This window comes from Trinickia violacea (genome assembly GCF_005280735.1).
Taxonomy (GTDB): Bacteria; Pseudomonadota; Gammaproteobacteria; order Burkholderiales; family Burkholderiaceae; genus Trinickia_A; species Trinickia_A violacea.
On record NZ_CP040078.1, the window covers coordinates 2,967,690 to 3,198,375 of the forward strand.

184 protein-coding genes, 1 tRNA gene and 17 pseudogenes (2 of these 202 only partly in view) are annotated in these 230,686 nt (G+C 60.0%); 65 read left to right on the forward strand and 137 right to left on the reverse strand.

The features are described 5' to 3' along the window. A protein-coding gene (locus FAZ95_RS35410) for a quaternary amine ABC transporter ATP-binding protein (RefSeq protein WP_137337025.1) crosses the window boundary here: on the reverse strand, positions 1 to 867 show its 5' portion. 423 nt of this gene lie to the left of the window's left edge; only the first 867 of its 1,290 coding nucleotides appear in the window; its start codon is at positions 865 to 867; the stop codon falls past the left edge of the window. Between the two features lie 516 nt (positions 868 to 1,383). On the opposite strand from FAZ95_RS35410, the gene FAZ95_RS35415 reads away from it, so the two are divergent. Both FAZ95_RS35415 and FAZ95_RS35420 read left to right on the forward strand, forming a co-directional pair. Next, positions 1,384 to 1,806: an MEKHLA domain-containing protein gene (locus FAZ95_RS35415; protein ID WP_367872962.1), complete on the forward strand. Its 423-nt coding sequence runs from the start codon at positions 1,384 to 1,386 to the stop codon at positions 1,804 to 1,806. A gap of 193 nt (positions 1,807 to 1,999) precedes the next feature. Beyond that, positions 2,000 to 3,781 (forward strand): cytochrome c biogenesis protein DipZ, encoded by a 1,782-nt coding sequence (locus tag FAZ95_RS35420; RefSeq protein WP_137337027.1) that lies wholly within the window; start codon positions 2,000 to 2,002, stop codon positions 3,779 to 3,781. Between the two features lie 65 nt (positions 3,782 to 3,846). On the opposite strand, the gene FAZ95_RS35425 is transcribed toward FAZ95_RS35420, so the two are convergent. From FAZ95_RS35425 to FAZ95_RS35445, 5 genes are all read right to left on the reverse strand, one after another. Continuing rightward, entirely contained in the window at positions 3,847 to 4,569 is a 723-nt protein-coding gene (locus FAZ95_RS35425) for an HAD family hydrolase (RefSeq protein ID WP_137337028.1), read from the reverse strand. Next, positions 4,560 to 5,213: a DUF429 domain-containing protein gene (locus FAZ95_RS35430; protein WP_437437801.1), complete on the reverse strand. Its 654-nt coding sequence runs from the start codon at positions 5,211 to 5,213 to the stop codon at positions 4,560 to 4,562. Before FAZ95_RS35430 ends, FAZ95_RS35425 begins: the two co-directional genes overlap by 10 nt. Before the next feature lie 23 nt (positions 5,214 to 5,236). Next, on the reverse strand, positions 5,237 to 5,518 hold the full coding sequence (locus FAZ95_RS35435) for a hypothetical protein (protein ID WP_254700126.1): 282 nt from the start codon (positions 5,516 to 5,518) through the stop codon (positions 5,237 to 5,239). A gap of 376 nt (positions 5,519 to 5,894) precedes the next feature. Further along, on the reverse strand, positions 5,895 to 6,095 hold the full coding sequence (locus tag FAZ95_RS35440) for a hypothetical protein (RefSeq protein WP_137337031.1): 201 nt from the start codon (positions 6,093 to 6,095) through the stop codon (positions 5,895 to 5,897). After that, the gene (locus FAZ95_RS35445; RefSeq protein ID WP_137337032.1) at positions 6,095 to 6,445 is read right to left on the reverse strand and encodes a hypothetical protein; all 351 of its coding nucleotides are present in this window, start codon (positions 6,443 to 6,445) and stop codon (positions 6,095 to 6,097) included. Before FAZ95_RS35445 ends, FAZ95_RS35440 begins: the two co-directional genes overlap by 1 nt. A 223-nt stretch (positions 6,446 to 6,668) precedes the next feature. On the opposite strand from FAZ95_RS35445, the gene FAZ95_RS35450 reads away from it, so the two are divergent. The 7 genes from FAZ95_RS35450 (at position 6,669) to FAZ95_RS35480 (ending at position 13,476) form a co-directional block, all read left to right on the forward strand. Beyond that, positions 6,669 to 7,433 carry an SDR family NAD(P)-dependent oxidoreductase gene (locus tag FAZ95_RS35450; RefSeq protein ID WP_137337033.1) on the forward strand — a complete coding sequence of 255 codons (765 nt, stop codon included), beginning with the start codon at positions 6,669 to 6,671 and terminating at the stop codon, positions 7,431 to 7,433. Between the two features lie 162 nt (positions 7,434 to 7,595). Next, positions 7,596 to 8,408 (forward strand): molybdenum cofactor biosynthesis F family protein, encoded by an 813-nt coding sequence (locus tag FAZ95_RS35455; protein WP_137337034.1) that lies wholly within the window; start codon positions 7,596 to 7,598, stop codon positions 8,406 to 8,408. After that, positions 8,405 to 9,211, forward strand: a complete 807-nt coding sequence (locus tag FAZ95_RS35460; protein WP_137337035.1) for an SDR family NAD(P)-dependent oxidoreductase — start codon at positions 8,405 to 8,407, stop codon at positions 9,209 to 9,211. Before FAZ95_RS35455 ends, FAZ95_RS35460 begins: the two co-directional genes overlap by 4 nt. 281 nt (positions 9,212 to 9,492) lie before the next feature. Beyond that, positions 9,493 to 10,944, forward strand: a complete 1,452-nt coding sequence (locus FAZ95_RS35465; RefSeq protein WP_137337036.1) for an APC family permease — start codon at positions 9,493 to 9,495, stop codon at positions 10,942 to 10,944. 103 nt (positions 10,945 to 11,047) lie between these two features. Next, entirely contained in the window at positions 11,048 to 12,346 is a 1,299-nt protein-coding gene (locus tag FAZ95_RS35470; protein ID WP_137337037.1) for an NAD(P)/FAD-dependent oxidoreductase, read from the forward strand. A gap of 62 nt (positions 12,347 to 12,408) precedes the next feature. Continuing rightward, positions 12,409 to 12,768 (forward strand): cupin domain-containing protein, encoded by a 360-nt coding sequence (locus tag FAZ95_RS35475; RefSeq protein ID WP_137337038.1) that lies wholly within the window; start codon positions 12,409 to 12,411, stop codon positions 12,766 to 12,768. 24 nt (positions 12,769 to 12,792) lie between these two features. Continuing rightward, entirely contained in the window at positions 12,793 to 13,476 is a 684-nt protein-coding gene (locus tag FAZ95_RS35480) for a methyl-accepting chemotaxis protein (RefSeq protein ID WP_137337039.1), read from the forward strand. A 98-nt stretch (positions 13,477 to 13,574) separates the two neighbouring features. Here the strand turns inward: FAZ95_RS35480 and FAZ95_RS35485 are convergent, their stop codons facing one another. The 10 genes from FAZ95_RS35485 to hpaR form a co-directional block, all read right to left on the reverse strand. Next, positions 13,575 to 14,564, reverse strand: a complete 990-nt coding sequence (locus tag FAZ95_RS35485) for a helix-turn-helix domain-containing protein (protein ID WP_137337040.1) — start codon at positions 14,562 to 14,564, stop codon at positions 13,575 to 13,577. Continuing rightward, on the reverse strand, positions 14,564 to 14,971 hold the full coding sequence (locus FAZ95_RS35490) for a DoxX family protein (protein ID WP_137337041.1): 408 nt from the start codon (positions 14,969 to 14,971) through the stop codon (positions 14,564 to 14,566). The genes FAZ95_RS35485 and FAZ95_RS35490 overlap by 1 nt, the downstream gene beginning before the upstream one ends. Before the next feature lie 43 nt (positions 14,972 to 15,014). Beyond that, positions 15,015 to 16,004 (reverse strand): WD40/YVTN/BNR-like repeat-containing protein, encoded by a 990-nt coding sequence (locus tag FAZ95_RS35495; protein WP_137337042.1) that lies wholly within the window; start codon positions 16,002 to 16,004, stop codon positions 15,015 to 15,017. A gap of 40 nt (positions 16,005 to 16,044) precedes the next feature. Continuing rightward, positions 16,045 to 18,405, reverse strand: a complete 2,361-nt coding sequence (locus FAZ95_RS35500; RefSeq protein ID WP_137337043.1) for an efflux RND transporter permease subunit — start codon at positions 18,403 to 18,405, stop codon at positions 16,045 to 16,047. 65 nt (positions 18,406 to 18,470) lie between these two features. Next, complete coding sequence (locus FAZ95_RS35505) at positions 18,471 to 20,300, reverse strand: DUF1302 domain-containing protein (protein ID WP_137337044.1); 1,830 nt, start codon at positions 20,298 to 20,300, stop codon at positions 18,471 to 18,473. Between the two features lie 71 nt (positions 20,301 to 20,371). Then, on the reverse strand, positions 20,372 to 21,736 hold the full coding sequence (locus FAZ95_RS35510) for a DUF1329 domain-containing protein (RefSeq protein WP_137337045.1): 1,365 nt from the start codon (positions 21,734 to 21,736) through the stop codon (positions 20,372 to 20,374). 268 nt (positions 21,737 to 22,004) lie between these two features. Further along, on the reverse strand, positions 22,005 to 23,348 hold the full coding sequence (locus tag FAZ95_RS35515; RefSeq protein ID WP_137337046.1) for an aspartate aminotransferase family protein: 1,344 nt from the start codon (positions 23,346 to 23,348) through the stop codon (positions 22,005 to 22,007). A 73-nt stretch (positions 23,349 to 23,421) separates the two neighbouring features. Next, positions 23,422 to 24,927: an aldehyde dehydrogenase family protein gene (locus FAZ95_RS35520; protein WP_137337047.1), complete on the reverse strand. Its 1,506-nt coding sequence runs from the start codon at positions 24,925 to 24,927 to the stop codon at positions 23,422 to 23,424. A gap of 186 nt (positions 24,928 to 25,113) precedes the next feature. Then, the gene (locus FAZ95_RS35525) at positions 25,114 to 26,079 is read right to left on the reverse strand and encodes a helix-turn-helix domain-containing protein (RefSeq protein WP_137337048.1); all 966 of its coding nucleotides are present in this window, start codon (positions 26,077 to 26,079) and stop codon (positions 25,114 to 25,116) included. A 251-nt stretch (positions 26,080 to 26,330) separates the two neighbouring features. Continuing rightward, positions 26,331 to 26,777: a homoprotocatechuate degradation operon regulator HpaR gene (gene hpaR, locus FAZ95_RS35530; protein WP_437437764.1), complete on the reverse strand. Its 447-nt coding sequence runs from the start codon at positions 26,775 to 26,777 to the stop codon at positions 26,331 to 26,333. Between the two features lie 130 nt (positions 26,778 to 26,907). On the opposite strand from hpaR, the gene FAZ95_RS35535 reads away from it, so the two are divergent. From FAZ95_RS35535 to hpaI, 7 genes are read left to right on the forward strand one after another with little or no spacing between them, the layout of a single operon-like run. Continuing rightward, positions 26,908 to 27,681 carry a fumarylacetoacetate hydrolase family protein gene (locus tag FAZ95_RS35535; protein WP_137337049.1) on the forward strand — a complete coding sequence of 258 codons (774 nt, stop codon included), beginning with the start codon at positions 26,908 to 26,910 and terminating at the stop codon, positions 27,679 to 27,681. After that, positions 27,678 to 28,436: a fumarylacetoacetate hydrolase family protein gene (locus FAZ95_RS35540; protein WP_137337050.1), complete on the forward strand. Its 759-nt coding sequence runs from the start codon at positions 27,678 to 27,680 to the stop codon at positions 28,434 to 28,436. The genes FAZ95_RS35535 and FAZ95_RS35540 overlap by 4 nt, the downstream gene beginning before the upstream one ends. Before the next feature lie 24 nt (positions 28,437 to 28,460). Then, positions 28,461 to 29,921: a 5-carboxymethyl-2-hydroxymuconate semialdehyde dehydrogenase gene (gene hpaE, locus FAZ95_RS35545; RefSeq protein WP_137337051.1), complete on the forward strand. Its 1,461-nt coding sequence runs from the start codon at positions 28,461 to 28,463 to the stop codon at positions 29,919 to 29,921. A 19-nt stretch (positions 29,922 to 29,940) separates the two neighbouring features. Continuing rightward, positions 29,941 to 30,864, forward strand: coding sequence for a 3,4-dihydroxyphenylacetate 2,3-dioxygenase (gene hpaD / locus FAZ95_RS35550; RefSeq protein WP_137337052.1), 924 nt, complete (start codon positions 29,941 to 29,943; stop codon positions 30,862 to 30,864). A gap of 25 nt (positions 30,865 to 30,889) precedes the next feature. Next, the gene (locus tag FAZ95_RS35555; protein WP_137337053.1) at positions 30,890 to 31,336 is read left to right on the forward strand and encodes a 5-carboxymethyl-2-hydroxymuconate isomerase; all 447 of its coding nucleotides are present in this window, start codon (positions 30,890 to 30,892) and stop codon (positions 31,334 to 31,336) included. Between the two features lie 3 nt (positions 31,337 to 31,339). Continuing rightward, the gene (hpaH, locus tag FAZ95_RS35560; RefSeq protein ID WP_137337054.1) at positions 31,340 to 32,143 is read left to right on the forward strand and encodes a 2-oxo-hept-4-ene-1,7-dioate hydratase; all 804 of its coding nucleotides are present in this window, start codon (positions 31,340 to 31,342) and stop codon (positions 32,141 to 32,143) included. 11 nt (positions 32,144 to 32,154) lie between these two features. Beyond that, a complete protein-coding gene (gene hpaI / locus FAZ95_RS35565) occupies positions 32,155 to 32,970 on the forward strand; it encodes a 4-hydroxy-2-oxoheptanedioate aldolase (protein WP_137337055.1) in 816 nt (271 codons plus the stop codon). Between the two features lie 305 nt (positions 32,971 to 33,275). Here the strand turns inward: hpaI and FAZ95_RS35570 are convergent, their stop codons facing one another. From FAZ95_RS35570 to FAZ95_RS35600, 7 genes are all read right to left on the reverse strand, one after another. Further along, entirely contained in the window at positions 33,276 to 35,729 is a 2,454-nt protein-coding gene (locus tag FAZ95_RS35570) for a glycoside hydrolase family 3 N-terminal domain-containing protein (protein WP_254700128.1), read from the reverse strand. 109 nt (positions 35,730 to 35,838) lie between these two features. Next, complete coding sequence (locus tag FAZ95_RS35575; protein WP_137337056.1) at positions 35,839 to 36,723, reverse strand: SMP-30/gluconolactonase/LRE family protein; 885 nt, start codon at positions 36,721 to 36,723, stop codon at positions 35,839 to 35,841. Beyond that, positions 36,720 to 37,487: a D-xylose 1-dehydrogenase gene (gene xylB / locus FAZ95_RS35580; protein WP_137337057.1), complete on the reverse strand. Its 768-nt coding sequence runs from the start codon at positions 37,485 to 37,487 to the stop codon at positions 36,720 to 36,722. The genes FAZ95_RS35575 and xylB overlap by 4 nt, the downstream gene beginning before the upstream one ends. A gap of 51 nt (positions 37,488 to 37,538) precedes the next feature. Beyond that, complete coding sequence (locus tag FAZ95_RS35585) at positions 37,539 to 38,705, reverse strand: ABC transporter ATP-binding protein (protein WP_137337058.1); 1,167 nt, start codon at positions 38,703 to 38,705, stop codon at positions 37,539 to 37,541. Between the two features lie 38 nt (positions 38,706 to 38,743). Beyond that, positions 38,744 to 39,589: a carbohydrate ABC transporter permease gene (locus FAZ95_RS35590; protein ID WP_137337059.1), complete on the reverse strand. Its 846-nt coding sequence runs from the start codon at positions 39,587 to 39,589 to the stop codon at positions 38,744 to 38,746. A 1-nt stretch (position 39,590) separates the two neighbouring features. Next, positions 39,591 to 40,508 carry a carbohydrate ABC transporter permease gene (locus FAZ95_RS35595; protein WP_254700130.1) on the reverse strand — a complete coding sequence of 306 codons (918 nt, stop codon included), beginning with the start codon at positions 40,506 to 40,508 and terminating at the stop codon, positions 39,591 to 39,593. 43 nt (positions 40,509 to 40,551) lie between these two features. Further along, the gene (locus tag FAZ95_RS35600; RefSeq protein WP_137337060.1) at positions 40,552 to 41,856 is read right to left on the reverse strand and encodes an extracellular solute-binding protein; all 1,305 of its coding nucleotides are present in this window, start codon (positions 41,854 to 41,856) and stop codon (positions 40,552 to 40,554) included. Between the two features lie 346 nt (positions 41,857 to 42,202). On the opposite strand from FAZ95_RS35600, the gene FAZ95_RS35605 reads away from it, so the two are divergent. Next, positions 42,203 to 43,276: a LacI family DNA-binding transcriptional regulator gene (locus FAZ95_RS35605; protein WP_137337061.1), complete on the forward strand. Its 1,074-nt coding sequence runs from the start codon at positions 42,203 to 42,205 to the stop codon at positions 43,274 to 43,276. 48 nt (positions 43,277 to 43,324) lie between these two features. On the opposite strand, the gene FAZ95_RS35610 is transcribed toward FAZ95_RS35605, so the two are convergent. The 3 genes from FAZ95_RS35610 to FAZ95_RS35620 all read right to left on the reverse strand — a co-directional run bounded on the left by FAZ95_RS35610 (position 43,325) and on the right by FAZ95_RS35620 (position 47,419). Beyond that, entirely contained in the window at positions 43,325 to 44,329 is a 1,005-nt protein-coding gene (locus FAZ95_RS35610) for a Gfo/Idh/MocA family protein (RefSeq protein ID WP_137337761.1), read from the reverse strand. A gap of 45 nt (positions 44,330 to 44,374) precedes the next feature. Next, entirely contained in the window at positions 44,375 to 45,553 is a 1,179-nt protein-coding gene (locus tag FAZ95_RS35615; protein ID WP_137337062.1) for a fumarylacetoacetate hydrolase family protein, read from the reverse strand. Positions 45,554 to 45,634: 81 nt separating this feature from the next. Next, positions 45,635 to 47,419, reverse strand: coding sequence for an IlvD/Edd family dehydratase (locus tag FAZ95_RS35620; protein WP_137337063.1), 1,785 nt, complete (start codon positions 47,417 to 47,419; stop codon positions 45,635 to 45,637). 709 nt (positions 47,420 to 48,128) lie between these two features. On the opposite strand from FAZ95_RS35620, the gene FAZ95_RS35625 reads away from it, so the two are divergent. Next, positions 48,129 to 49,463, forward strand: a complete 1,335-nt coding sequence (locus FAZ95_RS35625; RefSeq protein ID WP_137337064.1) for an NHL repeat-containing protein — start codon at positions 48,129 to 48,131, stop codon at positions 49,461 to 49,463. 219 nt (positions 49,464 to 49,682) lie between these two features. Here FAZ95_RS35625 and FAZ95_RS35630 read toward each other — a convergent pair whose 3' ends face one another. The 16 genes from FAZ95_RS35630 to FAZ95_RS35705 all read right to left on the reverse strand — a co-directional run bounded on the left by FAZ95_RS35630 (position 49,683) and on the right by FAZ95_RS35705 (position 67,984). Next, positions 49,683 to 51,161 carry an MFS transporter gene (locus tag FAZ95_RS35630; protein ID WP_437437802.1) on the reverse strand — a complete coding sequence of 493 codons (1,479 nt, stop codon included), beginning with the start codon at positions 51,159 to 51,161 and terminating at the stop codon, positions 49,683 to 49,685. A gap of 126 nt (positions 51,162 to 51,287) precedes the next feature. After that, a complete protein-coding gene (locus FAZ95_RS35635) occupies positions 51,288 to 53,228 on the reverse strand; it encodes an aconitase family protein (RefSeq protein ID WP_137337066.1) in 1,941 nt (646 codons plus the stop codon). A 65-nt stretch (positions 53,229 to 53,293) separates the two neighbouring features. Then, a complete protein-coding gene (locus tag FAZ95_RS35640) occupies positions 53,294 to 54,202 on the reverse strand; it encodes a LysR family transcriptional regulator (protein WP_137337067.1) in 909 nt (302 codons plus the stop codon). Between the two features lie 376 nt (positions 54,203 to 54,578). Further along, positions 54,579 to 54,893, reverse strand: a complete 315-nt coding sequence (locus tag FAZ95_RS35645) for a DUF4148 domain-containing protein (RefSeq protein WP_137337762.1) — start codon at positions 54,891 to 54,893, stop codon at positions 54,579 to 54,581. A gap of 287 nt (positions 54,894 to 55,180) precedes the next feature. Continuing rightward, positions 55,181 to 56,803 (reverse strand): methyl-accepting chemotaxis protein, encoded by a 1,623-nt coding sequence (locus FAZ95_RS40605; protein WP_175425843.1) that lies wholly within the window; start codon positions 56,801 to 56,803, stop codon positions 55,181 to 55,183. A gap of 43 nt (positions 56,804 to 56,846) precedes the next feature. Further along, complete coding sequence (locus FAZ95_RS35655) at positions 56,847 to 57,083, reverse strand: hypothetical protein (RefSeq protein WP_137337068.1); 237 nt, start codon at positions 57,081 to 57,083, stop codon at positions 56,847 to 56,849. 82 nt (positions 57,084 to 57,165) lie between these two features. Further along, on the reverse strand, positions 57,166 to 58,815 hold the full coding sequence (locus FAZ95_RS35660; RefSeq protein ID WP_137337764.1) for a GMC family oxidoreductase: 1,650 nt from the start codon (positions 58,813 to 58,815) through the stop codon (positions 57,166 to 57,168). A 21-nt stretch (positions 58,816 to 58,836) separates the two neighbouring features. Further along, positions 58,837 to 59,166 (reverse strand): DUF1330 domain-containing protein, encoded by a 330-nt coding sequence (locus FAZ95_RS35665; RefSeq protein WP_137337069.1) that lies wholly within the window; start codon positions 59,164 to 59,166, stop codon positions 58,837 to 58,839. Between the two features lie 24 nt (positions 59,167 to 59,190). Next, on the reverse strand, positions 59,191 to 59,910 hold the full coding sequence (locus FAZ95_RS35670) for an ABC transporter ATP-binding protein (RefSeq protein ID WP_137337070.1): 720 nt from the start codon (positions 59,908 to 59,910) through the stop codon (positions 59,191 to 59,193). Further along, a complete protein-coding gene (locus tag FAZ95_RS35675; protein ID WP_137337765.1) occupies positions 59,904 to 61,922 on the reverse strand; it encodes a branched-chain amino acid ABC transporter ATP-binding protein/permease in 2,019 nt (672 codons plus the stop codon). Before FAZ95_RS35675 ends, FAZ95_RS35670 begins: the two co-directional genes overlap by 7 nt. A gap of 2 nt (positions 61,923 to 61,924) precedes the next feature. Next, entirely contained in the window at positions 61,925 to 62,794 is an 870-nt protein-coding gene (locus FAZ95_RS35680; RefSeq protein ID WP_137337071.1) for a branched-chain amino acid ABC transporter permease, read from the reverse strand. 16 nt (positions 62,795 to 62,810) lie between these two features. Continuing rightward, on the reverse strand, positions 62,811 to 63,986 hold the full coding sequence (locus tag FAZ95_RS35685; RefSeq protein WP_137337072.1) for an ABC transporter substrate-binding protein: 1,176 nt from the start codon (positions 63,984 to 63,986) through the stop codon (positions 62,811 to 62,813). Positions 63,987 to 64,046: 60 nt separating this feature from the next. Continuing rightward, the gene (locus tag FAZ95_RS35690) at positions 64,047 to 64,796 is read right to left on the reverse strand and encodes an SDR family NAD(P)-dependent oxidoreductase (RefSeq protein WP_137337073.1); all 750 of its coding nucleotides are present in this window, start codon (positions 64,794 to 64,796) and stop codon (positions 64,047 to 64,049) included. Between the two features lie 35 nt (positions 64,797 to 64,831). Next, positions 64,832 to 65,818 carry a quinone oxidoreductase family protein gene (locus FAZ95_RS35695; RefSeq protein ID WP_137337074.1) on the reverse strand — a complete coding sequence of 329 codons (987 nt, stop codon included), beginning with the start codon at positions 65,816 to 65,818 and terminating at the stop codon, positions 64,832 to 64,834. A gap of 38 nt (positions 65,819 to 65,856) precedes the next feature. Further along, entirely contained in the window at positions 65,857 to 66,648 is a 792-nt protein-coding gene (locus FAZ95_RS35700) for an SDR family NAD(P)-dependent oxidoreductase (protein ID WP_137337075.1), read from the reverse strand. A gap of 91 nt (positions 66,649 to 66,739) precedes the next feature. Further along, on the reverse strand, positions 66,740 to 67,984 hold the full coding sequence (locus FAZ95_RS35705; protein ID WP_137337076.1) for a CaiB/BaiF CoA transferase family protein: 1,245 nt from the start codon (positions 67,982 to 67,984) through the stop codon (positions 66,740 to 66,742). A gap of 183 nt (positions 67,985 to 68,167) precedes the next feature. Between FAZ95_RS35705 and FAZ95_RS35710 the strand changes: the two genes are divergently transcribed. Together FAZ95_RS35710 and FAZ95_RS35715 are read left to right on the forward strand one after the other, a co-directional pair. Next, the gene (locus tag FAZ95_RS35710; protein WP_137337077.1) at positions 68,168 to 69,127 is read left to right on the forward strand and encodes a LysR family transcriptional regulator; all 960 of its coding nucleotides are present in this window, start codon (positions 68,168 to 68,170) and stop codon (positions 69,125 to 69,127) included. 171 nt (positions 69,128 to 69,298) lie between these two features. Beyond that, positions 69,299 to 70,138 (forward strand): HTD2 family dehydratase, encoded by an 840-nt coding sequence (locus FAZ95_RS35715; protein ID WP_137337078.1) that lies wholly within the window; start codon positions 69,299 to 69,301, stop codon positions 70,136 to 70,138. Positions 70,139 to 70,174: 36 nt separating this feature from the next. Here FAZ95_RS35715 and FAZ95_RS35720 read toward each other — a convergent pair whose 3' ends face one another. The 11 genes from FAZ95_RS35720 to FAZ95_RS35770 form a co-directional block, all read right to left on the reverse strand. Further along, positions 70,175 to 71,053 (reverse strand): MBL fold metallo-hydrolase, encoded by an 879-nt coding sequence (locus FAZ95_RS35720; RefSeq protein ID WP_137337079.1) that lies wholly within the window; start codon positions 71,051 to 71,053, stop codon positions 70,175 to 70,177. A 31-nt stretch (positions 71,054 to 71,084) separates the two neighbouring features. After that, complete coding sequence (locus FAZ95_RS35725; RefSeq protein WP_137337080.1) at positions 71,085 to 72,074, reverse strand: zinc-dependent alcohol dehydrogenase family protein; 990 nt, start codon at positions 72,072 to 72,074, stop codon at positions 71,085 to 71,087. Between the two features lie 203 nt (positions 72,075 to 72,277). After that, positions 72,278 to 73,528: an NRAMP family divalent metal transporter gene (locus FAZ95_RS35730; RefSeq protein ID WP_137337081.1), complete on the reverse strand. Its 1,251-nt coding sequence runs from the start codon at positions 73,526 to 73,528 to the stop codon at positions 72,278 to 72,280. A 16-nt stretch (positions 73,529 to 73,544) separates the two neighbouring features. Beyond that, a complete protein-coding gene (locus tag FAZ95_RS35735; protein WP_137337082.1) occupies positions 73,545 to 74,789 on the reverse strand; it encodes a CoA transferase in 1,245 nt (414 codons plus the stop codon). A gap of 47 nt (positions 74,790 to 74,836) precedes the next feature. Next, positions 74,837 to 75,328: a MaoC family dehydratase gene (locus FAZ95_RS35740; RefSeq protein WP_137337083.1), complete on the reverse strand. Its 492-nt coding sequence runs from the start codon at positions 75,326 to 75,328 to the stop codon at positions 74,837 to 74,839. A gap of 40 nt (positions 75,329 to 75,368) precedes the next feature. Next, positions 75,369 to 76,868 (reverse strand): sugar ABC transporter ATP-binding protein, encoded by a 1,500-nt coding sequence (locus FAZ95_RS35745; RefSeq protein WP_137337084.1) that lies wholly within the window; start codon positions 76,866 to 76,868, stop codon positions 75,369 to 75,371. Next, positions 76,852 to 77,967 carry an SMP-30/gluconolactonase/LRE family protein gene (locus FAZ95_RS35750; RefSeq protein ID WP_175425844.1) on the reverse strand — a complete coding sequence of 372 codons (1,116 nt, stop codon included), beginning with the start codon at positions 77,965 to 77,967 and terminating at the stop codon, positions 76,852 to 76,854. The genes FAZ95_RS35745 and FAZ95_RS35750 overlap by 17 nt, the downstream gene beginning before the upstream one ends. A gap of 1 nt (position 77,968) precedes the next feature. Next, complete coding sequence (locus FAZ95_RS35755; protein WP_254700131.1) at positions 77,969 to 80,158, reverse strand: ABC transporter permease; 2,190 nt, start codon at positions 80,156 to 80,158, stop codon at positions 77,969 to 77,971. 8 nt (positions 80,159 to 80,166) lie between these two features. Then, positions 80,167 to 81,123, reverse strand: coding sequence for a sugar ABC transporter substrate-binding protein (locus tag FAZ95_RS35760; protein ID WP_137337086.1), 957 nt, complete (start codon positions 81,121 to 81,123; stop codon positions 80,167 to 80,169). An 88-nt stretch (positions 81,124 to 81,211) separates the two neighbouring features. Beyond that, positions 81,212 to 82,177 carry an ABC transporter permease gene (locus tag FAZ95_RS35765; RefSeq protein ID WP_137337087.1) on the reverse strand — a complete coding sequence of 322 codons (966 nt, stop codon included), beginning with the start codon at positions 82,175 to 82,177 and terminating at the stop codon, positions 81,212 to 81,214. 244 nt (positions 82,178 to 82,421) lie between these two features. After that, the gene (locus tag FAZ95_RS35770; protein ID WP_254700133.1) at positions 82,422 to 83,909 is read right to left on the reverse strand and encodes an aldehyde dehydrogenase; all 1,488 of its coding nucleotides are present in this window, start codon (positions 83,907 to 83,909) and stop codon (positions 82,422 to 82,424) included. 17 nt (positions 83,910 to 83,926) lie between these two features. Between FAZ95_RS35770 and FAZ95_RS35775 the strand changes: the two genes are divergently transcribed. The 3 genes from FAZ95_RS35775 to FAZ95_RS35785 all read left to right on the forward strand — a co-directional run bounded on the left by FAZ95_RS35775 (position 83,927) and on the right by FAZ95_RS35785 (position 87,181). Further along, on the forward strand, positions 83,927 to 85,042 hold the full coding sequence (locus FAZ95_RS35775) for a LysR family transcriptional regulator (RefSeq protein ID WP_254700134.1): 1,116 nt from the start codon (positions 83,927 to 83,929) through the stop codon (positions 85,040 to 85,042). Between the two features lie 33 nt (positions 85,043 to 85,075). Then, a complete protein-coding gene (locus tag FAZ95_RS35780) occupies positions 85,076 to 86,194 on the forward strand; it encodes an LLM class oxidoreductase (RefSeq protein ID WP_254700136.1) in 1,119 nt (372 codons plus the stop codon). An 84-nt stretch (positions 86,195 to 86,278) separates the two neighbouring features. Beyond that, on the forward strand, positions 86,279 to 87,181 hold the full coding sequence (locus FAZ95_RS35785) for a LysR family transcriptional regulator (protein WP_254700395.1): 903 nt from the start codon (positions 86,279 to 86,281) through the stop codon (positions 87,179 to 87,181). Positions 87,182 to 87,295: 114 nt separating this feature from the next. Here FAZ95_RS35785 and FAZ95_RS35790 read toward each other — a convergent pair whose 3' ends face one another. The 3 genes from FAZ95_RS35790 to FAZ95_RS35800 form a co-directional block, all read right to left on the reverse strand. After that, a complete protein-coding gene (locus FAZ95_RS35790) occupies positions 87,296 to 88,456 on the reverse strand; it encodes an LLM class flavin-dependent oxidoreductase (RefSeq protein WP_137337089.1) in 1,161 nt (386 codons plus the stop codon). A 118-nt stretch (positions 88,457 to 88,574) separates the two neighbouring features. Beyond that, the gene (locus FAZ95_RS35795; protein WP_137337090.1) at positions 88,575 to 89,975 is read right to left on the reverse strand and encodes an aldehyde dehydrogenase family protein; all 1,401 of its coding nucleotides are present in this window, start codon (positions 89,973 to 89,975) and stop codon (positions 88,575 to 88,577) included. A gap of 108 nt (positions 89,976 to 90,083) precedes the next feature. Then, positions 90,084 to 90,692: a glutathione S-transferase family protein gene (locus FAZ95_RS35800; RefSeq protein ID WP_137337091.1), complete on the reverse strand. Its 609-nt coding sequence runs from the start codon at positions 90,690 to 90,692 to the stop codon at positions 90,084 to 90,086. A 450-nt stretch (positions 90,693 to 91,142) separates the two neighbouring features. Between FAZ95_RS35800 and citF the strand changes: the two genes are divergently transcribed. The 4 genes from citF (at position 91,143) to FAZ95_RS35820 (ending at position 95,063) form a co-directional block, all read left to right on the forward strand. After that, on the forward strand, positions 91,143 to 92,678 hold the full coding sequence (gene citF, locus FAZ95_RS35805; RefSeq protein ID WP_175425845.1) for a citrate lyase subunit alpha: 1,536 nt from the start codon (positions 91,143 to 91,145) through the stop codon (positions 92,676 to 92,678). Between the two features lie 104 nt (positions 92,679 to 92,782). Then, a complete protein-coding gene (locus tag FAZ95_RS35810) occupies positions 92,783 to 93,907 on the forward strand; it encodes a flavin reductase (RefSeq protein ID WP_137337092.1) in 1,125 nt (374 codons plus the stop codon). Between the two features lie 90 nt (positions 93,908 to 93,997). Continuing rightward, positions 93,998 to 94,177 carry a hypothetical protein gene (locus FAZ95_RS35815; RefSeq protein WP_137337093.1) on the forward strand — a complete coding sequence of 60 codons (180 nt, stop codon included), beginning with the start codon at positions 93,998 to 94,000 and terminating at the stop codon, positions 94,175 to 94,177. Then, positions 94,167 to 95,063 (forward strand): LysR family transcriptional regulator, encoded by an 897-nt coding sequence (locus FAZ95_RS35820; RefSeq protein ID WP_137337094.1) that lies wholly within the window; start codon positions 94,167 to 94,169, stop codon positions 95,061 to 95,063. The genes FAZ95_RS35815 and FAZ95_RS35820 overlap by 11 nt, the downstream gene beginning before the upstream one ends. Here the strand turns inward: FAZ95_RS35820 and FAZ95_RS35825 are convergent, their stop codons facing one another. From FAZ95_RS35825 to FAZ95_RS35865, 11 genes and pseudogenes are all read right to left on the reverse strand, one after another. Next, positions 95,064 to 95,882 (reverse strand): HpcH/HpaI aldolase/citrate lyase family protein, encoded by an 819-nt coding sequence (locus FAZ95_RS35825; protein WP_137337095.1) that lies wholly within the window; start codon positions 95,880 to 95,882, stop codon positions 95,064 to 95,066. A 569-nt stretch (positions 95,883 to 96,451) separates the two neighbouring features. After that, positions 96,452 to 96,895, reverse strand: a complete 444-nt coding sequence (locus FAZ95_RS35830; protein WP_217497453.1) for a nucleotide kinase domain-containing protein — start codon at positions 96,893 to 96,895, stop codon at positions 96,452 to 96,454. Between the two features lie 31 nt (positions 96,896 to 96,926). After that, on the reverse strand, positions 96,927 to 97,295 hold the full coding sequence (locus tag FAZ95_RS41010) for a hypothetical protein (RefSeq protein WP_496543835.1): 369 nt from the start codon (positions 97,293 to 97,295) through the stop codon (positions 96,927 to 96,929). Then, positions 97,261 to 97,415: pseudogene (locus tag FAZ95_RS40935) on the reverse strand (IS5/IS1182 family transposase); the annotation flags it as partial. The pseudogene FAZ95_RS40935 and the gene FAZ95_RS41010, both read right to left, overlap by 35 nt. 14 nt (positions 97,416 to 97,429) lie before the next feature. Beyond that, positions 97,430 to 98,248, reverse strand: a pseudogene (asd, locus tag FAZ95_RS35835) (archaetidylserine decarboxylase); the annotation flags it as partial. Between the two features lie 122 nt (positions 98,249 to 98,370). Further along, entirely contained in the window at positions 98,371 to 100,008 is a 1,638-nt protein-coding gene (locus FAZ95_RS35840) for a GMC oxidoreductase (RefSeq protein WP_217497454.1), read from the reverse strand. Between the two features lie 128 nt (positions 100,009 to 100,136). Beyond that, positions 100,137 to 100,862 (reverse strand): amino acid ABC transporter ATP-binding protein, encoded by a 726-nt coding sequence (locus FAZ95_RS35845; RefSeq protein WP_137337097.1) that lies wholly within the window; start codon positions 100,860 to 100,862, stop codon positions 100,137 to 100,139. Positions 100,863 to 100,917: 55 nt separating this feature from the next. Continuing rightward, a complete protein-coding gene (locus tag FAZ95_RS35850; protein ID WP_137337098.1) occupies positions 100,918 to 101,577 on the reverse strand; it encodes an amino acid ABC transporter permease in 660 nt (219 codons plus the stop codon). A gap of 47 nt (positions 101,578 to 101,624) precedes the next feature. Beyond that, entirely contained in the window at positions 101,625 to 102,422 is a 798-nt protein-coding gene (locus FAZ95_RS35855; protein WP_137337099.1) for a transporter substrate-binding domain-containing protein, read from the reverse strand. 152 nt (positions 102,423 to 102,574) lie between these two features. Beyond that, positions 102,575 to 103,984, reverse strand: coding sequence for an amino acid permease (locus tag FAZ95_RS35860; protein ID WP_137337100.1), 1,410 nt, complete (start codon positions 103,982 to 103,984; stop codon positions 102,575 to 102,577). A gap of 291 nt (positions 103,985 to 104,275) precedes the next feature. Then, a complete protein-coding gene (locus tag FAZ95_RS35865) occupies positions 104,276 to 105,514 on the reverse strand; it encodes a MalY/PatB family protein (protein ID WP_137337101.1) in 1,239 nt (412 codons plus the stop codon). A gap of 125 nt (positions 105,515 to 105,639) precedes the next feature. Between FAZ95_RS35865 and FAZ95_RS35870 the strand changes: the two genes are divergently transcribed. Further along, positions 105,640 to 106,536 (forward strand): LysR family transcriptional regulator, encoded by an 897-nt coding sequence (locus FAZ95_RS35870; RefSeq protein ID WP_137337102.1) that lies wholly within the window; start codon positions 105,640 to 105,642, stop codon positions 106,534 to 106,536. A gap of 115 nt (positions 106,537 to 106,651) precedes the next feature. Here the strand turns inward: FAZ95_RS35870 and FAZ95_RS40350 are convergent. The 8 genes and pseudogenes from FAZ95_RS40350 to FAZ95_RS35910 all read right to left on the reverse strand — a co-directional run. Continuing rightward, positions 106,652 to 106,933, reverse strand: a pseudogene (locus FAZ95_RS40350) (MFS transporter); the annotation flags it as partial. Positions 106,934 to 107,073: 140 nt separating this feature from the next. After that, entirely contained in the window at positions 107,074 to 107,484 is a 411-nt protein-coding gene (locus FAZ95_RS35880; protein WP_137337103.1) for a nuclear transport factor 2 family protein, read from the reverse strand. 184 nt (positions 107,485 to 107,668) lie between these two features. Next, the gene (locus FAZ95_RS35885) at positions 107,669 to 108,706 is read right to left on the reverse strand and encodes an alcohol dehydrogenase (protein WP_137337104.1); all 1,038 of its coding nucleotides are present in this window, start codon (positions 108,704 to 108,706) and stop codon (positions 107,669 to 107,671) included. Between the two features lie 22 nt (positions 108,707 to 108,728). Beyond that, complete coding sequence (locus tag FAZ95_RS35890) at positions 108,729 to 109,892, reverse strand: flavin monoamine oxidase family protein (protein WP_137337105.1); 1,164 nt, start codon at positions 109,890 to 109,892, stop codon at positions 108,729 to 108,731. After that, positions 109,886 to 110,563, reverse strand: a complete 678-nt coding sequence (locus FAZ95_RS35895; RefSeq protein WP_137337106.1) for a cupin domain-containing protein — start codon at positions 110,561 to 110,563, stop codon at positions 109,886 to 109,888. The genes FAZ95_RS35890 and FAZ95_RS35895 overlap by 7 nt, the downstream gene beginning before the upstream one ends. A 77-nt stretch (positions 110,564 to 110,640) precedes the next feature. Next, a complete protein-coding gene (locus tag FAZ95_RS35900) occupies positions 110,641 to 110,985 on the reverse strand; it encodes a carboxymuconolactone decarboxylase family protein (RefSeq protein ID WP_137337772.1) in 345 nt (114 codons plus the stop codon). Positions 110,986 to 111,045: 60 nt separating this feature from the next. Next, positions 111,046 to 111,327 carry a hypothetical protein gene (locus tag FAZ95_RS35905; protein WP_136892008.1) on the reverse strand — a complete coding sequence of 94 codons (282 nt, stop codon included), beginning with the start codon at positions 111,325 to 111,327 and terminating at the stop codon, positions 111,046 to 111,048. 327 nt (positions 111,328 to 111,654) lie between these two features. Beyond that, a complete protein-coding gene (locus FAZ95_RS35910) occupies positions 111,655 to 112,176 on the reverse strand; it encodes a carboxymuconolactone decarboxylase family protein (RefSeq protein WP_137337107.1) in 522 nt (173 codons plus the stop codon). A 227-nt stretch (positions 112,177 to 112,403) separates the two neighbouring features. Here FAZ95_RS35910 and gcvA point away from each other — a divergent pair, with 227 nt between their 5' ends. After that, positions 112,404 to 113,318 carry a transcriptional regulator GcvA gene (gcvA, locus tag FAZ95_RS35915; protein WP_137337108.1) on the forward strand — a complete coding sequence of 305 codons (915 nt, stop codon included), beginning with the start codon at positions 112,404 to 112,406 and terminating at the stop codon, positions 113,316 to 113,318. 14 nt (positions 113,319 to 113,332) lie between these two features. On the opposite strand, the gene dsbG is transcribed toward gcvA, so the two are convergent. From dsbG to FAZ95_RS35935, 4 genes are all read right to left on the reverse strand, one after another. Then, positions 113,333 to 114,091 (reverse strand): thiol:disulfide interchange protein DsbG, encoded by a 759-nt coding sequence (dsbG, locus tag FAZ95_RS35920; RefSeq protein WP_137337109.1) that lies wholly within the window; start codon positions 114,089 to 114,091, stop codon positions 113,333 to 113,335. A 163-nt stretch (positions 114,092 to 114,254) separates the two neighbouring features. Further along, positions 114,255 to 115,445 carry an MFS transporter gene (locus FAZ95_RS35925; RefSeq protein ID WP_137337110.1) on the reverse strand — a complete coding sequence of 397 codons (1,191 nt, stop codon included), beginning with the start codon at positions 115,443 to 115,445 and terminating at the stop codon, positions 114,255 to 114,257. Positions 115,446 to 115,879: 434 nt separating this feature from the next. Beyond that, complete coding sequence (gene copM, locus FAZ95_RS35930; protein WP_137337111.1) at positions 115,880 to 116,272, reverse strand: CopM family metallochaperone; 393 nt, start codon at positions 116,270 to 116,272, stop codon at positions 115,880 to 115,882. Between the two features lie 148 nt (positions 116,273 to 116,420). Beyond that, positions 116,421 to 116,678, reverse strand: coding sequence for a heavy-metal-associated domain-containing protein (locus tag FAZ95_RS35935; protein WP_137337112.1), 258 nt, complete (start codon positions 116,676 to 116,678; stop codon positions 116,421 to 116,423). 475 nt (positions 116,679 to 117,153) lie between these two features. On the opposite strand from FAZ95_RS35935, the gene tehA reads away from it, so the two are divergent. Beyond that, complete coding sequence (gene tehA / locus FAZ95_RS35940; RefSeq protein ID WP_254700140.1) at positions 117,154 to 118,125, forward strand: dicarboxylate transporter/tellurite-resistance protein TehA; 972 nt, start codon at positions 117,154 to 117,156, stop codon at positions 118,123 to 118,125. A gap of 170 nt (positions 118,126 to 118,295) precedes the next feature. Here tehA and FAZ95_RS35945 read toward each other — a convergent pair. The 3 genes and pseudogenes from FAZ95_RS35945 to FAZ95_RS35955 all read right to left on the reverse strand — a co-directional run. Then, a pseudogene (locus tag FAZ95_RS35945) lies at positions 118,296 to 118,815 on the reverse strand (M20/M25/M40 family metallo-hydrolase); the annotation flags it as partial. Positions 118,816 to 118,882: 67 nt separating this feature from the next. Beyond that, a complete protein-coding gene (locus FAZ95_RS35950) occupies positions 118,883 to 120,046 on the reverse strand; it encodes a M20 aminoacylase family protein (protein ID WP_137337113.1) in 1,164 nt (387 codons plus the stop codon). A 33-nt stretch (positions 120,047 to 120,079) separates the two neighbouring features. Further along, on the reverse strand, positions 120,080 to 121,309 hold the full coding sequence (locus FAZ95_RS35955) for a diaminopropionate ammonia-lyase (protein WP_137337114.1): 1,230 nt from the start codon (positions 121,307 to 121,309) through the stop codon (positions 120,080 to 120,082). Between the two features lie 180 nt (positions 121,310 to 121,489). Between FAZ95_RS35955 and FAZ95_RS35960 the strand changes: the two genes are divergently transcribed. Next, positions 121,490 to 121,966: an Lrp/AsnC family transcriptional regulator gene (locus tag FAZ95_RS35960; RefSeq protein WP_137337115.1), complete on the forward strand. Its 477-nt coding sequence runs from the start codon at positions 121,490 to 121,492 to the stop codon at positions 121,964 to 121,966. A gap of 105 nt (positions 121,967 to 122,071) precedes the next feature. On the opposite strand, the gene FAZ95_RS35965 is transcribed toward FAZ95_RS35960, so the two are convergent. The 9 genes and pseudogenes from FAZ95_RS35965 to FAZ95_RS36005 form a co-directional block, all read right to left on the reverse strand. Beyond that, positions 122,072 to 123,208 carry a branched-chain amino acid ABC transporter substrate-binding protein gene (locus FAZ95_RS35965; RefSeq protein ID WP_137337774.1) on the reverse strand — a complete coding sequence of 379 codons (1,137 nt, stop codon included), beginning with the start codon at positions 123,206 to 123,208 and terminating at the stop codon, positions 122,072 to 122,074. A 446-nt stretch (positions 123,209 to 123,654) separates the two neighbouring features. Further along, positions 123,655 to 125,181, reverse strand: a complete 1,527-nt coding sequence (locus tag FAZ95_RS35970) for a GMC oxidoreductase (RefSeq protein ID WP_137337116.1) — start codon at positions 125,179 to 125,181, stop codon at positions 123,655 to 123,657. A gap of 139 nt (positions 125,182 to 125,320) precedes the next feature. Then, the gene (cueR, locus tag FAZ95_RS35975; protein WP_137337117.1) at positions 125,321 to 125,788 is read right to left on the reverse strand and encodes a Cu(I)-responsive transcriptional regulator; all 468 of its coding nucleotides are present in this window, start codon (positions 125,786 to 125,788) and stop codon (positions 125,321 to 125,323) included. A 2-nt stretch (positions 125,789 to 125,790) separates the two neighbouring features. Beyond that, entirely contained in the window at positions 125,791 to 128,229 is a 2,439-nt protein-coding gene (locus tag FAZ95_RS35980) for a heavy metal translocating P-type ATPase (RefSeq protein ID WP_137337118.1), read from the reverse strand. 292 nt (positions 128,230 to 128,521) lie between these two features. Then, entirely contained in the window at positions 128,522 to 128,806 is a 285-nt protein-coding gene (locus FAZ95_RS35985; protein WP_137337119.1) for a hypothetical protein, read from the reverse strand. 789 nt (positions 128,807 to 129,595) lie between these two features. After that, positions 129,596 to 131,284, reverse strand: coding sequence for a methyl-accepting chemotaxis protein (locus FAZ95_RS40610; protein WP_137337121.1), 1,689 nt, complete (start codon positions 131,282 to 131,284; stop codon positions 129,596 to 129,598). Between the two features lie 521 nt (positions 131,285 to 131,805). Continuing rightward, positions 131,806 to 132,396: pseudogene (locus tag FAZ95_RS36000) on the reverse strand (HAD-IC family P-type ATPase); the annotation flags it as partial. Positions 132,397 to 132,966: 570 nt separating this feature from the next. Continuing rightward, a tRNA-Leu gene (locus FAZ95_RS39660) sits at positions 132,967 to 133,033 on the reverse strand. 14 nt (positions 133,034 to 133,047) lie between these two features. After that, positions 133,048 to 133,728: pseudogene (locus tag FAZ95_RS36005) on the reverse strand (tyrosine-type recombinase/integrase); the annotation flags it as partial. Positions 133,729 to 135,414: 1,686 nt separating this feature from the next. Here FAZ95_RS36005 and FAZ95_RS36010 point away from each other — a divergent pair. Beyond that, complete coding sequence (locus tag FAZ95_RS36010; RefSeq protein ID WP_175425847.1) at positions 135,415 to 136,905, forward strand: AAA family ATPase; 1,491 nt, start codon at positions 135,415 to 135,417, stop codon at positions 136,903 to 136,905. A 147-nt stretch (positions 136,906 to 137,052) separates the two neighbouring features. Further along, positions 137,053 to 137,142: pseudogene (locus FAZ95_RS40760) on the forward strand (DNA mismatch repair protein MutT); the annotation flags it as partial. Between the two features lie 231 nt (positions 137,143 to 137,373). On the opposite strand, the gene FAZ95_RS36020 reads toward FAZ95_RS40760, so the two are convergent. Beyond that, a complete protein-coding gene (locus tag FAZ95_RS36020) occupies positions 137,374 to 137,832 on the reverse strand; it encodes a hypothetical protein (protein WP_137337124.1) in 459 nt (152 codons plus the stop codon). Between the two features lie 1,418 nt (positions 137,833 to 139,250). Here FAZ95_RS36020 and FAZ95_RS36025 point away from each other — a divergent pair. Beyond that, entirely contained in the window at positions 139,251 to 139,970 is a 720-nt protein-coding gene (locus FAZ95_RS36025; RefSeq protein WP_137337775.1) for an IS6 family transposase, read from the forward strand. Between the two features lie 514 nt (positions 139,971 to 140,484). Here the strand turns inward: FAZ95_RS36025 and FAZ95_RS36030 are convergent. After that, the gene (locus tag FAZ95_RS36030; RefSeq protein ID WP_137337125.1) at positions 140,485 to 141,294 is read right to left on the reverse strand and encodes a response regulator transcription factor; all 810 of its coding nucleotides are present in this window, start codon (positions 141,292 to 141,294) and stop codon (positions 140,485 to 140,487) included. 381 nt (positions 141,295 to 141,675) lie between these two features. Between FAZ95_RS36030 and FAZ95_RS36035 the strand changes: the two genes are divergently transcribed. After that, positions 141,676 to 142,629 carry a LysR family transcriptional regulator gene (locus tag FAZ95_RS36035; protein WP_137337126.1) on the forward strand — a complete coding sequence of 318 codons (954 nt, stop codon included), beginning with the start codon at positions 141,676 to 141,678 and terminating at the stop codon, positions 142,627 to 142,629. A gap of 621 nt (positions 142,630 to 143,250) precedes the next feature. Here FAZ95_RS36035 and FAZ95_RS36040 read toward each other — a convergent pair. Continuing rightward, on the reverse strand, positions 143,251 to 144,204 hold the full coding sequence (locus tag FAZ95_RS36040) for a LysR substrate-binding domain-containing protein (protein ID WP_137337127.1): 954 nt from the start codon (positions 144,202 to 144,204) through the stop codon (positions 143,251 to 143,253). A gap of 370 nt (positions 144,205 to 144,574) precedes the next feature. Between FAZ95_RS36040 and FAZ95_RS40940 the strand changes: the two are divergent. Then, positions 144,575 to 144,700: pseudogene (locus tag FAZ95_RS40940) on the forward strand (transposase domain-containing protein); the annotation flags it as partial. Positions 144,701 to 145,105: 405 nt separating this feature from the next. Here the strand turns inward: FAZ95_RS40940 and FAZ95_RS36050 are convergent. The 5 genes and pseudogenes from FAZ95_RS36050 to FAZ95_RS36080 all read right to left on the reverse strand — a co-directional run bounded on the left by FAZ95_RS36050 (position 145,106) and on the right by FAZ95_RS36080 (position 151,336). Then, on the reverse strand, positions 145,106 to 145,396 hold the full coding sequence (locus FAZ95_RS36050) for an H-NS histone family protein (protein ID WP_137337128.1): 291 nt from the start codon (positions 145,394 to 145,396) through the stop codon (positions 145,106 to 145,108). A 321-nt stretch (positions 145,397 to 145,717) separates the two neighbouring features. After that, the gene (locus FAZ95_RS36055) at positions 145,718 to 146,233 is read right to left on the reverse strand and encodes an outer membrane protein assembly factor BamE (protein ID WP_254700144.1); all 516 of its coding nucleotides are present in this window, start codon (positions 146,231 to 146,233) and stop codon (positions 145,718 to 145,720) included. 45 nt (positions 146,234 to 146,278) lie between these two features. After that, entirely contained in the window at positions 146,279 to 150,193 is a 3,915-nt protein-coding gene (locus FAZ95_RS40945) for a YadA family autotransporter adhesin (protein WP_254700145.1), read from the reverse strand. Positions 150,194 to 150,247: 54 nt separating this feature from the next. Continuing rightward, positions 150,248 to 150,367 (reverse strand): annotated as a pseudogene (locus FAZ95_RS40950) (ESPR-type extended signal peptide-containing protein); the annotation flags it as partial. A 162-nt stretch (positions 150,368 to 150,529) separates the two neighbouring features. After that, positions 150,530 to 151,336: an OmpA family protein gene (locus tag FAZ95_RS36080; protein ID WP_137337129.1), complete on the reverse strand. Its 807-nt coding sequence runs from the start codon at positions 151,334 to 151,336 to the stop codon at positions 150,530 to 150,532. Between the two features lie 430 nt (positions 151,337 to 151,766). On the opposite strand from FAZ95_RS36080, the gene FAZ95_RS36085 reads away from it, so the two are divergent. From FAZ95_RS36085 to FAZ95_RS36095, 3 genes are read left to right on the forward strand one after another with little or no spacing between them, the layout of a single operon-like run. Beyond that, a complete protein-coding gene (locus FAZ95_RS36085; RefSeq protein ID WP_137337130.1) occupies positions 151,767 to 152,489 on the forward strand; it encodes a response regulator transcription factor in 723 nt (240 codons plus the stop codon). Next, a complete protein-coding gene (locus FAZ95_RS36090) occupies positions 152,446 to 153,837 on the forward strand; it encodes a FecR family protein (protein ID WP_137337131.1) in 1,392 nt (463 codons plus the stop codon). Before FAZ95_RS36085 ends, FAZ95_RS36090 begins: the two co-directional genes overlap by 44 nt. Positions 153,838 to 153,840: 3 nt before the next feature. Beyond that, positions 153,841 to 156,195 carry a CHASE2 domain-containing protein gene (locus FAZ95_RS36095; RefSeq protein WP_137337132.1) on the forward strand — a complete coding sequence of 785 codons (2,355 nt, stop codon included), beginning with the start codon at positions 153,841 to 153,843 and terminating at the stop codon, positions 156,193 to 156,195. A gap of 523 nt (positions 156,196 to 156,718) precedes the next feature. On the opposite strand, the gene FAZ95_RS36100 is transcribed toward FAZ95_RS36095, so the two are convergent. The 14 genes and pseudogenes from FAZ95_RS36100 to FAZ95_RS36165 form a co-directional block, all read right to left on the reverse strand. Continuing rightward, a complete protein-coding gene (locus tag FAZ95_RS36100) occupies positions 156,719 to 157,183 on the reverse strand; it encodes a hypothetical protein (protein ID WP_137337133.1) in 465 nt (154 codons plus the stop codon). A 515-nt stretch (positions 157,184 to 157,698) separates the two neighbouring features. Next, complete coding sequence (locus FAZ95_RS36105) at positions 157,699 to 158,808, reverse strand: ankyrin repeat domain-containing protein (RefSeq protein ID WP_137337134.1); 1,110 nt, start codon at positions 158,806 to 158,808, stop codon at positions 157,699 to 157,701. A gap of 1 nt (position 158,809) precedes the next feature. After that, positions 158,810 to 163,228: an RHS repeat-associated core domain-containing protein gene (locus FAZ95_RS36110; protein WP_137337135.1), complete on the reverse strand. Its 4,419-nt coding sequence runs from the start codon at positions 163,226 to 163,228 to the stop codon at positions 158,810 to 158,812. Positions 163,229 to 163,241: 13 nt separating this feature from the next. After that, positions 163,242 to 163,685 carry a DcrB-related protein gene (locus FAZ95_RS36115; protein WP_137337136.1) on the reverse strand — a complete coding sequence of 148 codons (444 nt, stop codon included), beginning with the start codon at positions 163,683 to 163,685 and terminating at the stop codon, positions 163,242 to 163,244. 27 nt (positions 163,686 to 163,712) lie between these two features. Further along, positions 163,713 to 165,740 carry a type VI secretion system Vgr family protein gene (locus tag FAZ95_RS36120; protein WP_137337137.1) on the reverse strand — a complete coding sequence of 676 codons (2,028 nt, stop codon included), beginning with the start codon at positions 165,738 to 165,740 and terminating at the stop codon, positions 163,713 to 163,715. A gap of 74 nt (positions 165,741 to 165,814) precedes the next feature. Further along, the gene (locus FAZ95_RS36125) at positions 165,815 to 166,267 is read right to left on the reverse strand and encodes a hypothetical protein (protein WP_137337138.1); all 453 of its coding nucleotides are present in this window, start codon (positions 166,265 to 166,267) and stop codon (positions 165,815 to 165,817) included. Further along, positions 166,264 to 166,809, reverse strand: a complete 546-nt coding sequence (locus tag FAZ95_RS36130) for a lysozyme (RefSeq protein WP_254700147.1) — start codon at positions 166,807 to 166,809, stop codon at positions 166,264 to 166,266. The genes FAZ95_RS36125 and FAZ95_RS36130 overlap by 4 nt, the downstream gene beginning before the upstream one ends. Before the next feature lie 22 nt (positions 166,810 to 166,831). After that, complete coding sequence (gene tssG / locus FAZ95_RS36135; RefSeq protein WP_137337139.1) at positions 166,832 to 167,896, reverse strand: type VI secretion system baseplate subunit TssG; 1,065 nt, start codon at positions 167,894 to 167,896, stop codon at positions 166,832 to 166,834. Continuing rightward, positions 167,896 to 169,767: a type VI secretion system baseplate subunit TssF gene (gene tssF, locus FAZ95_RS36140; RefSeq protein ID WP_137337140.1), complete on the reverse strand. Its 1,872-nt coding sequence runs from the start codon at positions 169,765 to 169,767 to the stop codon at positions 167,896 to 167,898. The genes tssG and tssF (FAZ95_RS36140) overlap by 1 nt, the downstream gene beginning before the upstream one ends. Before the next feature lies 1 nt (position 169,768). After that, positions 169,769 to 170,857, reverse strand: coding sequence for a type VI secretion system protein TssA (locus FAZ95_RS36145; RefSeq protein ID WP_254700154.1), 1,089 nt, complete (start codon positions 170,855 to 170,857; stop codon positions 169,769 to 169,771). A gap of 68 nt (positions 170,858 to 170,925) precedes the next feature. After that, positions 170,926 to 172,800: pseudogene (gene tssF / locus FAZ95_RS36150) on the reverse strand (type VI secretion system baseplate subunit TssF); the annotation flags it as partial. Between the two features lie 25 nt (positions 172,801 to 172,825). Beyond that, on the reverse strand, positions 172,826 to 173,377 hold the full coding sequence (gene tssE, locus FAZ95_RS36155) for a type VI secretion system baseplate subunit TssE (protein WP_137337142.1): 552 nt from the start codon (positions 173,375 to 173,377) through the stop codon (positions 172,826 to 172,828). Then, positions 173,364 to 174,221 carry a type VI secretion system accessory protein TagJ gene (locus FAZ95_RS36160; protein ID WP_137337143.1) on the reverse strand — a complete coding sequence of 286 codons (858 nt, stop codon included), beginning with the start codon at positions 174,219 to 174,221 and terminating at the stop codon, positions 173,364 to 173,366. Before FAZ95_RS36160 ends, tssE begins: the two co-directional genes overlap by 14 nt. Beyond that, positions 174,218 to 174,901, reverse strand: coding sequence for a TagK domain-containing protein (locus tag FAZ95_RS36165; protein WP_137337144.1), 684 nt, complete (start codon positions 174,899 to 174,901; stop codon positions 174,218 to 174,220). Before FAZ95_RS36165 ends, FAZ95_RS36160 begins: the two co-directional genes overlap by 4 nt. 651 nt (positions 174,902 to 175,552) lie before the next feature. On the opposite strand from FAZ95_RS36165, the gene tssH reads away from it, so the two are divergent. The 12 genes from tssH (at position 175,553) to FAZ95_RS36225 (ending at position 191,641) form a co-directional block, all read left to right on the forward strand. After that, positions 175,553 to 178,273 carry a type VI secretion system ATPase TssH gene (gene tssH / locus FAZ95_RS36170; RefSeq protein WP_137337145.1) on the forward strand — a complete coding sequence of 907 codons (2,721 nt, stop codon included), beginning with the start codon at positions 175,553 to 175,555 and terminating at the stop codon, positions 178,271 to 178,273. A gap of 39 nt (positions 178,274 to 178,312) precedes the next feature. After that, positions 178,313 to 178,849 carry a type VI secretion system contractile sheath small subunit gene (gene tssB, locus FAZ95_RS36175; RefSeq protein ID WP_137337146.1) on the forward strand — a complete coding sequence of 179 codons (537 nt, stop codon included), beginning with the start codon at positions 178,313 to 178,315 and terminating at the stop codon, positions 178,847 to 178,849. A gap of 27 nt (positions 178,850 to 178,876) precedes the next feature. Continuing rightward, a complete protein-coding gene (gene tssC / locus FAZ95_RS36180; protein WP_137337147.1) occupies positions 178,877 to 180,370 on the forward strand; it encodes a type VI secretion system contractile sheath large subunit in 1,494 nt (497 codons plus the stop codon). 80 nt (positions 180,371 to 180,450) lie between these two features. Beyond that, positions 180,451 to 180,813 (forward strand): tlde1 domain-containing protein, encoded by a 363-nt coding sequence (locus FAZ95_RS36185; protein WP_137337148.1) that lies wholly within the window; start codon positions 180,451 to 180,453, stop codon positions 180,811 to 180,813. Further along, entirely contained in the window at positions 180,810 to 181,307 is a 498-nt protein-coding gene (locus FAZ95_RS36190; RefSeq protein WP_137337149.1) for a hypothetical protein, read from the forward strand. Before FAZ95_RS36185 ends, FAZ95_RS36190 begins: the two co-directional genes overlap by 4 nt. Positions 181,308 to 181,407: 100 nt before the next feature. After that, entirely contained in the window at positions 181,408 to 181,890 is a 483-nt protein-coding gene (locus FAZ95_RS36195; protein WP_137337150.1) for an Hcp family type VI secretion system effector, read from the forward strand. 111 nt (positions 181,891 to 182,001) lie between these two features. After that, a complete protein-coding gene (tssJ, locus tag FAZ95_RS36200; RefSeq protein ID WP_137337151.1) occupies positions 182,002 to 182,508 on the forward strand; it encodes a type VI secretion system lipoprotein TssJ in 507 nt (168 codons plus the stop codon). 22 nt (positions 182,509 to 182,530) lie between these two features. Beyond that, positions 182,531 to 183,877: a type VI secretion system baseplate subunit TssK gene (gene tssK, locus FAZ95_RS36205; protein ID WP_137337152.1), complete on the forward strand. Its 1,347-nt coding sequence runs from the start codon at positions 182,531 to 182,533 to the stop codon at positions 183,875 to 183,877. An 81-nt stretch (positions 183,878 to 183,958) separates the two neighbouring features. Continuing rightward, complete coding sequence (gene tssL / locus FAZ95_RS36210; RefSeq protein WP_137337153.1) at positions 183,959 to 185,275, forward strand: type VI secretion system protein TssL, long form; 1,317 nt, start codon at positions 183,959 to 183,961, stop codon at positions 185,273 to 185,275. Between the two features lie 30 nt (positions 185,276 to 185,305). After that, positions 185,306 to 189,349 carry a type VI secretion system membrane subunit TssM gene (gene tssM, locus FAZ95_RS36215; protein ID WP_137337154.1) on the forward strand — a complete coding sequence of 1,348 codons (4,044 nt, stop codon included), beginning with the start codon at positions 185,306 to 185,308 and terminating at the stop codon, positions 189,347 to 189,349. Positions 189,350 to 189,378: 29 nt separating this feature from the next. After that, the gene (icmH, locus tag FAZ95_RS36220) at positions 189,379 to 190,602 is read left to right on the forward strand and encodes a type IVB secretion system protein IcmH/DotU (RefSeq protein WP_137337155.1); all 1,224 of its coding nucleotides are present in this window, start codon (positions 189,379 to 189,381) and stop codon (positions 190,600 to 190,602) included. Positions 190,603 to 190,894: 292 nt separating this feature from the next. Continuing rightward, positions 190,895 to 191,641, forward strand: coding sequence for an H-NS histone family protein (locus tag FAZ95_RS36225; RefSeq protein ID WP_302674747.1), 747 nt, complete (start codon positions 190,895 to 190,897; stop codon positions 191,639 to 191,641). A 576-nt stretch (positions 191,642 to 192,217) separates the two neighbouring features. Here the strand turns inward: FAZ95_RS36225 and FAZ95_RS36235 are convergent. Then, positions 192,218 to 194,857, reverse strand: coding sequence for a glycoside hydrolase family 15 protein (locus tag FAZ95_RS36235; protein WP_137337157.1), 2,640 nt, complete (start codon positions 194,855 to 194,857; stop codon positions 192,218 to 192,220). 492 nt (positions 194,858 to 195,349) lie between these two features. Here FAZ95_RS36235 and FAZ95_RS36240 point away from each other — a divergent pair, with 492 nt between their 5' ends. The 4 genes and pseudogenes from FAZ95_RS36240 to FAZ95_RS36260 all read left to right on the forward strand — a co-directional run bounded on the left by FAZ95_RS36240 (position 195,350) and on the right by FAZ95_RS36260 (position 198,689). After that, a complete protein-coding gene (locus tag FAZ95_RS36240) occupies positions 195,350 to 195,736 on the forward strand; it encodes a transposase (protein ID WP_254700156.1) in 387 nt (128 codons plus the stop codon). Then, complete coding sequence (tnpB, locus tag FAZ95_RS36245) at positions 195,733 to 196,068, forward strand: IS66 family insertion sequence element accessory protein TnpB (RefSeq protein WP_175425850.1); 336 nt, start codon at positions 195,733 to 195,735, stop codon at positions 196,066 to 196,068. Before FAZ95_RS36240 ends, tnpB begins: the two co-directional genes overlap by 4 nt. Before the next feature lie 65 nt (positions 196,069 to 196,133). After that, a pseudogene (tnpC, locus tag FAZ95_RS36250) lies at positions 196,134 to 197,648 on the forward strand (IS66 family transposase). Positions 197,649 to 197,888: 240 nt separating this feature from the next. After that, positions 197,889 to 198,689: a Rid family hydrolase gene (locus FAZ95_RS36260; protein WP_175425851.1), complete on the forward strand. Its 801-nt coding sequence runs from the start codon at positions 197,889 to 197,891 to the stop codon at positions 198,687 to 198,689. Positions 198,690 to 198,785: 96 nt separating this feature from the next. Here FAZ95_RS36260 and FAZ95_RS36265 read toward each other — a convergent pair whose 3' ends face one another. Next, complete coding sequence (locus FAZ95_RS36265) at positions 198,786 to 199,859, reverse strand: acyltransferase family protein (RefSeq protein ID WP_137337161.1); 1,074 nt, start codon at positions 199,857 to 199,859, stop codon at positions 198,786 to 198,788. A 3-nt stretch (positions 199,860 to 199,862) separates the two neighbouring features. After that, on the reverse strand, positions 199,863 to 199,985 hold the full coding sequence (locus FAZ95_RS40775; protein ID WP_137337162.1) for an ESPR domain-containing protein: 123 nt from the start codon (positions 199,983 to 199,985) through the stop codon (positions 199,863 to 199,865). Between the two features lie 213 nt (positions 199,986 to 200,198). Here FAZ95_RS40775 and FAZ95_RS36275 point away from each other — a divergent pair, with 213 nt between their 5' ends. Together FAZ95_RS36275 and FAZ95_RS36280 are read left to right on the forward strand one after the other, a co-directional pair. After that, positions 200,199 to 200,396 (forward strand): hypothetical protein, encoded by a 198-nt coding sequence (locus FAZ95_RS36275; RefSeq protein ID WP_217497456.1) that lies wholly within the window; start codon positions 200,199 to 200,201, stop codon positions 200,394 to 200,396. A gap of 306 nt (positions 200,397 to 200,702) precedes the next feature. After that, complete coding sequence (locus tag FAZ95_RS36280) at positions 200,703 to 201,284, forward strand: DUF6037 family protein (protein ID WP_137337163.1); 582 nt, start codon at positions 200,703 to 200,705, stop codon at positions 201,282 to 201,284. A gap of 569 nt (positions 201,285 to 201,853) precedes the next feature. Here the strand turns inward: FAZ95_RS36280 and FAZ95_RS36285 are convergent. The 3 genes from FAZ95_RS36285 to FAZ95_RS36300 form a co-directional block, all read right to left on the reverse strand. Further along, complete coding sequence (locus FAZ95_RS36285; RefSeq protein ID WP_137337164.1) at positions 201,854 to 202,144, reverse strand: hypothetical protein; 291 nt, start codon at positions 202,142 to 202,144, stop codon at positions 201,854 to 201,856. Between the two features lie 443 nt (positions 202,145 to 202,587). Further along, positions 202,588 to 203,232, reverse strand: coding sequence for a glutathione S-transferase family protein (locus FAZ95_RS36295; RefSeq protein WP_137337165.1), 645 nt, complete (start codon positions 203,230 to 203,232; stop codon positions 202,588 to 202,590). 1,028 nt (positions 203,233 to 204,260) lie between these two features. Further along, the gene (locus FAZ95_RS36300) at positions 204,261 to 205,934 is read right to left on the reverse strand and encodes a right-handed parallel beta-helix repeat-containing protein (protein WP_137337166.1); all 1,674 of its coding nucleotides are present in this window, start codon (positions 205,932 to 205,934) and stop codon (positions 204,261 to 204,263) included. An 80-nt stretch (positions 205,935 to 206,014) separates the two neighbouring features. Between FAZ95_RS36300 and FAZ95_RS36305 the strand changes: the two are divergent. Further along, positions 206,015 to 206,296, forward strand: a pseudogene (locus tag FAZ95_RS36305) (transposase); the annotation flags it as partial. 14 nt (positions 206,297 to 206,310) lie between these two features. Here FAZ95_RS36305 and FAZ95_RS41015 read toward each other — a convergent pair. From FAZ95_RS41015 to FAZ95_RS36380, 15 genes and pseudogenes are all read right to left on the reverse strand, one after another. Continuing rightward, positions 206,311 to 206,763 (reverse strand): immunity protein CdiI family protein, encoded by a 453-nt coding sequence (locus FAZ95_RS41015; RefSeq protein ID WP_496543836.1) that lies wholly within the window; start codon positions 206,761 to 206,763, stop codon positions 206,311 to 206,313. Beyond that, positions 206,751 to 207,164: pseudogene (locus FAZ95_RS41020) on the reverse strand (two-partner secretion domain-containing protein); the annotation flags it as partial. The pseudogene FAZ95_RS41020 and the gene FAZ95_RS41015, both read right to left, overlap by 13 nt. A 463-nt stretch (positions 207,165 to 207,627) precedes the next feature. After that, positions 207,628 to 208,089 (reverse strand): hypothetical protein, encoded by a 462-nt coding sequence (locus FAZ95_RS36315; protein ID WP_254700157.1) that lies wholly within the window; start codon positions 208,087 to 208,089, stop codon positions 207,628 to 207,630. Positions 208,090 to 208,107: 18 nt separating this feature from the next. After that, a complete protein-coding gene (locus FAZ95_RS36320) occupies positions 208,108 to 209,124 on the reverse strand; it encodes a peptidylprolyl isomerase (protein WP_437437765.1) in 1,017 nt (338 codons plus the stop codon). Next, positions 209,075 to 210,712 carry a ShlB/FhaC/HecB family hemolysin secretion/activation protein gene (locus FAZ95_RS36325; protein ID WP_254700159.1) on the reverse strand — a complete coding sequence of 546 codons (1,638 nt, stop codon included), beginning with the start codon at positions 210,710 to 210,712 and terminating at the stop codon, positions 209,075 to 209,077. Before FAZ95_RS36325 ends, FAZ95_RS36320 begins: the two co-directional genes overlap by 50 nt. Before the next feature lie 436 nt (positions 210,713 to 211,148). Next, a complete protein-coding gene (locus FAZ95_RS36330) occupies positions 211,149 to 212,168 on the reverse strand; it encodes an IS110 family RNA-guided transposase (protein WP_137337168.1) in 1,020 nt (339 codons plus the stop codon). A 121-nt stretch (positions 212,169 to 212,289) separates the two neighbouring features. Beyond that, entirely contained in the window at positions 212,290 to 213,240 is a 951-nt protein-coding gene (locus FAZ95_RS36335; RefSeq protein ID WP_254700160.1) for a hypothetical protein, read from the reverse strand. A gap of 281 nt (positions 213,241 to 213,521) precedes the next feature. Next, the gene (locus FAZ95_RS36340) at positions 213,522 to 214,322 is read right to left on the reverse strand and encodes a hypothetical protein (RefSeq protein ID WP_137337169.1); all 801 of its coding nucleotides are present in this window, start codon (positions 214,320 to 214,322) and stop codon (positions 213,522 to 213,524) included. A 103-nt stretch (positions 214,323 to 214,425) separates the two neighbouring features. Then, entirely contained in the window at positions 214,426 to 214,725 is a 300-nt protein-coding gene (locus FAZ95_RS36345) for a DUF6966 domain-containing protein (protein ID WP_137337170.1), read from the reverse strand. A gap of 23 nt (positions 214,726 to 214,748) precedes the next feature. Next, a complete protein-coding gene (locus FAZ95_RS36350) occupies positions 214,749 to 215,039 on the reverse strand; it encodes an immunity protein CdiI family protein (RefSeq protein WP_137337171.1) in 291 nt (96 codons plus the stop codon). 853 nt (positions 215,040 to 215,892) lie between these two features. Further along, positions 215,893 to 218,751, reverse strand: coding sequence for an ESPR-type extended signal peptide-containing protein (locus tag FAZ95_RS36355; protein ID WP_175425853.1), 2,859 nt, complete (start codon positions 218,749 to 218,751; stop codon positions 215,893 to 215,895). A gap of 182 nt (positions 218,752 to 218,933) precedes the next feature. Further along, the gene (locus tag FAZ95_RS36360) at positions 218,934 to 219,305 is read right to left on the reverse strand and encodes a T6SS immunity protein Tdi1 domain-containing protein (RefSeq protein ID WP_137337173.1); all 372 of its coding nucleotides are present in this window, start codon (positions 219,303 to 219,305) and stop codon (positions 218,934 to 218,936) included. Between the two features lie 299 nt (positions 219,306 to 219,604). Next, entirely contained in the window at positions 219,605 to 220,714 is a 1,110-nt protein-coding gene (locus FAZ95_RS36365; RefSeq protein ID WP_137337174.1) for an ISAs1 family transposase, read from the reverse strand. Between the two features lie 611 nt (positions 220,715 to 221,325). After that, the gene (locus tag FAZ95_RS36375; RefSeq protein ID WP_137337175.1) at positions 221,326 to 222,447 is read right to left on the reverse strand and encodes a glycosyltransferase family 2 protein; all 1,122 of its coding nucleotides are present in this window, start codon (positions 222,445 to 222,447) and stop codon (positions 221,326 to 221,328) included. After that, a complete protein-coding gene (locus tag FAZ95_RS36380; protein WP_137337176.1) occupies positions 222,447 to 223,310 on the reverse strand; it encodes a glycosyltransferase family 2 protein in 864 nt (287 codons plus the stop codon). Before FAZ95_RS36380 ends, FAZ95_RS36375 begins: the two co-directional genes overlap by 1 nt. 271 nt (positions 223,311 to 223,581) lie before the next feature. Between FAZ95_RS36380 and FAZ95_RS36385 the strand changes: the two genes are divergently transcribed. From FAZ95_RS36385 to FAZ95_RS36395, 3 genes and pseudogenes are all read left to right on the forward strand, one after another. Next, a complete protein-coding gene (locus tag FAZ95_RS36385) occupies positions 223,582 to 224,613 on the forward strand; it encodes a S49 family peptidase (protein ID WP_137337177.1) in 1,032 nt (343 codons plus the stop codon). A gap of 13 nt (positions 224,614 to 224,626) precedes the next feature. Next, entirely contained in the window at positions 224,627 to 224,938 is a 312-nt protein-coding gene (locus FAZ95_RS36390; protein WP_137337178.1) for a hypothetical protein, read from the forward strand. A gap of 21 nt (positions 224,939 to 224,959) precedes the next feature. Continuing rightward, positions 224,960 to 225,097 (forward strand): annotated as a pseudogene (locus FAZ95_RS36395) (hypothetical protein); the annotation flags it as partial. Between the two features lie 239 nt (positions 225,098 to 225,336). Here the strand turns inward: FAZ95_RS36395 and FAZ95_RS36400 are convergent. Continuing rightward, positions 225,337 to 226,069, reverse strand: a pseudogene (locus FAZ95_RS36400) (IS6 family transposase). Positions 226,070 to 226,116: 47 nt separating this feature from the next. Further along, a pseudogene (locus tag FAZ95_RS36405) lies at positions 226,117 to 226,212 on the reverse strand (IS6 family transposase); the annotation flags it as partial. A 20-nt stretch (positions 226,213 to 226,232) separates the two neighbouring features. Here FAZ95_RS36405 and FAZ95_RS36410 point away from each other — a divergent pair. From FAZ95_RS36410 to FAZ95_RS36420, 3 genes and pseudogenes are all read left to right on the forward strand, one after another. Continuing rightward, positions 226,233 to 226,403 (forward strand): annotated as a pseudogene (locus FAZ95_RS36410) (IS6 family transposase); the annotation flags it as partial. Positions 226,404 to 226,947: 544 nt separating this feature from the next. After that, positions 226,948 to 227,640 carry a class I SAM-dependent methyltransferase gene (locus tag FAZ95_RS36415; RefSeq protein WP_137337179.1) on the forward strand — a complete coding sequence of 231 codons (693 nt, stop codon included), beginning with the start codon at positions 226,948 to 226,950 and terminating at the stop codon, positions 227,638 to 227,640. Next, entirely contained in the window at positions 227,637 to 228,959 is a 1,323-nt protein-coding gene (locus FAZ95_RS36420) for a glycosyltransferase family protein (RefSeq protein WP_137337180.1), read from the forward strand. The genes FAZ95_RS36415 and FAZ95_RS36420 overlap by 4 nt, the downstream gene beginning before the upstream one ends. 203 nt (positions 228,960 to 229,162) lie before the next feature. On the opposite strand, the gene FAZ95_RS36425 is transcribed toward FAZ95_RS36420, so the two are convergent. Next, on the reverse strand, positions 229,163 to 229,393 hold the full coding sequence (locus FAZ95_RS36425; protein ID WP_137337181.1) for a hypothetical protein: 231 nt from the start codon (positions 229,391 to 229,393) through the stop codon (positions 229,163 to 229,165). 94 nt (positions 229,394 to 229,487) lie between these two features. On the opposite strand from FAZ95_RS36425, the gene FAZ95_RS36430 reads away from it, so the two are divergent. Then, positions 229,488 to 230,686: the 5' portion of a S41 family peptidase gene (locus FAZ95_RS36430; protein ID WP_175425854.1), read on the forward strand. Its footprint extends 307 nt past the window's final position; only the first 1,199 of its 1,506 coding nucleotides appear in the window; its start codon is at positions 229,488 to 229,490; its stop codon lies off the right edge, out of view.

Here is a 230,686-nt window from a genome sequence, read left to right on the forward strand (position 1 = left end):
AGGCGACTGGATCAATTCGGCGGGCGTGCCGACTTGAATCAGACAGCCATCCTTCATGATGCCGATCCGGCCGCCAATCTTGATGGCCTCTTCGATGTCGTGCGAAATGAAGACGATCGTCCGTTGCTCTTCCTTCTGGAGCCGCAACAGCTCGTTCTGCATTTCGAATCGAATCAGCGGATCGAGCGCCGAGAAGGCTTCGTCCATCAGAAGTACCGACGGGTTCACGGCGAGCGCGCGTGCGAGCCCCACTCGCTGCTGCATGCCGCCAGACAGTTCGCTCGGCAGCAGCTTTTCGTAAGAGCCCAGACCGACCCGCGTCAGTGCCGCACGCGCGATGTCGTAGCGCTCGGCCTTCTTCAAGCCGGCAACTTCCAGCCCATATGCGATGTTGTCGAGCACCGTGCGGTTCGGCAGAAGCGCGAACGACTGAAACACCATCGCCATCTTCTTGCGGCGGACGGCACGCAGCTCCAAGGTGGACATCGGGGCAATGTCGCGGCCTTCGAGAACGACCTGGCCGGAGGTCGGTTCGATCAGCCGATTGAGCAGCCGAACCAGCGTCGACTTGCCCGAACCCGAAAGCCCCATGACGACGAAAATCTCACCCGCCTTGACGCTGAGGCTGACGTCGTTGACCGCCACCATGTTGCCGGTCTGCTCGAAAATTTCGTTCCGGCCAAGACCTTGCTTGACGAGTTCGGCGGCGCGCTCGGGCTTCGGCCCAAAGATCTTCGACAGGTTTCTGACCGTAAGAATATCGGTCGCGGAAACTGCGATGGGTTTCGCCGCAGCGGAAACATCTCCCGCTTTGATCGCGCCCGGATGGACTACGCCTTCTCGCGCGAATGTCAGGTTTGGGGCCATTCTGTCATCCCAACTGGCAAGTTCAAGATTAAGTCGAACAAGTCACCATTCATCGCACGATATGCAGCATATTCGTGCGTCGGTTTCCTGGCTCATCGGTGCTTAATGCATTGATTGCAGCGTAGCAAGCCAAATTGACCCATCCAGCTACATTTTCTGAGCACTTTCCCATACCTTTGGTAATGCAAGGCGCTTGTGAAGCGTGCGTAGAAAAGAACCGATAACGATGTGACTTGAGCGCACCCAGTCTGGGCAAGGCTTTGCGGCCGATGGCCAGCGTCAGTTCTGGTGTATCGGCCCCGCGGCTCTCCGCCAGTTGGAGACGCGGCATAGGGAATGTCCCAGGTTCAGGGCCTTTTCCGGACCTCGGCGGCCTTCAAGTGCCGCACTCGCGGCCGCGTGATAGCATCGTGGCCCGCCAGCCGCATCCACGGCTACCGCTGCACGCCACGTCCGAATTGATTCATTGCCGGTTTCCCAATGACATCCCTGGCCACCGATCCTGCTTTCGCCACCTTGCTCGCCGATAGCTACCAGCGCCTGGTTGGCACCGCATTGGTGCCCGCCCACATCGCAGTCGCCGACACCGCGCGCTGGCTCTATGCCGATGCACCGTTCGTTCTGCTCGCACACAACACGGAAGACGATCCGCGCTTCATCTACGCAAACCGGACCGCGCAGCGCTGCTTCGAATATGAGTGGGATGAATTTATAGCGCTGCATTCCAGGCTTTCAGCCGAGCAGCCCAATCGCGACGAGCGAGCACGTCTGCTCGACGACGTGCGCAGCCAAGGCTATTCGGCAAACTATCGCGGGCAACGAATTGCCAAGTCGGGACGCCGCTTCTGGATCGAAAGCGCGATTGTGTGGAATTTGATTGATCGCGACGGCGCCTACCATGGGCAAGCCGCGACGTTCAGCGAATGGTCGGATATCTGACTTTGCGCGACCATCCGTTTGTATCGCTGTGTATCCTCCGTCGCGACAGACACAGCACGATACGCAATGCCCACCTTCCTGAAATGCGCCGGATACGTGAACGGACTCTAATCCGGCATGAAGGCACGCGGCATTCATCACGTGGAGCGTGCCCCGATTGGACCAACGGATTCCGAATCAGGGAGCTGGCTTCATGTTACTCATTGTCATCGCATTTCTCGGCGGCGTGCTCACCATCCTCAGCCCGTGCATCCTGCCCGTCGTGCCTTTTGTCTTCGCGCGTTCCGACCGGCCGTTCGTGACCGGCCGGCTTCCGCTGCTGCTCGGGCTGGCTCTCACCTTCGCGCTCATCACAAGCGTCGGGTTTGCCGGCTTGAGCGACGCCACGCAACTGAGTCACTACGGACGCTGGGTATCACTCAGCGTGTTCGCCGTGTTCGGCGCATCGCTGCTGTTTCCCGAGATCTCGACGCGCCTGTCGCGCCCGCTGCTCGAGATCGGGAACCGGTTCGCCCGCTTTTCGCACACGCACGACACCCGTTTCCAGATCGGCTCCGCGCTGCTGCTCGGCGCGGCGACGGGCCTGTTGTGGGCGCCCTGTGCAGGCCCGATCCTCGGCCTGATTCTCACGGGCGCAGCGCTGCATGGCGCGACGTGGCAAACGGCGGCGGCGCTGACGGCGTATGCGCTCGGCGCGGCCAGTTCGCTTGCCGTAGTGTGTGGGCTCGGCAAGCAGGCGCTGGACGCGCTCAAGCGCTCACTGGGTCTCGGCGAGCGCGTGCGCCGCGTGATGGGCGCGCTGGTGCTGTTGAGCGTCACGGCGATCGCGTTCGGCTTCGACACGCGCGCGCTCGCACACGTGCCTTCGACCTCGACTACGGGTGTGGAAAGCCGACTGGTGGGTCTGCTCGCCCCGAATCGCGCCTCTAGCGCCTCTAGCACCTCTAGCGCGGGTAACACGAACACACCATCGATACGGCGCATCGGCTTTCAGGCGCCGTCGACGCTTCCCGTCGAAGGACAACTGCCGTCTCTCGACGGCGCGCAAAGCTGGCTCAACTCGCCGCCGCTTACGCGCGACGCGTTGCGCGGCAAAGTCGTGGTCGTCAATTTCTGGACCTATTCGTGCATCAATAGCCTGCGTGCGCTGCCCTACCTGAAAACATGGGCGGATCGCTATCGTAACGAGGGCCTCGTCGTGATCGGCGTGAACACACCGGAATTCGGATTCGAGCACGACCCGTCGAACGTGAAGCGCGCCCTCACGGATCTCGGCATTCGATACCCGGTCGCCATCGACAACGACTACGCAATCTGGCAGGCGTTCGGCAATGAGTATTGGCCGGCCTTCTATATCGTCGACGCACAAGGACGTATCCGTTACCACCATTTCGGCGAAGGCGACTATGCCGGGGCCGAGAAAGCCATCCAACAGTTGCTCGCCGAAGCGGGACAGACAACGCAGGCCCGCGATTTGCCGCCGATCTCCGGGTCTGGCGCACAGGCTGCCGCCGATGAAACGGATTTAGGCTCGGGCGAAACGTATGTGGGCTATCGGCAGGCAAGAGGTTTTGCTTCGCCGGAAGACATCCACCCCGATGCCGTCGCTGCATACAGCGTTCCGTCGAAGTTGCGGCTCAACAGCTGGGCGCTGAGCGGACAATGGAAGGTCGGTGGCGAAGCTGCCGTGCTGAACGAAGCCAATGGGCGCATTGCCTACCGCTTCCATGCGCGCGATCTGCATCTCGTGCTCGGCCCGAACGCAAACGGGAAGCCCGTGCGCTTTCGCGTCACGATCGACGGCGCGCCGCCCGGCGACTCGCATGGCGCCGATGTCGCCGCAGACGGCAGCGGCACAATCACCGCCGCGCGCCTGTATCAGCTCGTGCGTCAGACCGGCACCGTGAGCGACCGGACCTTCACGATCGAATTCCTCGATCCGGGCGTGCGGGCCTACTCCTTCACGTTCGGCTAGAACCCGTTCGCAATGCTTCATGCAAACGCCGCTGCGCCATCGAGGGTGCAGCGGCGTTGCCGTAGTCACGACAACGAGCCTGGTCCGCCGAGCGCTTCGCAAAGCATCGACAAATCACGGATGGTGAGATGAGGCTCGCGCGTATTTTTCTCTACCCGAGCGATCTCGAGCCGATTCCGGCGAACGAGCCATGCTGCCTGAAAGCCCGCGTCCAATGCCCCTAGAACATCGAGGTGGTAATCGTCGCCGACATGGAGCATTTCCGCTGGAGCGACCTCCACGGCTCGCGCAGCCGCATGGAATATTTCGGCTTCAGGCTTCGCAACGCCCACTGAACTGGCGCTCAACGCCGCGCGGAAGAACTCCCCGCCACCCGTCAGACGGAGGTCCGCATTGCCGTTGGTCACGGCGACGAGTGGAAACCTGGCACTGAGCCAGTGCAGCGCGGGCATCACGTCTTCAAAGAACTCGACCTGGTGCCGAGCGGAATAGAAAACGTCATAGGCCAGGTCAGCCAGCGTGACGTCTTCCTTCGCCAGCTCCAACGCAAGACTGATTGAACCGATTCGCAACGCACGAAAGTCGCCGGCCAGATCGGGACGCGAGCGCTCGTACTCAGCCCGCAACTGGGCGAGCGCTTGTGGCGCGGGCAAAACACTCGCCGTCTTGGGAGCGTTTTCGAGGAGCCACGCATGCAGCGTCGCCTCGGCCCGTTCGACCACAACCTCGAACGGCCACAGCGTGTCGTCCAGATCGAAGGAAATCCCGGATACCTTGCCTAACCGCATAGTGGCCCACCAGCGGAAGATGCGGGCACCCGAATGTATCCCCCAGCGGCATCGCCGTATGACTGGCTTCGCCCTGCCAGCAAGCATTCCGCTGCCAGGGCACACAGGGCGGCATCTACGGCGTCTATGGACTTCAAGTCCGACGCGTCGATTCCGGAGTTTGCAAGCAGTGCTCTCCGCTGAATACGCTTCTTTCGTGCGGAGGCGACTTCTTTTCCAAGCGCGGCGCAAGTGATGGCATGAGGGAAGGTTTCGAAGCTCACGCGTCCCCCCGAATAGTCTCTGGATGTCAGAAGCGGGTATGTCGTGGAGAACGCTTGGTAGACTCGCTCGCCGTTCAACATCCAGCCGTAGAATCCGCTGGTGCTGGAGATAGCCCGTTCTCGAGCGGGAGTCGCGAAGCAGAAGACGCCTCGTTGCGCGAGCTCCCTTTCAGCGAGCCTTCCCTTGCACTCCGCTCCCCATTGGCACGGAGCATCGATGCCGACAGCCACGACGTCGAAGTCGACGCACGTTTGCAGCAAGTTGTCGGGTGTTCCGCTTTGGATGTTGCAAAGGATGCGAGTGCCGCGCAGGAGGACCAGGTGAAACCCTTTTCGATCGCCGCCGACATCAATGCCCGCGACCGCACTTGCTTCCACCATTGTCATCGGTTAGCTGCGAAACGCTAGGTTGGCGTGAAGACTGTGGCCGGAGTCTCTTCCAGTTGCGTGAAGGTCCGCATGAAGCGATAGGTCTGACCGCCAACGACAATCTGATTCCAGCCTGGGTTGGTCTGCTCGACAATCCCGAGTGCTGTCGCAGCTGCGATTTTTCCGCGGGCCCTCATCTCACTCAGCGCGCTCATCGCGTCGCCGATATAGACGGCAAAGGACTTCTCGTTGGTCCGAGTGAGAATCACCACCCCGCCTTCGTCGAGCGACAGCTCGAGATACTCGGCGAGAGTCAACAAGGGCTCGGACGGATTGTCTACATTTGCCATATGTCCACGCTTAACGCTACTTAGCTGAGTCGACGATACTCGCGATGCCAGGGAAAGTCGATACGTCGAACTCCGCGTTGGCAAGCATGCGAAAGGCTTGGCGGACAGCAGAAAACGGGCGCTCCAATGCGCTAGGGCTGAATGTCGAGTGCCGTCATGCCCGCGTTTGCATCCGCGCCAATCATTCTTCCACGGTCAATGACTTACGGCGCATGCCAGCAGGTTATCCACAGCTTTGCCAACAGAATGTGGGGATAAGTCATGGCGCGGAGTGCGACGGCGGACCATCACCGTGCCTGCACTTGCGCTCGCACCGCTTGACGTTGCGCGGATTGTTGCTTGGTCAACCGTGATTGTCGACCCAGGCCCGGCACCAGTTAAGGCCGACAAGCTCTGCGTCCAGCTCAGTTTCGAAATGGCCCAGCACGCCGGAGGTCTCTACAAGTTTGTTGTCGCGCGTGATCGTGCCACCGGCCGCATACCCCGCGCCCTGACGGATGGCGTGCCCCCAAATCGAGTATCCGTTGTAGAGCTCCGCGTCCATTAGCGAGTCACCTGGGGCTGAGCGCCTTGCGCACCGACGCGCAGCACATTGCCTTCCGGCGTCAGCAAAGGCGGGAGATCCCTGGCTTGCGGGGAAGCGTTCCAAGTCAGCGTGCGTACAGCGTGAGCGTGCTTGGCCGGCTTCAGGGTGCTGGCCGCAACGTGATTCGGCTTCACCTTCGCCGTGCGGATGGTCGCAGACACATGATGGGCTTTTGGTTTTACCGCAGCGTGGCTGCCGGCATGTGGCGCTTGCCGGGCCTCAGGCGGGTTCCACACTTCCACGTAGTGTTCGCCTGCGTTGGCAACGGAACAGCCGACCAGCAGCATCACGCCCAGAGCTCGCAACATCGTATCTCCCACCTTTTAGCCAAATTCGACAACAGAATACTGTATAAATATACAGATGTCATGTACTCCCTGCTACCGTCTCGTCGGTTCGCGCAAAAAGGCCCACTCGGCCTGCTTGAACACAGTCTTTGCCGATTCCGGCTCCCTCGGCCGCACCGATGAGCCCATGCTCGGCAGTCGAACGCAGCCAAGCTGAGCAACACGCGGCAAAGGACACAGCCACATGGACTTGGGACTCGCAGGGAAAACATTGGCCGTCACAGGCGGCGCCTCGGGCATCGGCCGGGCCTGCGTCGAGGCGGCGCTTCGCGAAGGCGCTCGCGTCGCGATCCTCGACAGCAACGCCGAACTCGGGCACGCGCTCGCGCGTGAACATGCGGGCGCGGAGCTGATCTTCGTGCCGGCCGACGTCGCCGACGAACGCTCGGTAGCCGCCGCCATCGATGCCGTCGTCGCGCGCTTTGCCGGCATCGATTCGCTGATCGCGTGCGCGGGCATCTCCGGTCCGGTCGGCAAGCGCGTCATCGGCATCGCGCAGGACGAGTGGGACCGCGTGATGGCCGTCAACGTGCGCGGCGTCTTCCTCTGCGCGAAGCATGCGCTGCCGCATCTCGAAGCGCGCGCCGATGCCACCGTCGTGCTCGTCGCGTCCGACAGCAGCCTCTTCGCGAGCGCAGGCATGAGCGCGTACTGCGCGTCGAAAGCGGCCGCGTTGATGCTCGCCAAGGGGCTTAGCGTCGACCACCCGTCGGTGCGCGTCAACAGCGTGTGCCCGAGCGTCGTCGATACCCCGATGTCGCGCCGCGATCTGGGGCTCGAAGCGCGCGGCTTCGCGGGCACGGGCATTCCGGCGATCCCCCCGGCCGATATCGCGCGTCACGTGCTGTTCTACGCTTCGCCTGCAAGCGCGCCCGCCAACGGCACGGCGGCGGTGCTCGATTTCGGCTACGCGGTGCGCTCGGGCTTTCCGGAATTCGCGTTTGCTTGAGCCGTCGCGTATCGGTGCGGTTCATGCGAGCGGCGCTGCGCCTTTGCCGTTTTCGGTTCACAGCCGTTCGCAAGACGCTCGCATACTCGATTCCGGCATCCCCTCGCCGCGGGCTCCAAGTCACGAAGCCCGGATTGGAACGTAACGACACCGACACTTCCCATGAACGAAACCAACTGGATCTCCGTAGGCGACCTCGGCACGAGCTTCGCCATTTCGAGCCACGCGCTCGCCCCCGTCGCCGAGCTCGCCGGCCAGGCTTATGACATCGATTTTGGCGGCGACGTCGTGACGCATACGTTCGTCGACGGCGAGACGCTGCGCTGGACCGTCAAGGGCGCCGGCCAGTCCGGCACCGATACGTATCGCGCCACCTCGCCGCGCCAGGGCATCTATTTCGTCGACTTCGTCAAATCGTCGGAGCGTGCGACCTCGGTCAGCCTCGTGCTCGATCTGCAACGCGGCATTGCGACGGCCGTTATCGGCACGCTGCCCGATGAGGCGCGCGCAAGCGTCCCCGCTGTCGAACTCGCGCGGCAGAAGCGCGAGCTGACCGGCGTCGACGTGCAGATGCTGGCGGGCGTCATCGGCGGCAAGTTCGAAGCGTTGTCGCCCACTCACGAACCCACGAGCGAGCTGGTCGGCAAGCGCGTGCTCTACCGCTACAACCCGCACGAGTGCTATGAGCATGTCTACCTGAACGACAAGATGTATGCGTGGCACTGCGTTTCAGGCATCGAAAAAGGTCTCGCCGACGCTGACCGCTGCCACTACCGCAAGATTCGCGACGGCCTCTACCTGTTCGTCTGGCGCGAGAAGATCGTGCCGACGCTCGGCGTCGTCGTCATCGATCTCGACGCACGCAAGACGACCGGCAAGATCTTCGGCTATGCGGGCGACGACTTCGGCACGCTCGCCAATTTTCCGGTCGGCGCCTACGCGACCGTGCTCAACACAACCACGGTGCCCGCGTGAAGCCGCGCTTCGAGGGCCGCGTCGCGCTCGTCACGGGCGGCGGAACCGGCATCGGCGCCGCGGCCGCCGCGCGTTTGCGCGACGAGGGCGCACTCGTCTACGTGCTCGGCCGGCGCGAGGCGCCGCTCGACGCGGTGGCCAAGGCCACGGGCGCGATCGCGCTGCCCGCCGACGCGGCCGACCCCGCCGCGGTCCGCAACGCACTCGCACGGATCGTCGAACGCCACGACCGGCTCGACGTCGTCGTCGCCAACGCGGGCGGCTTCGGCATCGGCGCGGTCGCCGACACGAGCGACGACGACTGGCGCCGCGCGTGCCGGGCCAATCTCGACACCGCGTTCGTCATCACTCGGGAGGCGTTGCCGATGCTGATCGAAAGCCGCGGGGCGATCGTCATCGTGAGTTCGATCGCGGGGCTCGCCGCGGGGCCGGAAGCAGCCGGCTACGTGACCGTCAAGCACGCGCTGATCGGTCTCACGCGTTCACTCGCGCGCGATTACGGCCGCTGCGGCGTGCGCACGAACGCCATCTGTCCCGGCTGGGTGCGCACCGAAATGGCCGACGACGAAATGCGCACGTTGATGGCGGCCCGCAGCATTCCGACGCTCGACGAAGCGTACGCGCTCGCCACGCGCGACGTGCCGCTCGGGCGCGCCGCCGACGCGAGCGAGATCGCCTCGGTGATCGCCTTCCTCGCCTCGGACGACGCCAGCGCGATGAACGGCGCCGTGGTCGTCGCCGACGGCGGCGCGACCATCGTCGACGTGCCGACGCTCGCGTTCGCCGATCCCTCGCCGAGGTAGGTGCGATCGGGCCGGAAGCATGGCCGGCGCGCTTTCGACGATTCGTCGGACAGATGCGCGGCGCTTTTCAGCCAGCCCTTTTAACGGCTCGCAAGAAGCGCCGTGCGCCTCTCAAGCGCCGCGAGGCCGGGGTATCACGCATTGCCGATTTGGGCTATCTGTCGCATTTTGGGCTCCCTACACTGGGCTCCACATCGCATGCCGCTGCCTGTCCAGCCTTACCGGGCGGGCGTTGCGGGCAAACCCGATGCAGCGTGCGGAACCATCGAGGAGCCTTACAAATGACTGTCGCAACCGAAGCACAGGAGTCGACCGAACTGAGGCGCGAAGCGCTCGGGCTCGGCTTCATCATCTTCTTCGTGATTTCCGCGGCCGGACCGCTCGTCGCGATTGCGGGCGGTGTGCCGATCGGCATCATGCTCGGCAACGGCGCGGGCACGCCGGCGCTGATCGTCGCCACTGTCGTCATCCTGCTCGCGTTCTCGGCGGGCTATACGTCGATGGCGCGTTATGTCACGAACGCAGGCGGCTTTTACGCATTCGCCGCGCGCGGCCTGGGCGGCAACGTCGGCGGCGCCGCCGCGCTGCTCGCTCTGCTCGGCTACAACACGATGCAGATCGGGCTTTACGGCATGTTCGGCACGGTCGCCTCCGGGTTTCTCGCGCAGCACCTCGGCATCGGCGTGCCCTGGTGGATCTGCGCATTCGCGGCAATGGCGAGCATCGCGGTGTTCGGGTACCGGCAGATCGACCTCTCCGCGAAGGTGCTGTCGATTCTCGTGATCGGCGAATATCTGGTCGTGCTCGTGCTCGATGTCGCGATCCTGAAGGTCGGCGGGCAAGCCGGACCCACGCTGGTCCCGTTCACGCAGCACGCGATTTTTAGCGGTACGCCCGCTATCGGCCTGCTGTTCTGCTTCGCGATGTTCATTGGCTTCGAAGCAACGACCATCTATAGCGAAGAGGCGAAGAATCCGCATCGCACGATTCCGCTCGCGACGTATCTCTCCGTTTTGCTGATCGGCGGCTTCTACGCGTTCTCCGTCTGGTGCATGGTTGTCGGCGCGGGCGCCGAATCGATCGTCAAAATCATCTCCGCGTTGCAAGACCCGACGACGTTCCTCTATTCGCTCTCCGACCGCTATGCGAACAAGAGCCTGACGCTCGCCATGAGCGTGCTGTTTATCACGAGCGTGTATGCGGGCCTGCTGGCATTCCACAACTCGGCGGCGCGCTACTTCTTCGCGAGCGGCCGCGAAGGGCTGCTTTCGAAAGCGCTGGGGCGTACCCATCCGATTCATCAGAGCCCGCACAACGGCTCACTGCTGCAATCCGCGTTGGCCGCCATCGTCGTGCTCGGTTTCGTGGTCGCCAAATCCGATCCGGTGCTCACGCTCTTCTCGTGGCTCACCAACGTCGCCACGCTGTGCGTGATCGCGCTGATGGCACTGACCTCGTTCGCGGTCATCCGCTACTTCAAGCGGGCCAATGTAGGCGCTTCGGAAAGCGCGCTGCGCGTGTTCATCCTGCCGCTCTTGTCGGGCGTCGCGCTGACTGCCGTGCTGCTGCTCGCCGTTGCGAACTTCTCCGTCCTCACCGGCGCGAGCCAGAGCGTGTCCTACGCGCTGACCGCGTCGTTGCCGATCGCCGCCATCGCGGGTCTGCTGCTGGCCGGCAGGCTCAGGACGCGCAATCCCGTCCTCTTCAGCCAGCTCGGCGATTCGAAAGTCTAAGCGCGCTTCGCAAGCCTAGCCCCGCTCCCCGGTTTTGCATGACGCCCGCGGGCATCGACGCATGCGTCGATGCACCGGCCGCCCCTTATCGACCACTCGCACGATGAACCAGCTCGACTCCCTCACCTACTACAGCGCCACGAAGAAGTACGATTTGCGCTTTCCCGCCCTCAAAGAAGACATCGACGCCGACGTCGTCGTCATCGGCGGCGGCTTCTCCGGCATCAACACGTCGCTCGAACTGGCCGAGCACGGCATCACGAACGTCGTCGTGCTCGAAGCCAAGCATCTCGGCTACGGCGGAACCGGCCGCAACGGCGGCCAGATCATGGCCGGCATCGGACACGATCTCGACGCAATCGCGAAGCACGTCGGCGAAGACGGCCTCAAGGAAATCTTCAAGATCAGCAACCTCGGCGCCGGCATCATCCGCGACCGCATCGCGAAGTACGGAATCGATGCCGACTTTCGCAACGGCTATGCCTATCTCGGCTTCAACGGCCGCCAGGAAAAGACATTGCGCGCCTGGGAGACGAGTTTCAAGTCTGTGGACCCCGCGACGGAAATCCAGCTCTACACCGGGCAGGAAGTGAAAAAGATCGTCGGCTCCGATGTCTACGGAAGCGCATTGCTGCATATGGGCGGCGGCCACGTTCATTCGCTGAATCTGCTGCTCGGGGAAGCGCAGGCGCTCACGGGCTACGGCGCGAAGATCTACGAAAACAGCCCGGTGATCGACGTCGAGTACGGCGACCGCGTGGTCGTGCGGACCGCGATGGGCTCGGTACGCGCCTCGAAAATGCTCTGGGCGTGCAACGGTTTTCTGAACGGCCTCGAACCGACGATCTACAAGAAGACCGTCAACACGTTTGCGTTCCAGCTCTGCACCGAGCCGCTGCCGGACGACTTGATCGAGCGAATCAGCCCGATACGCGGTGCCTATAGCGACATCCGCCCCATCATCGACTACTACCGCGTGACCAACGAAAACCGTCTGCTGTTCGGCAGCGCGACCGCCCTGCTCGATTACATTCCGAGCGACCTCAAGGCGTGGAATCGCAGCCTGATGCTGAAGGTGTTTCCGTATTTGAAGGACGTCAAGATCGATCTCGCGTGGGGCGGGCCGCTCTGCTGCGGCGCGAATCTCTTTCCGCAGATCGGCTCGCTCAACGGGCATCCGAACGTGTTCTACGTCCAGGCTTATGCGGGCTTCGGCGTCACGCCGAGCCACATCGTCTGCAAGGTGCTGGCAGAAGGCATGACCGAAGGCTCCGCGCGCTACGACCTTCTGAGTTCCGTGCCGCACATCGACATCTTCGCCAAGGACCAGCTGCGCGCCGTGATGACGACTGCGGGCAAGACCTGGAACCAGGTCAGCGGCTATTGGAAAGGCCGGCGATAGATCAAGCAAACCAGCACGTCAACAAACCCCTATTTTCTAACCGACCAACGGAGTCAACATCAATGCATAGCATCAAACTGGGCACGTTCCCGCACGAACTCGACGCATGGGGCACGGTTGCCGACCTGGGTTCGACGATCGTCGAAGGCGACGTGAAGGCCTTCGGCAAGGTTCACTACGGCACGCCCGCTTCACCTGTCAGCGCGGGCTACTTCGCGTGCACGAAGGGCAAGTTCAACATGACCTACCCGTTCACCGAGCAAGCGACCGTGCTCGAAGGCGAATGCGTGCTGCGCAACGAGAACACGGGCGAAGCGGTTCACTACACAGTCGGCGACAGCTGGTTCATCGAGAAAGGCACGCCGATCGCGTGGGAGATTCTTTCGGACCGGTTCACGAAGCACTACTTCGCGGTGGTCTGAGCGCGTCTACCGATCCTCGTTACCATGCTCGCCACCCCAATCCAAGACACGCCGGCGCCGGACGACGAACTCTCGATCTTCCAGAGCATTACAGGGCGGATGCAAGGCTTCCTGTACCGCCAATTGAACGACGCCGATTTCACGGTGATCTATGCGACGGCGTCGATCCGCAACGTGACCGGCTACCCGCGCGAAGACTTCCTCGGCAACGCCGTGCGCACCCTGCCCTCGCTGACCGAGCCCGACGACGAGGTCTACGTGCTCGACATCGTGCAGGACGCGCTGCGCAAGCGCGAGCCCTGGACCGTCGACTACCGGATCAAGACCGCGAAACGCGGCTCGCTCTGGGTTCGCGAAATGGGCGGGGGCGTATTCGACGAAAACGGCGAACTGCTGTTTCTCGAGGGCCTCGTGATCGAGGTGCAAGGCGAGCGCGCTGCGCGGCTCGCATCCGAGAAGCGCCTGCGCGCGATCACCGGCGCCACCGGCACGATCCTCGAGGACGTCGACGACATCCTGAGGGCCATCCGCGCGTTGTCGATTCTGTCATTCAACGCGCGCGTCGAGGCGGCCCGCGCCGGCAACACAGGGCGTGGCTTCGCCGTCGTCGCGGCGGAGATGAAGCGGCTCGCGGACGATACCGACAAGCTGGCAAAGCAGATATCGACGCACGTCAACGCCGTGCGCCATGTGATGGAGGACAAGTAGCGATGCGATTCCAGGCGGGCGGCGCCTACGTGCTGCGTGCGCGGCCGGCCGCTGCGGCGTTCGGCTCGCCGCCTTCTGCACGCGGCCCGACGCTCGCCCTACGCCGCGCCTTCGCCCTGACGCCGTCTCGTCGCCGAGGGCAGTTCGCCGAACATGCGGCGATAGTCTTCGCGAAAGTGCGAGGGGTGCCAGAAGCCCCATTGCGCCGCGATGTCGCCGACGCCAAGCGAGCGCGAGCGCGGCGACTTCAGCGCTCGCCGCGCGCCGTTCAGGCGCACCGCCTTCAGATACGCGAGCGGCGCGATGCCAAGCACGTCCTCGAAGCAATACTGCAGCGTGCGGCGCGACACGTTGATTTCTTTGCACAGCGCACCGATCGTGATCGGCTCCGCGACGTTCTCGCGAATGAACGATATCGCGCGACTGACCACGCGCCGCCGTGCGATCCAGACCGGCCGAGCCACCGCGCTTTCCGAAGCACGCTGAGCGAGGACGACAAGCGCGGTCTCCAGCTCATCGATTGCCGTTTGCGCGAGGGCGGCGTGCTGGTTTCGCGCCTCGCCTGGGCTATCCGGACGTCCGGCAAACCCATCGAGAATCCGCTCGACCAGAAGCCGCAGCTCGACAGTCATCGTGCGATCCGCGCAGATCACGCGCGAGCTCGCCGCAGCCGTTCGCGCACCCGTCTTCGGCAAGTCAATCTGAAGTTCGGCCAGCCGCTCGGCCGGCAAAACAAAGCCGACCGTCCGCATGATCCGCGCCGTGCGGAAATCGAGCTCGTCACCTTCGCCGAGCATCATCAACTCGCCGCCGGCAAGCGGGCTGCCGCAAAACACGGCACGCCCCTGCACTTCGGAGGCGATCGCGAAACCGCGCGCATTCGCGCGAATCCGGCCCGCCTCGTGAATCGACTGATTCGTGTGCTCGCAATAGACTTGCACACCGCCGAACGACACTTCGACAAACCGGCCGTCGAAGCGCCCTGCGCTCAATTGATCGAATCGCTGTTCGAAAACCGTCAAGCCGTGCGCGAGCTCGTTGACGTCGTCGGTCTCGAAGCGCGTCACGATGCAGGGAAGCGGCGTCATCACGCCGGCTTGCGCGCGCTTTTGAGCGCAAAAGCGCCGTCGCCGAGCAGGAATAAGACGATCAACGCGACCATCCAAAACGCTGGATATTCCCAGCCGCCGTCCTTGTTGGTGAAAAGCCAGCCATTCGCCGCGTGTACCGTGACGATCGCGCCTGCGAGGTCCAGCGCGAGCGGAATCGCGAAATAGCGCGCGTGCCAGCCGACAATCAGCGCCAGTCCGCCACCCAGCTCCAGCACGATCACGGCATAGGCAAGCGGCCCGGGCAAGCCCAGCGACGCGAAGAACTCGACGGTGCCGGGAATCGTAAAGACAAAGATCTTAAGCAAGGCGTGCGCGACAAAGAGCACGCCGAGGCTTACGCGCAGCAAAAGAGCGGCATAGGGAGCGGAATTTTCGCGAATCATGATGAGGAGAACCCAATGAAGAATTGAAGTGGAACCGGCCGGATCATTCGGACTTCAGAACGCCGTCCTTCGAAAACAAAATCGGTGCGCTTGCCTGTGCGTTAGCACCCGCGCCCGGCACGATCAGCGCGGTCAGCTCCGCACGATCCAGCCGTTCTTTGGCTGTGAAACGCTCGGCCCCCGTGGTGCCGCTGATCACGAAACCTTCCAGGCCGACACCGAGCACCCGGTCGCCCGCCGCGACGAGATCCGTGATCGATCCGCTCGAACCCGAGTCGATCGCCGTCCAGGTATCGCCGCCGTCGCGGCTCCGATACAGGTGGCCGAGCAAGCCGCCGACGTAGATCGATCCGTCCGGCGCAGCCGTACCGGCCCACAAGCTGCCCTTGTTGCCGGTCTCGTGGTATTCCCACGTCGTGCCGTGATCGCGCGAGCGCAGCACCGTGCCCTTTTCGGCCGCGATGTAGAGCGTGCCTGTGCGATCGGCGAAGATCCGATAGAGGTTGCGGTCCGCTTTGCCGCCGCCGGGCGGCGGCGGCAGCTTCGCGACGTTCCAGGTGTGCCCGCCGTCGGCCGTTTCGAGCAGCAGCGACCACAGGCCCGCCGCCCAGCCATGCTGCGCGTTCTCGAAGTACACGGAAAAGAGCGGCTGGTCGATCGACGTGTCGGACCGCTGCAGCGTCCAGGTTTCGCCGCCGTCCGCCGTGGCGAGAATCACGCCCCACTGGCCCGCTGCCCAGCCGTGCTGCGGGTCGGCGAAATAGACCGACGAGAGCGTCGTGGCCGCGGGCACCTGCTTCGCCTGGCGGTAGTGGCGGCCGCCGTCGTCGGACAGCAATACGATGCCGTGCTCCCCGACCGCGACGATGCGCGTGCCGGCATGCGCCGCGTCGAGCAGCATCGCGTGCTCCGGGCCGGCCCAGGCATGCGCGGGGGTGACCGGCAGCGCAGCCGGTGCGCCGCCACCCGACTGGGCGAAGCCGTTCGCGCAGGCACAGCACAAGGCGATGCTGGCAATAGCGTTCTTGATCATTGCGAGATCCATCCTTTTGCGTTCGATTTCTTGAGCAACCTCAATGGCTCAGCAGACCCGGCGCCCGCACCGGCTTGCGCCGCGGGAATATCCGCTCGAGCACGACAGCGAGCGCGGGCAACGCTGTCATCGCCATCACGAGGTTGACGACGAACATGAAGGCGAGCAGCTTGCCCATGTCGGCCTGGAACTTGAGCGCCGAAAAACTCCAGGTGGCGACACCGATCGCGAGCGTGATCGCGGTGAAGATGGTCGCCACGCCGACTTCGAGCATCGCGTGCTCGACCGCCTTCACGATCGGCTGCCCGCTGGCGAGATGGAGCTGCAGGCGGTTGTAGATATAGAACGCGTAATCGACGCCGATCCCCACCGCCAGCACCATCACCGGCAGCGTCGCCACCGTCAGGCCGATCTGCAGCTCCTTCATGAACCAGTAGCCGATGAACGTCGCCACCGTCAGCGGCGCACAGCAGGCCACCATCGCGCGCAGATCCCGGTAAGCGAAGAACACGAGGATCAGGATCGCCGCGTAGACGTAAAGCATCATCGGCAGCTCGCTTTGCGCGACCTCGTCGTTGATCGCCGCGAGCACGCCGGCGTTGCCGGCGGCGAGCCGGATCGTGACGCCGTCGAGATGATGCGAGGCGCGATACTGTTTGATGTCGTCGAGAATGCGATTGATCGTGGTCGCCTTGTGGTCGGTCAGGAACAGGTGCACCGCCGTCATGCTGCAGTCCTTGTTCATGTAGCCCTTCACGCGGCCGAGATCCGCCGAGATGCCGCCGTAGTTGCCGGAATCGATCGGCACCACGTTCATCTTCGGATTGCCCTCGTTGTAGCCTTCGTTGTAGGTGCGCAGCATCGCCGGGTACGACTCCACCGAGACCACGCCAAGCTCGCGCTGCATCAGCGACGCGAAGTCGTCTTCGAAGACGCCGACAGCCGGGTTGTCGCACGCCGTGCCCTTCGATTCGAACACCACCGTCAGCCAGTCGAGCCCGATGTCGTAGTGGCTCGCGATCGACACCGCGTCGCGGTTGAAGCGCGCATCGGCGCGCAGCTCGGGGGCGCCTGGCTGGAGCGTGCCGATCACGCGGTCGCGGCTTTGCCACGCCGCGAGCACGAACACCACCGCCGTCACGGCGAGCACCGCATAGGCGTTGCGCGGTTCGGCCACGCGTGCGAGCTTGCGCAGCCACGCCGAGCGCCGCTCGCGCTTGTCGAGCGCGCGGTCGGCGTAGGCCTTCGTGAAGTGGAAGCACGATGCGGCCACCGGCAGCATGACGAGGTTCGTGACGATCTTGTAGCCGACACCGAGCGATGCGGTGATCGCCAGCTCCCGCACCATCGGAATCGGAATCAGGAGCAGCGTAACGAACGAGACGAACGCCGTGATCAGGGCGAGCGTGCCCGGGATCAGCAATCCGCTGAAGCTGCGGCGCGCCGCCTCGAGCGAACTGTGCCCATGCGACAGCTCGCGCACGATGTAGTTGACCTGCTGCACGCCGTGCGACACGCCGATCGCGAATACCAGGAACGGCACCAGCACGGCGAGCGGATCGAGACCGAAGCCCAGCAGCCTGAGCGTGCCGAACTGCCAGACGAGCGACGTCAGCGAACAAATGATCGGCAGCACCGTGAAGCGGATCGAATGGCTGTACCAGTACACGGCCAGCGCGGTCAGCAGCAGCGCGACGGCGCAAAAGCCGAGCACGGCCGTTGCGCCGTCGGCGATATCGCCGATCTGCTTGGCGAAACCGATGATCTGAATCTCGTAGTTCGCGTCTTCTAACGGCTTGCGAATCTGGCTTTCGAGCAGACGGTTGAACGCGACATAGTCGAGCACCTTCCCTGCGCTGTCGCGCTCGTTCAGTTCCGCCGTAATCATCGCGCTGTCCTGATCGTGCGAGACCAGCGTGCCGATGTAGCCGCCTTCGGTCGCCGCCTTGCGGACCTGCGCGACGATCGCAGGCGTCAGTTGCGGCGGCGTAATCGTGCCGTCGATGACCGGATCGGCGCGGAAGCCGTCTTCGGTGATCTCGTTGACGAACGCGTTCGGCGTCCACAGCGACTGAACGCCCTGACGATCGACGTTGGGCAGGAACATGACCGCCTGCGTCGCCTTGTACAGCGTCTTCAGACCTTGCGGCGTCCAGATATTGCCGTTGCGTGCGCGCACGACCACGGTGATGCGGTTCGCGCCGAACAGGTCGTTGCGATACTGCTGGAAGGTCTTGATGTACTCGTGGCCGATCGGCATCTGCTTCTCGAAGCCGGCCTCCATGCGCAACTGCACGGCGAAGACGGCCATGACCGCGGTAAAGATGCCGATCGCCGCCAGCACGATCAGGCGATGTCCGAAGAACAGTGTCTCGAGACGGATGACAAAGCGATTCAACACGGCGCTATCCTTCAAGTAGGTCTGCGGTGCGCAGCGCTGCGCACCGTTTTATTGCGCTTGCCGCACTAAAAGGTGCGTGTGGCGAAGACGCCCACGAAGTTCCGGTCGGCGTACGGCTGTCCGACGCTGTCATGCCCGCCGAAGAACGCCGTGTAGTTGATGCCCGCCTGCCAGACCGTCGGGTTCTGGTTGAACAGCACATAGACGTTGACCGACTTCGCGCCCTGCAGGTAGTTGGCCGTGAACGTCGGCGTGTAGCCGTACAGCGCGTCGGCGAACGTCACACCCGGAGTGACCTGCCAGCCGGGAATCACGGTGCCGTCGTAAGTCCAATTGAAGTCGATGGTCGCGCCTACCGAGCTCGCCGTCCCTTGTGCGGCGGCGATCGGGTAGCCGAGGCTGGAACCGTTGTTCAGCCACGTGTAGTAGCCGGCGGCGGGCACCTGGGTGACGCTCTGGCCGTTGATCGTGCGGGTCACGCCGCTCGAGCTCAAGCCGGGGTAGTAGATCCAGGTCAGTTCGGCCGTGAGCACCGCCATGTCCGCATGGAGCAGCTTCAGGAACGGATACTGGCTTTGCGTGAGGTTCAGCTGACCGTTGATGTCGTACTGGAATTTCTTCTTGTCGACCCATTGCTGGCAGTCGATGCCCGAAACGCCGTTCGTATTCACGTCGAGCGGACCGCCCGCGCCAAAGCAGCTCGAGAGCGCCACGGCATCGCGCGGGCGATATGACAGCTCGGTCCCGATTGCCCAGTCGCCGAGCGAGAAGTTCGCGCTCACGCCGAACAGCTGGCGGTTCTCGAGATACGACCATTGGTTCGAACCGTTCGCGAGCGTGGACAGCACCGGCGATTTGTCCGTGTAGTTCTCGTAGTAGAAACCGAAGTTCACATCGAGATTTTTCGGCCGGTAGTTGAGCTTGAGGCCGAATTGCGGCTTGTACTCGCTCGGCAATTGCGTGGACACCGGGATGCCGATCGAGTGGAACGGCGCGCCCGCGAACTGTCCGTTCACGAGACCCGTGTTGATCGCCGAGAGCGTCGCGGAATTGCCGGCGTTCGCGCCCGCGATGGTGCCGGCATCCACGCCGCCCACGTTGCCGTTGATCGTGCTGGCCGTGAACGGCACCGCCCCGCGCCCGAAGTTGTTGGTCACCGACCAGTACGTGCCCACCGGCGGATAGCGGTTACCGTTCCACTGGAACTGGTAGTAGCCCTCGGTGCTGAAGCCGTTTCCGAGCCCTGCCGCAAAGCTCAGCATCGGTGCCGGCAAGAGCGCCTGCTTGAGTTGCGTGCCGGGAATCAAGAGCTTCTGGACATCGACCGAGTTCGTCGCGTTGATGCCGTTGGTGGCGAAGTAGCTCTCGCCCCAGTTGATGACCTGGTTGCCGAGCCGCACGTGTGCCGGCTCTCCGCCGAGGTTGAAATCCTTTTCGCCCCACAAATCGAGCAGTTGCGCGTTGTAGACGACTTGTGCCGACGCCGTGCTCGAAAGCGGGGTACGCGCGGTATTCCCAGCCAGGAAGTCGTACATGCCCGTGCCGCGGATCATGAACTTGTAGCCCTCGCTGGGCATCGTCAGCAGCAGTTCGCTCGTCGCGCTGATGTACGTGCTGAACGGTTGCCCTTTCCTATAGTTGAGGTCGCCCATATCCCCGCCGCCCCACTGCGCGACATTGGCCGCGTCGCCACAGCCGAAGGCGTTCGGATCGCCCGTCAGCGAACAGCTCGGGCTCTTGGTGCGAATGCCTGCGCCCGCCGTCAGGTTGGATACCCACGAGCCGGACAGGTCCCCAAGACCTGTCGTGAAATCGTAGCCGTACGCACTGGACGACGCGGCGCCCAGCACGGCCAGTGAAACAGAAACAGATACGCCAACCCCTGTCGTTTTCATTTGCATTCCTATCTATTGTCACTGCTCGTGACGTATGCCTTGCGTCACGAGCCATGCCTACGTTGCCGGCTTCAGCGCTCGCTGATCGAGCGAAGGTTTTCCGCGGAGTAGTAGTTGGAAGAGAAACGCGGATCGCTCGAGGACTCGAAGTAGTGCACGTCCGTTCCGGCGCCGATCACCGTCTGGTCATCCACGTAGCGGCCGTTGAGCAGGTTGTATTGGGCGAAAGGCTCGATGTCGCAGGTTCCGCCCAATTCCCACAGCGGTACCGGATAGCCTTCCTTGGTCTTCCAGAGCTTGCCTTGGGCGTCATAGTCCTCGCCGACGAGCGCGAGGTAGGTGTCCTCGTCGAGGTACAGCACTTTCTTCTGGGAGATGTGGCGCATGTTCGACTTGAGCGTCGCCTCGAGCACGTAGACGCGGTGCAGCTCATAGCGCCGCGCCGACGGGTCGACCTGGTCGTTCTTGAAGACGTCGCCGACGCTCTTGCGGAAGTCGTACATCGCGAAGTCGTTGTACGGCACGTACATCTCCTTCTTGCCGATCAGCTTCCAATCGAAGCGGTCGATGTCGCCATTGAAGAGCCAGGGTTCGTCGACCGTGTACTGGTTTTCGAAGCCGATTTGCGGAGCGTCATAGTTGTACGACGGCATGCGGCGCACGCGGCGCTGGCCCGGGAAGTAGTAGTAGGCCTCGGCCTGGTTGTCCGCGAAGTGGAAGGTCTGCACCACGCCCTGGCCCGCCATCGCGGCCGGCGAGTCGTAGCCGTAGTAGATCGAGAACAGCGGATCCTTCGCGCCGAGCGGGTTCGCGCCCTTCGCGCCCCAGGGGAAATACTCGGTCTGGCGGCTCGTCACCGAGATCCAGTCGGTGCTGCCGGGACGCGGCGACACCATCGTGTAGACCTTGTCCCACGCCGCGCCGACTCCGCGATAGCGCGTCAGATAATTCCAGATCGCCTGCTGACCGCTCTTGGCGCCCGGAAACGGCAGGCCGGGCAGCACGGCGCTCTGCAGGTGGTCGCCCGTCGAATCGAGCTTGCTGGCGCCCTCGCCGTTCTTCTTCGTGTTCTCCAGCACCCAGTCCGGGTAGCTGCAATCGCGATGGGTCGGGTAGACGTCCATCCGGTAGCCCTTGACCTGCTTGAAGAGCGCCACCTGGCCGGGCGTGAGTTTGTCCGCGTACTTGTCGACGTTGGCGGCATCGATCGAGAAAAGCGGCTTCTCGTTCTTGTATTTCCAGTAGTCGCCGCGGAACTTGCCGTAGGCGTATCCCGCCTGCGGCGTGTCGCGGCCCGTGAATGCGGGAATCGCGCCATCCGCGCTCGCACCGCTCTCCGCACCGGTGACCGTCGGCGACCCCGACGATTGGGCGAGCACTGCAGCAGCGATCGCAGTCAGTGCGGCAAAGACGCCTGCTTTGGCCAGTCGTTTCATCTCCAACTCCTTCTCATCTTGCCTTTCGTTATGGATTCCGGATTAACCTGACGTGACGGGAGATGTACGGCGTGGCTTCCTGTTACGTTCCGATCTCCTTGATGACAATTTAGAGATAACAAAAAGATCGCTTTAGCCGAAATTGGCAAACGGAGCGCTCGCCGCTGTGTCGGGCGTGATAAGGATTTGCTTAAAAAAAGCCCTCGCGGGCTCCGGAAGGAGCAGCGAGGGCACGAAGAATCCGCCGTCCTGCAAACGGCGGCGAAGCTTACTGCACGAAAGGCACCTTCTCGAAGCCGGCCGCGAGCGCATCGACGAGCACATCGATCTGTTCGCGCTCGATCACGAGCGGCGGCGACAGGATGATCTTGGTGCCCACCGGCCGCACAATCACGCCGGCTTGGCGCGCCACTTCGGCAACGGCGTTGGCGTAGCCCGAAGCGGGATCGATCGGCTCGCGCGTGGTGCGATCGGCGACGAGATCGAGCGCGACCATCAGACCTTTGCCGCGCACTTCGCCGACCGCTTCAAAGCGTGCCGGAAAGTCCTGCAACCGCTCGAGCAGATAGGCGCCCTGGCGCTTCGCATTCGCGGGCAAGTCTTCATCGACGACGATCTTCAGATTAGCAAGCGCGGCCGCGCATGCCACCGGATGCCCCGCATACGTGTAGCCATGCATGATCGCGCCGGAGAAATCGCCGTTCTCGGCGAACGCCGACTCGACGCGCGCATTGACGATGGTCGCCCCAAGCGGCACGTACCCCGACGAAATGCCCTTCGCAAGACACATGATGTCGGGCTTCACACCCCAGCCGCGGCTGCCGAACATATCGCCTGAACGGCCGAAGCCGGTGACGATCTCGTCCGCGATCAGAAGCACGCCGTACTTGTCGCACACTTCGCGCACGAGCGGCCAATAGTTCGCGGGCGGAACGATCACGCCGCCCGCACCCTGAATCGGCTCGGCGATGAAAGCGGCCACCGTATCCGGACTCTGAAAGACGATCTCGCGTTCGAGCAAGGCCGCGCAGATACGGCCCAGCTCTTCAGGATCCTGCGTGAACGGATTGCGGTACGGCCACGGCGTCTCGACATGAAAACAGCCAGGCAGGTTGGGCTCGTAGTTGCGCCGAAACACCGTGTTGCCGTTCACCGATGCACCGCCGAAGTGTGTGCCGTGATAACCCTGCTTCAAGGAGACGAATTTGGTCCGGTCCGGCTGCCCCTTCACGCGCCAGTATTGCCGCGCAAGCTTGAGCGCTGTCTCGACGGCATCCGAGCCGCCCGAGCTGTAGACCACCCGCCGCATCCCTTCCGGTTCCAGCATGCCGGCCAGCACGGCCGACAATTCCTCGGCACGCGGATGCGAGATGCCGTCGAACAGCTGGAAGTATTCGAGCTCGTCCAATTGGCGGGCGATTGCGTCCTTCACCTCCTTGCGGTTGTGGCCGACGTTCACGTTCCACAGACCGGCGACGCCGTCGACGAGCTTGCGTCCGCGATCGTCGAACACATAGCACCCGTCGCCGCGCACGATCCGGATCGGCTCACGCGCCTTCATCTCGTTCGGATGCAGCATGGGGTGCCAGAAGCGGGATTCGCGATAACTCATAGTTCACTCCTGCATGTGAGATCCGGGCGGCGCCGCCATCGAGCCGGGCGGGCGCAGCAGCGCCGCCACACGTTCAATGTGCGATGCAGACCGATTTCACTTCGGTGAAACCGTCGATCGCCTGACGGCCAAACTCGCGGCCGATGCCCGATTGCTTGAAGCCGCCGAACGGCAGGCTCGGATCGAGCGGGATATGGCAGTTCACCCAGACGGTGCCCGCCTGGATCTCGGGAATCAGATTGAGCGCGGCCTTCAGATCGTTGGTCCAGAGGCTCGCGGTGAGGCCGTACGGCGAATCGTTCGCCATCCGGATCGCCTCGCTCGTGTCGTCGAACGGGATGGCCGCGAGCACGGGCCCGAAGATTTCTTCGCGTACGACCGTGGAATCCTGGCCGACGCCGGTCATCACCGTCGGCTTGACGTAGAAGCCGTCCGCTTCCGCTGGAGCGCCGCCGCACAGGAGCGTCGCGCCTTCGGCGCGTCCGCGTTCGATATAGCGCACCACAGCGTCGCGATGCCGTGCCGACACGAGCGGATTGATCTGCGTGGCCGGATCGAGCCCCGGCCCGAGCTTCATCGAATCGGCCGCGGCAGCAAGCGCTTCGGTGATCTGGGCATAGCGGCTGCGATGCACATAGAGGCGTGAGGCGGCGGCGCACACCTGCCCCTGGTTGAAGAACGCGCCGGCCAGCACACCCTGCACGGCCGCTTCGGTATCGACGTCGGCCAACATCACGATCGGATTCTTGCCGCCGAGTTCGAGCGAAAAACGCGTCATGTTCTGCACGGCAGCGGTGCCGACGAGCTTGCCCGTGCGGGTCGAGCCCGTGAACGAGATCTTGTTGACGAGCCGATGCTTGACGAGCGCGTCGCCCGCCTCCGCGCCGCCCGTCACGACGTTGAACACGCCCGGCGGCACGCCCGCTTCGCACGCCAGCTGCGCGAGCAAGAGCGCCGTGAGCGGCGTTTCGGGCGACGGCTTGATCACGATCGAGCAGCCGCTCGCCAACGCCGGAATCAGCTTCCAGACTGCAATCATCAGCGGGAAATTCCACGGCACGATGCCGGCGACCACGCCGACCGGCTCGCGCCGCGTGTAGGCCGTGTAGCGCGTGCCGGGCGGAAACGGGATCGACACGTCCATCGTTTCGCCCGTAATCTTGGTCGCCCAGCCCGCCATGTAGCGGACGTATTCGACGGTTGCGCCCACTTCGACCGCTCGCGCGACGTTGATCGATTTGCCCTGGTTCAGCGTCTCCAACTGCGCAAACGTTTCGCCGTTTGCTTCGAGCGCGTCGGCCAGCTTCAGCAGAATGCGCTCGCGGTCCGCGGGCCGCAGTTTGCGCCAGACGCCGCTTTCGAACGCGCGCGCGGCGCTTGTGACGGCAGCGTCGATGTCGGCGGCGTCCGCGTCGACCACTTGCGCTAGACGTGCGCCCGTCGCCGGATTGAACACGTCGAGCCGCGCAGGCGATCGTCCCGTGCGCCAACCGCCGTCGATAAAGAGACCATGTTCCCGCGCCGTAAACGACGCCACTTCATCGCGTATCGCGACCGCTCCATTGTTTTGGCTTTCCATATGCTCCTCGTTTGCTTGGCGCCGCCCTTGGGTTCGGCAAGCGGGGACGGCGTCGGAGGCAATATAGGGAGCGTTTACAAGGCACCGTTAGCCAAAATCGGCAACGCGCAGCGCGTGCGCGCGCCGGCAACGGTTGCACGGCATGGCCGCTGCCAGGCGGTCGGCGCAAACGAAGCGCCGCGGCACTCAGTGGAACGTGGACAGGCGCGAGCCGCCAAAGCGGCGCGTATCGGAAGGCAGTTCGCCGAACAGCGATTTGTAGTCGGCGGTGAAATGGCTCAAGTGAAAGAACCCGAAGCGGGCTGCGGCGTCGCCGATCGACAGCGCCTCGCGAGGCGAGCTCATCAGTGCGCGGCGCACCTCGGACAAACGAATCGCACGCAGGTAGCCAAGCGGCGTCATCTTTGCGACCTGCTGAAAACTATTCTGCAACGTGCGGCGGCTCACGCGCAGGATGCGGCACAAATCGAGCACGGTGACGGGCTCGGCGCCACCGGCCAAGACGATCTCGCGGCTTCGGCGCACGAGATCGCAGCGCACGGCGTCCGTCAAATCGGTCTTGAGATTGGGATCTTCATCGGTCAGCACGTCGAGCAGGATGCCGAGCATCGAGTGCCGGAACATCTTCTGCGCGTACAGCGACGAGGACATCGCGTCGTTTTGCGTCGCCGCGCAAAACGCTTCGGTCAGGTTCCGGATCGCGTTTGCGTAGCACTGCGGATTGGGCGACAACGACCGCCTGCGGTGCTTGTGCACCGACCACGTCGACTGCATGCAGTCGAGCAGTTCCGCGAGTTCGCTGGCGTCGATCGTCAGGATTAGCGTCTCCATGCCCTCGGCGACATGAAATACGAAGTCCTCGCGGCTGGCGAGCGCATGCAGCGAGTGCCGCTCGAACTTGCGCCCCTGAAGCGTGGCGTCGCCGGGTACGTGCAACGGCACGGCGAAGCTCACCGCGCCCTTGGGAGCCGAACCGTATTGCGCGACGCGCTGCGTGAACGTCTCGCGAAACACGTGCAGGCCCTCGACCGCGACTTGCAATAGCGAGCATTCGATACGACCCGCTGTAATCTGATAGTAAGACTGGTCCCAACCCGCGAGCGCATTGGCGTGGAGTTGAGCGTCGTCGAAGCGGGCAATTTGAACCGCCATACTGGGTCACCGTCCAAAGCACTTGCACGCATACCTTCGCGCAAAGCCCCGAAATTAAGCATCAATCACGCAAACGCACCGGTAATGTGCGAATACGCAAAACTCTCCAGCATGATGGGGTGCTGTGAGAGCGGAGATTGCAATATCCGCGCCGACACAGCAATCGGTGTAAATCCCGCTTCGGGTGCTACGGCTGATCAAGACTTCTTTTGCACTTCGATTGCCTGAGGGTGCTGCCGCAATTCGCGACCTTAATCTTCGTCCAGGCCCGCGAGCAGCGCGTCGACGGCCTGGTATACCTGCGCAACCACGTCAGCGCCGACGGCACGTTCAATGGCGCCGTATTCAGCCTCCAGATCCCGGGAGAGCACCTTGACCAGCTTGACGCTCTTCGCAGTCAACGACACGCGTACCCGGCGTTGATCGTCCGCGAACCGCTCCTTCGTCACGAGACCAAGTGTCTCCATACGCGCTAAAACGCCTGCCATGCTCGGGCTGGAAATCGTACACAGGTCGGAGATCTGCCGAGGCTCGAGCGGCCCCTTCTCGTTGAGCGCGCGAATCACGCGCCACTGCTGCTCGGTCAGTCCTTGCGCCGTGATCAGCGGGCGGAACCGATCCATCATCTTTTCTCGCGCGCGAAGCAACAACATTGGCAGGTTGCGATGCAGGGAGCCGTCAAAGGCTGAATCGGACATAAAGCACCGGATGGAAAAGCAGGAGGAGCCTCTGGAAAACCCGAGGCTGGAGAACAAATCTGTTGACCCGAAATCATATCAGTAGCACTATCACTAACATATTAGTGATTCCGTCGGAACCCACCCGCCCATGTTCTCCGTAACCGATCATCTACTCCACGTCGAAGGCGACCCGCTGCCGCGCGATATCGACGCGCATGCTGTGAGCGCGCTGCTCGCGCATGGCGTCGCGTGCCGCGCGCCAGTGTGCGGCGCGGTATACGGCACGCTGCTCAACGACCGTGCGGCACTCGACGCGCTCGGCGACACGATGCACGCCGCGCCGTACAAGGCGCCGCCGAAGGCACCGATCCTCTATCTAAAGCCGCGCAACACGCTGGCCGGCCATCGCGCCCGAATCGCCGTGCCGATCGACGCAAACACCATAGAGGTCGGCGCATCGCTCGGCATCGTGATCGGCCGCACCGCGACGCGCGTGCCGGCCGAGCGCGCATTCGACTACGTCGCCGGCTACACGGCCGTCGCCGATCTGAGCATCCCGCATGCGAGCGTCTACCGCCCATCGGTACGCTTTCGCGCACGCGACGGCTTCTGCGTGATCGGCCCAGCGCTCGTGGCGAAGCGACACGTGCCCAACCCCGACAGCGTCGCGATTCGCGTCGATATCCCCGGCAAGCCGTCATTCGAAGCGAGCACCGCGACGGCGGTGCGCGGAGTCGCGCAACTGCTCGCAGAGGTGACCGATTTCATGACACTCGTTGCCGGCGACATCATCACGCTCGGCGTGCCGCACGGCGCACCGGTCGCACAAGCCGGCGAAGAAGCGGTCGTCACGATCGACGGCTTCGCGCCGCTCGTCGTGTCGTTCACCGGCGCGTCCCAACCGAACGGAGAATCGCGATGATGCGCGGCCGCGTCGCCTATGCAGGCGCCATTCACGAAGCTTATCCGGAGGGTGATCGCGTGAGGCTTGCCGACGGCCGGATTTGTCTCGAAGACGACGTGGTCTGGCTCGCGCCGATCGACGTCGGGACACTCTTCGCACTCGGCCTGAACTACGCGGATCACGCGAAGGAGCTTCAGTTCACGAAACAGGATGAGCCGCTCGTGTTCCTGAAAGGGCCTGGCACGGTGCTCGGTCATCGCGGTACGACGCGCCGGCCGGCCGACGTTACGTACATGCACTATGAGTGCGAGCTCGCGGTCGTAATCGGCCGTACCGCACAGAACCTCAAACGCGAGGAGGCAATGGACCACGTCGCGGGCTACATGATCGCGAACGACTATGCGATCCGCGACTACCTCGAGAACTACTACCGACCGAACCTGCGCGTAAAGAACCGCGACGGCGGCACCGTGCTCGGTCCGTGGTTCGTCGATGCGGGCGACGTACGCGACGTATCGAATCTCGAACTGCGCACGTACGTGAACGGCACCTTGCGCCAGCGTGGCAATACGCGCGATCTGGTCACTGACGTGCCCGCGCTGATCGAATACCTGAGCGGCTTCATGACGCTTGCACCCGGCGACGTGATCCTGACCGGCACGCCGGAGGGAACCGTGAACGTCGACGTAGGCGACGAGGTCGTCTGCGAAATCGACGGGCTCGGCCGGCTCGTCAACACGATTGCGTCGGATGCGGATTTCGGCCGCTACTGAACCCAGGAACGAAAGAGGAATGCCATGCGTATCGAGCATCTGATCAACGGTAAGCCGCGCGCCGGACGCGACTACTTCGAAACCGTGAACCCGGCCAATCAGGACGTTCTCGCCGAAGTCGCCCGCGGCGACGCCGATGACGTCAACGCGGCCGTCGCCGCCGCAAAGGATGCGTTTCCCGCATGGGCCGCGAAAACGCCGAAGGAACGCGCGAAGCTGATCCGCAATCTCGGCGAACTGATCACGAAGCACGTGCCGGAGCTGTCGGAAGCGGAGACGAACGACACCGGCCAAACGATCTCGCAGACGCGCAAACAGCTGGTGCCTCGCGCCGCCGACAACTTCCATTACTTCGCGGAGGTCTGCGCGCACGTCGACGGTCACACGTATCCGACCGACACGCATCTGAACTACACGCTATTCCATCCCGTTGGCGTATGCGCGCTGATCTCGCCGTGGAACGTGCCGTTCATGACCGCGACGTGGAAGGTCGCACCGTGTCTCGCGTTCGGCAACACCGCGGTGCTGAAGATGAGCGAGCTGTCGCCGATCACTGCCGCGCGCCTGGGCGAGCTCGCACTCGAAGCCGGGATTCCGGCGGGTGTGCTGAATGTCGTGCACGGCTTCGGTCAGGAAACGGGCGAACCGCTCGTCGCGCATCGCGACGTGCGCGCGGTGTCGTTCACCGGCTCGACTGCAACCGGCAACCGGATCGTGCAGGCGGCTGGGCTGAAGAAATTCTCGATGGAGCTCGGCGGCAAGTCGCCGTTCGTGATCTTCGAGGACGCGGACTTTGAGCGCGCGCTCGACGCAGCCGTATTCATGATCTTTTCCAACAATGGCGAACGCTGCACGGCCGGTTCGCGGATCCTCGTGCAGAAGTCGATCTACGCGCGCTTCGCGGAGCGCTTCATCGAGCGCGCGAAGCGAATCAAGGTCGGTGATCCGCTCGCCGATGACACGATCATCGGTCCGATGATCAGCCAGAGCCACCTCGCGAAGGTACGAAGCTACATCGAGCTCGGACCGACGGAAGGTGCGACGCTCGCATGCGGCGGCCTCGACGCGCTGGATCTGCCCGCGTCGCTGCAAAAGGGCAACTACGTCGCGCCGACCGTGTTCGTCGACGTCGGCAACCGGATGCGCATCGCGCAGGAAGAGATCTTCGGCCCGGTCGCATGCCTGATCCCGTTCGACGACGAAGCCGACGCGATTCGGATCGCCAATGACATTGCGTACGGGCTGTCGAGCTACGTGTGGACCGAGAGCACGGGCCGTGCACATCGCGTCGCTGCGCAGATCGAGGCCGGGATGTGCTTCGTGAACAGCCAGAACGTGCGCGACCTGCGCCAGCCTTTCGGCGGCACGAAGGCGTCCGGCGTCGGGCGCGAAGGCGGCACGTGGAGCTACGAGGTGTTCCTCGAGCCCAAGAACGTCTGTCTGTCGCTCGGCTCGCATCACATTCCGCAGTGGGGGCGCGTCTAAGCGCGATTAGGAGACGATCATGGGCGAACTCGCTCTCGTTGCGAAAATTACGCACGTGCCGTCGATGTTTCTTTCGGAACTCGACGGACCACGCAAAGGCAGCCGCCAGGACGCGATCGACGGCCATCGCGAGATCGCGCGGCGCTGCAAAGCGCTCGGCGTCGACACGCTCGTCGTGTTCGATACGCACTGGCTCGTGAACGCGAACTATCACATCAACTGCGCGCCCCACTTCGAAGGGCTCTATACGAGCAATGAGCTGCCCCACTTCATCGCCAACATGCCGTTCGAAGCACCGGGCAATCCGGAGCTCGGCCGCCTGCTCGCGAAAGCCTGCAACGACTACGGCGTCGAGACGCTAGCGCACGACGCGACAACCCTCGCGCCCGAGTACGGCACGCTCGTCCCCCTCCGCTACATGAATGCGGACCGGCACTTCAAGGTCGTGTCGGTCTCCGCGCTCTGCATGGCGCACTATCTAAACGACAGCGCTCGGCTCGGCTGGGCGATGCGCCGCGCGGTCGAAGAACACTACGACGGCAAGGTCGCATTCCTCGCAAGCGGCAGCCTGAGCCACCGTTTCGCGCAAAACGGGCTCGCGCCCGAATACGCGTTCAGGATCTGGAGCCCGTTGCTCGAAACGCTCGACCGGCAGGTCATCGAGATGTGGCAGCGCGGTGATTGGAAGACATTCTGCGAGATGCTGCCTGAGTATGCGTCGAAGGGGCATGGCGAAGGTTTCATGCATGACACCGCGATGATGCTCGGTGCGCTCGGCTGGTCCGACTACGACGGCTGTGCGGAAGTGTTGACGCCGTACTTCGGCGCATCGGGCACCGGGCAGATCAACGCGGTGTTTCCGGTCACGTCGCAAAGCGGTAACGCGATTCCGGCGGCCGAGGCGTCGTCTGCCAAGCAGTATCGGGCGTTTCCACGCCTTTGAATCCGTCCGCTACAAGGAGAATGCAATGCCGCATCTGACGATCCTCTACACTCCGGACCTCGACCGTCCAGTCGCCAACGGCGGCACCGAGATGCGAGCGCTGTGCACGGCGCTTGCCAATACGATGCGCGAGCAAAGGGACGAAGCCGGCCAGCCGGTGTTTCCGACGGGCGGCGTCCGCGTGCTCGCCTATCCCGCCACCCACTGCTCCATCGCAGACGGTGGCGCGGCCGGACGCGCGGCCGGCGGCACCGGCGAATATGCGTTCGTCTATCTCAACCTGCGGATCGCGCGCGGACGCAGCCCGGCCGTGCACCAGGCAGTCGGGCGCGCGCTCGACGCGGTGATCCATGAACATTTCGCGCCGCTGCTTGCCACGCGGCATATTGGCATCACACTGCAGATCGACGAAGGCAACGAGGTCTATAACTCGCGCAACAGCTCTCTGCATCCGCTTTTCACTCAAGGCTGACTCATGCTTCCGCAAGACACGATCACGTCACTGGCCCGCCAGCTGTACGACGCGCGCAAGACGCGCACGCAGCTGCGCCAGTTCTCGAAGCAATATCCGGAAATGACGATCGAGGACGGCTATTCGATCCAACGCGAGTGGGTGAAGCTCGAGCTCGCGGATGGCCGTGAAATCAGAGGACGCAAAATTGGCCTCACGTCACGCGCCATGCAACAGGCGAGCCAGATTACGGAACCGGACTACGCACCGCTGATGGACGACATGTTCTTCGACGCGGGCAGCGATATTCCTATCGACCGCTTCATCGCGCCGCGCGTCGAAGTCGAGCTCGCCTTCATTCTCGACAAGCCGCTCGAAGGGCCGGGCGTCACGCTGTTCGACGTGCTGTCCGCGACCGGCTACGTGGTGCCGGCGATTGAAATCATCGACGCTCGCATCGAGCAGTTCGATCGGGACACGCGCGCGATGCGCAAGGTGTTCGACACGATCAGCGACTTCGCAGCGAACGCGGGCGTCGTCCTGGGCGGACGTCCCGTCAAGCCGATGGATGTCGATCTGCGCTGGGTCGGCGCCATGCTGCACAAGAACAGCGTGATCGAGGAAACCGGGCTCGCAGCCGCGGTGCTCAACCACCCCGCCACCGGCGTCGCGTGGCTGGCGAACAAGATTGCGCCGTACGGCGAGACGCTGAACGCAGGCGACGTCGTGCTCGCCGGCTCGTTCACGCGCCCGACGCCGGCTGCGGCCGGCGATGCGCTCCATGTCGACTACGGACCTCTCGGCTCGATCTCGTTCCGCTTCGTCTGAGGGGCCAAACAATGCAGATTCCATCGAACACATTCCGCAACGCGCTGCGCGCGGGCCACACCCAGATCGGGCTGTGGGTCGGGTTGGCCGATGCCAATGCCGCAGAGTTGCTGGCAACCTGCGGCTTCGACTGGCTGTTGCTCGACGGTGAACATGCACCGAACGACGTCCGCGTGGTGCTCGATCAACTGCGTGCCGTAGCGCCCTATCCGGTACACCCGATCGTTCGGCCGGTGTGCGGGGAACCGTCGCTGATCAAACAGTACCTCGATGTAGGCGCGCAAACGTTGTTGGTGCCGATGGTCAGCACCGCCGAATACGCTGAACAGACGGTGCGCGCGATGCGCTACGCGCCTGATGGAATACGCGGCATGGGTGCGGCACTTGCCCGTGCGTCGCGATGGAACCAGGTCAAGGATTACCTTGATCGTGCGAATGACGAAATGTGTCTGCTCGTGCAAGCAGAAACCACTGAAGCCATAGCAAATCTGCGTGATATCGCGGCGGTGGATGGCGTAGATGGCGTGTTCTTCGGCCCTGCCGATTTGTCGGCCTCGATGGGATACCGCGGCCAACCCAATCATCCGGACGTGCAGCGAACCATCATCGAAGGAATTCGCACCGTTCTCGATGCCGGAAAGGCCGCAGGTGTGCTGATGGCCAACCAAGAGGTTGCGCAGAGGTATCTCGACGCCGGGGCGCAGTTCGTCGCAGTCGGAGTCGATACCACACTCCTTGTTCAAGCGGCGTCCTCGCTTTCGCAGCGCTACAAGAAAAAGAATGCACAGGCACAGGAGTGCAACGCTTCGTCTTCCGGCGTCTATTGAATGTACCGAAGTCAACACGCATCCAAATGGATTGACGGCGAACGTATCGCGAGCGTCCGCTAAGGTCCTCCTCAAGCGGACGACGGTCCCTTCTTAGCCGAGACGGATGGACACCGCCTCCGCGGAGAAAGCGCGGTGTCCCTTCCATCTCGGCAAGCGACAGGTCATTTAAGCTTCGATCAAACTCAACGCAAACCTCCCTTGCAATTCATGCCGTAGATAAGTCTGATCGGCTGCTCGCTGGTGCAATGAATTGCATTGCACAGCCCGACAATGTCTTCAGCAATCCGGTTGTTGTGCAAGTGCTAGCTGGCGACCACGGAATCAGCCGCATCGGGTTGCGACATGGTTTCATCAAGGGCAACACTCGAGGCGCTCAACATTCGCCAATTGCGAGGCAGAATCCTTGCCCCATCTCCGACAACGATCACTGTCGCACGCAGATGAATGTCTCGGCTCGAGCTACCCACCATCACCTCGAACTCTCCGGGCTCGACGATGCGATTCCCGTGCTCGTCGCTGAAATTCAGCATATCGACGGGGATCGTCATCGTCACTTTGCCCCGCACGCCCGGCTCCAGGCTGACGCGCGCAAAGCCCTTCAGCTCCCGCACTGGACGAACCGTCGAAGCCAGACGGTCGCGGACATACATCTGAACGACTTCCGTGCCGGCTCGAGACCCGACGTTTTCGATCTCGAACTGCAGCTCGACCGTTCCACCTTCGATCGGCACTTCGTGCTGCTTGCATTCCAGGCCACGGTATTCGAACCTCGTGTAGCTCAATCCGAAACCGAATGGATAACGTGAACCGAAGTGAAACGCTATCGGGGTCCCGGCGCTTTTCAGCTTATGGTTGTAGACATAGGGCACGGCTCCCGCGCTTTTGGGCACGGACAGCGGCAAGCGGCCGGAGAAATTGACCGTCCCTGTCAGAAGGTCCGCGAGCGCGTCGGCGCCGCCTTCGCCCGGCGCAAAGGCCATGATCTCACCGGCGACTTTGTCCTCTAGGCCGCCCAGGTTGTAGGGACGACCGCCCGTCAGTACCACGACCGTCGGGGTGCCGGTTGCCACCACCGCTTCCAGGAGCGCCTGCTGCACGCCGGGCAAGTCCAAGCTGTCGGTATCGGAGCCTTCGCCCACCGTGCCGGACTGGAAGAGACCCGCGAGATCGCCTACGAAGACGACGGCAACGTCCGCGTTCTTCGCGGCGTGTACAGCGTCGGCGATGTGTTCCCTGCTCGTGCTAATCAGAGACGCCCGCGCTTCATTGATCGCGTCGTCCATCTCCACGTCGCCAGGGTACACAGGCGCCCCCTGGCTGCGCGCCTCGATCACGTCGCAGCCTTTCGCGTAGACAACACGTGCATCTCCGAACCGCGCTCGCAGCGCCTGCAAAGGTGTCGCCATGGCGGCGCCCGCATGCTCGCCCGCGTTGATCAGGTGAACCGGAAAGCTGTATCCCGCCAACAGCGCGAGCGGGTCGTTTGGCGTGGGCCCGATGACGGCCAGCTTGCTCGTGGTCTCGACGTTCAGCGGCAGGGTGCCGTCGTTGCAAAGAAGAACGGCCGACTCCACCGCAGCCTGATAGGCTACCCGCGAAGCGCCCTCGCCTCGCAGCTCCACCTTGTCGGGATCGGCGTAGGGGCGCTCGAACAGGCCCAATCGGAACTTGGTCGCCAGCACACGGCGAACAATCGTGTCGATCGTGTCTTCCGTGATCTCGCCGCGCGCCAATGCTTCCTTCAAATGCAGGGCGCATTCGTGGCCAGGCAGCTCGATATCGAGCCCGGCGTTGAACGACATCGCGGCAGCCGAGGCCTCGTCGCGTGCCACGCCATGATGCGTGTAAAGCAGATTGACGCCTGCGTAGTCCGCGACGATCAGCCCGTCGAACCCCCACTTCTCGCGCAAGGTCCCCGTCAACAAATCGCGGTCCGCATGACAGGGAATGCCATCGATGTCGTGATAGGCCGGCATGACGGATCCTGCATCGGCAAGCTTCACGGCCATTTCGAACGGCAGTAGGAAAACGTCGTTGAACTCGCGTGGCCCGACGTGAACGGGTGCGTGATTGCGCCCGCCCTCGCTCGCCGAATGACCTGCGAAATGCTTGAGCGTCGCGAGCAGATCCCGCTGCTCGCCTTGTAACCCTTTGACGTAGCGATACCCCATCACGCCGACGAGATAAGGGTCTTCGCCGAGCGTCTCTTCAGTGCGGCCCCAGCGAGGGTCGCGCGATACGTCGAGAACAGGCGCGAGCCCCTGATGGCAGCCGATCGAGCGCGCCTGCTGGCCGATAACCTCACCCACTTGCTCGACGAGAGCCGGATTCCAGGTGGCCGCATAGTTCAGGGGAGCGGGAAAGAGCGTGGCGTCCTTGATCATGAGGCCGACCAGGCACTCTTCGTGCGACATCACGGGAATCCCCAGCCGGGTTTCTTCGACCATCCGGCGCTGCAGTTCATTGAGCGCGCGAACCCCCTCCTCCGGATCCACGGTGTGCGTACCGAGCGGACGCGTGATTTGCCCGAGGCCATGCTCCAGCAGCGTATCGATCGAGATGCCCGTTGTGCGTTGAGCAAAATCGGCCACTCGCCATTGGTGATTGCCGTCCGGCGACAGTTTGAGCCAGGCAGCGTGCAGTTGCGCAATCTTCTCTTCCAGTGTCATGCGGCCAAGCAGGTCGGCGACGCGATCTTCAATCGCGGCACCGGGGTTTCGGTACAGCGGCGCCTCGGAAGCGTTGTTCATAGACATACGGTGACTCCCTTTATCTAATAAATTTGTATTCCTAATCGTCAAACCCTATTACACATCCGTGTCTAAGGATGCTGGCCTTCAGACCGTCAGAGCTAGGCTCACTGTTTCATCTCGTCAAGCCGCTCGTGCATTGAGCTTGCGGCTGTCCGGACACTTCGGTACGAAACGCAAACAGACCACCTGCGAGCGGCGCTTGCCGCAGTGCTTCAGGCGACATCCCCTTGCGTGCAGTCGTGACGTATGCGGTGCGAAGATCGTCTCCGCCAAAGGCGAGTTTTGTGATGTTCGGACAAGGGAACGAGACCTGGCCAGCGAGCGTTCCATCCGGTGCGTATCGCTCGATGCGTCCGCCTCCGAAGCGCGCCACCCAAACGAATCCGTCGGCGTCGACTGCCATTCCGTCGGGATATCCGCTGCCGGAGACAGTCGCGAAGACGCGCCGGCATGACAGATCCCCGCGCTCATCGACGTCGAACGCGTACAGGGTCTTTTCGAGCGTGTCCGCGTGATAGAGCGTGCGCTGGTCCGGGCTCATCGCCGGGCCGTTCGTGATGACGTAGCCGGAATCGCGAATCGTCACTTCGCCGTTCTCTTCGAGCCGATAGAGGGCGCCCGTCGGCTGTTCTTCCGAATCGTCCATTGAACCGAACCACAGGCGCCCGTCGAGGTCGACCAAGCCATCGTTGAGGCGATTGCCCGGCAGTTCCGCTTCGACATCGACTACTTTGGCAAATTGACCGTCTTGAGTATCGAGTCGATACAAGCCATCCCGCAGACCGCAAACGAACGCGCTTCCTGATAGCGGAAAAACGAAGCCCGGCTCGGAGGGCGCCTGCCAGGTGATCTTCTTACCGGTATCGACAGACAACCGGTGCACGTGGCGGTGCTTGATGTCGACGAAGTAGACGGCTCGCTCTTTGGCCTGCCAAACCGGCCCTTCGCCAAGCTCGGCTTCGACTTGCCAGACGCAAATCGGAGGTTGAATGATCATGCCCCGTACCACCCTGCATCGACGAAATACTCGCGCCCCGAGCAGCGCGCGCCGTCATCGGATGCCAGAAACAAGGCCATCCGCGCGACATGCTCGGGTTCGATGCGCTCGCGCAGACATTGCGCCTCGAGCAGCTTCGCTTCGCTCTCTTCGGTCTGCCATAGCTTCATCTGCCTCGGCGTTCGAACGGCGCCGGGCACGATGCAGTTGACCCTGACGCCATAGGGCCCGAGGTCGCGCGCAAGTCCGCGGGTTAGCCCTTCGATACCGGCTTTCGCCGTCATGTAGATGGAGAGATCCGGCAACGCCAGATGCCAGGAGATGGAGCCGAGGTTGAGGATGACGCCCCGTCCGTTCTCGCGCATGCTTCGTGCCGCGTTCTGCGCACAGAAAAAATGGTGCCGCAGGTTGACAGCAATCCGCTCGTCCCAATACGCAGCGTCGACCTTGCCGACCTGATGCCTGTCGTCGTTCGCCGCGTTGTTGACCAGAACGTCAATCGGGCCGGACCTGTCCGTGATGCTCGAAAACACCGCCGCAGTCGCTTCCACATCTCTGAGATCGCACCGTTGGAACTCGGGACGATGAGGCGCATGCCGCAACGATTCCTGGAGCGCGATCGAATCCGCTTCGGCGACGTCCAGAAAGTGCACTCGCGCGCCTTGGCCCGAAAACGCCTGGACCATCGCGGCGCCGAGTCCGGTGCCGCCGCCCGTGATGACCACCGTCCTGTCTTTGAGGCTCGGATAAATCGCGTACGACATGAATATTCCCGTTACTACGATGAAAGAAAGTTGTTTTTCGGCCGTCCGGTCTCAGGCAAAACGAACGGAACAGCTCGACGCAACCGCGGTTTCGAGCCGATTCAGCGCCATGTCCTGGTCGTCGAAAACGTGACACACGTCCGCCGAAGCACAGAGTGCGATCGGCTCGGCGACCGAAACGCCGCCATCGCCAGGCAGCTTCGCAATCACTTGCGAGCGCGACTGCTCCCACAGCGACACGTGCACGTAGCTATGCTCGCCAAGCCGCTCGACAAGCCGGACCTTGCCGTTGATGGATTGCCTCCGGCCGCCCAATTGATCGAGCTGAAGATGTTCCGGCCGGATACCGACGGTCACCTTCATGTCCAGGCGCGCCCTGCTGCCGTCGACCGCCGCCCGCACGACATCCCCTGTGAGCAGTCGGACGGTGACGCCCGTCGAGTCAATCGCGGTAACCGTGCCCGGCAGAAAATTCATCTTCGGCGAGCCGATGAATCCGGCGACGAACCGGCTCTTGGGCCGGTGATACAGATCCAGCGGCGCGCCGATCTGTGCCACGCTTCCGTGCCGCTCCATATCGGCGCCGGCATGTAGCAGCACAATCTTGTCGGCAAGCGCCATCGCCTCGATCTGGTCGTGCGTCACGTAAATCGCACTGGCGCTGTTGAACTCCCGGTGCAGCCGGGCGATTTCCGTACGGGTTTGCACGCGAAGCGCCGCATCGAGATTCGACAGCGGCTCGTCAAAGAGAAACACGCCCGGCTCGCGCACGATCGCGCGTCCGATCGCGACCCGCTGGCGCTGGCCGCCCGAAAGCGCAGCGGGCCGCCGCTCGAGATACTTCTCCAATTGCAGCGCCTGCGCGGCCTGACGAACTTTCGCGTCGATCGTTGTCTTGTCGAGCTTCGCCTGGCGCAATCCGAACGCCATGTTTTCGTACACGCTCATGTGCGGATACAGCGCATAGTTCTGAAAGACCATCGCGACGCGGCGCTGCGACGGATGCACGTGATTCATCACCGTCCCATTGATGCGCAACTCGCCCGAGGTGATGTCTTCCAACCCCGCGACCATACGCAAGAGCGTGGATTTTCCGCACCCCGACGGCCCGAGAAATACGCAAAACTCGTTTGCACCGATCTCGAGGTTCACGTTGCGAATCACCGGCGAATTGCCCGCGTAGGCTTTCTGAACCGCTGAAAGAGAAATGCTTGCCATGTTCTTGCCCTTCCTCGCCCGAAATTTCGCTAGCCTTGCTAGCCTTTCAAAGACCCGGCCATCATTCCCTTGATGATCCGTTCCTGACCGAATGCGTACACCAGAATCAAAGGCAGCGAGGTCAGCGTCACGACCGAGAGCATCGCTGGAATGTTCGACGTGTACTGCCCCTGGAAGTCCCACATCGCCAACGGCAGGGTTCGATGCATCGGCGTCGAAGTCAAAACGTAGGCAAAGATGAACTCGTTCCAGAGCGCGATGCCGTTATAGATCGCGACGGTCGCAAGACCCGGCGTCGACAGCGGAAAGTAGATCCGCCAGAAGATCTTCAACGTCCCGCAGCCGTCGAGTTGCGCGGCCTCTTCGAGCTCGCGTGGAATCTGGCGCATGAACTCGGTGAGAATGAAGATCGATACGGGCAGGCTCAGCGCGATATAGGGGCCGATGAGCGCGAAGTTCGTGTCGTAAAGTCCGATGTTGCGAATCAGCAGGTAGATAGGCACCAGCGCCGCATGCAGCGGCACGATCATGCCGGCTACCACGAGACCGAACAGCGGCTTGCTCAAGCGGAACGGAACCCGAGCGAACACGTACGCCGCCATTGCGCTGAACAGGACGATCAGCGTGACCGAAACTCCGACCACGAAGAAGCTGTTCCTGAGATAGGTGAAGAACGAGCCATGCAGCACTTCGAGGTAGTTCCCGAAGTCGAGATGGGACGGCAACGCCCACACGGATTCCGAATACGTCTCTTCCTGAGTCTTGAGGCTTGTCGCCACGACGAAGAGAAACGGCAGCGTGGTCACGGCAAGCCATAGAAGCCCGAGCAGCAAAATGCCGGGACGAAACGGCCTGCCAACGCGAAGCTTTGCGGATCGAGTCACGTCAGGCCTCCGTTGCGTACCGGTTAGTCAGGCGCATGGCCGCGGCTGCGACCAACGCGACGATGATGAACATCGCCGAAGCGATCGTGCTTCCATAGCCGAGCTGGAACGAGCTGAATACGGTGCGATACATATAGGTCGCCATCAGCTCGGACGAACTCTCGGGCCCGCCGCCCGTCATCACAAAGATCAGGTCGAAGTAGCGCAGCGAACCTATGATCGCGAGCAGCGCGCCGGTCCGTATCGTTCCTTGAAGATGGGGAAGCTTGATGCGCCAGAAAACCGTCCATTCCGATGCACCGTCCAGGCAGGCCGCTTCGGCAATCTCCGCCGGAAACGAAGAGAGTCCGGCCAAAAACAAAATCATGTAGAAGGGAATGTTCTGCCAGCAGATCACCGCAATCGTCGACGCCAGCGCATAGCGCGTGTCGCCGAGCCAGTCCTTTGCCATGGTGTCCAGGCCGAGTGCGTGCAGAGCGGCGTTCAGCGGGCCGAAGTTCGGGTCGTAGACGTTCTTGAACAGCACCCCGATTGCGACGCTGGACATCAACAGCGGCAGGAAATAGAGAATCTTCAGCGTTCTGGATCCGCGGCCGGCCTTGTCGAGCAAGACGGCGAGCGCCAGCGCGATCGGCAGCTGAATCAGAATCGAGAAGACGGCAAGTAGCAGGTTGTTGCCCAATGCCTTCCAGAAGATCTCGTCGTGGACGAGATGTGCCCAATTCTCGAGCCCGACGAAGCGTGCGGTGCTGCCCAAGCCGTTCCAATCGAGCGTCGACAGCTGGAAGCTCGACAGCAGCGGGTAGATGAGAAAGACCGACAGCAAGACAACCGACGGCGCGAGAAGAATCGCGACGACGAGCCATCGAGACTGCATGCGTTGGGGCTTTGCCCACTCGAGCGGAATAGCGATATTCACCTGTGTCTCCTGGCCCGGCGTGCCGCCGGGCTGTCGTTTCCGGTTACTGACCGGCGTCGGCCTTGGCGGCCGCTTCCATCTGCTGCGCCGCCGCTTCAGGGCTCAGCGACAATCCGAACAGAGCTTGCGAGGTATCCTTGTGCAACTCTCCCAGTTTCGGAGGCAGTTCCTGGTCGTACCAAAGCTGCACGCTGGGCGCTTGTGCCACGAGTGCCTGCAGCCGCTTGAGGAACGGGTCGTTCACCGGAATATTCTTGACGGGCGGAATACGTGCATCCGCGACACGCGCCTGCATGGCAGCATCGTCGGTCAGCGTCTTGATGAGCTTGAATGCCGCGTCACGATCCGTGCATTGCGTCGAGATGCTCGTGAAGCTGTCGCCGACGGTGCCGATCACGTCGCGGGGATCGCCCTTGCCGCCAGCCACGCTCGGGAACGGGAAGAAGTCGAGCTTCTTGTAGAAGGCGGGGTTCTCCTTCTGGATGGTCGATGCCTCCCATCCCCCCATCAGTTCCATCGCGGCGCGGCCGGAATACAGCAGACGCCGCGAAGCGCCGATGTCGTAATCGAGCCCGTTATAGCCCTGCGCGAACCCACCGGCCTTCACGAGCTGCTGAATGTACTGCCCCGCCTGTACGAACGCAGGATCGGCAAAGCTGCCGCCCGGCGCACGCTCCGCCGCCTTGCGGAATACGTCCGGCCCGCCGATGCGGTCGACGAGGTACATGTAGTACATCGAGCCTGTCCACTTGTTCTTGTTCGCCAGTGCAAATGGTGCGACGCCGTGCGACTGAAGCGTCTTGACGACGTTCATCAGGTCGCCCCATGTTGCGGGCGGCGTGAGGTTGTATTGCTTGAACAGGTCCTTGTTATAGAAGATGACCGCCGCGGACACGTTCTCAGTCGGAATCCCGTAGATCTTGTTGTCGTAGGTGACGGCGCGCCAGGATGTCGGCAAGAACCGGTCGCGATACGCCGGGTCCTTCTGCAGGTAGGGCGTGAGATCGACGACCTGCCCCGCCTTCACGTATTCGCGCAGCGGCCCGCCGCCCCACGTATCGAACACGCATGGCGGCTGCCCGGCGCCGAACGCGACCTTGAGCTTGGCCTTGTACGGGTCGTTGAGCACGTGCGAATCTTCGACCTTGTAGCTCGGATTCTCTTTTTCGAAGCGATCGGCCGCTTCCCGCACGACCTTGGGACCGTTGCCGTCGGTCTGGTGATCCCATTCGGTAATTGTCTTCGACGACTGCGCGTAACCGGCCACGGTCCACGCCGCCGTCACGGCACACAGCAGTGCCCCCACGCCTCGAATTGACGCCGGTTTGCGGCAGGTAAACCACTTCATCCTCGTCTCCTCACATGCGGTTCGCGTTGATGTTTGAATAACGTTATCGCTAACGTTATTGAATGTTAGTTTGCGAGGGCGCGGCCTGCCATGAGGGTTTACCCATCACGTGCGCGCTCGAACGCGCGCCGCCGCAGAACACGTGGGCTGCAGGCGCAAAAATCCGCGCAGATCGGGCTGCCCACGCAATCCGATCGGCTCTTGCTCGCTGGCCGTTCGCAGCGGCTGGTACAATCTTATGAACGACAAACTTGCGCTAGCGATAACGTCTTGCTACCGTCAGAACTGCGTCCTTTCGAGCGGCGCGCCTCGAAACGTGGGCGCGCATTCCGGATCTCACTCGGCCATGAACAAGCAAAATCCTACCCTCGCGGACGTCGCCAAGATCGCCGGCGTGTCGCAAATGACGGCATCGCGTGCGTTGAACGACCGCCCTGGCGTTTCGCGTGAGACGCGCGACGAAGTGCTGAGGATTGCCGGCGACATCGGCTACGTCGTGAATCGCAGCGCGCAAAAGCTTTCGGGTGGCCGCAACGGCATCATCGGCATCATCACGCCGATGCTCGACAACCAGTTCGCGAGCGAGCTGATCCTCGGCGTCGGCCGGGCCGCTCGCGCGGTGAGCTATGAAACGCTGGTCTACACGATCTTCGACGAGGACCGCGATACCCATCGAAGCCTCATCAACCTGCTTCAGCAGTTCGCGGACGGCGTCGTCGCCATTCTTCCGAAGGAGTCCGCCTATTTCGACGCGCTGGCCGCCTCGCACGTCCCCGTCGTGCTCATCGATCAACGTGGCTCGCTGACGACCTTTCCATCGGTGTCCGTCGACAACTACGGGGGGGCTCGCCTCGCCGTCGCGCATCTGGCGGAGCTCGGGCATCGGCGCATTGCGTTCATATCGGGCGACGAAACCATCGAAGGTGTGAGGGATCGCCGCAGAGCCTACGAGGACACGCTCGAACGGCTTGAGCTGCCGCGCGACCCCGCGCTCGTCACAACGGGCGACCTCACCCAGGTGACCGGCTTCGAAGCCGCCTCCCGCTTGCTTGCCCTGGAGGAACCGCCGACCGCGATCTTCGCCGCGAACGACTTGAGTGCATTCGGCGCCATCGCAGCCGTGCGCGAAGCGGGCTTGCGCGTGCCCGACGACATCTCCGTCATCGGTTTCGACGACATTCCCATGGCAGCACAAGTCCACCCTGCTCTTACGACGGTCCGGCAGCCGTTCCAACAAATGGCACGCGCGGCGGTCAATACACTGCTTGCCAGCCTCGACGGCACCGAAGCATCCGCAGCGCGCATGACGCTCCCCGCCGAACTCGTGGTTCGACAATCGACAGGTCAAGTGTCCAATGCGCGGCGCAAGAGCTCAAGCCGCCAAGGGAAGACCGCGCGCGGCGCTCAGCGACAAGCCTGAGCCTTCCTCTCCCGGACTCCTTTGGAGAATCGAACCTAGGCCGCGAGCTCAGATCGATTCCCAGCGGGCCGATTGCGCCGAGCGGAAAACGGCGTCGATAACACGCATGTTCGATAGCGTGTCTTCCAACGGGATCACGGGCGGACGTTTGCTTAACAGCGCCTCCGCGAAAACGCCGGCGGCCAGGCCATACTGGTCGCAGACAGGAATCTCCAGCCAGCGGCCCGCGTCGCCGACCGAGCCCGCTCCTTCATGCAACAACAGGCGCGTCGGCCGATCGTTGGGCGCATTGAATGGGATCTCGACTTCGAGGCGCCCCTTGGTGCCATGAAACTGCATCCGCTGGAACGGGTGGATCTGTGTCGAGTAGAAGAAACTCGCCTGCACGCCGTCGAAATCCATGAGCACGGAGCCGAGCCGATCCACCTTGAATGCGGGGTCACGCTCGATCATCGAGACCACGCGGCGCGGCTCGCGCCCGATGACGAAGCGCGAAGTCGTGATCGGATAGCAGCCGATGTCCAGCAAACCGCCGCCTCCGAGAGCGGGCTGATTGCGGATATTGACCGGGTCGACGTTGTAGTAGGTAAAGCCGCCCGTCACCGCCCGCAGCTCGCCGATCTCTCCCGCTTCGATCAACACCCGCAATTTCAGCCATTGCGGATGCGTGCGAACCATGAACGCTTCTTGTATGCACCGGCCGGTTGTGTCGCGGGCGGCGATCAGCTGCTTGGCTTGCTCGACATCCAGTCCGATTGGCTTCTCACACAGCACATGCTTGCCCGCCTCGACGGATTTGATTGTCCATTCCACATGGAGATGGTTAGGCAACGGGATGTAGACCGCGTCGATTTCCGAATCGGCCAGTAGCGCCTCGTAACTCTCGTATGCGACGGGCAAGCCATACTTCGACGCGGCTTCTTTGGCCTTGTCCACACTTCGCGACGCGATGCCCTTCACGCGGCAATTCGGTGCCCGGCACATCGGTGGGACGACCTTGTCGTTGATCTTCGCCGTGCCCAACACTCCCCAGACGATCGTATCTTTGATCATGGCAGACCTTTCAGAAGACGGTATGGATCGTGAATGCGACAACGCTTACAGCAAGCCGCGCGCCGCGAGACTCTTGTAAAGAGCACGCACGCCGAAGCTCCAAGGGGCAATTTCCGTGCTCAGCCGTACGGTGTTGATCAACGCACCCAGCGGTGGCGCCGAAATGCTCACCACGTCGCCGAGATGATGAGTGAAACCCGCGCCCGGCGCGTCGCGATCCTTGATCGGCGAGAACATCGTGCCGAGAAACAGCATGAAGCCATCGGGATACTGGTGATGACGTCCCCAGGTCTGCGCAACGAGATCCACCGGATCGCGGCTGATTTCGCGCATATGGCTCACGCCTTCGAGCACGAAGCCGTCGTCCTCACCTTCTACACGCAGCGATACGCTGGTGGCCCGAACAGCGTCGAGATCGAACGAGCCGTCGAAGAGCCGCACGAACGGGCCGATGGCGCACGAGCCGTTGTTGTCCTTGCACTTGCCGAGCAGCAGGGCCGAGCGCCCTTCGATATCGCGCAGATTCACGTCATTGCCGAGCGTCGCGCCGACAATGTCTCCGCGGCTGTTCACGGCAAGCACGATTTCAGGCTCCGGATTGTTCCAGTTCGACGAAGGCAGCAACCCCACGTCGGCGCCAAAACCGACGGCCGACATCGGCTGGGATTTCGAAAACACCTCGGCATCCGGGCCGATACCGACTTCCATGTATTGCGACCATGCATCGCGCCGCACGAGCTCTGCCTTGAGCTTGAGCGCGGCTTCCGAGCCCGGCTTGATTTTCGACAGGTCCGAGCCGATCGTCGCCGCAATGGTGTCGCGTACCTCCTTGGCTTTCGCCGGATCACCGCCTGCCTGCTCTTCGATGACGCGCTCGATGAGGCTCACTGCGAACGTCACACCGCATGCTTTGATCGCCTGAAGGTCGCAGGGGGCGAGCACGCGCACCGCCGGCGCTTTCGCATCCGGCACGCTCGAGGCCAGCAGTGCATCGACGCTTCCCAACGATTCTCCGGCCACCGTGCGCGCAAATGGCACGAGATCGTCGCGCTCGAAAAGCTCGGCGGTGGTTGCCGCGCTGACAGTGATGTCGAAGACTTCGCCGCCCCGCACGACTACGACGCATGGCCCCTCGAAGGCTTCGGTCTTGCGCCAGACGCGACCCACGAGCAGCGCTTGCTCGACGTCTTGCGGCAGAAAAGCAGATTGAATTGGCGTACTCATGGAACATGTCTCCTTAGTCTTGGTCGCCGGATGGACCGAGCGTGTCTTTCAAGGAAGCCGGCTCATCTCCGCGTCCGGCGCTCAGTGCGAATGTCTGGGATTGCCGCGCTCTGCGATCACTTTCATATAAAGCGTAGCGGGTTCAAGGCATCCGCCTGTCGAAAGCTGGCCGACGGTCTGACGGTACAGCTCTTGCCACGGCGTTTGCGCGAGTGGGACTTCGAAACTCCCCGCCGCGCGACGGCGCGACAGCTCTTCCTCGTCGACGAGCACGTTCACGCTGCGCGCGTTGAGGTCGACACGGATCCGGTCGCCCGTGCGCAGCAGCGCAATGCCGCCGCCGACGGCCGCCTCCGGCGACATGTTGAGAATCGACGGGCTAGCCGAGGTGCCACTCTGCCGGCCGTCGCCCAGGGTCGGCAGCGAGACGACGCCTTGGCGCACGAGTGCCGCTGGCGGCGCCATGTTGACCACTTCGGCGCTGCCCGGATAGCCTACCGTGCCGGCGCCACGAATGACGAGGATGCAGTGCTCGTCGATCTCGAGCGAGGGATCGTCGATGCGTGCGTGATAGTCCTCCGGACCATCGAAGACGATCGCTCTTGCCTCGAAGGTATTTTCCGCGCCGGACTGGCTGAGATAAGTCTTGCGAAACGCATCGCCGACTACCGACATCTTCATGATGGCGCTGTCGAAGAAGTTGCCCGACAGCACGATGAAGCCAGCGCCGTGCTTGAGTGGCTCTCCGGTTGTCTTGATGACGTCGCGATCGGGTTCAGGCGCATCCTCGGCAATCTCGCCGATAGTCTGGCCTGAAACGGTGAGGCACGCACGATGCACGAGATTGGCTCGCGCAAGCTCCCGGAGCACGGCCGGCACGCCGCCGGCCCGATGAAAGCTCTCGCCAAGATATTCGCCGGCCGGCATGCAGTTGACGATGAGCGGTACCTGCTCGCCGACGCGTTGCCAATCGTCGAGACCGAGTTCGACGCCTATGTGACGCGCAATGGCGATGAGGTGCGGTGGACAGTTGCTCGACGCTCCGAGCGCCGACGCCACGACGATCGCGTTTTCGAAGGCTTGCTTTGTCAGGATGCGCGACGGCTTCAGGTCTTCGTGGACCATGTCGACAATGCGCTTGCCGGTCGCATACGCCATCTGGCCGCGCTCGCGATACGCGGCAGGAATGCTCGCGCACCCCGGTAGCGACATCCCAAGCGCCTCCGCGAGACTGTTCATCGACAGCGCCGTGCCCATCGTATTGCAGTGTCCGATCGACGGCGACGACGCGGTCGTCAGCGCCATGAAGCCTTCATAGTCGATATCGCCCGCGGCGAGCAGATTGCGCGCATGCCAGATGACCGTGCCCGAGCCGACGCGCTTGCCTTGGTGCCAGCCATCAAGCATTGGCCCGCCCGATAGCACGATCGCGGGCATATCGACCGTCGCGGCCGCCATCAGACACGCCGGCGTGGTCTTGTCGCAGCCCGTCGTAAGTACGACGCCATCGAGCGGGAATCCATGCAGGATTTCAACGAGACCGAGATACGCGAGGTTGCGGTCGAGCGCGGCCGTCGGTCGGCGGCTCTGCTCGGCAAGCGGATGCACGGGAAACTCCATGGGAATGCCACCTGCGTCGCGGATGCCAGCCTTGGTGCGCGCCGCCAGTTCGATGTGGTGACGATTGCAGGGTGCAAGATCGCTGCCCGTCTGCGCGATGCCGATGATCGGCCTGCCGGACTGCAACTCTTCGCGCGTGAGCCCATAGTTCATGAAGCGCTCGACATAGAGCGCTGTCATATCCGCATGCGAAGGATCATCGAACCATTCCTGGCTACGAAGGCGACGTACGGTCGATTGGGGCATGCGCTGTACTCCGTTCTAATGTCTTCAAACAACGTGTTGCCGGAGGCCATACGCTTCTGACACTTCCATCAGAGCAATCACGTTCCCGGCGTTACACTAACGTTATCGATAACGCTTCAACCGGCACATTAGCATGCAGGGAGTGCTCGTTCAAGATGGTGGAAGCGCACGTATTACCGAGCGGTCGTGCTCTTTGAGCTGAAATTGTCAAAAAACGCCCTCAGCACCGACGAACTTGAGACGCGCCAAAAAGCGGCTTCATTTGCGCGTACAAGACTCGAAACGATGCAAGCCGTTCCAACAGGGTCTCGTGTCGCCCGTTCCCTAGAATCGCGGGACGTGACGGACGGTCATTGACGTCTAGGAGAATAATTGAATCGCGCTTAACAGCTGTTATCGCAAGCACGCAAACGTTTCCCTCTACACGAAAAGTCGCTTCAAACTAGTCAAATCACGTCAGGGGTGAACCGACAGGGCACGGCTTCTTACCGAAAACTCTAAATCCTTTGGAATGCTTGCCGTTATTAACAGCCAAGCACCCATTAAAAGGGGTTCGTCCGGATCGGCACCATCGCTGGCAGCCGCGCCGGCGAACGTCGGGTCGCAAAGCGATCTGAGCACCGAGACTTCGAGCAAAAGTGGTGGTAATTGCAAAAAGAATTCGGCTTTGCTCGGTAACAAACCTAAGAACACTCCTCGAGAAAAAAAGATGAAACGACTTGCAGCTAGCCGCCTGCGCCGGACGGCCATTGCCTCGCTGAGCCTGTTCCTCGCCGCCTGCGGCGGGAACGGCGATTCACAAGAAGCCACCAGCCACACGATCAGAGGCACCCTTTCTGGTCTCGACAGCGGTCTGTCGATCAAACTGCTCGACAACGGGACTGACACGCTGACGCTGACGGCCAACGGCTCCTTTAGCTTCGCCACGCCCGTTGCGACCAACAACGCTTATGCCGTGACAGTGGGCACGCAGCCGCTGTGGCAAAACTGCTCGGTGACCAACGGGAGCGGCACCGCCACGGCCAACGTGACGAATGTGGCGATTTCATGCGCTTTCCCTTCGGCGCTCGTGGTGACGTGGGCCGGCTCTACTACGTCCGGCTCTACCAACGGCACGGGCACCGCTGCTTCGTTCAACGCTCCGACTCACCTGGCGCTCGACGCAAGCGGCAACATCTACGTGGGCGATTGGGGCAACAGCGTGATCCGCAAGATCACACCGGGGGGCGTAGTGAGCATCCTGGCCGGCACCGCCGGGGTGACCGGCTCGGCCAACGGCGCCGGCGCCGCCGCGACGTTCAACAAACCAGAAGGCGTAGCTGTCGACGCGAGTGGCAACGTCTACGTGGGCGATCGATTCAACAACGAAATCCGCGTGATCACGCCGGCGGGGGTGGTCAGCACACTGGCGGGTTCCACTACGGCTGGCTCGGCCAACGGCACGGGCACCGCTGCGTCGTTTAACTGGCCGAGTGGCGTCGCGGTCGACACGAGCGGCAACGTCTACGTGGCCGATGCCTTCAACAACGAAATCCGCAAGATCACGCCGGCAGGGGTGGTGAGCACACTGGCCGGCAGCACGACGAGCGGCTCGACCGACGGCACCGGCAGCGCCGCGTCGTTCAAGAATCCGTACGGCGTGGCGCTCGACGCGAGCGGCAACGTCTACGTGGCCGATACCTTCAACAACGAAATCCGCAAGATCACGCCGGCGGGGGTGGTGAGCACATTGGCCGGCAGCACGACGAGCGGTTCGGCCGACGGCACCGGCAGCGCCGCGTCGTTCAATCATCCCTACGACGTGGCGCTCGACGCGAGCGGCAACCTCTACGTTGCCGACGGCGACAACAACGAAATCCGCAAGATCACACCGGCGGGAGTGGTTAGTACGCTGGCGGGTTCCACCACGGCTGGCTCGGCTGACGGCACGGGTACCGCCGCGTCGTTTAACCTTCCGTTCGGCGTAGCGGCTAGATCAAACGGCTTCGTCTACGTCGGCGATGCTAACAACAACGAGATCCGTGTAATCACGCCCGCGCCGTAAACGGGATCCGCGGATACCGCACCCGTGGAAGCGCGCTTCGGCTTGCTGCTCCTGGGACCCTGCGACGTGACCGGCGGCCTTCGTGGCCGCCGTATCCGTCGCTCGCTAGCCGGCATCGTTGGACTCGCTCGATACCGCATGAGCATCAAAAGCGCCGGTTCGTGGCGTTCCGGACCGGTCACCGGGCAGTGACCGCGGTTCGTAAAGGATTACACGCCGCTATTGTGAAATTTCTTCGAGCGCGACATCACGCGTTCTTGGGCCCAACGTGCCGATCGCGATCATGACAATCGCCATCGCCGACGCAATGAAAACAAAGACGCCTGTCACGCCGAAGTCCCTTAGCACGCCCGCGATGATGAACGCCGTGAAAATCGCCGAAAAGCGGCTCCACGAATACACGAATCCGACCGCGCGAGCGCGTATGCTCGTGGGGAACAGCTCGGTCTGGTACGCGTGGTAGCTATAGGAAATGATGTTGCCCGCGAGGGTCAGGCACACGCCGAGCGAGACCAGCAGAACAGTGCTCGCCGCCTGGCTGAACCACAGTCCGCAAGCGACATTGACGCCGGCCATTGCAACGATCACCGACTTTCGTTCGAAACGATCGCCAATATACAGCCCGATCATCGGTCCGAGCGGCGCTGCAACGGCAATGATGCTCGAGTACATCAGGCTGGTCGTGACCGTAATGCCCTGCTTGATGAGGAGCGTCGGCACCCAGTTCGCGAAGCCGAAGTAGCCGATGGTCTGAAACACGTTGAAGACGATCAGCATAATCGTGCGACGCCGATACGGCGGCACCCACATATCGGCAAAGCGCCCATGCACCGGCACCGGTTGCGCCATGGCGGGCCGCGGCAGCGGCTTGCCGCACTCGGCCTCGACGGCCCGCTCGAGCTTCGTCATCACGCGATCGGCCTCTTCGAGCCGCCCCTTTTGCGCGAGCCAGCGCGGGCTCTCCGGCAAGTGCCGGCGAATCCACCAGACAAACACCGCGCCGTGCGCGCCGGTCAGCACCACCCAGCGCCAGCCGTCGATGCCGAACGGCGCACGCGGCACCAGCCACCAGGAAAGGAAAGCGACCACCGGCACGGCGGTGAACCCGACGGCCTGTTCACAGGCGAACGCGCGGCCGCGAATGTGCTTGGGCACCAGCTCGGAAATGTAGGTGCCGATTGTCACGAGCTCAACACCGATGCCGACGCCCGCAAGGAAGCGCCATGTGTTAAGCCCGGCCGCTGAATGCTGGAACGCCATGACGACGTTTGCGGCGACGTACCACAGCAGCGACCAGGTGAAGATCGCCCGCCGGCCGAACCGGTCCGCGAGGAAACCGCATGCAATCGTGCCGACGAACAGTCCCGCGAAAAGCGCCGCGATGAAACTCGCGATTCCTGTCGTGCCGAAGAGGCCGTGCGTCGTCGGGGTCAGCAGGCCGCTCCTGACGAGACCAGGCGCGACGTAGCCCGTGTAAAGCAGGTCGTATAGTTCGAAGAAGAATCCGAGGCTGAGCAGCGCCACCTGCTTCCATATCGTGCGCGTCGCGGGAAGCCTGTCGAGCCGCGCCGAGATGCTGCCGGCGCTCAACGCGTCCGATGCCGCGCTCTGCGGACCGCAACCCGCCGAGCCATTCACGTGGCGCGGATCGGCCGCATGCGCTGAAGCAGCGCGTGCGACAGCGTCAGGCGATGCGATCGCCTTGTCGGACGGTGTCATCAATGTCTCCTTTGTCGATCAGAGTTGACGCTTTATCGTGTCGGCCTTCATCTGATTGGGTGCTTATGCCGCCGGATGCGGGAAATCACAGTCATGCAGACATGTTCATCGGGCCTCGCGCTGGAGCGCTTCGAACGTCGTGATGCGGCCGGCCAGTGCGCTCGCGGCCACGGTGTACGGACTTGCGAGCCAGACGTCGCCCGGCCCGGAACGCCCCGGGAAGTTGCGGTTGATCGCGCTGATCGTCACGTCATCGGCGGTGGTCGATTGGCCGGGGCCGCAGTTCGCGCAGGAGCCGCAGCCAGGCATCACCAGGGTCACGCCGGCTTGCTCGAAAGTCGGCAGATAGCCGCGCGCCTCGCAGTAGTCGCGCACGGCAAGCGTGCCGAACTGGAGGAACAGTCTGGTATGCGGTGAGACGCGCCGCCCGTGGTCGAGCCCCCAGCGCAGCACTTCGTGATAGAAGTCGAAGTCGGCGCGCTTTCCGGCCGTGCATGAACCGCCGTAGGCTAGATTGACTCTTACCTCCTGCTCCAGCGCGCCGGCCGCCACGCCGTTTCCCGGATCGCCCGGACGCGCGAGCATGGGCTCGATCTCATTCGCGTCGATATGAATGACGTCGTGATAGACGGCGCCCGGGTCGCTTTTCATCCACGGCTCGATGACGAAATCGATCCCGCGCCGTGCCTTGAGGAATGCGACTGTCGTCTCATCCGGCTCGACGATGCCGGTGAAGCCTCCGAGCTCTGCGACCATGTTGGTGAGCGTCGCGCGTTCGTCGATCGACAGCTCGCGCACGGCCGCACCGCCATATTCGAACACGAGGCCGATCGCGCCGCCGGACCGGATCCGCTCCATCTGCAGCAAATGCAGCACGAGATCCTTGGCGGTGACGCCCGCGCGCAGCCTGCCGCTCACTTCGATGCGCAGTGTGTGCGGCACCTTGCAGCGCACGTAGCCCGTCACCCAGCTGTTGGCAATGTCGGTCGCACCCGCGCCGAACGCGAGGCAACCGAGCGCGCCCGAATGAGGCGTGTGCGAGTCGGTCCCGACGACGACCTGGCCCGGCAGTGCGTACTTCTCCGCCATCAGCGCGTGACAGATGCCCTCCGAGCCGGGCTCGCCATTCAGTTCGCCATGCGCGCGCACCGCGTATTCGCGCGCGAAGGTCGTGTGCCCCTGCGTCAGGTTGGCCACACCGGGCAGCAGCCCGTCACGCACGTGAGGAACGCTTTGTGCAGCCAGCACCAGATGGTCCTGGAACGCGACGATGTGATCGGGTGCAACTAGCGGAGCCGGCTTGCCGAACGCGCGGTGCATCAGGTGCGCGCACATGCCGGTGAAGTAGTCGTGGCTGAACCGCCAGTCGGCGGCGATGAACACACCGTCGCCGCGCGCCGCTGCCCCGGCGCCCGGATGCAGGTGTCGCGCAATGATCTTCTCTACCAGCGTGCACGGCGGGGCCGTTTGATCACCAAGCGTTTCGCCCGGAGCAGGCCAGTCTGCGAACTGACTGTAGGCGAGCAGGCCGCCGCTGCGGATGATGCGCTGCGTCAGCGCATCGCGGCCCTCGAGGAACGCTTCGATCGGCACTGCCTCTCCGGCGAGAAGACGGTCGAGCACGGTGAAATCGGTGGTCGTCAGGATGCCGATGTTGTCGCAGTTCTGCTGGTAGATCCGCTCGAAGCTCTCGGCGACGATCAGCTCGATGCCGGCGGAGAGCTCCGCGAGCGGGCTCGATTCACGCGACGAACCTTTTCCGTAGCGCTTGCCGGCCACCGTGACCTGAAAGCCGCCGTTGCGGATCGCGTCACGGCCGATCGGCATCCGCTCGCCGGCTTTGAAGCCGACATACGGAAACTGTCCCAGACGTTCGTCGTAGGTCAGCATCACCGTCACGGGTGTGATTTCGTCTGTCGATACGTTGTCCCTCAGCGGTGCGGCGTCGGCCAGCAAGACCGCGCGGCCGGCCAGTTGCGCGTCGATGCAGCCGGAGTCCTGCGAGAGATACAGCACGCGGCCGGTCAGTCGAAACGAATCTTCCATGGCGTCTCCTCCTGGTCACGAATATAGCGGCCGTGCCGCGTGCCCCGAAGTGACGTCTTGGCACGTCAGCCGTCTCGATTCGGCACGAGGAAGTTCACCAGCGCCGCCGCGCTCGCACTGAGTTCCTCGCGCGCGCGGAACAGGACGACGAGCCTGCGCGCTGCCCAGGGCTCCGCGAGCGGCAGCAGATTCACGTCGAGCGCATTCACATACAGCTGCCCCACCTGCTCCGGCACCACGGCGATGCCAAGCCCGGCATGCACCATCCGGCACAGTGCGTCGAGGCTTCCGACGCGGATCCTCACGTCGAGCGTATGGCCGGTCTTCGTCGCCTCGGCGGCGAGCATCTTCGAGAGCGTACTTTCGCCGCGCAAGCCGACGAAGCTCTCGGGCAGGAGGTCGGCAAACCGAACCTGTGCAGCGGCCGCCAGCCGGTGCCCGCGCGGGACGATCACCGACAGCCGGTCGTTCCGGTACGGAAGGGACTCGAATGCCTCGATGCCCGCGATGGCATTGCAGATCCCGAAGTCCGCTCGGCGCTCTTCGATTGCGCCCAGGACGTCCGCGCTGTGCTGTTCTTCGAGATCGATCTGCACGGCAGGAAAGAGCCGCTGGAAGGCGGCGACATCCTCAGGCAAGAACTGCACGATGGAGGACAGGTTCGCGACCACTCGAACGCTGCCCTTCGCGCCGGAGAAGAATTGCGACAGATCGGCGCTAAGCGCCTCGACGTTTGCGATGATGGCCTGCGCATGCCTCAGGACCGTTTCGCCGACCGCGGTGATCGCGATCCCGCGCGACTGTCGCTGGATCACCGGCAGGCCGATCACGGCCTCGATTTCAGCGATTCGCCGGCTGACCGCCGACGGCGCAATAAACTCGCGCTCCGCTGCGCGCGCGATGTTCTTCTCCTGGCAGACGGCCACGAACAGCCGCAACGATGTCAGGTCGAGCTTCCTCAACAGGTTTTCCATGGGAAATGTCCCCGGGCTGAACGCGAAATTATGCAACATCGTCCGGTCGGGCACTTCCGTGCGTTGCAGCATCACACGTTTGTGCTTTACGCGCGCTATGAAGTGCCCCGGCTCGAATGGTGGCTAGGCCGATGATCTGATTTGGCCGGACTGGGGCTTGGCTGCCTTGCCGCCCGAACTTGCAGAGACCACCTGCGCCGACGACACAATTATTCCGCGCATTGGGCCTCTTGTCGCGCCACACGCGCGGCTCGATAGGAGCGCGCAATACGTTCAGATGCAAAAAGGCCGAGCCCTGCGCAATACAGGACTCGGCCCGATACAAACGATTCAGTCAGCGCGTCTATACGAGGCGCTCCTCACGTACAACTACCGCTCAACGATGTGAGTAGATGACGTCCTTGCTACCGACATCGCCGCGCGAACCGACTTGCGAAACACCGTTCGATACGCCACCGTAGGCGCTTTGCTGGTCAGCTCCCGTGTTTTGCGCGGCGATGCGGGCTAGCGCGGCCTGGATGTGGGTCGGATAGCTATTACGGTCATCCAGCGAGCTATAACCAGCATTATGCAACTGCACGAGTTCTTCGCGAACCTGCGCGCGTGTCACGGGTTGATTCTGCTGAGCAAAAGCGGCTAACGGAGCACCTATCAGCGCGGTAATAACGACAGCTGTAGCAAGTGATTTCATGGCAATGACCTCAGGAACGGTTTGTTGGGTTGCGCTGGAACGTCTGTTATGCAACCAGAAAACACAGTTTATGAGCGAGGCCGCCGCCAATAAATACGCATGCCAATAATAGATCGTTAAAGTGATTGAGACTAATCCGTACTGCATTGAAATCGCCGGTTCCATCAAGTTTTACCGGTGAAATCCATGATGTCAGAAAATGCAGCAGTGCAATACGCGTGAGTTCATCTATGCGACTTACACCGACTGATCTGACGGAGATCCGCAAGGGGATGCACATATCTCACTCATGCTAAAAGCCCTTGGTTCTTGGTTATGTGGAAGTTCGCTCGATCCGCTTCTCTGTGGGGCGGCAGCTCAGCCAGTCTGAATACCGATGCTGCATCTTTCAGACTCTGCGCTTGATCTTCGAGCGCGCGTGCAGCCGCTGCGGCCTGCTCGACGAGTGCAGCATTCTGCTGAGTCACCTCGTCCATCTGTGACACGGCCTGGTTGACCTGTTCAATGCCGCGACTTTGTTCTTCGGATGCTGCCGCGATCTCGCCGACGATGTCCGAAACCTGCTTAATCGCCTGTCTCACCTCCCCCATGGTCGCGCCAACTTCCGTTGCCTGCTTCGCGCCGTCCTGAATCATCTCGACCGACGTGCCGATCAACTGCTTGATCTCCTTGGCCGCGGCCGCAGAGCGCTGCGCAAGGCTGCGCACTTCGCTCGCAACGACCGCGAAGCCACGCCCCTGTTCTCCGGCGCGTGCAGCCTCGACTGCTGCGTTCAACGCGAGAATGTTTGTTTGGAAAGCAATGCCTTCGATCGTGCCGGTGATCTCCGAAATCTTGCTGGAGCTGCCACTGATTTCCTCAATGGTGCCGACCATGCTTTGCACTGCGTCATTGCCGACGTCGGCCATCTCTGCTGCTCGCATCGCCAGCGAATTTGCCTGGCGCGCGTTATCGGCATTCTGCTTCACAGTTTCCGTCAACTGGGTCATGCTCGAAGCGGTCTCTTCCAGTGACGCTGCCTGCTCCTCCGTCCTGGCGGAGAGGTCGCTGTTTCCAGCCGCTATTTCTTGAGATGCACTGGCAACAGACGAACTTGCAATCTGGATTTTCCGTACTGTCGCTGCCAGATTTTTAACGGTTGCATCGAGAGCATAGAGCAAGCTCGAGCGATCCCGATGCATCAGTTTCACATCACCAGTCAGATCCCCGCGGGCTAGGAGCGAAGCCACCTTTGCAGCATAGGCTGGCTCGCCGCCAAGCGTCCTCATGATGCTGCTCGTGATCTGCCAACCCACCACAAGAAGAACAACCAGCAAGGCGGCGGCCTCGCCCCCAAGTTTTAGGATGTCCGAGTAGAGGTCTGCATCGACGTCATCGATGTACATTCCCGCTACCAGCACCCATCCCCAAGGAGAAAATTGCGCAGAGTAAGTCAATTTCTCTTTTGCCACTTGCTCGTTAGGCTTGGGATACCAGAAATGGGTCAATCCACCGCCGCGTCGCGCAATCGCCATCATCTCTTGAACGATCATCATGCCCTGCCAGTCTTTTAGATTTGACAGATCCTTTCCCACTAACTGTGGATACTCCGGTGCCAAGATCTGGATCCCATTCTGATCGTAGGCAAAAAAGGCGCCGTTGCGGCTATAAGGTAAGGAATTGAGCTCCTCAAGCGCGGCTCGCTTAGCATCAGCCTCTGATTGCTTTCCGGATTGCGCAAGCTGATACTGACGATTGATGATGCCGACGCCCAGATCGACGACGCTATGCAACTTATCTTCACGCCCATCGATGACTCTTTGCTTGACTCGAACAAGGGCCGATCCGCTCAACACCATCAATCCGACAAGAGACGCGATGATCAGTATCAAGATGCGTGCCTTTACAGAGAGTTGAGTGAGTTTATTCATAGTCAGGTCCCATGCCTTGAGTATTTCCGGTGCGAAGATTCTATTAACGGTTCCGATCGGCTTCTGGCATGCCCTCTGCAATTTTCCGGCTCAGCCGCAAAATATCGACCATGCCAAACTCGCAAACGTCCGGCTCTCGCTCGCCACGTGACATCGCGATTTCACGCGATAAACGGTGTGCGCCGGTTCGCTCGCGCAACAGCAAATCGAGCGCCTCCACGAGGAGGGCTCGATCGTCGTCGGATATCGATGCAACAAGGCCCAGGTTGAATACAGACATGCTTTCCTCTCAAACGCGATCGTCGTCGGTGTAACGACTGTTTTCAGACTCAAATGGTCGTCCGCATATCGCGAGGTGTTGGCTAGCTCCCGGCCTTACTCGTCCCTCGTGCTTGCCCCGGGATTCCAGAATAAGAGGCACGCGCGTCCGCCAGGATCATCTCCGCCGCCTTCTCCGCAATCATGATCGTCGGAGCATTGGTGTTGCCCGATGGAATGCGCGGCATGACGGACGCATCGACAACCCTCAGCCCGTCAATGCCTCGTACACGGAGCGTGTGATCGACCACGGCGTCGCGGTCATTGCCCATCTTGCAGGTGCCTACCGGGTGATACATCGACTGCGCATTTGCGCGCAGGTACTCTGCGAGCTGCTCGTCGGTTTGATATCGGGTACCGGGCAACAACTCGCCCTCAAAGCCCTCACGGAACGGCGTTTGCGCGAAAATCCCACGGATGATGCGAATGCCTTCGATCAGCGGCTGCATATCGCGGCTGTCGGTCAGATAGTTCGCGACCATTGTCGGTGCCACCTTGGGATCCCGCGATCGAAGCGAGACGAAACCTGTCGAATAAGGCCTGAGCAACGTACAGGACGCTGTCACCGCGGGCGCGCTTTCGGCCTTGTACATGCCACCCTTGCTGATCATGCTGAACGGCCGCATCTGCACCTGCAGATCTGGCACGCTGGTATGCGGTCCGGACCGAACGAACAATCCGACCTGCGCGGCGGCTGACGTAAGCAATCCACGCCGAAACGCCAGATACCGAAGCACGTCGGGGATCATTCGCCAATTGCTCGCGATCATTTTGTTGATCGAGAACGAGGGATCGACGCTTGCCAAGCAATGCGCGTAGATATGATCCTGAAGATTGCTGCCGACGCCGGGCGACGCATGCTTGACCGATATCCCCAGCGAAAGCAGTTCTTCTGCGGGCCCGATTCCCGAAAGCATCAGCAATTGCGGCGTGTTGACAGCGCCCGCCGAAACGATCACCTGTCTCGCCGTCGCCTGCCGCGAGACGCCGCCGACTGCGTATTTCACGCCAGTGGCCCGCTTGCCCTCGAGCACGATGCATTCGGCCAGCGCATCGGTCTGAACGGTCAGGTTCGGTCTATTGCGCACCGGGCGCAGAAACGCGGCGGCAGCGGAATTCCGCTCTCCTTGATGAATGGTGAACTGAAGATAGCCCACCCCCTCCTGCGTGATCCCATTGAAGTCATTGTTCCTCGGAATACCCACGCGCTCCGCCGCCTCGACGAAAGCTTTCGACGCGGGATGCGGTTCATAAAGCGGCGAGACGTGCAGTTCTCCGCTGTCGCCATGCAATTCGCTCGCACCGAGGAAGTGGCATTCGCTGCGCTTGAAATAGGGCAGCACATCATCCCACCCCCACCCCGGATTGCCCAGCTCTCTCCACGCATCGTAGTCGGCTGCCGTTCCCCGCATGTAGACGTGCCCGTTGATCGCACTACTGCCGCCGAGCGTCTTGCCGCGCGGCCAAATGATCTTGCGGTTGTTCAACCCGGGCTCTTCATCCGAGGTGTAGCCCCAAGTCAGCTTCGGGTTAGCGATCACGCGAGGTACACCGGCTGGCACCTTAATCCAGACATTCCGATCTTCGCCCCCCGCCTCGAGCAACAGCACCTTGTTGCGCGGATCCTTCGAAAGACGATTGGCAAGCACACATCCGGCAGATCCCGCGCCGACGATCACATAGTCATAAGTCATGTTGGTCACGACAACCTCGCTTCAAGACGCACGGTGCGCCAGACGATCAGGGCCCACGCCCGCCAGAAAATACAGGTGGCAGCCCGCCGACTCGAAGCGGTAGCCGATGATCTCCTGATAGGCATCGGAAAAATAGAAATCCTTCGCACGCTGCGGCGTTTCGAATTCGAGGAGCACGACACGCTTGACGTTTCTGTCGCCCTCCACGACTGCCGGATCCCCGCCTGCAATCAGGAACGTGGCCCCGTATTGTTCGAGAATGGGCCGCACCCGAGGCATATATTCGGAATAGAACCGCTCCGAATCCTTGATATCGAGCTCGGCGAAGATGTAGCCCTTCGACATTTCCATTGAGAAACCTCATGGTCTGGTTGTTCAGTGCCCACCGAGATACGCAGAGCGGACCGCTGGGTTAGTTTTCATTTCATCCGTAGGTCCGTGAAGCGCAATGCGTCCGCTCTCCAGGACGTAGGCATAGTCAGAGACTTCGAGCGCGGCGGCAGCAAACTGCTCGACGAGCAGCATCGTGATGCCCTGGGCCTTGAGCCGTTCGATGATGCGAAATACTTCGTCCACGAGAATGGGCGCGAGCCCCATGGACGGTTCGTCGAGCAACATGACCTCGGGATTGAGCATGACCGCTCGCGCCATCGCGAGCATCTGCTGCTCGCCGCCCGACAGCGTGCCGGCGAGTTGGGCGCGCCGTTCCTTCAGGCGGGGAAAGAGATCCATCGCGCGTTCCAGATCGCCTGCGATATCGCCTTTGGTTCGGCACCCGGCAAACCGGCAAAACGCTCCAAGCTTCAGGTTGTCGACAACGCTTAGCGTTGGGAACACGCGCCGCCCCTCTGGAGAATGCGCGAGACCGCGGCGAGCGACGCGATACGAGTCCCATCCGGTCACGTCGACACCATCGAGCAGAACGGCCCCGGCCTTCGGCCGGAGCATGCCTGACACGGCGCGCATCGTCGTTGATTTGCCGGCGCCGTTCGAGCCGATAAGGCTCACTATCTTTCCCTTCGGCACCTCGAACGAGATGCCGTGCAGGACTTCCGTCGGCCCATATCCCGCGCTCAGGCCTTCAACGTTCAGCATGACGCCTCCCGACGTACGTTCCCGACGGGGGCTTCACCTTCCTGCGTATGCGTAGCTGAGGAAGCATCACGGGACGTTTCCTGCATGCCCTCCGAACCCAGATAAGCAGCGATGACCTTGGGATCGCGCCGGACTTCCGCTCCGTCACCCTCGGCGATCTTGTGGCCGAAATCCATTACGGTCACGCGATCGCAGATGCTCATGACGACGTCCATGTGGTGCTCGATAAGAACGACCGAAATGCCGTGCTCGCGAATCTTGCGAATGATCGCTACGAGATCCGGCAGTGCCGCAGGCGGTACACCGGCGGCCGGCTCATCCAGAAGCAGCAGGTCCGGGCCGAGCGCGAGCGCACGCGCGATCTCAAGGAGACGCATGCGTCCGTATGGCAAGTTAGATGCGCTCTCCCGAGCCACATCGTGCAGCCCGACGAATTCCAGCAGGGCGACCGCATGCTGCTGGGCCTCGCGAGCTTCGACACGGTAGCGGCGTGTGTTGAAAACGACATCCAGCAACGACGAACGAAATGTGTGATGCAGGCCGACGAGCACGTTCTCGACACTTGTCATGTCGCCGAAAAGCTGCACGTTTTGAAACGTGCGGGCAATCCCCGCGAGCGCGATAGCCGATGGATGCCTGCCTGCTATCGCATCGCCGTGGAAACGCACGGTGCCTGCACTCGGCGCGTAGACGCCGCTGAGCACGTTCATCATCGTGCTCTTGCCCGAACCGTTCGGACCGATCAGCCCGTGGACAATGCCGCTGGCAACGTCAAGATCCAACCCATCCAATGCCTTCAGCCCGCCAAACTGCATAACGATGCCCTTGGCTTCGAGCAGCGGCTGCCCCGCTGTTCTCTTGCGCACTGGCCGGAATGCGTGACGCACACCAGACAATGATTCCGCCGTCTTGACACTCGGCGTTGCACGACGTCGGCCTCCCATCGCCTGCAAGACATAACCCATGATTCCGTCCGGAAGGTAATAGACCACGCCGAGAATCAGCAAGCCAAAGATCGTGAGACGTTGCTGGGAAATGTCGTTCAGCGTGAAGGCGAAGACGAGAAATGCCCCGACAGCCACGAACGGAACGGCCAATTGCTTCGCCTTTATTTTCCCGCGCGCCAGGGCCGAGGTTGAATACAGCGCCACGGTCGCTGCAATGACGATCGTGATGTCCCGAAACAACGTGACGTCCGATAACAGGCCAGGCAAGCCGACCACCACGGCAGCGCCGACAATCGCTCCCGAGCGCGTTCTACGGCCGCCCAGCGTGATGCCAAGCAGAAACAGCGTCGCGAGTTCGAAGTTGAACGTATTCGGCGCGATATATTCCTCGGAAAACGCGTACATGCCACCCGCGAGCCCGGCCAACGCTGCGCTGGCGACAAAGGCGAGCACCTTGAAGCGAAGCACGGAAACGCCCATGCAATTGGAGGCGACCGGACTTCCCCGAAGCGCGACAAAGGCACGGCCAATGTGCGATTCGAGCAGACGCGACACGCCAACGAGCGTCAGTGCGACCACGATCAGCGTGAAGTAATAGAAATCGACTCCAGTCACCTGGTGCCCGAACACGACCGGCTTGAGCACCTGCAGCCCTTCGGGCCCGTTGGTCAGAAAGTCCATCTCGTTGAGCAAAATGCCCACGATGGTCCCGAAAGCCAAGGTGACCATCGCAAGATAGGGCCCTGTCACTCTCAGCGCGGGCACCGCAAGCAAGCTGCCGATAAACGCGGTGATCGCCATCGAGGCCGGCAGCACTGTCCAAAACGGAAGCCCGGCCTTCGCGAGCAACAGACCGGTGCTGTATGCGCCGACACCGAATAGTCCCGCGTGACCGAGGGATATCTCTCCGGTATAGCCGACCACGATATCCAGTCCGAAGAGCAAGATCGCATAGATGCCGATCACCGTCAGCTGATGAACGTAGTAAGGGTTTTGCACAAGCCAAGGGAACGCCGCCAACACGATCACCAAGGCTGCAACTGGAAGTTTCCTAATGCAGTCCATGTTCACACCTTCTTGACGATCGTCTTGCCAAAAAGGCCTGCGGGCTTAACTGCCAGAACGACGAGCAGCAGAACGAGCCCAGGGACGTCCTTGTACCCCGTGGAGACGTAGTAGCCCGTGGCCGTCTCCGCGATTCCGAGGATGAGGCCGCCCACGATGGCGCCCACACCGGAGGTCAACCCGCCGATAATCGCTACAGCAAAAGCCTTCAGTCCCAGCGACGCGCCCATTCCCGCGCCGGCCAGCGTCAGGGGCGCCACCAGCACACCGGCGAATGCCGCGGTCGCGCAGGACAGCGCGTATGAGAAGGTGATGACGAGACCGGTATTGATGCCCATCAGGCCCGCTGCGCCGCGATCGACGGCGGTGGCCACCACGGCCTTTCCGAAGATCGACTTGCGGTTGAAGAGCTCGATCGCGAGCATCATGGCGAGTGCGCCGACGACCACGACGATCTCCATGGGCAGCAGATTCGCCCCGCCGAGCTGCAACGGCATCTCCGGCACCGGAGAAGGGAACTTGACGTTCTCCTTGCCCCAGATGTTCTCGGCCACGTTCCTGACGATGATGCCAAGCGCGATCGTCGACATGATCCAGCCCTCGGACTTTCTCTTTAGCGCCGGCTGCACGGCAAGCCGTTCGACGACGACGCCGAACAGCGCACCGAATACCAGAACGACCGGAATCATCAACCAGTAGTTGACGTGCCCAACCACGGAAAACCCGACCAGCGCACCAACGGCCAGCGCTTCGCCATGTCCAAAATTCAGTGTCTCCGAAGTTGCAAAGGTCAGTTGGTATCCGAAGGCGACAACCGCATAGATCATCCCGACGGCGCAGCCGCTAAACAAGATTTGCAGCAGGACGTTCATGAGCGCGCTCCGGGTCTCACTTGCTCTCGCCGACCTTGACCACCTCGCGATTTGCGATGGTCGCCATGAACGCCTGAGACGCGTTCTTGAAGAGTTCGTGATTGCTCTTTGAGAACGGCTTGTCGTAAGTCATCAACACGCCGTCGACTTTGACGTTGAGGTTTTCGAGCGCGTCCTTCACCTTGGGGCCGTCCGTCGAGCCCGCTTGCTTGATCGCCGCGGCAAGCAGGTACACGGTGTCATAGGCGGGCGCCGCCCATCCCAACGCCGCGATGCGCTCGACCTTGTAGGTCTTCTCGTAGTTCTGGACGAAATCCTTTCCCTTCTGGTTCGCCGAGGAAGCGACGAACGTCTGCGGGAAAATCGCCCCTTCCGCATTGGCGCCGGCGGTATCGATGAAGTTCGGCATCGACAACGTATGGCTGCCGATCATCGGGACCTTCCATCCGAGCTTCGTCATGCCGTTGGCGATCTGTGCGAGCTCGGGGCCCACCGCATAGGTGAGAATGACCTGGGCTCCCGCATCCTTCGCACGCAGCAGTTGCGGTGTCATGTCGACGTCGCCGACGTTGAACTTCTCAGTGGCGACGGGTTTCACCCCTCGCTTATCGAGCGCCGAGATCAGCTCCGCGCGCCCGAGCTGCCCGTAGTTCGTCGAGTCCGCGAGAATCGCCACCTTCTTGTATCCGCGCCGTCGCACCGCCTCTTCGGCAATCATGTCGGCTTGGATGTTGTCGGGAAGCGAGACGCGGAATATGTAGTTGTCCGCGTACTGGGGAGGGCCGAACATCTTGGTCACTTCGGTCCCCGTCGGACCGGGCGTGATGACCGGGATTTTGGCTTCTTCGTAAAAGCGCGCGCTCGCCAGCATGACGCCGGTATTGATGATCCCGACGCTCGCCACGACGTGCTCTTTGTAGATCAGCTCCTGGGCCACCTGGGCGCCGCGCTCGTTCTTCGCTTCATCATCGCGCTCGACGAGTTGAAGCTGACGGCCGAGCACGCCGCCGCCACGGTTGATCTCATCGACAGCAAGGCGAACCGCATCGCGCATCGATATGCCCATCGGACTGGATCCGCCGGTAAACGGCCCCGACAGGCCGATCTTGATCGGCTCGGCAGCCTGTGCGGAAAACGTCATCGCGACGCCGAGAGCCATCGCGATCAAGCGCATCTTCAGCTTGGTGTCCATCTTCGTCTCCTCCGATACGGAGTGTGTGTGCAAGGGCGTGCCAGGCGCCCCGATTTTTCTTTAGTGAATATGCAGGCCGCCGTTGACGTCCAGGACGACGCCCGTGACGTAGCTCGACAAGTCGCTCGCTAAAAAGAGAAACGCATTCGCGATGTCGAGCGGCGAACCGAGTCTCCCCATCGGCGTGCTGTTGGCGACGGCCTGCTTGCCGTCGTCCGTGATCTTTCCCTGCAGCAGTTCGGTGTCGATCAGTCCGGGCGCAACCGCATTGACGCGAATCCCGTCCGGCCCGAGCTCGCGTGCCATCGCTTTCGCGAGCGTCTGCACGCCGCCTTTTGCGGCTGCGTAATGCGGGCCGCCCAGCACGCCGCCGCCGCGCTGCGCTGCGACCGAGCCCATGCAGGCGATGTTGCCGCTCTTGCGCGATCGGAAGTGTGGAACGACCGCGCGCGACATATTGAAGGCGCCGCGCAGGCTGACATCGAAAACGAGGTTGTAGTCGTCCTCTGTGCTGTCCATGAGCCGTTTCGCCTGACTGACCCCGGCGTTGTTGATGAGGATGTCGACGTGCCCGAATGCAGCGATCACTTCCTCGACGACCGCCTTGCACCGCTCGGCATCGCGCACGTCACACGCGTATCCGCGGTGCGCTTCCCCGATTTCCTTTGCAGCGTGGCTTGCGGTGGCGCCATCCAGATCAAGCAGCGCAACACGCGCGCCTTCCTGCGCAAACCGCTTCGCCGTTGCCCAGCCGATCCCGCGCAACGACGCAGCGCCGGTTACGATTGCGACTTTGTCTCTTAGCAGCATGAACTCCTCCTATGGATCGATGTGGCTCGTGTCGCTCACGGAATCAAAACGACCGAGCCATGTGTTTTGCCCGCCGAGAGATCAGCGTGCGCTTGCGCCGCATCACGCAGCGGGTAGGCATTCCCGACCTTGATCTTCAGCTTGCCTTCCCCGATAAGGTCGAACAAAGCCTTGACGCCCGCCTGGAAGTCACTCGCGTCCGCCGTGTACTGACTGACGGTCGGACGCGTCACGAACAGCGAGCCCCGATTGCGCAACGACATCAAGGACACGGAACCTGGATCCCCCGACGGCCAGCCGTAAGACGCGACGAGTCCGAACCGCTTCGCGCATTGAAGCGACCGTTCGAACGTCTCCACGCCGATGCTCTCGTAGACAACCGACACCCCTTGCCCACCGGTGGCGTCCTTGACGACCTGCACGAAGTCTTCATCCGGCATCAGCACGGGATGCGGACAACCGAATTCGCGCAGCAGCGCGACTTTCTCCGGTGTACCGGCGGTGCCGATGACTTTCACGCCGAGATGCGCGAGCCACTGGATGAGAATCAGGCCGACACCGCCCGCTGCCGCATGGACCAGTGCGGAATCGCCCCTGCCAATCGTGCGCAGACGCGTCGCCAGGTACCACGCGGTCAAGCCGCGAAACAGCGCGCCGGCCGCGATATCTGCGGGCATCGAGGGGTCCGGCAGCCGGATGACGCGCTCTGCCGGCACGACGCGCTCCTCCGCGTAGCTGCCCGCCACAAAGTACAGGTAGGCGACGCGGTCGCCGCGCGCCACGTGGTGCACGCCCTCGCCGACTTCCTCAGCGACGCCCACGGCTGCAAAGCCGACCCCAGTCGGCAACGCGGCAGGCAGCAAACCGCCGCGGATCTGCGTATCGATAAAGTCGACGCCGATGGCCTCGTGCCGCACCCTCACCTCGTTGTTCCCGGCATGACGTACCGGCTCATCGACCAGACGCATCACCTCGGGGCCGCCCGTCTCTACGACGACAACTCGTTTGAAGCTCTCGCTCATTTGTACCAACCTCGTAACCGTTTCAGAAATCGCTCGATCTACTGCGCGGTCCAGCCGCCGTCCACAAGAACACACGTGCCGGTCACCATCGCCGCAGCCGGAGACGCCAGATAGACCGCGGCGGCGGCGATGTCTTCGACCTTCGCCATGTGGCCCATCGGTATCTTCGAGACGAGAAAATCAAACTTCTCTTTCGTGTCGACGATCTTGCGCACGAGCGGCGTATCGACGAACGTCGGGCCGATGCTGTTCACGCGGACGCCCTTGTCAGCAAGTTCGACCGCCATCGCTTTGGTGAGGCCTTCGATCGCGTGCTTGTTCATGCAGTAGACCGTGCGGTTAGGCGAACCGATGTGTCCCATTTGCGACGACACGTTGATCACCGCACCTCCCGTCGCGAGCCGTTCGGGATCTTCGAGCATCTTCCTGACCGCTGCCTGCGACACGACAAACGCGGCGCGAACGTTGAGATTGCACATGAAATCCAGATGCTCGTCCGTCACTTCGACGAACGGCTCGGGAATGTTCGTGCCCGCGTTGTTGACAACGATGTCGAGCCGGGGCAGTTCTCGAATGAGTGCACGTACGGCCGTCGAGTCGGTCACGTCGCATTCGCGCACAATCGCGCGGCCGCCCGTTTCGGCGATATGCGCAGCCACCGTTTCCAACTCTTTCTGAACGAGAGAAACGAGTACCACCTCCGCGCCGGCTTCGGCCAGAGCGGCGGCGATGGCGGCGCCGATTCCCGCGCCAGCGCCCGTGATCAAAGCAGTCCTACCGTCGAGCCGAAACATGGGCAATACGCGGTTGAACGTCGTAGCTGTATTCATGGTGTCTTCCTGATACTGGTGTGATTTCTTTGCCGTGTAGCGGCAACAGCAACACGCTCGATGTCCGCAATCGCTGCGGGCGCGCCGGAGATCAAATGACTCCCCGTGCCGACGCCGCTCGCACCTCTTCCGAGGAAAGTCCTAGCAAGCCGCCATAGACCGATTCGTTGTCCGCTCCCAGCGCACGGCCTGCATGGCGGAACGTGGGCGGAGTCTCCGAAAGCCGCGGCAATGGCGCAGGCACCACGAGATCCCCCGCTCGGAGGTCGTGGACATGCAGGAGATTTCCACGCGCCTTGTATTGCTCGTCTTCGAAGATCTCCTTGATGGAATAGATCTGTGCGCAGGGCACCTCGCCGGCGCGAGTCTTCTCGAGAACCTCCGTCAGCGAATGCTTGCCCATCCACGTCGAAACGACCGTATTGATGTATTGGCGATTCGCGACCCGGATGGCGCTCGTCTGAAACTCGCGCGCGAGCTCGGGGGAGCCCATGACGTCCGCCAGCCGCAGAAACATCTTGTCGTTCGTGCATGCGAGTGCCACCCATTCGCCCGTGCGCGTCCGATAGTGGCTGTGTGGGACGACGTTGACCGTATCGGCTCCCATCCGCTCGCGCACCGTGCCGAATTTCGCGTAGGCGGGCGCGATTTCATCCAGCAGGCGGAATACGGATTCGTAGAGGCCGAGATCGATGAACTGCCCTTTGCCTGTCTTCTCGCGGGCGCGCAATGCCGTCAGCACGCCGATGGCTCCCCACATTCCCGAGACGTAGTCCGCCATTGAAGTCGAGCCCGGCACTACGGGAGGGCCGTCCGCTTCTCCGGCGAGCCACGACAAACCTGCAAATGCGTGAGCGATTCGCGCAAAGCCGGGTTCGCCGCGCTTCGGGCCAGTTTGGCCATAGGCGCTGATGCGCAGCATCACGAGCCCGGGATTGATCTCGCGCAGCGCCTCGAAACCGATTCCCCATTTCTCGAGCGTGCCGGGGCGAAAGTTTTCGAGCACGACATCCGATTTCTCGACGAGCTGCCTGAACAGGGCGACGCCCTCGGGCTTACGCAGATCGAGCGTGATCGCCTTTTTGTTGCGAGCCTCACTGAGCCACACAAGACTGTCGCCGCACTCGGTCGCCGTACCGAACTGGCGTAGCGAATCGCCACCGCCCGGCTGCTCGACCTTGATCACTTCCGCGCCGAAATCGGCAAGGATCGTTCCGCAAAAAGGCGCGGCAACGAAGGTCGCGATATCGAGCACCCGCAATCCTTCGAGCGCGCTCGTTTTCGGGATCTCATGGTCGGCAAGAGGCGGCGTCGCCTGCCGCAACGGAGTATTCATTAAGGTCGTCCCCAAGTTCTGTGAGTTGAATGAGCAGATCCTGTTGGGAGTACTGTAAGTCCGTTCGAGTGAACTGATAATCGCGTTTGTCGTGTCGATTGTGCAGTTTCGCGATACAGTAATTCCAAGCTCCCCTGCACGAACGCCGTGCGGGTTTCCCCTTTCATTCAAGCCAGTCCGACCATGAAACAACTTCCGAAATCTCTGAGTGCGCTCAATCTCCGTTTGCTGCAAACATTCTTGCTCGTGGGCAAGCAAAGCAGTTTCCGAATCGCAGCCGAGAAGGCCTATCGCTCGCCATCCGCGGTCAGCGCTCAAATCCGTCAGCTCGAGGAACAGCTGGGCGTCGCGCTTTTTCACCGGACCACACGCAACGTTCGTCTGACCGAGGAAGGCGAGCAGCTTCTCGAATGTGCGCAACGTGCCCTGCTCGAAGTCGAGTCCGGGCTGCGCAGGATTCAGGAATCGGCCGACGTCAAACGCGGGCGCGTTGCGCTTTCCTGCTCGCCCACCATCGCCGAGACGCGCCTTGCGAGGGTGCTCGCGGCATTCGAGAAGGACTACCCCGGAATCGAGGTCTCGGTGCGCGAACTCACTTCCAGTGCCCTGTTCGAAAGCGTGCGCAAGCGCGAGGTGGACTTCGGCATCGGCCCGGCGATCGATACCGTCGAGTTCGAGTTCGATCCTGTGCTCGACGATCCTCTCTATGCGTTGGTGCCGAAACGATTCATCTCCACCACCAAATCCACCATACCGCTCGCAGCGCTCACGAACATGCCGCTCTTGATGCTGAATTCGGCGACGGCGCTGCGCGGCATGGTCGACGCCGCCATGCGCGAGCGCAACCTCTCGTTCTCGACTCGCTACGAGTTCGCTCAGGCTCAGACATTGATTTCGATGGCCTCGGCGGGCCTGGGCGCCGCGATGCTCCCCAAGGTCGTGCTGCCTGTGACGATTCATCCTTCCACCTACGCCTTGCGCATCACGAGCCCGACGCTGACTCGTCAAGTGTCCGTGATCACGCTGCGCGGCCAGAAGCTCTCGCCGGCCTCCTTGCGCCTCGTGGAGTTGCTGAGGCAGCTGATACCGAACGCCGACGAACGGCGCCAAGTCCCGTCTCGCGGCGGGCGCCTCGACATCTGAGGCAGGGTGCATCGCAGCCTGCGGCCCGCCAACTGTGCTTTGAAACTGCACAATTGGCGCGATATGTTGAATTGTCTCGTCACTCATTCTTCGTTACATTGACCAGAAGATCGATCTGAAACCGAGCCAAAAGGGTCAACTAAAGGTTCGAATTGACGAGGACGTTAGAGCATGAGCGACGTAGACATTTCAAAGCTCCGTGAATGGATCGGCAAATCGGTCGACGACAGCGACGAGCTGTCCGTCCGGCACGCGCGATTGATGGCGGCGACGATCGGATACGACACGACGCCGATCGAGAAAGGGGCGCCGCTGCCGCCCCTCTGGCATTGGATCTACTTTCTTTCCGGCTTGCCGGAGCGTGAGCTGGGGCACGACGGTCACCCGCAGCGCGGCGGCTTCCTCCCTCCCGTTCCACTTCCCAATCGAATGTGGGCGGGCGGCCGCGTGAAATTCCTGAAGGATCTTCCACTCGGTGCAGAAGTGCGCAAGCGGTCCACCATCCAGTCCGTCGAGCACAAGCAAGGGCGCTCGGGCGACTTGGTCTTCGTCACTGTGCGGCACGACGTATCGCTCGGAAGCGAGCTGGCGATCTCGGAGGAACATGACATCGTCTACAAGGAGGCGTCCAGCGGCGCACCGGCGAAACAGGAAGCGACAACCGTCAAGCCCGATCTACGCGAGACATTCCTTGCAAGCAGCACGACGCTCTTCCGGTACTCCGCGCTCACGTTCAACGGACACCGGATTCACTACGACCAGGACTACTGCCGTTCGGTCGAGGGTTATCCCAACCTCGTCATACACGGCCCGCTTAACGCCACGCTGCTCGCCGGATACGCACAGCGTCTCGCCGGCACACCGCTGAAGTCGTTCGACTACCGCGGCGTGCAGCCGGCCCTCCTCGGCAACGCGCTAAGCTTGAACGCGGTCCGCAAAGCCGATGGCTTTTCGCTATGGACCGGCTTGCCGAACGAGCACATTGCAATGCGTGCCGAAGCCGGTTTCTGATGCTGCAGGACAGCGGCTGAGCCGCTGTCCGTGGCGTCAGACCAGAGCAGGCGACCAAGCCTCGTAGGCGAGCGCATACGAATCGCCGCGACGTTCGATGCGAGCGCAAGCCGGCATGTTGAAATGCATGCCGCTCACCAGCAGATCCTCCTGACTTACGCGATCCAGCAATTTGCGCCGAACCTTGGCCGCCTCGTCGGGCGCACTGTCGAAGGCGATGGTCACTTCAGGCCGCTCGATCTGGACATGCGGAAAGTGAACGACGTCACCCCATACCAATAGCGACTGCCCGCCGTCCGAGATGAGATAGCCCGTATGTCCGGCTGTATGTCCGGGCAACGGGACGGCCTGAATCCCGCTCAGCACATCCTCCGAAGTAAACGGCACCAGTTGCTGCTCATAAGCGTTGAACGCGTTTCGAGCGACATCGAAGAACGGACGGAAGCCGTCGGAAGCACTGGACCGGATCGTTTCGTCGCGCCAGAAATCCAGCTCGGCCTGATGAACCAGCAGTTGCTGAACATTGCGGAAAAGCGGCGTGGCCAGCGGACCAGCAAGGCCGCCGACGTGGTCGGGGTGCGCATGCGTCAGCAAGATCGTGTCGATCTGGAGCGGGTCGATCCCTGCGGCGGCCAGTGCAACCTGCAATCGTCCACCCCAACCGTTGATGCCGCCGGCGCCCCCATCGATCAAGATGGTGCGTGTCTTGTCTTGCACGACGTACACGTTGACGTTCATGCGCGGAATATCCGGCACGCCTCGTTTGCGCAGAATCGCTTCCGCGGAAGCGCCATCGATTCCGTTAAGCAGGTCGAACGAGACATCGAGATAGCCGTCACTGATCATCGTGACGGTCATGTCGCCGATTTTCCGGCGGTTGAGACCGGGGGCCTGGTAAGTGGGGGGAGAAATCATCTGCGTTGTTCCTATTGGTAGGTTTCCGACATCAGAGCTTCACAATGATCTTGCCGACCTGACTGCCCGCTTCCATGTAGCGATGCGCGTCGACGATCTGATCGAAACTGAAGACGCGATCGATCGCAGGCCTCAGCGCCTTCGTCGCCAAACCGTGCGTAATGAAGGTCTTCGCATCCTCGATCTTGCGGCTGTCCTTCGTGATTTCGAACAGTTCGTACCCGCGCACCGTAAAGTGCTTGGACAGAATATCCATGACCGGCACAGCGAGGTCGCGAGAATCGAGCGCACCGTATTGGTAAAAAATGCCCTCGTAGGACAGCGCCTGCATCAGGTTGCGCGCGTTGGGCCCGCCAACCGGATCGAATGCGATGCGCGCGCCCTTGCCGCCCGTGATCTCCATCACACGCTCGACGAGATCCGGCGCGTCCGCCAGGAACACGTGGGACGCGCCCGCGGCTCGCAACGAGTCCATTTTTGCAACGCTGTTGGTGAGCGCGATGGGAATGGCCTTCACCATGTTGGCAATCTGGATGGCGGCCAGGCCAATACTGCTCGTCGCCGCGCCGAGGAGAACGGCGTCCCCTTCTGCCAGCCCACCCATATTGATCAGCGCGCCATATGCGGTGGTGAACATCATCCACGTCGCGGCCGCCTCTTCGTACGTCACGCTGTCAGGGACTTTCACGACCGCATGGGCCGGCACGTTCACCACTTCGCCGTACATGCCGTATTCGGCAAATGAGAACGCAGGAATTACGCTTACCCGGTCGCCAGTCGAAAAGCCGCTCACACCGGAGCCCATCGAAAGCACGTCGCCTGCGGCCTCATAGCCCAGCTTTGCAGGAAACTGCGGTTCGATAACGTACTGGCCGGTGCGATACATGATTTCCGCACGGTTGATGCCAATCGCCTTCACCTTGATCTGAATTTCATTGGATTGCGGCGCAGGGACATCGATATCGTCGAATTGCAGGACCTCCGGTCCGCCGACACGATGGAAACGAACAACCTTCGACATAAGTTCAGCTCTCCTATAACGGTTTCCTCGACAGCGAATCTCACGATTACGCTGCGTCGATCTTGTCAGTCACTTTAGGTTGCGAAACCATGCGGATAAACCGGGCATCGAATAATTGTTTGTTATTGCGTCAATAACAATTTCATCGCGCGCGTTTAAGCAGAGGAAAGCATCGCAACGCGCGGCTGAAGCGCCGAGCGCTTTTACGCGCCCCGGATCCACCCTGCTATCGCGCCGACCCAGCCGAGCGCACAGACCGCGCATGTCGCGGCGGCCAGCACCCATTTGTACGCGCCCTTAAGCCGGGCCTCATCCGGCAGCGCGCGGGAGGCGAGCGCAATCAAGAGGCCAAGAACGAGCGGCAGTAACAGAGCATTGACGACCTGCGCGCCGATGTTCAGCCACACGAGATCGCGCACGGCCCAAACGAGCGCCGCGCTACCTGCGACCACCAACCCGTACACTCCGTAGAACCACGGCGCCTGCTGCGGACGGAGTTCGAGCGAATGCCGGTAGCCGGCGACCTCGCCAACGCCCCACGCGAGAGCGAGCGACGCGACGATCGCCGCGACCATCGCGGCCCCCAGCACGCCCGCGCCGAACACGATGCGCGCGACCGCCGTGCCGAGCACGGGCGCGAGCGCCTGGCTGATGTCGCCGACGCTTGCGAGCGAGCCCTGCGCACCCTTGCTGCCGAGCGTCGCCGCCGCGGCGATCAACACCGCCGCGGTCAACCATTGCGTGAGCACCGCGCCGGCCGCTGTGTCGACGCGCGCGGCCTTGCAGTCCTCAGGGCTCAGGCGCTTGCTCGCCACGGCCGCCTGTTGATAGAACACCATCCATGGGTTGAACACCGCGCCGATCAGCGCAGCCGCCAAGTACAGGAAGGCGCGATTCGAGAACGGCAGGTTGACCGCATCGAACGCAACCGTGCGCCAGTCGGGATGCGTCGTCCACGCCACGACGAAGAACGCGAGCTCGAAGAGCCCGATCACGAGCGCGGTCCGCTCGATCCGGCGATACGATCCGGTCGCGACGACCGCGAGAAGCGCGAGCGCGGCGGCTGACAGCGTCAGCGAGCGCGGCAGCCCGGCCATGTCGCCGATGCCCGCGACCGCAGTGAACTCCGTGACGAGCGAGCCGGCGGCCGCGACGCCGAGTCCGGCGGCCGACAGCCACGCCCAACCTCGGCCGAAATGCTCGCGGACCAGTTCGCCATGCCCCCGCCTCGTGTAGATGCCGAGGCGTACCGTCAGTTCCTGAATGAGGTAGAGCGGCACGATCAGCACCAGCAACAGCGGCAGCAGCCGGTAACCCCACTGCGCACCGGCCTGCGCGGCAGTCACGACGTTGCCCGCATCGGCATCGGCGAGCATCACGAGTAGCCCTGGGCCCCATACCGCGATCCATCGGAACGGGGTCCACAGCGTGGCTGCCTGCGGGACTTGGCTCATTGATTCGCAGCGTCCGTCAATTGCGATGCGTCACGGTCGGGTCCTTGTCCGCACCTGCCACGATCCCCTCGTCGTGCAGTTTGCCGATTGCGGGGGAGTCGAGCCGCAGCACGTTCGCGAGGATCTCGTCCGTATCCTGTCCCAGCAAAGGGGCTGGGCGGACAGGCGTTCTCGCCACGCCCGAGATTCTCAGCGGCGTGCCGGCGGCGAGATGCTTCCCGACGCCGGGGGTGTCGATACGCTCGAAAACCGGGTTCTTCACGCTCACGCGCGGATCCGATTCCACGAGCTCGCGTACCGTCCGGTATTGGCCCGCGCAAACGCCGAAGCGTTCGAACACCGCATCGATCTCGGCAAGCGGACGACGTTCGCACCAGGCGCGCACGATGGCCGCGATCTCCTCGCGCGCCTCGTAGCGATCCACCTCGTTGCGCAAGTCGAGCCCATGCGCGCGTTCGATCCGTTCGACATCACGCTCCATGCCGCAGGCCGCGACGAGCGCTTTCCATTGCCCAAAGCTGATCGCTGCGACCATGATGCGCTTGCCATCTGCCGTACCGAAATCCAGGCCGAAGGCGCCGTAGATATGATTGCCGACTGAAGGGCGCTCCTGACCGAGCACCTCGGCTTCCGCCGTGGCGCCGAGGTGCGCGAGCACCGAGAAAGCGACATCCGAGAGCGCAAGGCGCAGCTCCGCGCCATCGCCCGTGCGGCGGCGCGCGCCCGCTGCCGCCAGCACGCTGAACGCCGCCTGATACGCGCAGGCGACATCCCACGCCGGCAATACGTGATTGACCGGCGCATTCACCGATCCCCCGCCCGTCATCGCGGGATAACCCGTGGCGCAGTTGACCGTATAGTCGACCGCAGACGAGCCGTCGCCGTTGCCCTGGATAAGACAGGTGATCATGTCGCGGCGTCGGCTCGCCAGCAGATCGTGTGCTAACCATGATGTCGCAATGTTGGTCAGCAAGACACCTCCATCTTCATCAGGTGCCGTCGCCAGCGCCTGCACCAGCTCCCGCCCTTCGGGCCGCCGCAAGTCGATCGCGATCGAGCGCTTTCCCTTGTTCAGCCCCGTCCAGTACAGGCTCCGGCGGCTAGGCGCAAGCGGCACGCGTCCATAATCGATTCCACCCCCGATCATGTCGACGCGTATGACGTCCGCGCCAAATTCGGCAAGTGTCAGTCCGGCCAACGGTGCCGCGATAAACGCGGAGCTTTCAATGATTCGCAGTCCTTCTAATAGACCATACGTCATATTCTTGAACCTCGGGTTACAGCTTCATCGAAACGGCTCGTTCGGGCTCAGCAGGATGGCTTGGTCTCGCGCGGCACCAAGCAGCTACGTTCGAATCGCATGAAGATGGTGCCGTTCTGAGTGAAGGCCTCGGTCACGACGGTAACGATCCCTTGCCCAGGACGCGACTTGCTCTCACGCACCCCCTTCACCTTCGAGCATGCGTACACCGTATCGCCTGGAAAAACCGGCGCGAGCAGCTCGACCTGCTTCCAGCCGAGATTGGCGATCGCATTGAAGCTCACGTCATCGACCGACATGCCGAGTACGATGGCGAGTGTGAGCCCGCTGTTCACCAGTGGTTTGCCGAACTCGGACTTCGCGGCAAACGCTGCATCGCAATGCAGCGGATGCCGGTTCATCGTCATCAGACTGAAGTTGATGTTGTCGGCCTCCGTGATCGTTCTGCCCGGCCAATGATGGTAGACATCTCCGACAACAAAGTCGTCCAGAAAGCGCCCGATTTTCGGCTGCCGCGCCTCTACCTCGAAAGTTGCCATGCTTTGCCTCAGTGATTGAAATTGGCCAACACACCATCGATCAGTGCACGGCGGCGTACATGATCTTCTCCTCAGTCGCGTCGTGACTGTTGAACTCCTCGACGATGCGTCCCTGTCGAGCCACCAGGATGCGGTCCGATAAGTTCATCACCTCGGGGAGGTAGGACGAAATGACGACGACCGCGAGCCCGTCATCCGCGAGCTTGTTGATCAATTGATGAATCTCGGCGATGGCCCCGACGTCCACACCTCGCGTGGGTTCGTCGAAGATCACGAGCTTCGGCCGCTGGCACAGCGACTTGGCAATCACCACCTTCTGCTGATTGCCGCCGGAGAGTTCGACAACCTTGGCATTGCCGTTGATGGCCCGGATGTTGATCGCCTTCGTCCAATCGTCGGCAAGCGCCTTCATTTCGCCGGGGCTGACCGTCATCGAGCGATGGGCGTTGCCGGCGAGTTGCCCCATGTAGATGTTCTCGGCGATGGACTTCGTTTCGAAAAAACCATCCAGCTTGCGGTCTTCCGTGACATAAACAATGCCATCGCGCACGGCGGGGCGCGGAATCCGGTAACGCGTGTGCTTGCCGTCGAAGATGACTTGGCCGCCATGAAAATGGTCGCGTTTGACGACTCCAGATACGACTCGCATCATCTCCGTCCGGCCTGAGCCGATCAGCCCGAATACGCCTGTCACCTGCCCTGAAAACACAGAGAAAGACGTATTGCGAACCAGCTTTCCCATCGACAGGTTCTGCACGCTCAGGATCTTCTGGCCGCGGGAACGGATGGCCCGCCCGCCCCCCGGCTTGCCGTAGAGCTCGTTCGACAGCGTCCGGCCCACCATCGCCTTGACGATGCTCTCGCGATCGAACTTCGAGGCGTCATCGGTCACGACGAGCTCGCCGTCGCGAAGAATCGTCACGCGGTCGGAGATCGCCAGAGCCTCCTCCAGCGCGTGCGTGATGAACACGATGGTGGTGCCCTCTCGTTTCAGCCTTGCGATCAGCGCAAAGAAGTGTCCTTTCTCCTCGGGCGTCAACGTGGCAGTCGGCTCATCGAAGATGATGACCTTGGCCTGGTGGTGGACCGCGCGAGCGATCTCGACCATCTGCTTTTGCGCCGCGCCCAGCTGGCTCACATTCAAGGTCGGATCGACCGGAAAATTCAGGCCCTGCAGGAATTGCTGCGCGGCGATGTAGAGCCCGCGAAGACGGTTGAACATCTTCTCGTTGCCGAGATAGAGGTTCTGTGCAACGGTCAGCGAAGGCACCAGGCTGGTCTCCTGGAACACCATCGCCACGCCGGCCTTCAGCGCTTCGTGCGGTGAATGGAACTTGACCGCTTTACCTTCCAGCCGCACCTCGCCCGACGTGGGCTCGACGACGCCCGCCATCATCTTCGTCATCGTGGACTTGCCGGCGCCGTTCTCGCCGAGCAAGGCGTGAATTTCACCCTTGCGCAACTGAAGGCTGACATTCTTCACCGCGGGCACCTTGCGGTACTCCTTGGTGACCCCAATCATTTCAATGACGGGCTGCATTGCGGTTCTCCCGGGTGCGTGGAGCGTCGAAAGCGAGAATCGCATTCCCCCCTTTTGACGTAACGATTGCGCTGCCATTTATTTCGACCACGCTGGTGATGCCGTGACGGACGCCGTCGGCGCGGCTGTGGAAGCTCTCGAGCACCTGGAATGTGCGATCGAGCTTCACCACGAGACCATAGGAGCGCGTCGGCGCCCAAGGCTTGAGAATGCCCATGCGCTTCACGCCGCCGCCTTGCAGCGGTTCCAGAAACGAATCGCCGCTACGTAGCGCCGGCGCGATCCAGAACTGCGGCGCCACCTCTTCCATCATGCGGCGGCGATAGGCTTCCTCGCGCAGGACGAACTCGATGAGCTGACTGCGCGGCGCGAAGAGGCAAAGCCAGTACCCGTCCGTCGCCTTTACGATCCGCGAGGGATAGGCAGGCAGATCGGCAAGGATCGCGCGCGGCCGTTGCGTCGCAGCAAGGTCGATGGACAGCAGCTGATGCCGCCACGCTTCCGACACGACGAGCTGCCCGCCATCGGCCATCACACCAGCGGGAAACCCCAGGCCCTTTGCCAGTTCCGTGCAGCTGCCGTTCCCGGCATCGAGCCGCCACACGGAGCCGCTCGCATTTTTCTCCAGGAGGTCCTTCGCCCACCCCTTGGGCCCGTTCGACAGCGAGCCGTTCGTCACGTAGATTTCATCGCCGTTGCCGTGAGCGACTGACGTAAGGCACGTCAGGCGACGCTTCGACAGATCATGGATCGTTTGCGGCTTCCTACCTTCTTCCCACACGGCGACACTGCCGTTCGAGAGACAAGCCGCGAAACGGCCATCGGAACGCGCCGCCAATGCCGTGATCTCTGCGGGAAACTCCTCGACCCGCTCCGCTTTCTGCGAACCGTTATTCAAGCGATACACGCACCGGCCAGAAGTGAAATACGTGCGGTCTCCGAGGACGGCGAGGTTGTCCGGCTCCGCGATTTGCTCGACGAGATGCGCGGCATCGAGCAAGGAGTTCGGAAGCAGCGGGCCATCCATGGCGGGAATGGTTACGGCGTATTGACCTCGCCCGAAAAAGCGGTCGGCGAGATTCATGAATGGATTGGACATCTCAGGCTCCCCAGTAGCTCGCGTGCGCGGTCCAGTTCGGGTCTGCGTCATCGAGCTTGAATCTGCCGACACGATTGTTCGTGATGCCGCCAATATATAAATAGCCCTTGTTCTCGCGCATCGACGTGATCATCGGGTGGTTTTGTCCGCCGAAATCCCACAGCGAATCCACGATCTCACCGCGGTCGTTGAACTTGACGATGCACCCTGTGTTGATGTTCGGCACGATCCATTCGTCTCCCGGCAGCCTGCGCGTCATGCGCTTCCTGAAGGCGGGCATCTTCATTGCAACCTCGAGCGCCGGCCCACGCATGCCCATGAGCGCGAGCCAGTAGGTGCCGTCCGAGGCGCGGTTGATGTTGTCGGGATAGCCCGGCAAGTCGGAGATCAGCGTTTCGAGTTGGCCCGCCTTCGGGCCGGATATCCAGTAACGGTTGATCCGGCACATCCAACTCTCTGCAAAGAGGATCGATTGACCATCGTGGGATAGGCAAACCCCGTTCGGGAATACCAGCTTGCCAATGAGCGTCTTCGTCTTGTTCGTGGCCGGGTCGTAGCAAATGAGCCGCCCGTTGCCACGGCCCTCGAGCGCATCGGTGATCCAGCCGGCCATGTCGTATCGGATCGTCGCCTCCGAGAAATAGAGCTTCCCGTCGGGCGCGATATCCACGTCGTCGGCCAGGCGAAAGCGCGAGTCGTCGATAATCGAAAACCACGAACGATTGGTCTCGTCGGTGAGCTTGCGTACGACACCCTGCTTGTTCACCGCATACACGCCCATGCCACCCACACAACTGACGAGATCGCCGTCCTTGGTGAAGGCCATGCCTAGCGGGTGCCCACCGATATGGCAGAAGACCTCCGAGCGCCGATAGTCAGGCGCCAGGAACCGCACGATGTCGCCGTGCCGGGTCCCGGTATAGAGGTTGTCATCCGCATCGAAGATCACGTCCTCGGGGCCCTCGACCTCGCCGAGCCCTATCGCCTCTGCCGCACGAAGACGCGTATTGAGCGCATAGTTCGTCGTCCCATCAGCCGTCGTGTCAGGGCATGCCGGGAGCTTCACGAAAGTCGGCGAAACATAGAACTTGCCGAGCACCTTGTCGCGGTTCTTCATCCATCGAACGTCGATCGCAACTGCGACCGCCAGAATGACACCCATGACGGCCTGCCCCGATCCGCTCACGAGGCCGAGACGCATCACGCCGGTGGTGACGATCATGACCGTCACGGCGCCCATCAGCGCCTTTGCCGTCGAGCTGCGGCCGCCTCCCAGGCTGTTGCCGCCGAGAATCGCCGCGGTGAGTGCCGAGACTTCGAGGCCGACGCCCGCGTCCGTGTTGAGGCTGCCGAGACGTGCGGCATACAGGAACCCGGCGACGCCCGTCATGACGCCAGATATCACGTACGTCGAGCACACCATCGAACGAACGGACAGACCCACGTTGTGCGCGGAGCGGCGCGAACCGCCGACCGCGAGGATGCGCCAGCCCGGCCTCGTCCGCGAGAGGAAGATATGGACGACAACGGCAACGACGACGGCCACGATGAAGCTGAACGGCAAACCACCCACCGACCCGCCGCCGACGTAGTCCCACACGGGCGAGTCGAATGTACCGGAGGAGATTGCGACGGAATACTTCAATAACGCCATGTCCACGGCGGCACGGACGATAATCAGCGTCACAAGCGTCGTCAAAAACGCACGTAACCTGAGAAAGCCGACCAATACGCCGTTGACCGCCCCCACCATGGCACAGGTAAGGACGGTCGCAGCGAAGGTCAGCGGCAACGACCAGTTCAGCAAGTCGAGCCCGGCCAACGTGACCAGATTGGCGAGCGCGAAGTTCGACCCGACGCTCAGATCGATACCGCCCCCGGCGATCACGATCATCATGCCCATGACGACGAGGGTGAATTCACCGAGTTCACGCGACGTCGCCGAGAGGCTGCTTGGATCGAAGAAGCCGGGCAGCAGGTGCGAGAACACCAGCACCGTGAGGAGAAGAAAGGCAAAGGGCGCGGCATTGTCGATCCACTTCTTCGAGAGAATCTCCCCGAAGATATGGTCTGGAACCCATCGGTAGCGGAGCTTCGCGAGCAGATCCGCTCCCTTATAACGATCGCCCCCGTCTTGCAGCGGCCGGGCGACAGGCGTGCCGAGCTCGCCCATCTGACGTGCTGTTTCCATAAAGAACCTCAGCGGATATCCTTAAGCGCGTAACAAGCAGGGCTGCTGTCCACGTTGGCTTTGGTAATGACGGTCAGACCGCTGAAGAGTTGGCCCTTCGTCTTTCCGGGCGCGGGCTTGACCTGCAACAGATAGCGAATCATGTCGTTGAGGTCCCGGCCTTGGCCTGCCGCGTTATAGCTGATGTACGACGAGAACGTGCCATCCGTGACCTTGTCGCACATGCTGCGCTCGCCGCCACCCGACGTAATGACGGCGACCTTGCCCGTCTTACCCGCCTGTTTCACGGCCGCCGCGGAACCGATATCCTGCCCGTCCCATCCACCGATGACAGCGCAGACGTCCGGGTTCTGCTGCAACACCGTAGCCGTGATAGCGCGTGCTTTGCTCGCATCCGTGTCCGCGGACTGTTCCGAGACGACCTTCATCTCGGGATGCTGCGCCAGCACGTCCTGGATCCCCTTGTTTTGGTAAACGTTGGAGGCTGCGGTCAACGTCAACTGCGTGATCGCAATCTTTCCGTTTCCACCGTGTGCGGGGCTGCACTTATCGACGGCCAGATTGGCCAGCGTTTTCCCGATTTCCACCCAATCCGGACCGACGAAGGCCTCGGTCTGCGTGACCGACTTCAAATTGATCTGAACAACGTAGATCCCCGCCGCTTGCGCCCTTTTGAGGAGATTCGAATACACCTGAATATCCGGATTCTGAACAATCAGGATGTCCGGCTTCTCGGTGATGGCCTGGGTCAATGCTTGCGCACCGGCTTCTGTCGACCAATTCGGATCGCGCACTTCGAATTTGTAGCCGAGCAAGTCAGCTTGCTTTTTCATCTCTGCTGCCCAGGCTTGGGTCAGATCGAGTCCCATCCCCAGCGGGATGAACACGACACGCTTTCCCTTGAGCGCGTCATAGTAGCCTGCGCGCTGAGGATCGTCGTAGCCGTTCAATGCCCACGCGGACATCGCGTGAAATCCAATTAGTGCTGCGAAGCATGCTGCAAATAATTTCCTCACTTCCGTCTCCTTAGTGAACTTCCGTTTGAGCGTTTCTTTAAATGTCACCCTGCTGCGCGGTCTGCTCGTCCCGCGGATTCAAGATGCCGTCGGCAATGATGGCGGCAAGCAAAATCAGGCTCTTGATGATGTTCTGGATCGTGTAGGGAACATCGAGAATGGTCATCCCGTTGAGCAGGATGCCGATCAGGAGCGTCCCGACGATCACGTTCCGAACGCCCCCCTTGCCTCCGCTCAAGCCGACGCCCCCGAGCACGACGACGAGAATGACGTCGTAGATCAGCGTGGAATTCACGATGCGCGTATTCATGCTCGATACTGAGGTCGCCGCGACGATGCCCGCGACGAATGCCATGGCCCCGGACATGACGTACTGAAGAAGCAGCATCGGCCGAACGGGAATGCCCGTAATGCGCGCTGCCAACAAGTTGTCGCCGAGCGCATAAAAGAAACGCCCCATCTTCGTGAACCTGAGCACCAGCGCAATCAAGGCACATGCCAACCCAAACAAGACAACGGGCATTGGGATACCCGCGACGCGCCCGTTCCCTGCCTGGGCCAGCGCGAAATTGGCCGGCATATAGACGGCATCCGCCGATACCAGCTGAGAGTGCCCGATGCCGTAAATGAACGTACCCATCGCCAAAGTGGCAAACAACGATGGAATCTCGATGTAGGCCACAAGAAATCCCGTGAGAAGCGACATGGTTACGGCGACGAGAAAACCAGCTCCGACTGCACCGAGAGTGGCCCAACCGGACGACACGAGGTTGAACGACCACGCGACCGAAATCGCCATGATCGAAATCATCGACAGATCGACCCCGCGGCCGACCACGACAACCGCCATCCCCAGCGCAAGGATGCCCAGTACCGAAACATCTCGGATCAGCTTGAGGAGGTTGTCGGGAGAGAGAAAGTTGTTCACGGTGAGGCTGAATGCCGCGAACAGGAGGAGCGCCAGAACGAGCACAATGCGCTCTTGCTCAAGCTTGAAGGTCATGCTGTTTTGTCTCCTAGAAGGCGCAGCGAGTGCACCTACGTTTTACGAATCAACGGACGCCCGGATGCTCACGCTGTTGTGCATTCACCGAACTCCTCGACTTCTATTTGCAGCTAGAGTAGCCCTGCCAAATAGATAAATAAAATGAAATAACTGAACTAATCATTCTGGTTTCTTGAACTATCCCGTCGAGACGAAAAAAAAGCGTGGCCGCAGCCACGCTTTCCGAACGAGCAGAGATCCGCTACCGAAGCACGAACGGGTCGGGCGTCTCCGTGCCGGTGCTGATCCACACGCTCTTGGTCTGAAGGTACTCGCGCACGGCGTCAATCCCGTTCTCGTGCCCCACGCCCGAGCGCTTGTGACCACCGAAGGGCGACATGTAGCTAACCGCGCGATACATGTTGACCCACACCATGCCCGCCTCAAGACGTTGCGACATGACGATTCCGCGACGCAGGTTCTCCGTCCAGACGCCAGCGGCCAAGGCATAGTTGCTATCGTTGGCGATACGTACGGCATCCTCTTCATCGTCGAAAGGAATGCACGCGAGCACCGGCCCGAACACTTCCTCTCGTGCTATGCGCATCTGATTGTTCACGTTCCCGAAGATGGTCGGCTCGACGAACTGACCTGCGCCGAGATTCGGCCCGCTCGCCTGTCGTCCGCCCAGCAGGCACTCGCCGCCTTCGCCCTTGGCGATCTCGATGTACTCGAGGATTTTCTTGAATTGCGGCGGCGTCGTCACGGGCCCAACCTGCGTGCCAGTATCCATCGGGTCGCCGAGCTTCGCGGTCTTGGCGAAATCGACCACGCGCTGCACGAACTGATCGTAAATCGTGCGTTGGACGAGCAAGCGCGATCCCGCGACACAGGTTTGGCCCGACGCAGCGTAGATGCCGCCGATCGCTCCCTTGACCGCATTGTCGAGATTGGCGTCGTCGAACACGATGTTCGCGGACTTGCCCCCCAGTTCCAGCGTGACGCGCTTGAAGTCGCGGGCCGCGCTTTCGTAGATGCGCTGGCCGCCAAACTCGCTGCCCGTGAAGGCGATCTTCTTCACGAGTGCGTGCGTGACGAGCGGTTCGCCGACTTCCTGACCCAAGCCTGTCACCACATTGATCACGCCCGGCGGGAAACCGGCCTGCTCAACCAGCTTCGCAAACTCGAGCGCCGATGCGGACGTGTATTCCGATGGCTTGAGAACGAACGTATTGCCCGCGGCGAGCCCAGGCGCAAGCTTGTTGGCCGCCAGCAGCAATGGCGAGTTCCAGGCCGTGATGGCGACGCACACGCCGAGAGGCTCGTGCCGTGTGAAGTTGAAGGTCTCGGCTTTGTCGATCGGAATGACAGCGCCTTCGATCTTGTCCGCCAGCCCGCCGAAATAGTAGAAGTACTGTGGCAGGTACCTGACCTGCCCAAGCATTTCGTTGATCAGCTTGCCATTGTCGGCGACTTCGATTCGCGCGAGCCGCTCAGCGTGCTCCGCGATGAGATCTCCCAACTTTCGCATGAGGGCTCCGCGCGCCGATGCCGTGAGCTTCGGCCAGGCCCCGGTCGTGAACGCCGCATGGGCCGCTTGCACCGCAAGCTCAGCATCCGCTGCACGCCCGCGCGGAATCGTGGCCCATGCCTCGCCGCTGTATGGGTTCACGGTTTGGATCGTTTCGCCACCAACCGCGTCCACCCACTGGCCGCCGATATACATCCGATATTTCTCGAGTGAAGTCATTTCGTTGCGTCGTCTAAGTGAAGAGGAAAGCAAGGAGGGCTGACGGCGGGGTGTGCGACCCGTGGATCAGCGTCCACTGCGGTCTCGAAAGACTAGAGGCACTCCGTTGGTTTGACAAATTAAAAGATGAGAACAATTATTCAATTTTTCAAAGGAGTGCTCGTTCCATGTCTCGTCAACAAGAGCTTGCCGCGCCCCCGCTGCGGGTTAACCTGAAGCTCCTCCATACCTTCATGCTGGTCGCCGAGACGAAAAGCTTCCGGCAAGCGGCCGACGCCTTGCATCGTTCGCATTCCGCTATTACTACGCAGATCAAGCAGCTTGAAGCGCAACTCGGCATCACGCTGTTTCATCGCACCACGCGCTTGGTCAAGCTGACCGAGGAAGGCGAGCAACTGCTCGATTGCGCGCGGCGTGCCGTCAACGAAGTTTCGCTTGGCCTTCGCAAGATTCAGGAGGCCGTTGACGTTCGACGCGGCCGGATCTTCCTGTCGTGCTCCACCACCATCGCGTCGACGCGCCTCGCCAATATCCTCGCGGAGTTCGAGAAAGACTATCCGGGCGTCGAGATCTTCGTTCGCGAGCTGACGACGACGGCGCTGATGGAAAGCGTGCGAAAAGACGAGGTGGACTTCGGCATCGGCGCCATCCTCGACGCGCCCGACCTGAGCTTCGAGCCGATCCTGACCGAAAACCTGTACGCCTTGGTTCCGGAGCGGTTCAAGACGCACAATCGCCCGACGATCACACTCGAAGAGCTGTCTCGCATGCCATTGCTGCTACTCAATCCGGCGACTGCCTTGCGTGCCGTCATCGAGGAAGCAGCCAAAACGCGCGGCCTCACGCTCAATCAAAAATTTCAGTTCAGCCAGGCACAGACGCTCATCGCAATGTCCAACGCCGGGCTTGGCGTCGCCGTCCTGCCCGAGGTCGTGCTCCCTGAAAAAAAGACCCCGGGCGTCGACACCCTGCTGATCGTGGAGCCGCCTCTGCAACGCCAAGTTGCGATCATCACCGTGCGGGGGCGCACATTGTCTCCCGCTGCCGCTCGGCTTGCGCAGATCGTCCGCCAACTGATCGGCGGGCGTCCAACGGCATCGCGAAAGGGCAGTCGCCGGCAACAGAAGGATTAGAGCGAATCCGATAACAATAAAGAATTGTTATCGATGTTTATCGGCGGCTTGATCGCGTGTACGTTACAGACCGCAATCATCTCGCGCCGAATACGTATTACGTATCGACGCATGGGCAACAACGGAGCGGCTGCAGTTCGTCCGCCAACAGGAGCCGGCAAATCGATGTCACAAGTGCTTGGAAATGAGGTGGAGCTGGAAGCGGCTCCCAATCGTGGATTTCATGATGTATTTCGACCAGGAGAACTGACGCTGGGCTTCATTCTCCCGCTCGAGGGTTACCCGCATAGCGCTGCGCCGACCATGCGCAATCATGGGGAGCTTGCGGAACTGTCGGATAAGCTCGGGTTCGCGGCGCTCTGGGCGCGCGATGTCCCAATGCACGATCCTGCCTTCGGCGATACCGGGCAGACCTTCGAAGCGTTCACCTACCTCTCGTTTCTCGCTGCGAAAACGCAGCGAATCGCGCTCGGCACGGCAAGCACTGTCATACCGTTTCGTCATCCCGTCCTGCTCGGCAAGGAAGCTGCGACCGTCGATCAGCTATCGGGCGGACGCCTGATACTCGGCATCGCTTCGGGCGATCGTCCAGCTGAATATCCCGCGTTCGGCATCGAGTCAGACTACGAGACGCGCGGCGAACGGTTCCGCGACGCATTTCAGATGTTCAACGTGCTCACACAGGAGTCGTTTCCCATTGCCGCCTCCGATCGATTCGGCACGCTCGAGGGACACCTGGATCTCGTTCCGAAGCCCACGCGCAGAATCCCACTCATGGTGACCGGGCGCAGCCAGCAGGCCATCGATTGGATTGCGCGCCACAGCGACGGGTGGTTCTACTACTACGTCAATGTAGAACGCGTGCAGCCGCTGGTCTCTATGTGGCGCGACGAGGTCGCGAAGGTGCACGGCACTGAGGCGTTCAAGCCATACGCTCAGGGCATGTTCTTCGATCTCGCCTCTGATCCGAACTGCCCCGGTGTCCCCATCCACGCAGGCCTCAGGATGGGTCGCAACACGCTGATTCAGTATCTGGAAACGCTTAGGGCAGCAGGCGTGAACCACGTCGCGTTCAACCTCAAGCCATCGCAACGCGACGCGAGAGGCGTGATGGAAGAATTGGCGGAGTATGTCTTGCCGACGCTTCGCTGAGAAAGCCCTGACCGCTTCCCAAGCAACGCTCCTGCGAAGACACCCTGGCTCGAGCCCAAGTCGAAAGAGGAGAATGTCGTGGATATGTTTCTATCGATGCGTATCTTTACGCAGATCGTCGAGTTGGGAAGCTTCACTAAAGCGGCCTCCGCCTTGCAACTGCATCGGCCTGTCGCAACCAAAGCGGTGCAGCACCTCGAACAGACTTTGGGCGTGCGCCTTCTGCATCGCACGACTCGACGAATCACGCTGACCGCGGAAGGAGAAGAGTTCTATCAGCGCTGCGCGGAGATTCTTTTACAAGTATCGGACACGGTGGGCCGCTTTTCGCAGAAGTCCACGCGCCCCAGGGGAAAGCTGCGCCTCGAATTGCCGGTGACGATCGCCAAGACGATCATCATTCCGGCGTTACCCGCCTTTCAGCGGCAGTATCCGGAGATCGAGCTCATTATCAGTGCGCGCGATCAGCAAGTAGACATTGTCGGGGAAGGCATCGACTGCGCCGTACGCATAGGCGGACAGGGAAGCCCGGGCTTTGTTGCGCGGAAGATCGCCGAGGTGCCGATGGTGACCTGCGCATCGCCGGAATATCTCGATCAACGCGGTACGCCCAAAACCATCGACGATTTGCACAATCACTTGGCAGTCAACTTTTTCTTCGGACCGGAGAGAAAGGTCATGGATTGGCGCTTTTTCGTCGACGGCGAAGAGCAAGCAGTCAAGGTGCGCAGCGGAATCCTTGCCAACGATTCAGAAGCCTTCCTCGCGAGCGGGCTCGCCGGCTTCGGCATTCTTCAAGGCGTGCAAACCGCGTTGCAGCCTTACCTCGACAGTGGACGACTGGTGAAGGTACTGCCCGACATACCGAGTGTTCCCAAGCCGCTTTCGATCGTCTATCCGGCGAGGCGACATCTGCCGTCGAAGGTCAAGGTTTTCATCGACTGGCTGACGTACGTTCTGACACAAGCCGGCATCGCCCCCTCATGACGAAGACCCTACGGTCAAGACAACCTTGATTTCGTGATCGATATCGTTCCAAATTCGACGACGCGCCGAAGTCAAGGAGACGGACGCCGCCACGCCCTGTCTCCTTGCCGGTAATCAGGCTGCCAATTTTTCCTGCGACGGCACGTATGGATTGCGAAGCCCCGCCTTCTCCAGCAACGGCATCACTTCGGCATTCCACTGCTTGATGCCGCTGTTGTAGTCCAGCCAGCTGAGGCAGATGCCATCCACACCCGCTTCCGACAACATGCCCAAATGATCGACCATCATTTCAGGTGTGCCCACCAACGGGAAGCCCGCCCAGCCCGCCTTGAAGTGATAGCGAAACTGGTCGGCCTGCTCTGGCGTGAAAATGCCGGTCTGGATGCCGAGTTCCTTGACGATGTTTTCGCATGCCTCATCATCGCCGTACTCGATCACGTAGCGGTCAACGTACTCTTTCGCCTTGGCCTGCGTTTCGGCAACCGACACATACGAGTAGCACCACACCTTGAGATCCCGGCCATACTCGTTCTTTGCCAGATCTTTATAAGCACGGACCTGCTTACGTACGCCTTCGAGCTCATGCGAGCCGAGGATGATGAAAGCCGCATCACAGTGCTCGGCGCAAAAGCGCATGCCGCGCGGCGAGCCGCCCGCATTGATCAGGAACGGCTTGTTCAACGGTTTTGGCTCTGAAAACGCCTGCACGAGATTGAAGTACTTGCTTTTGTGGTCGAAGTAACCTTCCGTCGTCCAAGCCTCCTGCGCAATCGCGAGCCAGTCGTCGGCGAACGCATATCGTTCGTCGTGCTCCATCATTGAACCGCCGAACATCCGCATCTCCGGACCAAACCAGCCGCAAATCATGTTGAGGCCGAAACGCCCACCGCTGATGTGATCGATCGTCGCCGCCTGCTTTGCTGCAAACAGCGGGTGAACGGTCGGAAGGTGCGAGGTCGTAATCGTGGCGATCTGCTTGGTCGACGCCGCTATGGCTGCCGCCCAGGTGTAGGTCTCGAAGCTCGTACCGCCAAAATTGCTGTCGCCGCCGAAACCGCGCCAGCGACCGATTGGAATGGCGGCCTCGAAACCGGCGGCATCAGCAATGCGCACGGTCTCCAGGTTCGTCCGCCAATCCTCCGCGCGGTGCACTTCAGGAGCCGTCGTGATTGCGCAACCGCCATGTGCATTGATCGCGAACACGCCAAGTTTGATCTTGTTGGGTGAGCTAGCCATCGGGTTCAACAGCTCGTGTGACTGGGTTGCATTGCTCATCAGTCTCTCCGATTAGGAATGGAAGAAGCGGCTTCTTGTCGTTACCCTCGGGCTGGCGAGCAGCCGTGCGGCCTCCGGAAGGCGAAGCCCGATTGCCTTCATCTCTGAAGGATTCGAGTCAGTTGAGCGCATCAGAGCGCCAAACCATCATCTTTTCCGTCTGCATCTCTCGCATCGTGTGAGGCATCCCGCCAACCCCATGTCCCGAGACTCGCGCGCCTGCGAACGGCATCCAATCGACGCGGAACAGCGTGTTCTCGTTCACCATGATGGCCGTGCCGTCCAGATGGCGATAACAGTGCATGGCCGTGTCGATGTTTCGCGTGAACACCGCAGCCTGGAATGAATAGGGAAGGTCATTAGACGTCGCGATCGCCGCGTCGACGTTGTCGTACGCGTACACGCACACGACGGGGCCAAACACTTCCTTGCGCGTCACGTCCGCATCGCCGGGCGGATCGAGCAACACCGTGTTGGCATAGCAACTGGCGGAAATCCTTTTGCCGCCTGATACGAGTGTCCCGCCGGCGCTCACCGCGTCATCGATCCATCGGCCAACGCGGTCTACCTCCTTGTGGCTGATTAGCGGGCCCACGTCGGTAGTCGTCAGCAGAGGATCGCCGATCACCATCTTGTTGCCCAATTCGGCCAGCCCATGGGCGACATCGCCGGCGATGCTCCGGTGACAGAAAACACGCTGCACGCTCACGCACGCTTGCCCCGCATGCCAAAAGGCGCCGCGCGCGATGCGAGGCAGGGCCATATCCAGGTCGGCGTCATGCGAGACAATCACGGGCGCGACGCCGCCATGCTCGAGCGCGCAACGCGTTCCCGGCGCCAGCTTCGACCTGAGCATCCAGCCGACTGGGGCCGAGCCGATGAAGGTAAAGAAGCCTACGCGAGGATCGGTCACCATGCGGGTGGCCAACTCGAGGTCTTGCGGGAGCACCATCTGCGCCCATCCGGGGGGCAAACCCGCCTCGTGAAAAATGTCGATGACTGTCCTGCAGGACAGCGGCGTTGCCGGCGCAGGTTTGACGATGACAGGGGCACCGACCGCGACGGCGGGCGCGACCTGATGGATGACGAGGTTGAACGGATGATTGAACGCGCTCACGCCGAGGACGACGCCGGCCGGTTCGTACTGCGTGAACGCGACCCTGCCGGCCGACGTGGCATTGAGATCCATCGGTACCACCTGGCCCGCGTTGGTCCGCAACGCTTCGATGCAGGTGTGTATGCCATCGATACCGCGGTCGACTTCGATGAGCGAGTCCTTCAGCGGCTTGCCGCCCTCGCTGGCAGCCTGTCGCGCGATCTCCTCACGCCGGGCAGAGATGATCTCAGCCGCACGCTTCAGTATCGAGAGACGCTGCTGCTTGGACAACCATTGGCGGCGATCGCGGAACAGCGCATAGGCCGTAGCCATGGCGCGTTCGACATCCTCCGCGGTAGCCGCTTCGACTTGGCCGACATGCGTGCCGTCGAAGGGAGAGTGAACATCAATCGTCGCGCTCATTACTGCTTCTCCATTGAAGTCCTGATGCATGCGCCGTCGTAGTTGCCGCGCATGGCCTGCCGGTGGTCTGATGCCTACGGGCCAACGGGCAACGCGACAGATTCAGCCTCAGGTGGTGGACATTTCGCGGGGCAAGCTGTCGGCAAACGACGGCCTCTCGCGCATCTCTATTGCCAATGCATCCAGCCTCGGCAGGCTGGGTAACCAGTTGACGGACGGAAAACGGAAGCGCACGTAGTCGAGTAAGACCACAGCGGAAATCACCGCGAGATCAGGCGTCGAACCGGCGAACGAAGGTGGCGCTTCTTCAAGCCGAGACAGCGCGTTGACCACAGAGCGCCTGCGCCGCAGTCCCACGGGCGACTCATCGAACGATGCGTCGGTCATCTTGCGACCGATGATGATCGCCGCCGCGGCATCGATGCCGCCCATTGCAACACCGATCCTGGACAGCACCGTCGACGGTTCGTGCCCAAGCAGTCTGGGATAGGGCCGCTGACATTCCAGCCAGAGCATGATCACGAGACTCTCGGTCAGCGCTTTCCCATCGTCCAAAACGAGCGCAGGGACCCGTGCGCTCGGATTGGCCTGCAGAAGCTCGGGCGCGTCCTTCCACGGATCTGTCAACTGAAGCTCGATATCGGAAATGCCTTTCTCCGCGAGCGCGATGCGCACGAGGCGCGCATAAGGCGACGTCGTGCTGAAGAACAACTTCATAGAAATACTCCTGAGCCAGTTGCAAGTAAGCACGTCCCGGAGCGCGGGTTCTCACCCTTAGCTCGATAGGCGTTGAGTTGTGCGCAACGACACTCGGAGCGCAAAGGCCACGATGTGCGAATGAAGCCGTATGCTAGGCATGCCCCGCCGTATGCGGAAGCTGATTCTCAACAAGCGGACTTCCCAAGAATTCAAAGTCCTCGAAAACCCTAGGAGGACCGCCGGAAAGCCAGTACAGGAACCGGTCGAGCCTCGTCGGGTTCACGAATTTCGAAGGGGTCTCCGCGAGATTCGGATGCCATCATCCGGCCGAGTCCGGCATTCTTGAACTTGACGAAGGCCCCACACCGGCTTCTTCGCGCCGGACGACGTGGCTCAGCATGCGGCGGCGGCTCAACGCGTTGTGCGTTGCCGGACCATAGCGCTGAATATCCATGTCATGGAGACGTAATGGATGACCGAATGGACTTACCCGAATACATCGATGGTTATGGGCGAGTAGTACCCCACGAGGGTATATGTTTGCAGCAAGAAAGCACCGTCCAGCAACGTCTCGTCGGAACGACCCGCGAGCGACACCACAAGTTACTGAAGACAATCGGCGACGCGTTCGACGCCTGCGCGATTCATGACGGCGCCACACTTTCCTTCCATCACCATCTACGTAATGGCGATCAGGTCCTCAACATGGTCCTGGCCGTTGCCGCCGAACGCGGGCTGCGCGATCTGACCGTAGCGGCGAGTTCGCTCTTCCCGGTGCATGCGCCGCTCGTGGACCACATTCGAAGCGGAGTCGTCAGGCGCATCCTCACCGCCTATATGTCGGGCCCAGTTGCCGATGCCGTTTCCCGAGGCGAGATGGAGGTCCCCGTCGTGATGCAGACCCACGGTGGTCGAGCCAGGGCCATCGAGTCCGGGGAGTTGAGAATCGACGTGGCGTTTATTGCTGCGCCTACATGTGATGACTTCGGGAACCTCAACGGCGTCGAGGGCCGTGCTGCCTGCGGGCCTCTCGGGTATGCGATGGTCGACGCGCAGCACGCCTGCATGGTTGTCGCCGTGACCGACCGCCTCGTGGCATACCCCGCCTGCCCAATCGATATCGCCCAGGACAACGTGGACTTCGTCGTTCCTGTTGCATCGATCGGGGACCCTTCGGGCATCCTTTCCGGAACGACGAAGCCAACCACGGATCCGGTCGGCCTTGGTATCGCGACCGCTGCCGCTGAGGTCATCGAAGCTTCCGGGTTGTTAGGGAACGACTTTTCGTTCCAAACGGGCGCGGGAGGCGTCTCATTGGCGGTCGCTGCACAACTTTCCGCCGTGATGACCCGGCTTGGTGTCCGGGGCAACTTCGCGTCGGGCGGAGTCACAGGCCAGCTATGCGACATGCTGGAGGCCGGACTCTTCCGCTCGATCTTCGATGTCCAGTGTTTCGATCTCCGTGCGGTGGATTCGTACCGGCGTGACTCGCGGCATATGGCCATGTCGGCGTCTCTCTATGCGAACCCTCACCAGCGAGGCGCTGTCGTTGACCGTCTGTCCACGATGATCCTGGGTGCGGCAGAGGTGGACACGAACTTCAACGTCAACGTTACGACAGGAGCCCCGGGAAACATCCTGGGCGGCTCTGGAGGGCATGCGGATACGGCCGCAGGTGCGAAGTTGTCAATCGTGACAACGAAGCTTCTGGCAGGCGGCATCCCTAAGATCGTAGAGCGTGTGGGATGCATCACTACGCCCGGGTCGACAATCGATGTTGTCGTCACGGACGCGGGCGTGGCAGTTCATCCGACGCGTGAAGATCTGGCTTTGCGCCTGAAGAAATTCGGTATCGATGTGAGACCGATGCAGGAGCTCCTTGAACTCGCCGAACAACGTAAGACTGCGGGGGTTCAGCGGCCTCGCGAACCGCAGCAACGAATCGTCGCGGTCGTCGAGTATCGCGATGGCACCGTTATCGATGTGGTCAGGGCCGTGCCGTAGCCATGCGTATGGCGGCTACCACGCCCTCGACCCGAGGGCGTGTCACTTGTTCCGCGCATTCGACCGATCTGCCAGCCTGCCCCTATCCAGACAGGAGTCCCGTGATGAACAGCCAGCCCGCTGAAACAGGTCAAGTTACCGCCGAGTTCAAAAGGGCGATGCGCCGCCTTGCTTCGACGGTCACCATCATCAGTACCGCCGACGTCTACGGGCATCGGTACGGCATGACCGCAACCGCCGTCAACTCGCTGTCGATGGATCCGCCCTCGCTTCTTATCTGTGTCAACCACAGCGCGAGCATCCATGCCCCGTTGACGGGAAGAGGCCGCTTCTGCGTAAACGTCCTGACGACCGAACAGGAGGATCTCGTCGATGCGTTCAGCGGAAAGGTCAAGGGCGATGCTCGTTTCCAGGTCGGCGAATGGCATAACGAAGATAGCGGTATGCCTTATCTGGAAGGTGCGCAAAGCAACCTGTTCTGCGACATCGACAGCGTGATTCCCTTCGGCACGCATTCGGTCGTGATTGGGCGCGTCACTGCGGTTCGCGTGGAAGAAGGCATTCGCCCTTTGATCTTCGCGAACGGCAAATTGGGGGCTACCGGGTCCCTTACCGGCCATGTGCGCATCGCGTCGAATTTGTCGACCCTCACGCAGTTCTTGCCGTCAGACCTCGAGTCGTTTCTGAAAAAGCACCCGCTAATCGATGTGCATCTCGATGAAAAAATCAGCACTGCGGTGGTGACGGCCGTTGAGGAGAACGCTTACGACCTGGGCTTTGTCGTCGAAGGACCAAAGACGAATCGACTAGAAACGATTCCCTATAGGGACGACCGTCTCGTGCTCGCGGTTCCAGCCGCTCATCCGTTGGCATGTAAAACGTCCGTCAAGTTTGCCGGTACGCTGGACTACGATTATGTCGGTCTCCATACGGGTAGCCAAATCAACTTGCAGATTCAACGCGCCGCCGCGGAGCTTGACCAGGCGTGGCGCTGCCGCATGCAGGTGCATACCTACGACGCGCTGTCGGCCATGGTTCAAGCCGGCCTCGGCATCGGAATGATTCCACTGAGGATGGCCGAGCTCTACGCAAAGGCGATGAACATCAAGGTGATTGAACTCGATGAGACATGGGCTCACCGCAGGCACGCGATCGTCATTCGCTCCTACGAGAGCCTGCAAACTGCCGGAAAGCGGCTCATTGACCACCTCAGCCGTGGCTCGCACTGATCCTTATCGGCTCTGTGCCCAGTTCGGGGCATCGGATCCAGAAGGGAGTACTGGCTTGCTTGTACCGCGCTGGCGCAGCAGGTCCGATTGATGGAAACAGCCGATCCAGATTGCATCAAAAGTATTCGGCGTCGTCTGCGCGACAAGGTTGGCAAGCGGGTACTGCCTAAGTACCCTATGTCTGGCGGTTTTTTGCAATCACTCATCAAACAAGGCAACATCAAAATGATGCCCCAGCTAATGTTCCTACCTATTCGCCATGCTTCCTGACATCGATTCGCTCGCCCTGTTCGTCCGGGCTGCCGAGTTGCACAGCCTCACCAAGGCTGCAGAGGCCTCTTACATCGGTCTGGCCGCCGCTAGCCGGCGCATTGCCCTTCTGGAGCATCGCTTCAAAACACCGCTCCTGGAACGTTCTCCGAGAGGCGTGGAGCTGACGCCAGCCGGTACGACCCTGCTTATGCACGCAAAACTCCTGCTCACGCAGATGAACCAGATGCAAGCGGATATGAGCGATCACGCGGCTGGCCGGCGTGGCGTGCTGCGGTTGATGGCGAACACATCAGCGATGACTGAGTACCTACCGGGCGATTTGGCTGATTTTTCGCGGAAAAATCCGGATATTCGCTTGGTCATCGAGGAGCGGTGGAGCCCCGAGATTGTCAAGGCAGTTCTGTCTGCCGAAGCGGATATGGGAATCATCGTTGAAGGTCTACGCGTGGAAGACCTGGCGTTCTTTCCATATCGCAATGACCGGTTGGCGGTCGTCATCCCCGCTGACCACGAACTTGCTAAGCGGCAAGAACTTCACTTCGTCGACGTCCTGGATCACGACATTGTCGCTCTGGAAAGTGGTGCGTCGATGATGCGATTGCTCGCGGAGCAAGCGGTCGTGGCCGAGAAAACTCTGCAGCTGCGCATACAGGTTCGCAGCTTTGAGGCAGTCTGCCGTATGGTTCAGTCCGGCCTCGGTATCGGCCTCCTGCCGTTCCAGGCCGCCAATGCAATTGGCACAGGCATGGGGTTGGTCGTAAGGCCTTTGCCCGAGGACTGGGCTGAAAGAAACATGTTAATTTGCGTGCGCAAAGACCGAACTGGCAATAGCGCGATTGCCAGTTTGCTTGAATCTCTCACCACTGCATCGGGAACTACCTAGTCAAAGTCTCTGACATTCCGTTGCCGACGGTGCTTCGCTAATCTTGAGTGCTCGCAGCCAGACGGGACGATCGACCATCTTGCCGTCCAGGGAAACAGCCCCACCCGCGGAGGAATTCATCACTTCAAGAATGCGCAGCGCCCAGGATCGCTCTTCAGACGTGGGTGCAAACACCTCGTGAATGACGGGTACCTGATGAGGATGGATGCACAGTTTCGCTCCCAATCCCAATCGCCGTGCTCTCAGGGTATCGCTTCGAAGTCGCTCGGTGTCGTCGATGCTCGGCGTGATCCCGTCGATTGGCGACGGCAGGCTTGCGAGCCGAGACGCCAGAACGAGTTCCGACCTGAAGTAGAGCAACGCATCGTCATCACCTTCAATTCCCAGATCGACCTGAAAGTCGAGACTTCCGAACGCAAGCCGAACGACGCCGGCCGCCGACGCTAGCGACCGGATCGATTCGTAACCTTGCGCCGTTTCGATGATCGGAATCAGGCCGATCCCGCGCGTCTCGGCGACGCGTAGCAACTCAGATGGCAGGTGTTCCGCTTTGGGCACGAAGACACCTGCGAGCCCTTCGTCGTGCAGCAGCTGCAGATCCTCGGCGAACCAAGGCGTATCCACGGCATTGCAACGGACCCAGACACGTCGGTCCGGACGCAACCATGTGCGGATAGACTCCCGGGCGACAGCCTTGCGATCGGCCGGGACCGCGTCTTCGAGGTCCACAATAATCTCGTCAGCCCGACTTGACCACGCTTTGTCGAAGCGATCAGGCCGGTCACCGGGCACGAAGAGGTAGGTGCGTGCAATTGCCATGTGAAAGCTTTATCGAGATGGGAATAGGTGGCATGTTCGCACGGCAAACCTTATTGCGGGTATTCGAAAAAGGCGATGGCGAGCTTCGAGAAAGCGGAGCTCTCACATTCCAAATTCCTCTATAGCGCATTCTGCCCGCATGCCCGCCAATTCGCCCACCCCAACCTTCGTCAACTTTCTTTCTCATCAGAGCTACTCTGAACTCACCGGGAACGCCAGCCCTCGCCTGCTGTGAAAATTTCCGCTCTATTCCGAAACGTGTCTTCCATGGCACACGGGGAAACCATTTTCACTCCATATAGAATTTTTTCGTCACATTTGAGCGGAAGTGTCTCAAGTGCCTGCTGTAGCGAATGGTATAAGTTCGCCCCAGCCTTTAGCTAATCGAGGTAGCCAGCCCAACGCTGCATCATTTCACGCCGCTCTCTAAGAAAAGTGGCGCGGTTATTTGCCCGACCGAGAGGGTCTTTGATTGCATGTGCGAGTTGCTTCAAACCTTGCCGTTTCTTTGAACGAACCTGGTCTGGTTTGCAAGACGAAAAACTTCTTTTGATTCTCTCGTTGATACCCTACTTCGGTGGATACCACGGAGGATTCAACGGTCCAGTCGGCGTGAATTTCTGCTTGATCCGCGTACGGCCCGATATGCCGGCGATCTCGGGATGCGCGACTCGCGCATATTTGTCCACTTCACAGAACAAGTTTTGAGAGTCTATGAGTTGCAGCCGGCGCCCCCATAAAGACTGGAAGTTCACACCGAGGCGTTCAAACTCTCGCTCCTGGTTATCAGCCATCAGGCGGATGAGTTCAGCCTCATTCAGACCGGCACTATCTGAAAAACACTTCCGGAGCCCGTCCCGTGCACCAGGACCAGGCACGACAAAATCCATCTCCGAGAAATCCGTGATCTCGCTGTAGTTGATGTCCGTCGTAAACTGGTACGCAAGAAAATCACCGATGGTTGGGTATGGCAGGATTGGCTTACGCCGGTTTTTGGCGCCATCAACGCCCATTCACAAACTTGTTCGTGTGTCTGCACACATCTTATGAACCCGAGCGCGTCTGCAGGCGAACACCGCTTATGGGCTCCGCAAGCTCGGTACGCAGCGAGGCAGCGAGCGCCCGATCAGAGAGTGTGCATACTCGAAACCTCGCGTCGTAGAATGCGGGGCCCGCACCGATCGCGCGCAACATCTCCGCCAAAACGAGAGCAGACGACACGGCACTGACGAACGGCACTGCGACCGACTTGCCCGCGACAAGAACACGGCCGCATTCATCAGAAACAAGCGATCGGTATCCTTGATTGACTTCAGCTCGGCGACGCGCTCGTTCTTCCCTTTCTCGACGCTCCTGCGCATTCTCGACCGGCCACAGTTCACTGGCCGAGCGTGCGTTTGGCCATGTGTGCACCGCAAATGAACAAAGATAGGAAGGCGTCGTGAATATGAGCATCCCGTTCGTAGCGAGTCTTTAGGCATCGAAACGAGTGAAGCCATGCAATCGAACGCTCGTCTGGCCAACGCTCAGTCCGCCATCGCCTCCCCTAGGTACACCGCGCGCGTCGACGCCCAGTCGGGATTGAGCTGCAGCGGCCCCTGCGGGAACAGCACGACCACGGTCGAGCCTAGCAGGAAGCGCCCCATCTCCTCGCCCTGCATCAGGGTGATGTTCCTCCCGCGATAATCCCAGTGACGCACGCTGTGGCTGCGCGGCGGGTTGACTACGCCGTGCCACGCCGTCGCGATGCTACCGACGATGGCGGCGCCCACCAGCACTAGGGCGAACGGGCAGTACGGCGAGTCGAAGTGGCACACCACACGTTCGTTGCGCGCGAACAGCGCATCGACGCCGCGCGCGGTGGCCGGGTTCACCGAGTACAACTCGCCTGGTACATAGCTCATTGAGATCAGGCGGCCTTCGCACGGCATATGGATGCGGTGGTAGTCCCGCGGGCTGAGATAGAGGGTGGCAAATAGGCCGTCATCGAATTGACGTGCCAGCTCCTCATTACCGGCCAGCAACGCGCTGCTGCTGAAGGATTTGCCCTTGGCCTGGAAGATCTGGTCGCGCTCAATGCGACCAGACTGGCTGATCGCGCCGTCCACTGGACAAACGAGTCGCGCTGTCGCCAGAGGACGCACGCCGGGCAGCAACGCACGGGTGAAAAAGTCGTTGAACGTGGCGTAGGCGCTGGGCTCCCTCTGCACGGCTTCCGTCAAGTCGACATTGTAGTGGGCGATGAAGCGGCGTATCGCCCACTGCGTCAAGACACCGGCGCGCCGTTGCGCGAGAAAGCCGAGCACGCGTGTGATGAGAAGCTTGGGCAGCAGATGCTGCAATTGGACGAATAGGCGCTCGGACACAAGTGGCTTAAAACATAAAGCATGGCTAATTCGACAGGTTGCCGCGTTGGATGCCCCGAGACGGGGGAGTCGTCAAATACGCTCGCGCACCAAGTGAAAAGTTGACAGCGCTGCGAGGGGCGTCAGGTAGCCTTCAGCACCGTCCGCCGATCCTCGCTTGGTGCGCCGCGATTTTCCAATTCTGCGATCAATCGGTCTGCGACGTTGGCGGACCATGCAGCTATGGTCAGACTGGGGGCCCCTCCGGGGGACATCGGAAGAGCCGAGGCATCGGCGACGTACAATCCAGGATTATCGAATACCTCTCCATTAGCACCTACCACGCCGTCTGCATTGGAGGTGCCCAGGCAGGCACCTCCAATGGGATGTACCGTGACGGGATTCCGAGGCGCGTAAACCTTTGTCTTGGTGATGGTTTGGATGTTCTTCAGTTCATCATCAATCTCACCATAGATATCGTTGTCTTTTGACTTGTATTTTATCTTTAATCTGCCACGTTTAATTTCCATGGTTCCGTTATTATTGTCTCCACCAAAAGCGATAATGACGGATTGCTTCCGTAGCCAACGCTTGATAAAGGAAGGTGCCGGTACATCATCCAGGCCTTGAATGCTCGCGCGCAGGACAATGACGCGCTTGTTCTTCGAGTCCTTGAGCCTGAACGGTGAGGCTATAGGCATGCCTTTTGAAAGATCTGATTTGCTATTTTCCTTCCAGACTCCGAAGAAATCGCCATTCCCCCCGAATTCGAGGCCGAGCCTTGGCATCCCTGCCAAGCCCTTTTCGACGTCACGGCTCTTGAGCAGTAGCCGAACGGTGCCCAAGCCGCCCGCGGCCAGAATGACATGCTCCGCTTGGACGCTTTCTTCTTTCCCGCTTCGATGATCGCGGTAGCGGACCTCATAGCGCATTTCGCCATGACCTTGTTGCGCCAATCGGCGTATTGATAAGGCTTCGCACATATCTCTGACGATCAGGCCCCGTTGCATGGCCGGCCGGATGAACGAGAAATCCAAAGTGGTCTTTGCGCCTGAAGGAGAGCCCAAGAAGCTATTGTTCTTCATGTCACATTCCCACCGCTCGATTCCATTCCTATCTACAACCTTGGAAGGAAATCCTGGCCTTTTTGGAAAAAGCATTGCGACCGGTGGGTTGCCCAGGCATGTTAACAGGCCGTGATAGTTTGCCTCCTCTATCCGGTTGGGCACTAGGTCCTGTGGTGTGAGAGCGCGAGCATCAAGGGCTTCAAGTATCTCGTTGTAATAGCGCTCCATGCCGGCCTGCGAGATTTCTGGGTGATGGTTATCCCAGTAGTTTGGAGCCAGCGGTTTATCAAGGAAGCCCGCGTAAACATGGCTACCACCGCCCACATTAGACGAGCAAACAACGCTGATGCCATCGCCGAAATAAGCTTCGATGAACCCTTTCTTATTCAGAACCATATCCCGTTTGAATAAACGGGAACTAACGGATCGTATGCCATGGGTGAAGGCTTTGGCGCCCTGCGGTAGAGACACCAGATCCTTAATTCCCATCGACCGGTTGGGAACGGTGTCCCTCCAGGGGCCGCGCTCAAGCATGAGAACATCGCGACCTGCTTCGGCAATTCGTTTTGCGGCGACAGATCCACCAAAGCCGCTTCCTATTACCAAAACTTCCACTTCAGTATTCATGGTGATATTTATTAATCTAGCTCTGAATATGCATAAAAGCCATGGCGGCGCGGCGTTCAGGTATCTCTGGAAAATGCCAATCGTCATTGATTATCGGCGGGATATCGAAAACTGGATGCCATGACGCTGACGGCCCATTGGCGTGCGCACTTGACTTGCCGTGCTGCCGAGTAGCGCCGGGGACCCGTCGCCCGTTTACGTAGTCACTGTCGGCGTCAATGCAGAACCTTCGCGAGAAAATCCCGTGCGCGCTCCGATCGAGGCGTATCGAAAAAGCTGTCCTTGACGCAGTCCTCCACGATAACGCCCGCATCCATGAAAAGGACACGATCCGCGACCTTGCGTGCAAAGCCCATCTCATGCGTCACACAGACCATCGTCATTCCTTCTTGCGCAAGCTCGATCATTACGTCCAACACTTCGTTGATCATCTCGGGATCGAGCGCTGACGTCGGTTCGTCGAAGAGAATCGCCGTCGGGTCCATCGATAATGCACGCGCGATAGCGACACGCTGCTGCTGCCCGCCCGACATTTGCCCCGGATACTTGTGCGCATGTGATTTGAGCCCCACCCGATCGAGCAGCATCATCGCCTTCGCGTCAGCTTCTTCACGAGACCGGCGGAGTACCTTCATCTGCGCCAACGTGAGGTTCTGGAGAATGCTCATATGTGGGAACAGCTCGAAATGCTGAAAGACCATCCCGACTCGAGTGCGCAGCGATGTGAGGTCCGCTTTCGAGTGGCCCACGCTAACTCCATCGACCGTTATGGAACCTTGCTGAAAACCTTCCAGCCCATTGATGGTCTTGATGAGTGTCGACTTTCCCGATCCCGAAGGTCCACAGACGACCACTACCTCGCCTTTCTGAACGACCGTCGTGCAGCTATCCAGTACACGATGTTGGCCGTACCACTTTGAAACGTTGTCGATGTCGATCATGTTGCGTTACCCGATCTGAAAAGTTGCTCGAGGCAGACAGCGATACCCGCGCCGCCTAGTGACGGCTCTGCAAAGCAAGCCGCCCTTCCAAGCGATTCTGAACAACCGCCAACAGCGAGCTCAGCACCCAATACAGCGCTGCCGCCGCGAGATACAACGGCAACGGCTGAAATGTCGTTGCAATCACCTCCTGCGCGGAACGAAGCAACTCCGTCACCGTAATCACGGAAACCAGCGATGTATCCTTGATCAGACTGATGAGCGTGTTGCCCATGGACGGCACCGCAAGGCGCAGCGCCTGTGGTCCAACGACGTATCGCAAGGTTTGGAAATAGGTCAGCCCCAAGCTGTGCGATGCGCTCCATTGGCCTCGCGCGATGCCGAGAATCGCGCCACGCATGCTCTCGGAAAGATAAGCCCCGGCATTCAACGTCAGCGTCAGAATCCCCGCTGTCGTTGGCGACAGCGAGATCCCGACATCGGGCAATCCGTAGTACACGACGAACATCTGCACCAAAAGCGGCGTGCCGCGCATGACACTCACGTAAGCTTGCGCAACTCGATCCAAACCGCGATTGCCGCTGATTCTCAACACTGCGGTGAGCGCACCGACCACGAGCCCGAAGGCCATCGCTGCGACCGCGAACTTCACGGTCAACAGCGCACCCATCAATAACACCGGGGCCGAATTGACCACCAAATCGAATCGATCCATCTCATCACTCTCCAGCGTACGCCGCGCCTCTGGCTGCCCAGCAATCGTTAATTACCGACCGGATGGCTGACATCCACGCCGAACCACTTCTTCGAGATCGCGGCGAGCGTGCCGTCGTTCCGCATGGAAGTCAGCGCTTCGTTCACCGCAGCCGAGAACTTCGGATTTCCCTTTCGAAATGGAATACCGATTTCATCGCTGGTGTTCTTCAAGAGGCCGCCCCCACGAATGGGCACGTTTGAGGTTTTGATGAGATAAGGCACGAACAACCGGTCATTCAGATACGCGTCGGCTCTACCACCTACGAGGTCGCTGAGCGCTTCCGACATTCCGGGGTAGGTCTGCACGATGATGCCGGGAACCGACTTGGCGAGGTCCGCGAAGTTCGAACCAAGCGTGACTGCAACGCGCTTACCCTTCAGTTCGTCAAGACCTTGATACTCGTTTTTGTCGTCCTTTCTCTCCAGGACTTGGACTGCCGAGTAAGCGTACGGAGGACTGAAATCCAGAGATTGACGTCGCTGCTGCGTGATGGTCACTTGATTCACCACCACGTCGAATTTCCCGGCCTGCAGGCCGCCGATCAGCCCCGACCATTCCCCGGTATAGAAGTCCGGCTTGACGCCCAGCTTTGCGGCCAGCGCCCTAGCGACATCGACGTCAAAGCCCTGCAATATCCCCTGCGAATCGCGATAATCGAACGGGGGATACGTTCCCTCCATACCGATCATCAACGTGCCTCGAGCCTTGACCGCGTCGAGCAGGTCTTCCGCACAAGCACTGAAAGACGCGCACGCCGCTGATACCGAGAGGGTTGCAAAAAGAATTGCTTTCCGGATCTTCACGATTTTGTCTCCAACGTTATATGAATAGCGCCATGGACGGACGATCAATAGAATTCATCAATCCATAGGCGGGTACTACAAACACCACATAAAACGCTCATGAATCTGATCGATGCAGCACGAGCGCTCACCTTCCGACGACACTCCTTTCTTTACGAATTCACGACCACTTCAGCAGGTGCGGTTTCACTCCTCGTATAGAATTTGTAGGCAATGAACACGACAACGACCCACACACCCGAAACAACTAGAGACATGCGCATATCCGGCAGCACGGCGATGCAAATCATCACGGCAGCCATAAATGCGAGCGCGAGGTAGTTGCTATACGGGTAGAAGGGCATCTTGTAGGTGATCTTGCATTCTTGACCATTCTTGACCCTCGACTTCCTGAAGTTCAGATGGCTAATCAGGATCGACGCCCAGGCACAGATCAGCCCGAACACGGTCACCGAAGAGAACAGTTCGAAAGCGCGTTCCGGCATGATGAAGTTCAGAATCACACCCACGAACATCGCCGCGAACACCAGCATCACGGCACGCGAAGGCACTTTGCGGCTATTGACCACGCTTAGGAACGCCGGAGCGTTCTTTTGCAAGGAAAGGTTGTAGAAAGTGCGACTGTTCGTGAAGACACTCGCGTTCACCGCCGACAAGACTGCCGTAACGACAACCAAGTTCATGATTCCCGCCGCAGCCGGAACGCCGATTCTCGTGAAGACCTCGACGAACGGGCTACCCTTGGTGGTCAACGATGTCCACGGGAAGATCGTGAGCAGCACCGCGATCGCACCGACGTAGAAAATCAGCAGTCGCCAAAAGGTAGCGTTCACGGCCTTCGGCATCGTGGTCTTGACATCCTTCGCTTCGCCTGCCGCCAAGCCTAGGTTTTCAACTCCACCGAATGCAAAGGCAACCATGACGATGGACAAGACTGCTCCGCTCAAACCCTTCGCAAAGAAGCCGCCATGGTCGACCAGATGATGGAAGCCGATCGGCTCTCCATGGTTGCCGATCCCGAAGAAGATCATGCCTGCGCCGAAAAGGATCATCGCCACGATGGCTATGACCTTGACGAGCGCAAACCAGAATTCGGCTTCACCGTAAAACTTCACACCGACAATATTAATTACAAACATCATCGATACGGCCGCCAAAGCCGTCACCCAGATCGGGACCCCGGGAAACCAGAAGTGAACGTAGTTTCCCAAGGCATTCAAGTCGGCTGCGCTCGTAGCAAGCAGAAAAATGAACGCATTCCATCCGTTCAAGAAACCGACGAATCGGTGGATGTAGCGATTCGAGTAGGAGATATAGGAGCCCGACACGGGCTCCTCGACAGCCATCTCGCCGAGCGCTCTCATAACGAAGTAAATCGCGATCGCTGCGATGAAATACATCAGCAATATCGCGGGACCGGCCGTTCTGATAGCCCACGAAGACCCGTAAAAGAGACCGGTACCGATCGCGCCGCCGATCGCAATCATCTGGATATGGCGATTTTTCAGGTCTCTTTTGAGATCTTCCTGCTCGTACGCCTGTATTTGATTCTCGTTGCTCACCTTGCCTCCTCCTATGAAGCGCCCTTCTCGCGCCCACCAACAACCTCCAGGCGCACCGCCCAGACTTGCCGGAGTCCGGCGCATACACCAATCCGTCTCCGTGTAATCCGTATTTGCTAAAATTGTTTAACATTCCTAACTTATACGGAATTTCTTTGCCTGTCATTCGTGGCGCGTGTCTCCCTATCTCGCGCAAAACTAGGCGCTAGGTGCGGCCGTTTCTTCCATTCGACTGAAACTCCCCCCAGCGCTATTCATGCGCTCTGCCATTAAGCAATCCCCAGTTACGCCTCAGACCTCCGCCACCGCAGCCGCGAGGCGGCTAATGGCTTCGTCGACCGTGGAGCGGGGGCAGCCGAGATTGACGCGCATATAGCCATGTCCTTCGATACCAAACTTCTGTCCCTTGTCGAGCCAAAGCCGCGCCTTGGTCAGCATGAATTTGTTGAGCGCCTCCGCATCCATCCCCAACCCACGGCAATCCATCCAGGCCAGATAAAGCGAGTCTGCCGGCAGCACCCTTATCTTCGAAGTCATCTCGTTGACGGCGTTGCGCAAGTGGGCGTGGTTCACGCGCAGATAGCTCAGCATCTGTTCGAGCCACGGCTCGCCGTGCGCATAGGCAGCCTCGGCGGCGACCATGCCGAGCGTGTTCACCAGCGGGAACATATTTCTGTCGTACTGCCGGAGCAGTTCTTCGCGCAGACGCCGGTTCGGCACGAACACATTCGCGCTTTGCAGACCAGGCAGGTTGAACGTCTTGCTCGGCGCCGTGCAGGTAATGCTGTTCTGCGCGAACGTCTCTCCAAGCGAAGCGAACGGAATGTGCTTCTTCGCAGGGTTAATGATCAGGTCCTGATGGATCTCGTCTGAGATGACAATCACGCCATGCCGCAGACAGATCTCTCCCATGGCGCGCAGCTCGTCCTCAGACCAGACATTGCCCGTCGGATTGTGGGGATGGCTGAGGATGAAGAGCTTCGTGTTATTCCGGATCGCCGCTTCGAACATTTGTTCGTTGAAGCGATAGCCTGTCTCTGTTCGTTCGAGCGGAGCGAAGGCCAGATGACGTCCGTTCATCAGAACGTCGTTGTGGAAGTGCGCATAGACCGGAGGCTGAATTAGCACCGTATCGCCCGGTGACGAGAAAGCCTGGACGGCAGTCTTCAGTGTGGTGATGATGCCCGAAGTCTGCACCACCCATTCTTTGGCGACGTCCCAGCCGAACCGCTTGGTTTGCCAGCCGACGACCGCATCCACATAGCTGTCGGTCGCACCACCGGGGTAGCCGAAGATGCCGTGCTCCACCGCCTCGTGAAGTGCGTCGATCACGGGTTGGGGGGCGCGGAAATCCATATCTGCAACCCACATGGGCAACGGGTTCACAGCGGATTCATCTGCTGAAAGAAGCTTTTCAGCAATCGCCCATTTCATGGAGTTCGAATTCTTCCGATCGGCCACCTGATCGAATACGCAAGCAAAGTTTGCGGTCGAAGCGTCGTTTCTTATCTCTGCGGAGCATGCCTTCACTATTTCTTCCTTGTTTCAATATGACGGCGCGCACGGGACGCGGCCTTGAATTTCGGTCAGAATAGCAACGCTCTTCCATGAGCGGAAATGGTATGTTTTCATGGAACAATGAACGGAGATCATGGATGCTAGACCGCCAACAGCTTGCCATCCTGCTGGAATTCGATCGGCTAGGTAGTGTCACCGCAGCCGCGGAACGACTCAACGTCACACAGTCGGCGCTTTCGCACATGGTCCGAAAGATGGAAGAGCGGCATGGCGTCAAGATTTGGACAAAGAGCGGGCGTACGCTCCGCTTTACGCAGGCCGGGGAATATCTGCTCGCTTTGGCGCAGCGTGTGTTGCCGCAGATCGATCACGCCGAGCGGATGCTCGTCGATTTCGCGGAAGGTAGGCGCGGCGCGCTGCGCATCGGCATGGAGTGCCACCCATGCCAAAAGTGGCTCTCAAGGCTTACACCTCGGTACCTTGCCGCCTGGCCGGACGTAAATTTCGACGTGCGTACGGCATTCCGCTTCGACGGCGTTGCGGCACTTGAGGGTCATGAAATCGACTTGCTCGTTACACCTGATCCCATTGACTTACCGGACATCCGCTTTACGCCTGTCATCGACTACGAGCTTGTTCTGGTTGTGCATGAAGCCCATCCGTTGGCTGCGCGCGCATTCGCTCAACCTCGTGACCTGCTCGGCGAAGAACTGATCACCGTTCCCGTCACCGAAGACAGGCTGGACATCTATACGCGCTTCCTTATCCCGGCTCATTGCAAACCAAAGAACCATAGAACCGCGGAAGCGACCGATCTAATGCTGCAGCTCGTCGCCGCAGGACGCGGAGTCTCAGTCCTACCCGATTGGCTCGTTCATGAAGAGGGGGCCGATCTGCCGATTCGCGCAGTGCGGCTTGGCAAGCGCGGCATCAACAAGAGCATCAATCTAGGTATCCGCCGCGGCGAAGAGGAAATCGCATATATCGCCGGCTTTGTGACGATCGCGCGAGAGATGGGTGTCAGTCGATCGTGATGCGAAACGCGATTGAAGCCGCCGAAGGGAGAAGCAAAGCTTACCGTCGACCAGCAGCGATAAAGCGGCCGGTCGCTCCCTTTCCCACTATAAACATGGAAGTATCCCTCGTCCGTCAGGTGGCAATTTCTCTGCTGCGCGCCTCGGCCGAGACGGTCAAGACTAAGATCGCCATTGCAAGCGGATCGAATGATACCCAGAGCACCGCGTTCCATCCGTAGGCGGTCAAAAGGCCGCCCCGACAAGAAAGAGCCGAACGCTATCGTCCCGAACACGATGAAGACGTTCAGCGATTGCACGCGGGCTTTTTCTTCGGGCCGATGGCAGTCGAGACAAGAGCTGATGCTCCCACGAAGCCGAAGTTCCATCCGACGCCAAGCAAGATCAGGTTAAGCCAGTCTTATCTTTCCGGTTTTGCGGCCGCGGATTGCGTGCAGCCGGACCGCCGCTCGCGCACGCTGTCGTTCGTTATGGCTGACGGCGTCTTCGCCGGTCTGACTGGGCTACAGCTCGTCAGCTAAAACCAGCCTGCCGAATTCAGTAGTCGCTCTTCGCCGGTTTCGCATCGATCTGCCACGTTTCGCTGACGACCCGGGCGTCGCGATAGGTCAGCACATAACGCACGCGGATCGGCTGCTTGCCTTCGAACACGACATTGGCCGTAACGCTCGCACCCTTCGGATTCGAAGCCTCCTCGATTCCATCTACAGATACCTTCATTGGTCCTTGAGCCTTCGTGAATTTCTCCCAGACGCCGCGAATGGCATCGACACCCGTGTATGTGCCGTCCAGCGGGCCGCCGACCCAATTGAACTGCGCGTTGTCAGCGTAGCCGCGCATCAGCAGTGCCACGTTTCCCGACGCAATGGCCTGGAAGTGCTGGTTCGCGTCGCCTGACGGCAGGTCGGCCAGCGCCGCGGTCGATGCAACCGCGAGGGCGACAGCCAGAGCGAGCTTTTTTCATTGTGGTTCTCCGCAAGAGGACTAGTAAGGGGATCAAATAGACGGCGTCGCCGCATTCCGTGCGCCGGCACATCGTTACGACAGCGACGCTCAAGACACCGCACCGTTTCTGGCGCGAACGGGCAAAGCGATGGCCGCGATGGATCGATCGCGACCGAAAAGATTTTCGTTAAGATGCGCTATGCGTCTTTCCCATCACCAGGACCATTCGGAATTTGACGTCACCGCGCTTCACTCGCTGGTAGGCTGCAAACGCGTTCTCTAGAGGCATCGTCTCGATCATCGGCCGCACGCCACTCAGCACACTGAAGTCGAGCGTCCTTTCGCTCTCATAGGGCGAGCCCGTGACCGATCCTGCGATGCTGCGCTCGCCGCTGACAAGCTGACGGGTCGATACGGCCAATGCATCTTTGGCGATACCAAGCACAACCAGTCGCCCTTGCGGTGCAAGGCCGCCAATCACTGTAGACACCGTGGCCGCATTGCCGATCGTCGTCAAGATGGCTTGCGCACCGCCCATATCCGTGAGTTTGGCGGCGGCGTCATGCACGTCGGTGTCGATATAGACATGCGCGCCCAGAGCCAACGCGTCCCTCTCAATGTCTTGGCCACGGCCGACCGCAACGACCTTGAAACCCATCCTGCGAGCGTATTGCAGCGCCATGTGCCCGAGCCCACCAATGCCCAGCACCGCGACCAGATCTCCGGCCTGTGCACCCGACTTCTTAAGTGCATTGAAGGTGGCCAAGCCGGCGCACAAGATCGGCGCTGCCTCCTCGGCATTCAGTTCGTCCGGAATGGAAACCAGCCCGGTGCTGCGCGCCACCATCATTTCCGCGTAGCCGCCATCACACGTGGCGCCGACCACTGGCTGATTACGGCAAAGCTGGAACTGCCCGCGCCGGCATTGGTCGCATTCGTTGCAATGACCGCCAAAACGGCCAACGCCGACTCGCTGCCCTACTTTCCAGATCGCGGGTGCCCCAGTGCCTATCGAGGCGATTCGGCCGATGACTTCGTGGCCCGGAACGCGTGGCGGACGCAGTGTAGGATCGGCTCGCTCTATATCGGCGGCATCGGCGCCACAAATGCCGCACGCTTCAACCTCGATCAAAACTTCGCCCGGTCCAGGGATCGGTATGTTGCGCTCGACCAGCTCAAGAGCGCCCGGCTTCGCCACCTGCATGGCCCTATAGGTACTTTTCATAGTCGTATTCCCGATGTCGTTACTATTCAACGATGCTTGGCTTGAATTTCTCGTTACGGAGTCCTTCAACCAGTGTATGAACGCCGAAGTCTGCCGCCTCGATGGCACCTGCAAGGTAGCCTGAAAAATTGGGGGACCATTCGCTGGCAATGCCGACGACCCGCCCGCGCCAATCGCCCGACGCAGGCGAAGCTGCAGGCGCGGCCCCATGCTGGTGACTGGTGCCATCCAGATCGGCTTCCGTGGCGGTGAGCGCATCCGCGGCCCAGTCCTTGATGACTTCGGCCCTGGGTTCGGCTGCTTGCGGACCGAACATCCGCTCAAGTTGTGCGCGACAAAGTGCGCGCAACACGATCGGCGATATTTCTCTGCGTGCGAGGGCCGGCACTCCTATGAATCCGAATAACCCTGCACTAGCGCCCGGCATCGACGCGTCATGGATTTCGACGAGAGGACCACAGGCACTTCTGGCTTCGCCGGAAAGCTGGCGCTCGCGCCAAAATGGGGTGTCGTAGATCGCGAGATACTTTGCGTGCGGCGCCATCCAAGTGGCCGCATCGCGCCATCCCCGCACCAACTTATCTGGTAGTGCGGGCTGAAAGTCGATCGTCGCGATGGCAAGACGCGGCGGAATCGCCAGCAATACGTGCTCAACGGAATAGGACGTGAGCTGTCCGTGCGAATCCTCGGCATCCAGTTCAACACGACGGCCTGTGCGGCGTATGTGTCGCACTTGCTGATCATTTTTGAGCCGTGTGGATGTCAGATTCCGGCATAGCGTATCGACCAGCGCACCCATGCCGCCGACCAGGCGCATCGACTGTGGCGACGTAGCATAACCACGCATCTGCACGGGGGGCTGATGCGGCGATCGCTCAACCACCATGTGCCCGGTTTCGTACTGCTCGAAACGCTCCAGACCGAGTTCCCGGATTAGACGATCCAGTTGGGGTTGATGTGCGGGCCAAAACCACGTCGGACCAAGATCGAAGCGATCCAGGTCATTCCGCGAACTACCCAGCCCAGAAACCAGGGTACCGTTCGAAGACACGGACTCGATGCGACCTCCATACGTACGGCGTGCCTCCAAAAGCACATAGTCCTCGATGCCTTGCTGCTCGAGGACGAATGCCGCATACAGACCAGCAAGGCCACCTCCGACGATCGCGATCCTGGCAGTCACCATGAATACCCTCGCTCCGCAACGTCAATAAGGTGGCCGGTCTTCAAATAGACTGTGGCACCGGCGTGACCAGCGACAACATTGGGGTATTGGCCCGCAGGCAGGCGTATCCAGCTACCACGGAGATATGGCTGCCCGTCAGCCCGCAGTTCACCGGCCAGCACAAGCAGTTCGGCACTCTCGACCTGACCAGCAAAAAGCGGCACATTCGGATCAAGCCGTTCCAAAACGACCCGTTCGCTATCGCCCTCGAACAACGGGCAGACATCCCGGCCATGTCCGCGTCGCCATGCCGAGGCTTCGCGCGTGTCGATGCGCACTGCGCGAGCTTCACCGGGCGACATCTGCCAGAGCTTGACGAAGATGAGGGTCCCATCATTGCTGAACGGTTGATGGGACGATCCAGGGGGATTCCGCAGATACCACCCTGCCGGGTAATGTCCGTCACCATCCGAAAATGTTCCCGACAAGACGAAAATTTCCTCACCGCCAGGATGCTGATGGCGAGCGAACGACGAGCCCGGCGCGTATCGCACGATACTTGTGGCCCGTGCCCGCTCGCTGCCCAGTCGGTCGAGCATGACGCGCTCGACACCCGTCTGCGGTGAGGCGGTCCATTGATACTGATGAGCCGCGACAACCGCTCGGCGCGAGAAGTCTGCATTGACAAGCATGACCATTTTTCCGGAGTCGGACAGGAGACTGGCCAGCTTGTCGTCCGCGAGACGTCAGTGGCCAGTCCCGGTTTTGATTACTTGTTCGGCAGCGAAGCGAAGGTGTCGAGGACGCGAGCCGAGTAGACCAGCGCAGCACCGGCATTCAGCGCAATCGCGACGCCCAGTGCTTCGGCGATTTCTTCCTGCGTCGCACCCAGCTCGGCCGCTTTCTGGGTATGGACCGTGATGCAGCCGTCGCATCGGGTGGTGACCGCCACTGCGAGCGCGATCAGTTCGTGGATCTTGGGCTCCAGCTTGCCACCCTTCTCGGCGGCGCCGCTGATCGTTGCCATGCCGTTCATCACGTCGGGATTCAGTTTTGCAAAATCGCCGACACGAGCCTGCAATGCGTTACGGTAAGCGTTCCAATCCTGCATCATGGTAATTAGCTCCAGTGGGGTAAGAAGCCGGGACATTCATCGCCTCGGCAAAGAACGGTGTTACACGACCTCGTAGATGCGCACGTCGGGTGCATCAGCCAGCAACGGTTTGAGTTCAACAACCACATCGGCGGTGAACAGGTCACTTTCCAGGTAAGCCCTGGCGTTCTGCACACTGTCGAAGCCATGCAACACCTGCACGTCCTCGTCGCGCACCAGCAGTTCCTTCGATTTCGCACCCGCGATCGTATTGAGGAAAGGCGCCTTGTATTGCTGATAGACACCGGCCGCAGCCGTCCGGTTGGCAGGGTCGATTTTCAGATTGATTTGCAGATAAACCATGTTTAACACCGTGGTGAGGGGAGATTAAACCTGACGCCCGACCATCTGGCCGTCGTCAGCCGAATAACGATGAGGACTTCGAAATGGAGTTTTGCTTCATTGACAATCCTGGCCGTTATCGCGCTCAGCCAGCCTTATCAGCTATAGCAAATGCCCTCTCCACCCGTTGAATCCATTCTCTGCCTCTAAGAATCTGGTCACAAACGAGATAAAGTATCCATGGTGGAAAGTAATTCTTTATCGGGCGACTCGTGCGTTTGAATTGCCTTGCGTAGCGGCTCCAGCGCGACCACCTCAACCTGCTGCCGCCCTGGGTCACGCTGAATTTCAGATCGCCAGCGCCACCAGAAAGCGGGAGACCATGTTGTAGGCCGCGACCGTGGCGACCGCCTCTACTGCCTTGGTTTCGCCGAAGAGGTGCTTCAGTGCCTCGATGACTTCGGCATCCACGTCAACCTGTTTCGTGGACTGGTCGGTAAGCGCGATCAGGGCACGCTCTTTCTCGCCGAAGATATTGTTGGTTACGCTTTGCGCTTTAAGCGCGAGGCACTTTTCCTCAGTGCCGCCCGCCAGCAGGTACGCGGGATAATGAACGCCCCACTCAAAGTCGGCGTGGTTCAACACCGCCACCCGTAACATAATCAGTTCACGGTATTCCAACTCCAAGCTGAATTCTGCGCGAACCCGGCGCAGTAACTCGTTCCAACCTGTTGCGAGCGGAACACTCCTCAACAGCACACGATCAATGCCAATCAGCTCACCATTGGGCCGACGAGCCTGCATGCCTGCAAGCAATTCAGAGGGCGCGAACTCGCCGTCTTCCCACGGGGCAACTCGTACACTACTCACACTGGGTTCCTTCGTCGAAAACCATCACTCATGCAGGTGTCTGCGGGCAAGTCCACGCCAGATCACTAATAGGAAATCTTTCTTTCCTGCCAACTGCGCCGTGACCCCACCGAGGGTATAGCGATCGCCCGGCACCGAAATTTGCGTCTGACGGAAGCCATTATTGCCATGGCGAATCAGGCCGACAACTGCTATATTCTTCGCAGTCGACAAAGAAAAACTTTCTCATGAAAGCGCCCGTATTCCTCAATGCACTTCGCGCCTTTGAAGCCAGTGCCCGTCACCAGAGTTTTTCATCTGCGGCGGCAGAATTGAACGTGACGCCCGCAGCGGTGGGGCAGCTCGTCCGGTCACTGGAAGAATGGCTCGACACACCACTGTTTCATCGCGGGGCAAGCGGCCGTGCCCGCTTGATCCCGACCGAAACGGCAGAGCGGGCGCTACCGGATATCCGGGCTGGCTTCGATCGGCTTTTTCTAGGATTAAGCCGGTTGCGGGAAGCATCGCGCGGCGGTGTGTTGACAGTTGCAGCCAGTCCTGCGTTCGCGGCCAAATGGTTGCTACCGCGGATCGAAAAATTTCATGCGCTATGCCCCGAAACCGATGTCCGGCTCGATACGAATCTCAAGCTGGTGGACTTCGCCGCACAAGGCATTGACGTGGGCGTGCGATACGGTCGTGGAAGCTGGGTGGGCCTGGTGGCCGAAAAACTGATGGATGAGCAAATCTATCCGGTGTGCTCGCCAGCGTGGCTCGCCCGGACCGGCGGCCTGACAACCCCCCATGACCTGGCTGGAAAGGCGTTGATACACGATCTGTCCGTGGACACCCACCTTGGATTCGCCTCCTGGGGGGACTGGCTGCTTCGCGCAGGCGCGCCCGAGGTTGATACCAGCCGCGGAATGCAGGTCAACAATTCCGCTGCGGTCTTGCAAGCGGCCATTGATGGGCACGGAGTTGCTCTGGCACGAAGCGTTATGGCCTGTGATGATGTGGCAGCGGGCCGGCTTGTCCCGCTATTTCCTGAGGTAAAGCTGGCGGCGGAGCTGGCTTACTACGTCGTCTACCGCGCAGAGTGTGCATCGCAGCCGAAACTTGTGGCGTTTCGCGAATGGTTGATGCAGGAAGCGACACCGCGTTGACCACGGATAGGTCGTCACGGCCCCATCACAGCTTGAAGTTGCTCACCTTGAGGTAGGCCGTCAAGGAGCTTTACTTTTCCGTCGACAGACTTGTAGATCAAGCCCGGCGTCCCCTGTAACCCCAATGCCTGCATGAGCTGGAGGTTGGTTTCGAGCGTGTGTTTCGCGTCATCGGACACGGTACTAGCTGGCGGGATACCCCCTTTGTCAAAATCGCGCTCGTTCCTCTCAAGAGCCGCCGACTGGTCCCTGGAACTCAGGATTGCCGCCGCCTTGGCTTCGCTATCGGCCCGGATGATGCCTACGAGCAATTCACGCAGTTGTACCTTGCCCGACTGCACCCAGGGACGAGAGGCCTCCCAGAAACGATGACAGTAGGGACAGTCAGGGTCACTGATGACATAGACCGTCCGGGGCGCATCCTGGCGGCCGTCACGAATCCACTTTGCCGACTCAAGTTGCTTCCAGGTGGTGTCGCCCATGGGGGCGGCTACAAGGTCTTCAACGGTATGGATGTCCAGGGGAGTTCCATTACGATCGACGCGAGTTCCCACTATCGCGTTGCCATCCCGGGTTACATAAACTGCAATTGGGCTGCTTCCAGCGACCCCGGCGAAACCACGCAGTTCGTCGTTGACCTTAAATTCGTGCAGGCCGGTGACCCCTCTCGATTCGAGCACCTTGATTACGGGAGGACTGCTGTTATCTCCCGCACAGGCTACGGAAGTCGACAGAAGCACAATTCCAATAAGGGCAGCCGCAGTTCGATTCATGTGTATTTCCTAAAGACTCTTCACGGTTGTGCTTTCGCCTACGCGTAACAAATCCGCGAGCCGAATGGCAACGCAGACAGTCATGTTCATCGCGTACGCAATCAGATGTCTGCGTTCGTCTTCGATAGCTCGACGATGAACTCTGCCATTGCGGGCTTCCTCGTCATCGTTGTTCGACTATCTTGTGCCGTGACCCTTGCAACCACAGCATGCCCATGGTCGCAAGTAAGACGGGCGGCAAGAGCAGGCCCGATACTGTGGACCATCCGAATGCACTCAACAGGCCTCCGGATACAAACGAACCGATGACCATTGCGCCGAAAACAACAAAATCGTTGATCGACTGAATACGAGCTCCCTCCTCTGGCGTATGGCAGCTAAGTACCAAGGCCGATGCCCCCAGGAATCCGAAGTTCCAGCCGATCCCAAGGAGTACGAGCGCGCCCCAGAAATGATTTATGCTCAAACCGCTCAAGCCTGCGACTGCTGCCAATGCGATCAACGCTAATCCAGTGAGTGTGATCGTGGGCGCACCGAAGCGGGAGATCAGGCGCCCCGTAAAAAAGCTCGGCGCATACATCGCGACGACGTGCATCTCGATGCCGTAGTTGGCATGCACGCGCGAGATCCCACACAATTCCATAGCGAGCGGCGCCGAGGTCATCATGAAGTTCATCATCATGTAACTCACGACACCGCAGAGCATCGCGACGACGAAGCGAGGCTGCTGCAGAATGTCGGAAATCGGACGGCCAAAGGCGTGGTGTGTGGTTTGTGGGCGGTGCTCGAATTTCACTCCCAGCAGGACGATGGCTGAAAGCGCGGCTGCGATGGCGGCGGCGAGGTAGGTAACCGCATAAGCATGCGGCGACCAGAGATTCATCGTGACTGTTACCAATTGCGGCCCGAAAACGCCGGCGAGGACACCGCCCGCCATGACCGTAGAGAGCGCCCGTGCTCGCTCTTCGTGTCGTACACATTCAGCCGCAGCAAAGCGGAAGGTGAGCACAACAGCGGCATATGCCCCCCCGAAGAGCATCGCAAGGCAAAACAGCGTGAAAGACTGGACAACAAGCGCCAGCGCGCCAAGAAGTCCCGCAATGACGCCGCACAGATTGCCGGACAGGAAAGCTGCCTGCCGACCATTACGCCGGGTCAGCGCGCCGACCGGCAGCGTCGCCACGGTCATACCGACGACGAACACGGAGATCGGCATGGTGGCCAGTTCCGGGCGCGGCGACAGCATATTGCCAATGATGGCTCCTGTGGCGTATACGACAGTCGAATTGGCTCCCGCGAGTGCCTGCGCGGTCGCGAGGCGCAGGATATGAATATTGATTTTCTGGATGGACATCAGCGTGGATTTCGCGAGGAACGCTACTCGCGATTGCATTCTCTGCGAGTCAAGCGTGAATCTGCGGCATAGGTACATGTCGAGCGCCGCGCTGCAGGTAGTGTCGTCGGCTTCGCAGCCGACGACAAGGAAGATAAAATATTCGGTATTGAAAGAGAAACTTTGCTCAGGTCACACTTACCGCCGCACGACAGCGCCAGCCCCACGGCACGCATTGGGAATACGTGCAACAAGTTTCCGTAGGTCATCCGAAATAATTATATTGCCTACGCGCGAGACGACCGACGCCAAGCCCGGCGATGTTAACTGCCTTCCCCTATACAAACCATTGCGAGTTTTCCTTGCCTCCAAGCTGATGGACCTTGAAAAACGCTAAGCATACCTACATGTTTGACGCAAGAGCGCGCCTCAATCGAGACACGCTCACACAAAATTCACATGCTGCCGTGTGTAGCCTGCCAGCGTTTCATGAATGCGATTTCGCCACGCTGCGCCTTGACGATGTCCGCCGCAAGCTTGCGGATTGCCGGATCCTTACCGTACTTCAGCTCGACCTCAGCCATGTCGATTGCGCCCTGATGGTGCGGAATCATGTGCGCGACGAAATCTCGGTCGGCATTGCCGGTATACGGCGGTGCGTCCATTTCGCGCATCATCGTCGCATCGGCATCCTTATACGCATGGGTCGATGCGTCCTTGTTCGTGAGCGTGCTGCCCATCTGCATACCGGATATGTCCTGCATGCCATCCGCACGAGCTGCGGAGGCGAAAGTCGCACCAGTTAAGGCGCAGGCAAACAGCAGCGAAACCAATTTCGCTTTCTTCATGTTCGTCTTTCCAGGTTTACGAATGATCTGCGTGCCTCGTTCGTCGGAACGAGGCGATGTCCGGACGGAGCTATCGCGCGGGACGCTTTTGACTATCGATTGGGCATGGAGCCACGGATCGCCAGACGGTCTGAACATACACGCGATTTCATTGCCTATCTCCGCAGCAACTCTTCGTCCGATCAGGTGCCTCGATAGTCCCTTCCTCGACTCGCGTGGGCGTGTAGCCGGCATCTTCAATGGCATCCTGAAGCGCCTTCGGATCGGCATCGGCCGATTCAATCGTCACCAGACGCTTAGTTTGGTCGATGGTGAACCGCGCATGGTTGTCCACAGACTTCAGCGCCTTGGTAATCGTGCTGACGCAGTGGCCGCAGGTCATGTCATTAACTTCAAAGGCAATCATGAGACTTCTCCTACCGGGTTGGTCGATGAGACGTTGCAAATATCGGCCTTCCCACCATCGGAATGTCAATAGGTGTGCTGGAAATATCGTGACTCAACTGAAATTTCTTCGCGGTCCGCTTGACCTTCCAATGATGATAAGGATCAAGCTGATATCTGTCGAAGGACCAACGAAATGGAGAGATAACTCAGCCATCTGATCGGGCCACGCGTTGCTACGGCTCCAAGCGATGAGACTAGCCACCTTGCATCGTCGCATGCTCGCCCTGAGCACAGCATTTGCGCCACTGTTAGTGTTGCGCTAAATATTTCCTCTCAACAGAAGACACTTTATCTAGTTTGTCGACGGGATCGGAGCATAGAAGAATCATGCCAAAGTTCAATATCAGCATTAGGTGGTGATTCGTGAGCGACTTCATACGGTGGCCCGGATCTGCATGCGCTGGAAGGCGGGGGCATTGTCGAGGATACATGTCATGCGCATAAGACAGGCGACAATTCCAGCGTCGTACTTTGGGATAGTTCTAGGCCTCACCGGCCTCGGGCAAGCGTGGCGCTCGGCGGCACATCTATGGCACCTGCCGCCGTCGGTAGGCGAAGCTGTCATGGCGCTCGCCGGGCTGGTCTGGACCATCCTCATCACCGGCTACGCGTGGCAAGCCATCCGGAACTTCGAGGTGGTACGAGCTGAGTTTCTGCATCCTGTCCAGGGCGGTACACCGGCATTGATGGCAGTTTCTACCTTGCTTGTCGCCATGGCAGTCCTGCCATATTCGATTGCCGCGGCGTGGTTTCTGGCCATTGGAGGCATTGCGTGGCACGTGGGCTTCGGCCTATGGCACACAGGCACGCTATGGCAAGGCGGGAAGAAGTCGATAGATGCGGTACCGACCTTGTACTTGCCGACCGTTGGCGGCAACTTCCTCAGCGCGGCGGCACTTGGTTCGTTAGGCTGCCCCGACTGGGGCTGGCCATTCCTCGGGGCTGGGTTGTTTTCATGGTTGGCCCTCGAATCACTGATCATACAGCGACTATGGCATTCGACAGCGTTACCTCCGCCTCAACGCCCCTTGATCGGCATTCAGTTCTCCCCGCCCGTCGTTTGCGCCATGGCTTGGTTGGTGTTGTCTCCGGGCCGCCCTGACCACTGGCTGCTCATGCTATGGGGCTACGGTCTTTTTCAACTAGCGCTTGGCCTACGCCTCGGGACCTGGCTGAGCGCGCAACCCTTCAGCCCTGCCTATTGGGCCTACACGTTCGGCGTTGGCGCCGCGACGGTCTGCAGTCTGAAGTTAGCGCAGGCAGGCGTCAGTTCAGCGCAAGTACTAGCGCTGCCAGTATTCGTCGGCGCCAACCTGTTCATTGGATACCTCGCCATACGTACGGTTCACCTGCTCGTCACAGGGTGGTCGTCGCCACGGCGGTTATCCCCTCCCCTGCAGGACTAACACGTGGGCATATCAACGTTTGGATTGGTGCTTTTTTACTGGCGCCTATGCGCCTGCTCTGCTCGGATCCTTTATGACGGAATGTGACATCGGCAGGCTGATTTTCCGCAACCCCGATGGGTGAAGCCGAACCGCTTGGCTGACGCTTTAACTGCGTCAACAAGTCCGGAAGTGCCATCGACACCTATCGTGTCCAGCGCCGTATCGACGGGTAGCCCGCCCGCATAGACGAGCGATCCCATCATATCTGGCTGATACCGAATCCCCTCTTCGTTCGTGAACGCGGCAACTGTGATCGATCGCTGCGGTATGACACCCGCCCGCCGGAACGCACGTACCACGGCAAGCGCCGCCAGCACGCCATAGCATCCATCCAGCGCACCGGCATTCGTTACCGTATCGATGTGTGAGCCCATCATCAACGGACGCTGACTGCCGTCGTCGGACGCCGAACGCCGAACGCAGCGTACCGAACACGTTGCCGATTCGATCAATTTGCACATCGAGATCCAGCTCGCGCATCCACTTGACGACGAGGTCGCGCCCCGCTCGCTCCTCGTCAGACAGTGCGATGCGTGTGCGGCCTCCCGCTTCGACGTCGACGCCGATTTCCCCGAGTTCGCGCAACTGGTCGATCATGAGCGCCGCGTCCAGCCGCAGCGGCGGTATCGGGTCGTGAGAAGTATTCATTTGCTTTCTCGATGCTTGGGATAAAGGCCCGTTGACAAAGGGCGGTGGCGCCGCAGATGCCGTCGTCTCAGTCAGCCGGCAAGGTGAGACGAGCTAGCTCCGCGAAATATCTCGCGCCAGTAAGCAAGATGTCGTCGTTGAAATCGTAGGTCGCATTGTGGAGGGGCACACCACCTTCGTCGTTCGCGACGCCATTCCCGATGAAGATGAAGTTGCCCGGTACGACCTGAAGAAACGCACCGAAGTCTTCCGAAATCATCATCGGCTGAACGTTCGCATCGACATTCTGTGCGCCCGCGACATAAGTGGCAGCGGCAACGGCGGCCTCGACGTACTGCGGCGTGTTCACCGTCGGTGCGAATTCGTGCGTGTATTCGAACTCGCATTCCACACCATGCATCCGGCAGATTCCCTCGCTCACCTCGCGCATACGGGTCTCCAGAAGCTGCTGGACTTCCGGCGAATAGCTGCGCGTATCGCCCTTGATGGTCACATTGGAAGGGATCACATTGCGCAATCCGTCAGTGATGATCTCCGTGCAGGAGATCACGGCCGGCAGGCTGGGATCGAGGTTGCGCGAGATGATCGTCTGCAGTGCGAGCACGATCTGCGATGCGATCACGATTGGATCGACGCCCATGTGCGGACGGGCGGCATGCGTGCCTCGAGCCTTGATGCGAATGACGAAATTGTCTTCACTGGCCATGATGCCGCCCGGTCGCGTCGAAAAGCTGCCAGCCGGCATGCCCGGCATGTTGTGTGCGCCAAAGATCGCCTCCACCGGAAAGCGTTCGAACAAGCCGTCCTTCATCATCGCCTTCGCGCCACGGCCGTGCTCCTCCGCCGGCTGGAAAATGAATCGGACCGTACCGTTGAAATTGCGTTGCTCGGCAAGCAGGCGGGCCGCCCCGAGAATCATCGCCATATGCCCATCGTGGCCACAGGCATGCATTTTCCCCGGAGTGCAGGACGCATATGGCCGTCCGGGCGCGCGTTCGGCAATATTCAGCGCGTCCATATCGGCTCGCAGCCCGATCGCCCGGGTTCCGTCGCCGATCTTCAAGTTTGCGACAAGCCCGGTCCCGCCGATACCGCGATGGACCTCCATCCCGAGCGTCTTCAGAATGTTCGCGATGTAGTCCGACGTCCGCACCTCCTCGAATCCCGTTTCCGGATCCTGATGGAGCCGGTGACGCCAACTCGTCAATTGCTCTTGTAGTGAGCGTTCCATGGTGCATTCCTCGCCGTTTGCCGTTTACGTTGCCTATTGAACGACACGCTGTTTCCATGCGCCTTGGCGGGCGATGACCGCCTCAGCGGATTCGCCCACCAGTTGTCGGTAGACGGAGGGCGCAGTCGCCCCTTCAGTGTTGATCACGAGCACGTGCGAATCCGGCCCCAGCCCGGTGGCATGCGCTAGCTCAAGGCTTTTCATCACTGTCGTGAGGCCCGCATATCCCGCGGCGCCCGACTCGCCCACTACCAGCGGCGCGTCCCGGTCCGATCCCTTCGCGAGCGCGCACATCGCCGCAACAGCATCTTCGTCGTCGATCGTCATGAAATAGTCGACGCACTGTTCGAGAATCTTCCATGCCAATGGGGACGCCTCTCCACACGCGAGCCCGGCCATGATCGAATCGACGGACCCCGTAGCCTTCGAGGCGCGCCCTGCGATCGCGCTCTGGTATAGGCAATCGGCCTGTTGCGGCTCGACCACGATGAACGTCGGTCGTTCGGCACCGTAGTGCTCCCATAGATAGCTTGCGACGCCGGCAGCCAAGCCACCAACCCCGCCTTGCAGAAACACATGTGTGAAAGCCGGGCGAGAATGTTCCTCGTTCAGTTGTGCGAGCACTTCTGCCGGGATGACCCCGTAGCCTTGCATGACGTCGCGGGGAATCGTTTCGTACCCTTCGTACGAGGTGTCCGAAACGACATGCCAGCCGTTCTTCGCAGCCAGCCGGGCCGCATATTCGACGGACTCGTCGTAGTTGCCGTCGATACGAACGATCTCCGCGCCGTACGCAGCGATGGCCTCTTCGCGCTCGATGCTCACATTCGCATGAAGCACGATCACGCAATAGCACCCGATAGCCCGGGCCGCTGCCGCCAAGGACTTCCCGTGGTTCCCATCGGTCGCGCTGATGACCGTCAGATTCGACAGCATCTGCGCGTATTGCCCCGTGACCAGTGCTTTCGGGTCGATGCCGTGTGCGTGCCACTGGCGCATGATGAGACGCATCAACGCGATGGGCGCCCCAAGTGCCTTGAAGCTTCCAAGCGGTGACCGGAAGGATTCATCCTTGAGGCTCAATTGAGCGACGCCCAACCTCGCCGCAGCATCCGGCAGGTCCCACAACGGCGTCGCGGACCGGCTGATCTGGTCCCAGCTAGATAGCCAGGCGCCGCTTTCGTGCGCCGACTTGATATTGAGGATGCCTCGCAATTCCTCTGGATAGGATGCACGGCAAGATCGAGGGTTGGCGATCAGCATGTCGATGTTGCTCCCGTTAGGCGGACGGATACCCGTCCGCAGATTCAATCCATTGAACGAATCGCTTGTCTCAGCAATCCTTGTCGAGCAAAATAATATTGCGCGATTGCATCAATTTGATCCCTGATTTCGCAGTCAATCTGCAAAAAAATATCTTTCTGGCGGGAGTTTGCGATAACCATGCATCCGGAACTAGATAGCTTCGATCGGAAGCTCCTGGCGGAAGTCCAACGCGATGCCCACACCCCTCAAAACGAACTGGGTGTGCGCGTCAATTTGTCCACGGCCGCAGTGAATCGACGGCTGCGCCGTATGGCGGAACTTGGCGTCATTGACCGCTACGCTGCGATCGTCGCACCTGAGAAAGTTGGTTATAGCCTGACGATCATCACCATGGTTGAGGTGGAAAGCGAGCAGATCGATCAACTCGACGCAATGAAACGCACCTTTGCGCAGTGCGCCCTGGTTCAGCAGTGTTACTACCTTGCCGGGGAGTGGGACTTTGCACTCGTCCTGACGGTGAAGGATATGGATCAGTACAACGAGCTCACGCGCCAGCTCTTCTTTTCGAACAACAACGTGAAGCGCTTCAAGACGCTGGTCAGCATGGACCGTGTCAAGGTCGGCCTGGGTGTGCCGGTCGACCTCGACGAATGACAATGTTGTACGTGGGAAGCGAGACGGCTTCAAGTCTGGCCGACTGCTCACGCAGTGCCGCGCTCGAGACATGACGACGACATTCGCACGAAGCTGCTGTCTGCGCTACCGGACAACCGTCTTGTCCTTCCAGACGCCCTGACCATACTGCCGAACAGTAATCGCCCCGTTGCGGATATCGCCCTTCTCGTCAAACCTGATCGACCCCGTTACGCCATCCACGCTCACGGCCTGGAGCTTGGGCAGGTAGATCTTCGGGTCCGTCGAGTCCGCGGACTGCATGGCGGCTGCCATCGCCATCACAGCATCGTAGGCATAGGGCGCGTAAAGCTGGACCTCCGCGCCAAACCGCTGCTGAAAGCGCTTGAAGAACGCCGGACCCTGCGGCATATCCGCAGGCGGAACGCCCGCCAGCGTGCAGTAAATGTTGTTGTTCATCGAAGAGCCGGCAAGGCTGATGAACTGAGGCGTGCATGACTCGTCGCCTGCGATGAACGTGGCGGTCAGGCCGAGTCTTTGCATCTGCTGGACAAACGCCGCGGCTTGCGTATCGCCACCCGTGAACGCGATGGCGTCCGGTTGACGGCTCTTGATGGTCGTCAGAACGGCTTTCCAGTCAGTCGTCTTGTCGGTGCCGTATTCGCGCGCGACCACGGTTCCGCCGGCTGCCTTGACGGCCTTGTCGATTTGGTCGGCGAGGCCTTGGCCATAGGCGGTGCGGTCATCGACGATCGCTACCTTGCGGGCTTTGAGGTCATGCACCAGATAGGTACCGATGACCGAGCCCTGCCTTACGTCATTGGCAACCATTCGAAAGACGTTCTTGAATCCCTGCTCCGTAAGCAACGGATTCGTTGCCGACTCGGTGATCATCGGAATGCCTGCGTCCGAATAAATCTTTGACGCCGGAATGGATGTTCCTGAATTTGCGTGTCCGACAACTCCTGCCACATGGTCGTCGACCAACTTCTGCGCCATAGTGACTGCCGTCCGTGGGTCCGCGGCATCGTCCTGTGAATCCAGAACGAATGTGACGGACTGTCCACCAATGCGGAGCTTCTTGCTATTCAATTCCTCGATGGCAAGCCGCACACCATCTTCGTCATCCTTACCGATATGGGCCAGTTCGCCCGTTAGCGGAGAGACCTGCCCAATTTTTACCGTGAGATCTGCGTGAGCCGCGAGGGGCTGCATCGCGAGCGTCAGGAACGAGAAGCCTACCAATAGTCGAGAAATTTGCATGGCGGTACGCACGATGAGTTGGCTGGAAATCCGGGGCGGAAAACTCCCCCAGGCAAGGCCTTGCAAATTGCGCAAGCCTGACAACATCGTATTCGCGCGTGGCTGTAGCCAATATCGGTAATGCAGGACCGACTGCAAATACCGATCGAAAAATGGACGATTTTCGATAGTTTTTTGCAAGGTGCTATGGATCCATGTGTATAGCTGCCTAGCGCCAAACCCCGCGCGCTCGATTCGTGATCGCCGGGCGTAGCCTTGTGCTCGCTATGCCTGTACAGGTAGAACATCACGTCTGGCCCGGCATGAGGCTGCATCGGTCACGGTGCGATGACGGCCACAACTTCGCTTTACAGGAAGGCTACGCATCACTGAGGCAGACCAGACTGCCGTTTGTTATACGAAGTAAAGATTCTGCACAGCGCAGCGGCTGCTTTCTTAGGCTGCCCTCACGGTTGGACACCGTAGCAACCTAGTGTTTCCAGTAGCCTGTCGGCGACATTAGCTGACCATGCAGCTATTGAGAGACTCGGCGGTGCTCCGGGAGACTCCGGGAGCGCGGAGGCGTCTGCCACGTATAGCCCTAGATTATCAAAGACCTCCCCATTTGCACCAACCACACCATTCAGATTCGACGTACCCAAACAGACCCCTCCGATTGGCTGAACCGTTACGGGAGCGCCAAGGGAATAAACCTTTGTATGAGTTGCCGTTTCTATACTTTTTATTTCCTCGGCGATTTCCATGTAAACACTGTTCTCATTTTTCCTGTATCGCACCTTGAACTTACCGTGCTCCATTGTCATGGATCCATTGCTACCATCACCACCAAAGGCAACCATGCACGAGTTTTTACGTAACCACCTCTTTATCAGCATTGGAATCGGTATGTCGTCCAAGCCCTGGATACTTGCACGAAGCATCAGGGCAGACTTGCTCTTCGAATTTCGCGATCTGAAAGGCCCACAAAGCGGCGTCCCCGCAGTAAGATCTCTCGAACTATTTTCTTTCCAAAATCCAAAATAACCTCCATTCGTGCCAAACCGACAACCCAACCGCGGCATTCCGTCCAATCCATGCTCAACGTCTCGGCTTCTCAATAGCAAACGAACCGTATTCAAACCGCCTGCAGCCAGGACAACGTGTTCCGCACGCACACGTTCATCCTGCCCGCTTCGATGGTTGCGATAACGAACCTCATATCGCATTTTGCCCCCACCTTCCTTTCTCAATTTGTGAATTGATTTCACTTCGCACAAGTCGCGAACAATTAAGCCATGTTGCATTGCCGGCCAAATGCAAGTGAAATCCAGAGTCGTTTTGGCACCGGACGGGGATCCCAAGAAGCTATTATTCCGCATGTCGCACTCCCATCTTTCAACCCCATGCCGATCCGCCACTTTTACAGCCTGACCAGGCTTTTCAGGGAGTAAAATTCCAACAGGCGAATTCCTCAGCCCTGCATTCGATAGTTCACCGTTGTAGTTGGTTTGATCAAGGCCGTTTGGAATCATGTCATGATGCGATACGGGCCGCGCATTGAGCAGCGCAAGGATTTCGTCATAATATTTATCCATGTGCTTTTGAGAAATTTCCGGATGACGGCCATCCCAGTAATTTGTACTGAATGGCCTACCCAGCACAGCGGCATATATATGGCTACCTCCCCCTACATTTGAAGAGCAAATCACATTTACACCATCGCCGAGATATGCCTCTACAAATCCTTTTTTATTGAGGACCATCTCGCCTTTAAAAAGATGGGATCTGACGGATCGCAAGCCATAAGTAAAAGCTTTTCGCCCTTGCGGGAGAGGCGCCACATCCTCAATTCCCACAGATCGAATTGGAACTGTATCTCTCCACGGGCCGCGCTCCAGCATCAATACATCCCGCCCCGCTTCCGAAAGGCGCTTCGCCGCAACGGAGCCGCCAAAACCACTTCCTATTACCAAAATTTCCACTTGATCTTTCATGGCCACACCTATCTCTCATTATTCTGGACGTGCGCTCGCACTAAAACCGGTTCTGTCAGCAGGATAAAATTTCCGCGCACACAAAAATTCTTGCTCGCCATCCTCGTCCGAAGTCACTCCGATTCATGAAGAATCTGGGTTACCGGGCGAACTGTCGACGCTTGGCTGGGCTCTCTTTTTGAGGGGCGTGCGTGGTGGTGGCACGGCTTCGCACGGCCGCTTCCGATGCGAGCGATTCGATGATTGGGCAGTCGGGCCGATCATCGCCATTGCAACAGTGCACTAGCGATTCAAGCGCGCCTCTCATCTCCTGGAGTTCCTCGAGTTTTTCGCCTAGCTCCGCGATGTGCGCCTGGGCAAGTGCCTTGACCTGCCGGCTAGAGCGACCGCGGTTTTGCCACAGGTCAAGCAGTTCGCCGATCTGCTCCAGCGAGAAACCAAGGTCCCGGCTGTGGCGGATAAATAGCAGCCTACCCACGTCTTTGTCGTTGTATTGCCGATAGCCAGTGCTCGTGCGGCTCGCAGGCGGCAGCAGCCCGACGCCTTCATAGTGTCGAATCATTTTCGCTGAGACGCCAGAAGCTGAAGCTGCTTCGCCGATGTTCATGGTCAAGATCCTTGAATCGGGCGTGCTGCGCTAGCGCTGATCGCCGCGCCCCGCCAGCGGCGCAGCATCAGCGCATTGGTGACAACGCTCACGCTGCTGAAGGCCATGGCCGCGCCAGCGATGACCGGACTCAGCATGCCCAAGGCTGCGAGTGGAACGCCCAGCACGTTGTATGCAAATGCCCAGAACAGGCCCTGTTTGATTTTCGCGTACGTACGACGCGAGACGTCGAACGAATCCGCCACAAGGCGTGGATCGCCACGCATCAGTGTGATGCCCGCCGCCTCCATCGCGACATCTGTGCCCGTCGACATCGACAGGCCAACGTCCGCCGCCACCAGGGAGGGCGCATCGTTCAATCCGTCGCCGACCATCGCCACGACGTTGCCCTCGTTGCGCAGTTCTTGCACGATGGCGGCCTTGTCGCCCGGGAGCAACTCCGCGCGGACTTCGTCGATGCCGAGTACCCGTGCCACGGCACGGGCGCTGCCCTGATTGTCGCCCGTCAGCATCACCGTCCGGATGCCCAGTTCGTGCAGCCGCTCGATGGCGGCGTAGGAAGCGGGCTTGACTGTGTCGCCAAAGGCCAGAAGCCCTAGCATGCGAGCCTGATTTTCGTTCCGTTCCAGCAGCCAGGAGATGGTTCTCCCCTCGGCCTCGAGCTGCTCGGCCATAGTCAGCAGCACGCCCGGGTCCGCCCCCGCCTCGTTCATCAACCGCGTACTGCCGAGCAGAAGGTGCCGGCCACGCACGATGGCCTGCACTCCGCGGCCAGGCAACGCCAGCGCCTCGTGCGCCGGCGGCACAGCAAGGCGTTGATTCCCGACCCTCTCCATCACCGCATGCGCGAGCGGATGGTCACTGGTTTTCTGCAGCGCAGCTGCAAGCTGCAGGAGGTCATGCCGATCGCCGCCGTCGGCCACTTCGATCGCGACGAGCGACGGTTTGCCTTCGGTCAGCGTGCCCGTCTTGTCGAAGGCCACGACAGTGACCAAGTGCGCCACTTCAAGCGCTTCGGCATCCTTGATCAGGATGCCCTGGCGTGCGGCTACGCCGGTGCCGGCCATGATCGCCGTTGGCGTGGCGAGTCCCAGCGCGCACGGGCAGGCAATGACGAGCACCGCCACCGCACTGATCACGGCCTGCTCCCCATCGCCGCTGTACAGAAGCCAGCCACCGAAGGTCAACAGTGCAACGGCGAGAACTGCGGGGACGAAGATGGCGCTCACCCTGTCAACGATGCGCTGGATAGGAGCCTTCGCCGCCTGCGCCGACTCCACCATGCGGATGATCCTAGCGAGCGTTGTCTCGGCACCGATCGCCATCGTGCGGATCCCCAGCAGACCTTCCTCGTTGACCGAGCCGCCGGTCACCTTGTTGCCCTCTGCCTTGGCCACCGGAAGACTTTCGCCGGTGATGAGCGACTCGTTGACGTGACTACGGCCGTAGATGACATCGCCATCCACCGGAATCCGCTCTCCAGGACGAACGACTACGATGTCTCCCACCACGACCTGTTCGACAGGTGTAGACACTTCGACGTTGTCCACCAAGACTCGCGCGATAGTTGGCCGTAGGGCATTTAGCGCGCGGATTGCATCCGCGGTCTGCCGCTTAGCACGGGATTCGAGCCATTTGCCGAGCAATACCAACGTGACGACCGCTGCCGAAGCCTCAAAATACAGACGCGGCATACCGCGACCGTCGTACTTCCACAAAAGGTAGGCCGAAAGCCCGTACGCCGCACTCGTGCCCAGCGCGACCAGTAGGTCCATATTGCCGCTCCGGGCTTTCACCGCCTTCCAACCAGCGCGGTAGAAACGCGCGCCAAGCCAGAACTGCACCGGCGTCGCCAGCGCCAGTTGGACCCAGCCTTCTAACTCCCACTCAACGCCGAACAACCGCAGGAGCATCGGTAGCACCAACGGAAGCGTCAGCAAGGTGCCGACGAACACCGGCCACCATTGCGGAAGACTCGTTGCTGCCGATGCAGTGGACGTTGCCCCGGCCACACCGGCAGCGTAACCAGCTTTGTCGATGGCTACTGCCAGCACCGCGAACGACACGCCGGCAAGTGCCGTGACGGTAACCTTTTCGGTCGCCAGGTTCACCGATGCGCCCAACACGCCAGGAACTTTCAGCAGCGCCTTTTCCACACGGCCCACACATGACGCACAGGTCATCCCTTTGATCTCAAGCTCGATCTGGTGGGAGCGGACTTCATAGCCGGCCTTGCGGACAGCGTCGGCAAGCGCTTCGGCACCCACGCCAGCGGAGGTTCGGACGCTGGCTTCCTCCGTCGCGAGGTTCACTACTGTGCTTTCTACGCCTGGCAGCGCCTGTAGCGCCTTCTCAACTCGCAGGGCGCAGGTCGCACAGGTCATACCTTCGATGGGGAGCTTGAACTCTAGGGGTACCGTCGGTGCAAAGGTCGTGCTCATGGGGATATCTGTTCAGTTGGCCTTCTGATACGCCAATAGCTTGATCCTTGCCATCGTGGGAACGTCAAGCGGATCACGACGTAAATCCCGATCGCGTTATGCACGTCCAAGAGGACTATCGACGTTTCCACGATGGGAAGACTGATCGTCCCTGCGTGTCGTCGACAATCCAGCGGAAGATATTCAGGATTGCATTCGAAGTTAAATGCACGACCTGCGGGCACTGTTCCAACTCGATTACCAAAGCGCTGAAGCTCGTGGAAAACCGTGCCAAGTTCACCATCAACCTTGGCTAACGCAGATATTGAACCTTGGCTTGATTCTTATATGCATCGATTCCGTCGACAAACGAGATAAAGTTTCCTCTACTGAAAGAAAAGCTTTCACGTGGCGCCAGCAGTGGCGCGATTTCGCCGACAAGCTCGAGCGTGCGACGGTTCAAGAAAGCAAATCTCATTGCCTGTAGCCGCAGAACAGATGGTCGGGTCTTCTCTTCCTTGACTCGCACTGGTGTGTAACCGGCATCCGCAATTGCTTCCAGAAGCTCTTTCGAATCCGCGTTACTCGACTCGATCATTACTAGGCGCGTAGGTGGTGACTCGTGGCCGACATCTTCCGGTGGACCAGGTCTGCATGCGCTGGATGGTGGAAGCCCCGTCGGGGATATATGACGGCGGTGATTTACGGAACGGTACCGGCTTTTGCGAACCGGTTATGCCCCGCGCCACGATCGACGAGGCAGAAAGGCAACTCATGACTATGTTTCGCTCTTATCTTGTCGCGCAGCAGAGCTGAATTGCAGAAGTTAAATATTAGTTTTGCTAACACAATTTAGACACCGGACCATGGCCGCCGTATCCGCGATTTCTCGGCAAGGCGAAAAATCAGCAACGAACTATGGGTAACACTCGATGCGTTGATTCTGGCATTTATATCATCGCCTAAGCCGGAATCCAGTAGACTGCGGCCGATCGCTTCCATTCGCCAGCTACGGATCAATCCCGTGGCGGCGCCGGCGCAGCAACTCGCGCAAAGTCCACAACGTGCTCCTCCAGAAGGTCCCGCACATATGCTTTTCCAGATTCGGGCATCGCCCTTGCATCTGGATGATCCGGAGGTAACAGCCATCGGTCCAGCGCGCGGACCGTAACACATAAGCGTGCCCCGAGCTGCTCTTGCGTCAGTTCGAATTCGTCCATCATCCGCATTAACAGTTGTTGCTGCGTAAGTGAACAGTCAGTTGCAGGGTCCGATTGCATCTGAACGCTCCTGATCTTTAAAAGTCTTACATTGCATGGCATTAACGACCTACTATCAAAACCGCCTTTCCGAGGCCGGAGGGTCATAAACTTTGCTCAATATGTGGCTATTGATCGATGGCAGAACGTGATCGGTCCATGATGAGGTCAGTCGGCTGAATGACTTTGCTTAACGCCGAAGCGGCAACGCGTGACCTGCCTTGCGGAATGATTGTGTGCGCTTCGGCCGAGTCTGGGTCTGCCACCTTGAACACCGACACGGCGTCTTTGAGCTTGATCGCCTGCTCTTCGAGCGACTGAGCCGCGGCGGCGGCCTGCTCGACCAGCGCTGCGTTCTTCTGCGTTACCTCATCCATCTGTATGACCGCTTGGCTGACCTGCTCGACGCCGCGGCTCTGCTCCTCCGAAGCCGCCGCGATCTCGCCGACGATGTCCGAAACCTGCTTGATCGCATGCTTCACCTCGCCGATCGTTGCGCCCACACTGCCTGCATGTTTCGCACCGTCCTGAATCAACGACACGGAGGTACCAATCAATTCCTTGATCTCCCTCGCTGCTTCAGCCGAGCGTTGCGCCAGGCTGCGCACTTCGCTCGCCACCACCGCGAAGCCGCGCCCGTGTTCGCCCGCGCGCGCCGCTTCCACTGCGGCGTTCAGAGCCAGAATGTTTGTCTGAAACGCGATGCTTTCGATGACACCCGTGATTTCCGCAATCTTTGTCGAGCTCTTGTTAATTCTCTCGATCATGCCAACCAAACCCTGAACCGCATCGTTGTTGGTATTCGCCATAGACGTCGCGCGCGTAGCGAGCGCGCTCGCCTGCCGCGCGTTATCGGCGTTCTGCTTCACCGTTTCGGTCAACTGTGACATGCTGGCCGCCGTTTCTTCGAGAGATGCTGCCTGCTCTTCAGTGCGTGCTGATAGGTCGGTGTTGCCGCTCGCGATTTCGCTCGCCGCAATCGCGACACTTTCGGTCGTTGCTCGAACGTCGCCCGTCATCCGTGTCAAACTATTCGTCATACTTAACATCGCGGATAGCAAGCTCTGCATATCCCCGGATCGAACAGGAACGGGACGGGTAAGGTCGCCAGCAGCGATCGCATGGGCGATCTCTGCAGCCACGTCCGGTTCACCGCCTAGCTGACTGCGGATTCTGCGGATGGTCAACGCCGCCGCGGTAGCCGCAACTGTAAGTAAAACGACTGCGGCCATGGTCATTGTCCACAGGGTCCGCTGGTAGGCCTCTTCGGTTTCGGCCACTGCTTGGTCGATCAGTTGGGTCTGATAGTGGGTCACCTGGTTCAGGGCCGCAAAGAAGTTGCGCTTATCCCTGCGAACGTCTGTGAAAAGCAGCGTGACCGCCTCATCCCTTCGACCGTCCTTCACCAAGCCGAACAGTCTGTAAATGCCGGCTGCGTAGGGCTTTCTGGCCTCGATCGCAGCCCGGAACAAAGCGCGGCCTTCGTCCGACTCCCTGCCCGCATTCATAGCGGTATTTAAACGATTGAAGTTCTCGGTCACGCGATCACGCGAGGCTTCAAACACGCTCAGTTCCCTGGCCGCGTCCTTCTCCGGCGCCAGTAGTACATTGTGAAATGCAGTCGACGCCTCGTTGGCTTCATCCTGAACGGCTTTGACCAACAGAATTTTCGGCACACGATCCTTGGTCAAAATATCCATCTCTGCCTTGAGAGAGGAGAGTCTGAAGAGGGATAAAGCGATGCTGGCTACCAAACCCAAACCCAGGATGATGAAAGCACCACCCAGCTGTTGGGCAACCGTCAGTTTTTTGGGCATGTCCTCGCTCTAAAAATAGAAGAAAGGGAGGCAGCATGGGCGCTCACCTCCCCTAGGTTCATACTCGGGAATCCCTAAAAACAAAAAGGCTAGGCACGATCGATTTTCGAGGTTAGTCCACGGAAAAATATTTAATGCACGAGATGCGGCGAGATGGATAATCGCAATTAAGTTTCAAATAACGGCTCCATTAAATATCAAGAGTCTTTTCTTACCCCCCGTCGTCAAACTCCGCAGCATTGGAGCGATTCCAACAACCTGTCGGCAACGTTGGCGGACGGCTCATCGTTCAGTCCGTCACCGACCATCGCGAACTGAAGGGGAAAGAAACTATCCGTCCATCTCGAGATTCGATGGGCCTGTTGCCGACCATAGCTCACAGATACAGTCGGACTTAGCCATTGACTACATTCTTCGGCGATTTCCCGCGTGCGGCAAACGAGATAAAATATCAAAATTGGAAAGAAAATCTTTATCGCTACGAGATCTCCGATTCAAGGCCGCTTCGCCGATCTTAGCGATCAGGCTACTTGGATCGAGCTAACGTCGGTCGCCGCGGCAGCGGCGAAGTACAGCGCATTGGTGACGACGTTCACGCTGCTGAATGCCACGACCGCACCAGCGATGACCGGGTTCAGCATGCCCAAGGCTGCCAGTGGAATGCCCAGCACGTTGTATGCAAATGCCCAGAACAGCTCCTGTTTGATTTTCGCGTACGTACGACGCGAGACGTCGAACGAATCCGCCACAAGGCGTGGATCGCCACGCATCAGTGTGATTCCCGCCGCCTCCATCGCGACATCTGTGCCCCTCGACATCGACAGACCAACGTCGGCCGCCACCAGGGAGGGCGCATCGTTCAATCCGTCGCCGACCATCGCCACGACGTTGCCGTCGTTGCGCAGTTCTTGCACGATGGCTGCCTTGTCGCCCGGGAGCAATTCCGCGCGAACTTCATCGATGCCAAGCTCGCGCGCCACGGCATTGGCACTGCCCTGGTTGTCACCCGTCAGCATCACTGTCCGAATGCGCAGCTCGCGCAGCCGCGCGACGGTGGCGTACGACGTGGGCTTGACCATGTCGCCAAAGGCCGACAGCCCCAGCACACGAGCCCGGTTACCCCTGAGGTAGAAGGAAAGCCGGCGCTCTGACTGGAGAAGAAGCCACAGTCGACGATGCCACTTGGCGATCAACGTTGACTCGCGGAAATTCAACTCATTCTGTACTACGAATTAAATAAATCCCTGTTACACGATCTTCTCGGCGCATGACTGTCTCGCACTGCGAGGAGATATATCCGAACGGGCTTGACACACGTATTGCCGTTGACTGCCGCAGCGAGTTGCTGCCGTTGAATACGACCAACCCTGGAAGCCGCCGCGGCGCATCTTACGCGCGGCAGCCGCAACAAGTCGCTCCTCGCTTGTCCACTGCTCGGCACAGTTCTCGTGTGCTGCGTGCTGCGCGTTGCGCGCGGGGCTGCCTGTCGCCCGGCTTGTGGTAGCCAGCAGCACCCGACCATCGCGAAATGGGGCCGCCGTAGGGCACGACCGGGATCTCTCCTCCAGCGACCATTTTTGTTCCCACAAAAGCCATCGAACTTGTGGGGGCAAACGTGAGGGCAAAAATCAGCCGCCAAATAAAAAGGACTTACGGCTTTCACCGTAAGTCCTTGAGTTTCCTGGTCGGGGCGAGAGGATTTGAACCTCCGACCACCTGCACCCCATGCAGAAGTTTGCCGTCACACCGGCGCAGGGAGCGTCTCAAGTGCTTGCTGTAGCAAATGGCACAACCTTCGCCCCAGCCTTTAGCTGATCGAGGCAGTCAGCCCAGCGCTGCATCATTCACGCCGCTCTCTAAGAAAAGTGGCGCGGTTATTTGCCCGGCCGAGAGGGTCTTTGATTGCATGTGCGAGTTGCGTTTCGATGATCTCCGCCGGTGTCGCGAGTTCTTCCGCCAGAATCGTCCGTGCCATCGCCCTAACCGTGGCTAGTCCTTATGTCGCGGTCGTATCCCTGGCGACGTAACGCGGCATTGATGGTGTTGTCCGACATAGGGCGGTCCTTGGTGCTCACGCTAGGAAACACGAACCGACCGTTGCAGTTGCTCGTAAGCGGCTCCAATTCGCGCAGAATGGCCACCGCCTGACACGGCAAAGGAACGATGTGCGCGCCACCACTCGCTTTCCCTTGCTTGGTGCGCTTCAAGCGCTCGGCAGGTATTTGCCATATCGCGCGATCTAGATCGAACTCGGGCCATTCAGCGCCGCGCATCTCGCCAGGGCGTTGGAATAGCAGCGGCGCAAGCCGCAGAGCGCAGGAAACCGGTAGCGTCCCCGTGTAACTATCAATGGCACGCAGCAGTTCCCCAACCTCTCTGGGATCAGTAATGGCCGCAAAATGCCGCACTTGGGCCGGCGGAAGGGCTCCGCGCAGGTCAGCAGTATTGGGAGATCTAGGCGGATCGCCTTGGAACTTAGCGGAACAAGAGATGGTGGGCCCGGTGGGTTTCGAACCCAAATATAGGGGTAACAAGGGGTAACCAAGGGGATTCAAGTCATTGATTTAACGTGAAAAACCAATATTCGATTCCCCTGTGATTCCCCAATTCTTCCCCGGATTCCTCCCCGAACTACAGGTTTGGATGGCGCCCCTGCGTCGGCGACACTTCGGCCGCCGTCCATCCCAACCTTAACGTCAATGGACGGCGTTTGCTTCCACAACGCTCACAAAACAATCGAGGAAGCACGCACGGCCGCTTCTCGGGCCGTGCAGCAAGAAGCGCAAGCGGCACTCGGGTGCCAGTCGCTCTTGAAGAACTGTACCGCGTGTGAAATCTCGATCCGCAAGAAATCCGGCGTCGGAACACGGTGCTGTGCGAATGCTACCGACGATCGGCAAGCGGTGCGCAGAAGACGTTTAAGACCAGGCTGACGAGCCCGACGAACTCGAGACCCGCAGTTCCAACCTCGCAGCACTATCAGGCTGCCTCCAGTGGAAACGCAGCCCCTACTCGACTCATGGCAATCCTGTCGGGGATTCCGACACCCGAGACGTTGACTTGCGTTTGCCCAATCCCGTGAGAGCCTGGTCCCGTCGCTGCTATTCAAATCGCAGCGACAAGACGAGCGTGCAGAGCTGACAGTCTGGTAGTCCCGTCCGCTCGGCACCTGCTCCTGCCAGACACGCGATCTGAGCCGCCCTGCCCGCTTTCTAACAACGGAGAAAAAAGAATGGACCACCTCCCGCTCTGGAAGGTCTTTGTAGACGAGTGCCGCGACTTCTTCCTTGACTGCATCCAGCCTCTGATTTTGCTGGTCCGGTGGATCAGGCAGCGCTGCAAATAAATCTGCGGGCCGCGATGTGCCTCGGCCCAATCCACAAAAACCGGAGGACTTGAGATGAAAATACGCCGCTTCGTCTCCGCTGAGCAGCTCCTGCGCCGACTGAACGACCGGATCGCACGCCCTGTGGCTTGGAAGCGCCGAGACGCCCGCAGCGAGCTTCGCGAGCACGTGAAACGACTTCGTGGACGCCAGCGCGTGGAGCGCCACGTGCCAGTGCGGGCACCGCGATATCGCCCTCGCGGAGCACGTGGCTTTTATCGCCGCCGCTGGGCCATCCCGGTATGGACGCACCACATGACGTGACTGTATCGGCTAACTTGCGTTAGCGGTCTCGCGCGAGAAACTGGACGTCAGAAGTCAAGCGCGACACACGTCGCTCCGTCTGCAACTTGCATTCGAGGCCCAAATGAATCTTTCCGCACTTCAGAAGCTGTATCGCTCGTTCCGCACGTCAGGAAAACTCATCATCGACGGGTCCCGTGCCTGGGTGCCGGTCGATGCAAAGATTGCGCGCGCGGAACCAGCTGTCGTTAAGCGCCCCTCACCTATTCAAGTAGTTGAGCGGACGACACCGGCTCCGCCCGTCACGGTGGAACCGATGGCTATGGTCGCAGTCCCTCGCGCTACTCCGAGAGTTACAGACGAGCCGAACGTTCGCGCGACTGTCCGCGCCCGGTCGGTAGCGGTTAAACCACCGCGTCGGCCGGCGCCCCCGACGCAATCAGAGCACGACTTTAGCAGCAACATCCGTCAGCCGCGGCGAACGTTCAAGCACGTGGTAGGGATGGCGGACACCAAGCAGCGACTTCTGCGCGCGGCGCACGACGTTCTCATGGACGACGATGGGAACGTTGAGCCACGCAATGGCATTCTCCTCTTCGGCGAGCCAGGTAATGGCAAGACGCTCTTTGCGGAAGCACTCGCCGGCGAGCTCGCACTACCTTTCCTGCAAATCGCTTTCGGTGACACCGCATCGAAATGGATCAATGACACTCCGGAAAAAATCAAGGCTGTTTTCCGCACGGCAAGCGAGACGGGCGCCTGCGTGCTTTTTATCGACGAAATCGACTCGTTCCTGAAGCCCCGCGATGGCGGCGCCAACGTCCACTCGATGGATCGAGACGTGGTCAATACAATGCTTACGGAAATAGTCAACCTTCGCGGATCGACGGTGATCCTAGTGGCGGCGACCAACTTCATCGAGCAGCTCGATACCGCTGGCATCCGCGAGGGACGTTTCGACTATAAGATCGAAATTCCGCCACCCGACCTGAAAGCGCGCGTCAACCTGATTGGCCACTCCATCTGCAAAAATCTGGGTCCTAAAACGGTCGCCCGCGCCACCGCAGAAGCCCTGGCCAGTCGGTGGGACGGATTCAGCGCATCACGATTGAGCGCGCTTGGCGGCCAACTGCGCGAGATGCATCGCGACGGTCAGTTCAGCGGCCTGGTTACGTTCGACGTCGCCATGCAAGCGATGCGTTTGCTTCAGGGGCGCCGCGGTCGGTTGCCCGAAATGGTCAAGGCAGTGGACGACATCATCATGCCCATGGCTTCCCGCAACGTGCTGCGCGACTTGGCGTATCGAATGAAGAAGGTCCATCGCCTTGAGCAGATGGGCGGTAGCCTGCCGCGGGGTCTGCTCTTCTACGGACCACCAGGGACCGGCAAGACACAGGCCGCAATGGCGCTCGCGAAGGCGTCCGGCTATGCATTCCTCAAGACCACCGGTGCAGATCTCATCGCGCGACCGGATTCATGGGAACGTCTCGTTCGAGAAGCGAGCGACATCCGGCCGGCAATCGTGTTCCTTGACGAGGCGGACGACATCCTCACGGACCGACGGTACTCAAACGTCGCAACGTTGACCAATAGGATTCTCACGACACTAGATGGCGCCAGCGGTCGCATCCGGGACGTGATTTTCATTGCGGCCACAAATCATCAAGACCGGATGGATCCTGCGGCCGTGCGCGGCGGACGGTTCAGTGAAAAGGTCCGGTTCGACGTGCCCGAACGTGCGGACATGGAGCGCTATGTCAGCGCGACCTTGTGGCGAATCGCGAACGGTCAATATTCGCTGGAGCGAGACATTCTGCGCCAATGCATGGTCGTACTCGCCGGACGCTCGATTGCGGACGCGGACGCCGTAATCGCCGAAAGCGTGAACAGGGCAGCCACCCGTGCGATCCGCGAGAACGTGGCCGAAATTAGGTCAGCGGACGTCGTGGCCGCTGCGAGGTCTGTGCTTGACGATCGGATAGCCGATGCCTAGTTAACACCGGGTGCCGGTCGGACGTTTAGCCCTCTGCGTAGGACTGCTTCGGCCACTAGATCAACTGCGCTCTTGGAATACAAGACAGTCACTGTCGAGGCGCCTATTCCTGAATTGGCACTCGGCCGCGTAGACCTGGCAGCTATGGCGTTTGAGCGACTACGTAGCAAGGTTGAATACACGTCCCTGCTGGCCGTCCTGCTGCCGGAGCCGATTACGCTGCCATGGCTGCAGCGGGCGTGAGAGATCTCGCTTGTCCGACGGGCCGTTCGGCTCGTCGGACGCAGAAAGGAATTCAATGATTCACACTCGGGCTAGTCGAATTACTGGTCAACAAGGCAGTCGTTTGCGTCGACGTTAAGCGCCTACAAATAGTCGACTAGCGGCCAGCGCAGGAACCTTTGGCTCTCGATACTAAGCAGCCTGGCGCCGCCGATTTGCTGAATCGCCTAGCGGCCCAGTGTCGAGTTAAAGGGTGTTGTTTTCCTGTTCCTCGAGCGTCGCCATCCAAAAATCCACCACGCTATCGACCGAACGCTCAAGATCGCCCGGTGAGAGCATGGACGCGCGACACCGCGTCGCCGTATCGCTGAGCCATTGGGCGTCAGCCATCTTTTCCTCGAGGGCAGAATTGTACGTCTCGTCATCATGCGCGGGACTAAGTGCAAGAGCCTCCAGATCCTCACCGGCATCGCCGAACGCGTGTGCAAGAGCTCCGGGACCATAGCGCCGCACCCAATCTTCTTGAAATAAACGATCTGTCCAACGGCCGTCAATGAAGGCGGAGTCGACGAATGCTGCATCAGCGCGGGGAAATACGGCAATTCCCTTCTCATCAGCAGCAATCTCTACGATCTCTAGGTCTGAACAGTTGGTGATGACTTTGAAAAGCAGTCCGCGGATATGCGAGGATATTTTGCTGTTCATGTTGAGCTTCCTTGAAAGAGAGTTGGAATTTGAGCTGCGGGTGGCTGCTCAAGAGCACAATCGGCTCAAATCTGGCGAAATTCAGTTTGTACGGCCAACGAAAATGTAACAAAATATTACAGAGTCGAGATTCTTCCCTAGCCACTTGAAGATAAATCTAGGTTGCAAAGAAATCTTGCGTGGGGGCAACTTCAGGGAACGATACAAATGACGTCCGTGCCGTTCATCCTACGGACATTCCGATAAGGGGATACGTCGAACAGGAGCAAGGTCAAACTCCAAACGGCGATCAGCTCCAAAGCGGTGATGACATTAAGTTTGACGTTCGAGTCATTCTTGCAGCCATGTAGAACTACTCACGTATTTTCTGAGTCGTTCGAACGATGGATGTTTGGATATGGCCCGACCGTCGTCCAAGTCAATTCATTAAGAAATGGTACTTGATGTAACTGCGCAGCTCCCGCAATTCGCGTTTGCTCAGCGAAATGACACGGTTCCCTAAGTTCGGGCGAAATGCTTACCGCGAATCGCCGTTCGTGGAACATAAGGAAGATGCCCTTATTGGGCTGCGTCTCCGCACGGTATGCAACGTGTTGAGCGTAAGCAGCGTCCTCTGGCGAGGCGAATACTTTCTTCTTGCGCATGTTTTACCTTTTCGGTTGATTGAGATTATTCCGACCGCAATAAGTGGTCAGCGAGAATCACAATACCGCCTAAGCAAGCGGCTGAGGCGTGGAAAAACACGGCTTTTTCATCAACATTCGGGTCTGTGTCGCCCCGCATTGAAAGTTCGGAATGCAACACTTTCGCGCAGCGATAGCACGCCGGGCGATGCGAATGCCAGGCTTCACTAAGGAGAATGAGCAGGAGAAGCGATGCCCAGAGGGTTTCCGCATTGCTCGAGCAGTTGTGGGCGAGTGGGCAAGCTGATCACATTGTTTGACCATGCCGACGGCCGGCAATTTTCATCCGCATCGGGGCGAATTCGAGGGCGGCGCGCTGACGGGCTGGCGGTGGAGCTGACGCGTAGGCCTGAACCAGCCGTCGTGTGGTCGGAACGACAAATAGCCCGCGGGTCAGAAATCCATTTGTAACCGGCAGTGCAGGTGAGGCGAACTGGGAACATGGGTGCCCCCCAAAAGGTGGGTGGCAAACTGGCGCGGCTCGAGCCGGATGCGCACGACTTATGGAATTAGGTGTGTGAGTTGGCACGGGTTTTGATTTGAAATCAATGACATACAAAAATCCGCCGTCTCACCGTGAGACACCGCAATTGTCGGTGCGACATTCCAAGCGAATACTTAGCCGGCGGTTATGATGCAGTCATACGTACGTTCGACGACCCAACAGATTTTTCCGCTCTGTCGCATCAAGGCGGTCAGGTAGAATCGGTCGGACCGTAACGCATGACGAGCGAGATGGCAAAGAAGAACACACTAGGCAAGACACTGCCTGCTGGCATTGGCAAGGTACTGAAGCGACTGCACTATCCGCTGGATGTGATCCTGGTGTGTGTGCGGTGGTACGTGGCGTGTTCGCTGAGCCTGCGTAACCTCGAAGAGATGATGGCCGAGCGCGGCATCAAGGTGGATCATTCGAGCGTGCACCGCTGGGTCATCAAGCTTGTGCCGCTGCTGGACAGGGCATTTCACCGCCGCAAGCAGCCGGTGGACAAGAGCTGGCGCGTTGACGAGACCTACGTCAAGGTCAAGGGCCAGTGGAAATATTTATACCGTGCTGTCGACAAGGCAGGCAACACGGTCGATTTCCTGCTGCGGGCCCATCGTGACAAGGCCGCTGCGCGCCGCTACTTCGAGAAGGCCATTGACCGCAACGGCGAGCCCGAAACAATTCCCGTGGACAAGAGCGGCGCCAATCTGGCCGCGCTCGAAGCGCTCAACGCCAAACGTTCGACACCGATCAAGGTTCGCCAGAACAAGTACCTGAATAACATCGTGGAGCAGGACCATCGCGCCGTCAAACGCGTCATCAAACCCATGATGGGCTTCAAGGATTTCCGCTGCGCGCGCATTATCTTGTCCGGCATCGAAATCATGCACATTATCCGCAAGGGGCAGATGCGTGGTGATGACGTCGCTGCGACTGCAGCCGAACAATTCTATTCTCTTGCGATATAAGCAGTCCTCTTAATCTCGGACACTTGCTCGTCACACTTTCCTTATCGCGACACAACCCGATTTCTCGCTGGGGCGAGGAGGGCTTCTCCAGTTGCTCAGCATGTCCTTGCCATCGTGCCGTCGCTTCCACCGCGCCGAAGTGGAATAGCCGTATCGGTCAGATTTCGGCTACCCATGCCGCCTTCGCCCTCACGGTTGCGGGCTCGGCCTTCGGATCTCTTCACTTTCGAGGCCACTTCCACGTTCATCTTCATTACGGCCCGATGACTCGCACGTCCCCCGAGGAGACGGTTGTCGATAGGCTTCAGAGTATTGGTTTCCCGCCACCCTGCTATCCAAGCTACGGCGTTCGCAACGCAGACCAGCGCCTCCAGTTGATGCAGTTTCATGTCTTTGCGGGCAGGCGGGTTGCGTGGCTACAACCGCGGGTTAATGCAGTCAATATGAACGTTTGGGTCGGTTCATTCCGGAGTTGGTTCATAAACGAGCGGAGTCAGATTTTCGAACTGGCCGCTCAAGCGAGAGCTGGTGCGGGAGTGAACACTTTTCCTTTGCAGGACAAGCAACCGATAATGCCGCTCTGTTCATCGGGGGTATCGTACGATGCTGCAAGCGAGGTCGCATCGCATCCAGTCGTCAAGGTTTGCTCCAGACAGTAGCCGTGCTGGTAGACCGAGCGCAGACGCAAGCCATGCTCGCGCAGTTCGAGCTTCCTGCGCAGCCGGTACACATGCGTGTCCAGGCTGCGCGAATCCCAGGTCATCCTGTCCCTGCCCCACACTCGCGTGAAAAGCTGCTCGCGGGGCACAATCTGCCCCGCGCTGCGAAACAGCAGCCAGGCAAGCTCGAACTCCCGCGGTGTGAGCGACAGGATTCTGTCACCCACCTTCGCAATGCGCTCGCGAAGGTCGAGCCTGTAGGCGCCCAGCTCGGAGAATTCGGTGCGACGCGTTGCCTCCGGATAGGCGCGACGCAGCAGCGCCGTGACGTGGGCCATCAGTTCGCGCATCCGCATAGGCTTGACGAGATGCGCATCGGCGCCGCCCTCCAGCGACTGCACGGCATGATCCTCGGTCGCATGGTTCGTCAGCATGATCACCGGCAGTTGGTGGCCGAGGCGCGTGCGGGCCCAGCCGAGCACCTCGATCCCGGTAATATCCGGCACCTTCCAGTCGAGTATCAGCAGATCGACGGTTGCGTTCTCGAGATGACGGATCGCGGCACGCCCGCGCTCGAATGACCACACCTGATGCCCGGCAGCCTCCAGGGCCGTACGGACCAGCTCCGCCTGCGCGGGTTCATCTTCAAGGGACAACACTCTCATGCAAATCTCCGTCGAGGGGCTGCTTACATTGACTGAAGTCCGCGGTGTTGGTCCCGGGTCTGAACTTGTACGAATTTCGTAAGCGCAGAATCAAGCGCAATGGAAGCTGATGGCCGGCTGCGCAGAATATGCCTGCGGGTTTTCACTGAGGCACCCCCACCGCATCCGGGGGATCGCCTGCCACGCATTGCGAATCAGCGGCGACGCGGGCTCGAACTCGCGAGGCGCCAGGGCCAGCAGGCTGGCCACTGGAAGTCGTGGTGCGCTACCGTATGACGACTGTCACGGATCATAGGATTCGCACTACCCGCCGGAAAGACTGCGCCTGGTTATACTGAAAACCCGCGGTTGTCGCCCTACAGCAGGCCTTGCCGGAAAAACATGAAACTGCATCACCTGGAGGCGCTGGTCTCCGTTGCTGACGCCGGAAGCATCCGCGCAGCGGCACGCCTGTTGCAGCTGTCCCAGGCGGCCGTCACCAAGGCGTTGCGCGAGCTGGAAAGCGAACAACAGCTTGCGTTGTTTGTGCGCACTGCCGGCGGCGTGAGCTTCACGGACGCCGGACACAGGCTGCTGAAGCACGCGCGACTGGTCATCGGGCAAATGGAGCGCGCCAGCGAAGAACTGGCAAAACTGCGCGGGGACCAGGCCGGCAAGCTCACCATCGCGGTCACCCCACTGGTTATGGTCACCTTTCTTGCAGAGACAGTATCGCTGTTCCGCAAGCAGATGCCGTCGATCCAACTGGAGATCTTCGAAGGACTGACCGCAGTGGCGTTACCGCGCCTGAGGGAAGGCGCGCTGGATTTCGGCATCCTCGCGCTGGCAGTGGCGCTGACGGACCAAGAATTCGACATCGAACCGCTGTTTGGCTACGAGCCGCGCGTAATGGCCCGCCGCGGACATCCGAGCGCCGGGAAGCACTCGTTGCATGATCTGCTCGACCAGAACTGGGCGGTCAACTTCACGCCAGCGAGCTATGAGAGTTTGATGCAGCGAATGTTCTGGCAGCACGGGGCGAAGATTGCCCCCGCCCGCCTGCATGGCGCGCATTCCTATTCACTCATGCTTGAACTGGTGCAGTACTGCGATATGCTCACTTGGGCCCCGGGACCCTTGCTGCTCACCGAGTCCATGCGCGACTGGGCGCAGGCACTGACACTGGATGAGCAGTTTGAGACCCGTCATGTCAGCGTAATCAGCCTGCGCAACGCGATGCGTAGCCAGGCAGCGAAGTGTTTTATCGACTGCCTGTGCAAGGTCATCCGAACGCGCTCGCGATCTGCGAGTGAGGCGAACCGCACGCTGTTCGACCGGCTGGAGTTACTGTTGTGACGCGACATTCACGCATGATGTTGCGCAACGCTCAGCGATAACGTGATGTATTTCGCCTGCGCGGTGCCATCTTGATCAGAAAGGAACTTCATTTCCGACTCAGGGGAGCAAGACACGGTACATCTGATTGCTCGCGGGGACCTACAGCAATGAAGAAAATCTCGCCTTGCTGCGGGCACGCCTGTTCTCGTGTATCCGCTCACTCACCGTAAATGTCAAAGTCAAAGTACTTTTTGGCGATCCGGGGTTGTGTCGCGATAAGGAAAGTGTGACGAGCAAGTGTCCGAGATTAAGAGGACTGCTTACATCGCAAGAGAATAGAATTGTTCAGCTGCAGTGTAAGCGCTCGAGGAGCACCGTAGCACAGCTCGTTGACGACGGACATGAGGAATGCTGCCGGACTGGTTCGCCTCGAGTAGAGGACGGCAGCGTCGATGCTACGCTCCATGGTAGCAACCCCTTGATGCGATTGGCCGGATGATCGGCGATATGGATCCGATGTACCGTGACTTGCTCGCCTGAGTCAGAGATGAAGTTCCCTTTCGCGGAAGATGGCACCGCGCAGGTGAGGCGAGTCAGTTCATCGCGTCGTGTTGTGCAACATCATGCGCGAATGTCACGTCAAAACAGTAACTCCAGCCGGTCGAACAGCATCCGGTTCGCCTCACTCGCAGATCGCGACCGCGTTCGGATGACCTTGCGCAGGCAGTCGACAAAGCACATCGCTGCCTGGCTGCGCATCGTATTGCGCAAGCTGATCACGCTGACACGGCGGGTCCCAAACTGCTCATCCAGTCTTAGCGGCTGCGCCCAATTGCGCATGGACTCGGTGAGCAGCAAGGGTTCTGGGGCAACAGTGAGCATATCGCTGTACCGCACCAGTTCAAGCATGAGTGAATATGAATGTGTGCTGTGCAGTCGGGCGGGGGCAATCTTCGCCCCATGTTGCCAGAACAGGTCTTGCATCAGGCTCTCGTAGCTGGCTGGCGTAAAGTTGACCGCCCAGTTCTGGTCGAGCAGATCATGCAACGAGTGCTTCCCGGCGCTCGGATGTCCGCGGCGGGCCATTGCGCGCGACTCATATGCAAACAGCGGTTCGATGTCGAATTCCTGGTCCGTCAGCGCCGCTGCCAGCGCGAGGATGCCGAAATCCAGCGCGCCTTCCCTCAGGCGCGGTAACGCCACGGCGGTCAGTCCTTCGAATATCTCCAACTGAATCGCCGGCATCTGCTTGCGGAACAGCGATACCGTCTCTGGAAGAAAGGTGACCATGACCAGCGGGGTGACCGCGATGGCGAGCTTGCCGGCCTGGTCCCCGCGCAGTTTTGCCAGCTCTTCGCTGGCGCGCTCGATTTGCCCCACGACCAGTCGCGCGTGCTGCAGCAGCCTGTACCCAACATCCGTGAAGCTCACGCCGCCGGCTGTACGCACGAGCAACGCAAGCTGCTGCTCGCTTTCCAGCTCGCGCAACGCCTTGGTGACGGCTGCCTGGGACAGCTGCAACAGGCGTGCCGCTGCGCGGATGCTTCCGGCGTCAGCAACAGAGACCAGCGCCTCCAGGTGATGCAGTTTCATGTTTTCCGGCAAGGCCTGCTGTAGGGCGACAATCGCGGGTTTTCAGTATAACCAGGCGCAGTCTTTCCGGCGGGTAGTGCGAATCCTATGATCCGTGACAGTCGTCATACGGTAGCGCACCACGACTTCCAGTGGCCAGCCTGCCGGCCCTGGCGCCTCGCGAGTTCGAGCCCGCGTCGCCGCTGATTCGCAATGCGTGGCAGGCGATCCCCCCGGATGCGGTTGGGGTGTCCCAGTGAAAACCCGCAGGCATATTCTGCGTTGCCGGCCATCAGCTTCCATTGCGCTTGATTCTTTGCTTACGAAATACGTACAAGTTCAGACCCAGGGTAAGCACTCAAGCAAGGCCGTAGCCGAGGTTGAGTGCTTACAAGCGTATCTGCATTACGTCATCGAGCGCATTGCCGATCACCCCGTCAACCGTATCGACGAACTGCTGCCATGGAACGTCGTGCCGCATCTGCCCGCAGCGGCAAAAGCCGCCTCCATTCGGTAAACACTTCCATCGCGTTCGTCAACAACCTCGGCTACGGCCTTGCTTGAGTGCTTACGTTAGTTCGAGCGTCTACAAGCGAACCAAAGTCCCAAGGAGGCTGAGGCATCTATGGCGAGTGACGCTCCGGGAGTGGTGTGGAAAACCAGAGTTCGTTGTCCTCTGTATTTCCCAATGGGGCCGCGAGGGTGCAACTATCAATCCGTCGGAAGCAAACGCTGGGGGCTCGTGAATTCGGCGTTCGAATTCTCTACAATGGCGTGATTAAGTTGACAGCTTGGCTTTGCTCGTGGGAGAAATCGTCGACCACGAGGAACGCGAGCAGAATGATCGATGGCTAACGAGGCCCACCCATTTTACCCACGCGGTTAGGTGCCGCTTACACCGTTACGGTGTCAGCGCGTCGTTTCACTCGATCAGAAAGTCGTTTCGATCCTTGCCACGAATCCAGTCTGGTTCGCGGCCTCGCCCGCTCCACGTGCGGCCTGTCGCCGAGTCACGGTACTTCACCTTCGCGCCTCGAGACTGGTGCGTCTCGACTGCCATCCGATATTCGACCAGATCGTCCAAGCTCACGCCCCGCTCGTTGAGCAGTTCGAAGACCTCGTCAATGAAGCGCCGCACCTCACGGACGCGAGCGATTTCGATCTCGCGTTGGAGTTGGTCGAATTGCTTTAGTAGTGAAAAATAGGAATTCATGAAGAACGGTTCTCCGTTTCCGCAATGGACAGCACGTATCGACCGCCCACGTTCAGTTCCCGTCCATCATCTCAATTGTCATGCGACGGCTTCACGGGAATGACCGTCAGGGCAATTCGTGCTGACAGGATTCACGCTGCCAACGCCAACCGAGTCGATCCTGTTAGCAGCCACTCCGCGCCTTGCGAGTTAGGCGCGAATGGTCAGCGCGTGGGCGAGCGATAAGCGTTTATTGTAGGAGTCCGAGCCGATCCGGTCGGCGTAGCCCTTAACCTTAGTCCGCGTATCCCGCGTCAGTTCGCCAGAGAGCGTTGCGGCGACCTAATCGAACTTCGCACGGTCTTCCGGCCGCAAATCTTCGAGTGCTGATTTATTGAGCGCGAATAGCACGGAAGCGTCGAGTGCGATCGGCTGTGCAGCGGGCACGAACGGCACGGACCTGGCTATCGACGGGTTCAAGAAACGCACGCAATCCGGCTCTTTCCAGTAGGTAGCCGTGACTCGTCCATGCCCGTCGTACCGGACCTGGTACTGGCAGGAAACGAACGCATTGCTATCCGCGGTGCGGAAATCGAAAATGTAATTCCAGACGCGCACCGCGATCACACCTTCGTTGAAATGTGGCTCCTGCAGCAACGCGTATACCTGATCCTTCGTCAGCCCAGGCGCCATTTGCCTGAGGTTGTCGACATTGACGAACGTCCCTTCCTTCAACCAGGCGCTGCTCCGATCCGGAAAAATGACCGACCCGTCGGGCGCCGTCATCGGCACCATCCCACAGCTGGCTACGCACACGGTCGTGCCCAGCAACGCAAACAGTTTGCTCGCTTCCTTCATTGTCTTTCCGTTGTCTCGCACGGGCCGTGTTGCCGCGCCGTGTGTTCACCATTGATAGCCCGCGCCGATCACCGCGCCAGTACCGCCGCGGCTGCTGGTCGTCAGCGAGCCCTTGTAGATCCACCTGCCGTTTTCCGACACGGTCGACACGCCGAACGCGAGCCCTTGTTGCCCCTGCCACGTCGACCCGGCGACCGCGAGTACGCTCTTGCCGGGTCCGGCTGGTTGCGGTAAACCGGCAACTGCCATCGCGGCTGCGGCACCGCTGTTCATATCGCGCCGCAGGCTGCTGACCTGCTGGTCCGTGTACTGGTTCGATTGCGAAACTGCACTTGAGACACCGGCATTCAGCTGATTCACGTTGACCGCGTCGGTACCGTTCACACCTGCCGCGACGTTGCTGAGCGTGCGCTCATTGCCCGTCGAGCCAATCGACACGGTGTTTGGCGCGGTGGCGACCGAATTCGCGCCGAGCGCAACCGAGTTCGCGCCGCTCGCGTTCGCATGGTCGCCAATCGCGGTGCTGCCGCTGGCCGACGCGACGCTGTCGCTGCCACCGGCGGTCGCGTTTTCGCCGCTCGCAACGGGCGCAGTGTAAGTCCCCGGATTGCCGGTGATCCACGTCCTGCCACTGCCCGGATTCGTCGACGGCAGGCTGCTGATCGTCGTGTTCAATGTACTAAGCGCGCTTTCGAGCTGGCCGAGGTTGACGGCATCGGTCAACTGCGTGCCGGGTGCAACGTTCGTGATCTGTCGCAGCGTACCGGAGGCTCCCACCGACACCGCGCCGAGCGCTGTCGTGAAGCTGCCGCCGGTGATTGGGTCGACATAGGTGCCGGCCTCGCGTGACGCAACAGAACCCGCGCCGAGCGCCACGCCGCCGAGCGTCGCGACGCTAGCGCCGTTGCCTAGCGCAAGCGATCTGCCGCCCGTCGCCTGCGCGCCGCTGCCGAGCGCGACGTCTCCCGACACCGCGGTATTGCCGTTGACGCCCGCTAGCGCACCAGAGCCTTGCGCGATAGACGAATCGCCGTATGCAGATGCGGAAGGGCCGACCGCGATGCTGTCGGTGCCAGTCGCACTGGAATCGGCCGCATTCGAGTTCGCGTGGAAGTATTTGATGCCGCCACCGTTGACAGCCGTGTCAATGGCACTTGCCACCGCGTAAAGCTCGCTACCGTTTACTGCATCGGTCGACGTCGCGGTGACGCGGCCGGCCGCGACGTTGGTGATCTGGCGCTCGGCTCCAGGTGCCCCAACAGACACCACGCTCGCCGGATTCGCGCCTGCGAAGCCCGAAAGCGTGAGCTGACCGCCCGACGCAGTTGCAATTGTCGCGCTGTTCGTCGGATTCGCGGCAGCTGTACCCGAGCCCGCGCCGAGCGCGACATCGTTTTTGTTATTTGCGGAGGCCCCCGTTCCGATCGCGATCGCGCCAATTCCACTGGCCGTAGAAGTCGAGCCGATGGCGATCGAATCCTGCGCCACAGCATCTGCTCCATAGCCCTGTGCCACCGAATAGCCGCCAGTGGCCGTGGCGTTTTCGCCAATAGCAGTAGAGGCGGAGTCGGCGCCGCTGAAGGTGCTGATGCTGGCGCCGGCATAGGCGTTGGTGCCAATAGCGATGTCGTTGTTGCTGACCGCCGAAGATTTTTGACCGACGGCGATACCCGCGCTACCCGTAGCGGCAGCAAAAGGACCCAGCGCCACTGCGAATGCCGCCGGCGCATAAGCACCAACGCCAGCGGCCAAGGAATCGGCCCCTGTGGCCCCATTGTTGTTGTAGTTGGCTTGCTGCGTCCCGCCATCGTTGACGCTGTAGTAGTGCGTCGCGGTGGCCGTGACGACGTTCGACAGATTGTTGATTGCCTGGTCGGTCGCATACAGCTGGCTGCCGTTGACGGCATCGGTGCTGGTTGCGCTGACTCGACCCGCCGCCACGTGCTGGATCTGCCGTGGCGCGGTGGTTGAGCCCACGCTCACCACGTCGCCGGCCGCGGGGCTACCACCTGCGTAGGTGTATGTGGCACCGTTGATCGTGCCACTTGGCGTCGGCGTGGCAGCAGACACCGTCGAGCGGTCGCCCAACACCACAGCACCCGTTAAGCCGCTACCAACAATCACGCTGTTGCCCAGCACCATGACGTTGGGGGCATTGACGATATTGTTGCTACCGACAACACTGCTCTCGCCCGCGCCGAGCGCCAGCCTGTTGCCCCCTCCAATGGCGGCGGCATTGTTAGCGGCAACGTTGTTGACGTTGCCAAAGGCGTAACCCGCCGGGCCGCTGATGACGTTACCTTCGCCAACTGCACCCGCGTCTTCGCCCGTGACCCGATTGTTATGACCGAGGGCAAGCGATTGATGGCCACTGGCAATAGCATAATTCCCAGCCGCCAGACTTTCGTCGCCCGTTGCCTGAGCGTTGTTGCCCAGCGCTGTCGCAGCGTAACTCAGTGCCTGAGCATATGGTCCGACAGCCGTCGCCTGCCCCGAAGTAAGACCGCTCAGGCTGGCTGGCGCTCCATTTGCGACGGCCCCAACGCCGACCGCCATATCAGACTGCAGAACCGCCGAAGCGTTCACGCCGGCTGCCAGCGTATTCGCGCCCGTCGCACCGTTGTTGTTGTAGTTGCCTTGCTGCGCCCCGCCATCATTGACGCTGTAGTAGTGCGTCTGACTGGCCGTCACCGTATTCACCAGCGACTGCAACTGGCTCACGTTCACCGCGTCCGTCGCATAGCTGCCCGGCGCCACGTTTGTAATCTGGCGCTCCGCGCCCGGCGCTCCCACACTCACCACCCCGCTCGCCGTGCCCGACAACGTCGCAGAGCCCGGGTTGTAATACGATGTGTTCGCCGCTGCCACGGCCGAATTCGCACCGAGCACCACCGAGTTGTCCACCGCATCCGTCACGTTGCTGCCCAGCACGAATGCGTTATTTGCCGTGATCGTGTTGTTGTTGCCAACGGAGTACGAGCCCGTGCCGCTCACCGTGCTCGGATCGCCGAATGCGCCCGAGCTGGCACCGCTCACGATGTTACCCGTACCGACGCTGACCGACGACGTGCCGCTGGCAGAAGCACCATTACCCAACGCCACAGCGTTACTCGCTGTCGCCTTCGCGGTATCGCCAATCGCCACCGCCTCATCGCTACCGGCAAGGGCTTGGTTGCCTACGGCAACCGCATTATTGACCGCCAACGTGCTGCCAGAGGTCGCACCTATGGCCGGATCAGTGACGGTAGTGGTCGTACCCGCCTGATTGCCGATCGCCACATTGTTGTTGCCGATTACCGCTAATCCCGCCCCGTTGCCCAACGAAACGCTCGAACCGCCGGACGAGCCCGCGCCGGCGAAAGTTCCCATCGAAACATTATAAGAACCGTCCAGTGCCTGACCTGCACCAAATCCCACCGCTGCGTTGTAGTTGCTCGGCTGAGCCGCGCCAGCCGCTCCGTAGCCAATGCCCAGTCCCGTTCCGGCCCAGCTACCGATCGCAACATTGCTGTTGCCAGTCACCAGATTGCCGGACGAGTTCCCATACGACAGATTATTGCTGCCATTGACATTTGAGCCCGCGTAACTGCCAGTAGCCAGGTTGTCGTCGCCAGTTACATTCCCGCCCGCACTAACACCGATCGCAGTATTGATATCGCCCTTGACGTTTGAGCCAGCAAACGCGCCAATCGAAATAGCCGAGGCACCGACAGCGTGCGCGCCATCACCCAACGCGATTGCACCGCCCTGGTTCGCAGATCCGGTTGCCCCCACCGGCGTGCTGTTTGCAGTTGCACCATTACCCAGCGCGGTATCCGCCGTGAAAGATGCGCTCGCACTGTTCCCGACAGCAACGGCTTGGTCACCCAACGCCGACGCGCCGACGCCCGCCGCGAGCGAATTTGCACCTGTCGCGCCGCTATTGTTGTAGTTGCCTTGCTGTGTACCGCCGTCGTTCACACTGTAATACGCAGATTGAGCGTGGACGGGTACACCCGCGGCCGTTACCACGATCGCCGCTGCGCAAGCCACGACTGAAGTCGCGCGACCTTTTCCACTTGTCACCGCCAACTCGGACGCAACGACCGACTGCCCGCGTGTCCAGCTCCATACAACGTTGTACACCTTGTTCATTTCCGTTCCCTCACACGAACCTTCTGGTCCTTCAATTAATTTCGTATATCTAATTATTTACTTTGTGAAACGTATCTGATAACCGAGTTATTCACCGGTCACTTCTGTGTGCTGTTCCAATGCGCTCGTTACGCCGCCCCGCGGCCACCGGAAACGAACGCGTCACCGCGCCTCAATCTCGACGCGCCGGTTCGGTTGCAAGCACTTCACAAGGGCCGCGCCTGCTTCGACGCCGTCACACTGCGTGACCGGCTGGCTCGCTCCTAGTCCGATTGCGCGGATCGTCGTACCATCAATGCCTTGCCGGACAAGCAGGTCCCGAACGGTCCGGGCTCGCGCCATCGACAGTGCCTCATTGTGCTTGTCCGTCCCGAGCCGGTCGGTGTATCCGGTAACGACGATCTCACGGTGCCCGACGAAATCCCGCGTAATTGCCTCCGCAATTTGCGTCACTTGAGTGCGCCCGCCGGGCAGCATATCGGCCAACGCAGCCCCATCGAAGCGAAACAGTCCATCGGTGCCCAGCACTATCTTCTCGGGTCGCGACGATGTATCGCCGGGCGGGATCACATTGACGTCGGGCGGATTCGCGCGCAACGCGCAATCCGGTTGCCGCCAATATGTGGCCGTCACTCGCGAATGCCCATCGAATCGGATCTGATACTGGCACGTGACGAAGTCGTTGCTGCCTCCGATGTGGAAATCGAAGACGTAATTCCAGACGTGTACGAAGAACACTCCTTCGTCAAAGTGCGGTGGGCCGATCAGCGCATATATCTGGTTCTTGGTCATGCCCGGCCGGATCTGGCGAAGATTGGCGACATTGACGAATTCCCCTCCTTTCATCCGCGCCGAATCGCGCGCTGGAAATTCTGGTGACGTTGCACCCGGACGGCTTGTGGTTCCGCAACCGGCCAGCATCATGCTAAACGCGGCCAATGCAACTACATGAGCTAATTTCGTATTCATTTCAAGAGTCGATATTCGCGCGACTCGAACCGGCGCGCCGTGAATCTGGATTTATTGATTGCGGCCGTAGCGGTCGTCGATTCACGACATTAAAAATTCTCTTTTTCTTCAATTAATTTCGCTTTAAGTACTGCCGTCCGATTTCAAGCGTATCCACATGGAAAGTCGCGCCACTTCATACGTGCCGGGCAACGGGAAACACTGCCGATCGTACGTTATACGTTCAACCACAACCTGTATGGTGCGAGAATTTTTCAGAATTCGAATCGTTTTTGACAAAAGTTGTCAATTGTCAATGAGCTGCGAAGCTGACCATAAAATCAATTCGTCGTACTTTATGTATTTGATAATATTTTGACAATTGTTTAGATTTAAATATGATTGCTCTGCTAGAGTGCGACGCGTTCATTCATTAACAGAATACGCGGCCATGCGTATCGCTATCCTCGAAGACGAAGTAACACAGATGGAATATCTGGTCCATGCGCTCGAACAGCATTTCGCTTCGAGCGCCGACGGATTATCCTGCGTCTGCTTCGGCCTCGGAGAATCGCTGCGCGGTGCTCTGCGGTCCGAAACGTTCGACCTGCTAGTGCTCGACTGGAACGTGCCTGACCTGGATGGGCTCGATCTCTTGCGTTGGGTGCGTGAGTACCGGGAAAGCCAGGTGCCCGTCATCGTGCTGAGTTCACGCGGTTCCGAATGCGACGTTGCTGCGGCGCTCGCGACCGGGGCGGACGACTACCTGATCAAGCCACTCAGGCCGCTCGAACTGGCGGCACGGATCCAGAACCTGTTGCGCAAGCAGCAACCCCAAACACAACAGCGGGCGATTGAACGATTCGGGTACTGGGAATTCGATCGCGCAAGTTCCACCGCGCGCCTGTCCCATCCCTCAAATTGCTGTGAAGTCGAACTCACCGCACGCGAATTCCGTCTTGCGCTGGCGCTGTTCGGCAATCTTGGGCAGACCGTATCGCGCGGTTACTTGATGGAGCGTATGGGAACCAGCGGCGAGTCGCTGAGCCGCTCGCTCGACAGCCAGATATACCGGCTGCGAACGAAGCTCGGTCTGCGCCCGGCGCACGGCGTAAGGCTCCAGACCATCTATGGAAAGGGCTACCGGCTGGAGGTCTTTGATAAAGATGCGTAGAGCGAAATTACGTCGTGGCGCGCTGCGCCGTTTTCTAAAATACGTGTTACCGATCATCGCCGTATTTGCGGAGGCGGCATCTTTCGGGCAAGACCACACCCACGTTCTGCGACCGGGCGACACGCTGTGGGGCATCGCCGGACAATATCTTCAGTCGCCACTGCTTTGGCCTGACATCCAGCGACTTAATGGCGTTGGGGACCCGAAGAGGCTGCGCCCCGGAATGGCGCTTGACCTGAACCTAGCCTCCAGAAAGTTCACATTGGAACCGAGTGCCAGCCCGCACGGCCGACAGGCAGCCGATTCGGCCGCATGGACCCGTGACGTGCTCGCCGTTGCCGGCATCGCGGAATTGTCCGGTACGGCGACCCTGAAACGAGGCGACGCACTGGCGCAGCCGCTCGACGAGGGCACACCAGTGCGCGCGGGCGACATCCTGGAGACCGACGAACACACCTATCTCAGCTTCCGCTTGCGCGACGGCAGCACGCTCGTGATGCCGTCCAGCAGCACCGTGCAAGTGGCCGTCGCCAACGGGAGCGCGACGCTGCTGCAATTACTTGACGGCCGCGTCGACGCGCGGGTCGCAAAGCAACATGGCCGCAGGTTCGAGATTCGTAGTCGTACCGTCGCGCTCGGCGTGCGCGGCACGCACTTTCGTGTGCGTAACGAGCACGGCACGGTCACGGCCGAAGTGCTCACGGGTGTCATCGCAGTCTCGGTCGACGGTCATCCGGATATTCTTCTCGATGCTGGACACGGGACGGCACTTGCCGGAGCCGGCGCGCTCGAGTCCCGACAGTTGCTGCCGCCTCCTGGGTTGTCAGACAGCCGCTTCGTTACTAAAACGTTGTCAGCGCAACCTGTTATCGGAGCCAGCGACTATCATTTATTGCTTTCCACCGACCCGGAATTCGTTCACGTTGTCTACGAGGCGACCGCGAAAGACGGCGTATTCTCGTTGCCCGGTGATCTTCCTGGCGGCTTTTACCACGCCAGATTGAGCGCCTTCGATGTGCTCGGCATCGAAGGGGTGCCCAACGACACCATCGTCCATATCCCGGACGAGCGGCAGGAGGACGACGTCCGGCGAATGAGTGACGGCCGTTATGAAATACACTGGTCCGCGCCCCTACGGCAGCGATGCAACTTCGAACTCGCGCGCGCGGCCGATTTCGCGAGCCCGATCGTCAGCGAGCCGGTCGTGTACGGCAACGGTGTCGTGGTCGGGCCGATCGATGTTTCAGGCCGCTACTATTGGCGCGTACGTGCAGTGACCGCCACCGGTGAACCACCGATCGCGGCCGGCATGTTCGACATCCAGCCCAGCGTACGGGTGGGCGACTAATCCGTGAGCCGCCGCTTCATCCTCGAGTGGCTGCTGATCGCGCTGCTGATGGCGCCGCTCCAGTGGTGGCTGCAGGACGCGCCCAGCGTCCCGCTGGTCGACGCAATGCTGTACGACTGGGCCATGAGCCAGCAACGCGCAGCGCCGTCGCCCGACGTGCTGATCGTCGGGATCGATGCACGCAGTCTCGCGGAACTCGGGCCCTGGCCCTGGCCCCGCAAGACGCACGCGCAGCTCCTCGACACGCTTGCGCACGACGGCGCGCGACGTGTGCTGCTCGATTTCTTCCTCGAGGAACCATCCACCAATCGCGATGACGATCTCCGCCTTGCCGCAGCGCTGGGCAGGCTACCCGTCTATCTTCCGCTGCGGGTCGCGGAAAGCCGGGCGAACGGATCGAACGAGCCGGACGGCTTCGTCCGTCCGCTGCCACTGTTCAACCAAAGCGTCGTGGCAACCGCTCATGCCAATGTGACTGTCGACGCAGATGGGGTGGCGCGCTGGATATTCATGCGCGAAGGCGTGCCAGGGCGGCTCGAGCCATTCGTTGGCACCCTGCTGGCCGGTCAATCCGCGCTTGCGCCGTCGGCTCGCACGAGCGCGATGCCCGTGCATAGCGATGGCTGGGACCACCAGGAACCATTCGGTTTTCCCCTTACGCAACCGCTGCACGGATGGCACACCGTATCGTACATAAGCTTGCTTCGCGGTCAGGTACCCGCCGAATTCGTGCGCGGCAAGCTGGTGCTGGTCGGCCCACTAGAGGATTCCCATCTCGAGCGCCTCGTCCCGGTTGGCGTGCCCGGCGGCGCCGCATCGCTCGCCGGCGTCGAGTTGTTGGCTGACGCAGTCGACGCACTGCGCCACGGCCGGGCCATCCACTTGCTCCCGCGCCTGGCGCTCGCATTCAGCGCGACCGTGCCAATATGGCTCGCCCTGACTCTGTTCCTTCCAGCCGCCCGTTACAGCTTGGCAATTGTCGTTTGCGTAGCCGGCTCGTGGCTCGCCATAAGCCTGCTGCTGCTCGCGTACGCGAATGTGTGGTTACCGCCACTACCGACGCTGCTGGGGTTGACCATTGCCTATTTTCTATGGAGTTGGCGTCGCCTTTCCGCATTCTTCCAGTTCTTCGGCAAGCGAATCGCCATGCTGAACGCGTTGCCGGCTGGTGCATTTGAACCGGGCGGCCGCCTCGGCGCACCTGCCTGGGATCACGTCGTCGCGCAGATGGCCGCGCTCGACGCAGCCATCAATCGCGTGACGAAAATCAAGACGATGCTGAGTGTCAGCATCTCTCAAATGCCCGTTGCAGTGCTGGTCTGCTTCGACGATGGCACGATAACGCAGAGCAACGACGCGGCGCGCCGGTTGCTGGAGCCGTCCACAGTGCTCCACGACGCGACGGAAGACGCTCTGTCACGTCGCGATCTGCTGTCGATTCTGCGTGAAACTTGTGTGACACAGCTAGGGGGCGCGTCTTCCGTCCGCCCGTGGTTCGAAACTCTGCACAACGAATACGTTACGCAGCGCGGCCAGGTCTTCAAGCCGCGTGTCGCAGCGCTCGACATTTTCGGCGATGAACCGAGACGATGGATGGTTGCACTGCACGACGTGACGAGCGAGCACCGGATCAAACTTGAGCGTGAACAGTGGATCGGCTACATCTCACATGATCTTCGCACGCCACAGATCAACATCATCAGCCTGCTGAACTTGTATGCCGACGGCGCCGCACAACTCGACGAACGCGCGCTGATTGACGGAGTACGGCGCGAGACGGAACGCTCGATCCGCCTCGCCGACAGTATCCTAGATCTGCTCACTGCCCGATCGGACCGTTATCGCTTCGAACCGGTTCCGGTCGCCGCGCTCGCGCTCGACGCGGTCGATCAAGTCTGGGCGAACGCCGCAGCGAAAAATGTCACAATCGATACGCGCATCACCGACGACGATGCGACGCTCTGGGCCGACGGTCCGCTGCTGACCCGGGCATTCGTCAATCTGCTGCACAACGCAATTCGCCACAGCGCGTCCGGCGACACGATCGATGTCTGCGTGACAGTCGATTACGATGTGGTGCTGCCGCGCATCCACGTCGCGATCCGCGACGCGGGCGAAGGGATGTCGCAGCAACACGTAATGCACCTGTTCGAAAGTCCGCCGGCCATACCGTCGCTCCACGTCAACCGCGATGACGACGGTATCACGCCGCGCGACGATGTTCGGTCGCACGGCATGGGAATACCGATGGTCCTGGAAATCGTGGCCAGACACGAAGGTCACGTCACCGCCCACAGCCTTCCAGGCGCGGGAGCGACCTTTCTGATTGAATTCCCGGTGTGCGTGGTGGAACGTTGACTTGCCGTTTCACAAAATGCAACTATATTCGCGAGAGGCGTTCCCATTGCAACAACTCACGTCAACTGGTCGCGCGTTGCCGGCGCCAGCAATTGCAGATAGCCAGTTGCCGCCCGATATACCCCGCACCGGCAGCTCGCCACCCAAGGCCCGGTTTTGTTGGGCCTTGTAGATTTTCAGTAGCCTTGTTGTTATCAACCGTTGCCTGACGTAGCGACTTGTTATTGCCTGTTATTTTCCGCAGCTCGCCCTCAATCTCGAGGTGGAAAGAGGCACGATGCATCTGTAGGACGGTATCGCTACGCGCTCCCGCCTTCAGATCGTGCTCCAAGTGCCTGCCCTTGGAGAACCCGGCTACGGTCAGCGCTCACATGCCTGTCACCTGCTCCAGAAACAGCAAACCCGGCCGAAGCCGGGTCGCGTTTCGCGGACGATGCGCACGATTGGGCCCGAGCGCCTATCCTGCAAGTGAGGGGGAATTTCTCCAGGCTCGCATCGGCATAATGTGGAATCTAACGCCATTTCACCCGGACAACTTGATCAAGTCGAGAATGTCCTTAACATATTTCTTCGCATGGGGAATTCTTGCCGTCTTTACATATTCCTCAAGATGCTCACGCCCTTTGGCTGCCAACAAGAATTCGATGGCATACATCAACAGAATTCCGCGAGAGAAGCCCTGCACCTGTTCCTTTTGGTCGAACTCCTCTACCTCTTCGCCTTTCGGGAATTCCTGCCCAACAGCATTCTTTTTGAAGAACTCGATCTTCGCCACACAGAAATTGATAAACGTATCGTTGTACGTTTGCACCAACGCTTCAATGTCGCGCAGACTCATGCCGGATACTTCCACCCTGCCTTTGTCGAACTTGAAGATAACGTCGCCGTATTGCGCGTAGATCAGTATCCCGGTACGTTTGCAAACTTCATCAAGGCACTTTTGATATTGCGGTGAAAAAGCAAATTCATACAGAGCGTCGTTTACCATGTATCTATCCCTTTCGTGACACCCAGCAGATCTTCACCTGTGTGCCGATATGGATCAACCGCTTCGTGCTGCCAAGGCGTTAGCTCACTGAGATTCGACGGAGCATGCACCCCGGTACCTCCTATGCGTTGCGGAATGTTCGTATGATGCAACTCCATCGCAACGTCTTTGGTCGAAATCTGCCCTGTCGACCGATTCACAACCTCCACGGTCATCTTGGGTGCCCTGCCAGCCAACATCTCGTTGATGTTATTTGCTGAATACCGCCCCGTCGGATTCAAGTTTTCGTTTCGACCAACGGCTTTCCAATAGTTCTTGCGCTCTGTATTCCAACAAGCCCAGCCCCACGGATCGATCCAACTGATCGGGTTGGGCGCGTATTGATATATCCTCCGAGCATTTACCTGCTTCGGATCGAGCCAGTCCCTAGCTGGAAACGCGAACGTGGACTGTTTACGATCACCGCCTGCCAGGGGAACGATGAACCGCTCACGCCGCCCTTCGCTCCTTGTGTGTTACCTTTTCCTTTTGAAAGGCAATCGAATCGAAATTGTTTTCCATGACGATACGCGAAGCTTGGCGACCAGTTCCGTCAACTTTTCCCGATCTGGACGTCCAGATTTCGGATACTTTAGCGGCACGAGCGCCAGTAGCGTCACTCCGCCCGATGTTCCTGCGTTTCGCTGAGTATGGTCGAATTGATAGTTAATCACGACCACGGCGTCAATGCCGTCAGGCCAGACCAGTTCATTAGCTAGCTCTGTAGTCTTGTCGATGATCTCACCTTCTCGGATTATTTTTCCCTCCAGTCTCTGTCTCGAAAGTTCAAATATTAGTCTACTTGGAAAAGAAAGAAAGTCGTTTTCCTTCAGGCACGCGTTGTTCAATGGCCAATCCGACTGCAGGCAGAGGAAAAACTCAACCCTAGGAGAAAGTTCGTGGGTGCCCAAAGAAAAAAGTAATTTGCAATCTTTTGCCTCTTTGATGAGCGCGGTTCGAAGTTCTACGCTATACCGACCGAACATCTGGCTCGGGCGACTCGATAGAATCTGTCCCACCCGTTCATAGACATGCTCGAGAATCCCGCCTCCTCTCTCGACGGTAAAATCGATCGGCTCTATTGCGCGCTTTCCTCCGGCGTTCTCTAGCACACCCACTACATCATTTTTTCTATATATGAAAGCGAGATCAAGAGAAGTCTGGTTGTACCTTAAATGCAATCGATTTACGTCGGCACCGTTCGCAATCAACACTTCCGCCACATCCTTGTGACCTGCGACGGCGCTATCCATAAGCGGAGTCGTGACGGCGACAGGAGGACCATCAACCATAGAGCCATGCTCGATCAGCCATTCAACCAGACGTGAATGCCCGTGCGCGGACGCCTCGTTGATCGGTAACCTGTTTCCTGAAGAGATCGCAGGTGAGTTGACGGGGATCCCGAGATTCATCAACAGATCACATACATCTACCCTTCCGTGGGACGCCGCAATATGCAACAAGGTCCTGCCACCTTCAATTCCATGTTCTGGAACAAGAATTAAATCCGGATTTTTGTCGATAAAGGTGAGCAAATCCTCGACATTTCCAGTGTCCGAAAAATATGCTGGTTTCGATGCCGTCATTTTAGAAAGTCCCTTGCTTCATCTGTTCGCCCATATTTTTGAGGGCGGATTCTACGGCGGGCTTCCCTCCAGAGGCATCCGCTGCGCTTAAGGTGTTGAAAACCTTTTCGGCGGCCGCCTGAGTGTGGTTCCCTCCACCGTTCTGCGCCCAGGTGAAGTTCCGTGCATCGTCGTTCAGTCCGATGCCATGCTTGTCAAGAATGGACTGCGAATCAAGGATGTGCTGACGGCTGGTAGCGTTCCAGTTACTTGGCGCGTTCTCGCGCACAATGTGGTGATAGTGCGGATCCTTCATCCCAGCCGGAGCTGGTCCCATTGCGCGCTTCTGCTTGGCGGTGAGGCGACATGTTTCCAAGCCCCACGGATCGATCCAGCTGATCGGGTTGGGCGCGTATTGATAAAGGTTCAATCCGCCTGCGAGCCCAATCGGATCGGGCGTGATGAAGCGCCCCATGTCTGGATCATAGTACCGGAACAGGTTGTAGTGCAAACCCGTCTCTCGGTCAAGATACTGCCCCTGGTATCTCAGATTCTGCTGCGGCCGGTATTCCTCGACCGCCGTTTCGACGACCGTGTTACCCCATATCTGGTACTGCGTGCGCCACACGATCTCGCCGCTTGCGTCCGTCAGTTCCTCAGGCGCGCCGTTGACATCCGTATGGTAGTACAACGTATTGCGTTTGGACGAATCTCCCTCCGCATCCAGCCGCGCCAACGGCTCGTAGCTGCCCACGCCATTGTACAGATACACACTGACGCTGCCGTTCAGGCGCATCTCCTGACACAGGCGCATCCCGTCCCACAGGAACCGCACGTATGAGTGCCGCTGACCATCCGCGTCGATTTGGTACTTTGCTGTGCGTCGCCCCAGTGCGTCATATTCGTAGCCGTATCGTCGCTCAGGCAGCCCCGTACGCTCTACACGCGCCTCGACCAGGCGGTGATGTGCATCGTACCGGTAACGCTGCATGCCATCGACGGTATCACGATGCGACATCCGTCCGTACGCATCATAGGAGTAACGCCGGCCGCGCATTGCCAGCACGCGATTGAACCGGATCACGTTGCTGCGCTCTCCACCGCGCTGTGTCTCGTCTAGCAGATTGGCCGCCGCGTCGTACCGCCATGTGCCATAGTAGCCATCGTTGCGACACTCCGTGATCAGACCTTCCCCGTCGTAGCCAAACGCTGTTTGTCCCTGCAACGTATGATGCTTGTTCACCAGGCGTGACAGGCCATCGTAGCCATAGCGACGGTCGATCACGCTATCCGGGACGATCCCACGCATTTCCCGGTAGCTCTGCCGCCGCGAAACGCGACCGCGCGCGTCGTACAGGCTTCGGGTCGAAAGTCGTCCCTGGCTGCGCAGCACCTCCCGATGCAGGCGGTCGCGTTCGATGTCGCTGACCGTCTGGCCATCAACGTTTATCTGGTGCAGGTGGCCGCTGCCATAGTAGAGCAGGTTGACCGTACTGCCATCGGGCAGCATGGTCGAGGTGCGATTACCCAGTTCGTCATAGGCATGCAACAGGGTGCCATGCGAGGTCGTTTCTTCCAGCAGTTGTCCAAGCGCATCATAGGCAAACGAGATAACTTCAGCTTTGCCTTCCGGATCTCGTTCACCATCCGCGGGAAGCGTACGCCGGATCTCGAGCAGGTTGTCAGCCACATCGTGGCGATAATCCGTGACGTCCTGCGAGGTCACGCGACGGGTGAGCCGTCCCACCGCATCACGCACATAGCGATGTTCCATTTGCGCCATCGTGCCGACTACCCAGCGAGTGGCAATGGTTTGGCCAAGCGCATCATAATCTGTCTGCTGACATAGCCCGTCCAGGCCGATCTGTTCCACGACGCGGTCGCACACATCGTAGCCAAATCCGTAGCGCTCACCGTTCGCGTTGACGAGTGCATTCAGTCGCCCATAGGCGTCGTATTCGAACCGTACGCAGTGGCCCGCCGCATCGATCCGCTCGACGACCCGCCCGTGTGCGTCGCGCGTATAGCGCGTGCTTTTTGCCAGCGCGTCTGTGCGTGCTACCAGTTGCCCAGAGGCATCGAGAGTGAAGCGATCCTCTGATCCGTCTGCACGGATCACGCGGGAAAGCCGGCCCAACGCGTCATAGCGGTAGCGACTGCTGTTGCCTTCGGCATCAGTCACACACTCCAGCAAGCCCCGGTTGTCGTAATAGAACGAAGTCTGCGAGCCTGAACAGTCCGTGTGCCGCGCCAGTTGCCCATCATTCGTCCATTGCAGAACACGGTTGCCGCCGCGCGCGTCCGTGATCTGCACAGGCTGGCCCCACGCGTCATACCGGATAACGGTACGCTGCATCAGCGGATCGATTTCCATTACGCTGTTGCCGCGATCGTCGTACACGTACCGCCACGGCTGACCGGCCGCATCAAGCTCCATCAACGGCAGCGACCACGCAGGGTGCCATTGGGTCTGCGTGACGCGCCCCAGCGGATCGGTGCTCGACGCCAGCCGGCCAGCGTCATCGTAGCTCCATCGCCACACGCCGCCCTGTGCATCGGTCATCGAGACCAACTGACGCTCGTCATTCCATTCGAAGCACGACACCTGACCGAGCTCGTCCTCGTAACGCGTCACTTGATACTGTGCGTTCCACTCGTGTCTACTGGTCCGGCCCAGACTGTCGCTTACCGTCAGACGGCGTGCGACGGGATCATGGTCGAGCCAGTAGTGATCGCCACTGTCGGTCCAGTGCTCGGTGACACGCCATTCCTCGCCGGTGGGGCCCACAAAGTGTCCCCACCGGTAATGGCAGACCAGACCCGCACGCAGGCGATGCATCACCATGCGGCGGCCCTTGTCGTAGGCGAACTGGCGCAAGGTGTGCCCTGCTGCGTCAAGCACCTCCGCGAGATCACCGGCTGCGTCGTACCGGTATTGGGCAAGTACTACGGTATCGCGCAGGGATTCACCGTAGCGACGCTCGATGCGGGCCACCCGGCGCCGATGAGTCCGCTCATCGTAGTGCAACAGCACGCAGAGAGTCTGCGGGTTGTCCATGATGCGGACAATACGACCGTCATCGTCATAATGCAGCCGCAACGCGTTGCGGTTGCGGTCGCCGAGCAGGACAAGGCGTTGCCGCCCGGCGTCCCGCGGGTCCGGCGCGAAGACGCGGTATACCCCGTCGTCGCTCTCGACTAGCCACTGCCCGGCGTCGCTACGGCGTACGCCGAGGCCTTCACCTGGGCTGCGGAACCCTTCACCGGAGCGAACCGGCTGCATATCGAGACGGCGGCCCGTTTCGTCGATGTAAGTCCAGCGGTCGGGATCGGACGCCCCCGGCGTGCGTTCGACCGATACCTCCAGTGGCACGCTCCAGCCCGCGCCGAACAGGCCTTCCATGCGAGTGTCCTGGCTGTTGTATACGCGTTGCCAGACGAGCGGAAAACGGCCTGGGAGCGAGAAGTCGCGGTCTTCGTCACCAGCCAGGTATTTGGCGCCCGTTGCGGCATTGACCGGCTGGCTTACCGCGTTGCTCGCACGCTGCCACATCGAACGCAGTGCCTCACCAGCCTTCTGGGTGATGAGATTCAGGCCAAGGCCGACCAGGAAACAGCCTGCTTTGGACAGCATGTTGCCCTTACCCATGAATGCCATGACGATGCCGATCGCGAGCGCAACGGGCTCCTTGCCACTGCGGATTTCGCGTACCACGGCCAGCGGGCCGCCAATGCGCACGTCTGGCGAGACATCGGCACCGTTCGCTGGTGCGTCGACAATCTTTGCTTCGCAGGTGCTACGCGCACCGCTTCTGCCTGCCGGCTGAGCGTTGATCGTGACGCGCTTCACGCCTTCCGCGAGATATTCCTTTGGTACGGGCGAGGGATGCTTGTCACAGAGGATCTTGTCCTCATCGCACGGAATGGCGGGTTCCGGGCTGGCCACCGTTGGTTGCACCATCTGCGAAACGAACTCCTTCCCCCACTGCAGCCAGGCGCCAGCAATATCGATGATCGATTGCTCCTTTGGAGGAGCGTCTTGCGCCGCCTTCTCAAGCGCCGCAATCTGGTCTTCGGTCAGCAGGATACCTGCAGCGCGCGCGGCAGGCTTGCCATTGATACGTGTATCTTTCGATCCGGTAGCGATGTGCGCCTGGACGGTAGGTGGGAACAGCGCGTTGCCGATATCCTGACACCAGCCCGATATACGGTCTCCGAGTCCTGTCGCTACCAGCCCGGCCGCCACTACGAGGCCAATTGCCAGAATGGTTCCACAGCTCAACGAAGCGACTTCCACACCGATAGCAGCTGCGACCAGCGCTGTGGCCGCCCACTGGACGGCGATATTGGCGGCCACCTCCAGCACGCCTCCAACGAGATCGGCCCACGGCGACGTATGCAGCAATGCATCGCCCTCGCGGGCAGCCCATAGATCTCCCATCGTGTTTCCCCCGTCAGGCCCGCTCAAACGGCTTGAGCCCATGCTTGATCGTTTCCCAATGCGTTGCATCGGCCTGCGTGAATGCACGCGAACGTGTGTAGGTAAGCGCCATCAGCACCCGGGTTCCCGGTACGACAAAGGCAAGCTGGTACTGGTGAAGGGTTTCCTTACCCCGGGTAAAGCGGCTCTGCATTTCGAGTGCCGTGAGGTTATACCCCACACCGGCCTTCACGGATTGCCGAGGACTGTAGTGCAGATCCCGAACCTGTGTTCCCAACTTTTTCACCTGTTCGTCGATCACCGATTCGAGCGTAGCGCCGTCCGGCATCACGCCGCGGCTGACGACGAGTGAGGCATCCAGCGATGGAAGGCGGATAGCGTTGATGGTGCTATCAACAAACTCCCTGTCAGGCAGGGTGAGGGCGACTTCGTTGGTCTGGTATTGCGTTGTATTCATCGATCACGCTCCAAAGCGGCCGGCAGGTTATTTTTGGGGCGGAAAAACCTTGTCAACCGCCGTCTTGATGGCATCCTTCTCCGTCGGACCATGCGGATCCACTTTCGAATCCTTGCTCCCCATGTTCAGATCCAGCGTTCCCTGCTGCGAATTGATCGCCCCACTCTGCGTCGCCGTGATATTGAAGTTCGTGCACGTCATGTTGATTTCGCCGTTGCTCTTGAGCTCAATGATGCTGTTGCCGCACGAGAGCGTGATGCTGTCGCCTGCCGCACAAAGCAGGTTGTTGAGCACCTGAATGACACGGTCTGCACCGACAAGCACCACGTCGTCAGATTTGACCGAGTGATCGCGAACATTGCCTACCGTGGCGACTTCGCTCTGACCGACTGACTTCACCCGGTTATTGCCGACCGTGTGAAGTTCGCTATCCTCGACCTCCGTGCGCATGTCCTTCTCGGCCTGCAGCCACAACTCTTCTGCGCCCTGCTTGTCTTCGAAGCGGATCGCATTTGCGTTACCGTATCCGCCCTTCATCGAGCGCGACAGGATCCCGCTCTGCGTTGCGTTTCCCGGCAGTTCCCATGGTGGCATCGAAGCCGCGTTATAGAGACGTCCCACCACAATCGGCCGATCGGGATCTCCATTCTCAAAATCCACGATCACCTCCGTGCCCACGCGGGGCACATTGACGCCACCAAAACTGCTGCCCGCCCATGGATACGACACACGTATCCAGCACGATGAATTCTGGTCATTGACGCCCAAGCGATCCCAGTGGAATTTCAGCTTGACGCGGCCGTATTTGTCGGTCCAGATTTCACTTCCCTTCGGGCCGGTCACAATCGCTGTCTGCGGGCCACTGGTACGCGGCTTTGGGTACGGTCCGCGCGGCGGCCGGTATATCGTTGTTGCCGGCTGCACGACGAACGAACTCTGGAAGTGGTAATCATCGCCGCCGCTGGCCTGCACCAATTCCGTTGCATGCAGCGATGCGCTGATCACCAGGTACTCCTGATTGGCTGCCTTGTACGGGTAGCCCTCGAGATTGAAGGTCGTCCCGCACACCACGTCGCGCAGCGCGCCGCTGCCCTGTGCGCGTTCGCCGTGCGCCCGGACTTCCTCCATGCGCAAGCGGGCAATATCCTCGCCCCTGTCGGGTTCCGTATAGTCGCCAGGCCATTCGTAGCGCTCAAACTCATTGTGCGCCGTGTCCTGGATCAGCTCATTCTGGGCCAGGAGCGTGGCACCTGGCTTCTTGAAGTCGTAATCATTCGTCGCCCAGCGTCCCGACTCCAGGCTGCCAGTGAGATCAAAGTGATCGATATACTCAGTATCGATGCGGTGCCCCGGCGGGTAATACCACAGCGTGTGGTAGGCCTCACTCTCCACCGGCTTGTGCGAGCCGAGATGGTCGACCAGCACCATGCGATGAAAGCTGTTACCGTGTTCGAAGAACCAGTAAATGCCGGCTTCAGCCAGCATGCGCTGAACAAAGAAATAATCCGTCTCGCCATACTGGACCTGGTAATCGAGCGGAACATACTTGTCGCCCAGGCGCAGGTCGTACGAGTAGGTGTACTTATCAAACACCTGCTCGACAATGTCGACAACCGATTTTCTCTGGAAAATGCGGAAATCAGACTGCTGATCTGTCAGCCAAAGCCAGGGTTTCAATATCAGCTCATAGCGACTTTGCCGGTTAGACTGGTCAACGTAACGGGCGTGGGCAATGATTCCGCTGATCTCCCGCGTACCAGCGCCGATGTTGGCTGCTCCTGCGGCGCCTGCAAGTCCGGCTATGAACGTGCCCATGCCCTCGAGCTGGATTGTCACCGTGAGTTCCTGCCCAATCATCGACTTCAGATCGATGTTGCTTGCTACATCGGGCGGCAACCCAGGCGCCGTCAGGCAGTCGAGTGTGTAGGCGTACATCTCCGAGAGCGCTTCTTCCCCGATGATCCCCTTGAGTTCAAGCATGGGTTCACCGTCCGGCCCGTCCGGCAGCGCGGGGCCGCTCATCGTCAGCGTGCGGGGTTTTGCGAAATCAAGCATGACTTGCCCATCCTCCGTGATAGTGCGGTTTCGCGTTCAGCGTCGCCGTGAATCCCATTGCTTCCTGTCCCGTGCTACTGCTTTTCGTGTGCGTGCGCGACACGGACCGCGCGATAAAACGCACCGCCCTCGTACACCACGATGTCCGCGCCGACACGAAATACATGGCCGCACCGCCCCGCGTCCAGCACCAGGGTGCGGGCAGCGACGCCGGCGTCGATCGGCCCCGCGTGATACTGGTCGAGCAGAATGGGGGCAGTCGCGCGCATGCCTGCATGTATCGCGTCCGGTACGCATTCGTCGGCGCCGATATGCACCTGCGCTGGACCAATCGTGACGGTCTGTCCGATGAGGGAGTGCGCTGCTTCGGGACTGACGGAAACTTCGCCGTAGCCCACAATTCTGGCTACTCGCCAAGTACCCTCAAAAAAACGGAATGCGCCATCCAGACGCGCAGCAAGGCACGCGCAGGCCACGGCCGCCAGCAACGCCGCCACGACACAGTGCATGATCGCGTGCACCCTCATGGCGCCGCTCCCAACGCAGGCTGCGGCGGCACCAGAAACGGTGCGGCCTCCCTGCGCCGCCGGTCCACGAGCCCATCGCTGCGTCGCGGGGGGCCAACGGGATGTCCGCGTGCATCATGTGCATGCACGTACACGTAGGCATTGATATTGCGTGCGACCGCCACCATGTCACCCCGGTTGGCCGGGTTCAGCGCCGCGCGCGCGCCTCCGGGCATGTTGTAGGCGAAGCTCACAGCTGCGTCGAACTGCGCCTGCGTGAGCGTGTGATCCGGTACGGCATCGCGCACAATCTGCTCGGCGCGCCGCACGCCTGCACCAAGCCGTGCCTGGATGACCGGATCCGGGACCGGCTGGCCAAGTTCACGCGCCGTGCATGGCCCCATGTGAGCGAGCGTCCCAATCCCGAACGTACAGTTGTTGGCACTGTCGTTGTAGTAGACGCGCCGCAGCCCCTCGTTGTGCTGTAGGGCACGCTGGCCTTCAGTGGACAGGGAAAGACCCGCATTGGAGTTTGCCGAAGCGTTCGTGGTCGTATCTGGCATCGTTACGTCTTCTCCTTCAGCCTCAAGTCATGTCGGGTTTGCGGGCAAGCAGGGGCATGTCACGTTCCGGCTCGAAGCACATGCCTGCGATCGACTCCTGTGCTGTCGCGTCCTGACCAAGCCATGTCGACCAGCCCAGTTGCCGCTCGCCGCCGACCGTAGCAGGTGACGCACTGGACGTCTTAAGCTTCAGCTCCAGTTGCCAGTGCAGCTTCTTTCCCATAAACATGCGCACCAGATCGACCAGAAGGGGTAGATCCTCGCCCTGCGGTGTGAAGCGCAGATACTGTGCGAGATCAACCGGTCCAATCACAATCCGGAACCGGTGCTGCCGGTCAGGGATGACTTCACCCAGCACCATGCCGCCAAGCGTTGAGGTTTCGCCCGGCTCGGCCAGCCGGCTGATCTGCTCACCGGGCAGCTCCATCCAGTAAAAGACAAACGGTTCGATTGCAACCGGCACCTTGAAGAACATCTCCAGCGTCTGGCGCAGACCATCGGCATCGCAGTTCTCCCTCACAGTGTGCGGCGCCGCGGCCAGTTGGGCGTGAACAGGTACGGTCACGCTTTCGAGCAGCGCCGGGTCCTTTCCGGCCAGACAGCCCACGTAGAACGAGAATGCTTCGGTCTTCGGGCCAGGCCGGTCCAGACCTGCCGTGGATTGCGTGGAAGCCCACGCAAGGTAAAACTGTGTCAGGAAGCGGTGGTGGAAAACATTGAAGAAGTCAGTCAGTGTGCTGTCGTGGCGGTGTTCCTCACGCTCACGCGCAATCTCCGTGACATGGATCGGCAGCGGACCATTGGGCCCGAGCATGCCGAGGCTGAACAGGCGCATGTCCAGACGTCCGTCATGTTGACGTGCCATAGCGATTTCCCGCGGCGCGAAACTCAGGCTCGGCTGCTGACCAAGGCGAAACGGTTCGGCACCCGGGCGCAGCGCCGTGCCAACCGGATCAATGGCCGGATCGGCGCCAATGCGGCGAATGATCGCGAGCCACCCGAACAGCCATGGCTCGTGCTGCAACTGCTCGAGCATCCCGTCAGACAGCGCGACGCGGGTCCTCGAAGGCAATGGTGTACGCTCCATCAGCCGCCCCTCGTACCCATGCGTACCGGCCAGCGCATGATGGGGCCGCGCTGCAGCGAGTTCATCCGCGTCTGCGTAAACGAATGGGCCGATTCGCTGCGCGCCACGTAATGCTCGAGAATGAGACCAAACAGATATGGACTTGCGCCGTTGAAACCGGTCTCGTCGACAGTCAGCTCACAATCGATGCCGCGCCCAAACACAATCTCCCCATTGCCCGGCAGCTTGCGCGTCACGCCTTCGGACTTCACGTTCACGAGGCTGTCGATTTGCCGGCGCAACTCCACGTCCGCGGGCATGAGAAACAGGCGCAGCATATCGCACAGTGCCTTGCCGCCGTTCTCGAGTACCAGATAGTTGAAGTTCAGTTGGCGGATCAGTTCCCACGCTTTTCGGCCTTCTGCGTAGGGCGGGCGCGGCGCACTCGGCTCGCGGATCAGCCCGATTGAGGCCGAGGGAATCGACATCTGCGGTGTGAGATCGTCCACCCCATTACGCTTGATCATGCCCGGCAGTTCGCGGTTGGTGAGCCAGACCTGCACGTCAAGGTAGCGCATCCCCTGCGGATAGAGGTTCCCCTGTCCGTCGAGCAGCGTGACGTGCATATCGGTGCCAGTGTAGGATGTGCGCGTGCCGTAGCGCCGGTGCGCAGCGGATTGCAATTGCCGCACGCGCTGTACGGAGAAGTAGCGAGTTGCGCCATCCTCATCGTGGTAGAGGGGCTGGTGCCGCGGCAGGAAGCGCAGCTTCTGTGAGCGCTTGCCGGCCTGCCCGGACAGGGTATCAATGGAGAACACCTCGTAGTCAAAAGGCGTTTGCGCCCGCGGCACGAGCCTGAATTCGTTACTGGCCTGTGGCAGTTCGATGCGGTTGATGCGTCGGGGAAAAAGATTGACAACCGGCGTGCAGAACAGGGCAAACCGCGACCGGTCGATGAGATTCGCGAGGTCATCTGGCGCGCGGTCAAGCAGCAGCACGATCTCGGCCTCGTTGCCTTTTACCTTGCGCAGCCCCGCCTGAAGGCCGGTCAGCGTAAAGAAATAAAACCGCGCAGGAAAGGCCACGAATTCGTGCAGCAGATTGTGGCCGAGGAATTTGGGCCACACAAGCGGCAACATGGTCTGGTCCGGACCAGTTCCTTCGTGAAGGACCGGTTTCACGGACACAGCCTCGAAAGGCCTGTCGGCATCGCCAAGCCGTCCTGGCTGCCCGGTGACGGTCGCCACGGTACCTGCATGCACGAGCTCAAAAATCCGGGAGGCAATCACCTCGTCGCCCGTCAGATAAACCGTCAGACGGTCAAGGCCCGCCAGATCCGCAATCTCTACATTGGCCGTGGTGCGCATGCGCAAACGCAACGCACCTTTCACCGTAGCGTGCGCGGGCACGAGGCGCTCAACGCCGGGAATATCGGGGGGGATGCCAGTATTGCGCACATCGCCAATCGTGAGCGGATAGAGCATCACATCCTGCGTGCTGCAGAATTCGCAGGGGGTGACTTCGTCCGCCGGGGCAGGGCTGACAAGACGGGTACCGCGTGGCACCCTGAAGCCTGCCACGAGATCGCCCTGCTCGCCTGTGGGATGGAATTGCGCCACCGACATCGACGGCGTAGGCGCCACGTAGTTCGGGTACGTGGTTTCCAACAGGCGACGGGTGAGTTCCGGAAACGCCGCATCGATGCGCTGCCGTGTACGTGCAAGCACAAGGCTGGCCGACTGCAGCAGACGCTCGACGTATCGATCCGCAACTTCTCCCGCCTGCATGCCCAGACGCTGGCCGATCTTCGGGTGCTGCCTGGCAAACTCCATTGCGAGTTCGGTCAGGTAAAGGCGTTCGCGATTGTAGTCGTCCAGCAACTGCTGATCCATGCTAAACCTCATTTTCCCACTGCGCGAGAAGCTCGGCCGGGATTGCCTTCACCGCGTCGGAGTAGCGCTTGCCGACAAACTGCTCGGCACGTTTGAGTAACACGGGAATCGGGCTGCTGGGTTCGTGCTGCTCAAACCATTGGCGTGCTTCACGGACCAGTTCAAGCGCCGCATCACGATCGGAGGCGATGCCGCCGGCACGAGTCGTTGCGTGAGCAGTCATCTCGAGTCCTTCGGGTTCACCAGCGATCCCATGCGAAATACCGTCGCTTGCTTGTTTCCCGGTTACACCAGACGGGCCTTCAGCAATCTCGGGTTGTATCTTCGGACCCGGGCTACCACCTGATCGATCTGCCACATGTCGCAGAAGGCGCTTCAGGGCAGTGAGATCCGGCGCGTAAAGACTCAGGTGCTCGCGACACCAGCTTTCGATTGCCGCAAGACTTTCCAGTGCGCGGTCGAAACCCGCCAGGACGGCGGGCTGCTGCGTGCGCAGGTCATCCAGTTGCCGGGTTACCGATTCGGGCGCAAGAGCATCGCTCGGCCGGGGATGGGCAAATGCGCGTTCGACATCCCTCACCTGCAGCCGGATCGCCGTTGATCGGGTAAGTGCAATCTCGCGTACGTCGGCCAGCAGTCCGTCGGTATCGGTCAACGATTGCAGGGCGTTCATGCGAATCTCGAGTGCCGCATCGCGATCCTCGTCGACGCCGGGTTGCGGGTGAACCCCTTCGGGAAATCTGGCCAGCCATCCTGCTAGCAGGGTCAGTCCTTCGGCAAGGCCTTCGGAAGCTGCCAAGCGCGTACGGCACCGTGAGAAGAGCACTCCCAGACGCACGTCCTTGCTACGCATCATCAGGCGCCGGCAATCACGATCCACATCGCTCCAGTTCACCGGCTCCGGCGTACCGACAAAATCGCCATACTGCGCTTCAGCTTTTGCGGCAACGCTCGCGCTCAACACCACGAATTCGGGATCGTATTCAAGGTCCACTCCACATGGGGCACTGTCCTTGATCGGGGTCATCCAGTCGTGTTTGACGTCTGGATGGCCGGACTTCTGCTTTGGATTTTTCCTGTTGGCATTCACGATTCAACCTTTGCCGTCTGTGCAGTGCGCGCGGCCACGTCGTACGTTATCCGGGGTAGATAGCGCTCCGATCCGAATCGCATACCCCATCGTGCAACAATGCCCCGCTGCATCGAATGAAGCTCAATTCGGGTGAACGAATTGATGGGAACATGCCGGGCCATGTAATGCTCGAGAACGAGGCCCAGGAGGTACGGACTGGTGCCCGAGAACCCGGCTTCGTCAACGGTCAGCACACACTGGATGCCTCGCCCGAATACAATGGGACCGTTACCGGGAAGCACTTCACTGACCGGTTGCGTCTTCACACCGATCAATGCCTGCACCTGGCGCTGACGCTCCCCGTCGTCGTCCGCAAGGAACAGCCGGAGCAGGTCGCGCAAGCCCTGGCCGCCCTCGCGGTGATCCATGTCGCTCAAAGGCAGGTAGTTAAAATCCAGTTGCCTGACCAGACGCCAGGCCGTCTCACGTTCAACGTAGGGCGGCCTGGGCGGGCTGGGCGGACGGATCAGACCAATGGACCCGACGGCGTCCCCCTCGACACCGTCGAGGTCGTCCACGCCGTTGCGCGGCACCAGCAATGGCAGATCGCGATTGGTCATCCATGCATCGACCGTCAGGTAGTGGAGCTCTTCGGCATAGGGCGCCTCATTCTGGTCAACCAGGGAAACGAACACCTCCGTGCCGATGTACGGGGTACGTGTACCGTAACGCCGCGCGGAGTCGGACATCAGTCGTTGTTCGCGGCGTGTCGAGAAATACCGGCCGTAATTGCGCCCGTCGTTGTTCAGCGTCTGGAACAGGGGTCTGAATTCGAGTTCGTCAGACGTGGAAGTTTTCTGCCCGACAACCTTCTCGATGGCGAACACTTCGTAGTCGAGCGGCTCCAGCCGTGATGGCACCAGCCGGGTCTCAGTCCTGTCGCGCGAAATCTCAATCTGGTCAGTGCGCCTCGGGAACAGGTTGATAACAGGCGTGCAGAAAAGTGCAAAGCTAGATGCATCCACGAGACCGGTCAGCCGGTCGGTGGTTTGATCCAGCAGTACAATCACCTCGACTTCGGGCCCGCCAAATCGACTGAACCCTTCCTGGAGTCCGTTCAGCGTGAAGAAATAGAAGCGGCTCGGGCAGGCGAAATATTCATGCAGCAGATTGTGACCATGGAACTTCGACCAGCTCAGGGGCAGCAACCCCTGACCAATGTCGATCCCCTCATGAACGACCGGGTTGGACGTCACAACGGAAAGCGGCTTGGCAGGAACACTGAACTGCCCCGGTTCGCCAATGATCAATGCGATGCTGGCAACGTGCAGCAGTTCAAACAGATGAGAGGCAATCTGCTCGTCTCCGCCAAGATAGATGGGCAGGCGGTCAAGGCGTTGCAGATCCGAGACTGGCGAGCCGCTCGTGGTGCGCAGGCGGATGCGCAGCGCACCCCGCACCTGTCTCTCATGTGACACATAACGGTCGAGTCCAATCACGTCTGAAGGAACGGCCGTGAGTTTCGCGTCGGAAATCGTCAGCGGATACAGAACGACATCCTGACTGCTGCGAAACCGGCAGGCGGTTTTTTCGCCGTGTGGCGTGCGCGCCTTGAAAGTGGTAGCACGGGGAACCAGAAAGCCCTTCGCCAGGTTGCCATCGACAGGATTGGGGTAGATCCGGGCGACCGACATGGAGGGAGTCGGCGCCACGTAATTCGGGTAGATGACCTCGAGCAGCCGTTCGGTGAACTTCGGAAACTCCGCGTCGATCTTGATCTGGGTACGGGCCGCCATAAAGCAGAACGACTCGATCAGCCGTTCGACATAGGGGTCCGCGACCTCACCCGCCTGAATTCCCAGCCGCGCCGCGATCTTGGGGTGCTGCCGCCCGAACTCGCTGGCGAGCTCGCGCATGTAGATCAGTTCCTGGTTGTAGTATTCGAGCAGTCGTGGATCCATGGCCTTGCGCCGTATCTGTTTCGGTTCAGAAGGCGCGAACGCCTCTGACGTTGAGCTGACTGGTCTCTAGGTCGAGCGAACTCTGGACCAGGAATTCCATGGGATAAGGGTCCATGCTGATCAGGCCGCGTACCTCGAACGCGAGGGCGTTGTACTGGACCTCGCCGTCTTTATCTGGTAACGGCGACACACTGAGACTGTCTGGCACAAGACGCGGCTCAAAATCCGTAACCGCGCGCTTGATGCTGGATTCGATGTCCGCCCACTGACGTGTCGCCATGAACGTTCCGGCCAGCGGTGGCACGCCGAAGTTCACCGTCGATGCCGCTGCCTGCGGGTAGCGCTCACGGTCGATCTGCTCTTCGATGTTCTGCGTGTTGAGCAGGTACGCGAGATCGCGCTGGATGATGTCCCGCATCTGTGTCCGTGTGACTGCGTATTCACCAGGCGCTTCATGTTGCCGGTGCGGTGCGTCATCACGCAGCCGGTCCAGCAGCGTCGGCATCAAAAAGGTATCCGCACGCCGCGGAGCGGCAAGCGGCTGCGTGACGTTGGTTCCGCGCTTACGCCGTTCCATCGAGGTCACCTCTACTCGCCGTTGCAATCACGGCAACACGGCCTGCCAGGGTGGCATTTGCATCATGAGCAAACGCGCACACATCCAGTTCGAACAGGCCAGCATCGCCCGCACTGGTCGCCCACGTCTTGCGTCCCTGTGCGACCACACCGGTACGGCCAATATCCGTCCAGACCGTCGTATTACCCAGTCGCAGCGCATCCTGCATGGCACTGTTATGCAGCGTATGCGCGATGACGGGAAAACGTGCCGGCATAAAACCATGGGCTTTCGTGCCGTCCACAAGCGTCAGGGAGCACGAAGCCCATACGAGATCAACCAGTGCCGCCGGCCGGCGGATTTCCCAGGCCACAATGTCAGAGAAAGGCAACCAGCGGTAACGGCCTGCCGTGATGATCTCGCAGACGGGGCCCAGACGTGAATCGCTGTCGGCAATCCAGTCGAACGAATGGGTTGTGCCACGGCCTCCCACCAGGGGCGCCTGATCGAGCGCCGCCTCGCGCGTGCTGTCGGCAGCCTCAGTCTGGCCGGCCGCCGTCAGGCGCAGCGCCTCAGCGAGTTTCTCTACCCACGAGGGTGCTTCGACGATAAATCCAGGTTGCGCAAGTCCACCCAGAACCTTCGCGCGCCACCGTTCGGCACGGATCAGGTCGCGGTACGCCTGTGCGGCCTGTGCATGCTGTGGGTCCAGTTGCGCGAAGACCTGCAGTTGCTGGATCGCCCGTTCCCATTGCTCCGTCACGCAAAGCAGCTGGAACAGGGTCCAGCGGTGACCTGCAACTGCCGGCTGCCTGCGGATCAGCCCCTCCACGTCATCCAGGCGTGCATCAAGCGACATCGTCATGACGAATTCCCGTTCAAGGTCACTTCCGGCATGGGTAGCGGACTGTCTATTCCGAGTGAATGATGCTCGCGACGCGCGAGTGTCGGCGGGACTGACGCCATCCAGCGGAAGGCTGAAGCCAGATATTCCGGTGGAGCAAAGAGACGAAGGATTTCCGGCACCGGCTCTGATTCAAGCAGGTTCCCGAGGTCGCTCTCCCCGAGCGGACCAAAGGCATGATCCAACAACTGCGCTCCCGAAAGCAGCGTTTCGATGGAGTCCTGATTGGCATCGGGTCGATGCGAATCAGCAGGAAAGCCGGACTTGTCACGCACATACCGTCCAGACGACTCAGACGGGGATTCCCAGCCAGCTCCCGCCATCGGCCCGAGGGGATTATCCAGTGCCTGGCAGTACTGTCTATGTAAACTGGACATCAAATCCTCACCGTCGTTCACATGCTCCAGCGCCTGACGCACTCCACCCTGCTTTACCGCCGGACGTGATCCGATGAGAGCAAGGATTGATCTATCGCCCTGCAGGTCCTCTGCGCACTGATGTTGCTCATACAGCACCATATCGTGCTCCGCTTCCGGCATGCCTGTCCCCGTCTGCCTTAAGGCATCCTCAACAGGGAGCGCCCGAGGTTCGGTGCGCGTCGCGGGCGATTCACGACGGCGAAACAGCCGGAAGAAGTGCATGAGACAGTGGCCTGAATATGCTTGAAGATGCGCATTTTAAACACAGCCAACTCCGGTTCGTCTACTGCGATTTAATAAAATTGACTTTCGTTTGTCGCGGCAATATCGGTTGATATCTCTGATGAATTGTTAATTCTGTTAAAAAATACGCACTGAGTAGGTATTGCTCGGGCGCATCGCATGAAATGTTAAATCGCCAGAGCCCCTTGCCAAATAATGATTTGAGCGCGCCAAGGTGCCGCTCGTGCATGCCTGAATCTCGTCCAATAGCGAACCTTGACCACTGCTTCATAGTTGTAAATTCTCTGTCGCGGCTGGAACCTTTATGCTCGCTTCATGCGATGCCCTCAAGCATTGCTAGCGTCGTGACAAATGTTCATATTTTACAAATTGACATAAATTGCGAATATCTCTATATCACCACAATGGAAGAGGTATTTTGAGCTATCTGAATTTCCTGGATAACCAAATTCCACCGATATACCGTTGACGAGCGCAGGCATCTGGAATTAAAGTGCGACCAATAAATTGTCTGCAATAGTTGAAGACTGCGCTTCGTCAAGTTTCCTTACGGCAACCGAAGATGATTTGCGCGCGGTAAAGCCATACGGGCAATCTGCATTACGCTAACGACAATCCCGGAAGAATCACATGACGATTTCCCGTCAGTCACTGTTCGGCAAGCTTGGCGCCACACTGTTCAGGAGTGCTGAGTCAGCGACGGCGTACTGTAAACTCAGGGGCAATCCGTACGTCGAACTGGTGCACTGGCTACACCAGCTCCTGCAGCAACCCGATTCCGATGTGCATCGTGTGCTGCGGCATTGCAGGATTGAGCGGGACCCACTGGATCGCGACATGACGCGCGCACTTGCGGTGCTGCCAGCAGGCGCAAGCTCCATCATCGATTTCTCGCACCACATCGATACCGCGATCGAGCGGGCCTGGGTCATCACGACGCTGGTGATCAAGGAACAGCGCATTCGCAGCGCGTGGCTGCTGGTGGCCCTTGTGACGACGCCCGAACTGCGGCGTGTTCTGCTCTCGATTTCACCTGTCTTTGCAAAGATCCCTGTTGAGGGGCTGGCTGACGCGTTGCCGGCATGGATTGACGGGTCGCCCGAGGCGGGCGAAGCGCCGCACGACAATAGCGACTACTCCGCCACCCTTCCGGGTGAGGCGTCCCAGGCCATTCCGGGTGCATCGAAAGGCTCGACGCTGGAACAATTCTGCACGGACCTGACTGCACGTGCACATGCGGGTGAAATCGATCCCGTGGTGGGGCGCGAGCTCGAAATCCGGACAATGATCGACGTGCTTCTGCGCCGCCGGCAAAACAATCCACTGCTCACGGGTGACGCCGGCGTTGGCAAGACGGCCATTGTTGAAGGGCTTGCACTTGCAATCGCCAACGGCGAAGTGCCGCCCAAACTAGCCAGCGTGCGGCTGCTTGGTCTCGATGTCGGTGCCCTCCTTGCTGGTGCGAGCATGAAGGGCGAGTTCGAGGCACGCCTGAAGGGTGTGCTGGAAGCTGCTGCAAAATCGCCGGTCCCGGTCATCCTTTTCGTTGACGAAATCCATACGTTGATCGGCGCAGGTGGGCAGTCAGGAACTGGCGATGCAGCCAACCTGCTTAAGCCGGCGCTTGCCCGTGGCACGATCCGCACCATTGGCGCGACGACGTGGGCCGAGTACAAGCGGCACATCGAGAAGGATCCGGCGTTGACGCGCCGCTTCCAGGTGCTGCAGGTACCGGAGCCGGAAGAACTGGCGGCAATTGACATGGTGCGGGGCCTCGCGCAAACGTTCGCGCGACATCACGGTGTCATCGTGCTCGACGAGGCCATCCGCGCCGCGGTGACCCTTTCCCATCGCTACATTCCCTCGCGACAGCTGCCTGACAAGGCAATCAGCCTGCTCGACACGGCCTGTGCGCGTGTGGCGCTCTCGCAGCACTCGCCGCCGCGTGAACTGCAGGATCTTTCCGGGCGTCTGCGCGCCGCCGGTGTCGAGCGCGACCTGCTCCAGCAGGAAGCGCTCATCGGTCTGGACGCCGGACAGGCCATCTCCCTGGCGAACCGGCGCATCGATACACTTACCCGCGACTTGACTGCCGTCGAAGGTCAATGGCGTTTCCAGTTCGACGCCATGCAGATGCTGGCCAGTGCGCGTGAAGCGGCCATGTCCGGCGATCAGCAGTCAGCTGGCTCATTGCGCGCGCTTGAGGCGCGCCTCTCAGCGCTGCGGGGTGATACCCCCTACGTGTTTCCCGAGGTCGACGAAGCCATTGTGGCGGAGATCGTGTCGGACTGGACCGGCATTCCGGTGGGACGCATGGTGACTGATGAAGTCGCAGCTGTTCGCACGCTACCCGCAACGCTCGAGGCGCGGGTCATTGGCCAGCCCGATGCGCTGCACCAGATCGGCGAGCGCGTGCAGACGGCACGTGCCGGTCTCACGGACCCGAAGAAGCCACTGGGCGTGTTCCTGCTTGCGGGCCCCTCCGGCGTCGGCAAGACCGAGACTGCGCTGGCCCTTGCCGAAGCGCTGTATGGCGGTGAACAGAACCTGATCACCATCAACATGAGCGAGTATCAGGAGGCCCACACCGTCTCTGGCCTCAAGGGTGCGCCACCGGGCTATGTGGGTTACGGCGAGGGCGGCGTGCTGACCGAGGCCGTGCGCCGCCGCCCCTATTCGGTGGTACTCCTCGACGAGATCGAAAAGGCGCATCGCGACATCCACGAGATGTTCTTCCAGGTTTTCGACAAGGGCTACATGGAAGACGGTGACGGTCGGCATATCGACTTTCGCAATACCACAATCCTGCTCACAAGCAACGTGGGCTTCGAGCTGACTGCCAGCCTGTGTGCCGACCCGGCGCTCGCGCCGGACGCGCAGGGACTGCACGATGCACTCACGCCTGAGTTGCTCAAGGTGTTTCCGGCAGCGTTTCTTGGCCGCGTCACCGTTGTGCCGTACCGGCCGCTCGCCAGCATGTCACTGGCACGCATCGTCCGTCTGCATCTGGATCGCGTCGTGCACCGCATGGCTGAAACGCACGGGATCGCACTGACCTATGTCGAAGCTGTCGTCGATTACATCGTCGGGCGATGCCTCGTGCAGGAAACGGGAGCCCGCGTGCTGATCGGCTTCATCGAGCAGCATGTCCTGCCTCGCCTGTCGGCCCTGTGGCTCGATGCATTTTCGTCGAAGCAGACCCTGTCGCGCATGGAGATTGTCCTGGGCGATGGTGATGCGCCACCGGCCATCGCGCTGTTGTTCAGGTTCACGGCGGGGGAGCAGTCCAGCCAGACCGATGGCACTAAAGCCGACACCGAAGCACTTCTTACGGTCGGACAGGCCCGCTGACGCTGCCGACCCCTTACCACCGCTCACAGGAGTTTCCGCATGTCCGCTTCCAGCAGTTCGCAGAAGTTCATCGCACGCAACCGTGCACCGCGTGTGCAGATCGAGTACGACGTCGAAGTCTACGGCTCCGAAAAGAAGGTCGAGCTCCCGTTTGTGATGGGTGTGCTCGCGGATCTGTCGGGCAAGCCGGTCGAACCTCTGCCCGCAGTGGCAGATCGCCAGTTCCTCGACATTGATATCGACAATTTCGATGAGCGCATGAAGGCCATCCGGCCGCGCGTGGCATTTGCCGTCCCGAACACGCTCACGGGTGAAGGCCAGATGATGGTCGACATGACTTTCGAGAGCATCGAGGACTTCTCGCCCGCGGCCATTGCACGCAAGGTCGAACCGCTGCGGCAACTGCTCGATGCACGCACGCAGCTCGCGAACCTGCAGACGTATATGGATGGCAAGTCGGGTGCAGAATCGCTCGTGAACCAGCTGCTCCAGGACCCCGCGCTCCTGAAGTCGCTCGCCGCGGCACCGAAGCCGCAGATTGCTGAAGACACCGCCGAAGCAGGCGCCGCGAACTGATCGACAGGATACCCTCAGAGACAAGTCATGGCAAAACAGCAAGCACAGGCCGCAAGCGTCGGCCTCCAGACCGGATCGGACTTCACGCAGCTGCTCAACCAGGAATTCCGCCCGAAGACCGAGCAGGCGCGCGAAGCCGTGGAACTCGCCGTCCAGACGCTCGCCGAGCAGGCACTCAGTCAGTCGGCCACCATTAGCGATGACGCATACAAGAGCATCGCGGCCATTATCGCGCAGATCGATCACAAGCTCTCCGAGCAGATCAACCTGATCCTGCACTACGACGACTACCAGAAACTTGAGTCGGCCTGGCGTGGCGTGCACCACCTCGTCTCCAACACGGAGACGGATGAGCGCCTGAAAATCCGCTTCATGGACATTTCGAAGGATGATCTACGCCGCACGATGAAGCGCTACAAGGGTCTCGCGTGGGATCAGAGCCCGCTCTTCAAGCAGATCTACGAAGAAGAGTACGGCCAGCTCGGCGGCGAACCGTACGGCTGCCTGGTTGCGGATTACTACTTCGACCATACGCCCCCCGACGTCGACCTGCTCAGCTCGATCGCCAAGATTTCTGCCGCTGCCCACACGCCGTTCATCTCGGGTGCATCGCCGGCCGTACTGCAGATGGAATCGTGGCAGGAACTGGCCAATCCGCGCGATCTCACGAAGATCTTCACGCAGAACCTCGAATATGCCCCGTGGAATTCGCTGCGCAACACCGAGGATGCACGCTATGTCGGTCTTGCGATGCCGCGGTTCCTCGCGCGTCTGCCGTATGGCGCGAGAACGAACCCCGTCGACGAATTCGACTTCGAGGAAGACACGAATGGTTCCGATCACCGCCGTTACGCGTGGGCGAACGCGGCCTACGCGATGGGCGTAAACATCAACCGTTCGTTCAAGCTGTACGGCTGGTGCTCGCTGATCCGCGGCGTCGAATCGGGTGGCACGGTCGAAAACCTGCCCTGCCACACGTTCCCGACGGACGATGGCGGAGTCGACATGAAGTGTCCGACCGAAATCGCCATCTCGGACCGCCGTGAAGCGGAACTCTCGAAGAACGGATTCATTCCGCTCATTCACCGCAAGAACACGGACCATGCGACGTTCATCGGTGCGCAGTCGCTGCAGAAGCCGGCCGAGTACTACGATGCTGACGCGACGGCCAACGCCAACCTGTCGGCGCGCCTGCCGTACCTGTTCGCCTGCTCGCGCTTTGCGCATTACCTGAAGTGCATCGTGCGCGACAAGATCGGTACGTTCCGTGAGCGTGAGGACATGCAGCGCTGGCTGAACGAATGGATCATGAATTACGTCGACGCCGACCCGGCCAACTCGTCGCAGGAAACCAAGGCCCGTCGCCCGCTCGCCGCAGCCGAGGTGCTCGTCGAGGACGCGGAAGGCAACCCTGGCTACTACCAGGCGAAGTTCTTCCTGCGTCCGCATTTTCAGCTCGAGGGCCTCACGGTCTCGTTGCGCCTGGTCGCGAAGCTGCCATCGATCAAGGAAGCCGCCTGAGCACCGACCCCGGCGATCCAATCCACCAGCCGTGACTGCGTCCCGTAGGGGGCGCAGTCCATCCAGAAAAGGAGAAAGCAATGCCGTGGACATACAACCAGGCAACCGGGTCTCTGCGTGATCCACAAGGACAGGTGGTCGCCAATGATGGCTATTCAGGCGCGGGACAGGGTCGAAACAACAGTGCAATGGAGCAGACCCCGAACGTCGGCCCGATCCCGCGGGGACGCTACCGGATCGGCAACGCGCGTCACTCGGCGCACACAGGCCCCGTATCGATGGATCTGAGGCCACAGGCGGGCACAAACACGTTTGGACGCAACGCATTCTTGATCCACGGCGACAACCTCTCGCATACAGCGTCAAACGGCTGCATCATCCTGCGGCGTCCCATACGCGAACAGATCAACAGCAGTACTGATCGCGAGCTCGTGGTGCAATGAGGCGGAACCTGTCATCTGCGCTCGCGCTGTTTGTTCTCGCTTCCCCCGCGTTTGCCGCAACGTTGACACCTGCGCAGATTGAGCGGGACATTCGGGTACACGGTGCAAGAGTGACGGTTCAGTCGCTCGATCGGGAAGGAAAGTTCAATGCGGTGCTCGACCGGATCGCTTCGGGAAAAGCTGCATGGGTTCGGCTCGCACCTGGCCTCGCCCAGGGTACCGACGCTGGTGATTCGACCGGGTTGACCGTCGCACTCGCCAGGGCGTTACCTAAAAACCCAACGGCGGTACTCGCGGCACTCGACGAAGGCCCGGTCATCGGCCCGGCCGCCGTCTGTGGCGTGCCGTTCATTGAACCTTCGCCGCAGGAGGTCCACGAATACCTTGGGCGCGCGATTCCCGCCGTAACGCATGTCGAACCATCGGACCGGCTTGCGCATCGTTCTGCATGTCTTGAAGCACTGCATCACGCGCAAGACCAGACTTCACGCTAGTCCTGATGTTTAGTCAGCCTGTCTGATCAGACAGACAAGAACACCACAAACGGGACGTACCCGTCCTTACAGGCAGTACTTTTCTATCAAGGAGTTTGAGATGGCACAGGATATTTTCATCAAGATCCATGGTATCGACGGTGAGTCACCGGATTCAGCGCACAAGAACGAAATCGAGGTGAAGAGCTGGGGCTGGCACATCCTGCAGCAGTCAAGCATGCACACCGGTTCGGGCGGTGGCGCGGGTAAGGCCACGGTTGAGGATCTGGCATTCGAGCACTTGGTCGACCGGGCAAGCCCGAACCTCATGAAATACTGCCTGACCGGCAAGCACATTGACCAGGCGGTACTGACCGTGCGCAAGGCGGGCGGCAATCCGCTCGAGTTCCTGAAGATCACGATGAGCGACGTGATTGTCACGCACGTCAACCCGTCGGGCAGCAATACCGACGACGGTATTCTCGAACACGTTCGCCTGTCGTTCTCCAGGGTCAAACAGGAGTACGTCGTCCAGAATGCCCAGGGCGGCAGTGGCGGCGCGGTGACGGCCAGCTACGACATCAAGGGCAACAAGGAGGCGTAAGCCTCGTCTGATTGCCTGAAGGCAGTCCCGCTGTAATCCCGCCGAGCGATGGCACGAATTGTTCGTGCCATCGCTCGGCGCTTCAAGTCTTATACAGATGTGCCCTGACGCATGCGCCTGATTACCTCCGTGACAGCCTGCGCGCTCGCGCTGCTCCTCGTCGCCTGCGCGAGTGGCGACCCCAAACCGCAGATACCGTTGATGCTGGACCTGACGATCAGTGCCGCTACAACGGTCAACCCTGGCGACCAGGGACAGGCAGCACCCATCGTGGTACGTGTCTATGAACTGAAGACTGACAACGCGTTCAAGGTCGCAGATTACTTTTCGCTGCAGGACAGGGACAAGACGGTGCTCACCGACGACCTCGTCAAGCGTGACGAGTTTCAGCTGCGGCCTGGTGAGCATAAGACGATCCGGCGCATCGCCGATGCGACCACAACCACGGTTGGCGTGCTCGCCGAATACCGAGATCTGCCTCACGCCGTGTGGCGCGCCGTGTATCCGTTACCCACGGCACCCGAGAAAGCGTGGTACCGCTTTTCCTCGCCAAAACTGAATCTGACCATCAATGTTGACGCTGATGCGATCAGGATTACCGACAATACGAAGAAGTGAAACGCAAGGCGAAAACTGAATCATGAGCTGGCACAACAAGGTCGTCTGGAATGAGGGGCTCTTCATGCGCCCACAGCTGTTCCAGCAGCAGGAGCGTTATTTCGAGCATTTCGCGCACAAGCGCGCCGCTCCCCTTTCGCCATTCTTCTTTGGCTTCACGCACTACGGGCTCGACGCCGAGGCCCTCGCACTCGGCAAGGTGATCGTGAAGTCCGCGGCTGGCGTTTTTGCGGATGGCACGCCTTTCGATGCGCCTGGCAGCACCCCGCCGCCGGCGCCGCTCACGATCCGGCCTGAGCATCTGGAACAGCTCATCTATCTCGCCGTGCCCATCCGTGTGCCCAACGGCGAAGAGACGACCTTTGACAATGCATCGGATTCACTCGCGCGTTACGCCGTATTCAACACGGACCTGCGCGACACCAATTCGGTCGGCCAGGGTTCCCAGAAGATCCAGTTGTCGAACCTGCGGCTGCGTCTTGTGCCAGAAAAGGAAATGACCGATGCGTGGATCGGTCTTGCGCTCACACGCGTCAGGACAATCCGCGCCGACGGTAGCATCGAACTCGACGACACCCTCGTGCCGCCTGTGTCGGCGTATGGGGCAAGCAGCCTGCTCGCGAGCTGGCTCGCGAAGATCCACGACCTCACGCGACTGCGCGCCATTGCGCTCGCGCAGCGTCTGACCGGGGCAGACGGCAAGGCCGGCACCGCTGCCGAGGTCTCGGACTACCTTCTGCTACAGACGCTCAACCGCTACGAGCCGCTTCTCCAGCATCTGCGGCACGTGCCAACCACCTCGCCCGCGGAACTCTATGCCCTGCTCATCAGCATGGCGGGCGAGCTGTCAACCTATGTGCGCACCACGACGCGCCGGCCGCTTGATTCGCATCCGCCGTACCAGCACACGGCGCCACATCTTTGCCTGAAGCCCATCGTCGATGACACACACCAGTTGCTCAACGCCGTGCTTGTGCGCAGCGCGCAGAGCATCGAGCTCCAGGATGCCGGCTACGGTATGCGTAACGCCGTGGTCGATCCAGGGGAGATGCATGGTTTCGCGTCGGTTGTGCTCGCAGTCAGCGCAGCGATGCCGCCCGACACGCTGCAGCAGCAGTTCGCGGCCCAGGCCAAGCTCGGTCCTTCCGAGCGCCTGCCCGATCTCGTGCGTGCTCACCTGCCAGGCATTGCGCTGCAGGCACTGCCGGTGCCGCCACGGCAGATTCCGTTCAATGCAGGCTACATCTACTACGAGCTCTCGCGCGCCGGGCAGCTCTGGGAAGACGTTGAACGCCGTGGCGGGCTGGCGCTGCACGTCGCGGGGGACTTCCCGTCCCTGAAGCTCGAACTGTGGGGCATTCGCGGATAACAAAGGGTAGCAGTACGGTAGCAGCGCCCCCGTTACGTGGGCAGCCCCAGGCAGCCGATACGCAGACAAGGAAATGCAGTAATGCCACAGGCAACGATAGATCCGGTCGGGCAAGCCCCGGACGTCAAGGAAAAGCACGCAGCGCCGCGCGGGGAATTGCCGCCCGGCGAGTCTCTCACGGAGCGTCTTGCGGGCGTCAAGGCCGCCAGTAACCCGCTGCTCGAGGCCGCGCGCCCTATGCTGCGAGCGCTGGCTGACGTGCCGATGCAGCTCGATCACGAACGCGTGGAGCAGCTGCGCGACCTGCTTGAGCAGGAGGTGCGCACCTTCCAGAGGCTGTGTGAGCAGGCCAGTATCCGGCGAGACCATATGCTCGGCGCGCGCTACTGCCTGTGTACTGCGTTCGACGAGGCGGCCATGCAGACCCCGTGGGGCAAGAACAGCAAGGGCGACAAGAGCGGCAGCAACGGCCGGGCACCTGTGCAGCCCGGAACGGTTACGCGCGACGCCGGCGTTGAATGGGTGACCCGCGGACTGGCGACGCTCTTTCACGAAGACCGGCAGGGCGGCGACAAGGTCTACCTCCTCATCGGCCGGCTGATGGCTGAGCCGCAGGAGCACCTCGACCTGCTCGAGGTGATCTACCGCATCCTGAGCCTTGGCTTTGAAGGACGCTACCGTTTTGAGCCGGGCGGTCATCGCAAACACGAGGCGGTCCGTCAGCGCATCTACAACGAAATCATGGCACGGCGTGGCATCGTGCCCGTCGCTCTTTCGCCTCACTGGCAATCCGACGTCAAGGGCCGGAGCATGTCGTTCTATGACTTTCCGGTGTGGATCACAGTCGCCCTGCTTTCGCTCATCCTGCTCGGCTGCTTTGGGTATTTCAAGTACGAACTCCTGGATCACAGTGCCGATCTGCAGAAGCAGATTGCCGATATCGGACACATGACGCCGCCGCCGGCGCCGGCGGTCCTACACCTCAAGACGTTACTCAAGAATGAGATTGCCGCGGGTACGCTCAGCGTCGACGAAGATACGCATCACAGTTCGGTTACGTTCCGCGGCGATTCGATGTTCTCACCCGGTGGCTCTTCAGTGAATGCCTCGATGGGGCCGCTCATCTCTAGAATTGCCGCCGAAATCGTCAAGGTGCCTGGCAAGGTCTCGGTGCTGGGCTATACCGACAATGTGCCGATCAGGAGCCGCCAGTTCGCATCAAACGACGCACTGTCCGAAGAGCGCGCCACGCAGGTCATGCAGATGTTGCAGGCCGCGGGGGTGCCAGCGAACCGTCTGGAGGCTGTCGGCAAAGGCGACGCCGATCCGGTGGGTGACAACAGCACGCCACAGGGCCGCGCACGTAACCGCCGTGTCGAAATCACGGTCGCGGAATAACGGAATCATGAAAGCAGTCAGCATCCCGGCATGAAAAAATTCCTGTCTTTTCTGGTATCGCGCCAGTTCCTCGCCTTTCTCGCGCTGATCGTTGTCGCGCTGGTGATCTGGTTTGTCGGACCCTTTGTCGCATTCGGCGGGCTGAAGCCGCTCGCGGGTGCGGGCATGCGTGTGCTCGTTATCGCACTGCTGCTCGTAGGCGTACTGCTGTGGCTGGTCGGCTGGTCAACAAGCCCGGTCATCGTGGGATTGCTATGCCTGCTGATCTGGCACGCCACGCCTCTGCTCGCATTCGGCAAGACCCAGCCCTTTGCATCGGAGTCCGCGCGCGTCATCGCCATCGCCATCATGCTGTTCGTCTTCGCGGTGTACTGGCTCTTCCGTCTCTGGCAGGAGATGAAGAGCAACCGGTCGCTTGTCGAAAGGATGCTGACGTTTGGCGGCAAGAAGGAACCCTCGCCCGCCGAAGCACAACTCAGGGAAGTCAACGCCATTGTATCGGGAGCACTCGCCCGGCTGAAAGCAATGCGAACCGGCGCACGTGGCATTGGGCGTCTTTTCCAGGGCAAGCGCTACCTGTACGAATTGCCCTGGTATATCGCACTGGGCTCGAAATCCTCTGGTAAGACAAGCGCACTGCTGAACGCGGGCCTCGCATTCCCTGTTGCCGAACAGATGCTGCGTGCTGCCGGAGCAACGGAGCGGCCCACCGCAAACGTGGACTGGTGGCTAAGCAATGACGCGGTGCTCATCGACACGGCAGGCCGGTATACCCGCCACGGCTCGGGCAGTGAGACGCCAAGATCTTCGGCAGATGCTGCGGGCGTGTCCGGCTATGTGGCGTACGGTACAGATCAGCAAGGCACTTCTTCCGGAGAGGTTGCGGGCAAGGCGGAGCTTGTAACAGTGGCCGCGTCAACCCGCACCGATCTCGCCGATTCGCAGCAGAGCATCGACGCGGCGGAATGGCTTGGCTTTCTTGCCATGCTGCGCAAGCATCGCCCCCGCGCGCCAATCAACGGTGCGCTGCTTGCCGTCAACCTCGCCGAGCTGACGAGCCAGAATGAAAGCCGCCGCATGGCCGAAGCGGCCGCATTGCGCGCGCGGCTGGCTGAACTGCGCGGCGAGCTGGGTATCCGCTTTCCTGTTTATCTGGTGATCACCGGGATGGACCAGCTCACCGGTTTCGCCGAATACTTCTCGTCGCTGACGGCCGAGGGCCGGGCCCAGACATGGGGCTTCACGCTCCCCTACGGCAAGGAAACCATTGCGAAGGAAGGTGTCGCCGCGCGATGCCGCTCGGAGCTGGGCCTGCTTGTGCAGCGCCTCGATAACGGCGTCGATACACGACTGCAGGACGAGTACGATCCTATCCACCGCCGCAAGCTGGCTGCGCTGTCGCAGGAGTTTGCCGCGCTGACGGCACCGCTCGTCGAACTGATCGAGCGTGTGTTCCTCGATTCACGGTACGATGACACGCAGCTGTACGCAACACTGCGCGGTGTGTACTTCACGAGCGCCGATCAGGCCGGAACCGAGATTGTGGCCGAGCGCCGAACAATCATGCAGCGGGTGATGTCGGGCATGACCGCACCGGCGACTTCATTGCGCGAGGCAACCAGCGAAGGCTTCTTCCTCCACGACCTCTTTACAAAGATCGTCATTCCCGAGGCGCATCTGGTGCGCCCGAACCTGCGCTGGGAATTCCGCTTCCGGCTTCTGCGCCTGATTGGCCACGCGCTCGCCCTGCTGCTCTTCGTGTGGCTTGCGATTGGACTGCGTGTGAGCTTTGGAAATAACAGCGACTATCTCGGGGCGATTGCCCACAAGGCACAGGCGCTCGCCGCACGCGTGACCCAGCTGTATCACGATCCGAAGCCGGAAGCCGTGCCCGATACGCTAAGCGCCGCGCGCTATCTGCCGACGTATCAGGGGCTCGATCTCTCCGACCCCGACAGCACGTTCCGCTACGGCCTCTATACGGCCCCCGATATCGTCACGGAAAGCCGCCGCACCTACGACGCGCTCGAAGATAACCTGCTGCTTCCGCAGATCGTCCACAGGATGGAAGATGTGATTTCGCAGTCGATCGCGAAGAAGGATCCGAAGGCGACCTACGAAACACTGCGCGTCTATCTTATGCTTTACGACAAGGCGAAGTTCAACGCTGATGACGTCAAGGGCTGGGTACTCGACGACTGGGCGAAGACCGACAGCGCAGCTGTGTTCGGTGGCCGCGCCTCGATGATCGATCACGTCCAGCAGTTGTTCTCCGGTGATCGCGTGGTCCAGTCGCCGCTTATCCGGAGCGACGCGCTGATCCAGCAGGCACGCGCCTTTCTCGACGGCAGCAACGCGACAGACCGGCTCTACGAGCGGGCCAAGGCTGCCATGATCAAGGAGGCGCCTGACGAGTTCACGCTGATCCGCGCGGTCGGGCCCCAGGCGGGCACCGTTTTCACGCGTGCGAGCGGCGCTCCGCTCTCCCGCGGCGTGCCGGGTCTCTTTACGTTCGACGGCTACCGCGATCTCTTCGACAAGCGCCTGCCCGAGTTCGTGCAGGCCGCGCGTGAAGACGATGCGTGGGTCATGGGGCGCTCGTACCTCGGAAGGCTCGTCAGCCAGGCTCAAAAAAAAACTGTTGAGATCGTAAGCACGGCGGCCGGCGCGGATGATCCGCTAACCGAAGCCATCCGGCGGGAGTATCTGACGGAGTACGCCCAGCAATGGGATGCATTCCTTGGCGACATCCGCACGGTGACAGGTACGAGTCTCGCTTTCAACCTGCAGGTGCTGCGCAGTTTTGCCGCGCCCGACTCACCTCTCGCGCGCCTTGCACGCGCAGCCGTGCACGAGACAACGCTGACACAACCGGTCACCGCAATCGGCGGATCCCTGCTCCAGAAGGCTACCGACCAGATCAGTCAGAAGACCGACTCCGCGCTGGGTATCCGTGCCTCCGAACAGATCGAGCGCGAACTGGTCGACAATCGTTTCGCCGCGCTGCGCGAGGTCGTGACTGGAAATGCCGAGGTTCATGCCACGGGCGACCCGGCTCCACAAACCGGAAAGACAGGGTTGGACGGTGTGACCAACCTGTTGAACGATTACTACACCGCGATTACGGTGGCGGATAACGCGATCAGCAACAACAGCATGCCGCCCGCCAGTGACACGGCGGTAAAGCTGAAGTTGACGGCGAACACGATGCCAGCACCGTTTCGCGATGTACTGCTGCAAATTGCACAACAAGGGTCGCAGGAGGTCAATCAGGGCATCGGCCAGCTACTCTCACGCCAGATGGGTTCGGTCATCGGTGACACGTGCCGGCTCACCATCGAGGGCAACTACCCGTTCTCGCCTGGCAGTACACACGACGTAAGCATCGACGACTTCACGCGGCTGTTCGCGCAGGGCGGTGTTATCGACGATTTCTTCACCAAGACCCTTGCACCGTTCGTCGACACGTCGGCGAAACCCTGGCGCTATCGTACGCTGCCGGGTGCGACGGAGCCTGTTCAGGGCCCGGACCTTGAACCGTTCCAGCACGCGAAGGCTATCCGCGACGTCTTCTTCAGCGGTTCCGGCCAGAACCAGATGACATGGAAAGCGAACCTTCAGGTGCCAGAGCTTGATCCAGCCATTACTGGCCTCATGATCGATATCGATGGACAGACCATGCTTTATCAGCACGGACCGGTCACGCCCTTCACCGTCAACTGGCCAGGCCCGCGCGGTGGGGTGCACACCGAAATCACGGCGAACCCACGTATCCGTCCGGACACATCAACCGCTTCTGCTGATGGCCCGTGGGCATTGATGCGCCTGCTCGACAAGGGACATGTCATGGAAACCGCCACGCCTGGTCGCACACGCATTGCCTTCGACTTTGACGGGCGCAAGGCAGTGCTCGATATCGCCGGTGCCGGTAGTGTTGCAAATCCGCTTACAGGCGATGTCCTGAAGACGTTCCGCTGCCCGAGTTCGATGCCGGTATTCGGTCTGGCAGACAGCGGCCCGCCTCCCGGACTGCCTCCCGCCGGCCTCCCAGCGCCCGCTGGCACTTCGCACTAACATTTTTTACAGGAAAACGAGCTCACACCTTGAACGCAGTCTCGCCCAAACTGCCACGCAATGCCGCCACACCGGCATCGTTCAGCGCGCAGATCCGCGCGGCCGAAGCAGCATCCAACCCGCTGCTCGAAGCTGCGCGCCCGCTACTCGATGCCCTCCCAAACACACCCGCGGGGCTCGACACGACCGGTATTGCGCGACACAGGCAGTGGCTCTTGCATCAGATCCGGACATTCGGCAAAGTGTGCGCCGCACTGGATCTGCCGGCAACGCAGGTTGACAAGGCACGGTACTGCCTGTGTTCCGCACTTGACGAAGCGGCCGCGCTGACCGACTGGGGCAACGGCACCACGATCGGAATGGAATGGGGAACGAACGGACTTGCCACGACGTTCGGCTATGACCGTCAGGGTGGTGACCGGGTCTACGCAATCGCCACGGAGTGCATGCATCAGCCTCACGATAATCACAATCTCATTGAAGTAATCTTGCACATTCTGGAGCACGGATTCAGGGGGCGTTACCGTTTTACTACTGACGGTGCGCATCAGATCAAGGCAGTCCGCGAGCAGATTCACAACGCACTTGCGGCAGGGTCGCAAAGCCTGCCGATGGAGCACGAGAACCCGCGGGCTACTGGCAGTTCCCCCCCGTTACAGCGTCTTCTCACTGACCTCCGGGCGGAATCGACTCCACCCGAATCCCGTCGCAGGCTCCCGATTGTGGCGCTCGGCCTTTTTTTGCTGGCCGTCGCCGGTTGTGCTGCGTACTGGCATTTCACGCAGGTAAAGGCAGCCGGACAGGTGACGATACCTATCGACGCGCTGGCCATGAGGCTCACTGGCCGCCTCTCGAACGAGGTGAACGCGGGCACCATTGCCCTTGCAGAAAACGCCGGGCATACCACGCTCACACTTCGGCTTGAGGGCATCTTCGAGGCTGGAGAATCGACCGTCAATCCATGGGTCAAACCCATGATCACCACCATTGGGCACGAAATCGCCAAAGTGCCTGGACATGTCGTGGTGACCGGCCACACCGACAACCAGCCGATCGCCCAGTCACAACACAGCTCGAATCTGGTGCTGTCAGATTCCCGCGCACAGGAAGTCGTTGAGATTCTCATTTCCGCCGGAGTGCCAACCGACCGAGTCACCGCAACAGGAAAAGGCAACGCAGAACCTGCGGCCGACAATAGAACACCTCAGGGTAGGCAGAAGAATCGCCGGGTGGAAATCACTGTCTCAGAGTAACCAGTTAGGTCTACAAAACGCATGCAATCAATACCTAGAAGCAACGCAGGAAACTCAAGAAAATAGCATTTTTTGTGGAGCGTGGTCATTGTGCTGGGCACCGCAGTCACCGCTTATGCATCGTATTCCGAACAATCTCTGAGCCCGTGGCAATTACAGCAGGAAGAATCGCAAACACACCACGGCAAATCGGAATATGCGTGCGGGAACGAACAGAAGGGCGAATAGACGCGCCACAGCGTTTGAACATCTATTCCAGTCGAGCTCAACTTAACACCCGGACTGTATCGACATGACGACCCGCCCCATCCTTCGCCTGCCCCGTCGCGGACCCGCTTCTCAGGTCGACCATCCGCAGACCGATGCGGAACACGCGCAGCCTAAGTCACGACTTCGGCGCGACATGTATGGACGATGGAAGCTCAAGTCAAAGGAAACACACACGCACCCCGCCAGCCAGCACAAAAGACACCAGACGCCCAAACCGGATTTCGAGAGCGCTCTGGAGGAGCTTCAAGTATCGAATGCGGCACCTATACCTGCTGCCGCCGAATCCGCTAACTCTAACGAGCGACGTACTGAAGACATTCTGGCGCCCCACCTCGATGCACGGTTCCAATCTGGCGAACAGCGATACGCCGCCTGGCTTGCCAGCCGGCACGGTACCCATCTTGACGGTTCCGAAGGCGGGACATTGAATGCAGCGGCACGGTACAACGCTGCACTGGAGGCCTCTGCGACAAAGATTTGTGATTGTCTTCTCGAATATGAAGATCTTGTGGCGAAGCAAGCGGCAGCTCGAACGCAAAAACGAAATGAGATCATTGCGGATATTCGCAGGCTCGTCATTGCGCTAAAAATCACCGGGTGCGAACTCGGCATCGGTAGTCGTATGGACGAGCCATCCACACGACTGCCTCCGTTGCCGAAATACAGGAATCCCGCGACGGGCGAAACCTGGAGTGGTCGTGGCCGAGTACCTGCCTGGCTTGCCGGCCGGGACAGGCAGCAATTCCGGATCAACCCGGAACCTAAATGACTCAGTTGCACAACCGGTTCCAGCAATGGGACTTTGAAGGGCTTGAGCGGAGTGCGGTGAAAGTCGCACGCTCCGTTCTCAGGGGGCGGTGGCGCAGCAATGCGTCGCTGCCACCCGACCGGTCTACATCCGTCGAGCCATCGTCCACGACGATGAGCTCGCCTTGTCGAGGTTTTAACGCTGGCTAGAGGCCATCGCCTCCCCGAGAAAGGGTTCCGCGTCGAAGGCGGAAATGCCAATACCGATTGGCTCATTGGAAATCCGATGGCGGCGGGCGTAGCGGTTGGGCTCCTGGTATGTCCGGCGCTCCCCGCTGACTTTCGATCGAGGGTTGAGACGCACCCGGATTGGGGCTCCAGGTGGTACCGCCCCGCGTGACTTTGATCGGTGGCAGCGCGTGAACAAGCGGTCGACCCAGAGGCGGACGGGACGGCACGCGCTGCTCGCGATCGGGGTGAAACGCCGGCGTTACCGGTGCCGGCGCTCTATCCTGTTTCGACTGCAACCCGTAATACACGCCCAGGGCCACACCCAATAACCCCACCACGGGCACTGCTAGCCAACGGGCGCGCAACATCACCAGCTCACCTGATCGTTCAGCGTCACATTGCCGCTCGTTGGAGTCTGGAGCTGGCGATTGCCGGACCAGTTCTCCCAAGTAACGCTGCCGTACGCGTTCTTGCGGTAGTACTTGTACTGAATCGCCTGGCCGACCGGCAAATTGACGTTATTGCTCCAGACCGGGTACGTGGCTGGATCCAGAGGGATGCCGAGATCGGTGTTCCAGTTGCCGAGCGCGCCCGCGTTGCCCGTCACGTAGACCTGCTGGCCAAGTTGCGTGTTCGCGTTGACGCTGATCGCCACAGATACCTGCCCGCTCTGGGGTGGCACCACGCAATTGTCGTAGCGCGCGCAAACGACCGACGGAATATCTACGATGCGCCCGGCCTGCATCGAGGCTAGCAAACTTATGTATTCACCCATCGTCCAGTTCAACGGTGCCATTGACTTGGTCGGCTGGGCTGGAGTGAAGCCGCTCGGCGTGGTCACAATCCAGTTGTCGGGCAGTGCGGTCGAATTCGGCCAAACCTGCTCAGGCAGAAAGCCCTCTGGCGTAGTGAGCTGCTTGAGCGTTGCTAAATACGGGCTACCCGCTCCGCCGCTACCCTGACGAGCGATCTCGTACATACCGCGTTCGGCGGTAAAGATCGGCCACAAGCGACCGACCCCGGCGCCGTCGAAGTCGCTGCCATCGTTATGCTCGCCATAGCCGTCAAAGTTGTAGCGGAACCACGTGTTGGGACTGAGCGCGGGCGCATTCGGCAGATTCAGTGACTGGCCCAGCACGCTGTCATAGACCGAGATCGTATTGAGGATGGTTGGATCGTTCGCGCGCTTGACGCCCATGCGAACGAGCTCGAAAAAGCCGCCATCGACTACGCGCCGCGCATCGTGGCTACCGCCGCCGTTCTTGATCGCTAGGGTTTGCGCGGTATCCGGTCCAGCGCTTGGAGCGAAGCTAGCGCGATCGGTGCCGGTGCCCGACCGGCTTGCTGGGTTGATCCTGATGTAGTAGCTGCCGTTGCCGAACGAGCCGGTAGCGGTGTACGTCCAGGCTGCCACATTCTCTTGCCAGTAGTCGGCCGCCGATAGATAGCGCGCGGCGCTGGTCGTGTCACCGTTCTGGTTCGCGATGTCAGCCGCCGTAACCAGCCCAGCGATCTCGGCCGCGATGGTGGACGGTGAATAGCCGGAGTCCTCTTCCCAGCGTTCCTGGTATGTCCAGGGGCCGGTGTTGGTGATGTAGTCCGCTGTGAGCTTGATCTGCGGCCACAGCGGATTGAACACGCTCGGACCGAGACGCCACGCCAGGATAATCGGCATGGCCTGCTCGTCCATTTGCGTGCCTTGCCAGTACGGCCAGCCGCTCACCCACGCATTTTGGGGAAAGCGACCAATGCGACTGTAGCCCTGCGGGCAGCCAGAAGCAGTGTATTCAGCAATACCGCAATTGGTCGTCTGCTGCAGCGTTTTGAACAGATAGTTGACGACGCTCGAAGCGGTCGACGTGTCGCCCGCGGTCGTCAGTGCATTGGCGAACTTGAAGAGGTCGCGCGGCCAGACCAAATGGTAGCCACCCGCATTGGCATCGCCCTGCGATTCACCCCAAGGCGTTCCGATGCCGGCGATCATCGCGCCATCGCTCTTGTCCTGCATGGTCTTGAGCGTCATGGCGGCCAGATAATAGGCAGCATCGGCCGATCCCCCCTGCGTCGACAAGCCCGCTGCGTAGTTATGCCATGCCGTGTCGTACTGCTCTTGCTCGCCTGAGATGTTGCTACCGAGCACCGAGCTCGCGTCGCTGAGCGCTTGGTCCTGGGTGCCGCCGAAGCCGAGCACCACATCAAACGAAACCGTTTTTGCGGTCGGGTCGCCAAGGTCAATCCAACCCATCTGCGCCACATTGCCGTTAGTGGCAGACGAGAAGGTCCAGTTCATCGTCAGGTCGGTGCTGCCGCCGAGCAGGTCTGTCCAGCCATCGCTCTGGCCGACGAAACCGTTAGACGTCATGCTGACGCCATTCACCACCTTCCACGGGCGGTCGGTCATCAGCGCGGAATAGCGGCTATTGTGATTGGCGACCAGCGTGGTGCTGCCATTGTAGGACGTCGTGTACGCGGTGTTGTTGCTACCGGCATTGTCGAGGTATGGCTTGGACAGAACGTACAGATTGAAGTCACCGACAGAGTGCCCATTGAGCGCCGTGAAGGTTACGCGCTCGACAATCGCGTTATAGTTCGGGTCCGCAAAGATCACCTTCCCAATCTGCCAGTTATGGGCGATGTTGCTGGTAGACACCTGCCAGCTCATGGTGCGCGGGTCGGTTTGCCCGGCAGAATAGCTCTGGACCTTCTCTTCGTCGACAAAAGTCCCGCCCGCATCACCGACCAGAAACTGCAGGTCGACGGACTCAGGCGTATCTAGAACCGGATAGTAGACTTCCGACAGGATGCCTCGGTAACCGGTGAAGTACACACGTGAGGCCCCGTTGACAGCGGTACCGAGGAACGACTTAACCGACGGCCCTCGCGTTGGGACCACACCGGGTGAGCCAAACGCCTCGTCTGCCATAGCGGAGCGAACCGTCACGCACGCCAACAAGGCGACAGCTCCTGCGAGAGCCGCTCGTTCCAATTTGAGGCGCCATTTTGCCATCGTCAGCTCCGTTACGAGTTGGTATTACGATGATCTAGTCGCACTGCGATCGTCCGCACTTGGTTTCGGTCGGATGGTTGGTCGATGCATCGGTACTAAAACGTCTAGGCTGGTATGACGGCCCAAACTGAACGTGCTAGCCGCAGTGAGTCTCGCGCTCCGAGAATAGTTGGCATCGTTCGCATGATCGCCCAGACACACCCTCGTCGACTGCGGCTTTGCTCAAGAATGCCCTGCCCATTGGTTTATTTATTTGCCGGCACTCCGAGTCCATCCCGCCTTTGATTGACATCGACCTAACGGGCGAATTGCATTTTCCGAACCGCTTCCATGGATAAATCCTAGCGCGGTCTGAGGTGCGCAATTGCAAACATTTGTCAGGCAGACTCGTACTGTTTTTAAATGTAAACACCCGGGGAGGTCATCTTGATTGCGTAAGGCGCGAAGGCGAGGATCGTGTCCATCTAAATTTTTAATGGACAGATGTACACGATGGATGAAACCGAGGTGACGCAGGAGGTTGTGCAACCAACGCGACGTCGGCGGCATAGCAAGGAGTTCAAGGCACAGGTCATCCGGGCGGCGATGCAGCCTAACGTGTCGATCGCGGCGGTGGCATTGCACTATCGCTTGAATGCCAACATGCTGCGAAGCTGGGTGGCTGCGCAGGAAGAGCTGGATGCGGCCGAGGTTGCCCGCAAGTCGATGAGCGTGCCATCGGCAGAGTTTGTGCCGTTGCAGCTGGAAGCGCCCGGGGCTGCATCTAACGCGACAGAGATCCAGATCGAGGTACGTCGAGGAGCAGCGACGGTGACAGTACGCTGGCCGTTGTCGGCGGCGAGCGACTGTGCGGTGTGGTTGCAAGGATGGCTGCGGTGATCCGCATCGACGCGATCTGGCTAGCGACCGAACCGCTGGATATGCGTGCAGGTACCGATACGATTCTGGCGCGTGTGGTGAAGGTGTTCGGCGCAGCGCGCCCTCACCATGCCTATCTGTTCGCCAACAAGCATTCGACGCGCATGAAGGTGCTCGTCTACGACGGGTTTGGAATCTGGCTGGCCGCGCGTCGCCTGAACAAGGGCCGGTTCGTATGGACGAACGGCCACGAGGCAATCGCCGTCGCGTTGAATCCCCAGCAGTTAAGAGCGCTCGTGACGGGACTGCCGTGGCAGACGCTGACGCACGATCACGCGATCTGCGTGGTGTAAAGGGTCGCCGGCGCCGTAAACCGTTTTGCTTCCGTGGCGATACCGGCTCTGGCAGACTGGAGCGCATGAACCTGCCCGCCGACCTCGACGCCCTCAGCCCGGAGCAACTGCGCGCACTGGCCGCTCAGTTGATGACCCAGATCGGCGAGACGGAGCGAGAGCTGCACTATCGCCAGACGCGCATCGACCAGCTCACGCACGAACTGTCCGTACTCAAGCGCCTGCAGTTCGATACCGAACAGATGAGCCTGCTCGACGAAGCGCTCGACGCGGACCTGGCCGCACTCGAAACCGAACTCGAGCAACTGCAGCCGGACACCTCGCCGGGCGGACAAGGCCAGCAGCCCAAGCGTGCGCCGTTGCCACCGCAATTGCCGCGCACCGACTTCCATCACGAACCGACGGACCTGAGCTGCTGCGCCTGCGGTTGCCAGCGCGTGCGTGTGGGCGAGGACATCAGCGAGAAGCTGGACTATACGCCGGGCGTGTTCACGGTCGAGCGGCATATCCGCGGTAAGTGGGCTTGCAAGGCGTGCGAAACACTCATCCAGGCACCGGTTCCGCCTCACGTGATCGACAAGGGTATCCCGACCACCGGGCTACTCGCGCAGGTGCTGGTTGCCAAGTACGGCGATCATCTGCCCTTGTACCGGCAAGAACGCGTCTTCGGGCGCGCGGGCCTGGCCATCCCGCAATCGACGCTGGGCGCCTGGGTGGGCGTATGCGGGGTGCGGCTGCAACCTCTGGTCGATGCGCTTCGCCAGGAACTCCTGCGCCACGAGGTGGTGCATGCCGACGAGACACCGGTGCAGATGCTGGCGCCCGGCAAGGGGAAGACACACCGAGCTTACCTGTGGGCGTACAGCACCACGCAGTTTGCCGATGTGAAAGCTGTGGTGTATGACTTCGCAGATAGCCGTGCCGGCGAACATGCCCGTGCGTTCCTGGGCAAATGGCGCGGCAAGCTGGTGTGCGACGACTACAGCGCCTATAAAGCCGGATTCGAGCTGGGCATGACTGAAATCGGCTGTGCCGCTCATGCCAGAAGAAAGTTCTTCGAGTTGCACGCCAACCACAAGAGCCAGGTCGCGGAACAGGCTTTGAAATACTTCGGCGCGCTCTACGATGTCGAGCGCGACGTCGCTGACCTGAAGAACGATCAAAGAGGTGTCGTTCGTCAGCAGCGAGCCAAACCCGTTGCCGACGCACTGCACGCCTGGATGGTCGGCCAGCGCAAGCTCGTTTCCGAGGGATCGGCGATCGCCAAAGCGCTCGACTACAGCCTTAAGCGATGGGAGGCGCTCACGCGCTACCTGCTCGATGGGGACGTGCCCATCGATAACAACTGGCTGGAAAACCAGATCCGCCCGTGGGCTCTCGGGAGGTCGAACTGGTTGTTCGCGGGCTCATTGCGCGCCGGCCAACGTGCCGCCGCGATCATGAGTCTGATCCGCTCGGCGTAGCTCAACGGCCACGATCCGTACGTCTACCTGAAAGACGTTCTCACACGGTTACCCACCCATCGAGCCGATGACATCGACCAGTTGCTGCCGCATCGCTGGGCTTCGACTGCCGCCTGACAAACCTCCGCAGTGCCTTCACCGGGCGCTTACAAACTATTAGATATGCGATGAAAATGACTAACTGGCGCTCTCCACTTGGTACGATCTAGTAGATTCCTAAGTTTTAATTGGCCGCATGTCGTCGTGCATGGTAAGCGTGAGGCCAGTACCGTCAACGAACGCTCGTTGACGAATGCCATGATGACCCGCGAAGGACACGGATGACCGGTCGTGTCCACGATAGGAGTTGTGGACAGAGTGACTCAGACAGTCGAGATCCCGCCGAAACGGCAAACTCGCCGACATCCAACGGAATGGAAGCGGACCATCGTCGCCTTGACCTTCGAGCCCGGCGCGTCGGTCGCCCGTGTTGCTCGCGAGAACAACATCAATGCCAATCAGGTCTGGGCATGGCGCCGCCTCTATGCACAAGGGCTATTGACGGATGATGTGAATCCGGGGGCAATGCTGCCGGTTGTCGTCAACGAATCCTCTCCGCCTTCCGTTCAGCCACCGATGGCGATTGAAGTGCCGACCGCGACCGACATACCGTCCGGCTCGATCCAGATTGAAATCCCCTCTAAACCCGCAACCAGTTGTTGGTGCGACACCCCCTTGGCTCGTATTTTCTGGAGCGACACCATGACAGATGCAGCACAGTTCAAACTCACTTCACTCAAGCCCGCCGAACTGGCGGGTACAGCGGGATACGCTCAGGCGGTGGAGGCTACAGGCACCCGTATCATCTTCGTTTCGGGTCAGACCGCGATCAATCGCGAGGGCGAGATTGTCGGGGAAGACAATTTCTCCGCTCAAGTCTCTCAGGTATTTCGAAATCTGGATGCAGCGTTAAGGGCCATTGGATGTGATGCAAGCAACATTGCCAAAATGACAGTGTTCCTTCGCGATATGGGCAATCTCGACCCTTACAGAATTGCCCGCAACGCTTTCTTTCAGAGCGTGACCCCTGCGGCGGAACCTGCAGTTACCCTAATCGAGGTTTCTCGACTGTATGGATCGAAATTCATGATCGAAATTGATGCTATCGCGATAGCATGAAAGCCTCTTGCCAACGGTGTTTCGGTCGCCGACGCTGATGCTGCTGGAGCTCTCAAGCAGCCCCTCAACACGGTCAATGTAGCCGAGGACGTCCGCTTATGATGCGATCGCGGTCCGATCTCGGAATAAACCCTTGATCAGCGATCGCATCGGCTTCTCGAAGATCACGTAGATAGCAATCGAGCAGGCCACAAGTAGAGCGATGAATGCGAACAGCTTCGCGGTTGCGCTTGCGTCCGGCATGATCGGAACCAGGTGTCTGTCGAAGAAGATATGCAGTGGTTCCTGCATCAGATAGAGGGCGTAGCTGGATTCGCCTAGCAGTATCAGCGCGCGGCTTTCCAGCGCGCGACCGATGCCATTCGGAAGAGATGCAACCAGCCAGATAATGCCGGCGAACTCAGGGGCCATAAGCCCATTGGAAGGAGCGACCCACAACGGGAAGCGCTCCGCAATTCCGCCGACGAGGGTCGTCAGGCCGATCCCCGCGAGGAGCGCGATTATCCCGCTTGCGAACATCTGTGAGCTTCCTCGTCGCGCTCTGTCCATGAAAAGCACCGCTGTGACGATGCCGATCATGAATTCGTTCAGGTGCATCAGGGGGAAATAAAATATCAGGTCGTGAGAGATGGACGGGTATCCGCCGTAGAAGTACGTGCGCGCTACAAAGGTGATGACCTGAGTGCAGATCCAAAGGGCGGCGGTATAGTCGACCAGCGTCTTGCGGCTGACGCTGAGAACGTGCGTGGAAAGAAATGGGAAAAGGACATAGAAAAACACCTCGACTGAAAGCGACCAGCCGGGGGTGTTAATCGCCAATGCGGATCCGGGAATCCAAGTCTGGATCAGGGCGGAAGTCAGTGCGAGATCCGTGAGTGTCCCGCCAAGCAGGTAATACGTGGCGAGCAGGCAAACCAGATACACCGGATAGATCCGCGCGAATCGTGCGATCCAATATGAGCGGGCCGATACATCGCTGCCTGCATATACCGTCGCCATGATGAAGCCGGAGAGGCAGTAGAAGAACGAGACGGCGTTGTTGCCGTTAAGCACAACCCCGTTAATTACGGGGAAGTTGAAGGGTGGGACGCCTCTGCCGAAGTGGAATAGCACCACAAATAGAGCGGCGACGAACCTGAGCGGGGTGAGTCTCTCGAGATGCTTATGCATTGTTCAAATTTCACTTCGTAACGGGCATGACGTGGTGCCCTTGCCATGTCCTGCGGCGGTTTCCTCAACCGCGATCAGCATACCCCGGAGCCGGCTGAATACCAGCCTGTAGGTATTCTTATTCATTATTCTGGCGAACCTGAAGCAGATAAATGCTGAGAGGTTCGCAGAATCAATCACATGCGTTTGTCAACGTTCTTGAAGTTTTGACGTTGTTTTTCATTCCAAATCACCCTCTTTCAGGGGCTTTTAGGGCTGTCTATCGAAATGTCGGGCCTGCCCGCTGACACGCGGTGCATCGCACATGCCGTGCGCTCCCACCGGGCCATCAGAAATTCGATGCACTGCGTACTGGACGTGGCCTTCAGCGAAGACCGGGTGAACAACGCGGCGCAGAACTTCGCCATCCTGCGGCGCATGACGATGAACCTGCTACGACAGGATCGCAAAGCAAAGGTGGGGCTGAAAATCCGTCGCCTCAAGGCATGCATGAATGATCGCTATTTCGCTCAACTCCTTGGCTGGCAAGACCCTTAGCCCTCAACCACAGCCCCCTTGTGATTCGTTAAATGACACTTAACGTTTCATGCAATTGCCCTGTCAAGAGGACAACGCCGTGACAATCTTTCGAAAATTTTTCCCCAGGGTCAGCTAGACTTGCAAGCAAGTTGCTGTCAACGAACGGCGCGCGACTGAAGTGCAGCAACCCAGAAAGCCTCGATCTCTCCCCGGAGTGAAGAGGCTTTCGTCTTTTTTGGGCCCGGTCGCGCGCCACATGTCGATGCTTTTTCGCAACGAAACCAGGCGTTCATCGCTCACCGCCCGAACCGAAAAGGGGCAACTATGGGAATCAGGTTGGCACCGCTGGAAAGGCTCTATCGGAACATGCAGTCGCAAGGGATGACGAAAACGCAGTTTGAATTCCGCTTTCGCCAGCTGACATTCAACGTTATCTATCTCGCGGAAGCGTTTCCGCACGAGCTGCTTTTGGGATGCCGAGAGCACAACCTGTTTATTGTCGTGAAAGTGCCCTGGCACTTCACTATTGCCACCTATCTTCGAGACCAATACACGCCGCTGATGGACGCGCTTGGCCTCCAGCCCAATCCGGATAATCCGTTTAGCACCAACATCTTCTTCGAAGCGTTTCGCGCGGTGATTCCAACAACAACGTCCAAGGCGAACGAGCCGACGATCACCGACATCGCAGCGAACCGGCGCGATGTAGAAGAATCAGAAAAGATTTACTTCGTTGGTTGGATGCAGCATGACGGAAAGCAGTCGTCGCCGACTAAAGCCAATTTGGAGAAAACCCGGCGTCTCTGCGGGCAGGCAGTCTATGAGCTATGCCTTCGCAACCATATCAGCAGCAGATGGACGGATAGGTCCGATGATGCATGGCCGTTCAGCTGGCCGACTGTATGAATGCTGACTGCGGTTGCGGTGTCTCACGTGGACTCGCAATGGACGCCACCGTTGCCGCGCCGACAGCTGGAGGCGCCTTCGAATCGAAGTCAAGCGCTTTGACAGATGTTCAAAAATCTTTTCTCAGAGCCAGCTAGACTTGCCTTCAAGTTGCTGCAATGCGTAGATGGGAACGCTAGGGGTGCTGCAACCTAGAAAGCCTCGGTCTCTCCCCGGAGTGAAGAGGCTTTCGTCTTTCTGGTTGCCAATTGATTTGCCTCGAAAAAACATGAGCGGCCTTGTCTGTCCTCACTGCCATGCAAATATGCCGTGTGGCCTGAGTGTTTGCACAGGTTGTCTCGCAGCAGTGACATATGGTCCAGAGCCGCTATGGTTGGGGGGATGTCTCTTTCCTGCTGCATTCTTGGGCTATGAAGCGCGCAAAATCCTGCCCAATTCTCTGCCTTGGGACGGCTGGATTGTCGGTGCGTTGGTGTTCGTCAATCTGGTTTGGCTGATTCATCAATTCTCGCGCGACCGGGTTAATTTCAAACCGATATACAGCACCCGACGATAGTGCGATTTTCTCACTAAGGCGTTGGTGCTTCGGGCGGGCTCGCAATCGACTCCGCCGCCGCGCCCGCCCAATCAGGCAAGTCGAAATCGAGCCCCTGTTCGGCGCATTCGCGCTTGAGCGTCGAAAGCGCAGCGTCCATTCCCATCACTGCGCCCGCGCGCCTCTTGGTAGGATCATCCAACCGCGCACAACACTGGTCACGGTACATGGTCGTGCGCCGCTCCCAGTTCTTCAGCTGAATCGTGCGCAGGCGATGGCAAAGCCATTGGTCCAGTTCCCGCATCACGCCCGGCGTCTGCGCCAACAGGATCCCATCCAGCCCAGCAGGTTGGACCGCGGCTGCGCCACTATCTCATGTACGCTGCGGCCGCCTCGACGCGTCAGTTCCCGGACGTGCTGCTTGAATGAAGCCCGGAGGTGCGGATGACTCGGTGGACTGCGCCAACTCATGTGCTCGGAAACAATGCGGCGCGGACGGGTAAACCGGAGCAAGGCGGGACACAAGAGCAACCCGTAGAGCGCCCCTAGGCATAACAGCGCACCAGTTCGAAAGTTGGGCCTCGGGAGAAAATACAGTATCACCCTAATCACCAGAAAGGCGAAGGCTCGAACGATAATAACGCGCCGATGACTGTTGAACCAGATATTCCGCGATTCGCAGACCGCCACAACCAGCCCCCACTAGCAAACAAAATAGGCCGCAGGACAAACATCCTTGCGGCCCGAGCAGGTTCGACAACGTACCAATTACTTTTGTTCGAATTTCTGGAGGGCTGGCAGCAACTCGCCCAGCAGGCGCTGCACGCTCGGCCGTTCCATCAATCGACCGAAATAGGCGCTGACATACTCGCGATCGGCAAACGGATGCAATTTCTGCGCATAAAACAGCGGGGCAAATGCGGCGCAGTCGGACATATTGAATTCGCCGGCACCCGCGTCAGGATGCGTGCCATAAAATTCGTTCATGAAGTTGTACATCACATCAAGCGTCGCGTGGGCCTTGGCAACCGCTTCCGGATTACGCTTATCTGCCGGTTTCAGCGAGTCGAAGAAAATCGTGGCAATGGGCTCATTGAGATACAAATCATGCATACGATCCTTGAAACGGACGCGCCGCGCGGCGGTCGGATCCTCGGGAATCAGCTTGGTACCCGACGTTGGGAATTCGTTTTCGAGGAACTCGATGATGATCGTCGACTCCGGAATGAACAGATCATCGCCCGTGAGTAGCGGAATCTTGCCCAACGGATACAACTTGCGATAGGAGGCTGACTGTTCCGGATCAGACAGATTGACTGGCTTCGGCGTAAAAGGCACGCCCTTCTCAAAAAAGGCCAGCAGAGTCTTTTGCGAATAGGTGGATGGCACCGCGTAATGTAGAGTCAGATTCATAGTTAAGAATTCCTTATTAAATTAAAATCCTGGATAATGCTTTGATGGGAATACGGCGCGGATGGACATCACCGCACCGTATCGCATGATCGACTACATCGCTTGCCATTTCGTATCACCTGACAATCTTTGATATTTTGGGTATCCGTATTTCGCGGTTGAAAAGTGCGAAACGTGGATGCCCTTCAAATCGCATTTTGCGGTTGGTAACCACTGGCCAATTAAAGGTGTTGCGGAATCACGAGGACCTCGACGCCTAAGATCGCGCGATGAAGAATGCAAAACCGCTTTATCGCAGCGACCACTTCATCGAATTTACTGAATAAGATTAGTTACCTGCAGGCCCCCTGGTCCGCGTCCTCTGGAGGTGTGGCGCAAGTAGCGTTGGACTATGGCGGAGGTGCTTTCCCATCGAAGCGCTCTTGACCGGGCGGCGACGCCTGGGGGGCACCAGACCGTATTCGGCCATCATCGCCATGGCTGATACACTTTCCGCAGTTAGTCGTTCGATCATCCGCTGTCTTTCATCACGGTCGTTCGCAGGATGTCCCACTTCTTCCGCACTCGTTCTTTTATTGAATCTCATCGAAGATCACACTGAAATACGTTCCGAGGCGGCTCAAACAGCCTCCGCTTGCCCATTTAAAACAAGGAAGCTACTCAGAAGGTCCCTTTCGAATTTCCTTGCCCAGTCGCCAGTCTGCTTCTGCTGGTACGAGCGACTCCAGCCGCCCCGGCGCACCGTGATCAACCAGTAATCATCAACCACCGTTGCCAACGATGGTCAAAGAATTCGGGAGAAACAAAGAGTACGTAGTTGTTTTTGATCGTCCACTATCCTTAGCGGCTCGTGCATCTATCGGTGCAAGCGGCTTCGTACTATCCACGCTGGCCGGGTGCATCACTGTCCCGACTTGAGCTGGAGCAGGTTGATCGTCTAGAAGCGCTGACACGCGCGCAAATAGGCATCGCTCGCCTCAACCCATGGGCGGTGCCCACTGTGTCATCGCCCGCAGGTCTCGGACAACCTAGTTGAATGCACCGATGGTCGGCGGAACAACCCTGGATTGGCCAAAATAATCCGTCGCCACTTGGCTCAACGACACACCTGCCTGTTTACACAGAGAGGTTGACTGCAGGACGTAATCCGTTGCAGCAAGCGCGCCAGCATTGACGAATTGCGGATCGGCGACGACATCACCTACCCCGGAAAAAGCCCCTGCGCTGCCACCAAACCAGTTGTTGTGCAAGAAAGTGGCGCCACTATTGCTTCCGGCAACAAGCGTTCTATTGTCCACCGGGGCCTCATAAACAATGTTATTGGCATATGTATTACCGCTATGACCCGAGGAGGGATCGATATATATTTCATTTACATTTGCACTTGCAAATGTATTGTTGGCAATTACACTGCTTTGAATTCCACCACCGCTTCCGTAGTTTCCATAGAACAATCCAAATGACCCGTTAATTGCAACATTGTTAGTTATTTTCAGGTTTGACAATGGCTCGGACTGGGAATATGTTTCTCGCGCCAGCTGGATTGATGAAGCCTGAGATCCATTTCTAAAAAATCCTGAATTGCCGGTATTGTAGATTGAATTGGCATTGACCGTCGCATTGCTAGCATTATCCAAATATATTTCTACACTGAAGTTATCGTAAACGGTATTATTCAAAATTGCCACGCCCACCGAGAGAAAGGTGCCAATTCCTTCACCATAGTTATTATAGGATGCATTCTCTTCAATGACCGAATTGTTATCCCATGAAACCGAAATTCCCTGCCCCCAAGTAGAACTGGTACGCGACTGATTTTGCAAAACATTATTGTAAACAGTATTTCCCGCAATTATGTTGTCGTGCGAATTTCCGATATTTATCCAATTGGTTGATACAATGCCGTCGCCGTACGAACCGTGCACGATATTATTGCTGATCGTCACATGGTGGGTGTTGTAGGCAATAATTCCAGATTTAGTCGCACCTTGTACATTCAATCCATTTACGACAACATAGGCACCATCCACTTCAATATTGTCGGTATTAGTCGAATTTTTTGATCCATCGACGATGACCTTCTCACCGCTATCGGCATATAGACGAATTGGGGCACTGGCCGTGCCGCTGGAACGTATACGGACCGCCTCATAGTAGGTGCCGGCGCGCACGATAATATCGGTACCTGGTTTGGCAAGAGCGACAGCATGTCCAATTGTTTGAAAAGGTGCACTTAACGTTCCTGGATTTCCATCGGATCCAGTTGGTGAAACGTAATAAGTGGTTGTGGCTGTCGAGGATGACACCACCAAGGATGCCAACTTATCCGTCCATTGATAAGTCGTTGACCAATCCGAACTGAAAAGGCCTGCAGAAATACTAAATATCCCACTAGATACAGGCGTATACCTGAAAGAAATAGGCACCTTCGCACCTGATTGGAAGTTCAAGCTTGAAATATCTTTTTCAAAAACAATCTTCCCACTGGCATCGCGAATTTGCACGACTGCATTACCGTCTTTCAGTGGAAATGATGTCGCAATCACTCCGGAAATTCTAGTGGGCTGAACATCGCCTACTGTCGACGGCACTGCATTAAACGAGAAATTAACTGTTTGAGCAGCAAGCCCGCTCGTTTGCGTTATAAAAATTATGAATAAAACAAGGAGAGCTTGTGAAAATCTATATATTGGGCGCAGCATATTATGCTCCTTTGGTAACTCCGGCTAAGAGTGGCTAACACAACGTGGACATCAAGCCATGGGCCCCATAACCTGGGGGCATGGCAAGACGAAAAATCAGCAACGACCTGTGGGCGACGCTGGCGCCGTTGATTCCGGCATTTACGCCTTCACCCAAAGGCGGTCGTCGGCGCACAATCGACGACCGCGCAGTATTGAACGGGATCCTGTATGTCCTGCAAACGGGCATTGCATGGGAAGACCTGCCGCAGGAGCTTGGTTTCGGCAGCGGCATAACATGCTGGCGACGACTACGGGATTGGCAGGCCGCAGGTGTGTGGGAACAACTGCATCTGGCAATGCCTCGCCGGTTGCGTGAACATCACGGGCCGCGCCCTCATCCACCGAGACGAAAGACCCCTGCATCCGCACCATGTCTTCCTCCCAATGACCCGTATCGGTATTGTTGAAGTGCTCTGTGGCAACAATTCTTCACCAAACGCGCGAACCCCTGGTATGCCAGGATTTCCCCGGGGCGAGCCCGCTTGAACGGTATGAAATCAATCCGCGCGTCAGCCCCTAGCTCCTGCTGGAGACGAGCGGCAAGCCGTGCTCCCCGCTCGTTATGTCGATTTCGGTCTTCTTCAGACTTGAACCCCGAACCCGGCGGATAGTCGTCGGAAAACGTTTGTAGGTCGTGCCCGCAGCGCCCGACGAGACCTGGTACGCGAGCGCGCCCGCGTTCGCAAAGCTGGCCGGCGTGCCACCCGGGCCGGTGATGAACTGCGGCGCGCCCATCGTGAGCACCAGGTTCGGTGCGTTCGTAAGCGAAAGCCCATTGACAGCGGATCCATTCGGATTGCTGATGATTACGAAAGCTGGTGACCCGAACACCTCGAGCGGACCCGCGGGCGTCGAGGGTGCAGTCGAGGTAACCTGGTTGAGAATCATGGTGGCCGTGCGGCCCTTGAGATTCGGGTTCGCGCCGAGTGTGCCGCCCCGCAGCGGTGTGCCTGAAACTAGGCTGTTGTTCAGCACAAGGCCTGAACCATCCACGTTGAACTCGCTGTACTGGTTCGTACTGGTCCCGTTAGCGTTCGGCATGGCAATATTGACCGCTGCAACCCCGGTGCTGGTTTGCGTGATGGTCGGCTGGAACGGGACCGAGTCGCGCGGATCGACAATGGGCGCGGCGTGCGCGGTCTGATCGACCAGCAGCACTGCAGGTGCGAAATACATCACCCCCGTCATGAGCGGCCGTCACGCGAAACCACAAGGGTCTGACGACCGGCGTGCATCGGCAGACCGGTACGAAGCACCGTCCGTCGATGGCAGCAACGCTTCGTTGTGCCAGGCACCTGGTCAACTTTGAATCCAGCCGGTTCCTCATCTAACCCCGTACCCGTTGTTGTTCCCTGCGTCTGCCGGGTGCAGGCGCAGTCCTCATGAAGGAGCGATTCTATGGACCGGATCGAAACCGTGCTGTCAACTTTTGTGACGCAGCGAAGCGGGCACCGGAGACGACACGCCTGTGCAGTTGCCCCAAGCTCTACGACCGTCGCAGGCCCGGCTGCCGGCTTCGAGCCGAAAGCATGAACCGGATCTGCCATTCACCTCCTTTCCGGCGCGGTGCGCTGTCGTCAACAACTCATACCGCGAACATGCCTTATTGATGCGGTTGCATCGGATCTCGAGAACGGCCCGATACCATCTCTCATGACCACATCTCCCCCAGTCGACTGCCTGGCAACGGTGACTGCTGCGCAGAGTGAACAAACCGGCTCAGCTTGTCCAATGCGTCGACATAGCAGTACTTCGGCACGCTGCCCACAACCTCATCGCAGCGCTGCAGCACGTGTTCAATCAACGGCAACTGCTCCTCCGCCAGACGCCAGTCACGCCCCTCGCCCGCAGCAGCCCGTATGCTCGCGTCCAGCGCCGTCTCCACCTCCAGAAACAATGCCAGTTCGGTTTCCGAATGATTCCCTTCGAGCAGATAGAACGTCATGTAGAGAGCCCGCAGCAGTGCGGCCATTGCATCGGATGTGCCATGTCCGCTACGCATCGTGGCGAGCGCCAGGTGATTTTCGAGCGAGATGTCTCGCACGACGCCCGCCTGCAAAGGCAGGAGCATTTCCTTCGTGCGCCGCGGGCGCGATGGGCCTTTTTTCGCCATGCCAATTCGACACCTCGTTCATTGTTGAATCGTCGCGCCCTTAAGCAGGTCGGCTGAAAACTGTGCCGCTGCCTTCTCGAGCGCTAGCGCCTGCAACTGTTGGCGAATTGTGCCTTGCGCCTGATCGAATGGCGGGACCTGCGTCGGCCGTTTCGCATCGACCTTCACGATCGCGCGTGGGCCGTTCGTGTCGCTGCCGAGCGCGATCGATTGCGGCAACACGCCACCCACCGGTAATTGTGTAATCGCCTGCGCTACTGCGAGTGGCAAGCCTTGCGTCTTGCCCTCCGTCATCGGCGTCTTGAAACTCACCCACGGCAGTTCGCCGCCGCTTGCTTTGCTCGGCGCGGTGCTGTACTGGCGCGCAAGCGCATCGAAGGCCGTGCCAGACTTTAATGCGGCAAGCACAGTGTTCGCGGTCGCCTCATCCGGCACGACGATGATGCGCGGCTTGTATTCTTCCTTGCCCAGCGACGCGACAATTTCGTCATAGCGCGCCTTCACCTGGGCGTCTGTCACCTGCGCGGGGTGAATGCTGTCCTTCAAGTACAGCTGCGTTTCGGCATTGACCTTCGCCGCGTTCATCGCCTCTTGGACTTCCGGCTTTGTGCCGTATTGCCCCTTCTCCGCGTTCTGGCGGAACAGTTCGCGCACAATAAGCTGCTGCTTGAGATTCTGGCGAAGCTGTGGGGTGTCGGATTGGTGACTAGCCTGCACCGCCGCATCGAGCTGCGCTTGAGGAATTGCGACGCCGTTGACGATAGCGACCACGCCGGAAGGCAACGCCACCACTGGGCCAGACGCACTATCGCCGGCGGCATGGACGATATGGGGGACGAGCGTGGCGAGCACAACCGAGGCAAAGGCGCTCACGCACAGCGCACGGATAAAGGTCGAGTTGCGCAACATAAATACTCCTGTCAGTAATTCCAGTTCAAGGTAGCGAGCACGAGGGTGGCCCGAGGGCCCAGTGCTGCAGGTTGCGTCAGCTCCCGGCCAACTGTGGCTTCGGTCGACAACAGTTGCTTGTGCCATTGCCACTGCGCGCGCAAGCCAGCGCATTGACCCACGCAAGCTCGTTGCGCGAATACACGCCCCGGTCGCCCGCCAGCACACCCGAGCGAAAGCCCCGTACGGTATCCATGCCACCCAGGAACAGCTGCTCCGTGCCGTACAGCGCTACGTTCGTGTATTGGCCACCGAGCACGCCGCGATATGCGAGCGCTGCCGGCCCGAGCTTGGGCAGCGGCACCGTGAAGCTCGCCGTCGCGTCCACTTTGGTGAACTGGCTGTGTGCATCGTCTCGGGTCGTGCCCGGCGCATCGTGGTCTGCTTCGAGCCACGGTAGGCCTTGAGAGACGCCCGCATCGAACGTCACATTGCCTGGCGCGTCGTTCAGCACGAACTTGTGCAGCCAATTGCCGCCGATGCGCAACACCGCGATGTGCTCGGGATTCGGGTCGATGTCGTTGGCGTCGCGGTCGGTGCGGTGCCAGGAAAGCGTCGCATCGAGACTGGTGAGGTCCGCCGGCGTGCGGCTTAGCTGATAGTTCCAGCCCAAGATGTGGCTGAGTGTGCGGCCGTATTCGAGCACCGTGGTACCGATGACTTCCTGGTATTCCGAATCCGACAACGTGTAGCTGAACGTGCTGCGGCCGTACGGCACGGCAATCGAGCCCACCAGCGCATTGCTCTCGAGGCTATCGATGAAATTCAGGCTGATAGCTTCCTGCAAGCCCATCAGGTTGTCCGCTTCGACGCCCGCCCGATAGCGCGTGACGCCCGTGGCCGAGCTGCCATAGTTGTCGGTGCCCAAGTTGTAGTACAGCCGGTCGCCGGGCGCATTGCTGATGGCCACGACCGAATCGCCGACCGTCTGGCCCGGCAGAATCTGCACGGAGGCTTGATTTCGGCGCAAACGGTTAATCTGGGCCACACCCTGGTCCAGGTCGGAGAGAGCGAGCGGCTCGCCGTGCGCACCGGGAAACGCGTTCTCGTAGCCGGCGTCGGTCAGGAGCCCCCCGCCCGTCGAGGCTTCGCCGGCGGCGAGCCGGTGAATTGGTTTGCCGTTGACCATGAAGTTCTCGATGCGGCCGAACTGGACCGTGATAGTCAGGGTTCCCGATTCGAGGTTCTGGGGCCCCAGCAAGGCACGCGTCGTGACATAGCCCGCCGACACGAACGCGTCGGTGAGTCTTTTCAGGAGCACGTTGATGCGGTGCGAGCCCAGGGGATGGCCAACAAAGGGCGCGGTGATGGCGTCGAGCTTCGACACCGGCACCGGGCTGCTGTGGTCGAGCGGCTGACCGTTCGGGTCGGCCAGTACAATGGTGCGCACCGGGAATGTCGATCCCGTCTTGACAATTTGCTCGACCGGCGTATCGGGCGGAATATCGAGCGTCATTGCCGGGTTCGATGGAGGTACCGTGATAGCCGCCGGCGGCTGGCTCAGTTGCCGTTGCTGCGCCTGCTGCTTCTGCTGGTCGATGAGTTGCTGCGCCGGGTCCTGCAGGGGTCGTGCAGCGGGAGGCGGTGGCGCCGGCGGCGTCTGGGCGAATGCCGGCGCATGCAGTATCGCGACGACCAGGAGGAGGCCCAGCCACTGCCTCAGTGAAACGCGCATGGCTACTCCTGGCTCGCGAGACGCGTTGCGCGAACAGGTGCAGCAGTCTTCACGGCAGGCGGCGGTGCCGTCTTGAGCACAATCACCAGCGTGACCAGGAGAGCCACGGCAACCAGGAGAAGCATTGTCGATATGACCCGACTCATCAGAACCATGTATGAACGCGTCCCGTTTGCGCAAGTATTGCGTGTATCTGACATGCCAGGAAGGTCTGCAGCTATGTATCCGGCCTTATTGCAGCCATACCATCCGCTGCGGGCCCCTATGGAATCCGCTGACTCGCACCTCATTACCACCACGAGCTCAAGGCTCTTGTTCTGATCCAGGTTTAGCGAGTCCCGGTCCTACCTGTCTTGCCATCACACGCTATTGCCAGCGCAACCTTTCGACGTCCACCCTTTTGCTAACCATTACTCACATATCGAGCGAGATCCGCTTACGCAGGTCTCACGCTCACATATCCCTTCTCGTACGCCTTGCCTCGCGCCAGCACTGCCCAGATTGTTCGCGCGATCTTGTTCGCCAAAGCGACAACTGTTACGTTCATCGGTCGGCGCTTCTTGATCTGATCAACCCAAGGACCTGGGTCTTTGGCATGGGTCAATACAGATCTCGCACCGTGAATCAATAGCGTGCGCAGATAGGTATCGCCCCGCTTGCTGATCCCATGCAGGTTTACCTTGCCTCCGGAGCCCGTCTGCTTTGGAACAAGGCCAGCCCACGCTGCAAATTCCCGCCCCGAGCGAAATGCCTTTGGATCGCCCATCATCGCGACTGCCGCCGTCGCCGTGAGTAGTCCGACACCTGGGATCTCGCTGATTGCTCTCACGGCCGCATCCTCTTTCTTCCAGTCACGCATTCGCCGTTCGATCTCGGCAATCTGTTGATCGAGCTTCGCCAGTCCGTTCCACTGCTCACGTAACGTGTCCACCAGCGCTGCCGGTAACCGCTCCGCAATGCGTGCAAACGCCGCCGGGATCTCACGGTCAAGTTGAGCCCGCCCCCTGCTCATTACCTCGCCGTATTCCGTCAACAAGCCACGCAAGCCATTGATCCGCATCGTGCGAAATTTCACGAGTTGCTCGCGCATTCGGTGCAGCGCCAGCATTGCCTGTTGCATCTCAGTTTTCACCGACACGGGTTTCCCCGGTTGTTGTACGGCATGCCAAATGGCCTTTGCATCGGCAGCGCCATTTTTGTTACGGACATTGAAGGCTTTCACGTATTCCGCAGGTATCAGCCTCACCTCATGCCCCAGCTTCGCGAGTTGCCGGGCCCAGTGGTGTGCACCGCCGCAGGCCTCCATCCCAATCAGGCATCGGGCATGATTCGCGAAATGTTCAAGGAACTGCGCTCGCTTTATCGGCTTGTTCACGATCTCTCCCGTCTCCTGGTCGATGTAGTGCACTTGAAAAACATTCTTTGCGATGTCGATACCAACAGGCATAAGCTTCATTGCGAAATCCTCCGGCTGACTGGAAATGCAGAGATTTTCCACTTGGGCATATTGATGCCGTCGAACCACAAGGATCCCCGCCAATTGCTCCTACGATCTGGGGTGGGACGCGTTCATTCAATTACCACCATGTCGTTAAGCCCAGATGTTGGCCGATTCGCACCGGCGTGCTGGACGGCGCACGCACGGTCGTGATGCCACCGGTGGCCGAGACGCCCGTGCCGCCGCTGAAATAGCCCCCATCGATGACGCCGTCGCCGATGAGCGACATGGAACCGTCGGCCGTGAAGCCACCGCCGATGTCGGATGCAATCATCTCCGCCCACGTGCTGCCGAAGAAGGCCTTGAAGCCCCAGTCCTGGTTGATGGCGAAGTAACCGGTGACGCCCCGCGCATAGGTCACCGGTGCGGTGACGGCGATGTTGCCGGTCGCGAACACGTTGCCGCCGATGTCGCTCGCGCTCGTGCCGGCGACAATCGCGATGTTGGCGCCCGATTGAATCGTTCCGCCGTACGGCGTGACGGTGCTCGTCGCACTCGCGTGGCAGAAAATCCAGCAGCTTTGCGAGTAGCTTGCTTGTCCCGACATCACGGCGGCGTTCGTGAACGCGTCTTGCGCGATAATGTCGATATCGGCATTGTTCGACTGGATGATCCCGCCGGAATTGGTAATGTTTCGGCCGGAAATCGTCACCGGACCGCCAGTCGAAGCGATGTACGCAAGTTGGTCCGGCTGGCTGACGGACCCGTAGTCGACGTTGTAGCCGCTCGTCGAGTGCGTGAAAAACAGGAAGCTGCCGCCCGTGTTCGAGTACGCGATGGGCGCACCACCGGCCGTGCCGCCGCTATGGTCGATAACGTTTTGCACGTCACCTAGCGCCGCGAGCGTCACCGCACCGTTGGCGAGAATTCGAGCGTTGTCGTTGGTGATACCGCCTTGCGCAGCGAGCGTCGTCGCGCCGTTCGCCGCAGTCGTAACCGACGTCGCGGTGCCGCCATCGGAGACAATGCCCGTCGCATTTGCCGCGACAGCCCATGCAAGCAACGCGAGCACGAACAACGCTTTAGGCATCGGGCAGGTTGCTGCCGGGTTGCGGTGACGAGACCTCATGGAAATTGGCAAACTTTCAGAAAGTCGTATGCGCATGGCAACCGCCCACTCCCGCACCGTTCGTCGCCGAGCCGCCACAGTCCAATACACCACAAGCCGCGAGAACCAACGCGATAGCGAGCACCGCCGAACGTCGAATGCGGGAAAATGCCAAATTCATATAAATTCGTTATGCTAATTGCATACTCTTGAATCACTGCGCTTCAAAAGCGCCGCGACGACGCATCCAGCTCGAATGGAGATTAACCGTATAGAAGCGCTCGCAGACGCACTTGAGTGCTGGCCGTATCCTCGCCAACAAAGCAACGGTCGGACGCTCGTATTTGCACAATCCCTTTCGCGGGTTCGGTCACGCACAGCCATTCGGCGACATTCAGAAAACGCTTGCGAATCTGTCCGACGCGCGCCCAGAAGCGTTCCCCCAACCACATCACAGCCCCCACCGATTCGACGTAGCCTGTTCGCAGCATCCAGCGCCCAGGGTTTCCGGAGATATCAATTTCCATCCGTTGAACGGATGAAAGCAAACCATTCGACCTCATCGGCAAATGGGAATAGTTACGGCCGAAAATTTGATACTCGACCGGGTCGCGAACGTTTTGCCAGTAGTTGTATTGAACGTCTACCCCCCACGCCTGAACGAATCCATCCAAGGCTAGGAAAGGCTTCACCCAGTTTCCCCAATCACCCGCTGCGCCCGCGGACAATTCGGTGACCGTGATGTATGCATGGTCAAAAGCACCGACGACCTCAAATTGGAAAAAGAGCTCGGCGGTCTCGATGTGCGCCCACGTCCCTCTTTGTTCAATTCTCTTTAGCAGCGCTTCCGCCGATATGGCGTGACCACCCTCGAGAAAGGTCGTGTCAATGCTCAGCGTTCGCATGGCCTCGATGAGCAGGTGCAAGGCATCCAAATAGCCAATCGACGTCGCTCTGGGATACGACGTCACGCCGCCGTTCACCAGCATGTTTCCCTTTGGGTCAGCGAGGTCGCTGAGCGCAAAGACAATCTTCAGTTCTTCCGTTCGATTTCGTGCCATCATCAAACTACCCCGTTTCCCGCCGTCACTTCTCGATCTACTGCATAGGCCACTGCGTCTCTGCCCGGGCATCCGTCGATGTCAACCCAATTCCACTTCCGTCAACTCATCTGTTCTCACTATCGAGAGTCAATTGATCTCGAATCAACTCATAAAGACGCTCACGCAGCGCATCGAACACCTCGTTCTCATCGTTCAATACGTGACCATCTTTATGCAGAACAAGGTCGTTCAGCGAACCCATTCCGCCGAACAAGCGTAAGATTTCCGCTCGGACAACCGGGCATCCCTCTTCTACTCGATTCGCAAACTGAATCAGCACACACGCCCAGTCCTCCAAATCACAAAACAACAGCAACCCGCTCATGCGAATCAGCACGCTGCAAATTTCTTTGACACTTGCCATTTCAAATAGCTGTCTGTCGCAAGTTACACCGTGACGGAGACTAAATAATCGCCGCCAAGTTCTTTCCTCAATTGCTCAGCGAGCTGAACTCCCTTCACCTTGAAAGCGGCCTCTGCTTCCGCACTTTTAAAGCCGGATTTTGCAGGTTCGGACATATCCAACGTTTCATCGAACATTTGTGCCCAGTCTGCAAATTGTTGCTTGAGCTCCACCGAGATGGGCAACGTATTCGGATCGAGGTCGCCGTACATGCCGGGCGACATGTCCCATAGGGGATAGAATTGATGCTCGGCCATCACATTGATTTTTCTCATTTGACGCCCCCTTGGATTCGCATCCACGACAAAACCATTGCCTCTGACTGTAGAATTCGGAGACCTGCGCTCGAGGGACCCGTCACAGGAAAAATCACCTGTCCGCCCGAGGTCGTCCCCGTCGCAATAACGATTTGCAGGATGAATTTCACGCCGTTCGCAGCGAGTGTATCGAGGTCTGCCTGATTGACCGCCGCATTTTTGGAAGCAGCAGCCCCCCGTCGCACTGCTGTCTGTAGCCCCCGCAGCCGCTCCAATCGCCGTACCCGGACCAGCCGCAAATGACTCTCCAGCCTGCTCCTCATCGATTGCCGGTCCTGGCGGCACAAAAGCAATCGTATCTTTTTCGAATGCCCCGCGCGCAGCATCCTTTGTCAATTCGCTACTATCGGACAGATTCCATACCGCGTCGTGACGACGTATGATTCAAGCCCATTCGCTGTCCGAAGCGTCTTAAAGAGCAATGCGCGTCGATGGTCTCTTCGCGCGTGGGTGCGTCACTCTAGCCGCTTCAGCCACAGCCAACTGTCAACTTCTGTCAACGGTTGCATTGGGTACTAGGGCGATTGCACGAATTGTTAAACGGTTAGAACTCTTTCCAGCCAAGGAAGTTGTGCGGAATATCAATCGCCGGTTGCGGCCTTCGAGCGCCGAATCTAGTACCGCCTTCGTCGTCGCTTCGCCCGCCACCGCGATGATGTGCGGCTTGAACTCCCGCTTGCCGGGCGACGCAACGACCGTGTCGGCGCACGCATTCTATTTGGTCGTTCGTCAGAGTCCCGGTGCGAACGCCCACCGACACCGCCCCCTGGTTCGATTGCGCCACCACGTTGGAAAACGGTAGTGCGGCGAACTACCAGCGATAACCGGCCTGGACCTTGAGTGCGGTTGAGCCTCCGATGGCGGAAGAGACACCACCGGCAACGTTCAGGTTGGGTGTGGCTTGGTAAGCGATTGCGACACCAAGCGCGGTCGCATTGCCGTAAGTGCCGGCAGCGGCGCCGATCCACTTGTCGCCGACGCTGAGCATCGGGACGCTCGGGATGGCGAGGGCGGCCGCAACGCCGCGATCGGTGTAACGCTGCGCCGAGTAGAGGTTCTGAGAGGCTGCGGCGTTGAGCTGACTGACATTGACAGCATCGGTCGGATTCGTGCCCGCAGCGACGTTCGTGATGCGCCGTTCGTTGCCAGTCGAACCAACAGAAACCGTATTCGCTTGCGTTGCGACAGAGCCAGCACCGATTGCCACTGAATTCGCACCATTCGCTACGGCGTTCGCACCCATCGCCACGGCGTTATTTGCTGTGGCCGAGGCATTGGCGCCGATTGCCGTTGCGTTTTGTCCCGCCGCAGCCGCGTTTTGGCCGAGCGCCACGGTGCTTGCGCCGGAAGCACTCGCGCCAGGTCCGATCGCGACGGAATTCGCTCCGCTCGCTCCACCGCCTTCGTAGTTGCTCTGTTGAGCGCCGCCGTCGTTGACACTGTAGTAGTGCGTCGCCGTAGCGGTGACGGTATTCGACAGACTGTCGATCGCCTGATTCGTTGCATAGAGCTGGCTACCGTTGACGGCGTCGGTGCTGGTCGCAGTGAGTTGGCCTGCCGCTACGTTTTGGACTTGCCTATCCGCCCCAACAGAACCCACACTCACCACACCGGTCGGGGTAGCCCCGGCGAAGGTGTAGCTCTGACCACGAATTGTCGTACCCGATGTGGCGGTGGCAGCCGTCGTGGTGGAGCCACTGCCGAGCGCCACGCTATTTGCAACGGTCGCGCTGGCCTTTGAGCCCACGGCTAAGCTGTTGGTTGCGCTCGCGGCGGCCGCATTGCCCACCGCCGTGGCATTGGCACCGGCCGCGCTTGCCCCCGTACCAGCCGCCAGTGCGTCGATCCCCGATGCACCGGCATTGTTGTAATTGGCGCTCTGCGTACCACCATCATTCACGCTGTAGTAGTGCGTCTGGGCGTTGTCAACAATAGTAGTGACGTTGCCGCCCAGCGCACTGATCTGGCTTGCCACCGCGTAGAGCTGGCTGCCATTGACCGCGTCGGTGCTGGTGGCGTTGATCGCGCCTGGGGCGACGTTGACGATCTGTCGCTCGGCGCCAGGCGCGCCCACGCTCACCACGCCTGTCGCTGTACCAGCGAAGTTGCCGTAGGTGATCGCCGGGCCAGCGGCGTAGCTTGTAGTGCCGTCCGGATTGAGCGTGGCGATCACACTGGGGATAGCCGCACTGCTAATCTGCACCGCCACCTTGTCAGCGCTGTTGTTACCCAGCACCACGTTGTTGGCGTTGTTCACCGTTACGTTATTGCCCAGGACGAACGAGTCCGGGGCGTTGACCGTATTGGCGTTGCCGACGATGCGGCTGTTGTCCGAACCCGTAGGCAAGGTGTTGTTGTTGCCGAAGATGCCCGACTCGTTGGCCCCTACCGCGCCGTTATTGTTGCCTAGGGTGTAGGTGCCCGAGCCGGTAATGGTGGTCGGGTCGCCGATGGCGCCTGAGTTGTTGCCGGACACAACGTTGCCCGTCCCAATGGCAATGGAGCTACTTGCATTAACCGTCTCGCCTGAACCGATGGCCACGGAATTGAGTGCATTGGCACCGCTCACCCCTACACTGGAGCCTGTGCCGATAAGGATGGAATTATTAGCGTTGGCGTCAACACCGAGTCGCGAACCCGAGCCGATTAGGACGGCATTCTGGGCACTCACTGTCTCGTTGCTGTTGTTCACAAAACCCAGTTGAGACGACGCCCCAATGAGAACGCTGTTGTCGGCCGTCACCGAACTATTGGATGCCAAGCCGAATTGCGCGTAGGCGGCCGATCCGAGATTTGACTCAGACCCCATCAGCACGGCCTGAAACGCACTTGCCTTGTTTCCGCTACCAGCTCCGCCGACCGATGCTGCTCCGATGGTGATGTAATGACCCAGCGCCACCGACGAACTCGAGCCGCCTACACTTCCCGCCGCATCGGCCGTCCCGCCTTGCGCGAAGGTGCCAATCAGGATGGAATGATCCGCAGCGCCTTGACCGCCATTGGCTGAATACCCCATCGAACTGCCGATCCCGATGGCTTCCTGCGAACTGCTCTCAACCAGCCCCGCACCACTTCCCTGGCCGATACTCGCCCCAATGCCGATTGCATTTGGGGCCGTTGTGTTGACAAACTGCTGCTGCCCAGGCGCCGTGGCTGCAACAACGGGGGCCGCGCCCACCTGAGCGTCAAGCGCTACCGTATCGTGCCCATATGCCACCGCACCTGGCCCTATCGCTGTCCCCACATTTCCGAAAGACCCACCCGGCGCGGGTGTGGCTACCGCCCCCGTACCGATCGCAATCGAGGAACCGCCATTCGCAACGCCGCCGCCAGCGGAGTATTGTGCATGTGCGAAGATTGGAGACAGGTTGCCGAAAGCCAGAAGTATCGTCGTTACAATAGGGCGGGAAAACAAAGCACCTTGAGTTCGCACACCAACCTCGTAACCACGAGACGCCTCTCCGGCGGTCACCCCAATACTGCAGTGTTCGTCCGACTGGCGAGGAGCCAAGAGAGTCTGGGAATTTCCCGTTTTACCACGCGAGGCCGGCAATTCCGACACCGCGACCCACATTCCAAGCGCCTCGCTCCAGATGCTTCTGAATACTGCATTCATGCAATTCAACCCCACAATGACGATGCCCTGCACAACAGTTGCCGATCGCGACAACGCGTGCGAAGTTTCCTTTTTATGTACCCGCATGCTATGCGTATTACATCGACCCGACCGTCAGTAATTGTTAGTTATGCTTACTAGCTTGCTTACTTCTTCTGCGGCCCGTTTGTTGACGATCCAAGCACCCAAGTCGAACGTCTGGTTGAAGACAAGGCCGCATACAACCCGCTGGCAAGTCAGTCAGACACATTGACCTCTACCTGCGCTCCGTCTGGAATGTCGCGCAGGTGCTTATGCATCGAGCCGGTTGATCCATAATGTTCGCGGACTGGAACAGGGTTGACGTTGTCGACCTCATACTTCCCCTCGCTGAAGATTGGCAAGATGACGAACGTGTAGCACTCGCCAAGTCCTGGCACTTTGCCCGCAACATGAAGCTTCCCGACCAGGTCTGGCGAGAACCATTCATCAGCCAGATCCGAGTTCAACAGACCTTCGAAATGCGGGACGGAGTCGGCCACTTTTGTCAGTTCGGCTGTGCCGGTGTTCAGCCACCAGACGCCACAGGTATCCGGCTCAATGAACACCGTTGTAACTGCAACATCCAAGTCCTATGTTGCTCATATCACGTTGGCGAGACGTTCTGTGCGTGCGCCCGTTGTTGCGAGCGGATGCGCCGTGCAATTCCGCCCCCTTCTTATATCCTCAGTTTTCCTTATGAAAGAAGCACCCGTAACAGCGAGTTCACGGTCACAACGGACAGCCTGAATAAACTCTCACGATCATCTTTGATCACCCATCCATTAAACCAGAACCCCATCGAACAAATCTGAAGAATAGTCACAGATATGCGTAATGGATCAAGAGAACCAGGGTGATTGCACGAAAGGTTAAATATCCGTGCGCCTTACCAGCCGAGGATTTGCTCGCGATGGAGATCGCTGGTAGCGACTTTAAGGCGACGAATCTTTAGGCCTGCTTTGGTCTTGTGGTCGTGCTTTAACAGGTTCATGACGATACGCCGGAGGATGGCGAAGTTCTGGGCGGCATTGTCCACGCGCACGCGGCACTGGTCTTCGCCAAAGACCACATCAAGACACCAGTGGAGGTTGTTCTCGATACGACAGTGGGCGCGTACCGCACGGGCGATACGTTTTACGTCGGGTGGCAGGCTGGACACGAAATAGTGGCGCTCGGTCGTGACCGCGTCGCCAATCTCACGTGTAGACTCGATGACTGCGACTGAGTGGGCCCAGGGCAACACGTGGGCCCCGGCGAGCCTGGGGTCCCGGATCGCCATGCACCAGCGCGTCTCGATGCGTCCGTGGTCTTTGTCCACCTCGCGGTACTCGCTGCACAGCTTGCTGCGCTCGGCCGGTGCCAGGCGTTCGGCCGCCTTCAGCGCCTGCTGCACGCGCCAGCTCAGGGTGGGATGATTCTTCTTGACCGCCAGCACGTAGTCAGCTCCGGCCTGCACGATCTGTCGGGCAATCGTCTGCTGACAACCCATCGCGTCGATGGGCACAATTGTTCCCTTCAGGACCAGTGCGTCAAGCAGCTCCGGGATGGCGGCGATCTCGTTCGATTTGTCGGCCGTGCGCACCTGCTCGAGCACCACCCCCAGCCCGCTGCCGTACGCCGACACCAGATGGATGGCGCGCTCACCGCGCTGATGCGAGCCGCGCACCGCATGCCGCCCGCTGACGAGTTCCCCGTCCTGGTCCTCGAGCTCGACCTGGCCGTTGCGGCTGGCCCGCACTTCTTCGGTATTGAGATTGTCGATTGCTAGTCCGTGTGCGACCCGAGTCAAGCCCGTGCGAGCAAGGGCAATCCTTGCCCGAAGCTCGTCGGCTGAAACATCCGGCCGGTTTGTGTAGTCAAGCCACGGTACCGCCTGAAAGATTTCGCCGACAGCCCAGAGATTCTGCGGAGCGTGAAATTTGAGCAGGTCTTCGAGAATGGCAATGCGGTCCTGAGGGGCCAAAGTGCTGGGATTACTGCCGGAATCTTCTGGCATGGGTCCGCGTCTCCGTGTCGAAACAGGCCGGCCCACACTTGAGGGGTGAGCGGGGACATGACAGGGTTAGCAGACCGGAGGGAACCAAAACCGGCAAGCCCGAAGGCTCCCCCGCCAATGCCCGCCCATTGACGAAAGCAACAGACGAACAGAGGCAGCCGCACACCCTCCCGGGCGTGCGGGGTTCTCCTCTTCAGGCTGCTAAACCTGCTACCGGTGTTTCCGGCATATACCAGCCACAATACGGACGGCTTATGCGACGTAAGCGTCATTTGATGGCCGCATGGACAGAGCTGAAGCCAGTGTCCAAAGTGATGCCCGTTACTTCAAGTGGTGGGGACTACTTTGGACACACGGAATGCGAGACCATCGAACCGCAAGGGCCGACCGAACTACGCACCGGGATACCGACGGCAAGTTGCCGTCGCGGCGAGCGAGCCGACTCGGGCTTACGCTGCCGTCATGTACAGGCGCAGCGGCGGCAGCATCGATCAAGTCCGCCCGAAGCGCCGACGGGGCAGTAAGAGGCAGGATTTAGCGCCGAGGCATCGAGCGTCGGCGCAAATCACACAGGTTGCTCGATGCATCCCGCCCGGCGAGGATGAGAAGCCCTAGTCGTTAGCACGAGGCCTTTCTGTGAGCCCTCTTCGATTTCGCCAGACTCGCGGAATCAGGCGGAACGGCGCCGTCAGTTCCCAAGAACTCGAATTGAGGATCTCGAAAATCTGGGCCTGCGCTTCCCATTCGGTATTCGGAACATGCGGGATTTCTTTGCCCTGTCCTCTAGCCCGGCGAACGATATTGCGGACGAAACGCGTCAATCTCCACGATCTGGATCGATGAAAACTGCTCAGCGTGTTTCTGAAGTAATAGTCCTGGTGATGCATGTCCGGTTGGTAAGGAGACTGCGCAGACGGAACATGTTGTGTGACGATCTGTGACGGCAGATCCTTGATCTCACGAACCCACCAGCCGACCAGGCCGAACTGGCGTTCCTCGAGTAGGTTCTGCGATTGCGCCCAGATCCGCTTCTTTTCCAATGCCGCACGCAACTGCGCCGTACCGTCCTGCACGGAATTCGTCCCATCGGTGCGGATACAGTATTCCGCGCCGATGTACGGCAAGTACAGTGGCTCATGGATACGTGCGAGCCGCAGGAGGAAGTCGTAGTCTTCCAGCCGATCGAACCGCTCGTCGATCATCGGCATGTCTGGCGCGCGTTCCCGGTCAACTACGAAAGAATGAATCGGGATGAAATTCTCTTGCAGGTGGCTCAGATACGAATAGCGCTTGCGCCGGAACGGCATAGTCCGATGCGTAAGCTGCCCTTCTTCGTTGTACTGGGCACGGACAGTGTCGGAGTAGGCCCAAGCATAGTCGCTCTTCCGCAACTCGGCAATCAGCTTGGCGTAATGCTCCGGATAGACCTTGTCGTCGTCATCGAGGAAGGCGATATAGCGGCCGCTCGCCGCCTCAATGCCCAGATTCAGGCTCTTTGAACGCGCGTCCTTTTCGCTGCAATGCACGATAGTTCGCGCGTCGACGAAGCTGTACTTCCAGGAGTCGAGCACTTCGGCCAGCTTGTCGGCTTCTTCAAGCCGCTCCTTCGTCTGGACCACCACGAGCGCCTGCATGTCGCGGTAGGACTGGGCCGATAGCGTGAACAGGCACTTCTCCAGAAAGTGTTCGCGCCCCGGCATGCTCCGGATGACAATTGAGAGAGCCTCGTTCATTACTCTGTCCACATCTGTCGAGCAAACACCAAACCGTGCTGAAAATCAGGTGAGGCCTGAAACACCATTTCCATGGAGTGCTGGTCATGAGCCTCGACATAAGCCCGGATTTCTTCGGGTTCGACGTCGACAAGCGCTGTAAGCGTATGAAAAGCATTCAGCTTGAATTTCGCTGCTCGCCATTTGTGACCTAGCAGGTAGGCTGAGCGCCAGATGTCGGCGACACGCCCCGTGCGATCCATCGCATAGTGATAGAACCATGCCTTTGCCGCGGTATAGCACTGGAACCCTGCTGCCTTCACGCGCCATGACAAATCGACATCCTCGCAATACATGAAGAAGTCGTCGTCGAATCCGCCAATCTTGCGAAAGACCGCTGCAGGGTACAGGATGCAGGCCGCCGAGCACCAGGCCGTGGCACCCGTAGCCGGATCGAAATGTTTCGGGTGCATCACCGGTTCCTGAATTGCCTCGAAAATGCCCCCCCATTGATTCTGCTTTGCAAGCGCGATCATCTCGGCCACCGCGCGGGGATGCATGACGCCATCCGGGTTGAGACAGAGGTAAGCGCAACTTGCCGCGTCCATGGTCTTGAACAACGCGTTGTGTCCTCCGCCGAATCCCAGATTCGGCCCGGACGTCGCCCGGATTGGATATTCGCAAGTCTGAGATTGCTCCCACGCTGCAACATGTTCGAGACAGCCACCGCTCTGGTCGCGTATCAGGACCTCACGGATATGATGCCCAGCGGATTGCCGAAAAATCGAATTCAAACAATCGATGACTTCGCGGCGGGAATTTTTGAACAGGAGAATCCCAATAGATATCTGGATGTTGTCAACGCAATTTGTAACTTTTGACATAGTTACTCAGAATTTCAAAGGGCCTTGCTACCAGGTACCTCAACGGGCAGCACTCACGTGTGCTACGACAAACATGATGAGGGTAACAACCGCGGCAATCAGGTACTGGAATATATGCAGGATTCCCATAGCCGAAAGAAAAAATACCGTGCCTCCCGGGAGAAAGAAGCGCGGCGAGCTCACACTTCATCTCCGATCATTCCGGGGATCAGGAGGAGAGCCCATCGACTTCATCTAAGGCCGATTGAGGCCGCTTGGTGGACTGCACGTTATGCTAGCAGCCAAGCGCCATGGCATTGTCAACATTTGTAGTGGTATCGCGACGACACCCGACTATCCGCACCTGGCCCAGCGTCTGTTTAACGTGCCGCTCGCAATCACGCCGGAAAAGCTCGAAATCATGATGGCAGCGCTCGCGAATCGATTCGGCCTCGCGCGTCTCACGCGTGCTGATGGCGAAATCGTGCTGCTCGACGCCGACTATGACGCGGGCGAACCCGCGCAGGAACGCCCCTACGAAGTCTTCGAGGGCATCGCCGTGATTCCCGTACAGGAAACTCTGTTAGCGAAGCTCGGCATACTGCACCCGTATTCCGGCATGACCGGCTATGACGGCATCCGCGCCAACCTCGCTATGGCGCTCGCCGATGACACGGTGCGCGCGATCGTGCTCGACATCGATTCGCCCGGTGGCGAGGTAGCGGGATGCTTCGACCTCACAGACGCGATCTATGCCACGCGCGGCGTCAAGCCGCTGCACGCGATCCTCACGGAGAACGCCTTTAGCGCGGCGTATGCGCTCGCGTCGGCTTGCGACACGGTTGTCGTACCGCGTACCGGTGGCACGGGCAGCATCGGCGTGATCGTCGCGCCCGAGGATTTCTCGAAGGCGCTCGCCGCTGCCGGGATTACGGTCACGCTCATTACCTACGGCTCGCGCAAGGCAGACGTCAACGACGTGCAGCCGCTATCGAATGACGCACGCGCGCGCATTCAGTCTGACGTGGATGCCGTGGGCGAGTTGTTCGTCGCGACTGTCGCGCGTAATCGCAACCTCACGCCCGCGAAGGTGTGCGCCACGGAAGGCCTTACATACCTGGGCGGAGCAGGCTTCGATATCGGCCTCGCAGATGCCGTCATGGCCCCGGACGCGGCACTGCTCGCCGTCATGGGTGAACTGCAAACCTCGATGATCGCGAGGACGACGACGATAAGGACAAGCCCGGTGACGATGACGACAGCGGCAAGGGCAAGCGCGGACGCAAGGCGCGGCGCGCGCCCAGGACGATGCCGAAGACGATGACGACGAGTCCGAGATGCGCGGCTCGTCGCCAGCTGCCGCCGCGCGCCGCCGCGAGCAAGCACGCTGTTCCGCAATCTTTGCGACACACGCCGCTTCGCGCAATCCGCAGCTCGCCGCCCGGCTCGCCTTTAATACGCGCTTGCCACGCCGTGAAGCCATCGCTGTGCTCGAGGCATCGCCATCGCCACCACCACCCGCGCACAATCGCGCGGCCAACAATCCGCGTGTCGGTCCCGGCTCGTCGACCGAAGCGCTCTCACCGCAGGCGATTTCGGCCGGATGGGACCGCGCCATTGAGCAGATCAACCCGCGCCGCGCGCGCTGAACCTGGGGGATTGCCATGAACATGCCTACTGTCCCGCCGCTCTACGAAATCTGGCACGACGGCGGATTCCTGGTTTCGGAAGCGAACGGCCACCAGTCGCGCGACGCGATCCTCCTGACGGGCCGCGCGCGCGTGCTGGCCGGTACCGTGCTCGGTAGCGTCAGCGTCGGAGCATCGGCGACACCACCTGCGACGCCGCCCGCGCCAACGCTCGTACCCGGCGCGAACAACGTCGGCAATGGCTCGCTCGCGCTATTCGGCAGTCCCGCAGCGGGCACGCCATCCGGTATCTACACGGTCATCTTCACATCGGCGATGACCATTAACGTGAAAGGGCCGGGTGGGCGCTGTCACGTTATAGCGTTTGCGACGCAATTGCGGAGAGGACGCGCATTTGCTCAGAAAGCGGACGGATCTCGGGTGATCTCAGTGAAGCGATGCCAGGCGTCGAAGCGCGCGGCGAGTTGTTAGCGATAGAGCGAGGTGCGCAGTAAATGTTCCTTGAGCGCGAGGTGCTGCCGGATCGGACCGAAGCTCGATAGGAGAGCCTGTGTGCGTTCAGGATCGCGGAAAACACGCATGCGTCGCTCGCGTTCGCGCGTCGGTTGATGACTGTTTTCGGCCCTGTTGTTCAGCCGCGCGCTGGCTTTGACGAAAACGTGCCTGACGTGGGCGAGCTCGGGAATCTCGGCTTTCGCCGCCGGATAGCTGCGCAGTTGGTCGGTCACGATCTTGCGCGGTGCCTCAGCACACGAGACAAGCACGCGCTTGAAAAATCGTTTGGCTGCAGCCTTCTCGCGGTGCTTCTGTAGCAGGATATCGAGCTCGGGACCGTGCTGATCGACGGCGCTCCACAACAGGTAAGGCTCGCCGCGCAACGTCACAAATACTTCGTCAAGGTGCCAGGTCGTGCCGGGCTTGCGACGAGCCGCCTTGACACGGCGCGCGAAGCACGCGCCGAATTTATCGCACCAGCGTCGGATCGTTTCGTAACTGACACAACCCCGCGCTCGAACACAGTTCTTCGATATCACGCAGGCTGAGCTGAAACCTGAAATACCAGCGCACCGCGCAACTGATAACCGCCACCGGAAAGCGATGATCGTGGTAGAGCGATTTTGCATTCTTCATCACGCGATCTTACCCGACCATCTCAGCAACGCGACAGTGCCCCGGCAATACAACGTGAACCAGCGCACGCACACCAGAATCACTTCCGGCGCATAGTTCAACCGTTTCCGTACTTTGGCCAACGCCGGGTTCAGCGTCCTCATCAATTCACTCATCGGCGACGGTCGCGTATCCGCTGTGCCTGCGACAGCTTGAGGAAATAATGGCCGAACGTGGGATCGCGGTCGATCATTCAACCGTGCATCACTGGGCGCTCAAGCTGCTACCCGTGCTGGAGAAAGCGCTCCACCGCTGCAGACGCCCGGCCGGCAGGAGTTGGAGAATGAGCCAAACATGTCCCAAAGGAGCGCCGCCCATCGGGGGGATGGGCCGTGCGCCGCAGACCCTCCTGGCTGCCTCCAAAAGGAGGGGGTAACTCCACATCTCCCTAAGTCAGGCTATCAATGTGTCACGCGCAAATTGTCACAAAAGTTGACAACGCTTATTCAAGCGGCTCCCTAGAATCGCATCTTCATAGACACTGCACCTGCAGGCGGCGGGCGCGACGACTGGTCGGATTCAGTATCGATCAGCTGCCTTGAACAATGAAATGTCGCCATCGGCGAAATGTGTTTGGTCTCGATCCGGCCCTGAACCCAGGCGCCGAGGCCTTCGTGATTCAGCAACACCTTCAATTGGCCGGTGGTTACCTGTGGTGCGGCCACACTCTCGCCTTTCCGGGTCAGCAGCAGAATCAGTCGAAGGCGCCGCGACGCGCGACGAATTCGACGCCAAAGAGTCGGTCCACGTTGCCGGCTGATTGCAGTAGCCTTTCTCGTGTCACAACCAGGCAGGCGCTCGCGGCGAAGCAATGCTTTCTTAGAGAAGAGGGTGGTTACATGGATAACAACTCGGCGCAAGTATTCCAGAAAATCTACGACGAGAAGGGTTGGCAGTCCCAGGAGAGCGTGTCCGGATGGGGCTCAGAGCTAAAGAATGCGGCGCAGGTAATTCGTGAGCTTCCGGGATTGCTGCGACGCTTCCGGGTGAACTCAATGCTTGATGTGCCATGCGGCGATTTCAACTGGATGCGCCACGTCGATCTCACTGAAATTGACTATATCGGCGCCGATATCGTCCCTGACCTCGTCGAGATTAACAAGCGGACGTGGGCAGCACCGAGTCGCCGCTTCGTGCATCTCGACCTGCTACGCGACACGCTACCTGAGGCGGACCTGATCTTGTGCCGCGACTGCCTGTTCCATTTCTCCCACGTTGACGTGTTTCGAGCGCTCGAGCGTTTTGCGGACACGGCGGCGCGCTTTCTGCTAACAACAACTTTTGTCTATCGTACATATCCACGCAACGCGGATATCGTTAGCGGCCAGTGGACGCCAATCAACCTGGAAATGGCGCCTTACGATCTTGACCCACCCCTTGCCTTGCTGATCGAAGGCAGTCACGAGAGCATTATCTACGGACCAGATATCGGCACGGTGCCCATGTCGGACCGCTGTCTCGGCCTGTGGGATATGGAGATCGTTCGCAAGCGCATCCGTCGCCTGTCCGGTGAACTCCGGAATACGCTATGATAGTAGTCAGCCATTTCCGTCAGCCGGCACCGGCGAGTCTCGCCAATCATCGGCAATATGCACGACTCTACAGTTACCGCCACGAGGTTATAGACGCCTCTGCCATGCCGCAGGTGATGCCGCTACGGGCGCTGCATCGCTACGAAGTCCTTCTCAATACACTACGTCGAACACCACCTGAGCAACTTGTGCTGTTGCTGAGCGAAGATTCTGCGATCATCGAGCCGGTTGCGCTGGACCGCCTGATGGCCGGGCGTGACACGCTTCATGTACGCACGTCCTCGCATGAGCTGCCACAGGTCGACGTGCAGATCTGGCGTAACACCGAGGCGGTACGAGATACTGTATTGCGGCTTATCAAAAAGTCCAGGCTCGGCGGTAACGTGCAACATTCATCCGAGGCAGCTTTATTCGCGGGTCTTGAAACGCATCACTACAGGACATTGATTGACGGGATCTGCGTGGTCATGCCGACCGGATGCAACTGCGATCCGCTCTGGACCCGAGTGCCGACGTTTGCAATCAGTATTGACGAGATGCCGCATTCCCCCGAGCAAAAATCTGTTATGCCCCGCTTTCGCAACGTGCTAGTCGAACGCATTAACCGCGCCCGGGCAACCGGCCTGCCGATTTTTTCGTTTCCAGAATATGCTTCCACCCCGGACGTTGAAACTGCCGAGCGCAGTACCTACAATCCTGGGCGTTCAATTGCGATCACGACACTTTATACGCCCAATATCGGAAGCTACGCGCGCATTGCAGAAGGCAATATCCGCCGCTACTGCGAGGCGCAAGGCTATACGCTGTATGTGCATCGCAATATTCCGCACGAAATTGGACTGGACGCGACCGGCAACTGGTTCAAGCCATGGCTGTTGCACGGCTACCTGCAACATCATGATTGGGTTGTCTGGTTAGACGCCGACGTGCTCATCGCCAACCAGCAACAAAAGCTGGAGCCGCTGCTCGAAGGGCGCGACTGGCTGCTGGCACACGACGTCGGGCAGTGGCCCTTTAACGCCGGCATTGTGGGTTTTCGACGCACCGCGCGCACCGACGTGATGCTGCGAGATCTCATGGCCGTGATTGCCAAGCTTCCCGACACGTCGAGCGTGTATGTCGACAACGGCGACCAATTCCATTTCATTAACGCCATGAAGAAGGCCGAGATGTTGCGAGACGATACCATTTCAGATATGGTCGGCATCAACACGCCTTGGGTGTTTCGCCGCCCTGACAGCTTCATTGTTCACTATTACGGAATGTGGAACGAGATGCGTGTGCTGATGATGGCGCATGACGACGCGCTCCTGCCATAGAACGGGGTAACATCACACCCTGAATCTCAAGATCAGGACACGCGGGCAATCATCTACGCACTAAAGCACGTGAGGGCACAAGGCCACTATCCTCTCAAGCTGATTCACGTCGTCCACGCCACGATTAGCGCCTCTAGCAAGTGCCCTTTAACGGCCAACCCGCCCAGCGTAAGATTCTCTCCGAATACTGGAAGCCAGTCTCCTCACAGCGGGCCGCCCACCTTGCTCTCCCTGTGGTGGAAATCCCGGCTGACCGCGTAGGAAACAACGAGCCGCCGAAGGAGCTTCACGACCTTCTCGTTCAGTGCCAACACCGCGGCGGTTTTTTTCAGTTTGAAATGGAACGGTTCTGCAGGCCAGGGGCAGATGTCGATTGACGCAAACGTTGCGTGCTCGTCGCAGACGGAAATTTCATTATGAAAAATCGGATGCAACCCGATACGAGACGTGGCAATCTTCCGCTTGGTCCCAATCCGTTGCCCCGTCACATATGGACGTAAAGGAATGCAACATCGTGGGAAACAACACTTGATCGACGCCTTCAGTGAAAACTCGCGCGCTGCGATGCTTTTCTTCGGAGTGGTCGCGCTACTGTGCGCGACGGCGATCAGCCCCGCGATTGCGAGTCAGCCCGGCGATGTACCTGTCGACCTTGCGCCTTTGTCCGCTGCGGATCTGCATACGCTGGAAACCGCGTTTGACGTAATCAAGAATGATTACGCCGGTCATGTGGACGACGAGGCGCTTATGACGAGTGCCATCAAAGGCATGGTTTCCAGTCTGGATCCCCATTCCGAGTTCTTTTCTCGCGATGAATTTTCTCGTTTGCACGAGCAACTCGATGGGGGATTTGCAGGAGTCGGCCTTCAGGTTGGCATGGAGGACGGGCGGGTGCGCGTCTACGCTCCTCTCAAAGACACGCCTGCAGAAAAGGCCGGCATTCGCGCGGGCGACTTTGTGACGTACATCGACGACACGCCTACACAAGGGTTGACCTTGGCAGAAGCTGTCAAACGTATGCGAGGCGCCGCCGGCACACACGTAAGATTGACTCTTTATCGCACTCGGGACGACGAGACAAAAACCTATGTCGTCACGCGTGCGCTGATTCACTCGTCCAGCGTCACGACCGATATTCCGATTCCGGGTTATGCGTATATACGCATCAGCAGCTTCGATGAACAGACCATCACAGACCTGGCGACCCGCTTGCGCCCGCTCGCCTACACTCGCCCTCCCTTGAAGGGTCTGGTGCTAGATCTCCGTTCAAACGGTGGGGGAGTCTTGCAGGATGGCGTAGGAGTTGCCAGCGCATTCTTGCCCCCGGATACTGTTGTCGTGACTTCCAAAGAGAGAAAACCCGACTCTGGACATACGTATCGCACCACTTATGTGGACTATCGCCGTACCTCGTTCACGGACGATCCACTTGCCGGTCTGCCAGTGATGTACAAGACCTTGCCTCTTGTGGTTCTGGTCAACGCGCAGTCGGTATCGGTGACAGAGGTCGTCTCCGCTGCACTGCAAGACACACGTCGGGCGGTCATCATGGGTCAGCCGACTTTTGGAAAAGGAACGATTCAGGTAACGGGTGCCGTCCAGGGCGGTGCCGGGCTTATGTTGACAGTTGCGCGCTACTACACACCCAGCGGACGCTCGATTCAGAATTGCGGCGTCGTGCCGGACTTGATGGTTGACGCCTATCCGGACGGCGATGTCGACGCGTT

Coding starts and splice junctions, on each gene's coding strand:
- FAZ95_RS35420 (WP_137337027.1), top strand. CDS start 2,000: ATGTTACTCATTGTCATCGCATTTCTCGGCGGCGTGCTCACCATCCTC.
- FAZ95_RS35425 (WP_137337028.1), bottom strand. CDS start 4,569: ATGCGGTTAGGCAAGGTATCCGGGATTTCCTTCGATCTGGACGACACG.
- FAZ95_RS35430 (WP_437437801.1), bottom strand. CDS start 5,213: ATGGTGGAAGCAAGTGCGGTCGCGGGCATTGATGTCGGCGGCGATCGA.
- FAZ95_RS35440 (WP_137337031.1), bottom strand. CDS start 6,095: ATGGACGCGGAGCTCTACAACGGATACTCGATTTGGGGGCACGCCATC.
- FAZ95_RS35445 (WP_137337032.1), bottom strand. CDS start 6,445: ATGTTGCGAGCTCTGGGCGTGATGCTGCTGGTCGGCTGTTCCGTTGCC.
- FAZ95_RS35450 (WP_137337033.1), top strand. CDS start 6,669: ATGGACTTGGGACTCGCAGGGAAAACATTGGCCGTCACAGGCGGCGCC.
- FAZ95_RS35455 (WP_137337034.1), top strand. CDS start 7,596: ATGAACGAAACCAACTGGATCTCCGTAGGCGACCTCGGCACGAGCTTC.
- FAZ95_RS35465 (WP_137337036.1), top strand. CDS start 9,493: ATGACTGTCGCAACCGAAGCACAGGAGTCGACCGAACTGAGGCGCGAA.
- FAZ95_RS35470 (WP_137337037.1), top strand. CDS start 11,048: ATGAACCAGCTCGACTCCCTCACCTACTACAGCGCCACGAAGAAGTAC.
- FAZ95_RS35475 (WP_137337038.1), top strand. CDS start 12,409: ATGCATAGCATCAAACTGGGCACGTTCCCGCACGAACTCGACGCATGG.
- FAZ95_RS35480 (WP_137337039.1), top strand. CDS start 12,793: ATGCTCGCCACCCCAATCCAAGACACGCCGGCGCCGGACGACGAACTC.
- FAZ95_RS35485 (WP_137337040.1), bottom strand. CDS start 14,564: ATGACGCCGCTTCCCTGCATCGTGACGCGCTTCGAGACCGACGACGTC.
- FAZ95_RS35490 (WP_137337041.1), bottom strand. CDS start 14,971: ATGATTCGCGAAAATTCCGCTCCCTATGCCGCTCTTTTGCTGCGCGTA.
- FAZ95_RS35495 (WP_137337042.1), bottom strand. CDS start 16,004: ATGATCAAGAACGCTATTGCCAGCATCGCCTTGTGCTGTGCCTGCGCG.
- FAZ95_RS35505 (WP_137337044.1), bottom strand. CDS start 20,300: ATGAAAACGACAGGGGTTGGCGTATCTGTTTCTGTTTCACTGGCCGTG.
- FAZ95_RS35510 (WP_137337045.1), bottom strand. CDS start 21,736: ATGAAACGACTGGCCAAAGCAGGCGTCTTTGCCGCACTGACTGCGATC.
- FAZ95_RS35515 (WP_137337046.1), bottom strand. CDS start 23,348: ATGAGTTATCGCGAATCCCGCTTCTGGCACCCCATGCTGCATCCGAAC.
- FAZ95_RS35520 (WP_137337047.1), bottom strand. CDS start 24,927: ATGGAAAGCCAAAACAATGGAGCGGTCGCGATACGCGATGAAGTGGCG.
- FAZ95_RS35525 (WP_137337048.1), bottom strand. CDS start 26,079: ATGGCGGTTCAAATTGCCCGCTTCGACGACGCTCAACTCCACGCCAAT.
- hpaR (WP_437437764.1), bottom strand. CDS start 26,777: ATGTCCGATTCAGCCTTTGACGGCTCCCTGCATCGCAACCTGCCAATG.
- FAZ95_RS35535 (WP_137337049.1), top strand. CDS start 26,908: ATGTTCTCCGTAACCGATCATCTACTCCACGTCGAAGGCGACCCGCTG.
- FAZ95_RS35540 (WP_137337050.1), top strand. CDS start 27,678: ATGATGCGCGGCCGCGTCGCCTATGCAGGCGCCATTCACGAAGCTTAT.
- hpaE (WP_137337051.1), top strand. CDS start 28,461: ATGCGTATCGAGCATCTGATCAACGGTAAGCCGCGCGCCGGACGCGAC.
- hpaD (WP_137337052.1), top strand. CDS start 29,941: ATGGGCGAACTCGCTCTCGTTGCGAAAATTACGCACGTGCCGTCGATG.
- FAZ95_RS35555 (WP_137337053.1), top strand. CDS start 30,890: ATGCCGCATCTGACGATCCTCTACACTCCGGACCTCGACCGTCCAGTC.
- hpaH (WP_137337054.1), top strand. CDS start 31,340: ATGCTTCCGCAAGACACGATCACGTCACTGGCCCGCCAGCTGTACGAC.
- hpaI (WP_137337055.1), top strand. CDS start 32,155: ATGCAGATTCCATCGAACACATTCCGCAACGCGCTGCGCGCGGGCCAC.
- FAZ95_RS35570 (WP_254700128.1), bottom strand. CDS start 35,729: ATGTCTATGAACAACGCTTCCGAGGCGCCGCTGTACCGAAACCCCGGT.
- FAZ95_RS35575 (WP_137337056.1), bottom strand. CDS start 36,723: ATGATCATTCAACCTCCGATTTGCGTCTGGCAAGTCGAAGCCGAGCTT.
- xylB (WP_137337057.1), bottom strand. CDS start 37,487: ATGTCGTACGCGATTTATCCGAGCCTCAAAGACAGGACGGTGGTCATC.
- FAZ95_RS35585 (WP_137337058.1), bottom strand. CDS start 38,705: ATGGCAAGCATTTCTCTTTCAGCGGTTCAGAAAGCCTACGCGGGCAAT.
- FAZ95_RS35600 (WP_137337060.1), bottom strand. CDS start 41,856: ATGAAGTGGTTTACCTGCCGCAAACCGGCGTCAATTCGAGGCGTGGGG.
- FAZ95_RS35605 (WP_137337061.1), top strand. CDS start 42,203: ATGAACAAGCAAAATCCTACCCTCGCGGACGTCGCCAAGATCGCCGGC.
- FAZ95_RS35610 (WP_137337761.1), bottom strand. CDS start 44,329: ATGATCAAAGATACGATCGTCTGGGGAGTGTTGGGCACGGCGAAGATC.
- FAZ95_RS35615 (WP_137337062.1), bottom strand. CDS start 45,553: ATGAGTACGCCAATTCAATCTGCTTTTCTGCCGCAAGACGTCGAGCAA.
- FAZ95_RS35620 (WP_137337063.1), bottom strand. CDS start 47,419: ATGCCCCAATCGACCGTACGTCGCCTTCGTAGCCAGGAATGGTTCGAT.
- FAZ95_RS35625 (WP_137337064.1), top strand. CDS start 48,129: ATGAAACGACTTGCAGCTAGCCGCCTGCGCCGGACGGCCATTGCCTCG.
- FAZ95_RS35635 (WP_137337066.1), bottom strand. CDS start 53,228: ATGGAAGATTCGTTTCGACTGACCGGCCGCGTGCTGTATCTCTCGCAG.
- FAZ95_RS35640 (WP_137337067.1), bottom strand. CDS start 54,202: ATGGAAAACCTGTTGAGGAAGCTCGACCTGACATCGTTGCGGCTGTTC.
- FAZ95_RS35645 (WP_137337762.1), bottom strand. CDS start 54,893: ATGAAATCACTTGCTACAGCTGTCGTTATTACCGCGCTGATAGGTGCT.
- FAZ95_RS40605 (WP_175425843.1), bottom strand. CDS start 56,803: ATGAATAAACTCACTCAACTCTCTGTAAAGGCACGCATCTTGATACTG.
- FAZ95_RS35655 (WP_137337068.1), bottom strand. CDS start 57,083: ATGTCTGTATTCAACCTGGGCCTTGTTGCATCGATATCCGACGACGAT.
- FAZ95_RS35660 (WP_137337764.1), bottom strand. CDS start 58,815: ATGACTTATGACTATGTGATCGTCGGCGCGGGATCTGCCGGATGTGTG.
- FAZ95_RS35665 (WP_137337069.1), bottom strand. CDS start 59,166: ATGGAAATGTCGAAGGGCTACATCTTCGCCGAGCTCGATATCAAGGAT.
- FAZ95_RS35670 (WP_137337070.1), bottom strand. CDS start 59,910: ATGCTGAACGTTGAAGGCCTGAGCGCGGGATATGGGCCGACGGAAGTC.
- FAZ95_RS35675 (WP_137337765.1), bottom strand. CDS start 61,922: ATGGACTGCATTAGGAAACTTCCAGTTGCAGCCTTGGTGATCGTGTTG.
- FAZ95_RS35680 (WP_137337071.1), bottom strand. CDS start 62,794: ATGAACGTCCTGCTGCAAATCTTGTTTAGCGGCTGCGCCGTCGGGATG.
- FAZ95_RS35685 (WP_137337072.1), bottom strand. CDS start 63,986: ATGGACACCAAGCTGAAGATGCGCTTGATCGCGATGGCTCTCGGCGTC.
- FAZ95_RS35690 (WP_137337073.1), bottom strand. CDS start 64,796: ATGCTGCTAAGAGACAAAGTCGCAATCGTAACCGGCGCTGCGTCGTTG.
- FAZ95_RS35695 (WP_137337074.1), bottom strand. CDS start 65,818: ATGAGCGAGAGCTTCAAACGAGTTGTCGTCGTAGAGACGGGCGGCCCC.
- FAZ95_RS35700 (WP_137337075.1), bottom strand. CDS start 66,648: ATGAATACAGCTACGACGTTCAACCGCGTATTGCCCATGTTTCGGCTC.
- FAZ95_RS35705 (WP_137337076.1), bottom strand. CDS start 67,984: ATGAATACTCCGTTGCGGCAGGCGACGCCGCCTCTTGCCGACCATGAG.
- FAZ95_RS35710 (WP_137337077.1), top strand. CDS start 68,168: ATGAAACAACTTCCGAAATCTCTGAGTGCGCTCAATCTCCGTTTGCTG.
- FAZ95_RS35715 (WP_137337078.1), top strand. CDS start 69,299: ATGAGCGACGTAGACATTTCAAAGCTCCGTGAATGGATCGGCAAATCG.
- FAZ95_RS35720 (WP_137337079.1), bottom strand. CDS start 71,053: ATGATTTCTCCCCCCACTTACCAGGCCCCCGGTCTCAACCGCCGGAAA.
- FAZ95_RS35725 (WP_137337080.1), bottom strand. CDS start 72,074: ATGTCGAAGGTTGTTCGTTTCCATCGTGTCGGCGGACCGGAGGTCCTG.
- FAZ95_RS35730 (WP_137337081.1), bottom strand. CDS start 73,528: ATGAGCCAAGTCCCGCAGGCAGCCACGCTGTGGACCCCGTTCCGATGG.
- FAZ95_RS35735 (WP_137337082.1), bottom strand. CDS start 74,789: ATGACGTATGGTCTATTAGAAGGACTGCGAATCATTGAAAGCTCCGCG.
- FAZ95_RS35740 (WP_137337083.1), bottom strand. CDS start 75,328: ATGGCAACTTTCGAGGTAGAGGCGCGGCAGCCGAAAATCGGGCGCTTT.
- FAZ95_RS35745 (WP_137337084.1), bottom strand. CDS start 76,868: ATGCAGCCCGTCATTGAAATGATTGGGGTCACCAAGGAGTACCGCAAG.
- FAZ95_RS35750 (WP_175425844.1), bottom strand. CDS start 77,967: ATGTCCAATCCATTCATGAATCTCGCCGACCGCTTTTTCGGGCGAGGT.
- FAZ95_RS35755 (WP_254700131.1), bottom strand. CDS start 80,158: ATGGAAACAGCACGTCAGATGGGCGAGCTCGGCACGCCTGTCGCCCGG.
- FAZ95_RS35760 (WP_137337086.1), bottom strand. CDS start 81,123: ATGTCCGCGTGGGCATTGAACGGCTACGACGATCCTCAGCGCGCAGGC.
- FAZ95_RS35765 (WP_137337087.1), bottom strand. CDS start 82,177: ATGACCTTCAAGCTTGAGCAAGAGCGCATTGTGCTCGTTCTGGCGCTC.
- FAZ95_RS35770 (WP_254700133.1), bottom strand. CDS start 83,909: ATGACTTCACTCGAGAAATATCGGATGTATATCGGCGGCCAGTGGGTG.
- FAZ95_RS35780 (WP_254700136.1), top strand. CDS start 85,076: ATGTTTATCGGCGGCTTGATCGCGTGTACGTTACAGACCGCAATCATC.
- FAZ95_RS35785 (WP_254700395.1), top strand. CDS start 86,279: ATGTTTCTATCGATGCGTATCTTTACGCAGATCGTCGAGTTGGGAAGC.
- FAZ95_RS35790 (WP_137337089.1), bottom strand. CDS start 88,456: ATGAGCAATGCAACCCAGTCACACGAGCTGTTGAACCCGATGGCTAGC.
- FAZ95_RS35795 (WP_137337090.1), bottom strand. CDS start 89,975: ATGAGCGCGACGATTGATGTTCACTCTCCCTTCGACGGCACGCATGTC.
- FAZ95_RS35800 (WP_137337091.1), bottom strand. CDS start 90,692: ATGAAGTTGTTCTTCAGCACGACGTCGCCTTATGCGCGCCTCGTGCGC.
- citF (WP_175425845.1), top strand. CDS start 91,143: ATGGATGACCGAATGGACTTACCCGAATACATCGATGGTTATGGGCGA.
- FAZ95_RS35810 (WP_137337092.1), top strand. CDS start 92,783: ATGAACAGCCAGCCCGCTGAAACAGGTCAAGTTACCGCCGAGTTCAAA.
- FAZ95_RS35815 (WP_137337093.1), top strand. CDS start 93,998: ATGGAAACAGCCGATCCAGATTGCATCAAAAGTATTCGGCGTCGTCTG.
- FAZ95_RS35820 (WP_137337094.1), top strand. CDS start 94,167: ATGCTTCCTGACATCGATTCGCTCGCCCTGTTCGTCCGGGCTGCCGAG.
- FAZ95_RS35825 (WP_137337095.1), bottom strand. CDS start 95,882: ATGGCAATTGCACGCACCTACCTCTTCGTGCCCGGTGACCGGCCTGAT.
- FAZ95_RS35830 (WP_217497453.1), bottom strand. CDS start 96,895: ATGGGCGTTGATGGCGCCAAAAACCGGCGTAAGCCAATCCTGCCATAC.
- FAZ95_RS35840 (WP_217497454.1), bottom strand. CDS start 100,008: ATGACGATTGGCATTTTCCAGAGATACCTGAACGCCGCGCCGCCATGG.
- FAZ95_RS35845 (WP_137337097.1), bottom strand. CDS start 100,862: ATGATCGACATCGACAACGTTTCAAAGTGGTACGGCCAACATCGTGTA.
- FAZ95_RS35850 (WP_137337098.1), bottom strand. CDS start 101,577: ATGGATCGATTCGATTTGGTGGTCAATTCGGCCCCGGTGTTATTGATG.
- FAZ95_RS35870 (WP_137337102.1), top strand. CDS start 105,640: ATGCTAGACCGCCAACAGCTTGCCATCCTGCTGGAATTCGATCGGCTA.
- FAZ95_RS35885 (WP_137337104.1), bottom strand. CDS start 108,706: ATGAAAAGTACCTATAGGGCCATGCAGGTGGCGAAGCCGGGCGCTCTT.
- FAZ95_RS35890 (WP_137337105.1), bottom strand. CDS start 109,892: ATGGTGACTGCCAGGATCGCGATCGTCGGAGGTGGCCTTGCTGGTCTG.
- FAZ95_RS35895 (WP_137337106.1), bottom strand. CDS start 110,563: ATGCTTGTCAATGCAGACTTCTCGCGCCGAGCGGTTGTCGCGGCTCAT.
- FAZ95_RS35900 (WP_137337772.1), bottom strand. CDS start 110,985: ATGATGCAGGATTGGAACGCTTACCGTAACGCATTGCAGGCTCGTGTC.
- FAZ95_RS35905 (WP_136892008.1), bottom strand. CDS start 111,327: ATGGTTTATCTGCAAATCAATCTGAAAATCGACCCTGCCAACCGGACG.
- gcvA (WP_137337108.1), top strand. CDS start 112,404: ATGAAAGCGCCCGTATTCCTCAATGCACTTCGCGCCTTTGAAGCCAGT.
- dsbG (WP_137337109.1), bottom strand. CDS start 114,091: ATGAATCGAACTGCGGCTGCCCTTATTGGAATTGTGCTTCTGTCGACT.
- FAZ95_RS35925 (WP_137337110.1), bottom strand. CDS start 115,445: ATGTCCATCCAGAAAATCAATATTCATATCCTGCGCCTCGCGACCGCG.
- copM (WP_137337111.1), bottom strand. CDS start 116,272: ATGAAGAAAGCGAAATTGGTTTCGCTGCTGTTTGCCTGCGCCTTAACT.
- FAZ95_RS35935 (WP_137337112.1), bottom strand. CDS start 116,678: ATGATTGCCTTTGAAGTTAATGACATGACCTGCGGCCACTGCGTCAGC.
- tehA (WP_254700140.1), top strand. CDS start 117,154: ATGCGCATAAGACAGGCGACAATTCCAGCGTCGTACTTTGGGATAGTT.
- FAZ95_RS35950 (WP_137337113.1), bottom strand. CDS start 120,046: ATGGAACGCTCACTACAAGAGCAATTGACGAGTTGGCGTCACCGGCTC.
- FAZ95_RS35955 (WP_137337114.1), bottom strand. CDS start 121,309: ATGCTGATCGCCAACCCTCGATCTTGCCGTGCATCCTATCCAGAGGAA.
- FAZ95_RS35960 (WP_137337115.1), top strand. CDS start 121,490: ATGCATCCGGAACTAGATAGCTTCGATCGGAAGCTCCTGGCGGAAGTC.
- FAZ95_RS35965 (WP_137337774.1), bottom strand. CDS start 123,208: ATGCAAATTTCTCGACTATTGGTAGGCTTCTCGTTCCTGACGCTCGCG.
- FAZ95_RS35970 (WP_137337116.1), bottom strand. CDS start 125,181: ATGAAAGATCAAGTGGAAATTTTGGTAATAGGAAGTGGTTTTGGCGGC.
- cueR (WP_137337117.1), bottom strand. CDS start 125,788: ATGAACATCGGCGAAGCAGCTTCAGCTTCTGGCGTCTCAGCGAAAATG.
- FAZ95_RS35980 (WP_137337118.1), bottom strand. CDS start 128,229: ATGAGCACGACCTTTGCACCGACGGTACCCCTAGAGTTCAAGCTCCCC.
- FAZ95_RS35985 (WP_137337119.1), bottom strand. CDS start 128,806: ATGATCGAGTCGAGTAACGCGGATTCGAAAGAGCTTCTGGAAGCAATT.
- FAZ95_RS40610 (WP_137337121.1), bottom strand. CDS start 131,284: ATGCCCAAAAAACTGACGGTTGCCCAACAGCTGGGTGGTGCTTTCATC.
- FAZ95_RS36010 (WP_175425847.1), top strand. CDS start 135,415: ATGGCGGACACCAAGCAGCGACTTCTGCGCGCGGCGCACGACGTTCTC.
- FAZ95_RS36020 (WP_137337124.1), bottom strand. CDS start 137,832: ATGAACAGCAAAATATCCTCGCATATCCGCGGACTGCTTTTCAAAGTC.
- FAZ95_RS36025 (WP_137337775.1), top strand. CDS start 139,251: ATGGCAAAGAAGAACACACTAGGCAAGACACTGCCTGCTGGCATTGGC.
- FAZ95_RS36030 (WP_137337125.1), bottom strand. CDS start 141,294: ATGAGAGTGTTGTCCCTTGAAGATGAACCCGCGCAGGCGGAGCTGGTC.
- FAZ95_RS36035 (WP_137337126.1), top strand. CDS start 141,676: ATGAAACTGCATCACCTGGAGGCGCTGGTCTCCGTTGCTGACGCCGGA.
- FAZ95_RS36040 (WP_137337127.1), bottom strand. CDS start 144,204: ATGAAACTGCATCACCTGGAGGCGCTGGTCTCTGTTGCTGACGCCGGA.
- FAZ95_RS36050 (WP_137337128.1), bottom strand. CDS start 145,396: ATGAATTCCTATTTTTCACTACTAAAGCAATTCGACCAACTCCAACGC.
- FAZ95_RS36055 (WP_254700144.1), bottom strand. CDS start 146,233: ATGAAGGAAGCGAGCAAACTGTTTGCGTTGCTGGGCACGACCGTGTGC.
- FAZ95_RS36080 (WP_137337129.1), bottom strand. CDS start 151,336: ATGAATACGAAATTAGCTCATGTAGTTGCATTGGCCGCGTTTAGCATG.
- FAZ95_RS36085 (WP_137337130.1), top strand. CDS start 151,767: ATGCGTATCGCTATCCTCGAAGACGAAGTAACACAGATGGAATATCTG.
- FAZ95_RS36090 (WP_137337131.1), top strand. CDS start 152,446: ATGGAAAGGGCTACCGGCTGGAGGTCTTTGATAAAGATGCGTAGAGCG.
- FAZ95_RS36100 (WP_137337133.1), bottom strand. CDS start 157,183: ATGGTAAACGACGCTCTGTATGAATTTGCTTTTTCACCGCAATATCAA.
- FAZ95_RS36105 (WP_137337134.1), bottom strand. CDS start 158,808: ATGACGGCATCGAAACCAGCATATTTTTCGGACACTGGAAATGTCGAG.
- FAZ95_RS36110 (WP_137337135.1), bottom strand. CDS start 163,228: ATGGGAGATCTATGGGCTGCCCGCGAGGGCGATGCATTGCTGCATACG.
- FAZ95_RS36115 (WP_137337136.1), bottom strand. CDS start 163,685: ATGAATACAACGCAATACCAGACCAACGAAGTCGCCCTCACCCTGCCT.
- FAZ95_RS36120 (WP_137337137.1), bottom strand. CDS start 165,740: ATGCTTGATTTCGCAAAACCCCGCACGCTGACGATGAGCGGCCCCGCG.
- FAZ95_RS36125 (WP_137337138.1), bottom strand. CDS start 166,267: ATGAGGGTGCACGCGATCATGCACTGTGTCGTGGCGGCGTTGCTGGCG.
- FAZ95_RS36130 (WP_254700147.1), bottom strand. CDS start 166,809: ATGCCAGATACGACCACGAACGCTTCGGCAAACTCCAATGCGGGTCTT.
- tssG (WP_137337139.1), bottom strand. CDS start 167,896: ATGGAGCGTACACCATTGCCTTCGAGGACCCGCGTCGCGCTGTCTGAC.
- tssF (WP_137337140.1), bottom strand. CDS start 169,767: ATGGATCAGCAGTTGCTGGACGACTACAATCGCGAACGCCTTTACCTG.
- tssE (WP_137337142.1), bottom strand. CDS start 173,377: ATGGAACGGCGTAAGCGCGGAACCAACGTCACGCAGCCGCTTGCCGCT.
- FAZ95_RS36160 (WP_137337143.1), bottom strand. CDS start 174,221: ATGACGATGTCGCTTGATGCACGCCTGGATGACGTGGAGGGGCTGATC.
- FAZ95_RS36165 (WP_137337144.1), bottom strand. CDS start 174,901: ATGCACTTCTTCCGGCTGTTTCGCCGTCGTGAATCGCCCGCGACGCGC.
- tssH (WP_137337145.1), top strand. CDS start 175,553: ATGACGATTTCCCGTCAGTCACTGTTCGGCAAGCTTGGCGCCACACTG.
- tssB (WP_137337146.1), top strand. CDS start 178,313: ATGTCCGCTTCCAGCAGTTCGCAGAAGTTCATCGCACGCAACCGTGCA.
- tssC (WP_137337147.1), top strand. CDS start 178,877: ATGGCAAAACAGCAAGCACAGGCCGCAAGCGTCGGCCTCCAGACCGGA.
- FAZ95_RS36185 (WP_137337148.1), top strand. CDS start 180,451: ATGCCGTGGACATACAACCAGGCAACCGGGTCTCTGCGTGATCCACAA.
- FAZ95_RS36190 (WP_137337149.1), top strand. CDS start 180,810: ATGAGGCGGAACCTGTCATCTGCGCTCGCGCTGTTTGTTCTCGCTTCC.
- FAZ95_RS36195 (WP_137337150.1), top strand. CDS start 181,408: ATGGCACAGGATATTTTCATCAAGATCCATGGTATCGACGGTGAGTCA.
- tssJ (WP_137337151.1), top strand. CDS start 182,002: ATGCGCCTGATTACCTCCGTGACAGCCTGCGCGCTCGCGCTGCTCCTC.
- tssK (WP_137337152.1), top strand. CDS start 182,531: ATGAGCTGGCACAACAAGGTCGTCTGGAATGAGGGGCTCTTCATGCGC.
- tssL (WP_137337153.1), top strand. CDS start 183,959: ATGCCACAGGCAACGATAGATCCGGTCGGGCAAGCCCCGGACGTCAAG.
- tssM (WP_137337154.1), top strand. CDS start 185,306: ATGAAAAAATTCCTGTCTTTTCTGGTATCGCGCCAGTTCCTCGCCTTT.
- FAZ95_RS36225 (WP_302674747.1), top strand. CDS start 190,895: ATGACGACCCGCCCCATCCTTCGCCTGCCCCGTCGCGGACCCGCTTCT.
- FAZ95_RS36235 (WP_137337157.1), bottom strand. CDS start 194,857: ATGGCAAAATGGCGCCTCAAATTGGAACGAGCGGCTCTCGCAGGAGCT.
- FAZ95_RS36240 (WP_254700156.1), top strand. CDS start 195,350: ATGGATGAAACCGAGGTGACGCAGGAGGTTGTGCAACCAACGCGACGT.
- FAZ95_RS36265 (WP_137337161.1), bottom strand. CDS start 199,859: ATGCATAAGCATCTCGAGAGACTCACCCCGCTCAGGTTCGTCGCCGCT.
- FAZ95_RS40775 (WP_137337162.1), bottom strand. CDS start 199,985: ATGAATAAGAATACCTACAGGCTGGTATTCAGCCGGCTCCGGGGTATG.
- FAZ95_RS36275 (WP_217497456.1), top strand. CDS start 200,199: ATGCACTGCGTACTGGACGTGGCCTTCAGCGAAGACCGGGTGAACAAC.
- FAZ95_RS36280 (WP_137337163.1), top strand. CDS start 200,703: ATGGGAATCAGGTTGGCACCGCTGGAAAGGCTCTATCGGAACATGCAG.
- FAZ95_RS36295 (WP_137337165.1), bottom strand. CDS start 203,232: ATGAATCTGACTCTACATTACGCGGTGCCATCCACCTATTCGCAAAAG.
- FAZ95_RS36300 (WP_137337166.1), bottom strand. CDS start 205,934: ATGCTGCGCCCAATATATAGATTTTCACAAGCTCTCCTTGTTTTATTC.
- FAZ95_RS36315 (WP_254700157.1), bottom strand. CDS start 208,089: ATGGCGAAAAAAGGCCCATCGCGCCCGCGGCGCACGAAGGAAATGCTC.
- FAZ95_RS36320 (WP_437437765.1), bottom strand. CDS start 209,124: ATGGCACAAGCAACTGTTGTCGACCGAAGCCACAGTTGGCCGGGAGCT.
- FAZ95_RS36325 (WP_254700159.1), bottom strand. CDS start 210,712: ATGCGCGTTTCACTGAGGCAGTGGCTGGGCCTCCTCCTGGTCGTCGCG.
- FAZ95_RS36330 (WP_137337168.1), bottom strand. CDS start 212,168: ATGAAGCTTATGCCTGTTGGTATCGACATCGCAAAGAATGTTTTTCAA.
- FAZ95_RS36335 (WP_254700160.1), bottom strand. CDS start 213,240: ATGCCTAAAGCGTTGTTCGTGCTCGCGTTGCTTGCATGGGCTGTCGCG.
- FAZ95_RS36340 (WP_137337169.1), bottom strand. CDS start 214,322: ATGATGGCACGAAATCGAACGGAAGAACTGAAGATTGTCTTTGCGCTC.
- FAZ95_RS36345 (WP_137337170.1), bottom strand. CDS start 214,725: ATGGCAAGTGTCAAAGAAATTTGCAGCGTGCTGATTCGCATGAGCGGG.
- FAZ95_RS36350 (WP_137337171.1), bottom strand. CDS start 215,039: ATGAGAAAAATCAATGTGATGGCCGAGCATCAATTCTATCCCCTATGG.
- FAZ95_RS36365 (WP_137337174.1), bottom strand. CDS start 220,714: ATGCCAGAAGATTCCGGCAGTAATCCCAGCACTTTGGCCCCTCAGGAC.
- FAZ95_RS36375 (WP_137337175.1), bottom strand. CDS start 222,447: ATGAACGAGGCTCTCTCAATTGTCATCCGGAGCATGCCGGGGCGCGAA.
- FAZ95_RS36380 (WP_137337176.1), bottom strand. CDS start 223,310: ATGTCAAAAGTTACAAATTGCGTTGACAACATCCAGATATCTATTGGG.
- FAZ95_RS36385 (WP_137337177.1), top strand. CDS start 223,582: ATGCTAGCAGCCAAGCGCCATGGCATTGTCAACATTTGTAGTGGTATC.
- FAZ95_RS36390 (WP_137337178.1), top strand. CDS start 224,627: ATGCGCGGCTCGTCGCCAGCTGCCGCCGCGCGCCGCCGCGAGCAAGCA.
- FAZ95_RS36415 (WP_137337179.1), top strand. CDS start 226,948: ATGGATAACAACTCGGCGCAAGTATTCCAGAAAATCTACGACGAGAAG.
- FAZ95_RS36420 (WP_137337180.1), top strand. CDS start 227,637: ATGATAGTAGTCAGCCATTTCCGTCAGCCGGCACCGGCGAGTCTCGCC.